This is a genomic window from Pseudomonas fluorescens, from assembly GCF_902497875.1.
In the GTDB taxonomy this organism is placed as follows: Bacteria; Pseudomonadota; Gammaproteobacteria; order Pseudomonadales; family Pseudomonadaceae; genus Aquipseudomonas; species Aquipseudomonas fluorescens_BR.
This window is the reverse complement of the sequence record NZ_CABVHY010000010.1, coordinates 1-217740: the sequence shown is the minus strand read 5'-3', so window position 1 is coordinate 217740 and position 217740 is coordinate 1. Positions and strand designations below refer to the sequence as shown.

Sequence of the window (217740 nt, the reverse complement as noted above, 5' to 3'; positions counted from 1 at the left end):
GGTTGCAGGTGTTCGCCGCACTGGATAACCCAGCGCGCCAAGGTTTGTCGTGGAATATCGACGCCGTGGCGACCGAGTACTTTTTCGAAGCGATGCAGGGGCAGGCCGTCGACGTATTTGGTCGTCAGCAGCATCGCCAGGACACTTGGGCTAGCCATGCTTTTTTCAATCAGTTGAGCGGGCTTGTCCGCTGTAACTGGTGCGGTTTCGCAATCGCGGCAACCGTAGACCTTGCGCACATGTTTGATCACGCGGATTTGCATCGGCACGATTTCGAGCTGCTCGCTGATTTCCTCGCCAATGCTGTGTTTACGGCAACCGCAGGCGCAGGTCAGCTCGTGATCGGGCAGTTCATGGATGACTTCGATACGCGGAAGATCGGCGGGCAGAGGCTTGCGTTTGCCCCGTCGCTTGGTCGGAGCTACAACCTCTTCTTCAACCGTTTCGTCGACAGACTCGGCCACGCTTTCAGCTTCATTGAACAAGGCCATTTGCGGCGTCGCGGGATCGGCCGTCTGCTCTGACTTGCGCCCGAAAAGGCGCTGACGCAACAGTGCGTTTTCTTCTTCAAGATGAACGATCTTGCCCTTATCCGACTCGCGCTCACTCAGCATTTGCTCAAGCAGTTGCTTGAGCAAAACAGGGTCGTCAGGAAGGTCTTTGGGCATGGAAATCATGCCCTGGATTATACCGAATCAGGCGACGAATCGAGGCGTCAAAACTTGATGCGGACGGTTGCGCCACAAATCAAAACCGTCCAATAACCAGTTGAGTTCTTGAACCGTCAGCACAATGGCCTCATCCGAACAATCCGGCGATGTTTTGAAACGCTCGGACTCTAGGCGCTTTAGCCAAAGGCAGAAGCCATTGCGCTCCCAGTACAAAATCTTCACTCGGTTTCGAGGCTTGTTGAGGAACACGAAAAGCACCGGGTCAAACACCGCAACCTTGATGTCCAGTTCGACCAGAGCAGCGAGGCCATCAATGGATTTTCGGAAGTCGACGGGCTTGGGGTAGAGATAGACTTTTTCGACTTTTGCATCGGGACGCATCATGAGGTGCTGGCTCCGGAAAGGAATCGGGAGCACAGCATCGGGGATCAGGCGGTGACTTTGAATGTGGGGTTTATGGAGCGCTTACGATGTTCTGCAGGCTGGCCGTATTGAAGAGCAAGCGAAAAAATTAGGGATAGGTACATTTGGTCCCGTTTTTAGCTCCTCAACTGAAGATTGGTAGACTGCCATCACGACGGGCAGGTTCCGACCCAAACCGGGCAATCGTGACAGGCAGAAATCGGCCAAAAGCAGACCTGCGGGTCAATCCGGGCCAATCTTGCTTTAGGTCAAAAACAGCAGACCACTAGATCGATACCACTATTTGACTATTTGACTATTTGACGCTTGTCCTGAATCAGGTGGTTCAGGGCAAACACTTTCGATCTGAGGGAAATCCTGGAGGGCCTCTCCGTATATTCCACGGATGGAGTGCTAAGCATAAAACAGCTCCTTCTGGAATTTGCGATTGAAGTGCTCCTCCAGTGCCTCAAAATTCCCATCCCACTCAGTTGTCCAGTACAGCCCAAGCAAACCCTGGAAGCGCTCGACCATCCGCTTCTTGCCCAACTTTCCAGCAAGTGCTAGCGCCTCATCCAGGACCTTTCTGTAGATATCCGGATCTCGTCCTGCACCCAGATTATAGGCTTCCAGGTAATGTTCCATGGCTGCCTCATGTTGACCGCTTAGCACGAGGAACCGTCCACGTAGCCATGCAATGGTATGGTAGGTTTGCCCTGCTATGGGTTGCCAGGTGCGTTCCAACCGCCCGAGCATGTCCAGCACTGCCGATGCATTGCGCGGGACCGATGGGTCGTACAGTGCTTCCAACAAAGCGCTGTACGGGCGATCAGGTCCTATGTTCAACCCCATCCCCACTTCCCATGCGAGTGCCCTTTTGCGCAAGAAAAACTCCTTTTCAGGAGGTTCATTCTTGTCGCCGCGCTCCCACCTAGTCAGGATCGCTTCGCGGTACTTGGCCGGGGTCTTTGCAAGAATCCTTGCTACCAGCAGCCATACTTTAACCCCCAGTTCTCTCTCGAGTTGCAAGCATTGAAGTATCTCGCGGCAGCGATCGAGATTTGGAACGGCTGTCCCTTTTAACCAGGTGTCCAGCGTGTCCCGGCAGTTATCGAAATCGATGCCAGCAACCTCTGCACGGTAGTTACAAATAAGCTTTAGATCCTGATTACCCCGAGTACAAAGCATTCGCATATAGATTCCCAGAGGTGCTTTGTCCCGAAGAAGCATCGCGGGATCCAGCATTGGATGAACCTGCTGGAGGAACGCCAGGAAAAAATTCGCAATTGCGGCAAACATGGTGGGCCATAAAAGCTCAAGCATTTGTGGGCGTTCAAGCAGCGTTGCATCATGCCTGGCGACAATTCCTGAATACTGATCCAGCCAACGACGTAACCCCACAGAGATCATGAGTGCACATTGTTCATCACCCAGGAAATCAGCCAGGCGGCTCTCCAAGGTTACAAGTACTTCGGCTGGAAACTCTATCGGTCTTAGTCCGGGCCGCCTGCGATCGTCCTTGAAGGCCTTCAGGCTGTCGTAGAGTTCACTACCGTCATTCGAGCGGACCAGACCGCTTCGAACTGCGCACTCATAGACGATCTCGCCTATCGATGGATAAGGAGGAATAGGATATTTCATTGGCCTTTCCTTGTTGGATGAGGTGCCAGGGAAAGCCCTGAGCACCTCGATTGCTGCTGTCATTTCCCCTTGGGGGCCTTAGCTGCGGCTGATGCAGCCCGCGCCGCAAAGCTGTCGGACGGAATCGTGCCGTCACCCGATTTCGCCGTTGCAGAATAGATACGAGATACAGCATCGGTAGTCATCGGGGTTTTGCTGGAGGATTTCTTTGACATGTGTGTCTCCTGTTGGGATGAGTTGGCGTGTTTTCACGCCGCACATCAAGAGTAGGGAGCAATACACGTCTGGTCAGGGGGGGAAAGTGGGAAAAAAATTCTGTACTCCTTTGTTTAGGAACTGGCACGGCTAGCGACCTTGGGATGCATGTGAGGACTTTTCCTTTCCGTAGGATCAACCCATCGCGCCCCTCAGCAACTACTGCAATCGGCCGTTGGCTACCTTGGTGAAAGGCAGCTCTCGAGCAAAGGCGAAAAACTTAACTATTCAAGATTTTGCCACTTTGGATATTCTTCATATAATGCATTGAATAATTTATCAAAACGCGGAGCACTAACTTCTTCAAACAAGCTAACCAATGGATAGTGATTGTAAACGACGGAAACCAAAGCATTGCATCCGTAATGGTATCGCACAAGCAGCTCTCCAACTTCATCTTCGGCTAGGTTGACGATTCCTCTTTCAAGAGTTAGCGCAAATAAATTCTTCAGCCGAAACGGTGCAGGTGGATGGGTGAGTTTAAAAACATCCAACGAGTGCCAGTCATGCCTATCCATCATATGGAAATACACATACGCCATAGTTAGCAAAAAACCAACTCTTTCCTCCTCGCCCGGCAAGAGCTTTTTGACAAGTAAGTCGGTGGCCTCCGCTCCAGCTTTGGCCGCAAGTTCTCTCTCTTGTAATTCTCTCAAGCGGATGAATGCAAAATTGTCCGCTATGATTTCTCTAGCCTGAGAGGCCACTCCCTCTTCATTGGTTAAAAGCTCAGGCTGCGCCAGATCGACATCTACAAAACCACTATGCCCCCCCTGGAATCTCGCTCCATGATTATGAGATATATGGCCTAATTCATGCAGTATGACAAATCTAGTAAGCGTTTGTAATATATAGAAAAAAATCAACTGTCTCTCTCCAGACTTCTGCCACGACTTACTCTCAACGCCCCAATCAAAAGCAATGCTAGATAAATCAGAAGTAACTGACTTGAAAGAGTTTTCTACACTTGGAGTCCAGATCGGTTCGACCCCTCCCTCGAATGCTACAAATGCCCCGCTGGTAACTATTCTTGAAGCTAAACGACACAAGACATTAAACATTCCCGCCGTCATGACAACTAGATTGCTTCGATAAAAAACACATGCCTGTATGCTGTGACTTACATTAAAAGTGAAACGAACAGGTTTAGGGAGAGCTTGCTGACAAAGAGACGAGAGGTCCCTTTCCATTATCAAAAACCAAGGATTTATGTCAGCAATATCTGACGGTACTAATCTGGGCTCTAAGCGTTCTTGACGTAACGCATCATCAATGTTCATATGAGAGTATTCCATAGTATTCAAGAGTAGAGCTCCTTTATTTTTGGACGTCACGTTTATCAAGATCTTTGTCAATAGTCCGGGAGTAACTATGGCTCTGTTCTTAGACTAAGGTCAACTCCAGCAGCTGAGCGTCGAGTTTACTAATTTGTTATTTGTCTGGCCACAACCGTTTCGACCGATTTGAGTTGGCGCCGCGACCGTCCGCTTTGGTCGTTTTCAGCCGGTCGCGATAGGCAGCGATCGGGCCCATTGCAGTCGTTCGTAGCTGTGCGGTGGATAACATGCACTCGGCCATGTCAGCCTTCGGCTCCTAGTGACGCAGCGGCTGATCTGGAGAGGAAAGGAGTTTGGTTTCGACTATAAAATTTGGGACTGTTCAGTTCGGCATCGACCTGGAGCGCTGCTCGAACTCGGGCGCTAAGATCATTGCGCCGTCGAGTTCAGCGTCTAGTGGCAGAAAGCGCGCAGCTCTTCATCAGTCCTGCAACAGCGCAGCCCTGCTGCGCGCGTTGGTCGGTGGCACTGGCTGGCTGATTGCTGCCCGTCACGAAGGTCCGCTTTCGCCCCAGAGTGTGTAACAACACCTCCGCGCCTCAGAGCTTCCATTGACACTGATCAGCTATCAACCTGGCTCAATCGTTCAAAGATTGCGGAAGCGGAGGACGCACGGTATCCATTTTTTAACTATTTGATCTGGCATACTTCAAGATCATAAGAAGGCCTCATTCAGCACCTCGCAGCGGAAAAAAATGGAACTGAGCACTATAATTCGCGCCTTGTCTTCAGCTGCGCAGACGGTTTTAAAGAAATTTAAACCATTGATAGCGGAAAGGGCGGTTGGGAAAGCACCAGAGAAAGTGCGGCCTGCTGATGATTCAATATTGGAAGGCGCGATTCAGCGCTTATCAGGTGGTCGGCTGGATGATTCGTTTGTCGTGCGCTTCGCCAAGTCGGTACCACATCTATTTATCACGCCCAAACACCTTGATACCCCAAATGTTGTGAATTGGCTCAATGATGGCAATGTAAAGCGCGGTCTGATGGATGCCGCACGCATGAAGTCGCTAGGTTCAGCAATCCCCGAAGAGATATTTGCTCAGCTTCAGGCCCGATATGTCGAAGTAGCCATGGCGGGCCCGCGGGAGGCAGGCGGGGTGGTGTTAGACACCATTGCGATTCTTGCAGAATCTATAAATGCGCGTGTAGAAGATTCTGGAACCGCCAGCTTAGTCGTCGCCTCTCATCGTGCGCTGTCTACTCAAATGCGGGGGGTCCAGGATCAATTGCATAGTCGTTCTTGCCTTACGAAACAGATGGCTGACGAAATCATCTCCGTTGCGCTTGAGAACAATGTTGCTTGGCTGTCGCAGGCATTCTGCAACAAAAAGCGTGCTCGCAGTGCATTTGGCCAAGCTCTCAGTCCTGGTGATGAGTCGGTTTCACGCACGATTGATCGCAAAGATCTGCGAATCAGGGTCGCGAATAATGTCTTTGGGAAACCAGATGGCGCCGTTATTGCGTTACTAGGTGCCGACGGCAATGGCAAATCTTGGATTTTAGCGCAAGCCTGGATCCATCAATCTGACCGGCCATTGACTGTCATTGTGGTCCCCGACGATATCAATGGGCTGCCTTCTCTCGAGTACTGCCAGGATCTCTTGATCTCGAAGCTCCTCACGCAGACCGGAGAAATACCAACACACGAATCCAAGGAACTATGGCTCAAGCATTTACAGCGTTGGCAAAGCCAACCTGACATTACTGTTCCACGACTGGTTGTATTTATGGATGGTGTAAATCAGCGCGAAAGCGTCAATTGGGTTCGATTCATTGATGCGATGAGCGAGGTGTTGGCTCAGATTGGTGGAAGATTGGTTTTTAGCTGTCGGCGGGTTTTTTATCGCGATCTCTTAGAGAACAAGCTGCTTAGCAGAGTGATCGCAGTCGAGGTCCCTGAGTGGACCGATTTAGAGTTGGACGAGCTTTTGAACGAGCGGGGAACATCGATTTCCGCGCTCGACGCCGAGGTGGTACGCAGCCTCCGTAATCCTCGAATTTTCGGAGTCGCTGCTACGCTGTTCAACTCTGAAGAAATTACAGCATTTGCCGAATTGAGCATCAGCCGTCTTCTTTTTGAGCATATTCGCAGCGGCAGCGCCGCCGAGGGTACGAAGGTATCTGTCAAGCAGTTTACGGCGGACATCTGCACCCATGCGGATAATATTGTGCAGCGTCTCAAGCAGCAAAGCGACGATATCAACGAATTCGACATGCCTGTATTAGTGAAGGCTGGTGGCACTAGTCAAGCTATTTCCGAGCAGTTTGTCATCACGTCAGCAGGGCGTTTTTTTAAGATATTAGAAGAAGATCCTAATAAGTATCTCCTGAAAGATGAGGGCTTACCACTAGCCTTAGGGCTTACGCTGGTCAGGACTGCGAGGGATGCTTTTCGAAAGAAAAAGAGTGTCGAAGACGCGCTTTCCAACATTCTTGAACCTATTGCTGCGCTTGATAGGACAAGCGATATCCTGATGGGAGCAATTCTCGCGGCGGTGCTGGAAGAATCGCCTCTAGAAATTGTGAGTCCGTTGGTACGTTGTTTCGTCATGCTTCAGAACATAGATTCCTTGCGTTATCCGGAGTTTCGTAGCCTTTTCGGTCGCTCTCCTAGAGCATTTATCGCAGCCCTAGAAGATTCATCTCTTTCCCGCGATATAGTCTCAAATCTCTCTTGGCTCACTGACGCCGTTGATGATCTACGAGGCAATGAAGCCTTCGAGCTAGAACTGTCAGCGAGTATCCACCGTTGGCTCAATACGTACTCCCTGGCCCCCGAACGTATGGTTTTGTATCCCAACACGTCGGAGCATGCAGTCGAGCGAGAAAAAAAGACGGCTGAACGCGAGCAGCAGCTTTCCGACATTATCGCGTCGTTGTCAGAGGTTGAACTCGATCTTCTGAAAGGCATGATTCGGGTGGATCGTGGCGACTATAGCCAACTCAGTTTGCTTGCCTTCCACGCTTTAGCTGGACGATCACTCGCCCCCTTCGCTACAAGCGTACATAACTGGTGTTTCTCAACCTCGCTCAATGGCGGTTACCGCAACCACCACGAGGTTTTTGACAGCCTTCTGCATTTCAACTTGGTCGACTGGGAAGCCACCAGGGATGCGCTGCGGGAGTCTGCGAAGCTGCTACGACAGACTTGCATATCAAGGACCGGTCAGTGGGCGTTGGTCTATGTCTTGCGTGCCACTGGCGATAGCGAAGACGCAAAAGAGGCAAACGCCATCGCGGAAGAGTTGACCAAGGATCGAGAACGCATGGACGGCTGGAGAAGGATTGAGGACTATTGCGCTACCGATCCGTGCGATCCCTCCTCGGAGGAGCCGGATAACATTGACCAGACAGCACTGAGCTATAGGGCAATCAACCCCGCCAAACTGAGCCATAGCAGAAGCGCCACTCTAGAGGATCACTTTTTCTCGATGGCCAAACCAGGACTCGCACGCTTCCGTCCTGACGCAGCTATCGAAGCTTTGCGGGCCTTGGCAGATGAGGCCGTGATGCGGGCAGAGTCGGAATTCCGCCTAGCGGCCTACCTGCTCGAAAGCCATACTATCGGCTTAGAAGATCGCGTTGCGAAATCTTATGTTGAAAAAGCGGCTGAGATTGCTAAGGCGGCCTTGGATGCTGGCGAGGATGGGAACAATGAGTCTTGGGTCACTGCGCAACATGCTCTTCTTGTTGCTTTTGCCCATATGAATGGAGATGAGCAATTCAATGCGTTACTGAATCATCCCGATGACAGGACCATTCTCCGGAATCTTTGCGATCTTTTCCTACCGGTAGAAGAATCCATATTGGAGTGTGCACTCGACAAGGCCGTGCAGGAAGATAACCAGGTCGTTCAATTTCGTATCCTTTGCTTTGCGGAATACTCGGGCACCTCCCTCAGCGTTCCGATCAGGGAGACGATAATCACTCTGCTGGCATCGGAACATTATCATGTCCGCCTATCAGTGTTGTCTCTAATCCAGGCGACCGCCGATCCGATGCTGCTCGTGGGACTCGTGAAATCCGGATGGAGCGCGGCTTGTCTCGATGCAGTGTCTCAAAAAATCGAAATATTCCATGGATCTCGCGCACTCGTAATGGCTGCGGAGAATGGTTCAATTACAATCGAGGAGTGTCTCGATCGGATCGAGCTTTCCGCCTATGAAACCTTGGCTGAGCGGCTCGGGCCTGATGCTGCATTGGCAATTTCTGACCGTCTAAATACAGCCATTTTAAAAGCCGCAGAATTTCAGGTTACCAGTAACCTGCCGCACATTGAGCAAAATATCGGAGGTCTCCACTGGCCTGCGATTTTAGAAGTTTCCGAAAAAGTGTCGCAAAAAGAAGGCCTGCGGGAACAGCTAGAGCGGTTCGCCGACACGAGCGACGCTTGGTACGAGCGCCAAAAGCAGAACCAAGATGCAACTGATCGTTTTGAGCAGGACCTGGCAAAGGTAGGTGCTCAGCTTATCATTCAGTCCGTTACCATCAGGCTGATTTTGTCGATCGACAAAGTCGCTCCTGCCCTCGTTGACTCCTGGCATAAGCTTTTCCTAAAGCTGGACAGCAAGAGCTTCAACAATGTGCATAATATTGCTTCGCTCATTGCAGAGACCATCTCCAAAAGAGATGTGGTTGCTGGACTGACTTTGTTCGAGCGGCTGAGAGTTGGTTCCCCCGATGTACGTGTGACGTTAGGCCGGGATAAGGTCAAACTTGATGCGGTCAGCATTTGGAGGGCCGCCGATAGCAACGAAATTAAAGAACTTTGCTTCGCTCGCCTCGATAGTATCGACAACGATCATGAACTTGCTATGGAGGTTTTGGCTGCTATAGAAGCACAGCGAGAAAATCTTGTTCGTGAATATGTCGTGGACCGGAGACAACGCCTGGAGCCGGCATATCGTGCCCGGGCTACGATGGTGGCAGGCCTTTCGCCGGATGAAAACTGGGCGATTGAAACTATCAGCATGCTGAAAGACGAACATGGATTTCTGCATCAGGCGTACATTGCGGCCAAATATGCAATGGATCGCCATCAATGGTCTCGCCATTGGGCTTCCCAGATGCGAACTGCGGCAGATTCAGTTGAGCTTTGGCGTTACACAGTTTTGCTTTCGAAAATAGCTGATGGCCGCTTCAATTCGTTGGAGGTAGACGGCGACACACCTAGCACTCTCATCAAACGCTTTGGTCCTACGCTCAATCGCCAAATCCGCAATCGGATCAGCAAGTGGAAGAACAAGCGTAAGTCAAAGCTTTTTGGTATGCGTGTGCCAAACAAGATGTTTATTACTGGAGGCAGGGTTGCAGACTGATCCAGTTAGCAGAAACCTGAATGTCGACAGCGGCAGTTTTCGCCGATTGCTGCCCTTAGTAATATCAAGCTGCAATCGGACGAAATGAAAGGAATGAAAAGTCTCGTCCAAATTGGTTTGGGTACCAAAAGTACCTACAAACCCAAAAAAATGGATCGCCATTCGGTCGTTATGGACGATAAAACCACTCCCACCAAGGCGCATGACAAACACATCGTTTACGTTCCCGGATGGAGCCTCAAGCCAGAGGAAAGGTGACCACTGGCTTCGCGAGATCTGACCTCAAGCTGCCGGCAGATATGTATACCAAAATGAATCACCTTTGGTTTCGTAGACTCTCGACCGGCCGCTGTGGGTCGGATAGCGACGGTCTGGCCTAGACCGTCGCAGTGGATGGTCAGACTTCTGTTTGCTCTGCCATTTCCAGAGCATCATCAACCTCGATGCCCAAGTACCTGACAGTGCTTTCGAGCTTCGTATGACCAAGCAAGAGTTGGACTGCTCTTAAGTTCTTAGTTCTTCGATAGATCAGCGATGCCTTGGTTCTCCGTAGCGTGTGAGTACCGTACATGGTTGGGTCAAGACCAATGGCTGTCACCCACGCTTTGACTATTCGAGCGTATTGCCTCGTAGAGAGATGAGCTGAGTCATGCAACCGGGTCGGAAACAAGAAATCCTCACTGCGGAGGTGGGCCTGGTGCATCCAGGCCTCCAGAACCGTGCGGGTTTGCTCAGTGATTTCAAATTGCACTGGGTGCTGAGTTTTCTGCTGCATCACGATGGCCCGTGACGACACATGTTCCCCATGGGCTATATCTCGTACACGCAGCTTGGTTAAGTCACAGGCGCGCAGTTTGCTGTCGATGGCCAAGTTGAAGAGGGCTAGATCCCGTGTCTTCTCTGCAAGCTGGAGTCTGACCCGGATGGCCCAGATATCTCTGACTCGAAGCGGGGCTTTCTGCCCGACAAGCTTTCCCTTGTTCCAAGGCTGATGGCTGTATGTACCAATAATCTTCATGGCTTGTCCTCCACGTTGAGGGAGGACAAGGGTGGATCAGTCACAATGAGTGGAGGTCGCTATTCGACCCATTGCAGCCCGTCGCATAAGGCAGGAGCCGACCAGAAGGAGGCCATTCAGATACGCTTTCGAACCAAGGAGACGATTAAGTGGGAAGTAATGTGACCACCTCATTGGCGAAACGTGGCCATGTTCGCTTTCAGTCAGTTATAGAAGGCGGTCGGAGGGAATTCTACAATAAAGTTTTCGTCATCCTCCTCCGTCTCGTCCTGATCTATAACCAGATGTATGCCAATAGAGTTAGGTACCAGTGACCAACGGTTGTCGCGGTACTTCACCTCAAAGCGAAAGGATGCACTGTACCAGTGCAGACTTTCCCCTTGGGGGAACTTTTCCAGCCCCTTACAATCTGCACTTACGGAGACTAGCAACACGCCAGTATCTACCTGATAGACGTAATTTACTTTCCCTAAGTTGGACATCGAGAGTGTCACGCTCGCTGGCACCGATTTTTCCTGTATGACCAGTGGAACCAGCTCGCGCTCCAATGCCTGTAGCACTTGGGTCTTAAAAACAACATCATTGAACTGTGACACCCCAAACACTGATCGGAGCAGCCGAACATCCTCTGGGTGCGTCTCGGCAACACGGTGCAGCTCGTGATAGCTTGAAAAACCAGCCAGTTTTGATAGCTGCTCACGAACAATCGACAGCTGCTGGCCTCGTTGGCGAGCAATCGATTTGGATCGTGATTTGAATGCATTGATAACGGAAAAAGCGGACATGACATTCCTCATTACACGGACGCAATGACCGATTGCCTGTTCACCGGGCGGTCCAGTAAGGATCTGCCATGGGGAATTGGGTTTGAAACGATGGGCTCTTGCTTAGCGAAACAGGCGCCAGGCGACCATCACCACCTTGGGCATTAAGATATAGCGGAAGGTGGGTACTTGGCAATATTCAAATAGGGTAGCCGCTACGGGTCAGGTCTTGAACGTGAATGACTGCTTCTGGCCGAACTCTGCCAGTGCTCACCGGCTGCTATGGGGTCTTCTCTGGCCACTCGTTACCTGGGGAAACCAAGGACCGAGGCGGTTCATCGCCGCCCTGGCGACTGATGCGCTGCATTGCTTCACTCCGGCCCAAAATGCTAGCAACAAGGGAAAGGAATCTTTCCTCGAAACACTTAAAACAGCCGTAAGGACAACAATTCTTTACTTTAAAGCTAGAGCTTCGTATCCGTTCGGCAAAGGTAACCGTCCGGCCAACACATCTTCCTGATCCCCGCATTTAAGGCTACGGGGTCTGCCTTTGTCGATGTCAGCTACGCGGATCGAGCTTCGGCGCTAGAAGCTCTGATGGCATCAATTACGTCTTGAGCGAGCGCCATAACTGTAGTTGTACTTATTTCAATCCGACTGATAATGTCTTCTCTCGGGCCCTGCTTCCAGGCAGCGCTTGCGTAAAAAACATCTTGAGATACTTGGCGATGGTTCTCGCTTTCATAGGAGCGAATCAGGTGATAGCTGTCACAATCATGTAATGAGCTGCCATAAGAAACGACATCTATGCCAGCTTCTAGGTGAAGCGGAACACTTACATTCTGCATTATTTGATGAAAGTCCAATCCCGATCCTGGCTTTAAGGTATACATCAGGATTTCAATAATTCGAGTCATTCCAAGTCTTCCATGTGGAGTTTCAACGTGAGCATCCGTACATCCCAGCTTACGTTATTAGGCGGGAGTCCAGCTATGCGGCAGCAGTTGCGTAATCTCACTCGCTCGCTGCATCGGCAGGCGCGTAAGGACGTCCTTCAAATAAGCATACGGATCATGCCCGTTGAGTCGCGCCGACTGGATCAAACTCATGATCGCCGCTGCCCGTTTGCCGCTGCGCAGTGAACCTGCAAAGAGCCAGTTCTTGCGCCCCAACGCCCACGGCCGGATCTGGTTCTCTGTCCAATTATTGACAATGGGTACGGCCCCGTCATCAAGGTAGCGCGACAGCGCTGCCCAGCGCTTCAAGCTGTAATCCAATGCTCTGCTGATGGCTGAGCCTTCAGGCACGAGATCACGCTGGGCAGTCATCCAGGCATGCAGCATATCCATCACCGGTACCGCTTTTTCTTGCCGTTTTCGGCGCCGTAAATCCGGCTCCAGGTCGTGGACTTCACGTTCAATTTCGTAAAGCAGCTGGATACAACGCAGGGCCTGTTCGGCGAGCTGGCTCTTGTTGGTGGTGTGCAGCTCGAAAAACTTGCGCCGCGCATGGGCCATGCAACCGGTGACGCCGAGTTCAAAACTGGCCTTGTAGCCGACGAAGTCATCGCAGACCAGCTTGCCCTTCCAGTCGTGCAGGAAGTTACGGGCGTGTTCTCCGGCTCGGCTGGGGCTGAAGTCGTAAACGACCGCTGCCAAGTCCGAGAACTGGCTGGTGGCGTAGGCCCAGACATAGGCCCGATGGGTTTTCTTCGCGCCCGGCGTGAGCATCTGCACCGGCGTTTCATCGGCGTGGATCACGTCATGCCCAAGCACCGCGTCGCGCAAGGCATCGACCAGCGGCTGCAACTGCACGCCACAGTTGCCGACCCATTGAGCCAGCGTCGAGCGGGCGATGGCCAAACCGGCTCGACCGAAAATCGATTCCTGGCGGTAGAGCGGTAAATGATCCGCGAACTTGGCGATCAGGACATGGGCCAACAGCCCTGCGGTCGGGATGCCCTTGTCGATGACCTGCGCCGGTACCGGTGCCTGGATCAGGGTTTCGCACTGATCGCAGACCCATTTGCCACGGATGTGCCGTTCAACGGTGAACACGCCCGGCGTGTAGTCGAGTTTCTCGCTGACATCCTCGCCGATACGCTTGAGAGCGCAGCCGCACTGGCAGTGGCTGTTATCGGGTTCGTGGTGGATCAGAGTGCACGGAAACTGCGGCGGCAAGGCGGTGCGTTTAGGTTTTTGCCGAACTTCAGTCGAAGCGGGAGCAGGTTTCAGCGCTTCAAGTTCAGCTTCGATGGCCGCAATGTCGGTGTCGATCAGGTCATCAAGCAGGTTGGCTTGATCCGGGCTCAGTTGCTCGCTGCGCTTGGCAAACTTGAAGCGCTTGAGCTGCGCAATCTCGTGGGTCAGCTTTTCGATAACTGCTTGGTCGCGATGGATTTTCTTGCCCATGGTCTCGACTTTCTGATCGAGACTCTCGACGCGCTGCATCAACTGCGCCGCCAGAGCGCGCAGTTGTTCAGGGGTTAGTTGGTCGAGATTGGGCAGCGAAGTCATGCCGCCGATTTTGCCAGAGCAGGCTAAAACCGACGATAGGCTCATTGGACAATTGCACGGCCTGGGTGGTCATGGCAGGCGTTATACGATGGAAATCGCGCTGCCGGGCCCGACTCTTTGCCATGGCAAACCCAGCACCAGGGCATGCAGTTGTTCGGCACCCAATTCCATCTGAGAGCCATGTCGAGAACCCGGCCAAAAGAACTTGCCTTGATGCAGGCGGCGCGCCGCCAGCCAGATACCCAGCCCATCATGTACCAGCACTTTCATGCGATTGGCGCGGCGGTTGGCAAACATATAAGCGCAGTGCGGCTGCGCCGCACCGAACACCGCCACCACCCGCGCCAGCGCGGTGTCCGTGCCGGCGCGCATGTCCATGGGCTCGGTGGCAAGCCAGATGGAGTCGATGCGAATCATCGCAACATATCTCGCAGAAAGGTCGCGCAGGCAGCCGCGCTTTCGGTCGGCCAGTTCACTTTGACGGTGCCGCGTGGGTGTGGGATTTCGAGGCAGATCATGGCCGGGGTGATATCTGATCGTGACGCCGACAACGGTAAAGCCACGGGAATAAAGGCAGGTTGCAGGACGGCATTTTTCTGCGATTGCAGCCGAATCCACTTGTGGACGAGGTTCGCGTTGAGGCTGTGGCTCAGTGCGACGCGGGCAATCGAAGCGCCGGGCTGGGCGCACTCTTGAATGACCTGGGCCTTGAAGGATTTGGAGTAGGAACGGCGTTGTGGCTGCATGAAATACCTGCTTAAAAGACTAGAACTGGTGCCCACTTAAATTTAAGTGCACACCATGTCTTGGCTTTTCAGGGCCGGGTAGATGACTTGGCCAGACGCATACCGGCAAAGTCATCTAGCGTCGCGAATACTAAGGCAACCTCTGGAGGGTTACCCTTGGAGTGAGCAAACTTCCCTCAGACTGCTTTGAAGCTCTGTTTGGGTCTGGGCGGAGCTGAGTCCAAGGTCGGGTTCGCAGGCAATTAGGTGTTGCGTTAAGCCCTCTGCCCATCCTTGTACATCGTCATCAAGGGCGATCCAGTGTCGAAGCTGTGAGCGGACAGCGTAGCGGCAGATCTGGTCGTATCTTGTCTTCCCATCCCATTGGTTTTCATCCACCCAGCCTTTAGCCATCGAGCTGTGCCACGTGGCACCGATTACTCGCTCTCGCAGCTCGAGAGGTAGATAGGCAAGTGCTCGCTTATAGCCAAGATGTCGAACCCAACTGGCGCTTAATACCAACGAGATCATTGGAAAATCGTCGAGTAGATTGGCAAGAATCGGCGCCCACATAAAAACGTACCTTCGGCCTTCAGTGTGGGTCCTTGGCGAGACAAGTAGACGGCGTCGGGGTGTAAGACGCCATCAAAATCAAGGAAAAGGATGTGCGAATTCCTCTGCACCGAGGTTTCTCCCGTAAATGGCCCTCACCAAATAGCTTGGGCCCGATGGGTAATGGCGTGTTTTACCACTAACTTTGCCTTCTCCGGCCTTCTTTGCGGGAGCGGAGTTATTGCCCTAAACACATGAGATAGGGTATCAACAAAAAGCTGAGGGGCCGCGCCATACACTCAATAATGCTCAGCGACAGCTCTTTAAAACGCAAAGCGGGAAGGTAGGAGAAGATTGGTACCATGACTGTCATAGAGCAAGCTGTAGACCTACTACGGAAGGCCAAGAAGGTGGTCTTTTTCACTGGCGCTGGTATCTCCGCCGATAGCGGTATCCCCACGTACCGCAAAAAACTTTCTGGAATCTGGGCAGGATACGATCCGAGGGATTTAGAGACGGCCAAGGCCTTTCGGGAAAACCCCGCACTGGTATGGGGATGGTATCTGTGGCGGCGGCTCCGAGTCGCTCAAGCAGAGCCAAATGCCGCACATCTTGCGATACCTCGCATGGCTAACTCACTGCGCCAGGTTTCTGTTATCTCCCAGAATATTGACGACCTCCATGAGCGAGCAGGCTCGTTAAATGTGGTGCATTTACATGGCAGTTTGGCAATGCCCAAGTGCTTCGCCTGCCATCGGCTTGCGGTTGTGTCACCAGATCAATCAGCAGTGCCGAATGAGGGTGCTCTAGTCGAGCCTCCTAGATGTCAGCGTTGTAATGGCAAGATGCGTCCTGCGGTGGTCTGGTACGGAGAGGATTTGCCACCCCAGGCTTGGAAGGCAGCAGTGCTCATGGTAAAGGATTGCGATCTTTTGATCTCAGTGGGCACCTCTGGGATCGTCATGCCTGCCGCAGGCCTTCCCGACCTTGCGTTGGCGTCTGGGGCAGCGGTCATTCACGTGAATAAAGCAGACGTCGCAATGGGTGAAGAGAGTGAGTTCATGCTGTTGGGAGCTGCCGCCGAAGTACTGCCGATGCTGCACGAAAGGATATAGGCGTATGTCTCAGGGGACTTGAGCTTTGAAGCTGCGTTTCGAGCGCGCGTTTGTGGTCTGTCACCGCGCAAGGTGTGCTGGCGGACGCTTACGAATACGGTTTATAGGGAATTATAGAGCGATTATAGAGCGATTATAGAGTGACTCTGGCGCTGGCGCCGCCGACGCTGGATGTAGTGGCACAGATAGGTCAATGACCTAATCTGCCCCTTCGTTAAATACCTACCCGAGGAGAGGTTCTGACAGGAAATTGGTCAATCTAGAATCAGCAGTTGATCACTTGCTGCCGTATTGAAAAATAGAAGATGCACTGAAACCTAAAGGCCATTCCTCCCGAGCGTTCCCGGTATACTATCTGAATCTTAATGATTTAATTGTCTTGTGATATTTCTGATAGTAGTTTTCTTGTTTTTAAATAATGCCCTTTCTTCTCTAATGCGCGTGAAAGTGCGGGAATCAACTTGTATAAGTCCTTTTTATTCAGCTTTAATTGATGTCCAGAGCTTTGGGTTAAAGTTTTTATAACTAGGTCTGCGAGCTCGCAATCACGCTCAAACCAATCTATGTTTGAGTAGTTTCCGCGACGTCCACGTGGTAAAGCATGTGTTTGTGCAAGTAGCCAGTTTTTGTCATTTCTATACAGCCATGCATAAGTGCTTGGAATCGCTAGGCGAATACACTTTGCTGTAGCATCTGAATACACCAAAGCAGTAGCTTGCCATTCTGCGCGATATTTAAGTAAGAGCGACTCCCGATGCAGTTCAGTTCGTGATTTCGCTACCGCTGGCTCTGAGCGGAGTACTCTATTTACAGTGCAAATAGAAATTCCAAACTTGAAACAGATTGACTCTTTAGGATTTCCGTTTCGCAAGCATTCCAAGATGGCGGTTCGAATATTTGGCTTGAGCTTTTTGGGTTTTCTGAGCTCTTTTTTCTCGGCAACTTTTTCTATCAATGTCGTATCCACCATGACAGCCTTGGCATTGCTCTTGTGTTTGGTTTGAGATATCTGTTGGTGGGGGGCGCTGTCAAAGCGATCGTAGGCTTCGATGAAAGGGTCCAGGCGACCAAACAGCCACGTAATTAGCGTCAGGTGCTTGAGCGGATGGCAATGACCACGGGGGTTACGGGTTAGCTGACTGATGAGAGCTTCAGCTCTCTGCACGGTGGTAGGCAGGGAGGTGAGTGGAGGGTAAGGCTGAAGCTGTGATGAGTACTCAGCGAAGTCAATGGAGGCACTTATCCTCTCCGGTTCAGAGATGCCTGATTGAATTAGCGCCTCTTTATAAACTGATCTCACCGTTTTTGGGTGGAAACGCCTGGAAACTCCGCAATTTGCAAGATCGAGAACCCCCTTGCCTAGCTGCTGTAGCGCCTTTTGAGCTGTGGTGGAAGGCATTGGTGACGTTGCCGCCGCAAGAGTAGCTTCGCTTGGTAACACCCATTGGAAGCTACCCGACCATTGGCGATTTACAGTGCTTTCTCTGAGCATTAAGCCATGGGTAGGACATAAAACTACACCGGGATACTGATGTGATAAATGCCAGTAAGCAGTGCCGTGACTGGTTTGATCAATTGACATACAAGCGATACAGGCTTTCAAAGGGTGCTCTGCGCCGAAGCGTCCCGTCAAAAGCCCCAAGCGATACTTGATCGATCCTATTTGGGCGCTTTTTACGGTTTGAATGACGGCCGCGATATGCTGATCCGATTGGAATGGAAAAAATACTGGGAGAATCGTGTGTTCCCGCATGATTGACAGGGAATCCCCCCAAATCGCTTGCGCTGGTCTATTCAGGGCATCGAGGTTGCAAGGAAAATCATGGGTAACGGAACAAGAGTGCTTGCCGAATAGCCAAGCTAAAGTATCTGAAGCTTTCAAATTCCCCAAAAATTGGTGCTGACGGCAGCAGAGGCTGTAGAAAGTCTCATCCTCAAAAAAGCGGAGAACGATATCGCGACGTTGAACGCAGGAATCATTCATAATTTCGGCCGTTAGCTATCAATGCTTATGATATATACGTCGACGTAATTCGCGAAATTCTCTGTTGGAATTAAAGCTGTGTGCTAATACCATTCGCTTAGTTTAAAGAGAATAGCCTAGAGGTACTTGGTTTAAGCCTTCGCGCCTGACTCGTAGATCGGGGCACGGAAATCATCGAAGCTTGTGATTGCGATACTATGAGGTGCCAGTATAGGTGCAGCATAGCAACCTTTTTGGTTGTCAGCAGGTAATTTCAAGCGGTAACATGTTTCGCTTTAACCGTAGAGAGTTGTCCACGTCGATACCGACGTGGAGATCAATCGATTAAAGCTTATTGTGGTACAAGTTCCGTGGTACAAACGCTGCAAGTGCTGTGGTACAAGTTCTATAAGTAGCTGTGGTACAAGTCCACAGATGGAGAGCCGTAAGGTGACACTTTGATAGGAGGAATTAAAATGAAGTCTAGCTAACCGTAAAGCTAGAAGTCAGATAGACAAAGGCCCAAGTTCGAGCTTGGGCCCTTGTGGATAAGTCAGATTAGGTGCCTGACGAATCCATTGTCTATTCCATACATGTGGGGCGTCAAGTCCCGCACGACTTCGTTCGTCCACAAGATGCCATGCGTTATCCACAGCGATGCGCGTGCGCACCTGCCCGCTGGGTATGGGGCTCGTCTTACGCGAGGGTTGTTATCCCCAGCCACGACCGAAGGGCGAGCCTATAAGACATTGGATTACCAGAATGAAACTGCAGGACAAATTTGCCCTGATCATGAGCCGCCAAGGTCGGTTCGAATGGGGACAGGAGTACATTCCGTCCACGTTGGCGGTCCCCCGTGAAGCCCCTAAGGGCTCACGGATCAGCAGGCTTCATAGCGCAAAACTCGGCCGTACATTGCATGTTCTCTCAACTCCTGAACGGGTGTTCGCGCAACTTGCACTTTGTCATCCAGACCTTCTCGATATCCATGAGCAAAAAATGCTATGGCCATTCAGCTCGGGGCATCCCCTTCGTGGCCACCCACTGACAAAAGGCACTTTTCCACGCCCTGTACGTGGAACGGTAGAGATAGCCAAGGAGATTGGTTTCAAGCACCACGAAATCGTGGTTGAGGGCCACGATGGCAACCGACACAGGATGCCCTTTCCCTATCAGGGTGACCTGCTTTTATACATGAAAGGTCATGACGGAATCCCCTATGCCGTTAATTGGACCGTCAAAGACCGCGAGGAAGCATTTCGCGAAAGACGAAGCTCGAAAGCAAAGACACCTTCCCAGCAGAAGAAGGATCGCGATCATGCCGAGCTGAGGACCGAACTGGAGAAAGCCTATTACGCTAGCGCTGGCATTAGAACAGTGCAGGTTTCTTTGGATAGGATTGAACGGGCAGTCATTGCAAACCTGAACATGCTCTTCGTAATGCATGACCTCCCGCTAAGCCATGAGAAAGCGTTGCTTGATGAATTCAGTGCTGATGTCAGAGCGGCGGTCCTTGCAGGAAACCCGGTGGCGCATGTCGCGATTAAATACGGGGCACGGTGGGGTTCTCGTGACCAGTTCATCGCAAGAATCTACCAAGACATTTGGGATCGAAAGCTGTCGCTTAATTTTTTCAATCCGATTCACATCGATCATCCATTTTCCACTGAAGGTGGCGATCTGTTTACCGTTTACGGCTCGCTCTTTGAGGAGTCGGTTCCATGATGACGGGATCGCGACTCATCGCACCGGAGGGGTATCTCTGTCTTTCAAAGGGCATTACCTACCACTTCCTGAACAGTAACGGCAAACGGAACCGGGTCAGGCTCGTGATGTTTAGTGATCGCGGCAAGGAGTTGAGCGCTCATCTGATCACGTTAACTAGGATTGAGTTTGAAGAAGCGCTTGAAAACGGGTGGGTGTTGGAAGATGGCCCTGGTGACAAATTTCCTCCGTGGCTTGCACCCATTGACGGTGTGTCAGTAACTCATTTGGAGGGCCGAAGACACTCAGTAAAGGAGAGCTACGACCAGAAGGTCAACCGGCGATTCATGGCTATCTGTGATCTTGTTGCGCGGAGGGACGAGATTTTGGCTGATGATAATCCAGACTCTCTTATCAATGCTCATGCCAAGGGCCAGAAACCGCAGCAGAACGCAGCCCGAGTTAGGTTGTGGTTCTACACCTATATTACTTTTGGGTATAACAAATGGGCCTTGATGCCTCCCCTGCACCGTATTGGCGGTTGGAACCGGGAAGATCCCTCCCGTACACGAAAACTTGGCAGACCGTCGCCGAAGGGAAAACTATACGGTTATCCGTCTGACGCCAGAATGAAAGAAAAGATTCTCTCTGGCTTTCTGAAGTTTAAATCAGAATATAAAACAAAAAACGATATTTATAACGCCATAGTTATTCACGAGTTTGGATGTATTGTTTTGGGGGATATAGACGATAAAAAATATGTGCATCCAGATGGCAAGCCGTTCCCATCATTCAATCAGATTAAATATTGGATTGGACAGCTCATAAGCCCCAAGGCGCTCAGGCGCGCATTAAAAGGGCAGCACAAAGCACGAGCTATGTCAGGGGCGGAAGGAAGCTTCGCTGAGTTAATTATTAATGTAAATCAAAATGTTGAGTTTGACGGATACAATATTTCTGAAAAGCTGACCGGTCTCATAGAAGAAAGCGCGGTTGATAGTTTTTGCGTGGTCCGCGCAGTGTGCGGTTTATCGGGAGCTGTACTGGGCGTCGGATTCGCGGAGGGCAAAGAGAATATGGACGCCTACAAAATGGCCCTGTTTTGCATGGCTATTGATAAGGTCAAGTTTGGCGATCTTTTTGGCATTGAGATTAAGTCTGGAGAATGGCCAAGTGAAGGATTGTCAGGCGGTACCGTGTTTGATCGAGGGCCAGGGGCAGGCTACGAAAGTGAGCCCAATATTAATTGGCTCAAAGCCTTCGAGCTGACCCCCGTATTTTCTGGGCAGTCGAAGGCGACTGTTGAGGCCTCTCATCCGAGGGATAAGAAGTCCTTGGGCCAACCGACGCATGTTCATAGCAAGTTAAATTTTGTTGAGATGGCTAAACGAGAAATTCTGCGAGCCATTTCGGACAATCGCACTTCCGATGCTGGCAGGCGAATGGAAGAAGAAATGTATATGGCCGGCATCAAACCGACTCCATTTAATATTTATAACTACTGGAGTTGTCGAGGTCGAGACTCTTCGATTGGAATGCAGTTTGACACCGCAGTCAGAACCTTTCTAAAAAATTGTCCCGCGCACATACGAAAGGACGCAGTGTATTTATATGGGCGTAAATATAGATCTCAATCTTTAGTAGCGACTGGGGTATTCGATAGGGTCGCTATGAATGGTGTCATTGAAACTTCTGTATTTGTATTGACAATGTGCGTTCGTCATATATGGATTGAAGTTAATGGCGTTTTATATGAGTTGGATTTTGTGCGAACTGCAAGCACTCCTGCCGGCACCGTGGATATTTCATTGCGTGATCTGCAGGAAATCGATCAATTGAGACGAAACGCAGCCGCAGCTCTTCGGGATGAGAGGCCAGCAGCTCAGCAGCATTTCAAGGATCGATTCAAGCGAAATACAGGAAAAGATTCGGATAGTGGCGAGCGTAAGCTTGGAAGGCCGGCTAAAGGTGGGGCAGCCCAGCGCGACGGGGCTGATTACGATCGCTTTAGAGGTAAAGCCAAATGAACCATTCAATTGAAACGCGGTTCGACGGATGCTTGGATGCCAAAAAGATTCGAGGCCTGATAACGGTTAGACCTGAACCAGTAGGCTTCTTGAGCGCCATGGATTCTGTTATCGCCGCCGAGTCCTTAGCAGACGTTTTGATGAAGATTTTCTTGCCGAACGAATTCTGTCTGGGTTTCATCAAGGAGATGGCGGGACGAGCATCTCTTCATAGCAGTAAGCTTTTTACAACCGAAACTGAATACGTTTCAAAAATATACAACCCGCCAGAGGTAGAAGTATCGCCAGTATGCTTAACGGGATTGGCTGGTGTTGGAAAGAGTCAGACGATTGCAGCTTTGAGAAAAATCTTGCCCCCGCCCATGGATTTTACCTGTGATCATTATCACGGGGCCGTCAAACTGATTTCACATTGGTATGCGAGTGCGCGGGGTAAGGCAGGCGGCAAGCAGTTACTTACCGATTTCGTGCTTGGGAGCGGAGAGCCCGGTGGACGCTGGAATTTGTCAAAGCTGCTCGTTGAAAGCCGCAGGCGAGCCAACCGTGATGGGATCTCATTGGTTGTTCTTGAAGAAACTCAGCACATCAACACCGGTTTGGGTGCATCTAAGGTAACTGACATTCTGCTGACGATGGCCGCCATTGGACCACCTATGATCTTCGTATCCAATTACAGCCTCGTGCATAAGCTCCTCCGTCGTAACAGTGAGGATAAGCAGAGGCTGCTCTCGGAGCCTCGCATCATGTTACCGGACGAGCCTGAAAGCCAAGACTGGAAAGACTACGTCGCTGAGTGTGTCAGGGTAAGTGGGGGTCACATTCGGGTCGACATCGACGACCTTGCTGCGGAGCTTTACCGCTCTACATTCGGGATCAAACGGCTCGCCGTCCAGCTTCTAAAGCTCGCTTATATTGAATGCCGTAACGCCGGCCGGGAATATGTAATTCTCTGTGATATCAGCCGGGCATATCGTTCCAGTGGGTATTCCAGCAATTCGAAGGAAGTCGAAGAGCTGCATTTTCAAGCGCTACAACCTCGGTCGACGGGTCGCCATCTGGATTTGCGGTGTCCCTTCGACCTGCCAATTGAGATGAAGTCGAACGTGGTGAAATTCGCTCGTGCGGATCGGGATAATCGTGTGATCGCAAAGGTTTTTGATTCGGCGCTCAACGAAAATGAGCGGTCGGCGATGAAACACATCGACCTGACACCTGGTGACGTTTCACGGCCGAGTAAGCCTGTCCGACGCCCGCCGGTGCCGAAGGCGACAGATGATGAGTCGGCTAGAGATTTTCAAAAATACATAGACTCTATGTCGCTGCCGTCTAAGCCCAAAAAGCCAAGATGACTAGGTCTAGCTCCGGGTCATATTGTATGTCGACGGCCATCTTGTGGGCCGCAGTACCAATTCGATGAAATGTGATTAGGTGACGAGGGTTGTGGTGGACCCAACTCCCCCCCTATGGCGTCCAGCAGCCACAAAAAAGCCCACCGGGGTGTGGGCTTGGATGACGGTGCCATTTAACGAAACAGCGTTATGCGCACCTGTGTGGTTTCTGAAAAGCTCGCAAAAATACCACTGTGGAACTTGAGGACAGCTGAAATGGAGGCCGCCCTTCAACCGGCAGAAAGAGGACTTTATAGTCGATTATAGAGCGATTATAGAATGGCGCTCTCAGCGAGCCTCGTCAGCACGAACCTCTACTTCTAAGCCTCACATCCTCGGCGACCTCCTACGTGGGCGACGCGGGTGGGTTGGTATTCTGGGCAGAGGCGAGTTGCGCTTGGGAAATGCGCCACGTATAGACTATGGTAGCGGTCATACCAACGGCGGCAAGTACAACGGCGATCACAATGCCTGCGATACTCAGCAGGAATTTGAGCACGCTGTCCATTGCTGGTGTTTGGCCCATGGTACGGTCCAGAGTCATAGAGCGAATCCTAGCCGCAACGTCTACCTTCATGGCCCCGAACGCCGCTTTTTCTACGTTTTCATCTATACCGCCTGGCATGTCCTTGAACGTAAGCTTATAAAGATCCAACGCCTTGCTGCAGTAGTAATGGCGGTTGGCGTCAGTATCTTTCGACGCCTCGATGCAGAGTTCGATGTAGTCAAGCGTACGCTTGTCTTGATTCTCGGCGACCAGAAAACCGTACTTGGCGTTATGTTCGTCTGAGCTTTTCTGGTATTCACCTTGCAAATATGTAAGGTAACCGAGGTGGCTACCCAATATAACGATGCCTACGGTGGCCATGAGCATCACCCTGGTCCGGGCGCGCTTCGAAGCCTTGACCGTAATTCTGTTAGCCAGCTTCCCCACTACGTCTGCATCTTCAATCATGTCTTTCAAGCTGCTCATATGGCTCCTTTATCAAGTTTGTACTTATCTTGAATGGCCATCATTATGCCAGCTCCGCTGGGAGAGCAGCGAGCGTCTAGGGGTTGGGGAAGCCAGCATGCCTAGCTTACTTAGCTTGGCGAGGGGGCTTAGCGGTTAAATCGCTCTACCAATGAATACTGGGTGGTAGCTGTTAGGGTTTACACCTGGCCAGAGGGCGCCTTGGTCAGTTGCTTGATGGTTTCAAAAACCTGCTCAAGCAGCTGGTCGGTGGCCAACAGGCGATCCATGTTGCGCCCTACGTTTTCCTCGTAGACGCTCGACAGCCATTTAAAGGCCCTCCAGTCCCGATAGATCAGGTGCTCAGGAATCGGATGGGCAAACTCCCTCAGTTGCTCAATGCACCCTAGCTTGCCGTTGCTGACAGGCACCAGTCCGTAGTGAAGAGCATCCGTTGCGACCTCGATCCTCAGCAATGCGCCTTCGACACCGATGTCATGGAACATTCCAACGTTCTTTGGCCTCAGGCCCTTGATCCTGAACCAAGCGCAGCAGATCTCCTCATTGAATTCCAAGCCTGGGAAACCGGCCGGCGGCTGTGCACGCGTGTGGGTCTGCGACAATGATCGGTCTACGGAGTCAAAGAAACGCTGCAGCGCGGCACCCTTTGCAAATGGGAGGGCCTCAGCAATAGCGTCTGCGGATTTGAAGTCGTTGCCGGCGGAAATCAACTGGATCAGCGCGCGCTTGGTGTTCTGGGTCATGGACGTTCCAGTGATTTTACGGACGATGTTCGAGTATTGATGTTGGCGCCGACGCCGAATTGATCCAGTTGCCGAGATATCACTGACCCAGTCTGATTCCTTGCGAACCATTACCTATGCTGGATTTGTGCCGATTGGAGGTGGTTTAGTCTTGCGTCGGCACGGGGGTCAATTCGACGTCGGCGTCAACACTGATGAGGATCATCCAGTTCTACGAGCCTTTATCAGGGCGTGCTTGGCAGCTATCTGGACAATAGCATTCAGACCGTGATCGACATCCAGTCCCAGACCGGGGCGCAGTCGTCCGACGCCTGGAGCACGTTCATGCACCAGCAGGCGCCGGTGATGCAAGACCTGATGCGACAGTATGTCGACCAGTCCAAGGCGCGCTAACCTGTTCGGCATGTTCGGCGCCAAGCCGGATGGCGATGGCAAGCCGAATAAAGACGACGAGTGAAGTCCGCGCGATTCATTGACAGTTGCGCGACGTGGACTAGGCTCTCAATCATTCCTGCCTCCCAACCTCACCAAGGCACTTGAACGCAAGGCTTTGTGAAGTCATCCATTTTCAGGCCTGCTCACCGCTGTTCGAATGCAGAATCCGGACATCGTCAGCACCAAAGGCGATCGTTCTTTCGCGCGTGTTGATTCTCAAGCACGCAAGCGAATGAACAGGAACATTCCACTGCACTTCACGTAAGGAGGCAGTCGTGCAAACAGCTTTGAAGCTAGTCAGTTATGCAGTGCTCGTGCTGATGGCCGGCGCAGTCGCCTATGCCACAATCATCGGCATCACCTATTGGACCGGCATCGGCGTATAGGGAAATCGCAATGAACAAACGTCAAACACGCTCGTTCGCGCTGATATCGACTGCCATTGCCACGGTGGTATTTCTGGGGATGACGGTCGATAGCCATCGACAATTCCCGACTCTGACCAATGCACAGCAGATCACGCCCGAGGTCACTCGCGGCAAGGATGTATGGCACGAATACAACTGCATCAATTGCCACACTTTGTTTGGCGAAGGTGCGTATTACGCCCCGGACCTGACCAAAATCACCCAGCTGCGCGGCGCCCCTTATCTCACGGCATTCCTCAAAGATCCCTCAAAGTTTTATGACGAGCAACGCCACCGCCGATTGATGCCGAACCTGAATCTCAATGACGAAGAAATCGCAGCGTTGATCGCCTTCATGGATTGGGTGAGCAAGGTCGACAATCAAGGCTGGCCGCCGCGGCCGATTCTGGTGACTGGCACGTCGATTCCCGGCATGGACCTCACCGTGGCGCAGCAGAACGTGGTCGCCGGCGGCGACCAGCCACCCGCCGCCCGTCCGGTGTCAGACAAGGAAGATCCGATCGCCTTGGGCGAGGCGCTGTTTCGAACCACCGCGACACCGGTGTGCAGCGCTTGCCATTCGATTGCACCGGGGGTCAATCTCGCCGGGCCGACAATGGCCGGGTTGGCCATCCGAGCCAAACAGGTCATCGCCTCGCCTGACTACAAGGGCAAGGCCAAGGACGTCGAAAGCTTCATCCGCGAATCGATCGTCGCGCCGAGCGCCTACCTGCATCCGGGCGACATGTATTCCGCCAGCGGCATGTCCTTCATGCCGGACACCTTCGCCAAATCGCTAACGCCCGAACAGATCAATCAACTGGTCGCCTATCTGGCGTCGTTCCAGTAATCAAAGGGGATGACCATGCGCTACAGATCTCAATCCGTCGCTTACTGGTACTTCGCCGTTGCCATGGTGCTGTTCGGTCTGCAATTGGTATTCGGCTTACTTTCGGCGGCCAAATACCTGGGGCCGGACCCGCTGCTTGACTTGCTGCCATTCGATGTCACCAAGTCGATTCATACCAATCTGTTGATCGTCTGGGTGCTGACCGGTTTCATGGGCGCCACCTACTGGATGGTGCCGGACGAATCACGTGGCGAGTTGCACAGCACCAAACTGGCCTATATCCAGCTCGGATTGTGGACGGCCATGGGCGTCACCGCCGTCCTGGGATACCTGTTCGGATATGGCACGGGGAACAAACTGCTCGAACAACCGCTGCCGCACAAGATCGTGATCGTCATCTGCATGCTGATGTTTCTCTACAACATCGGCATGACCATCAGGAAAGCCGGGCGTTTCACGGCCACTGAAGGCGTTCTGCTGCTGGGACTGGCCAGTGCCGCGGTGCTTTATCTGCCGGCGCTGCTACATTATGAAAACTACGTGGTGTCCATCTACTACCGCTGGTGGACGATTCACCTGTGGGTCGAGGGTGTCTGGGAGATGATCCAGGGCGGCTTTCTGGCCTATCTGCTGATCAGACTGTCGGGCGCTGATCGCGAGGTTATGGAGAAGTGGCTGTACGTGATCGTCGGCCTGGTGTTCATTGCCGGCATCCTCGGCACCGCCCACCATTATTACTGGATCGGCGTGCCCCATTACTGGCTTCCACTGGGCGGCTTCTTCAGTGCCCTTGAACCCATGGCGCTGGTCGGCATGGCGATTTATGCCTACAACGCGATGCGCCGCTCCGGCCTCTCTCACCCCAACAAACTGGCCTTGCACTGGACCATGGGCAGCGCGCTGTTCACCATGTTTGGCGCTGGCCTGCTGGGTCTGGCTCACACCTTTCCCGACGTCAACAAATGGACCCACGGCACCCTGATCACTGCCATGCATGGCCATGCCGCGTTTTATGGGGCCTACGTCATGATTGTCCTGGCGATGATTACCTATGCGCTGCCGGGCATGACCCGTCGTCCGGTGGAGGAAAGCAGCATCGGTTACTGGGCATTCTGGTTGCAGCTGGGAGGCATGTTCGGCATGACCCTGTCATTTGCCACCGCGGGCATCGCTCAGGTGTACCTGGAACGCATTCTCGGCATGGGCTATCTGGATGTGCAGCTGAAAATCCAGGTGCATTTCCTGATGCTGGTAGCCACGGCGTCGATGTTCAGCCTGGGTGTCGGGCTGTTTATCTTCGATTTCTTCCGCCATGCGCCGCAATTCAATGTCGATGAAGCCGATCCGGTTCTGGATACGCCTCGAGCATCAGGTGCAGCGTTGTGATGGATTGTTCTCTGATGCAGCAGGAACTGCCGGCCGCAGAATCCGCATTGCCGCAAGCCGAACCCTATTACCAACCCTGCGGCGACGAGGTGGCGATCTTCGAGCAGTGTCACGCCCGGCAACTGGCGATCATGCTCAAAGGCCCCACCGGGTGTGGCAAGACCCGCTTTGTCGAACACATGGCCTGACGGCTAAACGTCCCTTGATCACTATTACTGCCATGACGATTTGAGTGCCAGCGACCTGGTCGGGCGCTTCCTGATCGGTCATCAAGGCACCCATTGGGCGGAAGGCCCGCTGACCTGAGCGGTGCGCGAAGGAGTTCCGCTCTGGTGCAGCCCGTTCAGGTCGAAACCAAGGTGCGAAGCATCCGGCCGCACTTGCGTGCGCGTCAGATGAAACCGGACCAATCTGGTTACGAGCCGAAGCAGCAGAGGAAGGGTCAACGTCCCCGCGCCGATGCGTCGCACAGTCTAAGGAAGCGGGTTGTCTGTCAGCGACGCTTCACCGTCCGCCTCGTAAGCTCGCGCCGGATGCAAATTCGCTCTGACGTCATCAACGTCTATGCTCCACGTGAGGAGTTTTCCTGATCGACTGGATGTGGTCGCCGTGCGCTTACCGGATCCAGGTGCTGTCCACTCTCGTCGTAATCGGTGGAGGAGAAATGAGCCATGATTGAAGTACAGGTATATCGATACCACCCGGAACAAGAACGGTCGCCTTGGATGCAGTCGTTGTCGTTGCCCGAGGAGTTCCGAGGGCGAATGGTGCTGGATGCATTGGAGTTCCTGCACGAGGCAGATCAGACACTGGTCTACCGGCGCTCCTGTCGGGAGGGTGTTTGCGGTTCGGATGGCATGAATATCAACGGCAAGAACAGACTGGCTTGCATCACGCCTGTTTCGGAGGCGCTGGGCACGGCCAGCATACTGATCATCAGACCTTTGCCCGGCATGCCGGTCATCCGCGATCTGGTAGTCGACCAGAGTCTCTTCTTTAAACAGTACGAGAGCATCAAGCCATGGCTGATCAACCACGAGCCAGCACCGGCCATCGAGCGTCTCCAGTCCCCCGAGGAGCGCGCTAAGCTCGATGGGCTGTATGAATGCATTCTCTGTGGTTGCTGTTCCTCGCAATGTCCATCCTGGTGGTGGAACCCGGAAAAGTACGTAGGTCCAGCCGGGCTGTTGCAAGCTTGGCGTTTCATCACCGACAGCCGCGATCAGGCCACGGTGGAACGGCTAGAGCGGCTGGAGGACCCGTTCAGCTTGTTCCGTTGCCGTAGCATCGGCAACTGCTCTTGGGTCTGCCCCAAGGGGCTCAATCCCATGGGAGCCATCGGGAAAATTCGCCAAGAGCTGTTTCGAAAATCCACCTAGGACGTTGGATCAACGCAATGAATCGGCTCGGCTTCTCTAGACTTTTTAGAGTGCCCCCTTTTGGCCGTTGTGTTGAAATGGTCGGCTTCGGTTTCCACGGCAGAAATGTACGTGCCTCAGCGTGCAAGAACTGCGGCAATGCTCTTAAAACCAGGTGGGTTATGAATTGGTAATCATCAACAATAGATCTACATTGGTGGCAATCTTGTCATGTGGCAGCTATCAAGCTGCAAAGGATTAGCACGGATGAACGAAGATCAGCACCGACGCCGCATGGTTTTATGGTTCGGATCTTTCCCTGTATTTGCTGCCTTTGTATTTCTGATCTTGGTGTTACTATTGAGTGACCGCACGGCACCGGTAATTGCGCAAACACCTGTGGGCTCAGATTCGATCCATCAAAAGGATCAATCTTCAAAAGTGATGAGCCAGACAAGCGAACCAACGTATCTCCATAGCAAAAATCGAGCCGATCATAACGAAAAAATCTGTAATGCGTGGCTATGGAGAATTGGTCGAGGAATCCAAGGAATTGCTAGAAGAGAGCAAAAAGGTTGCCGTGATTTATGCTAGCTTGATCGGAGCGTGCGTAGAAGGGTCGTCCACCATCATCGTGTTTTCTCCATCCGAAACACCACATAGCCGAGGAAATGCCCCTCAAGCGGCGTAGTCCAGTTTTGGTAGTGGCGAGATGACCACCGTAAAGCCTCCCTTAGTGTGCCCGCTCATCCTCTCGAACGCACCCTGCGCAAATACGGAAGTCAAATCTAATAGGCCCGGAAAAGCTGGACCTACAGCGAGATGGTATATCGAACGATTCGAGTTTCGAAGATCAAACTCAAGGTTCTGTTCCATCTAAGCCAGAGCTTGGTTCAGAGGAGCCACAAGATTCTGACGATCCCGGTCTATATGATTCGTTGAAACATTGAGAGGACGATCGTTCTGAAGATCCGGCCGAGAGGAACATGCCAGAGGCATGAAGATGTGCCGTCATCTTGAATTGAGTTTACCCTGAACCGGAAGCGGGACGTTTCGAACCTGCTCCGTAGCCTGAGGAATCAACAATGAAAAGAATTCTTGCTCCACTGCTAGCCCTGGGTGCAGCGCTGACCCTGCAATCGGCCATGGCCGTTGACGGCGAGACGCTCTTCAAGAGCAAAACCTGTGTTGCCTGCCATACCATCGACGCCAAAATGGTTGGTCCAGGGTACAAGGAAGTGGCTGCCAAATACGCCGGTCAGGCCGATGCTTCCGCCACCTTGGTCAAGAGCATCAAAGAAGGCAGCACCGGCAAATGGGGTGCGATACCCATGCCGGCCAACCAAGTGACCGACGAAGAAGCCAAGATTCTGGCTGACTGGATTCTAACGCTGAAATAAGATTACCGGTAGCAACTGCGGGCATTGTGTCTTGCCCCTTCCCGACCCGGGAAATTTCAAGCCGCAATGCTGGCCTGCTACATCGCAGGAGCTTGCTGCAACAGGGCCAGGTCGATCTCTTCAAAGCGCAGTACCCTGCCGCCCTGTTCACTGGCCAGCTTGTCCGCAGCCGTCTCCTCGGAAAATGACGCAAGAACGACGCCCATGGAACCTTTAAGCCGAGTGCCGACGACATAGTAGGCTTTGGTTGCGTCAATCAGATAATGGTCGTCAGGTTTCTCCCAGGCACTTTTCCCCATGTCGTGGACATACAACTTCGCATCGGTGCGGTGATTCTCTGGCTGAAGCCACCATCCGAGCATTTCCGCGGTGGAGCAGAATTTCTTGACCGTGCCTTTTTCCACGACCTGACCTTTGGGGCCCGGAAAGTCGGCGATGACCATCCCGCAGACATGACACTCGTCACTCTGATGGAAGGCCACGGGCCCAAGGGTTTGCTTTTCCTCTGCGTGATCGTTGCACGCCGCCAATCCCAAACAGGTAATGATGACGACCAGGACACGGGCCCCGGTCAGGTACAAAGTGTTCATTTGAATCTCCCGAGCTTGGAAAATCAGGTCAGCCGACGGCGAAACATCCAGTAAGCCAACAGCAGCAGAACGCCGACCCAAAGCAGCAGGCAGCCCCACAACATTGAACCCGGCACCGGCAGATCGCTGCTCAACGCCATAAGGCCGACGGCATTGCCGCTGCCCTCGAAACCGGAAAGGTTGATCAAGCGATAGACGTCAGTAGGGTTGAGCAGCAATAACCAGGGCAACAGGTCCGGGTTGAACCGGCCTTTGCTGAGGACCAGCAACGCCAGCAGTGCCAGGTCAAACACCAACACAAACAGGAACCACACGCCCAGCGCCATTCCGGCTGCGCTGGATTTTTCGCTGGCCTTGCTGCTCAGCACGTAAGCCAGCGCCAGGAACACCCAGCCCAGCAGCGTGGAGGAGACCATGAAGCGACCGAACGCCCAGAACAGCATTCCCAACTCGACATCAGCGACCAGCAAGGCAATAGCCAACGCGGCACAGCCAAAACCGATGAGCGTGGCCAGGGCCAGGATTAACCCGTGACCGACAAACTTTCCCAGCAGGATTTGCCCGCGTCCCAGGGGATAGGTCAGGAGCAGCATCAGCGTGCCACCCTCGTCCTCGCCGACGATGGCATCGTAAGCCAACAGCAGAGCGATCAGCGGCATCAGGAAGGTCGCCAGGCTGGCGAGGCTGGCGATGGTTGCGGGAATCGAGGTGAAGCCCACTTGCCCGGACGCAGCCGCGCCAAGCCAGGCGATACCCACCGCCAGAATAGCGAACAACAGACTGATCGCCAGCAGCCAGCGATTGCGCATCCCGTCGCTGAACTCCTTGCTGGCGATGCTCCAGATCTGCTTCATGGATGAGCGCCTTCTGTGTCGATGGTGGCACGACTCATGTAGTAGCCGTAAAGGTCCTCGAGGGACGGTTGCAGTATCTCGATATCCTGCGGTTGGTCCTCGCGGAACAACTGGCTGAGCAAATCGACTTTGTGGCCGTTGGCCGCCATCACCTCGACCCCGCTGCCGCCCATGGCCTTGGCGCTATGACCTGCGGCATTCCAGCGCTGCAACCACTGCTCGCGTCCAGACAGACCGCTGGCGCGGATACGTGCTGGCAGGTCGGCTTCTTCGCGCAGCCTGGCCAGACTGCCAATCGCCCGCAAGCAACCATTGGCCAAAATCGCCGCGCGGTTGATATGCGCTTCGACCCCCGCCAACACATGGGAACAAAGAATGATGCTGGTGCCCTGCTGGCGCAGACGGTCGACCAACAGATAAAGCTCCTGGGTAGCGATGGGATCGAGGCCGACAGTAGGTTCGTCCAGCAGCAGCAAACGTGGCTCGCCGAGAACTGCCTGAGCCAGGCCCAGACGCTGACGCATACCCTTGGAGTAGGTTTTCACCCGACGGTCCGCGGCGTCGGCAAGACCGACCTGTTCCAGCAACTCGCTCACTTGCGACAACGCGGCCCCCTTGAGTCGGGCGAAATAGCGCAGGGTTTCGCGGCCGGTGAGTTGCGGGTAGAACGTCACGTTTTCCGGCAGGTAGCCTAGCTGGCGACGCACCTCGGTCTGTGCGGGTCGGCAACCGAGTACGTGCACCTGACCGGCACTGGCCTTGAGCAGGCCAAGGATCAGTTTCATCACCGTGGTCTTGCCCGCACCATTGTGGCCAAACAAGCCCAGCACCTCGCCTTCACCCAAACTCAGGGTCAGATCGTGCAACACGGTCATGCGGCCGTAACGCTGGCTTACGCCTTCGATCTTGACTGGATTCATAAGGTCGGCCGCTGTGTCTGAGGCGTGGTCGGAAGGTTCATCAACGGGAAACTGTCTTTGACCCCAGGCGATTTCGTCACCGGAAAGCTGCGCTGGACCCAACGCAGTACTTCAATGCTTGGGCTATTCATCAACAGCCGCACCTGTGGGTACAGCCACAGCAGACGGTCGACGTTGTCGTTGGGCTCGTAGATCACGTCGCCCACCGCATCGTTGTTGCGATCCCAGCCCAGGTAATCGCTCCAGTAGTTGCCGTGGCCGTCAGCCGACCATTCCTGCAAACGGGTGGCGACGTACTTGACCTGTCTTTGGTTGCCGACAAAGGCATTATCGACGATCCGGTTGTCTTCGGAGCCTGCGGTGAGGTGAATACCCACGGCGCTGCGCTCGAAGTGATTGTGTTCGATGACATTGAACAGCGAGTTGTAAATGAAGAGCGCCTTGCCCTCGGCACCGCTGATCATGCTGTCGCCGGTCGAGCCGTCGCGTACTTCGCTGACGAAGTTGTCGCGCAGTTCGGAATAGGTGATGAAGTTCATCAGGATGCCATAGTTCTGATCCTGCTCGGAGCGGTTGCCAATCACCGTCAGCTTGCGGCTCTGCATCAAGGCATAGCCGGTGCGTGTGCGGCGGGTGGTGTTGCCGAGCAACTGGTTGTCGTTGGAGTACATGTAGTGCACGCCATAGCGCAGGTCTTCCAGGGTATTGCCCTGTAGCAGGTTGCCGTTAGAGGTGTCGATGTAGATCCCGTCGCGGGTCAGCCGCACCTGATTACCGATCACCCGAGCGCCGCGCACGGCATACAGATGAATGCCGTTGCCGCGGTCTTGGGAGCGAATACTCGGGTCGCCTTCGATATCGTTGTCGATCACGCTGACGTCATGGGTGCTGTCCACCCAGATGCCGAAGCCTGGCCCTTTCATGCGGTTATGGCGTATCACTGCCCCCCGGGCTTTGGGACCGATGAAAATCGCCGAGTTCATGGCCGTCATGTCGCGCCCCCAGTCGAGCAAGGTGCACCCCTCGATCCGCACGTCGGGCGCGCTGATGAACAGCGCGTTGCCCTGTCCCTCGCTCTGAATCACCGCGCCCGGCTCACAAAAAATCTGCATCGATTGATCGACGCTAAACGAGCCGCGGTATTCCCCCGCCGGCAGGTGCCAGCGTTGCTCGGCGTCCAGCTTCAACGGCAGCGTGGTGATGGGTTGTACTGCCGCCAGCGCGCTGCCACCTGTCACCAGCGACGCCAGCACAATGACCTTCATCGGGGTTGGCTTGAATAGGGTCATTGGCCTGCGCTCCTGACGATGGACTACCGTCAGGCCTTCTCGACCAGCATGCGGCCGACCATTTCCATGTGCAACGCATGACAGAACCAGCTGCAGTAGTACCAATGCAGGCCGGCCTTGTCGGCGGTGAAGGTGATGGACGACGTCTGTTGCGGACTGATCTCCATGCTCACGCCATGGTTGGTCATGACGAAACCATGGGTCACGTCTTCAATCTTGTCGATGTTGGTGACGGTCACGGTGACCTCGTCACCCTGTTTGACGGTGAACTCCGGCAGACCATAGGCCGGGGCCATCGAGGTCATGTAGACCCGCACTTTCTTGCCGTCGCGTATGACCTTGTTGTCGGTTTCCAGCTTGATCCCGTCCTTGGCAGCGATCGCTACAGTTTCGGCGAAAAACGGGTCGTTGCGATCCCAGATTTTTTTGGTCCGGATCTGGTCGCGACGGGCCATGACGCAGTCGTGAGGTTCGGCGAAGGCCGGGCCGTCGTGCACTAGTTTCATCTCGTCGCCGGAGATATCGATCAACTGATCGTTTTCCGGGTGCAATGGGCCGGTCGGCAGGAAGCGGTCCTTGGAGAACTTGCTCAGGACCATCAACCATTTTCCGTCAGCCTCGCTGGTTTCGGTCAGCGAGGCATGGTTGTGACCCGGCTGGTACTGCACGTCGAGCTTTTGCTTGATGTAGTTGACCTTTTCGCCAGTGTAGGCGCGAACGGCTTCGTCCATGTTCCACTTGACCACCTGGCTGTCGATAAACAGCGTGGTGTAGGCATTGCCGCGGCCGTCGAAGGTGGTGTGCAGCGGACCCAGACCCAGTTCCGGCTCGCCGACCACAGCATCACGCGGATCCTTGAGTTTATCGTCGAACAGATCGTCCAGCTTGGCGGTGGCGATGATGGTGCAGGTGGGCGATAGCTTGCCGGCGGCGATGAAATACTTGCCGTCGGGCGACATATTGATGCCATGCGGGTTCTTCGGCACCGGGATATAGCGGGTGAACTCGCTGTCCTTGCCCTCGGTTTTACGACCATCGACCACCGGAGCTTTCGAATCACCCAGGGTGATGAACTTGCCGGCCTTGATCGCTGCCTCGATGCGCGGAATGTTGAAGACCACCACCCAGTCGCGCTCATTGCGCATCATGCCGCCCAAGTCGTAGGCCTTCTCCGCGTTGTAGCAGGTCGAAGCCGCATACTTGCCGGTGTAGTCGGCATCGGTGTTGTCCAGGTTGCCGTCGACTATGACCTGGAACGCCATCTCCATTTTCTCGGCATCAACGGCGTTGAACATGGTGTAGCTGTTTTTGTCCTGCAGGTCGAAGGTGCTGCCGTCATTGGGATGCGGAATGACGAATTCGGCATTGGCGAATACGTACTTGGTGTGCGGCATTTTCTGCAGACGCAGACCGTGCACGGCCTGCACATTCGGTACGGTGAGCATCTTGTCGCATTTCATGACATCCAGGCGGATGCGCGCGACCCGGCTGTTGGCTTTGTCGTTGATAAACAGGTACTTACCGTCGTACTTGCCATCAGTCATGGATAAGTGCGGGTGGTGGCAGTCGCCGTTAAGGAATTTGGCGCTGTCGCCCATGATCCGCTTGCTTTCGTTGGTCAGGCCCCAGCCGGTGGCAGAATCGATGTTGAACACCGGAATGCGCAACAGCTCGCGCATCGACGGGATGCCCATGATCCGCACTTCGCCCTGGTGGCCACCACTCCAGAAACCATAGTAATCGTCCAGATCGCCCGGCCCCACGTGGATCTTCGATTGCGCGTCCTTGGCCGCTGCCGCCCAGGTTTCGCGGGTGAATACCACGCTGCCAAGGGCCGAGGCACCGGCCAGCGCGACACTGGCTGCGGCAGTGGTGCCGAGAAAACCACGACGGCTGAGACCGGTCGATTCCGGCTCCTGCACTGGTTTCATGGCTTCATGATCGTTTTTTGACTTGTTATCGCTCATGGGTCTTGCTCCATTGGGTGCAGATATGAAAAAGCTCGGTCGTTCGATTCTTGATGTCTCGTTTATAGCGAGGGGCTCAGGGCTCGAACACTTGCACGACCGGAATCAACTCAGCGCGATCCAGCACTGGTGCAGGCTTGCTCCGCGTCTTGCGCTTGTTCTTGATGACCAGTGGCGGGCATTTGTTTTCGTTATGATAGGTCATCTGGCAATCGAGGCAGTAATGGCACTCGTTGGCGTTGATATGGCCGTCCGGATGGATTGCCTGGATTTCGCATTCCTTGGCGCAGAGCTGGCAAGGGGTACCGCACTCTTTGCGGCGTTTGAGCCAGTCGAACAGCCGCAGCTTGGTCGGAATCGCCAGCGCCGCGCCCAAGGGGCAGACGTAGCGGCAGTAGACCTTGCGGGTAAAGATATTGATCACCAGCAACGCCACCGCGTAGGCCACGAACCACCATTGGCGATCGAATTTCAGGGTGATGGCGGTCTTGAACGGTTCCACCTCGGCAAATTGCTCGGCAGTGGTCATCGACTCCAGGGAGATGCCGAACAGCAGCAGCAGGATGATGTACTTGATCGCCCACAACCGCTCATGGACCGCGAACGGCAACTCATATTGCGGAATCTTCAGCTTGCGCGCGGCTTCGTTGATCAACTCCTGCAAGGCACCGAATGGGCAAAGCCAGCCGCAGAACACGCCACGGCCCCAAAGCAGGATGCTGGCGGCGGTAAAGGTCCAGAGGATGAAAATGATCGGGTCCGTGAGAAACAGTTCCCAGCGGAAGTTCTCGAACAGGGCATGGACGAACGTCAGCACGTTCACCACAGAAATCTGCCCAAGGGCATACCAGCCGATGAACACCACGGTGAAGACCAGGTAAACGCGACGCAGCCAATGGAGGAAGCGCGGGTATTTGGTAAAGGTGTCCTGCAGGAACAAAATCACCATCAGCACGACAAGAGCCGTGACCAATACCCCGATCTGGAACGCTTTCTGGTACCAGATGTTTACCCAGGTCGGCCGGTTGGCAATCTCGATGGCGGCCAGTTCTTCGGCAGTGGGCGGTGGCCGCAGGAGGTATTGCTCGGGCATCTGGTAAGACAGCTCGAAGCTACTGAACACGCCGCTGACCGCGCCTGTCTGACGACGTACCAGCAATTCCAGGGACCAGGGCGATCCTGGATCGAACCGGGCCGGTTCACGCACAATGAAAATCGACATTTCATCGAATTCTGGCATGCCCTTGGCAAACACGTCGGAGAGCCGCTGGTGGTCCATGTCGCGGAAACTGATGACATTGCCAAACTGGCGCAATTGCACCCGATCGAAAATTCCGCCGCGCACATAACCCGAGCCCTTGTAGGAGAACAGGCCGCGGCCCAGCACCGCGATGGCCTGCTCGCCCGGTTTGAGATCCTGCATGAGGAAACGGTACTGATTGTCGCCCAACAGGTTGCGACCGATGGCTGGCGGGTTCAAATCGGCGGTGTACAGCTCGATAAAGGTATCATCGACCTGATCGGCGGCGGCGTTGTCGATGCCTTCGGCTTCGGTGCCCTTGAAGGCGGCATCAACCTGACCACGGGTCAGGTTCAACCGGCGCACTGCGCCGTTGCCGGTCAATTGCTCCCAGGTGGCGGGTTCGTAAAAGTCCTGGCGCACAGTGGCGGGCTTTTGTGCTGCGCCGGCCCTGTCCTCGATCAGCTTCACCGATACGGCGACCTTTTGCGCAGCGCGCATGATGATCTCATTGACCACCATGACGGTCACCGTCGCGCCGGAGATCCCATCGACCGTCACCGCCTCCGGATCACCGGAGTGACCGACAACCACCCTTTTGTCGGCCTTGATGCCTTTGTACTTGGCATCGAAGGCATGAAGCTTTTCCACAGGAATACCAATCAGCAGAATCGGCTCATGGTGTTCCAGCACGTAGGCATCCTGGATGACACCCTGGGTGTCGAGGATGACCTGCATGTTGATCGGTTTGCCCGAGTAGGCTGGAATGTCGACCACGTCCTGACTCTGGAACACATAACCGAGCAGCGTCGTTCCGACGCTGATGGTGCGCACCTTGAACTCACCTGTCGGCTCGGAAAGGCTGTCACTGTCAGGGAAAACAGTTTCAATACGTTGCTGCTCAAGGCCACCGTATTCCTTCGCCTGTAATCCGGAAAAGCCACCGCACAGCAAAATCAGCACAAGTAATAGCGCATGTTTGAATGGACGAAGGATGCATGACCTTGATAACATTGAAACTTTAGGGGTACTCATGAAATGTTGAACTATCGATTCCACTGAATTATCAAGGGGATAACGATTATGCTCAGATGCCTCTTAGGGATTAATGTGCGTAACAGTCCTCCTTATGAGCGTACATGGCAAACAATATTTTTTACCGCAATCTCTAAAAGCTTAAAAATTCTTCAAGGTCAAACGTTCAATATAATTAAAATGCTAGGTATACAATAACTTACGCAGAATAATTGCACCTAAACCAGGTTGATGCAATTAACCTGCTGCCTACGGCATCAAGGAATACGACAGCACCGCTATTTGAAACCTGATCTAGCAAACGCGTATGCTCGAAAAACGAGATCGACATCCTCAACGAGCTGCTTCGCGCGGCACATAAAACGTCTTCAAGCTGGGAAGATGCAGGCGTAGACCACAAGCGAGCGCCTCGACCAGGTTAAAGAGGGTGCCATTCTTGAGGATCAACACCAAACCCATCACATGTCAGGCGATTTGTTCGGGAAAGATCGGCTGGCCATGCCCTTCGACATAATAAAACGTGCCGTCCTTCTGGATCTGCCCGATGAATCGATGCCGGAGGTAAAAGCCGCCGTTGTAAAAATAGCCGTCGATGAACACATCATGACCGGCCTGTCGGGCCCGATAAAACACCTTGGGTTGCATAGTGAGCAGCATGGTGGATTCCCTTTCCAGAAAATGGCGGTTGCCTCGAGCATGGCGCGCAGCGTCTCTTCCTGAATGTCAATTCGGCCTGTCGGACCTGAGACGCACGGTCAAACACCAGGTACAACCCTTCGACGTCCGCCGGGTTAAGCGCACGTACGGTTTCCACGCCCAAGGCAAACCTTCGGCGCGGGTCGCCGTGTGCAGCGTGTCCGGCAGATTCTCTGCGCTGCTGATAGCGCGCAGCAACTTGCTGGCCTGGGCGCGAATCGCGGCAGGCAGGCCCAATGGCGCCAAAGGATCGGCCAATACGTTAGGTTCACGGTCGTTCATGACTTCACTTCCTGCAAATCGTCTAGCGTCACCGGCATCGGCGAACCTGAGCCCCCAAAAAAGGTATGGGTGTGAGGCATGTCATTTTTCCTGGCAAATCACGGGATGGGAATACCGATTTACAGGGACAAGGTAGACCACTCCCAGGGAATCTGGTGGCCAGTAGCCACGCAAGAGCCCGCCTCAAGCTTTTTTAGGCAGTCGAAGATCGTTAACACATGTAATGGACAACTAATCCCGGCCAGCGGCGCGGGGGTTCCTTTCTATTCGTTATGCAGTCGGTAGTGCTCTATAGAAAATACTTAGCCGATCCGGTGGCTGGCTGACGTGAAAAGTATGCACCCCCCAAAGGTTGGGCGTTTTTTATGGGGCATCCTGGATTCTCAATATAACCAGGTAATTCCGATGAAAACTGTGGTGAGTGCAGATGGCAAAATCTACGAGGAGCGTGAACGCATCAGAGAAATAGTGTACTGGACGCCTTGGGGCGGGAGATTCAAACCGACACAGTTGTTGAGTATTGGGTATGCCAAGAGGTTAGTGCGGCCCGCAGCCCGAATAGCGAGGACCCGGCCTCTTGATCCCTGCAGGGTGAACTCAGCACTCGGTGAGGGGGTGCTGGGGCCAAAGCCCTGGCTCTCAGTCGGTAACGGCGGTTTTGTAGCGGTCGGCATGAAGACCTTTGTGTCGCCCCTGGCCCGCATATTCGACGAGGCGCGCGTAATAACCGTCTCGTTGGGTTGAATCCCGGCGCGTATCAGAACAACCCCGCTTGGATTTTCTGCTGCAGCAGCGAGGCCAATACTCGGCTGGGGTACTGGGCTTGCAGTCCCCAGGCTTTACAGCCGAGTGCATGACTAAACGTCCCTGCGTCCGTGAGATCCTGAACGCGCCCACACAGCCGGCAGCGCACCCGCGAGCCGTCGAGTTCCCAGTGTTTGTTCCAGGCTTGCAGCGGTAGGTAGGTCACGGGCATTTAAAAACAGGCCTTTGGTGAGGAGCGATAGGGGCTGAGTGGTGCGTAACACTACTCACTCTGAGCAATGAAAGTCTCAAATTCGGTAGGAATCTCAAAACCCAACGCCAAGTACCAGGCGCGTGGCGTGCCCGGGCGCTCATGCCTTCGGCCGCCAAGCTTTGGCCTGCGCTTCGAACTGCCGCCCATACTCCAAGGTGTCAGGGTAGACGCTGTGCTGCGCCACCCAGGCGAACACCACGGCGCAGGCACTGGCCAGCTCGCGACCCAGCCCCCACACAGCTCGCTCAAGTCGAACCCGCCGTTTTCCGCCGCGTTCCACCAAGCCAGCAGGAAGTTCGCGCACCTACGCGACTGTTTGGTATCGCCCTGGGCCACGGCCAGGGACCCTTCCAGAGCCTGGCGGGTATTGGCGTTGAGGGTGTCGATCATTTCTTGGGGTCCTTAATGGGAATCACAATCTCCAGCACCTGACGCACTGCGTCGCCCTCGAGCATGACGCGCAGCGTCTCCTCTTGGGGGCTTTTACGCATCGATCAGCGCCGTCGCATGCAGCGTCAAAATGCTGAAAGCTGTCTGGCTCAACGCGCCCTCTAAGTACCAGGTTTTCAATAGGGCCAACAACGGTGGCCCCCCGGCGTGCGGATGTTGGTGTACGCGACGGCACAACCAATAGATTATTTCCTGGGCGACTTCGGGGTTATCCACCCCCTCGGCATCCAAGGCATCACTGATCGCAGCCGCGAGTTCAGCGATGTCCGGATCTACTTGGCGTAACGCCTCCAAACCTTCCTGCGCGCGATGACTGGGGGGCAATGGCATTGGCGATTTTTTTTCCAGTGAGTAATGGACGGCGTATCAAACCAACCTCGCGCACCTCGCCGCTCTCGAACATGGTTCGCAGCGCATCTTCGTGAATACCTTGACGCATTTCCCTCGACCTTATGTAGCAGCAGCTTCAGGTGAGTCTTGTGAGGGCAGCGTCTCTTCCTGAATCCCGGCGCGCATCAAAACAACTCCTCTTGGATTTTCTGTTCCACGATCATCCCCAATTCTCGGAAGGGATATTGGCCATCCACGCGGTGAGCTGGGCAGCCCAGAGCATGGTTAAATGCCCCTGGGTTGGTGAAGTGCTGAACACAGTCACAGCGCCGGCAGCCCACCCAAGGGCCATCGAGCTTCCAGCACTTATTCCAAAATTGCAGCGGCAAATAGGTCACGAACATTAAGAGCAGGCCTGTACGGTAAACGGAGAGGCTGAGTGCGCGTAACAACCACCCACTACTATAAGGGTAGGCCAGTCTCGGGGGACTGGTGTTCAGCCGGCGCAAAAAGCCCAACGGCGCGGGCTTTTCTGGGACAGGCATTTAACGAGAACGCCGTTCCTATTGACGCAAAGCACGGTATAGCGTGGTTCGATAATCTCCTAGAAGACGGGCACTTCTACTCCCGAGCAAGCCTATAGATAACGTCGCGGCGTGCGAGGATTTTCGTGTCCTTTCTTTCGAGGCGCTGAGTCATTGCTTTAAGCTGAGCAGCTGTTTGCAGTTGATGGGTGTCAGCGGGTGGCCACACAGAGGGTGCGTCAGCCAGGCGCGTAAGTGCATTGACTTGACCACCCATTCGCATTGCCACTGACCATCAATTGCATTCGTGCTGACCAACCGTTGCATTCGACTTGACCAGCCCACGTGGTAGTGACGATCGGCAGAGAACGCCCCATTGCTGACATTGACGACGAGAAAGCCAGCAAAATAGATCCCTCAAATGAGACGACAAAACCTAGGAGCATTCGATAAGCAACATCCCGCCGGGTCAACGGAACTCGAAGAGTTCGAAGTGCAGATTAGCTTTCGGAATCCGGTTGATATCCATCAGATCATGCACCTTGGTCAGTAAGCCTTTGGGACCGCAAAAACTTACGTGAATTTTGTGTGGTTCGGTTTGCGCCACCGCTTGACGCAAGGTTTCGGTCAACTGTTCGATTCCACCAACATTACGAACAAAGTGTGCCCCACGCATCTTGGTCATGGTTTGTAACTCCTCCGGCGCTGGGAACGCGCGCGAGGGCGTGAAGCAATAGACCAGAGTCGCTTTTTCGAAGTCTTTAGCGTCTGGATCTTGCAACCAGGAAATGAAGGGAGAAATACCCACACCTGCGCCGATCCAGATTTCTCGCTCGGCCTCAGAAACGCGTTTAAAACGTCCGTAAGGGGCATATATAGTGGCGCGCATTCCGATTTTTGCGCACTCGCAGAGCTTTTTGGTGTAATCCCCCAGCCCTCTGATCATGAACGCAATCGGCCCATTCGGCCCATTGGCGCTAGCTATCGTGAAGGGGTGTGGCTCCCGCAGGCCTTTTTGCTGCATTGCCAGAAACGCGAACTGCCCGGCTTTGAAGTCAAAGCCTTTATGAATGGGCTCCAGTTTTAAATGCAGTGCATAATTTTCTTTATTCACGGCTGTCACACGGTACTCGCCCGCACGGGCAATAAATGGATAGAGCACTAGTTTGTAGACAGCGGCGAGCACACCTAGTCCGCAGAACAGCGTCAACCAGATACCAGAAGGGCTGAGCAGGGTGATCGGCGATTTGAAGCTGAGCCAATGCAAGATCACGATCAGGAACAATGGGCCGGACAGCTTGTGCCACCATCGCCATAGGCTGTAAGGAATGTTGCGGTTCAGCGCCAGTAGCACTATCAGACCCAGTGCGACATAGCTCAACTGGCGTACCAGTCGCGTCCAGTATTTTGGCAGTTCCAGGATAGGTACGCTGTTCCAAACATCCAGATTCGCCTTGAATACAAAGTGATACGTAGCAAACACGAGAGCCCATATGCCTAGCCATTTGTGCGACTCATAGACGCAATCCAGGCCGCCAAACAGATCCTCAACTACACCCCAGCGACTGGCCAGCAGGCAGGCAGCAGCCATGTAAATCAGTGCGCTAGTCCCAAGTGCCAGGCTAAGGGTTGCCGACGTCAGCCAAGTATCGACAGGTATTTCAATCAGCAGCGCCAGTGTGGTAATTAGCAAGATGCCGAGTATGCAGTGCGAGGCTTTCAACCCGAGTGCTCCAATCATTAATTCGGTGCTGTAAGACTGAACCTCACCATCCTTGGAAGTTTCAGGGGCTCCCGACTATAGCAAATTGCAGAAATAGGCTTTTGACCTCGATCATAATCAGAGAGAAAATTCAAACGAATCCGCTCGTACATACAACCCCTTGCTACACTTGGTATTCCGACTGGCTTCCTGATCACTTTAACCAACCTCTTTGCTTTTTTGGTGGGCAATTGCATCGACGTAATAACCCTATGTCTCCTATTGGTCGATTCTGTTAAAAAGTCGGCCATAGTTCCACGCCAAAAAAAGCACGCGCCTGAGATTGAGAACCTATTTGAGCAGAAGACTCTCCAGGCTCGGATTTCGCGTAGCGGCGCCAAAAAGGGCGTTATCTGTTAGTGGGCAGTATGCGGGCAGTTTGGAAGGACTGATGTTTTCAACAGAATCGGTCGGCTGAGGCACTCTCCTTGAGTGGCACCCGCTGGCACTCCTCAACTGCAAATAGCTGGTCAGCGCGAATGCAAACGACCGTTCAGTGGCGATGTAATTAGGTGGTCAAGTGAATGCAATTACGCAAGCCAGGCACTAAAGGACAGCAACCGACCCATTGCAGCCAGGCGGATCGAGGCAGTTAGCTGTCTGCGAAGGCGGAACATGCGTCTCTCGACTACGAAATCGACCCCACACGCATGACTGGTTCCGCGTTAGATTTGAGTCAATAGGTGAGCTTGTTGACGGATGTTTACCAAAGGTAGTGAATAGCTCACCATCATCCGGTTTGATCGGCAAAACGAACAACAACGCCTGCTCATCGAGCAACTGCAGCTGGAGCGGGAAATCCTCGAACCACAGCAACGCGAGAAACTGGCTCTGTTGTTGATGCAGCCCGTCGGCACCGGCACCATCTAGCAGCTGCATCGCCAATGACGAAATCGATGGAACAAATCCGGACAGCCATCGTTAGACGATAGGAGCCGCCCTTCGCTGCTCCAACCAACAGGAGTTACCCAGATGATCAGCAAACCCAAAGCCTTCGCTCTCGCCTTCATCCTCGGCAGCGGCACGCTGGGCTATGCCGGCATCGGCCTCGCCGCTACAAATCACGATCACGGCCATGCCGACGGCGCGACGGCGCTGCAACTCGACGAGGGCACCCGCTGGGCCACCGATGCGCCGCTACGCAAGGCGATGGGCAAGGTAAACGAGAGCATGCGCCAGGCCCTGCCCGGGATCCACGAGAACCGCCTGCCTGCGGTGCAGTATGGCCAGCTCGCTGAAGAGGTCCGAAGCCAGGTTGCCTACATGGTCGAGAACTGCAAGCTGGGCGCCGAAGCCGACGCGCAGTTGCACCTGATCATCAGCCGGCTGTTAGCCGGCGCCGATTCCATGGCAGACACTCGGGCCACACAGCGCGACGGTGCAATCACCGTAATGGGCGCATTAGGCGATTACGCTAGCTATTTTTCCGACGACACTTTTATCCCGATCAAGCATTGACAGGCTGCCAGGTCGCCTCTTGTCCGGCTGCGCTGGCGCGCTCGCAGGGGTGACCGACTCGGTCGCCAGAGGCACGCCGACCACACCTTTTTCGCGGTCGCCACTACGGGCCAGCAGGCTGGCAGTGGCTGGCTGCAGATAGCTTCCAGCTGGCGTTGCAGCATCGTTTCGACCACCGCCCGGGCGATCCGCTCACCCCCCGGTTCGCAGCCCAGCCGATAGCGATACAGACGCGCCGGCCACCCCTTCGGCTGAACCAGCACGCGATCACCAGGAATCATCGCCACCGTCTGGTCGCACCCCGAGGGCTTCGCCACCTAGTCGGCCGAGAATGATCGGCGCCACGTCGACCTGAGTGCCGACCACGTCGCGACGGCTGCCGAAGCGCTCGCTGATGCTCGGCGCAATCAGCAGCAGCGACACGTTGAAGCGGAACAGGTCCATCTCAGTCACTTCCTTTGCCCTAGGGCAATTCGTTGCTGCTCCAGATCCTAACCTTGCGTCGAAACCCGAACGTATCCAATCTGCTGAGCTTCGTTTTCCATGAAGCACCTGTTGCATTTATTGTCGCAGGTAATTTATGACGTGCGACAGATTTATGCGACATCTCATAGGCAGCAAATTCAGCAGCGACGTTCTGTCGCATAACTTAGGAGTAAAGCGACGACTATGGCTTGGAGCGACGGGCAGCTCAGCGTTTTATCGCCTTGGGCGGATAAGGGGTTTGAAAAGTATGGAACTGAAAGTGCACTTAAGTTCGGAGGTCTTGGAGACGACCTTTCACCGTAGAGATGTCACAGATCTTCGTCTGGATTACGCAGCGGTCTCAGCTCACCTCGGGTGACCTCTTCCGGTACCGCGAAGGAGTATCGACCCAGCATATGATGTGCTGTCCTGCACCGGATACCCATACCGGAGAGCAGGAGTCGAACTTGGCCAGCTCAAGTGGTGTGGCTGCCTTGTGGCTCGGCCTTTACTGGGTCGTTACTCCGATTAATTCGGCACACGCGTCTACCAACGATAAACGGTCTCTGGCAACCTGACAATCCTGAATGATCGCTTTCAGCTTATGATTCTGGATAGTCCAACTAAATTAACAGATTGGCTGAAAGTTAAATCAGTGAGGTAATATTTGCCTGATGCTTTTAACTGTTTGCATAACAGTCAGGTTCGCCGCTTCCATTGCACTCACATGTTTAAGCGTAGCTTTCAGATCACCTTTAGCATGGGCAACAATCGCCGCCAAACCACTGCTATGTACGAGTCTGTGGGGTATTTCCAAACGTCGTAACGTTGCATCATGGGGAGTCTTTGAGTTTTTTTGCTCATAGTACCACTGACCAAATAAGCATTCGGTTTCATCAGGCAGGATCAGCGGTTCTTGGCGAGGGTTGATCAGCCGATCATAGACTGCAACTTTTATAGTAAGCTCTTCCATATTGGCAAGTTCTATTTTTGAAAGGACGTGCGACCGATCAATTTCAAGCTGCATAGTTTGAGCTTCTTCGAACATGCTCGTCATTGCCTCTGCGGTATGATCAATGACCGAGGTGAATATTTCCGATGCCTTACTTTGTCTAGAAATAGCGTCTTTGGCGATGCCGACTTCTTTTTGGATAGCCGATGTTTCGTTGACTATCTCCTGGGTAGCTTGAGCCGTCCTTTCCGCCAGATTACGGACCTCATTTGCCACTACGGCAAAACCTCGTCCCGATTCTCCCGCCCGAGCTGCTTCGATCGCCGCGTTGAGTGCTAGAAGGTTAGTTTGACGTGCAATATCTCTAATCAGATCGACGATGCGATCAATTTCGCCAGCACGACTGACTAAATGATTTATCACGCTTTCGAGCGCGTCCACCCCCATTTCCAGAACGTGAGATTGATCCTGTAACTCTTTGATCTGTCCACGATTACTAACCGCTGCACAAGCTACGTTTTCGGCACGCTGATGATTGCGTTCGAGTTGTTGGTTAAGCGTGGAGAAAGACTCACTTACGTGCGATAAAGAGTTACCACATGTCAAAAGATTTTCAGACAGTCCACGGTAGAAGTCTCGCTGCCGCAGGTCTTCCGCGCGCGTTTCGGTGAGGAAGGGATCGATCGCAACAGGCGTTAGAAAGGTTATTCTTGGACCTTCTGGGACCGAATCTGTTTTGTGTACATTTTTTCGCCAAAACGGACGCATTTTTAACACCTTTCCAAATTTTAATAGAACGCCCATTATTATGCGCAGCGCATCGGCTGCAGAATCATACATGGCTTCTTGGATTTCGACGTCGGACCGCTATTTAACTCCTTTTCGATTAAAGGTGAAAATCCGTTGATTACCTTTCCGTAGAGTTGTCGAATCAGGGCTTCGCTAGCGACAATAGTTTTCTGTTGCTCGACGCTTGTTTAAGACAGATGATCATACCGATAAAGATTGATGTTCTTTTTGACCGCGATCAACAAATTCTTTTTTTACGTGACGCAACAGGGCAGGCGGTCAAGGAGCAAGTGCAGTAGTCAGTTAATGAAAAAGCAACTATGGTTTTTTGCTTCGGGTACGGCTGCGCTCGATTCTTTATTGAAAACTGCGAATGGCGTCGCATTCGTCGAGGACAGCATAGCAACTCTTGAATTGAGAAACTCTTATTACAACAGCGATACCCGTGATACGCATAAGCCTACCGTAGATGAATGGTGGCAGGCGTTCGTACTCAACGTACAGTCTGGCTTCACGCAGGCAACCATTGGCCTAGGGATGGACAGCCCGCTTCTATGGAGAGGCATTCCCTCAGCTTCTGGGAATTGTGGTGTCCCAGCTCACCGCTGAGGTTCCCATCTCCGCTGACCGACTGGCGGTTACCCGGCGAGATCGAGAGTCTGCGAATCAATCCGTCGGGTAGCTTCGAGCTGGGCCTTGCTGCTCTCCTCTAGCCAAGGTGGCCCGCTGTACAGGAGCTACACTCAGGGATGGCTACCGGGAGACGGTCATGACTCTGCCATTTGCACGTTTCAAAATTGAAAACGAGGTCTACCCTTCGGACGATGAACAGTCTGTTGATGTTAGATCTCTCGCTAAGATTTCTATAGTGGCGAGCTCTAGAAAGACCATCGACTCTTATATTTTTGGTCTGGAAATATATAACACGCTGTTTGAGCTGTGGCTGGAGAAATATCCGGCTGAGACGATTAGCAAGATCGTCGATTTTATTTTACCGGCTGAGACCGTTCCCACCTCGATAGTTAATGAGGCCCGGATACTTGGCAAAGCAAGATGCGATATATTTTTTAGTGGTGATTGGATTACTTCCCGGGAATGGGATGAGTTAGCCGCCGAGAGAGGAACGGATCCTGAAGTCAGATCGCGACAATATCTTAAAGACCGACTGATATTCTCCATTCGTCACGCAGACGTAGACTACTTCCCCCTGTATGGCTTAGATGATCTCAATAAATACCAACCAGTCGCCGGCTTGCACGAAATCATCGAGCTATTGACTGAGCATAAGGACGGTTGGGCTTTCGCCTTTTGGTTCGCGTCCCCGAACACATTTCTTGGAGCCAAAGCCCCGAAGGATGTGATTGCCACAGATCCACGTGCTGTGATGGCTGCGGCTATGGAAGAGGTACATGGGTTGCGACACGGGTGATGCCTGGAAATACACTTCCAACTGGGGGAGATCCTCTTGAAGATTACCGGCAGGGTTGAGATGGAGGTGGTTGTCGAAGTCATGTGTGACAGATGTGGAGGCACCACCCAGGTTGAGGGGAACGGTCTCCAGTTTGGAACGATGAGGGCCCAATGGGGCTATGGTTCGCAGCATGACGGTCAGGTATACGAACTGCATCTGTGCGAGACCTGCTTTTTTGCACAGCTCACGGACATCAAGCGCGAGCGCTGGACGCGAGAGATGTTTTCGGCCGAAGGAGATGCCATTAGGGATGACGACAATTTTGGGCTGGTTGAAAAAGGAGTTTTTTTTGGCCCTTCAGGTAGCTAGAGGTGCTTACCGGTTGACGGGCATCAAAGTGACCGAGCCCCGAGCTCACTTTTTCACCGTTTTTTGTGCTAAAAATACAATAAGATCAGTTAGTTACGAGTTTGCGACAGTTTTTATTAGTTGAGGCTTCTGTCGATCACCCCAGATTTCGCTTCTGCGACAGTTTTTGGATTTATTTTTTTGTCGGTTTGGCTCCGCGTTTACTGGGCGCGATGCGACAGTTTTTATTCCTTAAGATCAATGTCGATTGAAATCAGCTCAGAAAACTGATGATTGATCGACATTTACCCAAGGCTTTCAGCGCAAACTGGATCGCCAAGATCGCAGCCTGCGGCAGCTCCTACGGGGGATCGGTGTAGCGACGGATATACGCGGTCGGCGTAGGAGCTGCCGCAGGCTGCGATCTTTTTTGGGGCACCGGGAGCTTAATTGAACGGCATTTGCGTTTGCTCTTGCCAAAGAGGTGCCTCCATCGACAGGTTCCAGGAAATGCAGGTGTTCCTCGCCGTGGCGCAGGAGCAGGGTTTTTCTGCTGCGGCGCGGCGTTTGGGCATGTCGGCAGCCAGTGTCACACGGGCGGTCGCCGCGCTGGAGAAACGCATCGGCGCGCAGTTGCTGACGCGTACTACCCGTAGCGTTCACCTGAGCGAAGCCGGTCAGCGTTATCTGGAAGACTGCCGACGTATCCTCGCCGAACTCCAGGAGGCCGAGGCCTCGGCGGCGGGCAGCCATGCCCAGCCGCGGGGACAACTGACGATCACGGCGCCGGTATTATTCGGTGAGCTATTCGTGACACCCGTCATGGTCGCTTATCTGGATCAGTTCCCCGAGATCAGCATCAATGCCTTGCTCGTCGACCGTGTGGTGAGCATGGTCGAGGAGGGGATTGATGTGGCGGTGCGCATCGGTGAGCTGCCGGACAGCAACCAGCATGCGATCCCGGTGGGTGAAGTGCGGCGGGTGATTTGCGGCTCGCCCGGTTACCTGGCGAGTCATGGCCGGCCTCTGCATCCTGATGACCTGTGTCAGGCACGCATCGTCGCTACATCGTCCGTCGGGCAGACCAGGAGTTGGCAATTTCAGCAGGCGGGTACAGCCCTGAGCGTTCGCCCCGAGCCACGGCTGGTGGTCACCGCGAATCAGGCAGCGATCACTGCGGCCTGCCTGGGTTGGGGATTGACCCGGGTCCTGTCTTATCAGGTCGCCGGCAGGGTTGCCGCCGGCGAGCTGGAAATCGTTCTGCAAGACTTTGAACTGCCGCCACTGCCCATCCATGTGGTGTATCAGGGGGGGCGCAAGGCCCCGGCCCGGGTGCGTAGCTTTGTCGATTTCGTGGTGCAGGCGTTGCGTGAACATCCTGCGCTGAAAGCCTGAAGCTTTATTGCACCTGATGAAATAATGGATTGTGTTTTCTGGTTATTCTGTTGTTTTCGTCGTCGGTGGAAGATAGCTCCCATCGACGCGGCTCTGTCCTGGACTGCGCGATTACCCTGCGGAGTCCTGCATGTCCCAACCAGCGATCAAACTCTATAATTTCCCGCGCTCCGGTCATGCCCACCGAGTCGAGTTGATGCTTTCGCTGCTCGGCCTGCCCACTGAACGGGTGTTCGTCGATCTGGCCAAGGGCGCTCATAAACAACCCGAGTTCCTCGCGCTGAATGCTTTTGGCCAGGTTCCGGTCATCGATGACCAAGGGATGGTACTGGCCGACTCCAATGCGATTCTGGTGTACCTGGCGCAGAAGTATGGCAAAGGCCGCTGGCTGCCGACGGACCCGGTTGGCGCTGCCAGAGTCCAGCGCTGGTTGTCGGTCGCGGCGGGGCAGATTGCCTCAGGACCGGCCGCGGCTCGGCTGATCACGGTGTTTGGCGCACCCTATAACGCTGAAGAAGTCATTGCCCGTTCCCACAGCCTGCTCAAGGTGATGGATCAAGAATTGACCAACACTTCCTACCTGGCGGGCGAAGAACCGACCATCGCCGATATCGCCGCCTACACCTACATTGCCCATGCGCCGGAAGGCAATGTCTCGTTGGACGACTATGCCAATGTGCGCGCCTGGCTGGCCCGCATCGAAGCCTTGCCGGGGTTTGTCGCAATGCCACGTACGGTGGCCGGCTTGCAAACCGCCTGAAATCAGCGAACCCGGCGCAGCCAGGCCGGGCCGTTCAGACTGCGCCGTCGGCGCAAGGGAAACCGCAATGAACCTTCAATCACCCTGGCATGCCGGTGAGAAGCAGTTGCAGGCGCACGTTGGTGTCGCTGAGCGCATGGAAGCATTCGGCCCCAAGGTTATCCGCAACTTTCTGCCTGAGCAGCACCGTCAGTTCTATCAGCAATTACCCTTCATGCTGTTCGGCGCGGTGGATGCCGACGGTAATCCTTGGGCCAGCATTCTCGAGGGGAAACCGGGTTTCGCCCACTCTCCCGAGCCTGCGCTGTTGCAGCTCGACAGTCTGCCGCGCCCGGACGACCCGGCTCAATTGCAGGCAGGTGCGGCGATCGGCTTGTTGGGGATCGAGCTGCATACGCGGCGGCGCAACCGGATCAATGGGCGAGTCAGCGAGATGACCGCTAACGGCTTGACCGTGGTGGTGGAACAGTCTTTCGGCAATTGCCCGAAGTACATTCAGCTGCGCCAATTCGAATCGGTGCCTGTCGCAGCTCCCTCGACGCCTGCGGTGCAGCGTCCAGGCAGGTTGGATGCTAGCGCGAGCGCAATGATTCGGCGGGCCGACACCTTCTTTGTCGCCAGTTACGTCGACATTGAAAACCAGCGTTCGGTGGATGTTTCACATCGGGGCGGGCAGAGCGGGTTTGTTCAGGTTGACGGTAACTGCCTGACCATTCCCGATTTCGCCGGCAACCTGCATTTCAACACCCTGGGCAACCTGTTGCTCAATCCGCGGGCCGGTTTGCTGTTCATCGATTTCACCACCGGGGATCTGCTGCAGGTCAGTGGGCGTACCGGGATTATTCTTGAAGGGCCGCAGGTCGATGCCTTTCAAGGCGCCGAGCGGCTCTGGACGCTGAAGGTGGAACAGGTGGTCCGCCGGCCCGCAGCACTGGGTTTGCGCTGGCGGTTCGAGGCATTCTCTCCCAACAGTCGGATGACCGGTACCTGGGAACAGGCAGCTGTGGGAGCGGGCTTGCCCGCGAAGCGAACGCCTTGATGTATCAGAAATACCGCATCATCGTTCTTCGCGAGCAAGCTCGCTCCCACAGGGTTTTCGTTGCCTGCACCGACAATCACCACTGGAGGTTTTGTGAACGTGCAAAATACGCATTCAACCTGCCATGGCCTGACGGTATGCACCTGCGGTTATCTTCGCGCAGCGACCCCAGGAAAAAAGCCTTGCCCGTAGCAATCCAGCCTCTTGGCAGTGCAGCCAATGCGTTTGATCGTCGATCAAGCGGCTCATCGCCTCGCGCAAGCCGTCCACATCGTCAGGTTCAATATAGTTGCCAGCGTCACCTGCGACCTCCGGCATTGCCGAACGTCGGGTCAGAATCACCGGAGTACCGCTGGCCATGGCTTCCAGGACTGGAAGGCCAAAGCCCTCATAGATCGACGGGAATACCAGCGCCCTTGCACCCGCCACCAGCTGTGCCACCTGCTCATCCGGCAGATAACCCAGCAGCCGGACGTGACCGCAGGCCAGGGCCTTTTGCAGCTCATCACTGAACTGCCTGCGTTCCCAGCCGTTCATCCCGACAATCAGCAACGGGTAACGCTGGCGCACCCGCTCAGGCAGTTGCCCATGAGCGCGCAAGGCCAGCACCAGGTTTTTGCGCGGTTCCAGCGTGCCGACACAGAGGAAATACGCCTGCGCTTGCACGCCATGGGGCTTGAGTACCTCCTGCAACGTATCGAGCGAACGTGGATGGAAGCGCGGGGCCACGCCCAGGGGCGCAACGACGAAGCGTTCAGCCGCAAGGCCAAAGTACTGACGGGCTTCATCGGCGACGAATTGTGAGTCGGTCAGGATCAATCGTGCCTGCTGCAGGCCCTGGGCAAGTCGTCGTTCTATCTCTTTCAACCGCGCCGGTGGCTGGGTCGAGGGATAGTGCAGGTGGGTCAGGTCGTGCAGGGTGATGATGGTCGGGCCTTTGAATGCCAGGGGCCACAAGCTCGGTTCATGATAGAGGTCGATGGCCTGGGACCGTCCCTGGTCAAAGCGCCGCTGCTCCAGCCAACGGCGAGCCTGATAAGCCCCCGGCGCGCGTCGTAGCCAGGGAGTCAGTCGGGAATAGCCAGGCATGGCGGCGGCCGGCAGCGTAGAACTCCAGCCCCAGCCATGGAACAGCGAAAGCTCCAGGTCTGGCTCCAGCGTCAGGGCCGTCACCAACTCGGCCAGGTAGTGGCCGATGCCGGTGCGCGGCGCCTGGAGAATCCGTGCGTTAAGGGCAATCCGCATGCTGCCTCTCTACCTCGGCCGGCGCACGCTTGAGGTTGCGCTGGACACGCTCGACCAGCTGCGCACTGGCTTCGCGCCAACCCAGCCAGCGCCACTCGCGGACATTGCGCACTGCCGGAAACTCGCCGGTGCGTTCCATGTGCATGACAAGATCGGCAAGGCTCTGTGGCTCCGCCAGATCGAAATAGGCCATGAACTCGCCGCCAATCTCGCGGAACACCGGAATATCGCTGCCCATCGCTGGCAGGCCACGCTGCATGGCTTCGACCAGCGGCAAGCCAAAACCTTCGACATACGAAGGGAATACCAGCGCCGTCGAGTGCGTATACGCATGTTCGAGACTTTTGTCGGTGAGCGAGTTGAACATGAACAGGCGCTTGTTCAGTTCGGGATGGTGGCGAACACGTTCGATCAAGGCGTCGCATTTCCAGCCAATGCGCCCGGCGATGCACAGTCGGGCACTTGAGCCAGCAGCCCAGGCGCGCTCGAAGGCATCGATCAGATAGCGATGGTTCTTGCGCGGCTCGATGGTGCTGACCATGAGAAACACCGGAGTTCGCTGCTTGAACAGCTGCACAAGGCCTGGTTCCACCACTGACGTCTCATGGCTCAGGTCCAGTTCGGAGCCCAGGTGGAAATAGTCGAACCAGCGCTGCTGGACCTGCTCGGGGCCCACCCGGCGGATCATTTCCTGGTGGACCTGATCGCGGATGGTGGTGGAAATGGCGACATATCCATCCGCCGTGCGGGCAATCCAGTCGAACCAGTCATTGAACACTTTGACCAGTCCGGCGTCGCAGAATTGCGGGTGAGTCAGCGGGATCAGATCGTAGATCACCGAGATAATACCCACGCCATCACGCTTGAGTTGCTCGGCCAGCGGAAAGAAATCGGCATGCCAGGACGAATCCAGCAGCACCAACTGGTCACCCGGCTGGTGTTGCAGTGGCACACATCGGGCAGGGATTTCGTTCTTGTTCACGCAACGATCGAGTATCCGCATCGGAATGCTCAAACAGGCCAGAGCCACCAGACGGCAACCTACGTACAACACTCGGCGAGCGAACAGCGATTGGCGAAACGGCCGGCGTCGCTCGAGTGTCCGGTGGCGCAGCCAGAAGGTATTGGCCATTTGCTCCAGGCGGACACGCAAACCCATCAGGTCCAGCTTTGGCGGCTTGAACGGTGCCAGGCTGAGCACCTTATAGAGTTTGCCCTGGAGCATGACCACCGGAATGCATTCCAGCGCCTCGTCGGCGTCGGGCAATTCACGAATGACATTGCGCACCACCCGCTGAATTCCCGAGTTGGCGTCCGGGTGCTCGAACACGTAGGTGCATTCAACCAACAGGCGCCTCATCGCAGCACCTGCGAAGCGGTGGGTTCGGCAGGCGACTCTGTCGATCGGCTGATGGAGGTTTGCGCTTCGAGCCACGAGCAACCGACGAAGTCTTCCTGACGGTTATTGATCACATGGAACACTAAACCATAGTCACGCCATTCGAAATTGCGGTCCAGGTGCGAGTCCAGGCGCGACAGGCTCAAGGCGACGGAGTAGTTACCCTTGCCCAGGCGCATGGGGAAGGCAAAGCGGAAGGTGACCCGTTCGCCGGCGCTCAGGCCCGTCAGTGCCTGATCCAGTCGATGGGTATTGATGCCGTACATGGGCTGGCCAAGGCGATCCTTGATCATGAAACCCAGCACCAACCGTTCGATGTCCTTGCGTACTTCGACCTGGACCTCCAGCACCATTGGCTGACCAACCTCGGCCACTTCCACCGAACGCTGGCGCTGGTCGAGCAAACGCACACTCAAGATGCCGGCTTCACCGGTTCCGGATATGGTCTGTACCTGACCGTTGGCGAGCATCTCCTGACGGACCGTCTGGCCTTCGCGTTCGGCGAGCATCGCGTTGTAGTAATCCATCACCTCTTCGGGCTTGCCGCGCATCGCCATGCGCCCTTGCTCAAGGAGAATCGCGGTATCGCAGATCGACTGGATCGCCGAACGATCATGGGAAACGATCAGCAAGGTAGAACCGGCCTTGCGGAAGCTGCGGATGCGTTCGAAGCTCTTGTGCTGGAAGTAGGCGTCACCCACCGACAGCGCTTCATCGACGATCAGAATGTCCGGTCGGCGCGCCGTGGCGACACTGAAGGCCAGACGCATCTGCATGCCACTGGAGTAGGTGCGTACCGGCTGATCAATCGCTTCGCCAATCTCTGCGAAGCTTTCGATTTCCGGCATCAGCGCCTCGATTTCTTCCACCTGCATGCCCAGCAACTGGCCGGCCATGAAGACGTTCTGGCGCCCGGTGAAATCGGGATGGAAACCCATGCCCAGTTCCAGCAGCGCGGCGACCCGCCCGTGCAACTCAATCTGCCCACAGGTGGGTTGGGTGGTGCCGGTGATCATCTTCAACAAGGTGCTCTTGCCAGCGCCGTTGACGCCGACGATCCCGACGGCTTCGCCGGGGGCGATTTCGAAATCGACACCTTGCAAGACCCAGTGCTGGTGATGCCGTACCCGGGAGAAGGGGATGAGCCATTCGAACAGCCGGCTCCAGCGGTTCGGATACTGTTTGTAGGCCTTGCCCAGGCCGCTGACGCGTATGTGTCCCATCAGAGTTCATCCACCATTTCGCCGACGCGCTGGCGGAATAGCCGCAGCCCCATAATACAAAACAGCACGCCGATGACCAGCATCGGCGTCAGCGAACTCCAGACCGGCCATTGGTTGTAAAGAAACAGGTTCTGGTAACTGTGCATCAGCGCGGTCAGCGGATTGAAACCGAGCAGATGTTGAATCGGCTCGGGAAGGATCGCCATCGGATAGACGATGGGCGTCAGCCAGAACCAGAACTGCAGGAGGATGCCGAAGAACTGCCCGACATCACGGAAGAACACGTTCAACACCCCGAGAATCATCCCCAGGCCGGCCGAGAAAACCACCTGCAATATCAGCAGCGGCACCAGCGCCAGCAACGCCATGCCGGGCAGCCGTCCGCTGATCAGCAGGAAGCCCAGAAACAAGCCGAGGATGATCGCGAAGTTGATCGCGGCATTGAGCAGCACGATCACCGGCAGGCAGATCCGCGGAAAGCTGATCTTCTTCAGCAGATTGGCATTTTCCAGAAACATGCTCTGGCTGCGCAGGGTGATTTCGGAGAACAGCCCCCAGGTCAGCAGGCCTGCGCAGAGGTACACGCTGTAGGCCAGACTGTCTTCCACGCCGGGTAACCGGGCGCGCATGACCTGGGAAAAAATCACCGTGTAGACGACGATCATCGACAATGGGTTGAGCACGGTCCAGAGGGCACCGAACAACGAGTTGCGATAGCGCGCTTGGAACTCACGCTTGACGCTGCCGAGGATGAAACCCCGGTAGCCCCACAGCGAGCGATACAGGTTAAGCAGCATTCAGACCGTCCTTGCGTATCTATCTTCGAAGCGAACGATATCGTCCTCTCCCAGGTACTCGCCGCCGCGCGAAACCGGCCACAGTCGAGTTCCGGCACCGCCGGAAAGCATCACGGGAATCAGCATGCCTTACTCCTTGGCGACGCGTTTCATATCAGCATCCATCATCATGCGGATCAAGCTTTCCAGCCCTGTCTTGGGTTTCCAGCCCAGCACTCGTTGGGCCTTGGCCGGGTTGCCGAGCAGCACATCGACTTCTGCCGGGCGGAAGAACGCCTGATCGATTTTCACGAAATCGCGGTAATCCAGGCCGACGTGATCAAACGCGATGCGGCACATCTCGCGGACAGTGGTGGTGACGCCCGTTGCCACCACATAGTCATCGGCTTTTTCCTGCTGCAGCATCAGCCACATGGCTTCGACATAGTCGCCGGCAAAACCCCAGTCGCGCTTGCTGTCGATATTGCCCAGGCGCAGCTCCTGCTGCTTGCCCTGCTTGATACGAGCAGCGGCATCGGTGACCTTGCGCGTCACGAACTCGATCCCGCGCAGCGGTGATTCATGGTTGAACAGAATTCCGCTGGAGGCGTGCAGCTTGAAACTCTCGCGGTAGTTCACCGTGATCCAGTGACCGTAGAGCTTGGCGACGCCGTAGGGGCTGCGGGGATAGAACGGCGTGTTCTCGTCCTGTTGCTCGGCCTGGATCAGGCCGAACATCTCACTGGTGGAAGCCTGATAGAACCGCGTGTGCGGACTGCACTGGCGGATCGCCTCGAGCAAGTGGGTCACGCCCAGCCCGTCGACGATTCCGGTGGTTACCGGTTGGTCCCAGGAGGCGGCGACAAAGCTTTGCGCGGCGAGGTTATAGACTTCATCGGGGGCGGCCTTGATCACCGCGCGCTGCACTGAGCAGCCGTCGGCCATGTCGCCATCCAGATAGCGAATCTCGCCTTCGATGCCCATCTCACGCAAGCGCCAGCGCGTATCGCTGCTGCGACGCGCCACCAAGCCGTGAACCTGATAACCCTTGTCGAGCAGCAACTTGGCCAGATAGGCGCCGTCTTGCCCGGTGATCCCTGTGATCAGTGCACTTTTTGTCATTCTTGTCGTACCCGTATCTCCCGGTCGGACAGGATCGCCCGCAGGGATTGTTATGTAGTTATTTCTGGCGTCCAGCAGCCTAGCATGGCTGCCACAGACGCGACGTTGTTCTGCGCGACGAAGGCGCGCAGGGTCCTGAATCAGTTGAATGTCGACTTGCGCGATGTCCGCCAGCTGTTGTCGGATCACGAAACGCGTCAGGAACGAAGGTCTGGCCAGCCAGATGAATCACCGCGTCGGGCAGTTCGGGCCACAAGCCTTCCAGGTTTTTTTGCTGGGAAAGGTCGTAGCGCGAAGCGACAGGCAGGAACTCCCAAACCGAATCGGCAGAGGTCAGACGGGATGGGATGTGACGTCCGACGAATCCAGTCAGACCCGTTACGAACAGACGCTTCTTCAAGCAGCAGCCCCTCAATCAGTAAACTTCGGCACCCTCAGGCTGGGCCGAGAATCGGAGAATCCTGAGTAATTTTTCAGGTTTTCCATGGTGCGAAATTCTTTGTTGTCATTGTTTTCAGACAATCTGTCCCAATTGACCGGCAATTTCAACAAGTCCATCCGTGACTGGTCAGTTCTCGTGTGTATAGCCCATTTTTTCTTATCGAGCTGTTCACGGATCCCCAACGGATGTGTTTAGAATGGCCCTCTTCGCCACCGCCCAGCGATCAGCAAGGCTGCTGTCTGGCCAGGCAAAGCTGACCAATAAAACAAGAACGTAGACGGGCATGAGGACGATCGACGAAGCCTCTGTGTACGCAGGACTTCGTCAATGGCTCTACCGTCATAGAGTGAATCTGCCCAACGGCGGCTTCATCGTGGGATGCCATGAATTTCATTCTTTACTCGGACGTCAACGACAGCTCGATCAGCCAAAGCCTCGGTCGTCCCGAATACAGTTATTACTTCGTACTCAAGGCCTACCGTCCGGTTCTCGAAAGCCTTGGGCGGGTTCATGTGGTGCAGTCGACAGCCGAAGTCGACCCGCTCTACCAGCAACTCCTGCATGACGGCCAGGACTGCCTGTTTCTCTCATTCTCGCCGCCTCACAAGACCCCGACCGACCTGGACTGCCCGACCCTCTGCGTAGTGGCTTGGGAATTCGACTCGATCCCGGATGAACAGTGGGATAACGATCCGCATCAGGACTGGAGCCGCACACTCGCTCGTCATGGTCGGGTTATCACACTCTCCAGCCATACCGCCCGTGCCGTGCGCAAGGCGTTGGGGGAAGACTTCCCCGTGCTGGTGCTGCCCACGCCGCTGTGGGAAAACTTCGCCGGTATACGTAGTCAGTATCCGAGTGTGGCGATCAATCCCGGAACCACCCTGCAAATCAAAGGCTGCATCATCGACAGCCACAGGCTCGGGCTGTCCGCTGACGGTTTGATTGCGCCAGTGATTGCAGAGGTGGTGGCGCCGGTGGAATTGCCAGCATGCGAAGCGGTGATCGAGGTCCCACCCCTGACCTGGCGGCGACGCCTGTTCATCAGCAGGCACTACCTGGTTCAGTGGTACCGGGAAGCGCTCAGAGACCTGGTCCCCGAGCAGGTCCGGACCGTGGTCACTGGCCTGCGACCGACGCGTGCGCTGGTTGTGGTGCCGGTCCCCGAGCCAGTCCTCGAACCTGTGCCTGTGCCTGAGCCGCAACCGGAGCCTTCGGACGAGCATCCGCAAGCCGTGCTTCCGAACACCACAGAGCGGGTGGAAACCCGGGTCGAGGGAGTGGTCTACGTCAGTGTCTTTAACCCCAATGATGGTCGCAAGAACTGGCACCAGTTGATCACGGCCTTTTGTTGGGCCATGCGTGACGTAGAAGATGCCACGCTGGTGCTGAAGATGACCCAGAGCGATTTGTCCCTGTACTACGTCGAGATGCTCACCTTGCTCTCGCAGTTATCACCCTTTGCCTGTCGGGTCGTCGTCATGCATGGTTATCTGGATGATGAGCAATATGCCCGTCTCTACGGGGCTGCCAGTTTCTATGTCAATGCCTCCCGTTGCGAGGGGCTTTGTCTGCCGCTGATGGAGTTCATGGCCTGTGGCAAACCGGTTCTCGCACCGACGCATACCGCTATGGAAGACTACATCGACGAGAGTGTGGCCTTTGTCGTCAAGTCCAGCCAGGAGCCGGCAGTCTGGCCGCAAGATGCGCGTATCCTGTTTCGCACGATGCGTCATCGCCCCGACTGGGGTTCGCTTAAAAACGCCTACCAGGCCAGTTACCGGATGGCCAAAGAACAACCTGAGACCTACCAGACGATGTCCGAGGCGGCGACTGAACGTATGCGTGACTACTGCGCCTTCGCCCCCGTGCAGCAGCGCCTGGCGGACTTTTTCGGGCGGGTCCCGACGACTGAGGTCGCGAGTGCGCCGACTGTGGCTGTGGCGGACAACGCATCATGCTGATCATCATCCATTCGGAAACCAACAAGAGCACCATCCAGCAGAACCTCGGCCGGCCGGAGTACAGCTACTACTTCGTGCTCAAGGAGTACCGCCCGGTGCTCGAACGGCTGGGGCAGGTCATCGAAGTCAGTAACCCCGACGAACTGGTCGACCGCTTGTACTTCGACTGTCTGAGTCGCGGTGAAGAATGCGTATTTCTGTCCTTCTCGCCGCCGCACCGCACCCCGCTCCACTATGCCTGCCCGACCATCCCGGTGTTCGCCTGGGAGTTCAGCACCATCCCCACCGAAAGCTGGCAAGGCGAACCCCGGCATGACTGGCGCCTGGTACTGGGCGCGTCGGGTGCGGCGATTACCCACTCCAGTTTCACGGTGAAGGCGGTGCGCGATGTCATGGGCCCGGACTATCCGGTCTGCGCCATCCCGGCACCGGTCTGGGACAGGTTCGCCACGCGTGGCCGGCAGCTTGCCAGGCAGCCGCAAGCCGAGCAGGTGACACTCAATTTGCGCGGTTTGCTGATCGATAGCCGTGAGCTGGACCTGCGCCCCTACGGACCGCCAGCCTTGCGCGAAGGCCAACCAATCGACATCGATGCGCCGACGCAGGATTGCGAGTTGCGGCTCGATGGCGTGGTCTATACCTCCGTGCTCAATCCCTATGACGGGCGCAAGAACTGGGAGGACATGCTCAGTGCCTTCTGCACGACATTCCGCGATACCGCCGATGCGACCCTGGTGTTGAAGCTGACCCACCATGACATCGAAGACGCGCTGAACGACATGCTGCACCACCTCTACAAAAACCAGTCCTATCGCTGCCGTATCGTGTTGATCCACGGTTACCTGGCCGACCCGGACTATGAGCGGCTGGTGGAAGCCACCAGCTATGTGGTCAACAGCTCGTACGGCGAAGGCCAGTGCCTGCCGCTGATGGAGTTCATGTCCTGTGGCAAACCCGCCGTTGCCCCCTGCAATACGGCTATGGCCGACTATGTGGACAGCGATAACACCTTCATCGTCGACTCGACGGATGAGCTCACCGCCTGGCCGCACGATCCTCGAGCGGCCTACCGCACGCTGCGTTACATCACAGACTGGGACTCGTTGTGCTCGGCTTACCAGGCCAGCTATGAAGTGGCCAAAGACGATCTCGAGCGCTATGCGCGAATGTCCGCGCATGCGGTGCACAGCCTGGAAAAATTCTGCAGTCAGGCCAGCGCCGAACGCCACCTGAAAGGCTTTTTCGCGCAGCTGCTCGATAGCCGCAAGGCACTCGCCGTGGGAACCCCACCCGCATGATTGGCTCCCTGATGAGGCGTCTGCGTGGCGTACCGGCCGAACCCCTGCTGGCGCCCGTGGCGGAGCCTGCGGTCACAGTGTCGCCGCGTGATATCGGTTTTCACGACGCGGTGCTCGATGGCTGGTTTCTGAACGACAGCGGTGAACTGCTCAAAGGCTTTGCCATCGGTGCCGAGGATACGTTGCTCGATGTCGGCTGCGGCGAGGGTGTCGCCACGTTGTTTGCGATGCGCCAGGGAGCTTCGGTGATCTTTACCGACAGCGAATTCGACAAGGTTCGCGAGCTTGCGCGGCAGGTCGGCGCTCAGACTCAAGTCCCTTCTCTGGGCCTGGTCAGCAACAGCTTGCCGCTGCCCTTGGCCGATGGCTGTGCGAACAAGATTGTCTGCATGGAAGTGCTGGAGCATGTCGACCAGCCCGAGCAATTCATGGCCGAGCTGGTGAGAATGGGCTGCCCCGGTGCGCAGTATCTGCTCAGTGTTCCGGACGCCGTGGGCGAGGAGTTGCAGAAAGGTATTGCGCCGCCGGGTTATTACCAGTCGCCCAATCACATTCAGATATTTTCCCGGGAGCGCTTTGCCGCGCTGGTTGAAGACGCCGGCCTGGTCATTGAGCATCGTCAGGCCAGCGGTTTCTTCTGGGTCATGGGCATGATCTTTTTCTGGGCCAGTGAACGGGCCGCCGGACGCGATCTCGGCGGTGCCGTGCGCGATCGGATTCACGCCCCTTATCCGCCATTGATGGAGGGGTGGGCGAGAACCTGGCAGGAGCTGCTGGCGCAGCCCAATGGCCTGGCGATCAAGCAACTGCTGGATCAGTTCATGCCCAAGAGCCAGGTGATCATTGCCCGCAAGCCGGGCACGCCGCACACAGCTTCAGAAGCAGGACGCCGATGAAGAACGACAAACGGATCATGGACATCGAGGTGTTGCGCGCGATTGCCGTGCTCAGCGTGCTGTTCCATCACCTGCAGGATAGTTTGTTTGCCGGGCCGGTGCCGTTGCTGCAGGCGATCACGGCACGTTTTCAGCTTTGGTGGGGAGTCGATCTGTTTTTTGCGATTTCCGGATTCGTCATTGCCCGCAGTCTGCTCCCGGCCTTGCAAGGCTGCACCTCCCGCGAGGAGTTCTGGCAGCAAACCCGCAACTTCTGGATTCGCCGGGCCTTCCGTCTGCTGCCGTCAGCCTGGTTGTGGCTGCTGCTGATTTTGCTGGCCAGTCTGTTTCTCAATCAGTCCGGGGCCTTCGGCACCCTGCAGGCCAACCTTCAGGCGACCCTGGCGGGCTTCCTGCAGTTTGCCAATTTCCGTTTTGCCGACAGCTTCTTCCGCTATGAATATGGGGCCAGCTTTGTTTACTGGAGCCTGTCGCTGGAAGAGCAGTTTTATATGCTGCTGCCGTTGTTCATCCTGGTCTTTCGAAAACGTCTGGTCTGGGCATTGCTGGTGCTGGTCGCACTGCAACTCTTCACCCTGCGCACGCCTTTGCTGATGGTGATCAGGACCGATGCCCTGGCCCTCGGTATTTTGCTGGCGATCTGGAGCGGGCGCCCCAGCCATGCTCGTTGGGAACCCAGGCTGTTGCGCCATTCGTGGCTCGGTGTGCCGTTGCTCATTGGCATCGGCTTGATCTTGAGCGTATTGGGCACCGAACCCTTCAACTTGACCCACTACCGCATTGGCGCAATGGCCGTGCTCTGCGCGGTACTGGTCTGGGTCGCTTCCTACAATCGCGATTACCTGTTCCCACGCGGTCCGTTGAAAAACCTGCTGACCTGGGTCGGCAGCCGCTCCTACGGGATTTATCTGATCCACATCCCGGCCTACTTGCTGGTCCGTGAACTCTGCTTTCGCCTGCAGTCGATGGGGCTGCCGAGTCCGGCCGGTCACCCGGTTGCGACCCTGGTTATCGCCGCGACCCTGATCGTGCTGTTGAGTGAACTCAACTATCGCTTCATCGAAAAACCCATGCGCGACCGGGGTGTAAAACTGCTCGAGCGCTTGAATGCCAGCCGAACCACCGTCCCATCCTCTGGAGCTACCTCATGCTGAGCCTGTTGAAGAAACTCACCTCGGGTACTCCCGCCCCCGTGCAGCCAGAGACGCAGACGCCAGCGTCGGTCAAGGTCGACCCTTACATGCTCGGCCTGCAAGACGCGGTACTCAGCGGCTGGTTCAACCAGCAGACCAACGAATTGTTCAAGGGCTTCGAGATTCGTGCGGACGATATCGTCCTGGATGTCGGCTGCGGTGATGGCGGCAACGTGCATTTTTGCGGCATGCGTGGGGCGAAAATCATCATCGCCGATATCGACGCGGCCAAAGTCGAGGCCACACGGCAGCGACTTAGTGATACTCCCGCGCGAGAAGTGCAGTGCGTGGTCAGCGACTGCAACCCGCTGCCCCTGGCTGACGGCACCGCGACACGGGTGGTTTCTACCGAAGTGATCGAACACGTCGACGACCCGGCGCAGTTTCTCTCGGAACTGGTACGGGTCGGCAAACCCGGCGCCTTGTACCTGTTGAGCGTCCCGCATCCGAGTTCGGAAAACCTGCAAAAAGACATCGCCGCCCCCGAATACTTTCAAAAGCCCAATCACATCCGGGTGATCAGCGAAGAGCAGTTCAAACAGATGGTCAGCGACGCCGGACTGGAAGTGCTCAGCCACGATCAATATGGTTTCTACTGGTCGCTGTGGATGATGCTGTTCTGGGAGGCCAAAGTCGATTTTGCTAACCCCGATCATCCGCTGCTCAACCACTGGGCCGACACCTGGCGGGCGGTGCTTGAGTCGCCGCGTGGCGCAGTGATCAAACAGGCGCTGGACGCGGTCGTGGCGAAAAGTCAGGTGATCATTGCCCGTAAGCCTGTGGTTGAGTAGGTTTCGAGTGGCACAATAAGGGCCTTTAACGGCCCTTGTTGCCGGACTACAGACTCTATGCCTGCTGCACGAACGTCAGCCTCAGGGCAAAGCCGATCAGCAAGCTGCCAAACAGCCATTGCTGCACCCGCTGCGCCGAGGGGCTGCGTTCAAGCCAGCGCCCGAGCCCGGCCCCGACCAGCGCGTAACAGCTGTCGAACAACAACCCGACGATCACCAGCACCACGCCCAACTCGATAAATTGCGTCGCCACCGGGCCGGCGTGCGGGTCGATGAATTGTGGCAGCAACACCGAACAGAACAGCAACGCCTTGGGGTTGAGCAGGTTGGTCAGCAATCCGCGCTGGATAGCTTCACGCCACAACAAGGTCCTGCTGGACGCTTCGGCCTGGTTCAGGCTTGGCAGCATGTTGGAGCGCAGGCACTGAATACCCAGCCACAACAGGTACGCCGCCCCGGCCAGGCGCACCGCTTCAAAGGTCCAGGGCGCGGCCTTGAACAGGGTCGCCAGGCCCAACGCCGCCAGCGCCACATGACAACCGCGAGCGATGGCCAATCCCACTGCGGTGGCCAGCGCCGCGGCTTTACCCTGACGTGCACCGGTTTGCAGCAACAGGATCATGTCCGGGCCGGGCAACAGGTACACCACCGCCAAGGCTAAAAAAAACATCCAGAGATCTGCCACGGTGCCACCCATTCGTTATCGTTTCGGTGAGCAAAGTGTATGTCCGAAGGGCAGGGCAGGTGCTTGCGTAGTCAGCCACTAAAGCAGCTAGACTTGGCACAATCTGCCACCCAATGAATAAAAACAGTCTGGAACTACCAAGAATGAAACTGGATGCCTACGACCGCCGAATCCTCGCCGCCTTGCAACGAGACGGGCGCCTGAGTAACGTGCAACTGGCCGACGAGATCGGTCTGTCGGCCTCACCCTGTTTGCGCCGGGTTCGCTTGCTGGAAGAGGCCGGAGTGATTCGCGGCTATCAGGCCAACCTCGACCGTGACGAAGTCGGCCTGGGTTTGACGGTGTTTGTCGGGGTCAAGGTCGAACGGCACAACGACGCCGAAGCCGAAGCCTTTCGCCAGGCCGTGACCGCATTGCCCGAGGTGATTTCAGCGTTTTTGGTGTCGGGCGAGTCGGATTTTTTGCTGCAAGTGGTCGTGCCGGACTTGCGGGCTTATGAACGCTTCCTCACCGGCAGCCTGCTCAAGTTGCCGGGAGTCAGCGACATCCGCAGCAACTTCGCCATCCACACCGTAAAAACCCCCGGGCCGTTGCCGCTCGGGCATTTGCCGGATTGAAGGAAGCTAAAGATCGTCGGAATGCGGCCACACCGCGAGATTACTCGCGATAGCGGTGTAACTGCCCTCACCATTCTTGATCCGATAAACCTACATCTGCGTCGCCATCCCCGCCACATCCATCGCTGCCTGGCGCAGCGCTTCGGAGCGGGTCGGGTGCGGGTGGCAGGTCAGGGCGATGTCCTCGGCCGAGGCGGAAAACTCCATGGCCACGCAATATTCGCCAATCATTTCACTGACACTCGGACCCACCAGGTGAACCCCCAGCACTGCATCCGTGCGCTCGTCCGCCAGCACTTTGGCAAAACCTTCGGTTTCGTGATTGATCTTCGCCCGGCTGTTGGCGGTGAAGGGGAATTTGCCGACTTTATAAGCCCGACCTTCGGCCTGGAGCTGCTCTTCGGTCTTGCCGACGCTGGCCAACTCGGGTTTGGTGTAAATCACGTTGGGAATCAGCTCGTAATTGACTTCACTGGCCTTGCCGATGATTTGCTCGATGCAGGCCATGGCTTCGTCTTCGGCCTTGTGGGCGAGCATCGGTCCGGAGGTGACATCGCCGATCACCCAAACCCCCTCGGCTTCGGTGCGATAGCCCTTGTTGGGCAGCATGCCGCGCGGGTCCGTCGCCAGCCCGACGTTTTCCAGGCCCAGCCCTTGGGTGTAAGGCCGGCGCCCGATGGCGACCAGCACATAGTCCGCTTCCAGCAGTTCGGCGGCGCCACCCGCCGCCGGTTCGACGCTCAGCTGCACGCCGGTGGCCGAGGTGGTGGCGCGGGTGACTTTGGAACTCAACTTGAAGGTAATGCCCTGTTTACCCAATGAGCGTTGCAAGGTTTTACCGGCTTCGCCATCGACCCCCGGGCAAATACGATCCAGGTATTCGACCACTGTCACCTGGCTGCCCAGGCGCCGCCACACAGAGCCCAACTCAAGACCAATCACCCCCGCGCCGATGACCACCAGATGCTTGGGCACTTCACTGAGCGACAGCGCGCCGGTGGAGTCGAGAATGCGCTGATTGTCGATCTCCACACCGGGCAATGGGGAAGGTTCGGAGCCGGTGGCGATGATGATGTTTTTGCCCTGCAGTTCGGTTTTGCCGCCTTGGCTGTCGGTCACCGTGACTTTGCCCGGGCCGTCGATATGGCCCCAGCCGATGATCCAGTCGACCCCGTTTTTGCGAAACAAAAACTCGATGCCCTTGGTCAGCCCGGCGACGCTCTGGTCTTTCTGTTTCATCATCTGCGCGAGGTTGAGGGTCGGTTTGACCTCGATACCCAGGTTGGCAAATTCGGCACCCATCGCCGCGTCATAGAGTTCCGAGGCGTGCAGCAGCGCTTTTGAGGGCATGCAACCGACATTCAGGCAGGTCCCGCCAAGCGTCGCCCGGCCTTCGACGCACGCCGCCTTCAAACCCAGCTGGCCCGCGCGGATGGCGGCGTTGTAACCGCCAGGGCCACCGCCCAGAATCACGACGTCGTAGGTACTCATGGCTGCTCTCCTGCAAGGGGGAAGGGAACGTCTAACGGTAGACCGGACAAAACATTATGGTCGTAATATGAAACGGCCGAGTGTTGGGAGTCAAGGGTAGCGGGCCGAGAAAAAGGCGTAGCACAGGTAATGACCCAGTAGCACTCAAGTCCACCAGTAGCGCACCAGATGGAAGAAAATCGGCGCGGCGAAGCACACTGAGTCCAGCCGATCGAGCATGCCGCCATGGCCCTCGATCATATGTCCCCAATCTTTCACCCCGCGATCGCGCTTGATCGCTGACATGACAATGCCGCCGGCAAATCCCAGCAGATTGATCAACAACGCGATGAGGAACGACTGCCAGGGATTGAACGGCGTGATCCACCACAGCGCGGCACCAATCAGCGAAGCCAGCACAATGCCGCCGACAAACCCTTCGACGGTTTTCGATGGCGAGAGATTCGGCGCGATCTTGTGTTTGCCCCACAGCTTGCCGCAGACGTACTGCAACACGTCCGACAGCTGCACCACGATCACCAGCCAGGCGATCAGCAGCAGGTTGCGGCCTTCGTAACCGGGAATGTCGAGGGTCAACAGCGCCGGCACGAACGACACGCAGAACACCGCGATCATCAGCCCCCATTGGACTTTCGAGGCGCGTTCGAGGAAGTGCGTAGTGTCACCTCCCAGCGAGGCAAGGATTGGCAGCAGCAGGAACACATAGACTGGGATGAAGATCGAGAACAGCCCGTACCAGTCGAAGTAGATCAGCAAGTACTGCACGGGCAGGGCAAGGTAGAACGCCGCCACCAACGCCGGGTAGTCGCTGCGCCGGGTGGGCGTCAGGGTCAAGAACTCCCGCAGGGCATAAAAGGACACCGCGTAGAACAGCAGGATCACTGCGCTGGTACCGAGCCAGAAGGCAATACCGATGACCACCACCATCACCCACCAGGCGTTGATCCGCGCGTTGAGGTTATCGATCACCGGGTTGGGCGTGTCGCGGGTCCGCAGCTTGAGGATGAAACCGATCAGCGAGGCCAACAGCAGAATCGCGCCAATCGCGCTGAATAACATCAGGGTATGCCTATCCATCTCAGGAGTGCTCCGGGGCCAGGGCCAGCAGTGCGTCGCGGCTGCGTTCAAGAAAGTGCACTTTGCTCTCGCTCTCTTCGAGCACCAGCGGCGCCCCGAAGCTGGTTGTGCATAACAGGGGTAGAGGCAGGACGCGCCCCTTGGGCATGACCCGGTTGAGATTGGCGATCCACACCGGGATCAACTCGGCCTGTGGATAACTTTTTGCCAGGTGATAAATCCCGCTCTTGAAGGGCAGCAGACCCTCTTCAAGATTGCGCGTGCCCTCCGGGAAAATGATCAGTGAGTCGCCGTTCTCCAGCGCTTCGAGCATTGGCTGCAAGGGGTTATCCACAGGGTCCTTGCGTTCGCGGTCGATCAGCACACCGTTGAACACCCGATTGATGATGTAGCGACGCAGCGGGCTTTTTTGCCAATAATCCGCACCGGCCACTGGCCGCGTGACCTTGCGTAATGCCGGCGGCAACGACGCCCAGAGCAGCACGAAATCGCCGTGGCTGCTGTGGTTGGCGAAGTAGATGCGCTGCACCCTCTGCGGCGCGCAACCTAGCCACAGGCTGCGAGCGCCGGTGACGGTGCGGGCGGCGGAGGTGATGAGTGTGGCGACCACGGGTTCGAACATGAGGATTCCTTATCCAGCAAAGGGCAGCCAGGGGCTGGCGAGGATGACCGCGAGTGGCGGTAGCACTTGCACGGCCAACAGCTGTACTTGCCGACGCAGCAGCTTCAGCGCGCCGCGGCTGCGCTCGGCCCAGCTCCTGGGGGGTCGATTGGGTTTTTGCAGGCTCAGGCTCTGCAACGCCCGGTCCATGGCTTGCGTGCGTTGGGTCAGTTGCTCGGTTTCGCTGGCCATACGCTGAAACAGGTCCGCGTCGAAAGCTACCCGCAGCGCCCAGTACTTTTGCAACAGCCCGAGCAGCACCATCCACGCGCTGAGGATCAGACAGACCGGGCTGATGGTGGCCAGCAACAGTTGCACCAGGCCGAGCAACAAGCCCAGCAGGGTGATGCCCGTGGATAACTGATCCACAGCCCGACCCCGGCGCAGCAGGCTGGCGACGACTTCCAGGGACAGGTCAGTGGCCATTGGCAGTCCTCATTTGCTCCAGTGCCTGGCGGTGGGCCAGGCGCAGTACGATCCCGGGCCGCTGCTGTTGAATGTGCATCTGCGCCGCCTCGACGCTGGCCGCGCGACCGCTGTACAGCAGCCAGGCGGCGACGGCCGTGGCACTGCGTGAATAACCCAGCGCGCAGCAAACCAGCAACGGCCCGTGCTGACGCAGGTGCTCAATGGCCTGCGCGGCTTCCAGGCATTGCTCGGCGGTGGGGGCGATAAGGTCGAGCAAGGGCAGCGAGTGATAGGTCAGGTCCGGTGCGTGCAACGACAATTCAGCGCAGAGATCGAGCACCGCGCGGAACGGGCTGTGTTTCAGTTCCGATGAACTCGGGATCCGCCCTAGCCAGACGTTATCCACAACCCGATCGGCCTGTGGATATTTTTTCAGTTGGGTGTTTTTCAGCCCTGTGAAAATGTTACCCACAGCCCGATTTCCCTGTGGGTATTTTTTTGTCCACAGCCTCGAGTTGATCCAGGCCGCCCCCAGATAGGGCGCCAGCAACCAACGGACGGCCGGGCTCAACCGGCCATCGGCACCCTTCTGGAAGCCGGCGGCATCGAACAGCGCGTAGTTCAATGCGACCATCAACAAGGCCACGGCCGGCCAGAGCAACCACAACCACCCGCCACCAATAGCGAAGGCTGAAATGCCCGGAATCATTGCTCCCAGGGCATAACTCAGCGCCAGTTGCCAGCGCTTGCGATCAGCTGCCAGGCGCGCGGTCTGCAGCGGACTGGGGCGGTCCAACGGCCACAACCAGACGCACAGCCAGCCGGCCAGAACGCCTGTGGGTAAGTCGATAAAGTGGTGTTGATAAGTGCTGAGTACAGAAACCCCGATCAGCCCGAACCAGCCATGCACCAACCAACGCCAGGCACCCTGTGTATAACGTTGGTAGCAGACCCAGAGCACCACCAGCAGGGCAATGTGCAGGGACGGCGCTTGATTGAAGGGTTTGTCGAAGCCCGCCAGTACGTCGAACAGCCAACCGAATACGCCATCCATTTCCGGGCGCTGGAAAGTGAAGCGCAACGGCCAAAGCAGGAAGCAGCTGATGGCGATCGCCTGGGCCGTGAGCAGGCGCAAGGCATGGCGCCTGAGTTCGTCGCGGCTGCTCGGCAACAGCAGCGACAGTCCGTACAGCAAGTCGATTGACCAGTAGGGCACGATGGTCCAGGCGAGGAACGGAATGTTCGACTCCCAGCCAAATACCAGGCTACCCACGTCATCTCGCTGAGCGGAAACCCAGGTGGCGAAGCCGTAGGTGCTGAAAAACAACGGCGCCAGCAGCAGCAACCAGAGCAGCGCCGACTTCAGCAGGCCGGCCTCTCGCAGGGGCGTTACGACGGTGGTCATCATTGCACCCGCTGCGCCAGCGACACGCTGAAGATGCCCCATTCATCGATACGCTGGGTGATCTTGCGAAACCCTGCCGCTTCGACCAACTGATCCATTTCCGCCTGGCTGCGGCGGCGCATGATCCAGGCCTGACCCTGGCGGTGGCTGGTCAGGGCGCGAGCGATAAGCTCCAGTTGCGGGTGCCACGGCTGGCCGGTGTAAAGCAGATAACCGCCGGGCTCGACGGCGGCGGCCAACCCGGCCAGCGAGCCGCCGACCAGCTGGTTGTCGGCGAACAATTCGTAAAGACCAGAGACCACCGCCAGGCTCGGTTTCGGCTGCAGCGCCGCGAGATCGGCCTGGTCGAAGGCATCGCCTTTGACGAAGCGAGCTATCTCGCTCAAGCCTTTCTCGGCAATCAGCGCGCTACCTTCGCGCACATTGAGGTCGCTGTAGTCACGCAGGAGGATCGATTCGGGCAGCGGGTTGACGCCCTGCAAGGCTTCGAGAATGTAACGTCCGTGGCCTGCGGCGATGTCGACGATGCGTACTTCGCGCTGTTGCTCGCGCAGCTGTGCCATCGCCAGGCGCAACAGTTCCTCCAGGTGCAGTTTGCGTTGGCGAATGCCGCGCCAGCCGATGGAGTTCAGGTAGTTCTGATCGATCATCCGGCCCACGGCGGTGTGCCCGGTCGGCTGGTTGCGGTAGACGTAATCGAGGGTGCTGCCGGAGTCGAAACCACTGTCGAAGCCGAGTTTGACCCCGGCCGACAACCGACTGCCCAGGCGCATGCTGGCGCGGGTCAGGCGCCAGTACAGGTCACGCAGCGAGTTGCGCGGCAAGGGTGCGGCCAGCGCTTCGGATTCGGCACAGGTCAGGCCGAGGCGGTCGGCGTCGAGCAGGGAAGGGCGGTGTACCGGGCGCTGGAAGTTCTGCAGGATAAAACGCTTGGCGCTGCTCAGCGCTATGCCGCGGTCCCGTTCGCCGAGGGTGTCGTGGAAGAACCCTGGAAGAATGTGTTTTTCCTTCTGCAAACTGCCGAGGCGCTCGAAGAATTGTTCCTGGGGTTTGCGATGCACCACGAAGTCCGAGCCGGAGATCAGCAGTTGGGTGGGCACCTGGATCGCCTGGGCATCGGCGACCACGCGGTCCGCCGCTTCATACAGCCCGAGCAACACATTCACCGAAATCGCTTTGGTAATCAGCGGGTCGCTGTCGTAGGAGTCCACGCGTTGTCGGTCGTGGCTGAGCAGGCGCGCCTTGACGTAACTGTTGACGAAGAAGTTGCCGCGAGACTTGCGCATCAGGGCCAGGCCCGTCCTGGCGAAGGGCACGTAGAGTTTCACCTTGAACGCCGGAGAGGCCAATACCAATGCACGGATTCGCGGCGCGTAGTCGTGGACCCAGGTGGCCACGATCACCGCGCCGACGCTCTGGGCGATCACCGCCATGTTCTCCTGGTTAACCTGATGGGCCGCACTCAGGTGATCGCAGAAGGTCTGCACGTCGCGCACGCTGGTGGAAAAACTCGGGCTGTCGCCCCGGGCACCGGGGGATTGGCCATGACCGCGAGCGTCCCAGGCGAAGAAATCGAATGCTGGCAGGTCCAGCTCATCCACCAAATGGGCGATACGCCCGGAGTGTTCATGGCCGCGGTGAAACAGCACCACGGCCTTGCGCGGCTCCCCGGCAGGCAAGGCGCTGGCAGGCCAGTGGCGGTAGAACAGCGGTACGCCGTCGTGGGTGCTGAAAGTCTGATCCCGGGCTTCACGCATGCTGATCTCCTTATGCCGATGGGGCGTTATTGCGGGCTTCTTTCAAGCCCTGACGGACCCGATTGACCAGGGTGAACAGCAGCAGAGCAGCGACCACTAGCAGCAGGCCGTTGATCCAGGCTGCCGCGAGCCAGCCCAGGGCAATCCCGGTCGCCAGCACGCCGAGCACCAACGCCCGATCGCTTTTGCCCATCGGGCCGTCGTAGCGTCGCGAAGCGCCGACCATTGGCCCGAGCACCCCCGCGTATTCACTGAATAGCGCCAGTAATGTCACCAGCAACACGATCAACGGGTCCGCTCCAGGGATCATTGCAAACGGCAGGATCAGCGCGCTGTCGGCGATGATGTCGCAGAGTTCATTGAGGTAGGCGCCCAGGGGCGATTGCTGGCCGAATTCACGGGCCAGCATGCCGTCGATGGCATTCAGCGCCATGCGCAGAATCATCCACACGGGTATCAGTGCGAACACCCACGGATGTTCGGCGAAACTGGCCACCGCGACACCCACCAGCACCGAGATCAAGCCCGCCAACAGGGTGATTTGATTGGCGGTATTGCCGTTATCGAACAGGCGCTGAACCAAAGGCCGCAGCAGGTTTTGAAAGGCTGGTTTGAGCTGGTAGATGGAAGGCATGGAGGGGACAGTTCCTTGTCGAGATGTTGATGATCAGTGCCGTAATGTCTGGCCCTGAGCGTAGCTGGTAGCGAAGAAGCCTGCCTGATGCCGGCCAGTCGAGTGCAGAACACTATTAGTCAGGAGTGTGCGGCACACAAAAAATTCACTATTATCGTTATATCGTAACAAAATAAAGAATTCGCAACGGCCGGGGACTTATCCCCAGGCCAGGTTTTGGCAACGGCAAGCGCTGGGGTGGTATGCAGATCGATCTGGAAGCGGGTGGGGCGGATGTAGAAGGACTGCCGCGGTTTCAACAGGCGGCATTTCACGCGCGACGCTTGAAGCGAATGGCTAGTGGCCTGGCAGGGTTGGCGGCGATTGCGCTGGCGCTGGGCTTTTTTGTCGGCGTGTTTGCACCGCAGTCGGTCTGGCCTGCGTTGCTGGTCAACCAGGCCGCGGCGTTACTGGTGGTGGTCGCAGGCCTGCAATCGGCCTGGTGGGTGAGCCGTTGGCGACAGCAAGCGTTGGGGACTTACCAGCCGGCGACGGTTGAAACCGCCGTCAGCACCCCCGCCGAAAACCTTGGTTGGTACGAGCGGTTGCTGGAGCGTATCAGTCATCGATGGTTCAGTCTGCTGGCGCAGATTGGCGCGCCGATCCTTTGGTTGGCCGGTTGGGCGCTGCTGACACTGTTGAGTATCGAGCAGGTCTGGAACCTGTCGTTGCCCGGGGCGGCAGTGGGTCTATCGGCCAGTGTCGGGGCAGCACTTTCGTTGTTGCTGGCTTTTGGCTTGCTGGTGTTCGAACGGCAATTGGCCCAGGAAAACCCTGCCGAGTGGCCCGAAGCCGGGCAGCTTGGGCAGTTGATCCGGGTAGCGATCATTTGTCTGGTGTTGAGCGCGCTTTGCCTGTTGTTCAGCAGTGAGGCGTCAGTCTGGCCAGTACGACTGGCGGTGTTGATTGGCCTGTTGCCAGGTTTGGTGGCGGCCGAATTTCTGCTGCGCGCGGTGTTGTCGCTATTCAGCCCGCGCCGTGAACAACTTGAGCCACGGCTGCTGGCGCAGAGTTTTGTCGCCGATACGCTGCGCTGGCCACCGCAGCCCTTGCTGGCGTTGCAGCACGAGCTGCACAACCGCTTTGGCATCGACCTCAGGCAGATCTGGGCCTTCAGCTACATGCGCCGGGCTTTTTTGCCGGTGTTGTTGGTGGTACTGGCAGTCGGTTGGTTACTGAGCGGGATTCACGAAATTCCGCTGCAAGGGCGGGGCATTTACGAGCGATTCGGCAAACCGGTGGAAGTCTTCGGGCCAGGACTGCACGCCGGATTGCCGTGGCCGTTGGGCCGAGTGTTGAGCGTCGAGAATGGCGTAGTGCATGAGTTGGCCACAAGCGGTGAAGCGCCTGTCGCAACATTGCCCGAGCCAGCGGAAGGTCCGGCGCCGTTGATCGCCAATCGGCTGTGGGACGCCAGCCATGTGAATGACAAATCCCAAGTGATCGCCAGCAGCCGCGCCGACAAACAGAGCTTTCAGATCATCAACATGGACGTGCGTTTTGTCTACCGCATCGGCCTGACCGATCAGGCGGCACTGGCGGCGACTTACAACAGCGCCGATGTGCCGAGCCTGATTCGCAGCACCGCCAGCCGGATTCTGGTTCACGATTTCGCCTCGCGGACCCTCGATGGTTTGCTGGGCGAGGACCGTCAGGGGCTTGCCGAGGAGATCGGCCGCGCCGTGCAGGCTGACTTGCAGAAGCTCGACAGTGGCGTGGAAATTCTGGCCACCGTAGTCGAAGCGATCCATCCACCGGCAGGCGCCGCCAACGCTTACCACGGGGTGCAGGCGGCGCAGATTGGCGCTCAGGCATTGATCGCCCGAGAGCGCGGCGCGGCCAGCGAACAGACCAACCAGGCGCAGTTGCTGGCCAGCATTGCCCGCGATCAAGCGGTGGCCATCGCCCATGAAATCAGCGCCACCGCCCAAGCCGCCGACCGGCGTTTTGCCGCCGAGCAAAAGGCTTATGCCGTGGCCGGCCAGGCTTTTGTGCTGGAGCAATATTTCAGTCAACTGACCTTTGGCCTGGCTAATGCCAGGCTGCTGGTTCTCGATCATCGACTCGGTGCCAACGGTGCGCCGACCATCGATCTACGCACGTTCACGCTACCGGCTGACCCTGCGGCGCCGCGTAATACCGTTCAGCCAGGAGCCGCCCAATGAGCCAGCCGCATTCCCACGATGAGCATCAAGACCATTCCGGCCACGAGCACGGGCACCCTCACGGCCACCACCATCATCACCATGGTGAGCCGCAGGAGGCCGGGCCTTTTCCCTGGCGGCGCATGGCGTGGGCGGCGTTGTTGGTGTTGTTTGCCATTGCCGCCGCGAGCCTGGTGCAAGTGCGTTCTGGCGAAGCGACGGTGATTACCCGCTTCGGTAACCCGTCGCGGGTGCTGCTGGCTCCTGGTCTTGGCTGGCGCTGGCCAGCACCGTTCGAAGCGGCGATCCCGGTGGATCTGCGATTGCGCACCACCTCCAGCGGATTGCAGGACGTTGGTACTCGCGATGGATTGCGGATCATTGTGCAGGCTTACGTGGCGTGGCAGGTGCAGGGCGACCCGGACAATGTGCAGCGCTTTATGCGCGCAGTGCAAAACCAGCCAGATGAAGCGGCGCGGCAGATTCGTACCTTTGTTGGCTCGGCACTCGAAACCACGGCCAGCAGTTTCGACCTGGCGAATCTGGTGAACACTGATGCCAATCAGGTCCGTATTGCCGACTTCGAAGCGCAGTTGCGCAAGCAGATAGATCAGCAACTGCTCACCACCTATGGCGTACGTGTGCTGCAAGTCGGCATCGAACGGCTGACCCTGCCATCGGTGACGCTGACTGCCACCGTCGACCGCATGCGTGCCGGGCGTGAAACCATCGCCACCGAGCGCACGGCAATCGGCAAACGCGAAGCGGCGCAAATTCGTTCTGCCGCTGAACGTGATGCGCGAATCCTGCAAGCCGATGCAACGGTAAAAGCTGCTGATATCGAAGCTCAATCCCGAGTCGAAGCCGCGCAGATTTACGGCCGCGCTTACGCGGGTTCGCCGCAGCTGTATAACTTGCTGCGTTCGTTGGACACCTTGGGCACAGTGGTCACTCCGGGTACCAAACTGATTTTGCGCACTGATGCGGCGCCATTCCGAGTGTTGGTTGATGGGCCACCGAGTCTCGGCACCAAGGCCAGGTCGCAACCATGAATAAGGTTCCACGTGGAACAAATGCTATCGACAGCCCTTGGATTCAGGCCGGCCGTTTGGCTTTTCTGGCGTTGTACGCGGTCACGGTATTGGCGGCGCTGGCGTGGTTGTTCTCCAACGTGCGGCAAATCGATCCGCAGAATCGGGCGGTGGTGTTGCAGTTCGGCGCCCTGGATCGGATTCAGAATGCCGGTTTGCTGTTGGCCTGGCCGAGTCCGTTCGAGCAGGTGGTGTTATTGCCGGCGGCAGATCGGGTAATCGAACGCCGGGTGGAAAACTTGCTGCGCTCCGACGCCGCGCTGCAGGGTGATCGAGTGGCGAGTTTCGCCACACCGTTAAGTGACACTCTGGCCGGCTCCGGTTACTTGCTGACGGGTGATGCCGGTGTGGTGCAACTCGATGTGCGGGTCTTCTACAAAGTCATCGAACCCTATGCTTTCGTCCTGCAAGGCGAACATGTGCTGCCGGCGCTGGATCGACTGGTCACCCGCAGTGCAGTGGCGCTGAGTGCCGCACGAGATCTGGACACTATTCTGGTGGCGCGCCCCGAGTTGATCGGTGCGGGCAACCAGGCCGCCGAGCGTCGCGAGCGACTGCGTGGCGATCTGGTGCGCGGAATTAACCAACGCCTGGCCGAGCTGAGCGCAACCGGACTGGGCTTGGGGATCGAGGTGGCGCGGGTCGATGTGCAATCGAGTTTGCCCGGCCCGGCGGTGAACGCCTTCAACGCCGTGCTGACCGCCAGCCAACAGGCTGACAAAGCCGTGGCAAATGCGCGAACCGACGCCGAAAAATTCACCCAGACTGCCACCCAGCAAGCCGATCGTGCCCTGCAAGTTGCCCACGCCCAAGCCAGTGAACGCCTGGCCAAAGCCTCGGCCGACACCGCGACGGTACTGAGCCTGACCCAAGCGCAGCAGAAGGGTGCCGACCCGGAAATGCTCCTGCGTATCTACCGCGAGCGTCTACCGAAAATCCTTGGCCAGGCCGGGTCGGTAACCACGGTCGATCCTAAAGACGATTCGCGCTTGATCATCCAGGGAGCCGAACAATGACTGCCAAATCCTCCGCCACACAGCCTGCGGTGAGCATGCTGACTTCTGTCGAACAACGCAGCGCCGCTCGCCAATTGACCTTGGCCATGCTCGCCCTCGGCTTGCTCGCCCTGGGTCTGGTCTGGCGCTGGTGGGCGCCGGAGCAAAGCGGCGTCAGTCAGTTGCTGCTGGGGTTTGCCTCATTGCTGGTGGCTGTACCGGTGATGCGTTCGGCCTGGTATAGCCTGCGTTATCCGAGTCTGCACGGCATCACCGATCAGTTGATCGCCTTGGCGATGATGGGTGCCTGGGCCACTGGCGATTTGCTGACCGCGGCCTTGCTGCCGATCATCATGATCTTCGGTCACGTGCTCGAAGAGCGTAGCGTCATCGGCTCCCAGGAAGCCATTCATGCCCTGGGCAAGTTGACTCGCAGCCATGCACGGCGAGTGCAGGCCGACGGCACGATTATCGAAGTGGACAACGCCACGCTCAAGACCGGCGACCAGGTGGAAGTGCGCGCCGGTGATCGGGTGCCCGCTGATGGCCTGGTACTTTCCGGGCAAGCCAGCCTCGACACCGCGCCTATCACCGGAGAGTCGGTACCACTGGAGGCGAGTGTTGGCATGCAGGTGTTCGGCGGGGCGATCAACCTCGATGGCTTGCTGCGGATTGAAGTCACCCGCACCGGAACTGAATCGACGTTGGGCAAAGTTATCGCCCTGATGCAAAGCGCCGAGCGTTCGAAGCCGCCGATCACCCGTTTGCTTGAACGTTATGCCGGCAGCTACATGGTGCTGGTCTTGCTGCTGGCAGCCGTGACCTGGTTTATCAGCAACGATGCCCAGGCGATGTTGGCGGTCCTGGTAGCGGCCTGTCCTTGCGCCCTGGTGTTGTCGGCACCGGCCACGGCAATTGCCGGGATCGCCGTGGCGGCTCGTCACGGGATTCTGATTCGCAGCTCGGCGTTTCTCGAAGAGTTGGCGGACCTGACTTCGCTGGTGGTCGACAAGACGGGAACCCTGACCTTCGGCACCCTGCGTCTGCAGTCGATCGACAGCCCGGTCGAGGATCGCAGCCCATTGTTGAGGCTGGCAGCCAGCCTTGGCTCCGCCAGCAGCCATCCGGTCAGCCGAGCATTGGCCGGGTTGGTGACGCAGGAGCATTTTCTGCTGTTGTCGGATATTCGTGAGCGCCAGGGTTTGGGTGTGGTTGCGCAGACCGAGCAGGGTGAGGCGGCGCTCGGTCGCCCAGAGTTGTTTGCGCAGTTGCAGATCGCCACGTCTGCCGTGCCCGAGCATGACGGTCCGATCGCCGGCCTCGCACTGGACGGACAATTTCTCGGCTGGCTGTTGCTCGCTGACAGCATCAAACCCGAGGCCCGCCACGCCCTGAGTGAGTTGCGTGAACTCGGCCTGGGGCGGCAATTGCTGCTCACCGGTGATCGGCAAAGCGTTGCCCATAGCCTGGCCCATGAAGTCGGGATCAGCGATGTCGAAGCCCAGGCTCTGCCCGAAGACAAGCTCAACCGCGTGCTGCAAGAAATTCGTAGTGGCTTCCGGCCGATGGTGGTGGGGGACGGGATCAACGATTCGCTGGCCCTCAAGGCCGGGGTCGTCGGTGTCGCCATGGGTGCGGGCGGGGCGGACATCGCATTGGCTTCGGCCGATATCGTGTTGATCGGCAGCGACCTGCGGCGCTTGGGCACCTGTGTGCGCTTGAGTCGCCAGTGTCGGCAGACGCTGCAGGTCAACGTGATCATCGGTCTGGGCTGGACCCTGGCGATTATCGCGTTTGCCGCCTTCGGCTGGTTGGGCGCCGCCGGGGCGATGATTGCGGCCGTGCTGCATAACCTCAGTACCTTGTTGGTATTGGGCAACGCGGGACGGTTGCTGCGTTTTCAGGAGCCGTTGCTCAAGCTCCAGGAGGAGGTTTGACCCTGCGCGTGCAGCCCATTTCACCGGCTGCAAATCGTTGAAGGGCAGGGTGGTGGTCAGGGCTTATAGCTTTTTCGAACTGTTCAGCGAGTTGGCAGTCTCTTGTGAAGAGGGTGTGCCAAGACAGACTGTAAACTGGCTGAAACAGTTGAGTTAGGGCAGTTTGATCAGCCTCGCTGGCCATAGAGAAAGGCTATGAGTTGGATAGCCTGCTAATTGTCCTGGATGGTCTACCCTCACATCAGATGCCTGAAACAAGGGGACTCTCCATGCTCGCGCATATTCCACCGGCCTTACAGAATCTGCAGTTACCGTTACGCCTCAGACTCTGGGATGGTCATGAATTCAATCTGGGCCCAACACCCAGCGTCACCATTGTGGTCAAGGATCCACAGATGGTTGCCCAATTCACTCATCCCAACCTGAATCTGCTGGGCAGTGCTTTTGTTGAGGGCAAACTGGAACTGGAAGGCTCGATCCATGACGTCATTCGGGTGTGCGATGCTCTGAGCCAGGCCCTTTTGGATGAGAGCGACGATCTTCAGCCGGTGCGCTCCGAGCACGACAAAGCCACCGATGCGGCGGCCATCTCCTATCACTACGACCTGTCCAATGCCTTCTATCAGCTCTGGCTGGATAGCGACATGGTCTATTCCTGTGCCTATTTCGAGACCGGCAGCGAGACGCTCGAACAAGCCCAGCAAGCCAAGTTCCGTCATCTGTGCCGCAAACTGCGCCTGCAACCCGGCGAGTACCTGCTGGATGTCGGTTGCGGTTGGGGCGGGCTGGCGCGCTTCGCGGCCCGGGAGTTCGGCGCGAAGGTATTCGGTATCACCCTGAGCAAGGAACAATTGGACCTGGCGCGTGAGCGGGTGGCGGCCGAAGGCCTGGAAGATCAGGTCGAACTGCAACTGCTCGATTACCGTGACCTGCCCCAGGACGGTCGCTTCGACAAGGTGGTGAGTGTCGGCATGTTCGAGCATGTGGGCCACGCGAACCTCGCGCAGTACTGCAAGACCCTGTGCGGTGCGGTGCGCGAGGGCGGGTTGGTGATGAACCACGGGATCACCGCCAAGCACACCGACGGCCGGCCAGTCGGGCGGGGCTTCGGTGAATTCATCGGACGTTATGTATTCCCCAACGGCGAGCTGCCGCATCTATCGATGATCTCGGCCAAGATCAGCGAGGCCGGGCTGGAAATCGTCGACGTCGAAAGCCTGCGTCTGCATTACGCGCGCACCCTGGACCATTGGAGCGAGCGCCTGGAGGACAATCTGGAAGCCGCCGCGAAACTGGTGCCAGAGCAAGCGTTACGCATCTGGCGGCTCTATCTGGCTGGGTGCGCTTACGCGTTCGCCAAGGGCTGGATCAATCTGCACCAGATTCTTGCGGTCAAGATCCACCCCGACGGTAGCCACGAACTGCCGTGGACTCGCGACGATATCTACATCCCTTAAAGGATCGGCGATATGAGCCGGGCGACTCGCATGCCTAGCTGTTGCAGGCGGCGGGTGTCCCGGCTTTCGCCTTTGGCGATCTCGTGAGCCAGGGCAAAGTCAGCGTTGAGCATATGCTCGACCTCGGTGGAGAATTGGCTGTCGACGGTCAGCAGCATCACTTCGAAGTTCAGCCGGAATGAACGGTTGTCCAGATTCGCGCTACCGATAGCGCTGATTTCGCGGTCGACCAGCACCACCTTCTGATGCAGGAAGCCTGGCTCATAACGGAACACTCGCACCCCGGCCCGCACTGCTTCGAAAGCAAAGAGGCTGGAGGCGGCATAGACGATGCGGTGATCGGGTCGCGAGGGCAGCAGAATTCGCACATCGACACCGCGCAATACCGCCAGGCGTAGCGCGGCGAACACGGCTTCATCGGGAATGAAATACGGGCTGGTGATCCAGACCCGCTCGCTGGCGGCATGAATGGCTTCGACAAAGAACAGCGAGCAGGTTTCATAGGAGTCGGCAGGGCCGCTGGCCAGCAGTTGGCAGAGCACGCCGGCGTCCGGATAGGTGTCCGGCAGGATCAATGGCGGCAGTTGGCGTGCAGCCCAGAACCAGTCTTCGGCGAACGACTCCTGCATGCAGGCCACTACCGGTCCAGTAACGGCTATATGGGTGTCGCGCCAAGGTGCCAGGGGCGGTTTCTCTCCCATGTATTCGTCGCCGACGTTGTGCCCGCCAACAAATCCATGCAAGCCATCGACCACGACAATTTTACGGTGATTGCGAAAGTTGACCTGAAAGCGATTGAGCCAGCCACTACGGGTGGCAAAGGCTTTGACCTGCACGCCGGCATCGCGCAGCGGCTGAACATAGTTGTGAGGCAGGGAGTGGCTGCCGACGCGGTCGTAGAGCACGTAGATCGCCACGCCTTCGGCGGCTTTTTCCATCAACAAGGTCTGCAGGCGACGACCGAGCTGGTCGTCGTGGATGATAAAGAACTGGATCAATACCGCTTGCCGAGCGTTACGAATGGCATCGAAAATCGCCGTGAACGTGGCTTCGCCATTGATCAGCAGACGCACCTGATTATTCGCCAGGCACGGCATGCGGCCCAGTTTGGGCATGGCTCGTAACGAGGCATAGGCCTTTGAGGCGCGGGCGGCCAGCGCTTCTTCGACCCAAGGGCGCCAGTTGAGGTCGGCAATGGCTTTGCGCATCTCTTCGTTGGCCTGGCGTCTGGCCTTGATATAGGCATCGAATGTACTGCGGCCGAAGACCAGATAGGGGATAAGTGTCAGATAAGGAATGAACAGCAGTGACATGGCCCAGGCAATCGCGCCTTGAGCGGTGCGGACGGTGAACACCGCATGGATAGCGGCGATCGTGCCCAGCGAGTGAATAATGGCGATCAGATAACCGAAAACATGCGGGCCAAAATAATCCATGGGGCAGCCTGACTCCTGATGATTCAATGCTTAACAGACCATGTTCTGCGGCGATTGTCGCTATTTAATTCGCCATGCAACCCAAGTAGATTCTTGACGTCTAACGGCCACTATCCTCTAGGAGTTACTCGATGAACGTTCGTCTGCTGGGTTTGGCCATGGCTGTTGGTGTGTTGCTTCCTGTGGCCGCTCAGGCACAGATGCTGCAGCCCGGCTTGTGGGAATTGACTTCAAGCAATATGAAAGTCGACGATCAGAATCTGCCGGATCTGCAACTGATCCTTGGTCAGTTGCAGAACCAGATGACCCCGCAGCAACGGGCTGCACTGGAGAAGCAGGGCATCACCATGGGTGGCAAAGGCATTCGGGTCTGCCTGACGCCGGAACAGGTGAAGTCCGACACCATTCCGTTGCAAGACCCGCAATCGGGCTGCAAACAGGAAGTCACCGAGCGTATGGGTAACCAGTGGAAATTCCGCTTCAGCTGCCCGAAAGCGCAAGGTACCGGCGTCGCCAACTTCCTGAGCGACCGAGAATTCACGACCAAGGTCAATGGCACTTTCAATGCCACGGGCATCCAACAGAAGGGCAGCCTGGATACCCGCGCGGTGTGGATGGGGCAGGATTGCGGAACGGTCAAACCAAGAGCTTAAAAGCTTCGCCGGCCAGCCCGCTCCCACAGGTTCAGCGCGAACCCTGTGGGAAGGGCCGGGCAACGTCCGCTTGCCCGCGAATACGTCAGAACAGGCATCGTAAAAAGCACTGAACAGCCTTGGCTTCCCGGCTCAACCGCTCACACACCTATTCAACACCCATCTGCCCCCAATCCTCCCTAACGCATAAACCTCAGTGGCAACCCCCGGCACCTGTCATAGAGACGATTGGCGTGCCAGGCAATTTGCCCCGAAACCAGTGTGGTGCTGACGCTGTGGCGAAAGCGCCGTTGGGCAAAGGGCGTCCAGCCGCATTGGGCGAGGATCGGTTGCCGATCGACAGCTTTCCCGTCGGGCTGGGCTTTGATCAGCACCAGGTCGGCCCAATAGCCTTCACGCAGGTAACCGCGATCGGGAATGGCGAACAGGTCAGCGACTCGATGGCTGGTTTTTTCCACCAGGGTGGTGAGCGGCAAAAGTTGATCGGCCACCAGCTCCAGCAGCGCGGGGAGGGCGTGTTGCACCAGGGGCAAGCATGACGGTAGGGCAGCTGTTTCTCGGCCCAGGTGTGCGGCGCGTGATCGCTGCCGATCACGTCCAGGCGGTTGCCCACCAAGGCCTGGCGCAAGGCATCGCGATCGGCTTGGGTCTTGATTGCCGGGTTGCACTTGATCAGGTTGCCGAGGCTTGTGTAGTCGCGATCATCGAACAGCAAGTGGTGCAGGCAAACCTCAGCGGTGATGCGTTTTTCGGCCAGCGGTTTGTCTTCGAACAAGGCCAGTTCGCGAGCGGTGGACAGGTGCAATACGTGCAGCCGCGTGCCGTGGCGTCTGGCCAGATCCACGGCCATCGAGGAAGAGTGAAAGCAGGCTTCGGCATTGCGAATCAGTGGATGGGCTGCCGCCGGAATGGCCTCGCCGAACAGTTCCTGCAGATTGCGTTCGTTGGCCTGGATGCTCGGTGTGTGCTCGCAATGGGCGAGCAGGATAGTCGGGACTTCGGCGAACAGCCGCTCGAGAATCCGCGGGTCGTCCACCAGCATGTTGCCGGTAGAGGCGCCCATGAAGACTTTCACCCCAGCCACTGAACAGGGATCGAGGGCGGCTACAGTGTCGAGGTTGTCGTTGCTGACGCCGAAGTGAAAGCCATAATTGGCCACCGAGCTGATCGCCGCGCGGCGCTTCTTGTCGGCCAGTGCAGCGAGGGTCAGAGTCGCCGGGCGGGTGTTGGGCATGTCCATGAAACTGGTGATGCCACCGGCCACCGCGGCCCGCGATTCGGTGTAAAAACTGCCCTTGTCCGGCGCGCCCGGATCGCGGAAATGCACTTGGTCATCGATCATGCCTGGCAGCAGCAACTGGCCTTTGGCATCGATTTCCGTTACCGCGTTTTCACCTTCGATGCTGGCGGCAATCTTCACGATACGCCCGTGGTCCACTAGCAGATCACCCTCGAATTCACGGCCTTCATTGACCAGCCGGGCGTTGCGAATCAGCACACTGCTCATGGTCAAAACTCGTTCTGCAGGGCTTTGTAACCGCGCACCAGATCGACGTTGGTGCGCGCCACGTCCTCGGAAAATTCCGCAGCACTGACGCTGACGGGAGGGAACTGCGAGAGGTCGGTGTTGGGTCCGATGCGGGTGGTCGAGGGCACGTAGAAGCCTTCGGGCAAATCCCGCCCGTCGACCACCGAGTTGTGTCGCACCACGCAACCGTAGCCCACCGCACAGTTGAACAGCACGCTGTTGAAACCGATGAAAACCCGGTTGCCGACCTGACAGGGACCATGAACGATGGAGCGGTGGGCGATCGAGCTGAACTCGCCGATGGTCACTGCTGCCCCGGATTTGGAGTGGATCACCACCCCGTCCTGGATGTTTGAATTGGCACCGATGGTGATCGGCTCCATCGCGCCGTACGCGTCGACTTCATCGGCGCGAATCACTGCGTAAGGGCCGACGAAGACGTTCTCGCCGATCACTACTTTGCCGCAGATGATCGCGGTTTTATCCACATAGGCGGACTCGGCGATTACCGGCAAATCGCCCGACGGATTTTTCCGAATCATGAGTTGGGTTCCTCTTCGGCAGCGCTGATGACCTGCACCGCGCCGTCACGAATGGCGTTGTAGAAACAGTTCGGCCGATCGGTGTGACAGGCCGGACCTTGTTGGTCGACCAGCAGCAACACGGCGTCGCCGTCGCAGTCGAGGCGCGCTTCGATCAGCCGTTGGCGGTGACCGGAGGTCTCGCCTTTGCGCCATAGTTGCTGGCGCGAGCGTGACCAGTAACAAACCTGGTGGCTGGCCAGGCTTTCAGCCAGCGCCTTGCGGTTCATCCAGGCGAGCATCAGCACCTCACCGCTGTCGTGTTGCGGGCGATGGCGGCGATCAATCCATCGCTGTTCCACGGCAACGCATCGAGCACATCAGTGAGTGGCCAGCGACTGCCAAGAGCGGCGCTTTCCAGGTCCTGCATCGACAGCTGCGGGCGCTCGATCATGGTTTGCTCAAGGCCTCGTACAGGGTGTTGAGGTTGTATTCGAACAACCCGACAAAGGTGCTGGCCGGACCTTCGGCGGCGAGGGCGTCGGAGTACAAGGTGCCACCGATATGCGCGCCGCTCTCTTCGGCAATTTGCTTGAGCAGGCGCGTGTCCTTAATGTTTTCCATGAACAGCGCTTTGACCTTGGTCTGTCGGATCTGGGTGATCAACGCAGCGACTTCGGCGGCCGAGGGTTCACGCTCGGTGGACAGACCTTGGGGCGCCATGAAGTCGATGCCGTAGGCTTGGCCGAGATAACCGAAAGCGTCGTGGGAGGTGACGATCTCGCGATTGCCTGGGGGCAGGGAACCGAGCTTGGCCTTGGCTTCGGCCAGCAGACGGTAGATCTGTTTCAGGTAGGCCTGGCTGTTACGTTCGTAGTCGGCCTTGTGCGCTGGATCAGCCGCGATCAGCGCCTTGCTGATGTTGCTCACATAGAGCTCGCTGTTCGCCAGGTTGTGCCAGGCGTGCGGGTCGGGAATGCTGTCGCCGTCCTCATTCAGGGTTCGCGGGATTACTCCACGGCTGGCGCTGATCACTGGGGTTTTGGTCTCGGTGCTGGTGACCAGACGATCCAGCCAAGGCTCGAAACCCAAGCCATTTTTAATGATCAGCCTGGCCTTGAGCAGCGCCTTGGCGTCGTTCGGGGTGGGCTCATAGGTGTGGGCGTCGGCGTCCGGCCCGACCAGGTTGATGATCTGGATATGCTCGCCGCCGACCTGCCGGGTCATGTCGGCGAGGATGCTGAAACTGGTGACCACCTGCAGCTTCTCTGCGGCCGCCAGCGACAACGGCAGCAGCAGACTGAACAGCACGAGTAGAGCGCGCATCGGGGAACACCTCATTGGGATGTGTGCAAAGGCGGGCGGCGCAGCAAGCCGTGCACCGGTCCGAACACCACGGACAGCAAATACAACGCGCCAGCCACCAGCACGATGGCCGGACCGCTAGGCAGCGAGTAGTAGAACGACAGCAACAGGACGAGCCATACCGAGAGGCAGCCGAGCATCGCGGCGATGGCCATCAACATCGGCAGGTGTCTGCTCCAGAAGCGCGAAGCCGCTGCCGGCAACATCATCAAACCGACCACCATCAGCGCGCCGATAGCCTGGAAACCGATCACCAGATTCAGCACTACCAGGGTCAGAAACAGCCCATGTGCCAGTGGCCCGAGACGGCTGACAATTTTCAGGAATAGCGGGTCGAGGGTGTCCAGCAGCAGTGGTTTGTAGATTGCCGCCATGGAGATCAGGCTGAAGGCCGAGACCCAGAGCATGCCGGTCAATGTCGGTCCATCGACCGCGAGTGCCGAACCGAACAGCAGGTGCAGCAAGTCCAGGCGCTTGCCGGCAATGCCGAGAATCAGCACTCCGATAGCCAGGGAAATCGGGTAGATCGCCGCGAGGCTGGCGTCTTCCCGCAGGCCGGTGCGACGAGTGATCCACGCTGCGAGCCCAGCCATGCTCAGGCCGGCACCGAGGCCGCCAATGGTCAGCGCCGGCAGACTCAAACCGGCAAACCAGAAGCCGAGGGCAGCGCCGGGCAAGATCCCGTGAGCCACCGCATCGCCGATCAGGCTCATACGCCGCAGAATCAAAAACACGCCAAGCGGGGCGGTGCTACAGGCCAACACCAGCCCACCGACCAAGGCTCGGCGCATGAACATGAACTCGTGGAACGGTTGCCAAAGTTGGGCGGCGGCGATCATCACGCCACCTGCATCAAAGGCTGTTGTGAGATCAGTTCGACACTGGGCGCGAGCACGCAGCCGCTGCTTTTGATCAGCAGTGTTTGAGGGATGTGTCGGCGGACAGCAGCCAGGTCATGGCAAACGACGACCAGTGTCCGGCCTTCGGCATGCCAGGCGTGGATGTGTTTCCAGAGCAGTACCTGACCGAGTTCGTCGAGCGCAGCGTGAGGTTCGTCGAGCAATAGCAGCGGCGCTTCGGCCAGACTCAAACGAGCGAGCAGGGCGCGTTGCAATTCACCGCCGGACAAGGCCATCAATGACCGATGTTCCAGACCGCTCAAACACCAGTCTTCCAGTACGGTGTGCAGGCGTTGGCTGCGGATCGGTGGTGCTTGTTTGTTACCCCAGGATCCCGCCGCCACCAACTCTTGAAGACTAATGGGGAACTGTCGATCCAGATGCTGCTGTTGCGGCAGAAAGGACAGACTGCCGCGTCGTGGAACTTCCAGTTCGACTTTACCGGTCAAGGGCCTCTGCAACCCGGCGATGACTTTCAGCAGACTGCTTTTACCTGAGCCATTAGTGCCAACTACAGCAGTCAGGCTGCCGCTGACCAGTTCGAAAGTAACCGGGGGAGTGAGCGGTTGGCCGGGCGCACCCCAACGCAAGCCTTCGCAACGGATCATAGTGCCCCCCAGTTCCAGCGGCTTTCGGCCACGGCGTCGTGGGCGTGCAGACTTTCGGCGTGGACAACTCGCAGGTGGAAGGCGCTGATGCCTGGCGATCTTTTCAAAGCCAGATTCAGTCGTCGGGCGGCGTCTTCGCAGAACATCAGATTCTGACCATTTGCCAAGGCAAAGGCTTGTTCGTCGGCGCGTTTCACTGCGGTTTGAACGGCGGTGCCGAGGGCTTCTTCAGCGTCGTTGATCACCGCGATCAATGGCAGGCCTTCGAGATAGTCGTCCAAACGCAGCTGTAACTGCGCACTGCTTCGCTGGCTGTGGGGCGTCGCAATGATGCCTTTTGAAGAGCCGAGCCAAGCCAGAACGTCGGCGTGCTGCAACGCTTTGTTGGCAAAGTCATCGACAAACTGCTGCTGAATCAGCTGTCTCGAAAGTGCGGCTGAACAAGGGCAAGTTGAGGAATAGGTAATCTCGATTTTTAGTTCCACGTGGAACATTGCGTTTTTCAGTCGCGCTTCAATGCTCACCGGATAGGTTTTCCAACCGGCCAAGGGGCTGACCAAGGCTGGTCGTTTGAGAAGCAGATCGGTGTGGATTCGTAGATAGGCGTTGCTGGCCAGGCCGTCATGACTGTCGAGAAAACGTTGCAGAACCTGACGTAAAAGCAGTGGCGTGAGGTTTTGCTGCTCGAGTTTTTTCAACGCTAGATACAGCCGAGACATATGAATGCCGCGCGCCTCGCCATCATCTAGGCTGACGCCGGCGTCCGCTTTGGCGCTGATTCGCTGGCCATTGAACAACACCGGTAAAGCAATGCCGCACATGCCCACCCATTCGAGGGGCAAGTTTTGGCGTGAGGCCTGCGCGGCGATATCCGGCAGAGTCAACGCATTCATGGGCAGGTCCATCGTTCTTAGGTGATCGATAATGTTATATTATAACTTTACAGTCGGCGATGCCTTTTTCATGGCAGAGATCAGAAGCGTGTGGACCAGGCGGTGAAGGGGACAAAAGGGGATTGGCTTTAACACAATGTTATAACGTAGCATTAGTAAAAGCCTGACCCGTGATTCCCATGACTGAACAAGAGCTCCTCGTCCAACCCGCCGCCGATTACATGAACGAGGCCCAACAAGGGTTCTTTCGTGGCCTGTTGCTGGCTCAACGCTGCGAACTGCAGGAGCGTATCGCCGCTGAGTTCGAGGTGTTGCGCGAGCAGGAACCCAGCAGCGATCCGTCGGATATCGGTACTGCCGAAGAGCAACGCCAATGGCAACTGCGCCTGCTGGAGCGGGAAAAGAGGCTGCTGGACAAGATCGACGAAGCCCTCGAGCTCCTGGCTCGCGGCGAATACGGCTGGTGCCGCGAAACCGCTGAGCCGATCGGTCTCAAGCGCTTGCTGTTACGGCCCACCGCGACCTTGTGTATCGAAGCCAAAGAACGTGAAGAGCTGCGCGAACGCCATCAACGGGTGCTTTGACCAGCCACATCTGATGAGGAACACCTGATGCCCAATCGCCTCCCCGTTACCGTGCTGTCCGGCTTTCTCGGCGCAGGTAAAAGTACGCTGCTCAACTATGTCCTACGCAATCGCGACAACCTTCGGGTGGCGGTGATCGTCAACGATATGAGTGAAATCAACATCGATGGCAGCGAGGTTCAGCGCAATGTCACGCTCAATCGAGCCGAAGAAAAGCTCGTCGAGATGAGCAATGGCTGCATTTGCTGCACCCTGCGTGAAGACTTGCTCGAGGAAGTCAGCAAGCTCGCCAGGGACGGTCGTTTCGATTACCTGTTGATCGAGTCCACCGGTATTTCCGAGCCGTTGCCGGTGGCGGAAACCTTCACCTTTCGTGGTGAAGATGGTCAGAGTCTGGCCGACATTGCCAGGCTCGACACCATGGTCACGGTGGTGGACGGCATGAACTTCCTGCTCGACTATCAGGCCGCCGAGAGCCTCGCCTCTCGCGGTGAAACCCTGGGCGAAGAGGATGAGCGTTCGATCACCGACCTGCTGATCGAGCAGATCGAATTCGCCGACGTGATCCTGATCAGCAAGATCGACCTGATCGGCAGCAGCGAACGTCTGGAACTGATCGCTATCCTCGAACGGCTAAATTCCCAGGCTGAAATCATTCCCATGGTCATGGGTGAAGTGCCGTTGAAGAAGATCCTCAATACGGGGCGCTTTGACTTTGAGCGTGCCGCTCAGGCTCCGGGCTGGTTGCAGGAACTGCGCGGTGAACATGTACCGGAAACCGAGGAATACGGCATTGCCTCGACAGCCTATCGAGCGAGGCGCCCCTTTCACCCTCAGCGCTTTTACAGCTTCATCGACCGCCCTTGGGTGAACGGCAAACTGCTGCGCTCCAAGGGCTTTTTCTGGCTGGCCAGCAAGCATCAGGAAGCAGGCAGCTGGTCCCAGGCCGGGGGGCTGATGCGCCATGGTTTTGCCGGACGCTGGTGGCGATTCGTGCCAAAACCCCAGTGGCCGCAGGATCAGGAAAGCACCTCGGCGATCATGGCGAACTGGACCGCAGCCACCGGTGATTGCCGTCAGGAACTGGTGTTCATCGGCCAGAACATCGACTTCGCCCGGCTGACCGAAGAGCTCGATAGCTGCCTGCTGACCGATGACGAAATGGCCTTGGGCGTAGACGGCTGGCGACTGTTGGTCGACCCATTCGGGCCTTGGCATGAAGAGGAGGCGGCTTGATGTTCCGCCTGCTACAGAACCCTGTGGGAGCGGCGGTGCGGCGATCCGACTTGCCCGCGAAGACAATCCTGCTCCCGGTACAACGCCAACGGCAGAAACCCGGTCAAGTTCACGGTGAAACCCCCGAAGTTTTTATTCAAATACTCGAAGACAACGTCAATCTCGCCCTCTGGCAGCGCCAGCTACCTGTTCATATCGCCGACTTTGGTGCCTTGTTACTGTCCCTGGGCGTGCCCTTGGCAGAATCACTGTCACTGGAACTGGACAGTGAGGATGCGCAACCAAACCTGCGCGGCCTGGTCTCGAGCTTCAGTGATCTGGAAGGTTACGAAGGCTTCATCGCCGACGTCTCCTGGCTGGTCAGCGCCTTCGCCTGCCTGCTGGGCGCCAGGTGCATAGGTTTGCGGCTGCGGGTGCTGGACAAGGCCATGTGCCCGCGTTTCCACGTCGATCATGTGCCGGTGCGCCTGATCACCACCTACGCCGGCATCGGCAGCCAATGGCTGCAGGAGGGGGCAATGGATCGCCGGCAATTGGGCCAGGCCGCTGCCGAGCCCCAGGACGACTCACAGATCCAGCAAGTCACTTGCGGTGAAGTGGCCTTGCTCAAGGGTGAGAAATGGCACGGCAATGAAGGCTTCGGCCTGATCCACCGCTCGCCGCAACCGGGCCCGGGTGAGCGTCGGCTGATCCTGACCCTCGACTGGTTGAGCTAGGCACACTCAAGGTTTCAGCCATTTGCCCTGGCTCTGGCTTTCGCAGAATGGCTGCAAGTAGGCCGCATCGGTCGCCACGCCGTAATAGTGAATATCCTGCCGGTAAGGCATATTGGCCACTTGGGCGTTGCTGCAAACGCCGAAGGCGCCGGCGGGACATTGCTCGGTGAACGTAACGTCGACTTTTTGGCCGGCGAGTTTGGGTTGGCAGAAGCCGTCGTTGAACAGTTTTTCCGGGATGTTGCGGTTTTGCTGGCAGACTTGGACATCGAGTCGGTCTGCCTGGCTGTGGACCACACAGGCCTGGGCCAGCACCTCGCCGGAGCTGAGCGCCAATAGCAGTGGCAAGCAATTCACCCGCATCCTTCACCTCCTTAGAAACTGTTGAACATGCTGCAGAATATTCCTACCCATGTCATTGCCGGGCCGCTTGGCGCCGGCAAGACCAGTCTGATCAAGCATCTGTTGGCGCAGCGGCCGGCCCATGAGCGCTGGGCGGTGCTGATCAATGAGTTTGGTCAGATCGGCCTGGATGCTGCGCTGCTGACTCAGGATGCCGATGGTATCGCGCTGGGGGAAGTCGCCGGCGGTTGTTTGTGTTGTGTGAATGGCGCGCCGTTCCAGGTCGGACTGGGTCGCTTGTTGCGTAAGGCGAGACCCGACCGGCTGTTTATCGAACCCTCCGGGTTGGGTCATCCGGGACAGTTGCTCAAGCAACTGCGAGAAGCGCCGTGGCAAGGCGTGCTGGCGGTCCAGCCGTGTGTGTTGGTGCTTGATGCCCAGGCACTGGCCGCCGGAAAACCACTGCCTGCGGCGCAGCAGGAGGCGTTGGCCAGCGCGGGTCTGGTGTTGCTGAACAAGGACGAGCAGCTCAGCGACGCGGATCGCCAGCGGATCATAAAACAGTTACCAAATTGTCCGGTGTACTGGACACAGCAGGCTACTTTGCCGCTGGCCGAATTGCCCGGCGTACAGTCTCAAGCACATGCAGCTGTGGATAACTTCACCGCGCCCAAAGGCCTGGCGCAGATGCCAGCTGTCTGGGCTGATCCGACACTACCGATTTGCCTGAACCAGCAACAGGAGGGTGGCTGGAGCATCGGCTGGCGCTGGCATCCCAGTCAGCAATTCCAGGCAAGGCAGCTACAGCAATGGCTTGAACGCCTCGATTGGCAAAGGGCCAAGCTGGTTATCCACAGCACCGATGGCTGGATTTCTGCCAATGCAGTGGATAACGCGGACCTGCACTGGCAACCCAGCGAATGGCGGCGTGATTCTCGAATCGAGTTGATTTTCAGCGAGCCGCAGGACGCGCAGGGGCTACAAAAGGCCTTGGCAGCGTGCAAGGCATAAAAAACACTATCTACGCCGACCGCTTCAACTGCGCCACTTGTTATGTTCCTGGCGCCACTGGCTCAATTCGATCACTTCGGCACTCGGCGTCGGATTCTTGACCTCGAACGGGTAGGGCGCCAGCTCGATTTGTGCGCTGTGGGCGCCGAACTGGGTAATGGTGCCGCTGTGGCGAGTTTCGCCGGTCACGGTGAATTCGAAATTATAGATGCGGGCCAGGCGCCGACGACCGTTGGCATCCTTGACGAAACCGATCCGTTTCAACGCGACGTTGCCGTCCAGCAACTCGATATCGAGCTTGGCGCAATGTTGCTTGACCCGCTCCAGCGCCCGCTCTCGCAAGCCGTGGTTGTGCCACAGCCAGGCGCCGCCGGTGGCCAGCAGCATCAGCACGAAGATATTTCCCAGGGTCAGCATGAACGAGCGCTCCAACAAAGTAGTGTCAGCTTAACTGCGTCTTTGGTCTGTCGTACAGGATGTGTTTAGTCGCATACTGCGCGGCTCGAATTTCAATCGGTTTACGGAAATCTCGCATGAAACGTACACCCCATCTGCTTGCCATTCAGTCCCATGTGGTATTCGGCCATGCCGGCAACAGCGCCGCTGTGTTTCCGATGCAGCGGGTCGGGGTGAATGTCTGGCCGCTCAACACCGTGCAGTTCTCTAACCATACTCAATACGGTCAATGGACGGGAGAGGTATTGGCACCGCAGCAGATTCCGGCACTGGTGGAAGGGATCGCGGCGATTGGCGAATTGGGTAACTGCGATGCGGTGTTGTCTGGTTACCTGGGCAGCGCGGCTCAGGGCCGGGCGATCCTCACAGGGGTAGCGCGGATCAAGTCGATCAATCCCAAGGCCCTGTACCTGTGTGACCCGGTGATGGGGCATCCGGAAAAAGGCTGCAGCGTGCCGGCTGAGGTCAGTGACTTCCTGCTGGAAGAAGCTGCGGCGATGGCTGACTTCATATGCCCGAATCAACTGGAACTGGACAGCTTCTCCAGGCGCAAGCCGAAGTCGTTGTTCGATTGCCTGGCCATGGCGCGAGCGCTATTGGCCCGTGGCCCGAAGGCGGTGCTGGTCAAGCATCTGGATTATCCCGGCAAGCTGCCCGACTGCTTCGAGATGTTGCTGGTGACCGCCGAGGGTAGCTGGCACTTGCGGCGGCCGTTGCTGGCTTTCCCGCGCCAACCGGTGGGCGTCGGCGACCTTACGTCCGGCCTGTTCCTCGCTCGGGTGCTGTTGGGCGACAGCCTGCTGGCGGCCTTCGAGTTCGCCGCGGCGGCGGTGCACGAAGTGCTGCTGGAAACCCAGGCTTGCGCCAGCTACGAACTCGAACTGGTACGCGCCCAGGACCGGATTGCCCACCCGCGAGTGCGGTTCGAGGCGACAGCAATCAGCCTCTGAGCCGAGATAAATAGATCCCCAGTCTGGCGATCACCTTGTGGCGAGGGGGCTTGCCCCCGCTGGGCTGCGAAGCGGCCCTAAACCCTGCAACTGCGTTTCGTCAGTAAAACCCGTCAGCCGGATTACGACTGCTTCGCCCGAGCGCGGACCGGCCGACGGGGGCAAGCCCCCTCGCCACAGGTAGGTGTTCGTCCTTACTGACTGCCCTCAGGCTCCGCCTTGATGTCCTGATAACGCTTTTCCAACTCCTGGCGGATCTGCCGACGCTGCTTGGCCTGGATGAACCGGCGATGGTCTTCGCTGGTTACCGGCTGCAGTTGTGGCACGACCGCGGGTTTACGCTGGTCGTCGACCGCGACCATGGTGAAAAAGCAGCTATTGGTGTGGCGCACCGAGCGTTCGCGAATATTCTCCGTCACCACTTTGATCCCCACCTCCATCGAGGTGTTGCCGGTGTAGTTGACCGACGCGAGGAAGGTCACCAGCTCACCGACATGGATCGGCTCACGGAAGATCACCTGATCCACTGACAGGGTCACCACATAGCGCCCGGCAAAGCGGCTGGCGCAGGCATAAGCGACTTCGTCGAGGTACTTGAGCAGGGTACCGCCGTGGACATTGCCAGAGAAGTTGGCCATGTCGGGGGTCATCAGTACTGTCATCGACAGCTGGGCGTTTCCGGGTTCCATAGCACACTCACGGTTCTAGGCAGGGATTGCAGGAGGCACCTCTGCGGGCGCTTGATGACTTTTTAAAAACCACTCCTTACCGGACGCTGCGCTTGTGGCCGCCGTCACGCCCGGATCGATCTGTTTCCATATATTGCACCGCCTTTCTCCCGGAAGTCGCGGTGTTACCCTTCAAAAGCCTGGGTAAAAGGCATTTTCCTACCGACACAAGAGAATTCTATCTGGCTCAATCAGACCTTTGCTGACGCCTGGGTGATTGAGCAACAGCTTCAGCACGCACCCAAGGAGTCCCACCCCATGCATGCCATCAGTTTTATTCAGGATCTGGCAGTGATCATGTTGGTCGCGGGTGTGGTGACCATTCTTTTTCACCGGTTCAAGCAACCGGTGGTGCTCGGTTATATCGTCGCCGGGTTCATCATCGGCCCGTACACCCCTCCATTCAGCCTTATCCACGACGAAGACACGATCAAGACGCTTGCCGAACTCGGGGTGATCTTACTGATGTTCTGCCTGGGTCTGGAATTCAGCTTGCGCAAGTTGTTCAAGGTCGGAGCCACGGCGTTTATCGCGGCCTTTCTCGAAATCGTGCTGATGATCTGGATCGGCTATGAAATCGGTCGTTGGTTCGATTGGAACACCATGGACTCGCTGTTCCTCGGCGCAATTCTGGCGATCTCCTCGACCACCATCATCGTCAAGGCGCTTAACGATCTGAAGATGAAGAACCAGCGCTTTGCGCAGTTGATCTTCGGCGTGTTGATCGTCGAAGACATTCTCGGGATCGGCATCATCGCGTTGCTGTCGAGCATTGCGGTCAGCGGGACGGTCAGTTCCGGCGAAGTGTTTTCCACAGTCGGCAAGCTTACCTTGTTCATGATTGTTGCCCTGGTCATCGGCATTCTGCTGGTACCCCGGCTGCTGGCCTATGTGGCCAAGTTCGAAAGCGACGAGATGCTACTGATCACTGTGCTGGGCCTGTGTTTCGGCTTCTGCCTGCTGGTGGTCAAACTGGAATACAGCATGGTGCTGGGGGCATTCCTGATCGGCGCGATCATGGCAGAATCCCGGCAGTTGGTGAAAATAGAGCGACTGATCGAACCAGTTCGCGACATGTTCAGCGCAATATTTTTCGTCGCCATCGGTTTGATGCTCGATCCACAGATCCTGCTGCAATACGCTTGGCCGATCGCGGTGATCACGGTCGCCGTGGTGCTGGGCAAAATGCTGTCCTGCGGGCTGGGCGCGTTTATCGCCGGCAATGACGGACGCACCTCACTGCGGGTCGGCATGGGTCTTTCGCAAATTGGCGAGTTCTCTTTCATCATCGCCGCCCTGGGCATGACCTTGCAGGTCACCAGCGACTTTCTTTATCCGGTGGCGGTGGCCGTGTCGGTGTTAACGACGTTGATGACCCCCTACCTGATTCGCGCGGCCGACCCGTTGTCGCTGAAGCTTGCGGCGGTGATGCCACAAAGTCTGGCTCGTGTACTGGGGATGTATGGCGAATGGCTGCGCAGCATCCAGCCCCATGGGGAGGGTGCGCTGCTGGCGAAAATGATTCGACGGATCCTGCTACAAGTGGGGGTCAATCTGGCGCTGGTGATGGCGATCTTTTTATCCGGCGGTTTTTTCGCCGAGCGCCTTGGCGGTTATCTTCAAGGCTGGATCAGCAATCCCGGTTGGCAGAAGGGATTGATCTGGGGCGGCGCGCTGCTGCTGTCATTGCCGTTCCTGATCGCCGCGTATCGCAAGCTCAAGGCCTTGTCGATGCTGTTGGCGGAGATGGGGGTGAAACCGGAGATGGCAGGGCGTCATACCCAGCGCGTGCGGCGAGTGATTGCCGAGTTGATACCGATTCTATCGTTGCTGGTGATCTTTGTGCTGCTGGCGGCCTTGTCGTCGAGCATCCTGCCGACCAACGAACTGTTGATAGTGATTGCCGTCGTTGCGGCGGCGGTCGCGGCGCTGCTGTGGCGCTGGTTTATCCGAGTGCATACGCGGATGCAGGTCGCCCTGTTGGAAACCCTGGATAACCACAAGGACTCGGGCGAGCATTGAGGACCGCTCCAGCTTGAGGCTGGAGCGGGCTCGCGGTATCAGCTTTCCAGCCAGACGTCTCGCGCCCAGTGCCAAACCGATTCCCAGGTTTCTTCGGTGACCAGCTCTTCTTCGGCCGACCACAACACTACGGTGCCGTCTTCCTCGACGCAGTAGTAATCGTCACCGTCCTGGCAGATCGGGATCAATTCCCGGGGAACACCAGCGTCCCAGGCGTTGGCGGCCACCTCGGGCAGGTAGGTATGGGACTGGGGGTCCGTAACGGTTACCGGCTCCAGGCTGCCATAGACGACATCGCTGACGGTCAGCAGGAATTCCTTGAAGACAAAGGGAATGTCGATGAACAGCTGTTCTTCGATCTCCACCAGTAGATCTTCATCTGGCAGTTCCAACGGGACCGGCACAGGTTCATTTTTTTCACGCAGTTCTTCAATGACTTCTTCCACGACCTCAATCCTCTTGCTCTATGGCGCGGTTTGTATGGGGCGGTTTATACAGTAGCTCGGTATAAGTGCAACCGTGAAATAGAAAACCCCAGCCTAGGCTGGGGTTTTTGTTTCAACATACTCAACGCAGAGCTTGGGATCAGCCGTTCTGGCGGATACCTGCAACCAGCCATGGCTGGTTTTCGCCTTGAGGGCGTTCCATGTTCCAGCTTTCGTTGAACACTTCGCCCTGGTCGAAGCGCGAAGTTTTCGACACGCCGCTGAAGGTCAGGGTGGCGACGGTCTTGTCGGAGCGATCATCCACGCCGTCCAGTTGTACATTGAGGTTATCAATGTAAGTGGACTGGAAGCCTTCGCCCAGATCGGCACGTTCCTTTTTCAGGAACTCCAGCAGCTGTGGCGTGACGAATTCGGCGATCTTGTCCATTTCGTTGGCGTCCCAGTGCTGTTGCAGGGACTGGAAGTGGCTGCGCGCCGCTTCAATGAAGCGCTCTTCGTTGAACCAGGCCGGTGCGTTGATCACCGGACGAACGGCTGCTGGTGCGGCCGAACCACCGAAGATCGAGCCTTGAGCCGGTTTTTGTTCGAACACTTCACGCTGCATCGGTGCGTGGCCAGCTGGAGCCATGTGCGCTTGCTGCTTGCGGCGACGAGCGGCAATGAAACGGAAGATCAGGAAGGCGATGACCGCCATGATCAGGATGTCGAAGATCTGCATGCCCTGGAAGCCGTCGCCCATGAACATGGAGGCCAGCAGGCCACCGGCGGCGATGCCGGCCAGAGGGCCGAGCCAGCGCGAAGCACCGCCAGCTTTTGCGGCAGCGCCTGCGGCACCGGCAGCCCCGGCGGTAGCGGCTGCAGAGCCGGCACCGGTGGAGGACGGAGCCATTTGGCTAGTCTGGTGCGTCGGCGCGGCGCCGGCGCTTTTACCGCCACCAAAGCGCTTGGCGGCGTTGGCCTCGAGGCTCATCGTCAGGCCGATGCACAACGCCATGGCGATGCTAAGAAAACGTTTCATAAAGGGAATTCCCATTTGTGGATGGCACTCGTGCCATGTTGCACAGGTGAGGTGTTGCTGGCTAGCGGCAGAGTGTTTCGGGCTTTTGCTTGGCCATCTGTGAAAAAAAGCAGTTGGCGGCGTAAGGCCGGTAATGTTTGGGCCGTAGGCCAGTTGGATAAGTTCTGTAGGAATGTGACTGATATTGGTCCGCGGCGTACAAAATCAAGGCCAGGCAGACCAATGTCACTGCGGGAGTCCCTGTGCCGCGCCTTCAATCAGATCAACCTGTGGGAGCGGGCTTGCTCGCGATGGCAGCAGCGCGGTTTATCAGATGCACCGCGTTATCGTTCATCGTCGGATCGCCGTACGGAGCAAGCCCGCACCCACATAAGTCTTCAGGCAGTCTTTAGACGGCTTCCAGCTTGGCATAACCCATCATCAGCCACTTGCTGCCTTCGCTGAAGTTCACCTGGACCCGTGCCTGAGCGCCGGCGCCTTCGAAGTTAAGGATCACCCCCTCGCCGAAGACCGAGTGTCGTACCTGCTGGCCAAGGCTGAAAGCGGTTTCCGGGATCTCGGTGCCGCTGAACATGCTGCTCGAACTTTGCTTCTGGCCGCCGCCGAACGGTCGGCTGACGCTATTGGACAGCCGCACTTCCTGAATCAACCCTTTTGGTACTTCGCGTACGAAGCGGGAAACCTTGTTGTAGGTTTCGCTGCCGTACAGGCGTCGGGTCTCGGCATAGGTCATCACCAGGTTTTGCATGGCCCGGGTGATGCCCACATAGGCCAGACGGCGTTCTTCTTCCAGGCGACCCGGTTCTTCCAGGCTCATCTTGTGCGGGAACAAGCCTTCTTCCATGCCCACCAGGAACACATAAGGGAATTCCAGGCCTTTGGCGCTGTGCAGCGTCATCAGCTGAATGCTGTCTTCGTGTTCGTCGGCCTGGGTATCGCCGGCTTCCAGCGACGCGTGGCCAAGGAAAGCCGCCAGTGGCGACAGATCGGCGTCTTCTTCGGCGTTTTCGAAGTTGCGTGCGGCGCTGACCAGTTCCTCAAGGTTTTCTACCCGAGCCTGGCCTTTCTCGCCTTTTTCCGCCTCGTGGTAGGCAATCAGCCCCGACTGCTCGATGACCGTCTGGGTCATCAGGTGCAGTGGCATGTCCACGGTTTTCGCCGCGAGGTTCTCGATCAGTTCGACGAACGCCCCCAGAGCGCCGGCTGCGCGACCGGTCAGGCCTTTATTGGCCACCAGCAGGCGCATCGCTTCCCACATCGACACATCGCTGTGGCGCGCGTGTTCGCGGATCGCTTCGACGGTTTTCTCGCCGATGCCACGGGCCGGGACGTTGATCACCCGCTCCAGCGCTGCATCGTTGCCGCGACCTTCGAGCAAACGCAGGTAGGCCATGGCGTTCTTGATTTCTGCACGTTCGAAGAAGCGCTGGCCGCCGTAGATCCGGTAAGGAATGCGTTCGCGCAACAACGCTTCTTCCAGGACCCGGGATTGGGCGTTGGAGCGATACAAAATGGCGATATCGCTGCGAGCCAGGCCGGTTTTCAGGGCGCTTTCGATGGTTTCCACCACATAGCGCGCTTCATCGTGTTCGTTGAAGGCTGCGTACAGGTTGATCGCTTCGCCTTCGCCGCCCTCGGTCCACAACTCTTTGCCCAGACGCCCGGTGTTGTTGGCGATCAAGGCGTTGGCGGCCTTGAGGATCCCGGCGGTGGAACGGTAATTCTGTTCCAGGCGAATGGTTTCGGCGTCCGGGAAGTCTTCGGAATATTGGTGGATGTTTTCGATTTTCGCGCCACGCCAGCCGTAGATCGACTGGTCGTCATCGCCAACCACCATCAGGCTGTCGCCGCCCTTGGCCAGCAGACGCAACCAGGCGTACTGCACGGCGTTGGTGTCCTGGAACTCGTCCACCAGCACATGGCGGAAACGCTTTTGATAGTGCGCCAGCAAGCCCGGGTGGTCGCGCCACAGATCGAGGGCGCGCAGCAGCAACTCGGAGAAGTCGATCACCCCGGCACGTTGGCAGGCGGCCTCATAGGCTTCATAGATGCTGCGCATGGTGGCCAGGAACAGATCGCCGCTGGCTTGAATGTGTTGTGGGCGCAGACCTTCGTCTTTCTGCCCGTTGATGAACCACTGAGCCTGACGGGCCGGCCAGCGTTGCTCGTCCAGCCCCAGCTCGCGGATCACTCGCTTGACCAGCCGTTGCTGGTCGTCGCTGTCGAGGATCTGGAAGGTCTGGCTGAGCCCTGCTTCCTGCCAGTGCGCGCGCAACAGGCGGTGCGCCAGGCCGTGGAAGGTGCCAACCCACATGCCGGCCGGGCTGATGCCCAGCAACTGCTCGATGCGATGACGCATCTCGGCAGCGGCCTTGTTGGTGAAGGTCACCGACAGGATCGAGTGTGACGAGGCCTGCTCGACCTGGATCATCCAGGCGATGCGGTGCACCAGCACACGGGTTTTACCGGAACCAGCACCGGCCAGGACCAACTGACGACCCACGGAGGCAGCTACGGCCTGGCGTTGGGCATCGTTGAGGGAGTTCAGCAGAAGGGAGAGATCATCGCGCATTGGAGCATTCTAGGGTGCCGGACCACCCCGGGCAAACCGAGCGTTGGTTTAGCCGATAAAAAGAACCGCAGGGACGACCGGTCAGTCATTGGCTGCAGGCATTGGCGGGGCTCGCTCGAGCGGTCTGGTGCGGGGCTTGGGGGCTATTTGTTTTGTGGTTTTAATGATCTGGAACAGTTTGGTCCGAGCAGTTGCTTGTGTATGCTCGCTCGACGTTTCGGGCTCACCATTATAAGAATACTGCCTATGACACTCAGCACTAGCCTGGCCGGCCCCCCTGTGGAGCCACGGGTTATACGCAAGCACTACGCCGTGGAGATGGCGGTCGAACGCACGCGTCTGCTTTACCAGGGCTCGCTGCTGCCGACGTTATTCATGTTGCTCAATGGTCTGGTCTGCGCCTGGTTACTCTGGAGCCCGCAGCGCTCGTTGCTGGTCAGCATTTGGCTGGTCTGGCTACTGACGCTGGTCGCTATGCGAATCATCCAGGTCGCGGCGTTCGATTCGGCGATACCGGGTCGCCAGGCAAAGCCGATCTGGCAGCGAATGTTCTGGCTCGGCTCGGCCATGAGCGGCTTGACCCTGGCCGGCGCCGGCATCGCCCTGGTGCCCACCGACAGTTTCCTGGAACAAGCCTGGGTCTTCGGCCTGATCGGTGCGGCGACGTTGTCGGCCAGCATCGCTTATGCCGTCAGTCTGCCGGCATTCCTGTCCTTTACGCTGCCGTGCCTGTTGCCGGCGATCGGCTTTTTGTTCTGGGGGGGCGACGAACAACAGCAAGGCTGGGGCTGGCTGGGGCTGATCCTGCTGGGCTCCTTGAGCGTTGTTGCCTGGCAGGTCAATCGGTTGATCCAGCGGGGTTTGCTCCGACGCTTCCAGAACCAGGCGTTGATCGAGCATCTGCAGCAGGCCCAAAGCCGCAGCGAGCAGCTCAATCAGGAACTGGCCCGGGAAATCGTGCAGCGGCGCTGTGCCGAAGAGCAATTGCGTGAGGCTCAAGTGGGTCTGGAAAGTCGCGTGGCGCAGCGCAGCCTGGAGCTGGATGCGGCGAACCAGGCCTTGAGCAAAAGCGAAGCGCGTCTGGACCTGGCGTTAAAGGCCAGTGAGCTAGGCCTGTGGGACTGGAATCTGCAAACCGACGAGGTCCATCACACGCGGATCAAGGAGCTGTTTGGCCTGGGTCCTGAGGACGTGACGGCAATGCTCAGCCATCTCAAGCCGCGTTTGCATCCGCAGGACCTGCCGCCACTCAAGCACGCCCTGGTCGAGCACTTGAAAGGTCGCACCGAGGATTACCAGATCGAATACCGTGTGCGCCATGGCGATGGGCACTGGGTGTGGATCGAGGACCGTGGGCGAGCCGTGGAGCGCAGCAAGAGCGGTCGGGTGATCCGTATGGTTGGCACTCGGCGTGACATCAGCACCAGCAAGGAGCTGGAAGAACAGCGCCAACTGGCGGCCACGGTATTCGAGGCAGCCAGCGAAGGCATCGTGATTTTCGACCCTGATTACGCCTTGATCGCAGTGAATCAAGCCTTCAGCCGGGTCACCGGCTATCAGATCGAGGACTTGCTGGGGCGCAATGTCGTCGAGTTACCCTGTAGTCGTGATGCGCGCCGGCACTACAAGGCGATACATCAGGCGCTGGAGCAACGCGGCAGTTGGCAGGGCGAGCTGGTCGAGGCTCGCAAGAGCGGCGAGTTGTATCCGCAATGGCTGCAGCTGAATGTCGTGCGCGATGTGCGCGGAAATGTCAGCCATATTGTGGGCTTCTTCGCCGATCTCTCAGCCAGACGTGAATCAGAAGAACGGATGCGCTACCTGACCCATTACGATGAGCTCACCGGCCTGGCCAATCGCTCACTGTTCCGCGAGCGGCTGAATGAAGCCCATCAGCGGGTACGCCAGGGTGGCCGCAGCCTGGCGTTGCTGCACATCAATCTGGACCGTTTCAAGTTGCTCAATGACAGCCTGGGGCATGAGGTCGCCGACCAGTTGCTGCAGAAGATGGCGCGGCGGCTGGTCAACGCACTGCCGGAGGCCGACACCATTGCGCGTCTATCCGGCGATGAGTTTGCGGTGCTGTTCGACGCCTATGCCAACCTGTCCAGCCTGGCGCGGGTGGCGACCCGGCTGGCAACCAAGCTGCGCTTGCCATTGACGGTGGATGGGTATGAGTTGGTGGTCAGTGCATCGATGGGCATCAGCATGTTGCCGGACAACGCGCGAGAGATTTCGGCACTGCTCAGCCAGTCGAACATCGCCATGCAACATGCCAAGCACCTGGGTGGTAACAACTTCCAGTTCTACACCGAGAGCCTGCAAGCCTGCACCCTGGAGCGCCTGCAGCTGGAAAACCAACTGCGCAAGGCCATCGAAGACCGGCAGTTGAAGGTGTTCTACCAACCAAAACTATGCCTGGCAACCGGCCGGTTGAATGCCGCCGAGGCCCTGGTGCGCTGGGACCACCCGACCATGGGCCGGGTGCCGCCAGGCGACTTTATCGGCCTGGCCGAAGAAACCGGTCTGATCGGTCCGATCGGCGAGTTCGTGCTGCGTCAGGCCTGCTGGCAAGCCTGCGAATGGCAACGCCAAGGGCTGGAGCCGATTCGGGTTTCGGTCAATCTGTCAGTGCATCAATTGCGTCAGGGCAAACTGGTCAGTCTGGTTCGCCAGGTGCTGGAGGAAACCGGGCTTGCGCCGCACTACCTTGAATTGGAACTGACCGAAAGCCAGCTGCTGGACAGCGTCGAGCACATCATCGCGACCTTCCAGCAACTGCGTGATCTGGGGGTGAAACTGGCAATTGACGACTTTGGTACCGGGTATTCGTCGTTGAGCTACCTCAAGCGCATTCCGGTGGACTACGTGAAAATCGACCAGGCGTTCATACGTGGCCTGGCCGAAGGTAGCGAAGACGCGGCGATCACCAGGGCGATCATTGCCATGGCCCATGGATTGTCGCTCAAGGTGGTGGCTGAAGGCGTCGAGCGCGTGGAGCAGCTGGAATTTCTCAAGGCCGAACGGTGCGATGAGGTGCAGGGCTATCTCATCAGTCGCCCCGTAGAAGCGGATGACCTGGCTGAACTGTTGCGAACAGGTACGGGTTCCTTCGCAGTGGCTACATAGAGTGCGCCCGGCCAAAACCGGGGGCACTAAGGTGATTCAGTTACGCATTGGACGGGCAAAATGCCCATTCATGTAGTATAACTACAAGCGTGCTACATCCCTGGCATCTGCCCATAACAATGAGTCCAGCCCTTTGAATCTGTTGCAACACATCGCCCAGTCACGCCACCTGTTACGCAAGTCGGAACTCAAGGTTGCCGATCACGTGCTGCTTGACCCTGCGGCTGTGATGCACAGTTCCATGGCCGATCTTGCCCACAATGTGGGTATCAGCGAGCCGACCATCGTGCGCTTCTGCCGCGCCATTGGTTGTTCGGGTTTTCAGGACTTGAAGCTGAAACTGGCGCAAAGCCTGGCAGCCGGTGCGAGCTTTGGACAGTTTGCGATCCATGAAGATGATTCGGTTGCCGATTACAGCCTGAAAATCTTCGACACCACCCTGCACACGCTGATGGAAGTGCGCGAGAATCTCGATCCGGTGGCCTTGCAGCGCGCGGTGACTGCCATGTCCCAGGCCCAGCGAGTCGAGTTCTACGGCTTTGGCGCGTCTGGCGCGGTGGCAGCGGATGCCCAGCACAAATTCTTCCGCTTGTTGCTGACCGCGGCGGCTTATTCCGACCCGCATATGCAGGCAATGTCGGCGGTGACGCTCAAGCCCACCGACGTAGCGATCTGTATTTCCCAGTCCGGGCGCTCCAAAGACTTGCTGATCACCGCCAATCTGGTCCGGGAAAGCGGCGCGACACTGATCACCCTGTGCCCGAGCCAGACGCCGCTGGCCGAGCTGTCGACCATCAACCTGGCGATCGATGTGCATGAAGACACCGAGATCTACACGCCGCTGACTTCGCGTATCGCTCACCTGGTGGTGATCGACGTGCTGGCCATGGGCGTGGCCATGGCCCGCGGTCCGAGCCTGGTCAATCACCTCAAGAGCGTCAAACGCAGCCTGCGCAGCTTGCGTTTGTCGCCCAAGTCGGTCAAAGCGCTGGACGATTGATTCGGCCTCGAAGTGGCGAGGCTTTTTGTGGCGAGGGGGCTTGCCCCCGCTGGGCTGCGAAGCGGCCCTAAAACCTGCAACCGTAATCCTTCAGAAAGATCCCATTCACCGAATTACGACCGCTTTGCGGCCGAACGGGGCGATGCGGCGTTCCGAAAAGCCCCCTCGCCACAGGATGTGGCGTCTCAACGTAAACTTTCATCTCCCTGTAACCCCCGCGCCGCCAAACCGTCATCCCCGACGCCCATCGTGTAACTCCCGTAATCGTCTTGGGAGACTCGAAATGGCCCAGTCCTACGATCCACGCTATAGCGTCGTCAAAACCCGCCGCCAACAAGAAGATCAGCGCCGCATGGAATTTCGTCGCGCGATCGAGCAGCGTTGTGAGCAGCGTCAGTTGCTCGCCGAGATTGGCGATTTTGCTGATTCGGCGGCACTCAATTACTGGCAGGCGGCACCGGCAACTTCCCGTCAAAACGCTCAGCCAGGCCGCTGATCAGTGCCCGTTCGCTGCGGATAAACCCCAGGAACGCATGCGCCACCGGTGACAGGCGCTTGGCTTTAGCCTGAACCACGCACCAACTGCGGTACAGCGGCAGCTCTTCCACTGGCAACTCCTTGAGCCTGCCGGTGGCCAACTCAAGGTTCAGGGCGTGGCGCGTCAGCAGCGCTACGCCCAGACCCGCCACCACACATTCGCGCTGAGCTTCCGCCGAAGCCACTTCCAGGGTTTGCGTGAAATGCACGCGCTTTTCCTTGAAATACTCCTCGCAGGCCAGTCGCGTGCCCGAGCCTTGCTCGCGCAATAGCAGCGTATAAGGCTCGAGATCCTGCAAGCGTAGCGGCCCCATCTGGCACAGAGGATGGGCGGGCGGCGCCACGGCGACGATCGGGTTGTTAAGGAACGGCAAAAACTCCAGTCCCATGTCCTGGGGCACCATGGACATGATCACCAGGTCGTCACGGTTGTCCGACAGCCGTCGAATGGCCTGGGCCCGGTTGATCACCATCAGGTGCAGATTGACTTCCGGATGCAGGAGCTTGAAGGCGGCGAACAGGTGCGGTACGAAGTATTTGGCGCTGGATTCCACTGCCAACTTGAGTTGCCCCTGCAATGAACCTTGCATGTCCGACAGTTGCATATCGAGGTTTGCCAGGCGCCCGAAAATATCCCGGCTGGCCCGTTGCAAGGCTTCGGCGGCCTCGGTCATGTAGAGTTTTTTGCCGACATAATCGAACAAAGGCTGACCGATCAGCTCTTCCAGCTGGCGAATTTGCAGGCTGACGGCCGGCTGTGTGAGAGACATTTCCTCGGCCGCGCGGCTGTAGGACCGTAAATCGCAGACCTCGTTGAAAATCTGAAGCTGGCGCAATGTCATACGCATCAGGGACTTACGCATTTTTTAAGACTCTCGCCGCGGGCTGATCAATCAACTATAAGTCTTTACTTATGGCCAACCCAATTATTATTGATTTTTGTTAATCCCTTGAGAGGACTAGGGTGGTGTTGCGACTGACCTGAAACATTTGGTCACTCGTCGACCCGGTCTAGCGGGTCGTTGGTGCAATCGGCTCAAGGGAACCTCCAAGTGATAAAAAAAATCCTGATCGCCAACCGTGGGGAAATTGCCGTACGAATCGTGCGTGCCTGCGCCGAGATGGGCATTCGCTCGGTCGCGATCTATTCCGACGCCGATCGCCATGCCCTGCATGTGAAGCGCGCGGATGAAGCCCACAGTATCGGTGCCGAACCTCTGGCCGGCTACCTGAACCCGCGCAAGCTGGTGAACCTGGCAGTGGAAACCGGTTGTGATGCACTGCATCCCGGTTACGGTTTCCTCTCGGAGAACGCCGAGCTGGCAGATATCTGCGTCGAACGCGGAATCAAATTCATTGGTCCATCGGCCGAAGTGATTCGCCGCATGGGCGACAAGACCGAAGCCCGTCGCAGCATGATCAAGGCTGGCGTGCCAGTGACCCCTGGTACCGAAGGCAACGTCGCGGACATCGCCGAAGCCCTGGTGGAAGGCGACCGCATCGGTTACCCGGTGATGCTCAAGGCCACTTCCGGTGGTGGCGGGCGCGGTATTCGCCGCTGCAACAGCCGTGAAGAACTGGAGCAAGCCTTCCCACGAGTGATTTCCGAAGCGACCAAGGCCTTTGGTTCGGCGGAAGTGTTCCTGGAAAAATGCATCGTCAACCCCAAGCACATCGAAGCCCAGATCCTCGGCGACAGCTTTGGCAACGTGGTGCACCTGTTCGAGCGTGATTGCTCGATCCAGCGCCGCAACCAGAAGCTGATCGAGATCGCTCCAAGCCCGCAACTGACCCCGGAACAGCGCGCCTATATCGGTGACCTGTCGGTGCGCGCAGCCAAGGCCGTGGGTTACGAGAACGCCGGTACCGTGGAGTTCCTGCTCGCCGAGGGCGAGGTGTACTTCATGGAGATGAACACCCGGGTGCAGGTGGAACACACCATCACCGAAGAAATCACCGGCATTGACATCGTTCGCGAGCAGATCCGTATCGCCTCCGGCCTGCCGCTTTCGGTCAAGCAGGAAGACATTCAGCACCGCGGTTTCGCGCTGCAGTTCCGGATCAACGCCGAAGACCCGAAAAACAATTTCCTGCCGAGCTTCGGCAAAATCACCCGTTACTACGCGCCCGGCGGCCCCGGCGTTCGTACCGACACGGCGATCTACACCGGTTACACCATCCCGCCGTACTACGATTCGATGTGCCTGAAACTGGTGGTGTGGGCGTTGACCTGGGAAGAAGCGATGGACCGTGGCTTGCGCGCCCTGGACGACATGCGTCTGCAAGGGGTCAAGACCACTGCCGCTTATTACCAGGAAATCCTGCGTAACCCGGAATTCCGTAGTGGTCAGTTCAACACCAGTTTCGTTGAAAGCCATCCGGAACTGACCAATTACTCGATCAAGCGCAAACCCGAAGAGCTGGCCCTGGCCATCGCCGCCGCCATTGCCGCCCACGCAGGCCTGTGAGGAATACAACAATGTCCAAGATCCATGTAACTGACACCATCCTGCGTGACGCCCACCAATCGCTGCTGGCGACCCGCATGCGCACCGACGACATGCTTCCGATCTGCGACAAGCTCGACAAAGTCGGCTACTGGTCGCTGGAAGTCTGGGGCGGCGCGACCTTCGACGCCTGCGTACGCTTCCTTAAGGAAGATCCGTGGGAGCGCCTGCGCAAACTGCGCGCCGCGTTGCCTAACACCCGTCTGCAAATGCTTCTGCGCGGGCAGAACCTGCTGGGCTACCGCCATTACAGCGACGACGTGGTCCGGGCGTTCGTTGCCAAGGCGGCGGTCAACGGCATCGACGTGTTCCGCATCTTCGATGCGATGAACGACGTGCGTAACCTGCGAGTGGCCATCGAAGCGGTGAAAGCCGCCGGCAAACACGCCCAGGGCACCATCGCCTACACCACCAGCCCGGTGCATACCATCGAAGCCTTCGTGGCCCAGGCCAAGCAAATGGAAGCCATGGGTTGCGACTCCGTTGCGATCAAGGACATGGCCGGCCTGCTGACCCCGTACGCCACTGGCGAACTGGTCAAGGCACTGAAAAGCGAACAATCGCTGCCTGTGTTCATCCACTCCCACGACACCGCCGGCCTGGCGTCGATGTGCCAACTCAAGGCGATCGAGAACGGTGCCGACCATATCGACACCACGATCTCCAGCTTCGCCTGGGGCACCAGCCACCCGGGTACCGAGTCGATGGTCGCCGCGCTTAAAGGCAGCGAATTCGACACCGGCCTGAGCCTGGAACTGCTGCAGGAAATCGGCCTGTACTTCTACGCGGTGCGTAAGAAATATCACCAGTTCGAGAGCGAATTCACTGCGGTCGACACCCGTGTGCAAGTCAACCAGGTACCGGGCGGGATGATTTCCAACCTGGCCAACCAGTTGAAAGAGCAGGGCGCACTCAATCGCATGGCCGAAGTGCTGGCGGAGATCCCGCGGGTCCGTAAAGACCTCGGCTACCCGCCGCTGGTTACCCCGACCTCGCAGATCGTCGGCACCCAGGCGTTCTTCAACGTGCTGGCCGGCGAGCGCTACAAGACCATCACTAACGAAGTGAAGCTCTACCTGCAAGGCGGCTACGGCAAGGCGCCGGGCCAGGTCGACGAGAAACTGCGTCGCCAGGCCATTGGTAACGAAGACGTGATCGACGTGCGTCCGGCCGATTTGCTCAAGCCGGAAATGACCAAGCTGCGTAACGACATCGGCGCGCTGGCCAAGTCTGAAGAGGACGTGCTGACCTACGCCATGTTCCCGGACATCGGGCGTAAATTCCTCGAAGAGCGTGAAGCCGGCACCCTGACGCCGGAAGTGCTGTTGCCGATTCCGGAAGCTGGCGGCGTGACCGCGGCCGGTGGCGAAGGTGTACCGACCGAGTTCGTTATCGACGTCCACGGCGAAACCTACCGCGTCGACATCACCGGTGTCGGCGTCAAGGCCGAAGGCAAGCGTCACTTCTACTTGTCCATCGACGGTATGCCGGAAGAGGTGGTGTTCGAACCGCTCAACGAATTCGTCAGCGGCGGTAGCAGCAAGCGCAAGCAAGCCACTGCACCGGGCCACGTCAGCACCAACATGCCGGGCAACATCGTTGATGTGCTGGTCAAGGAAGGCGACATCGTGAAAGCCGGCCAGGCCGTGCTGATCACTGAAGCGATGAAGATGGAAACCGAAGTTCAATCGGCCATCGCCGGCAAAGTCACTGCCATCCACGTGGCCAAGGGCGACCGGGTCAACCCGGGTGAAGTTCTGATCGAGATCGAAGGCTGATTACAGCCTTTGACTGAAACGCTTTAAACCTCGGGGGGGCATGTGCTCCCCTTTTTTTTCGCCTGTCTGAAACACCGCCTGACGGGCTGCCCGGATACTCCGTGGGAGCGGCGGTGCGGCGATCCGACTTGCCCGTGAAGAACGATGATGCAGTCTGTCAGAAGCTCGCATGTCATTATCTGCAATTTATTGCGTTTTTTTCCGATGATGAGGGTTAAAACTGCATTTTATTGCGTTTATAAGTGGAGCAGATGGAATGAATCTGCACTATATTGCAAACACAGAGTCACTTAGTGATCAATGGATGCATTAAATTGCAGATTTACTCATGTACACACTGACACTACAGATCTACGCCGCCGGAAACTGGTTAGACGCCATGACCCTGGTATTTGCCGAACCGCAAAAAGGTTTCGAAGGCCCCTGCAGATTTGCCTACAAGCAAGGTTACATCTCCGACAATTTCGACTCTATTCAATCGCCCTTCGCCAGATCGGTCAGCGCCAGGTTGCCGCTGGATTGGGACAGTGTATCGCTGAAAAAAGCGCCCGCCTTCCTGCATGACATCGCTCCAGCCGGGGCGGCCAAGCGCTTCCTGATGGCGCGCATTGGACAGGAAAAGCCTGAGGAGGTGAGTGCTGACCTGTTTTTGCTGGGCCGAAGCACCCCGGCACCTATCGGTAACTTGCGTATCAAGGAGTCGGTTGAGGCGTTGGATAACCGACCACCGATGGGCTTTCGTCGGGAAGAAGTCATTGCCCGCGATAACACCTTCCTGGAATACGCCTACGAGCAAGGTGCGGCGATTGGCGGTGCGACGGGAGCGGGTGGTGAAGCGCCAAAACTGTTGATGACCGAAGACCGCGCTGGGTTGCTGTACCCGGACGCCGTGCTGAACGACACTGAAGTGACTCGACACTGGTTCGTGAAATTTGCCCGCAATAAGGCAGGACAGATCGATCAAGACATCCTCAGAAGCGAATTCCACTACTACAAGGCCTTGCAGACCCTTGGAATCGAGACAATTGCCGCAGAAGGTCTAACGCTGGAGGAGGCGAACAAACCCAGTCTGTGGATGCAGCGCTTTGACCGCCAAGTGACCGAGCAGGGCATTGAGCGGCTGGCGGTTGAATCGATCTATTCGCTGGCCGGTGTCACCACGCCTGGCAGCTACATGAATCATCTGGAAGTGATTCAACTGCTCGCTGATCTATGGAAGCAGGCCGGCCAAGTGGAGCAAGTGCCGGATCTGGTGGCGGATTACCTGCGCCGTGATTTGCTCAACAAAATTCTCGGCAACTCGGACAACCACGGGCGTAACACGGCGATCATTCGCGATGTGGATTTCTTTCGCCTCGCACCAATCTACGATCTGGCACCGATGGTGATGGACGAGGAGGGCGTCACGCGTACCACCAAATGGCCGAAAGACCTGGAGGTGGCGGGGGAGATTGATTGGCGTGGTGTGTGTGATGCGCTGGTGTGGATTATCAATCCAGCGGACGCATTCGAGCGTCTTCGACAAGACGCCGACTCGTTACTGGCGTTGCCGGACATTCTGGTCGCCAGCGGCTTGCCCGATGTCACCCTGAACCATCCGAGTATCGCCTTGAAAAACCTTGAGCAGCGCTTGAAAAACTGGGGGCTGAAATGACGCTTTCCATTGATGTTCGCGCTCAACTGATTGAAAGCATCCAAGAGGGGCTTGCCCAAGGATCTCTGGGAATCGGCGAAGCCGTCCGCCGGTTGCGGGTGGAGGTCACCGGCCTGCATCAAAGCCAGTTCGCCAGGATGTGCAAAATCTCGGTGCGCACGCTGGTGCATATCGAGCATGGGGAAGGTAACCAGACGCTGAAATCACTGAATGCCGTGTTCCGGCCGTTCGGGTTGCAGATGGGGGTGGTGAGGATTCGCAGGAATATCAGTTGAGCGTGGAATCACATCGTCGGGTGAGATCCCCCGTAGCAGCTGCCGAAGGCTGCGTTCGGCTGCGCAGCAGGCGTAAAACCTGCACGTGCGGTCCGTCAGGTGAATCGTGGTGTCCGAATTGCGACGGCTTCGCCGCCGAACGCAGGCTTCGCCAGCTGCTACGGAGGAGGGGGCGAGGCCAGTGCCGTAGGAACGATCCGAGATTCAGGAGCCAGGTTTTACATCCCGTAGGCGCTCGCCTATAGTTCGCCCGTCATCGCAAAATCGGTGACCGATCTTAGCCGGTCGAAAAGTAAGCGGGGACGCTAAAGCGCCACTCTCAGAATGTCGGCGCTTTTTGCTGCCGGGCATTTCTGTGCCATGGCGGTTGTGCGCGGGACACCTTCGGGTGTGCCGGGTTTTGTCTCCATTTACCCCGGTCGGCTAACCCGCGTACAGCTGCCACCCAATTTGCTTAGCCGCGAAAGGTGGTAACTCTTTTTTAATAAATGGAGCTACACCAATGCCCAACTACACCCCCCTCCAAAGCAACCCCAGCACCGACCCTACCCTGTTCCTCAACATTGACGCCGACACCTGTGATCTCTTCGAGACCGCCATCCACCGCATCAAGTCCGCGCGTAATTTGCTCAACAGCGTCACCTGCCTGAGCGTCAAGGATGCTGAAGGTTATGACCTGGAACACTTCGCCAATGCCGCGCATCTACTGATTCAGGACGGCTGCGATGCCCTGGATGCATTGGGCTGGAAGCTCAATAGAGTGTCGCCTGAGCCTGTCAGCCAATAGAAGCCTTCGCGGGCAAGTCGGATCGCCGCACCGCCGCTCCCACAGGATTTTCGTTGCCACACATTTGTGGTTCGACGCGGACCTTGTGGGAGCGGTGGTGCGACCTGTCAGGCGCCGATGAACCGAGGGTTTATCCCCGACACTCCACCAACGTCCTGACCTGCCCAGACCCCGTCTGATTCGCCTCGCTCAACCACTTTTCAAACCCCGCGCCAATCGCCGGCCACTCCGAATCCAGAATCGAGTACCACGCCGTGTCACGGTTCTGGCCCTTGACCACCATGTGCTGGCGGAACACCCCTTCAAAACTGAAGCCCAGGCGCTCAGCCGCGTATTTGGAGCGGGCATTGTCGTTGTTGCACTTCCACTCCAGGCGACGGTAGCCCAGGGCAAAAGACTCTTTGGCCAGCAGGTAAACCGCCTCGGTACTTTTCGGCGAGCGCTGCATCGGCGCGCCGAAGGTGACGTGGCCGATTTCGATCCGGCCTTGGGCCGGCACGATCGACATCAGACTGAGAATGCCCTGGACCTCGCCGCTGGCACGGTCGATGACGCTGAAGAAGTACGGGTCGCTGTTGGCGGCGTGGTTGTTCAGCCAGTCATCGAACGCACTGCGCTCGGTGAATGGCCCATAAGGCAGATAGTTCCAGAGTTTCGGGTCGGCATTGGGTCCTTCAAGGGCTTGCCACAGGCCATCGCCGTGGCGTGCCGGGTCGAGTTTTTCCAGGCGTATGAAACGCCCTTCGATGAGTTTGACCGACGGCGCCGGGACACCTTTCCAGTTGGCGAGTGAAGTCGACATGTTGCTCTCCTTGAGCCTTAAAGAAGGCCTTTGCGAAACTGAATGAAGCCAGGGCGTTCGGCGATGCGCTCGTAGAGCTGGATGGCCGTGGCGTTGGTCTCGTGGGTCAGCCAATGGACCTTGGCGCAGCCGTCTTTGCGGGCGGTGTCGTAGACGAATTCGATCAGCTGCCGACCGACGCCGGTGCCGCGCATTTGCGGGACTACCAGCAGATCTTGCAGGTAGCAGGAATTCTCGATGCTCCAGTTGGAGCGGTGATAGATGAAATGCACTATGCCCACGGCTTTTTCACCGTCCCAGGCCAGGGCCGCATGAGTCGGCTCACCCGGGTCGAGAAAACGCTGCCAGGTGCTTTGAGTGACAGCGTCGGCCAGTTCGGTGTTGTAAAACCGCAGGTAGGCTTGCCATAAGGGCAGCCAGGCGGCGTGGTCGTCGGCGGTGACTCGGCGGATCTCAATCTGACTCATGGTCATTCCTTAACGCATCAAGTGGGCGAGGGCCTGGTCGTGCAGGTCGGGGCTGGCAGCCAACCCTTCTCGCACACCGGCGATGTCTGCGGTACTGCGGTTCTGGCTGAGCTTGCGTTTGCCTTCCAGGCGTTGGATTGGCAAGGCGAAGCCGACAATAGCCTTGAGCATACCGTCGATGTAGTGGGCGGGTGCGTCGGCAACTTTCCACGGCTGGGCGCGACCGGCTTCGTGGCGATCGGTCAGGGCGCTGACCAGATCGCGCAAACGTTGTGCGTCGCTGAACACTTCGGCGCTGCCATAGGCATGCACGGCGAGGTAGTTCCAGGTCGGTACGACTTTGCCATGCTCGGCTTTGCTCGGATAGAACGACGGGCTGACGTAGGCGTCGGCACCGGCAAAGATCACCAGCGCCTGGGCCCCGGTCTCCAGTTCCCGCCACTGCGGATTGGCCTTGGCCAGATGCCCGTAGAGGGTGCCATTGGGTCCTTGGTCCGGGCTCAGCAGCAATGGCAGGTGGCTGGCCTGCAAGCCTTGCTCGCCGTAGGTGACCAGCGTCGCCAGCCGGCTGCTGAGGATCTGCTGGTGCAGGTGTGGCAGATCTTGGTCGACAAAAGCGCTGGGTGTGTACATGGGAAATTTTCCTTGGCGAATGCCTGCATCCTAGGCAGGCTATTGGTCTGTTGTAAGAGCCATTAATAGCCAATTTCATAGGACCATTGTGATGAGCCACTCGCCGCTGTCCTTGTCATTCAACCCTGCCGGGATTGAGCTGGATCGTCGCCAGGGCTTGAGCCGTCAGCTGTATCAAGCGCTACGGCTGCGGGTACTCGATGGGCGGCTGGCCGGTGGTACGCGTTTGCCGGCCAGCCGGGATTTGGCTGCGGCGTTGTCGATCTCTCGTAACAGCGTCGTTCGAGCCTACGATCAGCTGTATGCCGAAGGGTTTATCGAGGGGCGGGTAGGAGACGGCACTTATGTGGCGCAATTGCCGGAAAATACTCTGCCGCCGAAAAAACTATCCACAAAAGTATCCACAGGGTTTTCAACAGGCTTACCCACAGGGTTATCCACAAATCGACTCGATTTACCTGTAATTACATCCAGTAAAGTTATCCACAATGGTGCGCTCGAGCGGGTCGAGAAGCATCATTTGCCTAAGCCACCGAGTGGTCCACCCAAGGCTTTTCGGGTGGGCGTACCGGCTTTTGATCTGTTCCCGTTCGAGGTCTGGGCCAAGCTGAATGCGGCTTTCTGGCGCAAACCGGATTTACAGCAGTTGTGTTACGGCGCACCTGAGGGCGACGAGCGGTTACGTGGCTTGATCGCAGCCTATTTGCGCAGTTCGCGAGGCATGCAGTGCAGCGCTGACCAAATAGTGATCACCAGTGGCGCGCAACAGGGAATTAGCCTTTGTGCACAGCTGCTGGTGGAGCCCGGCGATGGGGTGGCTGTGGAAAACCCCGGCTATCGTGCCGCCGGACATGCCTTTGCCGTGGCGGGAGCAACGTTGCGCGGTGTGACGGTGGACAGCGAGGGCATGGACTGCGCTGAACTGGCGACCTTCAGTGATTGCCGACTGGCTTACGTCACTCCGTCTCATCAGTACCCGACCGGGGTGATCATGAGCCTGGCGCGGCGCCTGGAATTGCTGGCGTGGGCCGAGCGCACCCAAGGCTGGATCGTCGAGGATGACTACGACGGCGAATACCGTTACAGCGGTGCACCGCTGGCACCCTTGGCGGCGCTGGATCGGCAGGGGCGAGTCCTGTATGTCGGGACTTTCGGCAAAGTTGCATTCCCGGCGCTGAGACTCGGTTACCTGGTATTGCCGATAGGGTTGGTCGAGGCCTTCTCTCGGCGCCGTGCGGTGGATGTGCGGCACTCGGAGGTCAGCACTCAGGCGGTGATGGCCGAGTTTATCGCGGCCGGGCATTTTCAACGGCATATCCGCCGCATGCGTCGCGCGGCATTGAGCCGGCGCAATACCTTGATGGCCGGTTGGCCTGTGGATATCCCTGGAGTCGGCAGTTTGCCGAGTGTGGCAGCCGGGTTACACCTGACGGTGCGGGTGGACAGCCTGACCCGTGAACGCGAACTGGTCGAACAAGCCGCGAGTGTTGACGTGGAGGTCAACGGGTTGAGCAGTTACTGGTTGCCGGACTCCAGTACCCCGGAAAACCAGCGAGCGGGATTGGTGCTCGGGTTTGCAGCGGTACCGGAGGTGGCGATTGAAGCGGCGTTGGTGAGGTTACGGGGTGTGTGGAAGTGAAGACCCGCACGGTGGCGGGCCTTTGTGGCGAGGGGGCTTGCCCCCGTTGGGGCGCGCAGCGGCCCTAAAACCAGGCACCGCGAGTCTTCCGGTAGAAAGCAGGTGCCTGCTTCACGACTGCTACGCAGCCGAACGGGGCGATGCGGCGTTCCGACAAGCCCCCTCGCCACAGATTTTGCGCTCGGCGCTGCTATTTCTTAACGGCCTGATCCATGCTCTTTTATGTCCCCGACTTGATCTTGGTCCACGCCCGGGTCCGTGCCCGCTCCGCATCCCGTGGCAAGGGTTGCAAGGTGTAGAGCGTGCTCATCGCCGCTTCGGTCGGGTACAGGTTGGGGTTATTGCGGATCCCCGGGTCGACCATTTCGGTGGCGTCTTTGTTCGGGTTCGGGTAGCCGACGAAGTCACTGATCGGTGCGATCACTTTCGGTTGCAACAGGTAGTTGATGAAGGTGTAGGCGTCTTCGGGGTCCTTGGCACCTTTGGGAATCGCCAGCATGTCGAACCAGATCGGCGCGCCTTCCTTGGGCAGGCGCATATCGACGATCACTCCGTTCTTGGCCTCCTTGGCGCGGTTGGCGGCCTGGGAGAAGCTGCCGGAATAACCGACCGCGACGCAGATGTCACCGTTGGCGATATCGGCCATGTACTTGGAGGAGTGGAAGTAGGTGATGTATGGACGGATCTTCAGCAGCAGCGCTTCAGCCTTGGCGTAGTCCGCAGGTTTGCTGCTGTTAGGGTCCAGGCCGAGGTGTTGCAGAGCCAGCGGCAGAATCTCCGACGGCGAGTCGAGCAGGGCGACGCCACACTGCTTGAGCTTACTGATGTTCTCTTCCTTGAAAATCAGCTCCCAGCTGTCCACCGGTGCGTTTTCGCCCAGCGCGGCCTTGACCTTGTCCGGGTTGAAGCCGATCAGGATGGTGCCGTACATATAGGGCACGGCGTGTTTGTTGCCAGGGTCGTTGGCTTCGATCAGCTTCATCAGTTTGGGATCGAGGTGGTTCCAGTTCGGTAGTTTGCTGCGATCCAGCGGCTGGAACACGCCGGCTTCGATCTGCTTGGCGAGGAACACGTTGGACGGCACAACGACGTCATAGCCCGAATTGCCAGTGAGTAACTTGGCTTCCAGCGCTTCGTTGGTGTCGAAGATGTCGTAGACCAGTTTGACCTGAGTGTTCTGAGCCTTGAAGTCTTCCAGCGCCTTGGGGGTGATGTAGTCGAACCAGTTGTAGACCCGCAACGTGCGCTCTTGAGCCTGTGCAGCGCCGCCGAGCAGCGTGGCGCACAAGGCTGAAGCGATAAAACCCTTGAGACTGTTCATTGTGCAGATTCCTCATTGGCGCTCTGGAAACCTTCGAGAACATTCACCGCGTTGATGCCGATTTCTTCAACCGCGTAACCGCCTTCCATCACGAACAGTGTTGGCTTGCCCAGGTGTGCAATGCGTTCGCCCATGCTCAGGTAATCCGGGCTGTCGAGTTTGAACTGGGAGATCGGATCGTCCTTGAAGGTATCGACACCCAGGGAAACCACCACGACATCGGCGCCGTAGTGTTCGATCTCTTTACAGGCCAATTCCAGTGCCGCGCTCCAAGTGTCCCAGCCTGAGCCTGCGGCCAGAGGGTAGTTGAAGTTGAAACCTTCACCAGCGCCTTCGCCGTGCTCGTCTTCGTAACCGAGAAAGAATGGAAACTCGGCTTCCGGATGGCCGTGGATCGAGGCGAACAGCACGTCGCTACGCCCGTAGAAAATCGATTGAGTGCCGTTGCCGTGGTGATAGTCGACGTCGAGAATCGCGACCTTTTTATGGCCTTGATCGAGGAATGCCTGGGCGGCGATGGCGGCGTTGTTCAAGTAGCAATAGCCACCCATCAAATCACTGGCGGCATGATGTCCCGGTGGTCGGCACAGGGCGAAGGCGCTGCGGGCGCCCTGTTGGATAACGGCCTGAGCAGTGAGTGCGACTTGCGCTGCGCTGTAGGCCGCTTGCCAGGTGCCGGCGGTGATTGGCGCGCCGCCGTCGAAGCTGTAATAGCCGAGCTGGCCATGGAGACTTTTTGGCATGACCGAGCGCAGGGTGCGGGCCGGCCAGGTGTAGGGCAGCAAGTCGCCCTCGCGACCGAACTCGGTCCAGCGCTGCCAGGCGCCTTTGAAGAACTCCAGATAATTGCGACTGTGGACGCGCGTAATCGGTTCGAGCCCAAAGTCCTGTGGTGCTTGCACCGGACCCAGACTGCGGTCCTGAACCCGCTGCAGAACGTGATCGGCCCGTGAAGGCATTTCGAAGCAGGGCATCAATTGCCCATCCATCAACTCGCAGCGTCCGTGGTGCAGGTGGTGGTCGTCAGAGTAAATCGTCAGCATTTCTTATTCTCCGCAGGCTGAATCGGTTACTCACAGTCTTGCGGCGCTGGGTGGTTGGGAGAACGGCAGGAAGGGCCAAAAGGGGATCGATATGGCCAAAAAATTTGACCGGAATTCGCCCCCGAAAGGTGTAAAGCTGCCTCCGTAGCAGCTGCCGAAGGCTGCGTCCGGCCGCGTAGCGGACGTAAACACTTCAAACGCGATATTTCAGAGAGTACGCATCCGCCGTATTGCGCCTGCTGCGCAGGCGGACGCAGCCTTCGGCAGCTGCTACGGCCGGAACTGGCTCGGCGCCACACCACTCCAGCGCACGAAAGCATGGCGGAAACTCGCGGTTTCGCTGAAGCCCAGGGCTTCGGCGATCTGGTAAATCGGTAGCTGATCCTCGCCAAGCATCTGCTTGGCTCGCTCAAAGCGCAGCTCATCGAGCAATTCCTGATAGCTGCACCCCAAATCCTTGAGGTGCCGACGCAATGTACGCGCCGAACAATTCATCTGCTCGGCCAACCCTTCGAGCCCCGGCGCTGCATTCAATTGCGCGCTGAGCAACTGCCGAATCCGCCCCAGCCACACCTGACGTCCGGTGAACTCGGTGTTCTGCTTGCGGCAGCGCTCGGCCATGGCCTGATGGGTAATCGTATCGGCCAGCGGCAAGGGTTGGTCGAGCCAGTGTTTGTCGAAAGCGAAGGCATTGGCCGGGGCATTGAACTGCAAGGGACAGTCGAAGCGCTCGCTGTAGCGGGTCTGGTAGTCCGGCGCGAAATATTCGAAGCGGGCACCGAGCAGTGGCAATGGGTGACCGAGCAGGTCGTCGCAGATGACTTTCATCGAGACCAGGCAGAATTCGATGTTGAACACCGTCAGCGCCGGGTTTTCCCGATAGTCGCTGGCCGTGAGCCAGATGCGCTCGCCATCCTCCTCGAGGCTCAGCTCGAAAAGTGTTCCCAACAGCGCCGGATAGCGCAGTGCCAGACGCAAAGCGTCACCTAAGGTGGCACTGGTGAGCAGGGCATAACCGAGCATGCCGTAGGAGGAAACATGCATGCGCCTGCCCAGTTCCAGGCCGATTTCGCGCTTTAAGGCGACGGCGTTGACGCAGACCTGCATCTCCTGAAGGGTGGTGATGCGCGTGTCGGCACGGCTCAGGTCCGCCGCGCTGATGCCGCTGCCGGCCAACAGCGCTTCGCTGGACAGGCCTTCATCCTTAAAGGTGCTGATTACCAGGGAGACCGCGTTGAGGGTGGTGAGGTGAGAGTGGAGCATGCTCGGTTCCAGCATTGGGGTTGCTGGAAATGAGCAAGTTGTGTGCCGCAGAAGCTGTTGGGTGGACCGCAATCTCTGTGGGAGCGGGCTTGCCCGCGAAGCAGACACCGCGGTTTTTCAGATTCACTGCGTTATCGTTCTTCGCGGGCAAGCCACGCTCCCACAGGTATTGCGCCGCCCTTATAGCAGCGTTGAGTCAGCTCAGCTCGCCGCACAGATCCAATTCGACCAACCGCCGAACCTCAGCTGTCTCAAGCCCCGCCCCCAGCAGCGCATGCAACTTGCCGAACGCCGCTTCGCGAGTCATGCCGCCACCCGACAACACGCCAACCCCACGCAAACGGCTGCCGGCTTCGTAGACGTCCAGCGCCACCCCGCCTTCATGGCATTGAGTGATTGCTACAACCACGATGCCCTTGTCCTGCGCTCGTTGCAGGCTGGCGAGGAACTCGGGGTTGTCGCTCGGCCCGGTGCCGCTGCCGAAGCATTCAAGCACCAGCCCCTGAATGCCGCTGTTCAGCAATCCATCCAGTTGTTCTGCACCAATACCTGGGAACAGGGGCAGTACGCCGACGTTCGCCAGCTGTTTGTTCTGATGGTAATTCAACTCGGCCGGAAGCGAAGACGCCTTGGTTCCGCCACCCTGGCGTTGCAGGCGGGCAAACGGATGACGGCCAAAGCTGCGGATTTTCGCGCAACGGGTCGGTTCCAGCAGTTCGCCGTGGAAGTACAAATGCACGCCTGGCGCCAGGCCCTGGCCCAAGGCAACCAGCGCACCGCCGAGGTTTTCCCAGGCATCGCTGTCGGTGACGCCGGCTGGCAGCATCGAGCCGGTAAACACCACGCGCGCATGCAAACCGAGCAGCTGGAAACTCATGGCCGCGGCGCTGTAGGCGAGGGTGTCGGTGCCGTGGAGGATCAGCACACTGTCGCAGCCCTGAACGTCGACGGCGTCGATGACCGCTTCACGCAGGCGCTGCCAGTAAGCGGGGGTCATGTTGGCGCTGTCGATCAACGGGGCCATTTCGCGAAAGCGCCAGTCCGGTACCACCAGCTCTGGTTGGCTGTGCAGGTAGTCGCGCATCCGCGCTTCAAAACCGGACGCCGGGGCCAGGCCATGGGCACTGGCTTGCATGCCGATGGTGCCGCCGGTGTAGAGCACCATGACGTGTTGCGCGGCGGGATAATTTTCGGGGTTCATGTGGAAATCTCCTGGACGAGTACACCGTACGGCCGAGCATGACGCTGACCGCGCGGTGTGTCACGTCGGGTGCAACGGATGCGCCCGCTTTCCCTGTGCTGCACACCGGACAAAAAAAAAGGGCCTGGGGAATAATCCCCAAGCCCTCAAAAGGTGAGAGGTGTCTAGTCCCTCGACCTGGTGAGCGTGGCTCTTGGTGCTCTTCGTTAAAAGAGAAAGAGCCGGCGTTTGGTTAAGCCTTCAGAGGCACCAGACGCGGAGCAATCATGTTTTCCGGGCGCAGGATGTCGGCGAGCATGGCGTCGTCGAGCAAGCCTTCTTCGCGCACCAGTTCCAGCACGCCGCGGCCGCTTTCAAGGGCGATGCGGGCGATGCGGGTGGCGTTCTCATAGCCGATGTACGGGTTCAGCGCGGTGACCAGGCCGATCGAGTGCTCGACCAGTTCGCGGCAGCGCTCTTCGTTGGCGGTGATGCCGACGATGCAGTGCTCGCGCAGCATATCCATGGCGCGTTGCAGCAGGCGGATCGAGTCGAAGATCTTGAAGGCGATCAACGGCTCCATCACGTTCAGTTGCAACTGGCCGCCTTCGGCCGCGATGGTTAGCGCCAGGTCGTTACCGATGATCTGGAACGCTACCTGGTTGACCGCTTCCGGGATAACCGGGTTGACCTTGCCAGGCATGATCGAGCTGCCTGGCTGACGCGCTGGCAGGTTGATTTCGTTGATGCCGGTGCGTGGACCGCTGGACAGCAGGCGCAGGTCGTTGCAGATCTTCGACAGCTTGACCGCAGTACGCTTGAGCATGCCGGAGAACAGCACGAAGGCGCCCATGTCAGACGTGGCTTCGATCAGGTCGGCGGCCGGTACCAGCGGTTGACCGCTGATGATTGCCAGACGCGATACGGCCAGGTGCTGGTAGCGCGGATCGGCGTTGATACCGGTGCCGATCGCGGTGCCGCCCAGGTTCACTTCGGTCAGCAACTCGGGAGCGAGCGTTTTCAGGCGCGCCAGGTCTTCGCTCAAGGTCGTGGCGAAAGCACGGAATTCTTGGCCCAGGGTCATCGGCACGGCGTCTTGCAGCTGGGTACGGCCCATCTTCAGGACATGGTTGAACTCGATACCCTTGGCGGCGAACGCCTGGATCAGGCTGTCGAGACTGGCAAGCAGGGCGTCGTGACCCAGCAGCAGACCCAGACGGATCGCTGTCGGGTAGGCGTCGTTGGTCGACTGCGCCATGTTCACGTCGTTGTTCGGGTGCAGGTACTGGTACTCGCCCTTGCTGTGGCCCATGGCCTCCAGCGCGATGTTGGCGATGACTTCGTTGGCATTCATGTTGGTTGAAGTGCCAGCGCCGCCTTGAATCATGTCCACCACGAACTCTTCGTGGAAATCGCCGCGGATCAGACGGGCACAGGCTTCGCTGATGGCAGCGTGCTTGGCTTCGCTGAGGTGACCCAACTCACGGTTGGCGTCAGCAGCAGCCTGTTTGACCATTGCCAGACCCACAACCAGCTTCGGGTAATGCGAAATCGGAACGCCGGAGAGACGGAAGTTATTCACCGCTCGCAGGGTCTGGATGCCGTAATACGCTTGAGCCGGTACTTCGAGTACGCCAAGCAGGTCTTTTTCTGTGCGGAAAGATGCAGCGGAGGACATGATAGAAATCATCTCGATATGGACCCGGGCTATGCCGGAACACTGTCAATGCTAGGCTTGTGGGCAATTTAGGGCCAATGCTGTTAAACACTGGCCTATGCATAAACGGCATAATGTCGATGTGACGCCGCTTGTGCGTCGAGCGTATGACCTAAAATGGTGCGTGTCCGGGAGGACGTGATGAATCTGGAAAGCAAATGGCTCGAGGACTTTAGTGCTCTGGCCGCCACTCGCAGTTTCTCCCAGGCTGCCGAGCGACGTTTCGTCACCCAGCCGGCGTTCAGTCGGCGTATCCGCAGCCTCGAGTCCGCGCTGGGCCTGACTCTGGTCAACCGTTCGCGCACGCCGATCGAGCTGACGGCGGCGGGGCAACTGTTTCTGGTGACCGCACGCACCGTGGTCGAACAGCTCGGCGAAGTGCTGCGGCATTTGCATCACCTGGAAGGCGGGCAGGGCGAAGTGATGCAGGTCGCCGCCGCTCACTCCCTGGCCTTGGGTTTCTTCCCGCGCTGGATCGCGCAATTGCGCAACGAAGGTCTGAATATAGCCACGCGGCTGGTGGCAACTAACGTCGGCGACGCTGTACATGCGTTGCGTGAAGGTGGCTGCGATCTGATGCTGGCCTTCTACGACCCGGATGCGGCGCTGCAGATGGATCCGGAAATCTTTCCTTCGCTGCATCTGGGAGACACCGAGATGCTTCCGGTCTGTGCGGCCGATGCCGACGGCAAGCCGTTGTTCGATCTGGAAGGTGAAGCCAGCGTACCGTTGCTGGCGTACAGCGCCGGTGCGTTTCTAGGGCGTTCGGTAAACCTGCTGCTGCGCCAGCGGGCGCTGCGATTCACCACCATCTATGAAACCGCCATGGCCGATAGCTTGAAAAGCATGGCTCTCGAAGGACTGGGCATCGCCTGGGTGCCGCAACTGAGCGTGCGCGCCGAACTGGCCCGCGGCGAGCTGGTGGTCTGCGGCGGCCCGCAATGGCATGTGCCGCTGGAGATTCGCCTGTACCGCTGCGCGCTGGTACGCAAGGCCAACGTGCGGTTGCTCTGGCGCAAACTGGAAGGTGGCGCCGCCCAAGGCACGACTGGTTCTTGAGGCAGATGCAGAACCCTGTGGGAGCGAGCTTGCTCGCGATGAGGCCCTAACATCCAACTTCAATGTTGACGGTTACACCTCCATCGCGAGCAAGGGGTTTTGTGTTGATCTTTGGCTGACCTTCGAGTCAACAAAACCAGGACTTTGCCCCGCATGACAGATGGTCGTAGAAGGGGCTGTTTATCTGCCTCTTTGCGGTATACTGCGCGGCCTTTGGCCGGTTCGACCGGCCTGAATTCGTACAACAAGCCACGCCGGTCCTCCCGCGTGGCTTGTTGTTTTTTGACGCGCCCGCGGGCGCCCAGAGAGAAGAGGCACGACGATGAGTGCACTGGTTGGCGTGATCATGGGCTCGAAGTCCGATTGGTCCACCCTTAGCCACACCGCCGATATGCTGGAAAAGCTCGGCATCCCTTACGAGGTGAAAGTGGTCTCTGCCCACCGCACCCCGGACCTGCTGTTCCAGTACGCCGAAGAGGCCGAAGAACGCGGCATCGAGGTGATCATCGCTGGCGCCGGCGGCGCAGCGCATTTGCCAGGCATGTGTGCGGCCAAGACCCACCTGCCGGTACTGGGCGTACCGGTGCAGTCGGCGATGCTTTCGGGCGTCGATTCGCTGCTGTCTATCGTGCAGATGCCTGCGGGCATTCCGGTGGCGACTCTGGCGATCGGCAAAGCCGGCGCAATCAATGCCGCGCTGTTGTCCGCGAGCATCCTCGGCGCCAAACACCCGCAATTTCATACGGTGCTGAAAAAATTCCGCGCTGAGCAGACAGACAGCGTCCTGGAAAATCCAGACCCACGCATCGCCTGAGGTTGTTGACGATGAAGATCGGTGTAATCGGTGGCGGCCAGCTGGGTCGCATGTTGGCTCTGGCGGGTACACCGCTGGGGATGAAGTTCGCTTTCCTTGACCCTGCGCCGGATGCCTGCGCAGCGGCGTTGGGCGAACACCTGCGGGCCGATTACGACGATCGGCTTCACTTGCGCCAATTGGCCGATGAAGTCGATCTGGTGACCTTCGAGTTCGAAAGCGTCCCGGCTGAAACCGTGGCCTTCCTGTCGCAGTTCGTGCCGGTCTACCCGAGTGCCGAAGCCCTGCGCATCGCCCGCGATCGCTGGTTCGAAAAGAGTCTGTTCAAGGACCTCGGCATTCCCACTCCGGCCTTTGCCGACATCCAGTCGCAAGCCGATCTGGACGCGGCTGTGCTCAGCATCGGCCTGCCGGCCGTGCTGAAAACCCGCACCCTGGGTTACGACGGCAAGGGTCAGAAAGTCCTGCGCACTCCGGCCGATGTGGTTGGCACCTTCGCCGAACTGGGCAGCGTTGCCTGTCTGCTGGAAGGCTTCGTGCCATTCACTGGCGAAGTTTCGCTGATCGCTGTGCGGGCTCGCGATGGCGAAACCAGGTTCTATCCGCTGGTTCACAACACCCACGACAGCGGCATCCTCAAGCTGTCCGTGGCCAGTACCGATCACCCGTTGCAAGCCCTGGCCGAAGACTATTCGAGCCGTGTGCTCAAGCAGCTGGAATACGTCGGCGTGATGGCGTTCGAGTTCTTTGAAGTCGACGGTGGCCTCAAGGCCAACGAAATCGCCCCGCGGGTCCACAATTCCGGTCACTGGACCACCGAAGGCGCCGAGTGCAGCCAGTTCGAAAACCACCTGCGGGCGGTAGCCGGTCTGCCGCTGGGCCCGACCGCCAAGGTGGGTGAAAGCGCGATGATCAACTTCATCGGCAAGGTGCCGGAGACCGAGAAGGTCCTGGCCATCGCCGATTGCCATCTGCACCACTATGGCAAGGAATTCAAGGTCGGCCGCAAGGTCGGTCACGCCAACCTGCGCTGCGCCGACAAGGCCACCCTTGAGCAGCAGATTCTCAAGGTCGAAGCGCTGATCGCCGAGTAAATCTCCATGCCTGGCGGGAACCTTAGTGCCTCGCCGTTCTCTGATGGCAGGATGCCAAAGTCTGTCTAGGCTTTGGCAACGCCACTTCATACAGAGGGAAATGTCATGGGTATTATCGGAACCATCTTTATCGGCTTGATCGTAGGGCTGCTGGCACGCTTCCTGAAACCTGGCGATGACAGCATGGGATGGATCATGACCATTCTGCTCGGTATCGGCGGTTCGCTGGCAGCGACCTATGGCGGCCAGGCATTGGGCATCTATCAGGCGGGCCAGGGCGCGGGCTTCATCGGCGCATTGGTAGGCGCTGTGGTGTTGCTGGTGGTCTACGGCCTGGTCAGAAAGAACTGATTTAGCGACCAAGCCCTCTCTACGCCGCACGTAGAGAAGGGTGCCCTGTCTCGAAAATGGTTATTCATTTTTTGACGGCGCCTAGCATCGCTATGCTGCGTTGCCGCTCCTCTCCATAGCGCTATGACTCGTCGCGGCATCTTGCCTGACAACGCTATCCACTGGTCAAAAGTTGAACGCATTGGCGAGACAGGGCACTAGAATGCTCGGCGTTCCACCGTCCCCTCATTGCCGAGTACATCATGCGTCGTCTTCTGTTGACTCTCCTCTTGCTGGGCAGTGGCCTGGCCCATGCCGCAGAACTGCCGGAAACCGACTGGCTCGAACTGATGCCCAAGTCGGACCAGAAAGCCCTCGAGCAAATGCCGGAAATCGACCATGACTCGCCTGAGGCCAACGGGACTTTTACCGACAAGGGTGGCCTGAAGCAGAGCAAAGGTCTGCCCGCGGTGATGTACTCGAGCAAAACCGTGGCGGCGATGAACGACAAGCACATCCGTATCGGTGGTTACCCGGTGCCGCTGGAAACCGATGCCAAGGGTCGCAGCACGTTGTTTTTCCTGGTGCCTTACCCGGGCGCCTGCATCCACGTACCGCCGCCACCGCCCAATCAACTGGTGCTGGTGCGTTATCCAAAGGGGTTGAAGCTGGATGATATCTACACGCCGCTGTGGGTAACCGGCACCCTGAAGGTGGAGCAGGTCAGCAACGATCTGGCTGATGCGGCTTATGCGCTGGATGCGGCGAAGGTGAGGGTGGTGCAAGAGGCGGATTTGTAAGGTCTGGACACCAGACCTGTGGCGAGGGAGCTTGCTCCCGCTGGGCTGCGAAGCAGTCCCAAAACCTGCAATCGAATTCTGTCAGAAGGAACCCATTGGCTGGTTTTACGACCGCTTCGCGGCCGAGCGGGGGCAAGCCCCCTCGCCACAGTTGTCCGCGGTGTTTCTACAATGGCTTGCTGGCAACACTCACACCCAGGGTATGACTCGCCCCTGGCGCCAGCGTCACCACGTCATCCATCACATTCGCCGTCTCGATGCACAGCATGTGCTGCCAGCCGTCGTCGGCCATGTCGCCGAAGCGTGCGGCGCGATCGATCCAGGGGTTCCAGATGACCGCCGAGCGTGAACCGCGGCTGGTCAGCTGAATACGCCGTTCCCAGGCCGGGTCCACAATGCTCAGCTGTTCAGGCGTATCCAGATAGATGCGATCGGTTTCCCCGACAAAGCGCAGATCACCGGCTTGAGTGCAGGTTTTCCAGTCGTCCAGGGTCTCGATATAGTTCAGCCCGTCCAACCCATCGACGTGCACGTTGCGCACATCGCTGACGGCGAAGTAACTGTGCAGCGCCTGGCTGATGCTCACGCTTTCAGTACCCAGGTTGAGGCTGGTGAGGCTGATGTGCAGTTGCTCATCCAGACGAATTTTCAGCTTCAACTCGACCTTGTGCGGCCAGCCTGGCAAGCCCTCTTCAGGCCGTGGCAGGACGAATTCGACGTTCAGGCTTTCACCCTCGGCTTCGATCCCGGCCAGCTCCCAATCTATCGTCCGGACCAAACCGTGGGCGGTGGCGGGTTCAGTGCTCTGGCGCATGTCCTGAACGCTTTGCGGATTGCGCGCCAGATTGCCAAACCACGGCCAGCACACCGGAACCCCGGCACGAACGCTCTTGCCGGTATTGAACACCGCCTCATCGTTGAGCCAGATCAGCGGCGGCTGCCCGTTCAATTGATAGCTGAGTACGTGCGCGCCTTGCTGGGCCACCAGCAATTCGGCCTGACCGTGGCGGATGCGCCAGCAGTTCAGCTCATCCATTTTCACGGCTTCAACGTTGGGCGTCGGCATGCTGCAATCTCACTCGGGAACATTGACTGCAATGGACCCGTAAAGGGCCCGAGAGTTTAACGTCGTGGCGGCACCGAACGGGTGCGTCCGCTGCCATCGATGGCGACGAAGACAAATACGGCTTCAGTCACTTTACGCCATTCGCTGGACAGTGGATCGTCGCTCCAGACCTCGACCATCATTTGAATCGAGCTGCGGCCGATTTCCAGGGCCTGAGTATAGAACGACAGTTGCGCGCCGACCGCGACCGGCACGAGGAAAGCCATGCGATCGATGGCAACGGTGGCTACGCGCCCACCGGCCACTTTACTGGCCATTGCCGTGCCGGCGAGGTCCATCTGCGCCACCAGCCAGCCGCCGAAAATATCGCCGAAACCATTGGTCTCGCGAGGAAGCGCGGTGATTTGCAGGGCCAGATCGCCTTGCGGAATAGGATCTTCTTGTTCGAGCTCTATCATGCCGGGGGTGCCTCTGACCCGTGACTCTCTTTGGTATTTCAGGTGAATAGCCGTCTTGCGGCTCTGCACGCAAAGTGCCTGCGCTCGGTCATGCTGCGTTAAAAACAGGCTCGGACTGCTCATTTACAACCCGTAAAGTCGGGTGCGACCTCAGCCGGTCCTCGCCTGTTTTTGCCTTGCCTGACCTTCGCTCGGCGACTTTGCGCACTAGAGCCTAGAAAAACGATTCAGCCAGAACATACTACGTTCGTCGCGTTTTTCGTAAGGCGTACTAAGGGAAACTCTGCGAAACCGGCTGGCTCAGGTACGCACCTGATGGCACCCAACGGCGTTTTCGCACAGCAACCCTTTCAAGTTGTTGCAGGTTGCGAGTATATCGATCGGTAGACCCCGCGACGACCGTCCGGTTCTCATTTTGACCACCAATTACGCTCATCTGTGTGCTTTTTCGAACAATTTGCTATGGTGCCGAACCTGCCAGGCCTCAACCAGCGCTGTTGCGGCTTCCAGATCCGACTATAAGAGAAGCCCTTGCCATGACCAGTGTGCCTTCGAGCATTGCGCAGCCAGCGCAACCCGCACGTCCGTTGACCCGTAGCGACTACAAGACTTTATCGCTGTCCGCCCTGGGTGGGGCGCTGGAGTTTTACGACTTCATTATCTTCGTGTTCTTCGCCACGGTCGTCGGCAAGTTGTTCTTCCCGGCGGACATGCCGGAATGGCTGCGCCTGATGCAGACCTTCGGGATTTTCGCGGCCGGTTATCTGGCGCGGCCCCTGGGCGGCATTGTCATGGCGCACTTTGGCGACCTGCTGGGGCGCAAGAAGATGTTCACCCTGAGCATCTTCATGATGGCCGTGCCCACGTTGATCATGGGGTTGCTGCCGACCTACGCGCAGATCGGCATGTGGGCGCCGATCCTCCTGCTGCTGATGCGAGTGATCCAGGGCGCGGCCATTGGCGGTGAGGTGCCGGGCGCCTGGGTGTTCGTGTCCGAGCATGTGCCACAACGTCATATCGGTTATGCCTGCGGCACGCTGACCTGCGGCCTGACTGTCGGGATCCTGCTTGGCTCGCTGGTCGCCACCGCGATCAACAGCATTTACACCCCCGAGCAGGTCGTCGATTACGCCTGGCGTATCCCGTTCCTGCTGGGTGGAGTATTTGGCCTGTTTTCGGTGTACCTGCGTCGCTGGCTGCACGAAACTCCGGTATTTGCCGAGCTGCAACTGCGTAAGGCCCTGGCCGATGAAGTGCCGCTGCGTGCGGTGCTGCGCGACCATCGTGGGGCGATCTTGATCTCGATGCTGCTGACCTGGTTGCTCTCGGCGGGGATCATTGTGGTCATTCTGATGACTCCGACGGTACTGCAGACCATTTATCACTTCTCGCCAACCATTGCGTTGCAGGCTAACAGCCTGGCGATTGTCTTCCTGAGCGTCGGCTGCGTGGCTTCGGGCGCGCTGGCTGACCGTTTCGGTGCTGGCCGGGTGTTTGTATTCGGCAGCGGGGCGCTGTTGCTGACCTCCTGGATCTTCTACCACAGCCTGTTCAACCACCCCGACTGGCTGTTCCCGCTGTACGCGCTGACCGGTCTGTTCGTCGGCACCATCGGCGCGGTGCCGTACGTGATGGTAAAGGCCTTCCCGGCCGTGGTGCGTTTCAGCGGCTTGTCGTTTTCCTACAACCTGGCCTACGCAATCTTCGGCGGCCTGACCCCGATGGTCGTCACCTGGATGCTCAAGGAAAGCCCGTTGGCTCCGGCCTACTATGTGGCGATTATTTGCAGCATGGGGATTCTGGTAGGGCTGTATCTGTGGAAGAAGGGGCGTTGATTTAAATATCGGCTGGCGCCTGGCGATACCAGCATTAGCTCCTCACCTGAAAAGGCCAGCCTTCTAACCGAATGCTGGCCTTTCATCTAATTGTCACATTCCAGTCATAGAGTGTTCACACGGCCCAAAGATACTTGGCCCGACTTAACACACCTATCTGCTAGGAGTAAGGCATGAAACTGAAGCGTTTGATGGCGGCAATGACGTTTGTCGCTGCTGGCGTTGCGACTGCCAATGCGGTTGCCGCTGTTGACCCTGCTATCCCGAGCTACACCAAGACCACAGGTGTGTCGGGCAACTTGTCCAGCGTCGGTTCCGATACCCTGGCGAACCTGATGACCCTGTGGGCCGAGAACTACAAAAAAGAATACCCGAACGTCAACATCCAGATTCAGGCTGCCGGCTCCTCCACTGCGCCCCCCGCGCTGACTGAAGGCACCGCTAACCTGGGCCCGATGAGCCGTAAAATGAAGGATAACGAGCTGCAAGCCTTCGAAACCAAATACGGCTACAAGCCAACCGCGATCCCGGTCGCTGTGGATGCCCTGGCCGTGTTTGTGCACAAGGACAACCCGATCAAGCACCTGACCATGGAACAAGTCGACGCGATCTTCTCCTCGACTCGTTTGTGCGGCGCCAAAGCCGACGTGAAAACCTGGGGTGACCTGGGCGTGACCGGCGACCTGGCCAACAAGCCAGTGCAACTGTTCGGTCGTAACTCGGTGTCCGGCACCTATGGCTACTTCAAGGAAGAAGCCCTGTGCAAAGGTGACTACAAGCCAAACGTCAACGAACAACCAGGTTCGGCGTCGGTTGTGCAATCGATCAGCAGCTCGCTGAACGGCGTCGGCTACTCGGGCATCGGCTACAAGACCGCCAGTGTGAAGACTGTGGCCCTGGCCAAGAAAGGCAGCACTGAGTTCGTTGAAGACACCGAAGAAAACACCCTCAACGGCAAATACCCGCTGTCGCGTTTCCTCTACGTTTACGTCAACAAAGCCCCGAACAAGCCTCTGGCCCCGCTGGAAGCCGAGTTCGTGAAACTGATTCTGTCCAAACAGGGTCAGGAAGTGGTGGTGAAAGACGGCTACATCCCGCTGCCAGCCAAGGTTGCTGCAAAAGCACTGGCTGACCTCGGTCTGCAGGAAGGCGCTGCAGTCGTAAAAAAGTAATACCTGAGCCTGGGTCGTGACCCAGGCTGCACCACCTCGGCGGGGTCTGATCGACCAGGACCCCAGCCACTCTTTTTTGGTCCGCTGCCAGCTTTGCTCGGCGGCGGATTAGTTGCGTCACTGCATTGTCATCTTTCTGTCATACAGGATCGCTAGGGTGTGCGAATGAATGATCTGGCCACTTCTACCATGACTACAAATCCCCCCAAGCGAATTGACTTCAATACGCCTGAGCTGCAACGCAAGCGCCGCATCCGCGCGCTCAAAGACCGCCTGACCCGCTGGTACGTGCTGATCGGCGGTCTCGCCGTCCTCGGCGCAATCACGTTGATCTTCTTCTTCCTCGGTTACGTGGTGATGCCGCTGTTCCAGGGCGCCGACCTGACCGCCAAAGACGCCATCACGCCGGCCTGGATGCAGGATGCCGGCAAGCCGCTGATGATTTCCCTTGAAGAACAGAACCAGGTCGCCATGCGGGTTTCCGACAAGGGCCAGGCGCTGTTCTTCGACCTCGACAGTGGCGCCGAACTGCGCCGCGTCGACCTGCCGATCCCGGCCGGTGTCAGTGTTTCCTCCATCGGTGAAGATCAACCTGGCAGCCCGCTGGTGATCGTCGGCCTGTCCAATGGCCAGGCGCTGATGTTCCGTCACACCTATAAGGTCAGTTATCCGGACGGCAAGAAAACCATCTCTCCGGCCATCGAATACCCTTACGGTGAAACACCGATCGCGCTCGATGAACAAAGCCGGCCCTTGGAGCACGTCAGCCTCAATGCCACCGATTCAACCCTGGTGGTCGCCGGCTCTACCGGTCCACAACTGCATGTGCTGTCGCTGACTCAAGAAGAAAACATGATGACCGGTGAAATCACCAGTGATCAGGCGCGTATCGATCTGCCGCAAATGACCGAGCCGGTCAAAGCCATCTTCATCGACCCGCGCCAGCAATGGCTTTACGTGCTTAATGGGCGTGCCCAGGCCGACGTGTTCAGTCTGCGCGACAAGAGCCTCAATGGTCGCTACAAGCTGCTCGACAACGGCGAAGCCGAAGTGACCGCCAGTACCCAACTGGTGGGCGGTATCTCGCTGATCATCGGTGATTCCAAGGGCGGCCTGGCCCAGTGGTTCATGGCCCGCGACCCGGATGGCGAGCAACGTCTGAAACAGATCCGCACCTTCCAGATGGGCATCACGCCGATCGTCGAGATCACCGCCGAAGAGCGCCGCAAAGGCTTCGTCGCACTGGACGCCTCGGGCAAGCTCGGGGTATTCCACAGCACCGCACACCGCACCTTGCTGGTCGATCAAGTGGTCGATGGCGCCGGGATCTTCGGTCTGTCGCCACGGGCCAACCGGGTGATCGTCGAAGAGGGCGGCAAACTGCAACCGCTGCTGCTGGAAAACCCGCACCCGGAAGTTTCCTGGAGCGCCTTGTGGAACAAGGTCTGGTACGAGAACTACGACGAGCCTAAATACGTCTGGCAATCGACCGCCGCCAATACCGACTTCGAACCCAAGCTGAGCCTCTCGCCGTTGACGTTCGGTACGCTCAAGGCCGCGTTCTACGCGATGTTGCTGGCCGCCCCACTGGCCGTTGCCGCCGCGATCTACACCGCTTACTTCATGGCCCCGGGCATGCGCCGCAAGGTCAAGCCGGTGATCGAGTTGATGGAAGCGATGCCGACGGTGATCCTCGGCTTCTTCGCCGGTCTGTTCCTGGCACCGTACGTGGAAGGGCATTTGCCGGGGATTTTCAGTCTGCTGCTGTTGATGCCAATCGGCATCCTGGTCGCCGGCTTCACCTTCAGTCGCCTGCCTGAGTCGCTGCGCCTGCGGGTGCCGGACGGCTGGGAGAGCGCGATCCTGATTCCGGTGATCCTGTTCGTCGGCTGGCTCTCGCTGTACATGAGCCCGTACATGGAAAACTGGTTCTTCGGCGGCGACATGCGCATGTGGATCTCCCACGACCTGGGCATCACCTACGACCAGCGCAACGCTCTGGTGGTCGGTCTGGCCATGGGCTTTGCGGTGATCCCGAACATCTACTCGATCGCCGAAGACGCCGTGTTCAGCGTGCCGCGTGGCCTGACCCTGGGGTCGCTGGCACTCGGCGCCACGCCATGGCAGACCATGACTCGCGTGGTGATCCTGACCGCCAGCCCGGGCATTTTCTCGGCCTTGATGATCGGCATGGGTCGCGCGGTGGGTGAAACCATGATCGTGCTGATGGCCACGGGTAACACCCCGGTTATGGAAATGAATCTGTTCGAAGGCCTGCGCACCCTGGCCGCCAACGTTGCAGTGGAAATGCCCGAATCGGAAGTCGGCGGCAGCCACTACCGCGTGCTGTTCCTCTCGGCGCTGGTGCTGCTGTTGTTCACCTTCGTCATGAACACCCTCGCCGAGCTGATCCGTCAGCGTCTGCGCAAGAAATACTCGTCGCTTTAAGAAAGGTAGAAGTCTGTGAAACAGAACTCCCTGAAAGGATGGTTCAAGAGCGGCGCCCCAGGCGTCTGGATCAGCGGTGGCGCGGTGTCCATCGCGGTCATCATGACCATCGGCCTGCTGGCCGTGATTGCCGTGCGCGGCTTGGGCCACTTCTGGCCGGCGGACCTGGTGCACGCCCATTACAACGTTCCTGGCCAAGCCAATCAGCTGGTCGTCGGCGAAGTGGTGCAGAAAGAACAAGTACCCCGTGAGCGCTTGAAAAGTGCTGGTCTGCCAGTACCCGATCAAGGCCCGGAGTTCATGACCCGCGAGCTGATCAAGGTCGGAAACCGTGACCTGAACGGCACCGACTTCACCTGGATCGTCGGCGAGTGGTTGACCAACCAGACCACGCCGCCAGAACTGATGGCCATCGAACGTCGTGAGTGGGGTAACTTTTACGGCTACCTGGTCAACGTCAAACAGGACGGCAAGGTCATCGCTGAAGGCGAGGCGGCGTGGCCGGAGCTGCAAGCCCGGGTCGAGCGCGTCAACCAGCTCGCCACGCAACTGAAAACCCTCGAAAAATCCGATATCGGTGCCATCAACGCCGGCCTCGAACGTCTGCGTCTGCAGGCCCGCAAACTGGAACTGGCCGGCACCCTCGACGCCGCTGCTCAGGCGGATATGGACGGCGAACGCGCCGAACTGAACAATCGCTACAAGGCGATCGAAGCACAGCTCGATGACCTCCACGCCCAGTTCAACCGCGACAGCCTCACGGCCCGCGATGCCAACGGCAAAGAAGTGGAAATCAGCATCGGCAAAGTGGTGCACGCCTATCAGCCGAACGCCATGGGCACCCTGACCAAGGTCGGCTTCTACTTCAGCAAGGTCTGGGAATTCCTCAGCGACGACCCACGTGAAGCCAACACCGAAGGCGGGATCTTCCCGGCCATTTTCGGCACCGTGATGATGACCCTGATCATGGCGATGATCGTCACCCCGTTCGGCGTGCTGGCGGCGGTCTACTTGCGTGAATATGCCCGCCAGGGTCCGATGACCCGGTTGATCCGTATTGCCGTGAACAACCTCGCGGGTGTTCCGGCGATCGTTTACGGGGTATTCGGCCTGGGATTCTTCGTCTACGTACTGGGCGGCTCGGTCGACCGGTTGTTCTTCCCTGAGGCCTTGCCGGCACCGACTTTCGGTACTCCGGGCCTGCTTTGGGCATCGCTGACGTTGGCATTGCTGGCGGTGCCGGTGGTGATCGTCGCCACAGAAGAAGGCCTGGCGCGGATTCCTCGTACCGTGCGTGAAGGTTCGTTGGCGCTCGGCGCGACCAAGGCGGAAACGCTGTGGAAGATCGTCCTGCCGATGGCCAGCCCGGCGATGATGACCGGCATGATCCTCGCCGTGGCTCGCGCCGCCGGTGAAGTGGCGCCGCTGATGCTGGTGGGTGTGGTGAAACTGGCGCCGTCGCTGCCGCTGGATGGCAACTACCCGTACCTGCACCTGGACCAGAAAATCATGCACCTGGGCTTTCACATCTACGACGTCGGTTTCCAGAGCCCGAACGTCGAAGCCGCGCGACCGCTGGTATACGCCACGGCATTGCTGCTGGTCATGGTGATCGCCACGCTCAACCTGTCGGCAGTGTGGATTCGTAACCACCTGCGCGAGAAGTACAAAGCGTTGGATAGTTGATTTCATGCAGTACTGATTTCTCTGTGGGAGCGAGCCTGCTCGCGATGGCATCAACGTGGTTTCAGATTAAAACCGCGTCGCCTGAATCGCGAGCAGGCTCGCTCCCACAAAAACCGAAACGAATTTGTTAGCACAGGGAGCCTCCCATGCAGCACGAAGCACATAGCCACGGCATCAACATGTCCGCCCTGGGGCGCGACAAGCAAAGCCTGAGCCTGGCGCAAGAAACCGTTGCCATCGAAGTCCCGGGCCTGAGCCTGTACTACGGTGACAAACAAGCGTTGTTCGATGTCAGCTTGAATATTCCCAAGCAGCGTGTGACCGCCTTTATCGGCCCGTCCGGTTGTGGCAAGTCGACCCTGCTGCGCACGTTCAACCGGATGAACGATCTGGTCGACGGTTGCCGCGTGGAAGGCGAAATCAATCTGTACGGCCACAACATCTATCGCAAGGGTGAAGACGTCGCGGAGCTGCGTCGCCGGGTCGGGATGGTGTTCCAGAAGCCCAACCCGTTCCCGAAAACCATCTATGAAAACGTGGTCTATGGCCTGCGCATACAAGGCATCAACAAAAAGCGTGTGCTCGACGAAGCCGTCGAATGGGCGTTGAAGGGCGCAGCCCTGTGGGATGAGGTCAAGGACCGGCTGCACGAGTCGGCACTCGGTCTGTCCGGTGGTCAGCAACAACGTCTGGTGATTGCTCGCACCATCGCCGTGGAGCCGGAAGTCCTGCTGCTCGATGAACCTTGCTCGGCGCTGGACCCGATCTCGACGCTGAAGGTCGAAGAGCTGATCTACGAATTGAAATCCAAGTTCACCATCGTCATCGTGACCCACAACATGCAACAGGCCGCCCGGGTTTCCGACTACACGGCGTTCATGTACATGGGCAAACTGGTGGAATTCGGCGACACCGATACCCTGTTCACCAATCCGGCGAAGAAGCAGACCGAAGACTACATCACCGGTCGGTATGGCTAGGAAGCAGCGCCAAGCCGCAAGCTTCAAGCGGCAAGTAAAAGCGGTTCAGCGTAACGACACAGACAGCTTGCAGCTTGTAGCTTGCAGCTCACAGCTTTTGCGGAGCAAATCATGATTTCGAAGGAAGGCCTCACCCATCACATCTCCCAGCAGTTCAATGCCGAACTCGAGGAGGTGCGCAGTCACCTTCTGGCCATGGGTGGTCTGGTAGAGAAACAGGTCAACGACTCGGTGACCGCGCTGATCGAAGCCGACTCGGGTCTGGCCCAGCAAGTGCGGGACATCGACGACCAGATCAACCAGATGGAACGCAATATCGACGAAGAGTGCCTGCGCATTCTGGCCCGTCGTCAGCCTGCCGCGTCCGATTTGCGCTTGATCATCAGCATCTCCAAGTCGGTGATCGACCTGGAGCGCATCGGCGACGAAGCGACCAAGATCGCCCGTCGTGCCATCCAGTTGTGCGAAGAAGGCGAGGCCCCGCGCGGTTACGTCGAGGTTCGGCACATCGGTGATCAGGTACGCAACATGGTCCGCGACGCGCTGGACGCATTCGCCCGCTTCGACGCCGATCTGGCGCTGTCGGTGGCGCAGTATGACAAGATCATCGACCGCGAGTACAAGACCGCGCTGCGTGAGCTGGCCACCTACATGATGGAAGACCCGCGCTCTATCTCACGGGTCTTGAGCATCATCTGGGTGCTGCGTTCGCTGGAACGGATCGGCGATCACGCTCGCAACATCTCGGAACTGGTGATTTACCTGGTGCGCGGCACCGACGTGCGGCACCTTGGCCTCAAGCGCATGAAAGAAGAAGTTGAAGGCACAAGCGCCGAAAGCGCTAATGTTCCGGGTAAAGCTGACGATAAGTAAGATTGCCCCGAGAAAAAACGCCTGACCTTGTGGTCGGGCGTTTTTGTTTGTGGTTTTCGAACTCATAGCACCCGCGAACGAAAAAAGTCCCGGAGTGACTGAAGAGCTTTGGCAAATTGCCATCAGCCGAGCATTATGCTTGCCGGGATTCTTGAAGGGGTGGTGAATGAGTAAGGTTAGTGTGTTGGTGGTAGATGACGCTTCGTTCATTCGCGACCTGGTGAAGAAGTGCCTGCGCAACTACTTTCCGGGTATCAAGATTGAAGAGGCGGTCAACGGCAAGAAGGCTCAGACCTTGCTCGCGCGCGAAGCCTTCGACCTGGTCCTGTGTGACTGGGAAATGCCGGAATTGTCCGGCCTCGAACTGCTGACCTGGTGCCGTGAACAAGACCACCTCAAGAGCATGCCGTTTGTCATGGTCACCAGCCGTGGCGACAAAGAGAACGTGGTCCAGGCGATTCAGGCCGGGGTGTCCGGCTACGTCAGCAAGCCTTTCACCAACGAGCAGTTGCTGACCAAGGTCAAGCAGGCCCTGCACAAGGTCGGCAAACTCGAGACCTTGCTCGCCAGCGCGCCGACCAAAATGAATTCGGCGTTCGGCAACGATTCCCTCAGCGCCCTGACCGGCGGCAAGGCCGAAGTGGTCAAGCCCGTTGCCGCGCCTGCCGCGCCTGCCGCACCTTCCCAAGGCCTGCTCAACAGCCCGCCGATCAAGACTGCTGCCTCGTCTCCGGGCGGCCGTGGTCAAGGTCAACTGCGTCTGCCCAATGGCATTCAACAATGCGCGATCAAAGCCCTGAGCCTCAAGGAGGCGCTGTTGGTGGTCCGGCGTACTGAAAGCCTGCCGCAGGTACTCGACAGCGCCGTGCTCGACCTGGAGCAGGGCGACAACGCCGAAATCGCACGCCTCAACGGTTACCTGCACGCGGTCGTGGCCTACGAACAGAAGCCGGACAGCGACTGGCTGCAACTGACCTTCCGCTTCGTCGACCAGGACGCGCAGAAACTCGACTACATCTCCCGGTTGATTGCTCGTGGGACGGCGCAGAAGCATTTTGTGCCGGGTGCTTGAAGCAATTTAGTAAGCATCAAGTTGAATATGGGTCGCAGCGGTTACGTCCCTTCCTGATGCTTATTGAAGACGATTCCTACATCTAATCAGGAAGCCTCGCTGTTCCTGAACAGTAGAATGGTTGGCATGATCGCGTCCTGGTTAATCCACAGGAATCGACACATGCTGTGTGAGTGTTGCGAGGGTTTAAGTCAGGGTATTGCCAATAAGGGCACGCTGGTCTGGATGGGTCACTCCATTCAGATCACCCATATACCGGTGGGTTTAAGTGCTGACGAGCAACGCGGCTATCGCATTCTGCTGGACTCGGGTCTTGCCTGGAAAGTCGATCATGTCGATGCTCATGGGCATCCATGGCTCGCGTTGCAATACAGCGCTGAGCGCTACGAAACGATGAGCCCGATATCGGGTAGCTACCGCCTGATACCCTGCGATCCCGTTTATCCGGTTTTGAAACATCTGCCGACTTCGTGAGTCCATTGCAGCTGCTAGTCTGCTTTCCACGCCCTACTCGACAGATTCTTGCCCATGCTCGCGCGATTGCTGCTTTTTTGTGGTCTTTTCATGGTCGCCACTGCGGCCGGGGCCACGACGATCTACAAAACCATCGATATCAATGGTTCGGTCTCCTACAGTGACCGTCCCAACGGCGCCTCGAAGGTGTTCGTGTTTCGCGATCGAATGGTCGAGCAACTGGATCGTCAGGTACGTCTCGATATCAAGAAGCACAAGGGTGAGGATAGCGTCTTTGTGCGCAACGATTTGTATGCCCCGGTGGAGATCGAGCTGAGTTTCGTCGGGCTGAAGAATGTCAGCGGCGCGCCGAGTCGGCCGATCCGCCGGGTTTTGCCGGCGCGCAGCAACGTGCGTCTGGCGCTGCTCACGGCGACGCGAGCCGGCAAACCGCTGACCTATACCCCAAGCTTCCGTTATTCGCTGGGAGACCCCTCAGGGGCGGCCCAGGCCTATCGTTATCCGGTGCCCTGGCAAGGTGGGCCGTTTCGCCTGACGCAAGGGGCCAATGGCAAGTACAGCCACTTCGGAGTCAAGAATCGTTACGCCATGGACATCGCCATGCCGGAAGGCACACCGATCATCGCGGCCCGTGGCGGGGTAGTGGTGAGGACCGAGAATGCCCAGACCGGGCGCGGTACCGACCCGTCCGGCAACTTTGTCCGGGTGCTGCACGACGACGGCACCATGGGCGTCTATCTGCACCTCAAGCGAGGTTCGGTGAATGTCCGGGAAGGGCAGCGGGTGGCGGTGGGCAGCCCGCTGGCGCTGTCGGGCAACACCGGCAACAGCAGCGGCCCGCATTTGCACTTCGTGGTGCAGCGCAATACCGGGTTGGGCTTGGTGTCGATTCCGTACCAGTTCAATCAGTCGGTGGGCAACCTGCCGAATTTTGCGTTGGGTAAGCAATGATGCTGGAAAGCAAAAGATCGCAGCCTGCGGCAGCTCCTACAGAGGCCTCGCTACACCCGTGATTAAGGTGCATGCGATCCCCCCCCCGTAGGAGCTGTCGAGCAGAGCGAGGCTGCGATCTTTTTCAATGCACATGCGGTCGCCCGCGTTGCGATCAATCCAGCATCAACACCTTGGCCAGCACGATTTTCGGGCCTTTCATCTTTTTGATGATGATCCGCAGGCCTTCGACTTCCAGCACTTCTTCCTCTTCCGGCACCCGTTTCAGGGTTTCGTAGACCAGCCCGGCGAGGGTTTCGGCTTCGATGTGGTCCAGGTCGATGCCCAGTAGGCGTTCGACTTTGAACAGCGGCGTGTCGCCACGCACCAGCAGCTTGCCTGGTTGGTAGGCGAGGATGCCGCGTTCGGCCTTGCGGTGTTCGTCCTGAATATCGCCGACCAGCACTTCCAGCACGTCTTCCATGGTCAGGTAGCCGATGATGTTGCCGTCGGCTTCTTCAACCAGGGCGAAGTGCGAACCGCCCTTGCGGAACTGCTCGAGCAATTGCGACAGCGGCATATGCCGGGATACCCGCTCCAGCGGCCGGGTCAGTTCGGCGAGGTTGAACGATTCGGGGATATGGTCCAGCGCCGCCAGTTCCAGCAGCAGGTCCTTGATATGCAGCAGGCCGACGAACTCATTGCGCTCGGTGTCGTAGACCGGGTAGCGGCTGAATTTGTGGCGGCGGAACTGCGCAAGGATTTCCTTGAGCGGGGCATTGAACTCGATGGTCACCAGGTCTTCGCGGGAGTTGGCCCAGTCGACCACTTCCAGCTCACCCATTTCCACGGCCGAGGCCAGTACGCGCATGCCTTGGTCGCTCGGATCCTGGCCGCGGCTGGAGTGCAGAATCAGTTTCAGTTCTTCACGGCTGTAGTGATGATCGTGATGGGGGCCGGGTTCGCCCTGGCCGGCGATCCGCAGGATGGTATTGGCGCTGGCGTTGAGCAGGTAAATGGCCGGGTACATCGCCCAATAGAACAGGTACAGCGGCACCGCGGTCCACAGCGACAGTAGCTCGGGTTTGCGAATTGCCCAGGATTTCGGCGCCAGTTCGCCGACCACGATGTGCAGGTAGGAAATGATGAAAAAGGCGGTAAAGAACGACACGCCTTTGACGACTTCGTCGGAGTCCACGCCGACCGCACTGAGCAGCGGCGCCAGCAGGTGTGCGAAGGCGGGCTCACCGACCCAGCCCAGCCCCAGGGAGGCGAGGGTAATACCCAGCTGGCAGGCGGACAGGTAGGCGTCGAGCTTGCTGTGTACGGTGCGCAGGATCTGCCCGCGCCAGCCATTGGTATCGGCGATGGACTCGACCCGGGTCGAGCGCAGTTTGACCATGGCGAATTCGGCGGCAACGAAGAAGCCGTTGAGCAAAACCAGGACCAGTGCAAAAAGGATCATGCCGAAATCGGCGAAGAGTGTCGCAAGGGTGAAACTAGGGGATGGGTCCATGGTGGAGTTTTGCGGGTTCCGTAAATTCGAAAGAAGGAGGATTGCTGTGCCTGAAAGGCAGGCCCAAGTCAGCCAATGTAGCGGCTGACAGGGCGATTGCCTAGTGGGTAGTGGCTTGTGTGGCTAGTCGGTCAGGGAACTGGCCCTGGATTTCGTCACTTGGACGGGCACGAAATGGCAGGTGAAGGTACTGCCATGGCCCAGTACGCTGCTGATCTCCATCCGTGCGCGGTGGCGCAACAGCACGTGTTTGACGATGGCCAGGCCCAGGCCAGTCCCGCCGGTGTTGGAGTTGCGGCTGGAGTCGACGCGGTAGAAACGCTCGGTCAGACGCGGCAGGTGTTTGCTGTCGATGCCGATGCCGGAGTCCTGCACGCTGAGGTGTGCGCCTTGTTCGTCGCCCCACCAGCGAATATGGATGTTGCCTTCGGCCGGGGTGTACTTCACGGCGTTGAACACCAGATTGGAGAACGCACTGCGCAATTCGGCCTCGCTGCCCTTGAGCAGAATCGACGGATCGGCTTCCAGCGTGATGCGTTGATTGCGTTGCCCGGACAAGGCCTGAGCATCGTTCTTGATTGATTGCAGCAGGCTGTCGATCGCCACTGGCTGGTTGTCCGATGGGTAGTCGGTGGCTTCCAGTTTGGCCAGCAGCAACAAGTCATTGAGCAGGGTCTGCATCCGTCCGCCTTGCTGCTGCATTTGCTGCAAGGCGCGGGTCCAGCGCGGGTTCACCTCGTCAACATTATCGAGCAAGGTTTCCAGGTAACCGCAAATTACTGTCAGCGGCGTGCGTAGCTCATGGGAAACGTTGGCGATGAAGTCTTTGCGCATCTGTTCGAGCTGATGAATACGCGTGACATCGCGCACGAGCATCAAGTGTTCATTGTTGCCGTAGCGGGTGATGTACAGCTGGATGCGCAGCCGATCGTTGATCGGCGAAGGAATTTCCAGCGGCTCGGCGTAGCTGTCCTGTTCGAAATACTCTTTGAAGCGCGGGTGGCGTACCAGGTTGGTCACCGGTTGGCCGCTGTCTTGCGGGGTTTTCAGGCCGAGCAGGGTTTCTGCGGCGCGGTTCCACCATTCCAGGTTGCCGTCGCTGTCGAGCATGATCACGGCGTCTTTCAACGCGGCGGTGGACTCCTGGACCCGGTCGATGACCGCTTGCAGCCGCCCGCGTACCCGCTGGTCGCGGCGTTGCAGGTGGTAGATGCTGTCGAACACTTCACCCCACAGGCCATAGCCATCGGGTGGTGCTTCGTCGGGTTTTTGCAGGCGTAGCCATTGATGCAAGCGCAGTAGCTGCTTGAGGGTCCAGGCCAGATAAATCGCCAGGCCAATGGCCAGGCTCAGGCCGTAGTAGCCGCTGATCAAGCCGACCAGCAAACAGCCGGTGATCAGGAGCAGCATGTGGCGAATCAGGGTGCCATGCCAGTTTTGGTTCACTTAAACACGCGTCCTTGTCAGCTTGTCTGGCGGGGTGAAAAGCAGCTCAGCCTTTGGTGGAAAAGCGATAGCCGGTGCCGCGCACGGTTTGTACCAGGTTCTCATAAGCCTCGCCGAGGGCTTTGCGCAGCCGACGAATATGCACGTCAACGGTGCGCTCCTCGACGTACACGTTGCCGCCCCAGACCTGGTCGAGCAGTTGCCCGCGAGTGTAGGCCCGTTCCTGGTGAGTCATGAAAAACTGCAGCAGGCGGTATTCGGTGGGGCCCATCTCGGCCGGTTTGCCGTCGATGGTCACGCGGTGGCTGATCGGGTCGAGCAGCAGGCCGCCGACTTCGATCGGCGATTCGCCTTCGGTCGGGCCGGCGCGGCGCAGTACGGCCTTGAGGCGGGCGACCAGTTCGCGCGGGGAAAAGGGTTTGGTGATGTAGTCATCGGCGCCAACTTCCAGGCCCTGGATCTTGTTGTCCTCTTCGCCCTTGGCGGTGAGCATGATGATCGGGATATCCCCGGTCAGCTCATCGCGCTTGAGACGTCTGGCCAATTCGATGCCCGAGGTGCCGGGGAGCATCCAGTCGAGCAGAATCAGGTCGGGCTTGCGGTCGACGATGATGGCATGGGCCTGCTGGGAGTTTTCTGCCTCCATGCAGTCGTAGCCGGCCATTTCCAACGCAACGGCGATCATCTCGCGGATGGGCGCTTCGTCGTCGACTATCAGAATGCTCCTGCCAACCATGCTCAGTCCTCTTGTCATTTAACTGTCTTGCGCCGCATTAGATAACGGAATTATTGCAGTCGTGTGACAGTATTTTAGCGCCCCGGCGATCCGCGTGTTCCTGAACTAAGCTTTAAGTCCGAATCCTGACAACCACAAAAGGAAGGTTTCCATGTCTCACTGCACTATTTCCTGGAAAGCGCTATTGGTGACTGCCGCACTGGCCCTGCCGGGGCTGGCGTTTGCCGCAGAGCCCGTAATGATGAAAGACGGCATAGGGGTCGACCATAAAGGCATGGCGGTGTACACGTTCGACAAAGACAGTGCTGGCAAGTCGATGTGTAACGATGACTGCGCCAAGAACTGGCCACCGTTGATGGCTCCGGCGGGCGCCAAAGCCGAAGGCAAGTGGACGACCATCAAGCGTGATGACGGCAAGATGCAATGGGCTTACGACGGCAAGCCGTTGTACACCTTTGTGAAGGACGAAAAACCGGGAGAGATGAAGGGCGACGGCATGAAGAACGTTTGGCACGTGATGCGCGAGTCGCAGAAGTAGCCGACTCAAGGCATCTGTGGGAGCGCCGCACCGCCGCTCCCACAGGATCTACCCGTCAGTGCATGGCGTAATCCAGCACAATCCCGACAAAAATCGCCAAACCTGCCCAATGGTTGTGCAAAAACGCCTTGAAGCAGCGCTGCGGATCTTTTCCGCGGGTGTACCAGAATTCCCAGACAAAACACGCCGCGGCCGCCACCAGCCCGAGGTGGAACCAGCCGCCCAGTTCGAAGCGCGCCCCCGCCAGCAACAGGCAACCCAGGGCCAGTCCCTGCAAGGTGAGAATGATCGCCCGATCCGCATCGCCAAACAGGATCGCCGTGGATTTCACGCCGATCTTCAGGTCGTCGTCGCGATCGGTCATGGCATAATAGGTGTCGTAGCCCACGGTCCACAGCAGGTTGGCGATGTACAGCAGCCACGCGGCGGCCGGCAGGTCACCGGTCTCGGCAGTGAACGCCATCGGCATGCCCCAGGAGAACGCCGCGCCCAGCACCACTTGCGGGTAGTAGGTGTAACGCTTCATGAAGGGGTAGCAGGACGCCAACGCCAGCCCGCCGAACGACAGCCAGATGGTCGTCGAGTTAGTGCACAGCACCAACAAAAAGCTCAGGCTCATCAGCACGGCAAAGAACACCAGCGCCTCTTTGGAACCGATCCTGCCGCTGACCAGCGGACGCTGCGCAGTGCGTTTGACGTGACCGTCGACCTTGCGATCGGCCCAATCGTTGATCACGCAACCACCGGCACGGGTCAGCACGACGCCAAGGACGAAGATCACCACGTTGCTCAGCGACGGCGAACCCTTGCCGGCAATCCACAGCGCCCAGAGGGTCGGCCACAGCAGCAGGTAAATGCCGATCGGCTTGTCCATGCGGGTCAGTTGAATGAAGTCCCAGGCCCGTGGGTTCAGGCGATTCAGCGATTTGAGCAGGCTCAGGTACATCAACAGTTCTCCGGATGGGCGCTTGCGGCGAGCCAAAGGGTCGGAAGGAATATCTCGGCCACCAGCACGCTCAAGGCCCCCCGGTCAAAACGCGAGCGCCGTCCCCAAAGCCCGGGGGCCTGGGATTCGGCGGGTAACCATTGCCGCGGGTAATGGCAGACCTCGATGGCGCGGCGCTGAAACGCCTGATCGCAGAACAACAGCTCGCCCAGCGAGCGGCTGCCGAGTTCATCCATATTCAACCCGCCATCCTGCAAGGCGCTGCGCGCCGCGACGCTGCGGGCAAACACCCAGGCCTGGCCATGACCGCGCAAATACACTTCGCGGACCCAGCCCTCGCTCTTGGCGGGCAGGACCAGTGCGGTGCATTCGTCATCACGCAAGGTTTGCCAGCCTTCGAACAGCGGAGTGACACTGAAGCCGTCATTCGACAGCCGGGTCAGGCGGCGGGTCAGTGAGCCTTCATCGAACAGCCAGTCGAGGGTTTGCGCGTCGGGGAGGGGCATCAGCCGGCTTTGCGGCAACCAGACGGGAGCAGGGGGGCAGGGTATTGAGTGCGGCACAGAGAGTCATTATTGGCAGCAAATGAGGCGGCGAGCTTACCATGTCGACAGGCGATTTAGCCTGATCGGCTGCGGCCCATGCGTCGAACGAGCTTGCATCTGGCGATCCCGATCAGTACAAAACGCCCCTGAGCCGGACGGCAACCCAAGTGTCATTGGTAATGCCCCATCGACCGTCCGCGCCAGCGAAGCCCGAGAACCTGAGGAAACATGTAATGAAGAAGTGGCAATGTGTGGTCTGTGGCCTCATTTACAACGAGGCTGACGGTTGGCCAGACGACGGCATCGCGCCGGGTACCCTGTGGCAAGATGTTCCCGAAGACTGGCTGTGCCCGGACTGCGGCGTGGGCAAAATGGATTTCGAAATGATCGAAATCGGTTAATTGAAGCTTTTCGAATCACTATAAAAAGGACAAAGGCATGAACGCACCTGTCGTGATCGTCGGCACCGGGCTGGCTGGCTACAACCTGGCCCGGGAGTTTCGCAAACTCGATGGCGAAACTCCGCTGCTGCTGATTACCGCAGATGATGGTCGCTCCTACTCCAAGCCGATGCTGTCCACCGGCTTTGGCAAAAACAAGGACGCCGACGGCCTGAGTATGGCCGAACCCGGGGCCATGGCCGAGCAACTCAAGGCCGAGATCCGCACCCATACCCGCATCAGCGGCATTGATCCGGGCCACAAACGCCTGTGGATCGGCGAAGAGGCCGTGGCCTATCGTGACCTGATCCTGGCCTGGGGCGCGGAAACCGTGCGGGTGCCGGTGCAAGGCGATGCGCCTGAGGCGATCTTCCCGATCAACGACCTCGAAGACTACGCGCGCTTTCGCGCAGCGACTGTCGGCAAGCACCGGGTGCTGTTGCTCGGCGCCGGGCTGATTGGCTGTGAATTCGCCAATGACCTGATCCTCGGCGGCTATGACGTGCAACTGGTGGCGCCGTGCGAGCAGGTGATGCCGACCTTGCTGCATCCGGCTGCCGCCGCAGCTGTCCAGGCCGGGCTGGAAAGCCTCGGAGCACGTTTCCACCTCGGGCCGGTGCTCAATAGTTTGCAGCGCACCGTGGACGGGCTTGAGGCGCACCTCTCCGACGGTCAGGTCATCCCTTGCGATGTGGTGGTTTCAGCCATTGGCCTGCGCCCGCGCATCGACCTGGCGGCAGCGGCCGGTTTGGTGGTCAATCGCGGGGTGGTGGTTGATCGTCATCTGCAGACCTCCCACGCCAATATCTACGCCCTGGGCGACTGCGCCGAAGTCGACGGGCTGAACCTGCTGTACGTCATGCCGTTGATGAGCTGCGCCCGTGCGCTGGCCCAGACCCTGGCTGGCCACCCGACGATCGTCAACTATGGCCCCATGCCGATCACCGTGAAAACACCCGTCTGCCCGCTGGTCGTTTCACCACCGCCACGGGGGTCGGAAGGCATCTGGACAGTCGAAGGCGAGGGCGGCGATATCAAGGCGCTGTGCCACGACGCCAGCGGCAAACTGCTGGGTTATGCCCTCACCGGCAGCGCCGTTATGGAAAAACTCGCTCTAAACAGGGAGCTTCCAGCACTGCTGGCATAAATGCTGGTCGTTCTGTCGGATACACCACTCTTTTGGCCCTACAAAGGTCGCGGGGAGACTGGCGCCACTGCTGTCGGCGTGCCATCCTCACTCCCGTCTGCCGCAGAGTAGAGCCTGCGGCGCCTTGGGCGCTGTTCCGGAAGAACAGCACGGACATAACAACAAAAAACCGTCAAAGAGGCTTCACTATGCGTAAACCAGATCTCGCAGCCGCCATTGCTGAAAAAGCTGATCTCACCAAAGAACAAGCCAATCGCGTTCTCAACGCCGTTCTCGAAGAAATCACCGGCGCTCTGCACCGTAAAGACAGTGTCACCCTGGTGGGCTTCGGCACCTTCCTGCAACGCCACCGTGGTGCCCGCACCGGCAAAAACCCGCAAACCGGTGAGCCTGTGAAAATCAAGGCAAGCAACACCGTTGCCTTCAAACCGGGCAAATCGCTTAAAGATAGCGTCAATCCGTAGCGGATGCGGACTCCCCGGATAGTGGGGAGAGCGGTATTTAAGTGGGCATGCCAACCGGGTTGGGTGCCCATTTTTTGTGGGCGTGGGTTTTGCTGACGGAGTTTCTGGTTCCGCACATGCCCCCGTAGGGGCTGCAATACATGTGGGAATGATGCTTTTGTGGCGAGGGGGCTTGCCCCCGTTCGGCTGCGAAGCAGTCGTAAAATCTGTAGATGCGGTCCTCCCAGATACAGCGCAATGACCGAATTAGGGCCGCTGCGCGCCCCAGCGGGGGCAAGCCCCCTCGCCACAGGGGGACAGCGCACCCGTCTAGTGCCTGGTTGCACACACCAAAGCCCGCCGCTTATAGTTCGCCCGTCTGCTGACTCCGGTCAGCGACAGGGTTTCGCAGCCCTTACAGAAATGTTTTACCAGCACCGTCAAAAGACAACATGGGCAGATTTCGCCTGCGTTTCGTTTTATGGCGGCTGTGCGTGGGAGACCTTCGGGTCTGCCGGGTTTATTCATTTCCTCGGTCTGCGAACCCGCGCACAGCTGCCACCCATTTTTGTTTCGCAGCGAAAGGTGGCATTTCATTAATTCGAAATGAGATTTCACCTATGACCATCCAAAATTCGCTCGACCGCTTCATCCCCTTCACCAACATCGTCACCGACGAACCCGTCCTGATGATCGACAGCCAGGCCCCGCTAAGCGACCTGCACGCCTGCGTCAGCGAACGCCTGCACACCGTCCTCAACTACCTGACCCTGATGGCCTGCACCAATCTGCCCGACTAAGCGGAGCGCGACATCAGCACCGTCGTCAATGTCGCCCGCCTGATGATTCAGGACGTCACTGATGTGTTCGGGGTGATTGAGCGGCGAGGGATGGGGGCAGCCTGAGACGGGTGTTAGCGAGCTGGAATAAGACGCCCGCAGCAATGCGGGTTTTTAGAAAGAGGGCATATTTTTTATGGGTCGCAATCAAGCGAACGTCGGAACGCGGAAGAGTAATAAGTACAAGAGTGGCTGCAATATAGAAAGTTAAAATACGAAGGTCGGAGGCAAATTTCGTGCAATGCGTAAATGAACTCCCCGCATTTCTTTTGTTCGGTTTTTAGTTTCCCACCACTTTACTGAACGTGTCAGACGCGACCTTCGTTACAGCCAGAAACAACCTACAAGGGTATCAGATGCACGATTAAAGCCCATCGATTACTATCAAATTAGTTCAAGGGTTTACAACGGAATGACAATTTAAGCCAAGGAGCGACACCCATGAAAGTATCAAAGGCACTTCTCGTAGCGCTGACAATTGCCGCAGGCACCCCTTGCAGGTTCGGCACTAAGTCGTGAAAAAGTTACAAGCTTTATCACCCATCGTGGAGCGCAAGCTAGCGTTGTGCGCCAGAAAACTACAGTTTTAAGCTGCCGATAACCATAGTGCTGCAATGACATTCCCAAGAAGATTTAATAACAAGGAGAACACTCATAATGGTCATTTCAGTCGGCTCGATGCTGATCAATAATAAACAGGCTGCCAGTATCCCTACCCCCTCGACTCAATCTGTCGCAAGAACCATTTCCAGTGCAACAACTCGTGTCACGGAAAAAATCGAAGGTGTCAGTTCGCTTTCATTGCTTGCTCAGCAGTTAAGTGAAAGTGCGAGACGTGCTGAAGCGCGCGATTCAGGGCTGAGCAGGCAGGAGCTCGGCGCAAGAGCCGTCCAATTATTCGGTCGCATCACGGGGGACGGCTACCACGCTAACAAGGCCAAAAATGACGCGGAGGTTCCGAGTACCAGGAATCCTGAACATCTGGCTCGCGCCTGGAAAGCGACACTGTTCGAAAACGGGAGCGGAACAAATCCTTTCGCTGGGCTGTCACGAGATCAGCTTGCGGTGATTACGTTTAATGACAGCGGGACCTTCACGGTCAATGAAAAAAGAGCAGCCTCGAGTGAGGCGTCTCGCCAAGAGGAAGTATGGCGTCAAACGGTCATCGCCAAGGCGGGGGCTGAATATGATGCCACAGGAAAGCTTACCCAGTTCTTTACTGACGTACTTGATCATTATAAAACTTTACCGGGTATCGAGCAGGCGCAATACCCAGCCAGTTACGAAACCAAACTACAAGAATGGATAGACCCTGATTTCAATTATTGGACGCACACGGCTGAAGGCCACGGTAGCCTACAGAGCGTGCTCAATAACATTTTTGATCGAAGCGCTTTTAGCGAGGGGCCACACGGCGCAGATTCAACGCAATCAGACTGAACCTGCTCCGGCCCTGAAACAGGGCTTCACCTCATTCAATACCCTAGCGACAACCCGGACCCCCGCCGCGGATCGTTCGCGCCGTAGTAGCGGTTTTTGCCGACCGGTTTGCCGCCGAGCGACGGCGCTCCGACCAGTATCGCCGCGAGGTGGTTGGCGTCTTGTGGGCCGGTGAATTTCTGGCCCCAGCTTTCAAGTATTTTCTGGGTGTCGGGGCTGACGGCGAAGGTTTCGAGATTGGTCTCTTCCGGCATCCACTGTTGATGGAATCGCGGTGCATCGACCGCTTCCTGGATGTTCATGCCGTAGTCGATGACGTTGAGCATGGTCAGCAAGGTGGCGGTGATAATCCGGCTGCCGCCTGGCGTGCCCAGGACCATCACGGTTTTGCCGTCCTTGGTAACGATGGTCGGGCTCATTGACGACAGCGGGGCTTTGCCTGGGGCGATGGCGTTCGCTTCGCCTTGCACCAGCCCGTACATGTTGGGCACGCCGACCTTGGCGGTGAAGTCGTCCATTTCGTCGTTGAGGATGACGCCGGTCTTGCTGGCCATGACCCCGGCACCAAACCAGTCGTTGAGGGTGTAGGTCACCGACACCGCATTTCCCCATTTGTCGACGATCGAGTAGTGGGTGGTGTTGCTGCCCTCGTGAGGCGCGACCCCGGGTTTGATTTCTTGGGAAACGCCGGCCTTTTGCGGGTCGATGGCGGCGCGCAGCTTGGCCGCGTAATCCTTATCCAACAGATGCGCCACCGGGTTTTTCACGAAGTCCGGGTCGCCCAGATAGCTGTTGCGGTCAACATAGGCGTGGCGCATGGCTTCGATCTGATAGTGCAGCCCCTGAGCCGAGTGATAACCCAGGCTTGGCATCGGATAGCCTTCGAGGATGTTCATGATTTCGCAGATAATCACCCCGCCCGAGCTCGGCGGCGGAGCAGAAATGATGTGATAGCCGCGGTAGTCGCATTCGATCGGCGCGAGTTCGCGGGTCTTGTAGTTGTCGAGGTCGGCCTGAGCGATGATGCCCTTGCCGGCCTGGCTTGACGCGACGATAGCCTCGGCGACCCAGCCCTTGTAGAAACCGTCAGCACCTTTGCTGGCAATTTCCCGCAGGGTCTTGGCCAGGTCTTTTTGCACCAGCTTCTGGCCGACCTGGAGCGGCTCGCCGTTGCTCAGGAAGATCGAGCCCGAATCGTTCATGTCTTTCTTGAATACGTCAGTCGCCGTTGCGAGCAGGTCGACATCGCCCTGATCAAGCACGAAGCCGTCCTCGGCGTACTTGATGGCCGGCATGATGACGTGGCCACGTTTCATCGTGCCGTACTTCTCCAGCGCCAGTTCCATGCCGGACACGGTCCCCGGAACGCCAACCGCCAGGTGTCCCTTGGTGCTCAGGTCCGGGATGACATTGCCATCCTTGTCGAGGTACATGTTCGCGGTGGCGGCCAGGGGCGCCTTTTCGCGGAAGTCGAGGAAGGTCTTGCGACCATCGGCCAACTGGATCGTCATGAATCCGCCGCCGCCAAGGTTGCCTGCCGCCGGGTAGACCACCGCCAGCGCATAGCCGACCGCCACTGCGGCATCGACTGCGTTGCCGCCATCCTTGAGGATATCGACGCCGATGCGGGTAGCAATATGCTGTGCGGTGACCACCATGCCGTTTTCGGCAGCGACCGGGGCTTGCGAAGCAGCCTGTGCACAGGTGAAACCAAGGACGAATGCCGTCGCAATCAGCGATTTGGCAAAGGGTTCGAAGGTCATGGGTCGAGTCTCTTGTTTTAAGGTCGGGGGAGCGTCGTGTCAGATAGCCGACTGCCACTAGACTGTAGGACAGTTTTCGCTTGCCCGATCCGTTAAAACACAGCCCCCAGGCTTCTAACCCGTTATTCACCTGCGGCGTGATCCACGCTGTCAGCGCTCAAGTCGGGTTGTTCACCCGTGCTTCCATCGTCGACAGGAACTTGCTCGTCAGTTCTTTGCTCCTGCACAGCCTCCTGGCCCGGCAGGGGGATTTCTCGCGGTACCGGTCCGAATCTGACCGGCATTTCAATGGCTTTGGTGAGACTTCCTTCGATTTGCCCGGCCAGGTAAAGGACCGATGCCATGACCCCGGTGGTAGGGCTCTTGACCAGCTTGAGCCACGCCTGGTCAAAGGCTGTGCCGAGGTTTTGCCGAACCTGCGCTTCCATTTCCGGCCGATCACTCTCGTGGGCCATGGCGCGAATACCTGCCGCGCCCATGGAGATCATCATGCCTGCTACCCGGCCGGCCGCCGCGGCCGCGGCGCTGGCGATACCTCGGCTGGCGAATTGCGCCTCGAATTTTTCGCTGGTGCGTTTCGCCACTGTCGATATGGCCGTATCCGATGTATTGGCGCCGGTTTTGGCCGCGACAGCATGGATCTGATCGGTCAGGGCCATATAGGCTGGCAGCGTGGCGATGGGCTCGGTGTGGAGTACCTGGTAGAGCGAAGCGTTGTTGGCGGGTGGGGGCGCCAGGGTGATCGCTGGAATGTCGTTGAGCCGACGATTGAGTTGTTGCACGGGGACACCGTAGCGCCGGGCTATAGCCTGTAGTTGTGTGCTAAGGAGTTGAACGTAGAATTCCGTCGCCTGCCCCATGATCGCATCGGGATCGATCTCCACGGCGACGGGGGCGAGTACTCGATCGTGGTATTGCTCCTGCAGATAGGCCGCCAATCGTTTTGTCGAACGGTCTTTCTCGTCTTTTCCAGCGCTTATGGTGTACCAGGTCACCTTCATGGACAGCCATTCCTGGGTCCAGTAGTTGCTGAACCACGGAATGAAGTCTTCCTCGGTGCGCTGGTAGACGCGCAGGCGCCAGTGATCCATAGAGCCGCGAGTGTAGATCTTGGCTTGGTCTGTAGCGTCTTTGGAGGCAGCAACTATGTCCTGATCGACCCGTCGCCAGGTGTTTTCCGAGATCAGCACCTGCGGCTTCAGCTCGGGGGGGCGTTCTTTCGTGGCGCATCCGGCCCCCGCCACTGTCAAGGCGACGAGCAGGGTCACGATCAGGGAGCGCAGATTCAAAATCGCAGCCCCCCCTAGAAAAGATACTGAATGGAACGTCCAGTACGTTCGACCACGCTGTCTTGAGTATAGGTGGCGAAAACGTGATCAGTGGTCATACGCGAGGGGCGGGAGGCTGCTATTCCTTCCCATGGGTGAAGTCGTTTGCGGCCGGCCAGTAGGCGGACCGGAAACAGACGCGTGGCCGTGGCCGCGGCGCCAGCCAGGTGCGCGAAAAGAACAGCAGGTGCCCATCCTTGTCTGGAGGTGGCAGATGTTATTCATTGTCAGTTGGTCAATCAGTCCCGAACGGCGTAACAGCGCGATAGAGCGTTTTCTCAAAACCGGTGGCGCTCCACCAGCAGGTGTGAAGATGCTGGGACGCTGGCATGCAGTAGGACGCATGAGCGGCTTTGGTGTCGCCGAGGCCAGTGATGTGGCTCTGATCCAGAAATGGGTGCTCGATTGGAGTGACCTCATGAGCATGGAGATTCACCCGGCGATGACCGATGAGCAGATAGGACCGCTACTGGCAGCTGCGGTCGGCAAGTAATAGCCGGCACCCCAATAGCGCTGAGGAAAAAGGGGCAGGCTTATTTTCGCTGAATAATTCTGCCTCTTTTTCAAGGCGCCAGACCCGGAAAACCTCAGCTGCCTCTGCAGCGTCAGGCAACTTCGGCAAAGGAGAGATTGGAATGCAACTGTTCACTGTGAAAATCGATAAGCCGCAAGAGACGAACTTCATTTTTGGTCAGACACACTTCATCAAGTCCGTCGAGGACATCCACGAAGCGTTGGTGGGTGCCGTGCCAGGTATCAAGTTTGGAGTGGCCTTCTGCGAAGCTTCTGGCAAGTGCCTGGTGCGCTGGTCCGGCACCGATACGGCCATGATCGAACTGGCCCAGAAGAATGCAAAAGCCATTGCCGCCGGGCATAGCTTCATTATTTTTCTTGGGGAAGGTTTTTATCCGTTGAACCTGCTGAATACCATCAAGATGGTCCCAGAGGTCTGCCGGGTTTTTTGCGCAACCGCCAATCCAACCGAAGTGATTCTGGCTGAAACCGCGCAAGGGCGGGCGGTCCTGGGCGTGGTGGATGGCTTGTGTGCCACTGACATTGAAGGCGACGAAGACATTGTGTGGCGCAAGAATCTGTTGCGACAGATCGGCTACAAGCTATGAATGAAGAGCAGGCGCTTGGGTGATGTTTGGCGTGAGTCTTACAGCTGGATCAAAACGCCAACCTGGAACCAATGAAAATCAGCATGACGGCCAGGCAAGGACGCAATATTTCGTCAGAAACGCGGCCAGATAAATGACTGCCAATGTAAATCCCTGGCAGGGATCCTATCAGTAAGTAGCCTAATAAATGCCAATCCATATTGCCCATGCTCGCATGGCCCAAACCGGCGACTAATGTCAGGGGCACTGCGTGGGCGATTTCTGTCCCCACTAAACGCTTGGTGGAAAGAAAAGGGTACAAGATAAACAGCGCCACAGTACCCAATGCGCCAGCACCGATGGAGGTGAGTGCTACCATTGTGCCGAGTATCAGGCCAGTGACTACCGTCAATATGTTCAGGTTCGAGTCACTGAGCTTATAGTGGTCGCCTGCATGCTTCTGGGCAAATGCCAGCAATCGTTTCTTGAAGAAAATGGCCAGTGCAGTCAGCAACAAAACGAAGCCCAAGGCCTGTTTGATAACCGAATTCATCGCTTGGGTGTCAGTATGCAAACTTTTCAGAAACCACAGCGTTAGCAGTACCGCCGGCACACTGCCAAGGGTCAGCCAGCCGGTAATTTTCCAGTCTATGTTGTCGTTCTTTTTATGAACTAATACACCGCCGGATTTGGTGATGGCCGCATAAAGCAAGTCTGTCCCGACGGCAGTGGCTGGATTAATGCCAAACCATAAAAGAATGGGCGTCATTAAAGAACCACCCCCTATGCCAGTCATGCCGACAATAAACCCGACCACCAAGCCTGCAACGACAAAACCCAAATTACCGAAATCCATTAGCAAGACCTGCAAATCAAGCGTGACCACACAAATATCAGGCCGGCAGCATAGCGATTTTTTTTATAACCACTTATATCGATGTGGTCTGACTTTATAACCTTTTGTGCGCGATGCTCTGACCGCATGACACCGACGCGGTGACCCAGTCGCGGTTTCAACGAATCAAGGAAGAACTGAATCGCTAGTCAGTATGGGTGACACGGGTGCCACCGTCTTGATCGAATGTCTACGCGCGGTTTGTAGTAATTTGTTGCTATAAGTGCTAAAAATCAGTCGATCTCCTTCTAACGAAGGAGATCGGTGGCGTTCTACTGTTAAACCGTTAAACTCCCACGGCCATCCAATAACTCCACGAGGCCGTGTGCATGAAATTTCGTTTTCTTCTCTGGATGCTGGGCCTGCTGATGGGTAAAGCCAGCCGTAATAACCCGGCGTTTCAGCAGCAGTTGGCTGATAAAGAACTGGTGTTCCAGTTGCAGACCCTTGACGGCAAGGTGGCTCGTCACTTCTTCGTCAAAGACCAGCGAATTACCAGCAGTTCGGGTGTTTACCCAACGCCGGCGTTTGCCATTGCCTTTAAAGACGCTGCATACGGCTTTGCGACGATGCAGGCGAAGAACAAGCAATTGGCATTCATGACCGGGATCCAGGATAAGTCGATCCAGATCAAGGGCAACCCGGCGCTGGTGATCTGGTTCCAGGGGTTGACCAAGTATTTGAAGCCGAGGAAAAAGGCGACGGCTTGAGGCTAGTCAGTTTAGCGCTGTGCGGCCTAAAAGATCGCAGCCTTCGGCAGCTCGAGGTTTGCGCACCCCCTGTTATTTCAAAGGTGAACCGGCTTGGCGCAGGAGCTGCCGCAGGCTGCGGTCTTGGCGATTTGGCAGGCGCCGGATCAATGCTGGCTGAACTGCGAAGCCAGTTCGCGCAGCATCACCTCGGCCTCGAGCACTTTGCCGACCACGTCTTCGGCTTTGTCGCGGCTCATGCCCAGACGTTCAAGTAGAGCGTCGGGGATTTCTTCCTCGGGGCCGGAGCCGATGCCGCGGCTGCGCAGCAAGCGTACCGCCAGGCACACCAGGTTCGGATAGGCGGCATAGTCGCCGTCGTAGCCTGGGTCGTGCTGGAAGCGCAGGGCAGTGGACAGTTCTTCCGGCATATCCCAGTAGCGCATCAGCCAGGCACCGATCTGTTCACGGCTGATGCCCAGCAAGTGTTGCTCGACGTAGCTGTGGCACAAATGCGGATTGACCTCCAAGTGGCGGCAGATCAGCGAGAAGTGCGGCGGGAAGACGTGGGCCAGCAGCAGATAGCCGAAGTTGTGCAGCAAGCCTGCCAGGTAGGTCAGGCCGGCTTCCGGGCGCTGGGCGCGGGGCATGGCGCGGGTCAGGCCCTCGATGACCGCGGCGGTGTAGATCGATTGCTGCCAGTAGGGCGTCGTATGTTGTGGATGGTCCTTGGGCAGGCTCAGGGTTTTGCCCAGGGCCAGGCCCAGCGCCAGGTTGATCACCAGATCGAAACCGAGCACGCGAACGATCGCGTCTTCCACTGAACGAATCTTGCCTGGCGAGGCGTAGTACGGCGATGCCGCCCAGCTCACCACTTGCGCGGCCAGGGCCGGATCGGTTTCCACCACACCGGTGATGTCGTCGATGGTGGCGTTGGGGTCGACTCGCAATTTGATGATTTTTTGCGCAGTTTCGGCCAGCGGTGGGATCTCGATGGTCTCTTCGAGGCGTTGCTGAATTCTTCTGGCGGTAAAGGCCTGCACCGCCTGGGTGATTTCCTCGCGGTCATCGTGGGGGCGGTCGAGGTTCGGGCGGATGGCGTTCAAGGCCTCGCCGAAGTGTGCGGCGCTGGCCTTGTTCAGCAGGTTTTTGAAGTCTTCCCGGGAAACTTCCAGCAGCAACTCCGGCTCGCCGGAATTGATCAGCAGACTAGGTTCGCGCAGCAGGCTTTCTTCATAGAGGCAGGGTGAACTGGTGAGGCTCGGCAAACCCGGCAGCAGGCTCAGGTTGTGTTTGCCGAGCATGCGCTCCAGGCGATCCTGCGGCACCGCCGTCAGGCGTCGGCCCGTCAGTTCGCAGAGACGGTTGAGATCGAGCAATTGGCTTTGTGGAAACAGCACCATCAACACGCCGACGGCGTCGTCCAGCAGAACTGCCTGGACCTTGCGCGCGGCGGGAAGGCCGGGATGGTCAAGCACTTCGGTGTAGCTGATGGCCAGCTTGCCCAGCAGCAGCCGGATAACAGACGGAGTGTGTGGGGTTGCTGGAGCAAGGGCAACTTCAGTCATGGCCTGTATCCGTTTTCGAACAATTTCAAGAGTATAACCAGCTTGGTTATGCCATTGGTTCAAAAACTGAGACGCTGCTCACACTTGGCCGTATTGCTGCCCATGTCGTAGCCAGCGTTCCAGCAGCGGGCTCACGTGTTGCGGCCAGCGCTCGAGCAAGGCTTGCGCTGCGTCGCGCACTGCCGGAAGCAGATCGGCGTCGCGCATCAGGTCGGCGACCTTGAACTGCAACAGGCCGGTTTGCCGGGTGCCGAGCATCTCGCCGGGACCGCGCAGTTCGAGGTCTTTCTCGGCGATGATGAAGCCGTCGTTGGTCTCGCGCATGATGCCCAAGCGTTGGCGCCCGATCTGCGACAGTGGCGGATGGTAGAGCAGCACGCAGTGACTGGCGGCGCTGCCACGACCGACTCGCCCACGCAACTGGTGCAGCTGGGCGAGACCCAGGCGCTCGGGGTTTTCGATGATCATCAGGCTGGCGTTGGGCACATCGACGCCGACTTCGATCACCGTGGTCGCCACCAGCAATTGCAGGGCGCCGGCCTTGAACTCGGCCATGACCGCCGCCTTCTCGGCGGGCTTCATGCGCCCGTGAATCAGTCCAACCCGCAATTCACCAAGCGCACTGGTGAGGTCTTCATAGGTGGTTTCGGCGGCCTGGCAGGTCAGTTCTTCGGATTCTTCAATCAGCGTGCACACCCAATACGCCTGGCGCCCCTCGGCGCAGGCCGCGCGCACCCGTTCGATGACTTCGATGCGCCGGGTATCGGTGATCAGCACGGTGTTCACCGGAGTCCGGCCGGGCGGCAGCTCGTCGAGGATCGAGGTGTCGAGGTCGGCGTAGGCGCTCATGGCGAGGGTGCGCGGAATCGGCGTAGCGGTCATGATCAGCTGATGCGGACACATCCGCCCACCCACGCCTTTCTGACGCAACGCCAGGCGTTGCTGCACGCCGAAGCGGTGCTGCTCGTCGATGATTGCCAGGGCCAGGTTCTTGAACTGCACTTCGTCCTGGAACAGCGCATGGGTGCCGACCACCATGGGTGTGCCGTTGGCAATCTGCTCCAATGCCGCTACGCGGTTTTTTCCTTTGAGCTTGCCGGCCAGCCAGGCAGTTTCGATACCCAGCGGTTCGAGCCAGCGGGAGAAGTTGATGAAGTGCTGTTCGGCGAGAATCTCGGTCGGCGCCATCAGTGCGACTTGATAGCCAGCCTCCAGTGCCTGCAGGGCGGCGAGGGCGGCGACCACGGTTTTACCGGCACCGACATCGCCCTGGATCAGTCGCAGCATCGGCTCGGGCTGGCTGAGGTCGTAGGCGATTTCGTTGCCAACCCGTTGCTGCGCGCCGGTTGGCGGGAAGCCCAGGTTGGCCAGGTATTTTGCGGGCAGTACTTTGGCTTTCGGCAAGGCCGGCGCACGCTGGGAGCGCAGGCTCTCGCGCAGGCGCTGTTGGGACAGCTGATGAGTCAACAGCTCTTCAAACGCCAGGCGGTGCTGCGCCCAGTGATGACCCAGGGCGAGCTCGTCGACGTCGGCGTCCGCCGGAGGGTGGTGCAGGTAACGAATGGCGTCGTCCAGCGGCGCTAGCTGATAGTCCCGCGCCAGTTCTTCCGGCAGCCAGTCGGGCAGGCTTTGCGGGCCCAGCAGGGCCAGGGTTTGCTGACACAGCTGGCGCAGCCGCTGCTGGGTCAGGCCTTCGGTGAGCGGGTAGATCGGCGTCAGGGTCTGATCCACCGGTGGTGGCTCGTCGCCGTTGATGGCGCGGTATTCCGGGTGATAGATTTCCAGGCCCGAGGCGCCGGGCCGGGCCTCGCCATAACAGCGCACTCGGGTACCGCGTTTGAGGCCTTCTTTTTGCGCGTTGCTGAAATGATAGAAGCGCAGACTGAGCCCACCGGTACCGTCCTGCAGGCGCACCAGTAAGCTGCGCCGCTTGCCCATGACCACGTCGGCGCCGCTGACGGTACCTTCGATCACCGCATCCTGGCCCGGCCGCAATTGGCCGATCGGCACCACGCGGGTGCGGTCCTGATAGCGCAATGGCAGGTGAAACAGGACGTCCTGGAGATTCTCCAGGCCGACCTTGGCCAGTTTCTCGGCCATGGCTTCACCGACGCCCTTGAGCGCCGTGACCGGCACTTTCGACAGCTCAGTCATTGCGCCTGCTCAGGCCGCTGCTGGCGGCTTGGCCACCGAGCACAGGCGGATCGAGTCAGCGAGAATTTCAATCGCTTTTGGCCGCGGGAAGCTGGCGCGCCAGGCGATCGCCACGGTGCGGAACGGCACGGGTGGCGCCAGCGGGCGCACTTCGAGCACGCCGGGGGCGTAATGATGGCTGTCCACCGCCGAGAGTGGCAGGATCGAGATGCCCAGGCCGGAAGCGACCATGTGCCGAATGGTTTCCAGGGAGCTGGATTCGACCGTGGTGTGCTTGGCGCCTTCGCTGCCCTTCAGGGTCGGGCAGGCCTCGAGTACCTGATCGCGGAAGCAGTGACCTTCGCCGAGCAGCAACAGGCTCTTGTCGTTGAGCAAGCTGGCGTCGATGGTCTTCTTCTGGGTCCAGGCGTGCCCGCTTGGCATCAGCACGTAGAACGGCTCGTCGTACAGTTGCAGGGTCAGCACGTCGGCTTCGTTGAACGGCAGGGCGATGATGATCGCGTCCAACTCGCCGTTGCGCAGTTTGTCGCGCAGGACGTGGGTAAAGTTTTCTTCGATGTACAACGGCATCTGCGGGGCGACCCGGTGCAGTTGCGGAATCAGATGGGGAAACAGGTACGGACCCACCGTGTAGATCGCGCCGACTTTCAGCGGGGCGGTCAGCTGGTTTTTGCCGGCCTGGGCCAGTTCGCGGATGCCTTGGGCCTGTTCGAGAACCTTCTGGGCCTGGGCGACGATACCTTCGCCAACGGGCGTCAGGCGCACCGCGCTTTTGCTGCGCTCGAAAATCAGCACACCGAGTTCGTCTTCAAGCTTCTTCACGCCGACCGACAGGGTCGGCTGGCTGACATGGCAACGCTCGGCCGCGTGGCCGAAGTGCTGCTCTTGAGCGAGGGTAACGATGTAGCGTAATTCTGTGAGAGTCATAGTGGCGTCCATGAGGTTGCGAGCCAAGCATACCGGCTGCAATCGATAGACGCACGTTATCAGAGAGAGGGCAGAGTGCGACACTCTGCAATGCATGTTTGGCGGTGGCTGACATATAAAAGGCACCTTTCAGTGCCTTTTAGTGTGAAAGCTGTCCCTGTGGCGAGGGAGCTTGCTCCCGCTGGGTCGCGAAGCGACCCCAAAACCAGCAACCGCGGCCCTTCAGGAATACTGCGGTCGCTGGTTTTACGACTGCTACGCCCGAGCGCGGACCGGCCGGCGGGAGCAAGCTCCCTCGCCAGGGGGGTTGTGTCCGGCTTTAGCGCCGGCGTTTTTCCAGGGAATAAACGAACGGGGCGACGATTTCGATCGAGCCATTGCTCAGCATGTCGGCCGGCGGCTTGGGCAGGGGCTGGGCGCGGCGAATCATTTCCAGGGTGGCCCGGTCCAGATCGGCATTGCCCGAACGTCCTACCAGCTCAAACGACAGCACGTTGCCTTCAGCGTCGACCACGAAGCGCAGACGGTTCAAGCCTTCCTTGCCGCGTGCTTGAGCTCCAGCCGGATACTTCTTGTACTTTTGCAGGTGTGCCAACAACGTGCCTTGCCAGCTTTCCTTGGCGGCCTTTTGCGCCGAGGTAGGGCCGGGTGCAGGCGCCGCGGCTTTCTCTGTCGGTGCAGGCGTCGGTGGAGCGTCGCTAGGTTTTTCCTCGGAAGGTTTTTCCTTTGGCAGCTCCGGCTTTTTCTCCACAGGCTTGGGCGGTTGTGGCTTTGGCTTGGGTTTGACCGGCTTGGGCACGGAGATGGTCGGCTTCGGCGCTTCCGCGAGTTTTGGCAGCGGCAGTTCTTCCACCGGTGCCGGTGGTTGCGGTGGCGTCACGACCTTTGGCGGTGCCGGTGGTGGCGGTGCCGGTAGCGGCGCCAGTTCGACCATCATCGCCAGCGGTGGCAGTTCGACCGGCTGTGGCGAGGACCAGTTGAGCGCGAGGAGAATCGCGACCGCGTGGACGCCCAGCACCACGGCCAGGCTACCGCTGTAACGCGTCAGCTTTTGGCGCGTCGTGATCATTTTTTGGCTGCCGTCTCAAGTCCGACCAGGCCGACTTTGAGGTAGCCGGCTGCCCGCAGGGCATCCATCACGCTCATCAAGTCGCCGTAGTCCACGCCTTTATCGGCCTGGAAGAAGATCGTGGTGTCCTTCTTGCCCTGGGTCTTGGCATCGAGCGTCGCGCCAAGGGTTTCGGCTTTGACTTCGTCTTCACCGAGGAACAGGCGCTGGTCCGCCTTGACGCTGAGGAACACCGGTTTCTCTGGCCGCGGCGCCGGTTTGGCGGTCGAAGCTGGCAGGTCGACTTTGATGTCCACAGTCGCCAGCGGTGCGGCGACCATGAAGATGATCAGCAGCACCAGCATCACGTCGATAAACGGCGTGACGTTGATTTCGTGGTTCTCGGCGAGATCGTCGTCAGCGCCTTCTCTTAAATGCAGGCCCATGGCCGATTACCCCATTTTCACCATGTGCGGTTGCGAGCTGCGCTCGGTAGGCTGGTGGTCGAGGTCGCGGCTGACCAGCAGCAGGACTTCGGCCGAAGCATCGGAAACCTGTGCCTTGTAACCGGCAATGGAGCGGGCGAAGACGTTGTAGATCACTACCGCCGGGATCGCCGCAACCAGGCCCAGTGCCGTTGCCAACAGGGCTTCGGCAATGCCGGGAGCAACCACGGCGAGGTTGGTGGTCTGGGTCTTGGCGATACCGATGAAGCTGTTCATGATGCCCCACACGGTACCGAACAGGCCGACGAAGGGCGCGGTGGAACCGATGGTTGCCAGCACGCCGGTGCCGCTGCTCATATTGCGGCCACAGGCTGCAACCAGGCGCTCGAGGCGGAAGGCGACGCGTTCCTTGATGCCTTCTTTTTCACGGCTGTTGACCGACAGGCGCATTTCTTCCAGTGCGTCGTGGACCAGCAGGTTGGCGAGGGTGCCTGCCTTGGTGGCAGTGGCGCTGGCTTCTTTGAGGGTGGTGGCTTTTTTCAGATGGGCGATTTCACTGCGCAGACGACGCTTGGCGCCCAGCAGCTCAAAGCCCTTGGCGATCCAGATGGTCCAAGTGATGATCGAAGCGATGGCCAGGCCGATCATCACGACTTTCACGATGATGTCAGCATTCTGGTACATGCCCCAAGGCGACAGGTCGTGGGCCATGCCCAGGGTGTTGTCCGCTTCGAGTACTTCAGGCAGGTCTTCGAGTGGTGCGCCTTCAGCGGCCAGCGCCGGGTCGGCAGCGACCGGAGTCGCAGCCGGGGCAGCAGGCTCAGCGTTGCCATGAGCAGCAGCGGCAGCGGCAGGCGGGGTGGCTGGCACAGGTTCATCGGCGAAAGCGGCGGTCGGTGCCAGCAGCAGGCTGAACAGCAGCGCTGTTACCATGCGCCATGCGCCCGACGGGCTCGGAAGTTTGGTTGGCGAAGCGGGGAGTTGATTGCTTGTCATGCTGGCCGGACCTGAGAGAAAAAGAGGGTGGATGTCCTTCCAGGCCTCGCAGGGCCGAGAACAAAATAGGCGGGCATTATTGCAAGTAATTCTTGTTAACAAAAGTAATAGAGTATCTTTTTTTCTTCGATTGCCAGCCGCCGGTCCGTTCTCGACGCCAGGCCATGTGCTTCTGAAAGGAGTTTTGTGATGTCCACCCCTTCTGTTTTGATCGCCGGCTGCGGTGATGTCGGCAGCCGTCTGGCCACGCAATTGCTGGCCGAGGATTGGCTGGTTTACGGGCTGCGGCGCAATATTTCACGCCTGCCGAACGGCGTCGAAGGGGTCGCGGGCGATCTGTTCAACGAGCAGTGCCCGGCTGACTGGCCGACTGCATCGGTGGATTACCTGGTCTATTGCGCGGCGGCCACGGTGCATGACGAAGCGGGCTATCGCGCGGCCTATGTCGAAGGCCTGCGGCATGTGCTGGACTGGTTGAAGCAGCACGGCCAGCAGCCGAAGCGGCTGTTGTTCGTCTCCAGCAGTAGCGTGTATGGCCAGCAGACGGGCGAATGGATCGATGAACGTTCGCCAACCGAGGCCGGCGGTTACTCCGGACGTTTGATGCTCGAGGCTGAGCAAGTGGCTTTGCAGAGCGGCATACCGGCCAGTCTGGTGCGTTTGACCGGTATTTACGGGCCGGGCCGCGAGTGGTTGTTGACTCAGGTGCGCCAGGGTTATCGCGTGGCGATCGACCCGCCGCTGTATGGCAACCGGATTCACGTCGACGACGCAGCGGGACTGCTGGCCTTCTTGTTACAGGCGGATCATCGGGGGGAAGTGCTGCACGACTGCTACATCGGTGTCGACGATGCGCCCGTGCCACTGGCGGAAGTGGTCGGATGGTTGCGCGAGTACCTGGGGGTCACTGAGTGGGCGGCCGATGCCAGTGTCCGGCGCAACGGCAGCAAGCGTTGCAGCAACGCCCGGGCACGGGCGTTGGGTTGGGTGCCGCGTTATCCGAGTTTTCGTGAAGGCTATGCGGCGATTCTTGAAGGGCGGTGCTGACGGTCAATCACCGCGATATAAATGTGGGATCGCCGCGCCGTCGCTCCCACATTGGATTTTTGTTGCAGCTAGATTTGGATCACTGCTTTTCCAGCAGCCACTGACGATTACCGGGCGTGAACGAAGGCATCTCGTCCGCCTGAGCGGTATTGATCGTTTGGAATATCTCCAGTTGCTTGTCCTTGCGCGCGAAAATCCAGGTATTGCCCTGGCCGTTCTGTTGCAGCCAGATGTTGTCGTTGCCACCGCTCATTGACGCGCAATCGCCAGCCAGGCACAGGGCGTAGCGATCGGCGCCTGGCAAGCCTTCAATCCGGCCATCGGCCTGGAACCGAGCGGTGTTGCCTTCGCCAGGGCCGCTGACGATCTTCCAGCCGCCACCCATGTAAGCGGAGTACAAGGCTCGCTCGAAGCTGGCGCCGATCGGTGCGCCTGCGGGAACTGTGTCTTGTGCGCGATCGAAAACCTGTTCCGGTTCGGAGTCGGTTGCCATTTGCTGCAGCTGTTTGCCGTCGCGACTGAGTTCGCTGGCGGAGCTGCCATAGAAGTCGACTTTCCAGGCGCCGGACTCTTCACCCAGCAGCTTGCCTTCGACGTTCTCAAAACCGTTGGTGTAGCGCGCCTGACCGGCTCTGGTGTTGATGTCCCATTCCAGGTTTGGACCATAGGCCTGGAGGGCTTCACGCAAGGGGCCGCCTTTGGCAGCAGCATCGATTGCCGACTGATTGATCCAGGTGCCGCTGATGTCGCGGTCGGCGGGGTCGCTGGCACAGCCGCCGAGGAAAACGGCGAGCAACGAGAGAGCAAGCGCTTGGCGCATGACGGAATCCTTTCAAAACGAAAATGGCGCAGCACGATGGCTGCGCCAGAACCTGTGACCAGAGTTACTCGATGACGAGAATGGCGTCCATTTCGACCTGCGAGCCTTTTGGCAGTGCCGCGACGCCGATGGCGGCGCGGGCAGGGTAAGGCTGGTCGAAGTATTTACCCATGATCTCGTTGACCTTGGCGAAGTGGCTCAGGTCGGTGAGGAAGATGTTCAGTTTGACGATGTCCTTGAACGAACCACCGGCGGCTTCAGCCACGGCCTTGAGGTTCTCGAAAACCTGAACGGTCTGGGCTTCGAAGCCCTCGACCAATTCCATGGTTTTCGGGTCCAGCGGGATCTGGCCGGACATGTAGACAGTGTTGCCAGCCTTGATTGCCTGGGAATAAGTGCCGATGGCAGCAGGTGCCTTGTCGCTGGTGATAACAGTCTTGGTCATGGATGACTCCTTGTAATAGGCCGGGCTATTTGGGCGAGCTATGCACGCATGCGAGTGATGCGGGTGACCCCGGTCAGGGCTCGCAGTTTCTTGATCACGCGGGCCAGGTGCACGCGGTCGTGCACGCTGACCACCAGTTGGACCACGCTGATGCGACCATCGCGTTCGTCCATGCTGATTTTTTCGATATTGCCGTCGGCGGCATTGACGCTGCTGGCCAGCAGGGCGATCAGGCCGCGCTGGTGTTCCAGCTCGACGCGCAGTTCGACGTTGAATTCGCCGGTGACATCCTTGGCCCAGGAAAGCTGGATGCATTTTTCCGGGTTATGGCGGATTTCGCTGATGTTGCGGCAGTTGTCCAGGTGCACCACCATCCCTTTGCCTGCGGACAGGTGGCCGACAATCGGGTCGCCAGGGATCGGTGTGCAACATTTCGCGTAGCTGAGGACCAGGCCTTCGGTGCCGCGGATCGCCAGCGGACCCTCAGCGCTCGGTAGCTGTTCGCCTTCGCCGAGCAGGCGGCGGGCGACGACATAGGCCATGCGATTGCCCAGCCCGATGTCTTCAAGCAGGTCTTCGATCAGTTCCAGGCGGTATTCTTGGAGCATCGCCTGGATGCGCTCGGCCGGAACTTTTTCCAGCGAACTGTCGAAACCGTTGAGCACTTTGTTCAGCAGGCGTTCGCCGAGGCTGATGGATTCTGAGCGGCGTTGCAGTTTCAGGGCGTGACGAATATGCGTACGGGCCTTGCCGGTGACCACGAAGTTGAGCCAGGCCGGGTTGGGTCGCGCACCCGGAGCGCTGACGATTTCCACGGTCGAGCCGCTTTGCAGCGGTTCGGAGAGCGGCGCCAGGCGACGGTTGATCCGGCAGGCGATGCAGCTGTTGCCGACGTCAGTGTGGACCGCATAGGCGAAGTCGACCGCCGTGGAGCCTTTGGGCAGCTCCATGATCCGGCCTTTGGGCGTGAAGACGTAGACCTCGTCCGGGAACAGGTCGATCTTCACGCTTTCGATGAATTCGAGGGAGTTGCCAGCGCGCTGCTGCATCTCCAGCACGCCCTTGACCCATTGGCGAGCACGGGCATGAGTGCCCTTGGGTTGCTCGTCGCCGGTGGATTTGTACAGCCAATGGGCGGCGATGCCGTTGTTGGCCATCTCTTCCATTTCACGGGTGCGGATCTGGATCTCGATCGGTACGCCGTGCATGCCGAACAGGGTGGTATGCAGAGACTGATAGCCGTTGGCCTTGGGGATCGCGATGTAATCCTTGAAGCGTCCCGGCAGCGGCTTGTACAAGTTATGTACAGCCCCAAGCACTCGGTAGCAGGTATCGACCTTGTCGACGATGATGCGAAACGCGTAGACGTCCATGATCTCGTTGAAGGCCCGACGCTTGCCGCGCATCTTCTTGTAGATGCCGTAGATGTGTTTCTGCCGACCGCTGACCTCGCCCTGAATACCGTCGATGGCCAGGCAGTGGCTGAGGGATTCTTCGATCTTGTTGACGATTTCCTTGCGGTTGCCCCGGGCGCGTTTGACCGCCTGGTAGATTCGCGCGGAACGCATCGGGTGCATGGCCTTGAAGCCGAGGTCTTCGAACTCTATGCGGATGCTGTGCATGCCCAGGCGGTTGGCGATGGGTGCATAGATCTCCAGGGTTTCCTTGGCGATCCGCCGGCGCTTCTCGCCGGACAGCACTTCCAGGGTCCGCATGTTGTGCAGGCGGTCGGCCAGCTTGACCAGGATCACGCGAATATCGCGGGCCATGGCCATGGCCATTTTCTGGAAGTTTTCCGCTTGGGCTTCGGCCTTGGTCTCGAAGTTCATCTGGGTCAGTTTGCTGACCCCATCGACCAGTTCGGCCACGGTTTCACCGAACTGCGCCGAGAGCGCTTCCTTGGCAATACCGGTGTCTTCGATCACGTCATGCAGCATGGCCGCCATCAGGCTCTGATGGTCCATATGCATGTCGGCAAGAATATTCGCCACCGCCAGCGGGTGCGTGACGTAGGCTTCACCGCTACGCCGGCGTTGCCCGTCATGGGCTTGTTCGGCGTAGAAGTACGCTCGGCGAACCAGGTTGACCTGGTCCGTGCCGAGATAGGTCGATAAGCGATCGGCGAGGGCGTCTATGCTCGGCATGATGACTCCTGCCGATGGCTTTGACCCTGCGCCGTGCTACGTCGACCAGGCATAGGCTTAGACGGCCTCGTTGGACTCGTCCTCGAACGCCGCGAACAGCGGTTCGTCTTCAACGATTTCAGCTTCAGCGATAACTTCATAGCTCATCAGGCCAGCCGCGATTTCGCGCAACGCCATGACTGTAGGCTTATCGTTTTCCCAAGCCAGCTTTGGCTCTTTGCCGCCGGTCGCCAATTGACGAGCACGTTTGGTAGAGAGCATGACCAGCTCAAAGCGGTTAGCCACGTGATCTAGGCAGTCTTCAACGGTTACGCGGGCCATGGTATTCCTCGTAGCAAATGCAATATGCGCGCTGCCCGGATGGGCGAGCGGACTCAACAGTTTAAAAAATCACCAGCGTTTAGGGAAGCGCTGATTTTCCGCCGAGCACTCCACTGCGCTACAAGGGCCAATGTAAAGCCCTTGCAGCGGTTTTGGGAAGTGCTTTTTAGCCCAACAGTTCGGCCAGTAATTTACCAAAACGTTGCTGCTGGCGCTTTTGATGGAGCTGGTTGGTGCGGAAAATCGCTTTCAGATCCTCCAGCGCAGTCGCGAAGTCATCGTTGATGATCAGGTAGTCGTAGTCGACGTAATGGCTCATCTCGCTGACCGCTTCATGCATCCGGCCTTCGATGATTTCGTCGCTGTCCTGGCCGCGATTGGTCAGGCGCTGGCGCAAGGCCTGCTGGGACGGCGGCAGAATGAAGATCGAGCGGGCCTGGGGCATCAACTTGCGTACTTGCTCGGCGCCTTGCCAGTCGATTTCCAGAATCAGGTCGTGGCCTTCATCCAGGGTCTGCTGCAAATGACTTTGCGAGGTGCCATAGAGGTTGCCGAAAACTTCGGCGCGCTCGAGGAAGTCACCGTGCTCGATCATCCGCACGAACTCGGCGCGGTCGACGAAGTTGTAATTCACGCCGTCGATTTCACCCGGGCGCATGGCGCGGGTGGTGTGGGAGACCGATACGCGGATGTGCGGCTGCGCGTCGATCAGGGCCTTGACCAGACTGGTCTTGCCCGCGCCCGAAGGCGCGGAAATGATGTAGAGGGTGCCGGTGCTGTGGGTCATGTCGGGGTAGCCTTACTCAATATTCTGCACTTGTTCGCGCATCTGCTCGATCAACACTTTGAGGTTGACCGCAGCCTGGGTGCTGCGCGGGTCGAAGGCTTTGGAGCCCAGTGTGTTGGCTTCGCGGTTGAGCTCCTGCATCAGGAAGTCCAGGCGCCGACCGGCGGCGCCGCCGGACTTGAGCACGCGGCGAACTTCGATGATGTGGGTGCTCAACCGATCCAGTTCTTCGGCCACGTCGCTTTTTTGCGCGAGCATGACCATTTCCTGTTCCAGGCGCTGCGGGTCCAGATCGGCCTTCATGTCGGCGAAGCGGTCGAGGACTTTCTGGCGCTGGGTCGCGAGCATTTGCGGAACCAGCTCACGCAGGGTCACCACGTCTTCTTCTATGGAGTTCAGACGCTCGTTGATCAGCCGGGCCAGCTCCGCGCCTTCGCGCTCGCGGCCACTCTTGAGTTCTTTCAAGCCCTGGTTGAACAGGTTCAGGGCTTCAGCGTTCAGCGCTTGCGGGTCGGTCGCGTCGGCCACCAGCACGCCTGGCCAGGCCAGGACTTCCAGCGGGTTCAAGGCTGCCGGGTGTTTGATCAGGCTGGCCACGGTCTCTGCTGCAGCAACGAGTTGCGCGGCGCGCTCGCGATCAACCTGCAACGGCTTGCCGGTGGTTTCTTCGGTGAAGCGCAGGGTGCATTCGAGTTTTCCGCGGGACAAGCCCTGGCGCAACGCTTCACGCACGGCGCCCTCAAGGTCGCGAAAAGACTCTGGCAGACGCAGGTGCGGTTCCAGGTAGCGGCTGTTGACCGAGCGCAACTCCCAGCTCAGGGTGCCTTGGGTGCCGGCTTTTTCGACGCGGGCGAAGGCGGTCATGCTATGCACCATGGAGGTACCTCGCGATTCGGGCCCGCTCCCAACCTCATTGGGTTTGAGTGGGCCTGATGGATAAATTAAAGTCGACAGGCTGCAAAGGCGCAGGATTGTAACGCAGTGCGGCGAATGCCCCCAAACCAAGCGTGTGACAAAGCGCTGCAGGCGCCCGACGGTCAGCTTCAAGCCCATGTTCAGAGCCTTCGGTCGCGCCGCAGATTTTTTAGAAGTGCCCAGTCGGTGCTGCGGGCTCTATAATGCTCGGCAGATTTCCGTCCCCGTACAGGTATTCCCTATGAAACGTCCAAGTGGTCGCGCTGCCGATCAGCTCCGCTCGATCCGCATCACCCGCAACTACACCAAACACGCCGAGGGATCTGTACTGGTCGAGTTCGGTGATACCAAGGTGATTTGCACGGTCAGCGTCGAAAACGGCGTGCCGCGCTTCCTCAAGGGGCAGGGCCAGGGTTGGTTGACTGCTGAATACGGCATGCTGCCGCGCGCCACTGGCGAGCGTAACCAGCGTGAAGCGAGCCGTGGCAAACAAGGTGGTCGCACGCTGGAGATCCAGCGTTTGATCGGCCGTTCCCTGCGCGCCGCACTGGATATGTCCAAGCTGGGCGATGTCACCCTGTTCGTCGATTGCGATGTGATCCAGGCTGATGGCGGCACTCGCACTGCGTCGATCACCGGCGCCATGGTTGCCCTGATCGATGCCTTGAAAGTGATCAAGAAGCGTGGCGGCCTGAAAGGCGGTGACCCGCTCAAGCAAATGATCGCGGCTGTTTCGGTGGGGATGTATCAGGGCGAGCCTGTGCTTGATCTGGATTACCTGGAAGACTCGGCTGCCGAGACCGATCTCAATGTCGTGATGACCAGCACCGGTGGCTTCATTGAGGTTCAGGGCACTGCCGAAGGCGCACCGTTCCAGCCTGAAGAGCTGAACGCGATGCTGGCATTGGCGAAGAAAGGCATGAACGAGATTTTCGAGCTGCAGAAAGCTGCTCTGGCTGACTGATAGCCCCGACTTCCAGCAAGGAGAGCGTCACCATGAGTGAGGATCAACTGCCACTGCCTGCGCCGAGCCGCGAGGTTCGCCAGTGGGCGATGTTTTGTCATCTCTCCGCATTGCTGGGAATCTGGATTCCATTCGGGACCTTGATCGGGCCGCTGATTCTCTGGCAGTGGAAGCGCGAGACGGACCCGTTCATCGATGCGCAGGGCAAGGAGGCGCTGAACTTCCAGATCACCGTCGCCATTGCCTCGGCGATCTGCTTCTTGCTGATGGTGGTGGTGATCGGGTTCTTCCTGCTCGGGCTGGTGGCGATCGGCGCTCTGGTGCTGACGATCATCGCCGGGGTCAAGGCCAATGAAGGGCAGCCGTATCGCTATCCGTTCACCTGGCGGTTGATCAAGTAGTCGCGGGCATAGATCCCTTGTGGGCGCGAGCCTGCTCGCGATAGCGGTCTGACTGTCACCGCGTTGGTGTCTGGTCTACCGTCATCGCGAGCAGGCTCGCTCTCACATTGAAATATCAGCGTCCACAAAAAAGCCGACATCGCTGTCGGCTTTTTTGTGGCTGCGAAAAAACGCTTAGATGGTCAGCGTCCAGTCGTAATCCACAATCAGCGGTGCATGCTGCGAGAAGCGCGGCTGACGTGGCAGGCGTGCGCTACGGACGAAACGACGCAAGCCCGGAGTCAGCAGCTGGTAGTCGAAACGCCAGCCCAGGTTGAGCATCTCGGCCTGTTCGTTGTCCGGCCACCAGCTGTACTGGTCACCTTCACGGCTGACTTCACGCAGGGCATCGACATAGCCCATGTTGCCGACAATCTCGTCCATCCAGGCCCGTTCCGGCGCCAGGAAACCCGGGGATTGCTGGCTGTCGCGCCAGTTCTTGATATCCAGCTTCTGTTGCGCCACGTAGAGCGAGCCACAATAAATGTACTCGCGCCGTTTGCGCCGCTGTTTATCCAGATAGCGGGCGAAGTCGTCCATAAGCTTGAACTTCTGGTTCAAGTCTTCATCGCCATTCTGCCCTGATGGAAGCAGCAAGGTCGCGATGCTGACCTTGTCGAAATCGGCTTGCAGGTAGCGCCCGTAGCGGTCTGCCGTCTCGAAACCGAGACCGCTGATGACAGCCTTCGGTTGCAGCCGCGAATATAAAGCCACGCCACCTTGGGCGGGGACTTCGGCTTCGCAGGCATAAAGGAAGTAGCCATCCAGTTGGAAGGCTGGGTCGTCCAGTTCAAAGGCGGAGGCGCGGGTGTCCTGCAAGCAGATGACGTCGGCATTCTGTGCTTGCAGCCAACTGAGCAAACCACGCTCGACTGCAGCCTGAATACCATTGACGTTCACACTGATGATCCGCATATGTGGCCCCAAAAATCGCGTGCGGGTATGATACCCGAGGTCTACCTAATTAGCTAAATCCGTGATATTGGGGCTTTTTTCATGCAGGCGTATCAGCGCGATTTCATTCGTTTTGCCATCGATCGCGGCGTTTTGCGCTTCGGTGAGTTCACCCTGAAGTCCGGACGTACCAGTCCTTACTTCTTCAATGCCGGTCTGTTCAACAGCGGTTCGGCCCTGGCGCAACTCGGTCGTTTTTACGCGGCGGCCATTGTTGAAAGCGGAATTTCTTTCGACGTGCTGTTCGGCCCGGCCTACAAAGGCATACCTTTGGCGGCGACGACGGCTGTGGCACTGGCTGAACACCATCAGCTCGATCTGCCATGGTGTTTCAACCGCAAGGAAGCCAAGGCCCACGGCGAAGGCGGCAGCCTGGTTGGCGCGCCATTGGCTGGCGATGTACTGATCATCGATGACGTGATCACCGCCGGCACGGCGATCCGCGAGGTGATGCAAATCATCCAGGCCCAGGGCGCCAAGGCGGCCGGTGTGTTGATCGCCCTGAACCGCCAGGAGCGCGGCAACGGCGAGTTGTCGGCGATCCAGGAAGTCGAGCGAGACTTCGGTATCCCGGTGGTCAGCATCGTATCCCTGGCTCAGGTTCTGCAGTTCCTGGCCGATGATCCGCAGCTCAAGCAGCACCTGCCGGCAGTCGAAGCCTATCGGGCGCAGTACGGCATCTGAGTAAAACAGGCCCTGTCTTCACAGGGCCTTTCTCAAAGCTCCTGCGACGCTGTTATCGTAATTTTCGCCATTTGGTCACGAGCCGGATTGTCAGCCGGACGTTGAAGAGCGCGAACACCAACAGTGCCTGGACGACCATTACGTACAGCGTCCGATCGACATCGAAATCCCACAGATCCAGGGTGCTGGTGCGCATGATGCGAACGGCGGCCGGCAGATTGACGTAAAAGAGCGCCGAGAAAGCGCTCAGCAAGGGGAGGGCACAGCCGAGCAAAACGGCTGTTATCTTTTTCCGGCTGCGCTTTCTAGCCAGCGGGCCTGACTGGTTTTCATCCAGTTCCAGCGCCTCATGCAACCTGGGCCAGGCCAGGTTGAACATGAAGGTGGTTAGGGTCAGCAGTAATCCGCTGACCGCGACAATGTCACTGAACGGCATTGAGCCCTAGGGTTGCGCACAGCAAATCGTGGGAATCTTCGCTGATCTCGAACTGCCCGGCGCTGCCTTTGCGCTTGGTGATGGGTTTGAATGTCGGCTGGTTCTGGGTGATCAGCATGTTCAACTCGTCACGGATGACGTCAGAATTGATCACCACCAGATAGACGGTTTGCGCATGTTCCGCTGATTCGATCACCGCTCTCATGCTGTTGCGAAGAATCACATCAAGCTGGTTGCGAAAGCGTGACACGGTGTTTTTGAGCAGGGTCTTGCTCTGGCTCTGGGTGAGCTGAAAAATCGTCGATATCTGCGATTCAGTCGGCAACGTTTGCCCGAAGTAACTTTGAATCAGATAGAGAAGTCGATCTTGCTTCGCCTCGTCAGCCCTGCTGGGCATGCCGCCTTCGACCAGCATTTTCAAGTATTCGGTCAGACTGGCCTTGGCAATTCGCTCTAAGGCGTGGGCGATTTCGTTGTCGGAAATCCGCAGGGTCTTTTTGACCGGTTCCTTTTGCTCCAGATCGAAGGCTTGGGCGTCGATCTTGAAAGAGATCTGCATGGCTCACTCCCCCGAGATTATTTTTTGCTGGCGGTACTGGCGTCGCCGGACTGTGTGGCGTCTTTGCTCTCGGTGGGTTTATCGGCCTTGTTCGGATACGGATCCTTAACGGCATCACCTTGGCCCGTCAGAATCTTCCAGCCGTTGAGTGTGTGAGTGGCCGGTTTGTACTGAGGGCAGGGCGGCATCGATTTTTTTGCCTGATTCGAATACAGATGGCCGCAGTCCACGCATTCGTAGGTGCCCGCAGAAACATCACTGCCGTATGGAACGTGGTTTTTTTGCATGAGTCGATCTCCCGTGGATTCATGGAAGATGCTAGATGGATTAATTTTTGAGTGATGTCAGACGTTTCGCTAAGTCTGGTAAGACGTTTCCCTAGCTGACAAAAAAGATCGCAGCTTCCGACAGCTCCTACACAATTTTCGTACATCCGAAAATGTGTGCAGGAGCGGCCGGAGGCTGCGATCCATTAAGGCTTCTGATGCCAATACTGCCGGTATTCGGTCAGCAGCAATGACTCAGTGACGCTTGCGATTGCTGATCAATGTACCCACACCGGTGTCGGTGAAGATTTCCAGCAGCACCGCGTTCGGTACGCGGCCGTCGATGATGTGCGAGGTGGTCACGCCGCCTTGCACTGCTTCCAGTGCGCAGCGGATCTTCGGCAGCATGCCGCCGTAGATGGTCCCGTCAGCGATCAGCTCGTTGACCTGCTCGGTGGTCAGGCCGGTCAGGACTTTGCCTTGCTTGTCCATCAAGCCGGCAATGTTGGTCAGCAGCATCAGCTTCTCGGCCTTGAGGGCTTCAGCGACTTTGCCGGCAACCAAGTCGGCGTTGATGTTGTACGACTCGCCGTTGGCGCCGACACCGATAGGTGCGATGACCGGGATGAAATCACCTTTGACCAGCAGGTTCAGCAAGTCGGTGTTGATCCCGACTACTTCGCCAACGTGGCCGATGTCGATGATTTCCGGGGTGGTCATTTCCGGTGTTTGCCGGGTAACGGTGAGCTTTTTCGCGCGAATCAGCTCGGCGTCCTTGCCGGTCAGGCCGATGGCGCTGCCGCCGTGCCGGTTGATCAGGTTGACGATGTCTTTGTTCACCTGGCCGCCGAGAACCATTTCCACGACGTCCATGGTCTGCGAATCAGTAACACGCATGCCATCGACGAAATGGCTCTCGATCGACAGCCGCTTGAGCAGATCACCGATCTGCGGGCCGCCACCGTGAACAACCACCGGGTTGATGCCCACGGCCTTCATCAGCACGATATCGCGAGCAAAGCCGGTTTTCAGCTCATCGCTTTCCATAGCGTTGCCGCCATATTTGATCACCAGCGTCTTGCCGACGTAGCGGCGAATGTAAGGCAGCGCTTCGGATAGAACCTTGGCGGTGTTGGCGGCGGCATCGCGTTCGAGGGTCATTCAGGGCTCCGGTGAAACTATCTAGTCAATCAGAACGGTAGTTGTAGATCAGGGGCAACACGTTTCAGCTGGGCGTGGAACACGTCCTTGATGCGCTGCAACTCGGCCTCGGTATCAGCCTCGAAACGCAGTACCAGCACCGGTGTGGTGTTGGAGGCGCGAACCAGACCCCAGCCTTCGGCGTAGTCGACCCGCACACCATCAATGGTGGTCAGTTTGGCACCTTCGCCCCACTGCGCGTCGTGCAGTGCATCAATGATGCTGAATTTGCTCTCTTCGGTCACATGGATATTGATTTCCGGCGTAGAAATATCGTTCGGGAAGGTTGCAAACAATTCTTCCGCAGTGGATTTTTCCTTGCTGAGGATCTCCAGTAGCCGCGCGGCGCTGTAGATGCCGTCGTCGAAACCGAACCAGCGTTCCTTGAAGAAGATATGCCCGCTCATTTCACCGGCCAACAGAGCGCCAGTTTGCTTCATTTTCTTTTTGATCAACGAATGACCGGTCTTCCACATTAGCGGACGACCACCGTATTCCTTGATCAATGGGGTCAGGCGGCGGGTGCATTTGACGTCGAAGATGATTTCCGCATCCGGGTTGCGCGCCACGACGTCGCGGGCGAACAGCATCAGCAGGCGGTCCGGGAAGACGATGCTGCCGGTGTTGGTGACGACGCCTACACGGTCGCCATCGCCGTCGAAGGCCAGGCCCAGGTCGGCATTGGTTTCCTTGACCTTGGCGATCAGGTCAACGAGGTTTTCAGGCTTGCCCGGATCCGGGTGATGGTTCGGGAAGTTGCCGTCGACTTCGCAGAACAGCGGGATGACTTCGCAGTTCAGGGCTTCGATCAGTTGAGGGGCGATCACGCCGGCGGCGCCGTTGCCGCAATCGACTACCACTTTCAGCCGGCGAGCCAGTTTGATGTCCTGGACGATTTCGGTGTTGTAGCGATCGAGGATCTCGACCTTGGTGATGCTGCCCTTGCCGCTGCTCAGGTTGTTGGTCTTGAGGCGTTCGTGCAAGGCCTGGATCTGTTCGTTCGCCAAGGTGTCACCAGCAATGACAATCTTGAAGCCGTTGTAGTTCGACGGGTTGTGGCTACCGGTAAGCATCACCCCGGATTTGCCGGCCAGTACGTTGGCGGCGTAATACAGCGCAGGCGTTGGTACCAGGCCGACATCGCTGACGTGGCAACCGCTGTCGGCCAGGCCCTGGATCAGTCGTTCCACCAGCTCTGGGCCGGACAGGCGGCCATCGCGGCCAACGGAAACGTTTGGTTCGTCCTGGGCCAGGCTCTGGGAGCCGATGGCGCGGCCGAGCCAGTAAGCGGTTTCAGCGTTCAAGAATTCCGGGACGGTGCCGCGGATGTCATAGGCGCGGAAAATGCTGTCGGGGAACTTCGGTGCGACTTGGCCTGGGGTGCTCATTTCTGGAAATGCTCCATCTCGAAAGTGGCTGGACCTGCCTGTGAAAAACTCGTCGGCAGTCTCAAAGTGAAGGATATGACGGCGTATTCGGCAGAGAGTTCGTGGTGTGCAAAGGCCATGCCACCAGAATCTGCGACCGAATGGCCCGTCAATGCCTTGATTTTCGGCGCTAAAGCTTCCGAATGAAGCCTGCGCAATTATTTCGTCCCTGAAATACAAAGTGCAGGTTTCAGGCCGGGCAGGACGCCCGGCCTTTGTGTGATCAATGGCTGCCGGAGTGGCCAAAACCGCCAGTGCCGCGCTGGGTTTCATCGAACTCTTCGACCAACTCGAAGTGCGCTTGAACCACGGGCACCAGCACCAATTGGGCCAGGCGCTCGCCAATCACGATGTTGAAATCGGTCTGGCCACGGTTCCAGCACGACACCATCAGCGGGCCCTGATAATCGGAGTCGATCAGGCCGACCAGATTGCCCAGCACGATGCCGTGTTTATGGCCTAAGCCTGAGCGCGGCAGAATCAGCGCCGCCAAACCCGGATCGCCGATGTACACCGACAGGCCGGTAGGGATCAGCAGGGTTTCGCCTGGCTTGATGACGGTGTCTTTTTCCAGCATGGCCCGCAGATCGAGGCCGGCGGAACCCGGTGTGGCGTACTGCGGCAGCGGGAATTCGTTGCCAATGCGTGGGTCGAGGATCTTGGCTTGTAAAGCGTGCATGCGAGTTAAACCTGGTTCAGACGTTCGGCGATAAATGTGATCAGCTGGCGAGCAATCTTGCTCTTGCTGGTCTGGGCAAAGAGAGTTGCGTGCAACTCCCGGTCAATTACGCTGCAGGCGTTTTCCTCGCTGTTGAAGCCAATGCTCGGGTTGGCGACATCGTTGGCAACGATCAGATCAAGGTTTTTGTCTTTCAATTTGCGTGCAGCGTAGTCGAGCAGATGTTCGGTTTCAGCAGCGAAGCCGACACTGAACGGACGGTCGGGACGGGTGGCGATGGTGGCCAGAATGTCTGGGTTGCGCACCATCTGCAGCAACAAGCCGTCGCCGTTCGTAGGGTCTTTCTTGAGTTTCTGTGGGGCAACGACTTCGGGACGGTAGTCGGCGACCGCCGCGGAGGCGATGAACAGGTCGCAGGGGATCGCGGCTTCGCAGGCGGCGAGCATGTCCCGGGCGCTGACCACATCGATTCGGGTTACCCGGTCCGGGGTCGGCAAATGTACCGGGCCGGTGATCAGGGTCACGCGGGCGCCGGCCTCGACAGCGGCTTCCGCCAAGGCGAAGCCCATTTTTCCGGAGCTGTGGTTGGTGATGTAGCGTACCGGGTCGATGTTTTCCTGGGTCGGGCCGGCAGTGATCAGCACGTGTTTGCCGGTCAGCGACCGGCGCTTGAAACACTCGGCGGCACAGAGCGCGAGGTCGTCGGCTTCGAGCATGCGGCCCATGCCGACGTCGCCACAGGCCTGGCTTCCGGAGGCCGGACCGAACACCCGCAGGCCGCGGCTTTCGAGCAGTTGAGTGTTGGCCTGGGTGGCAGGATCGCGCCACATGGCCTGGTTCATGGCCGGGGCAATAGCGACGGTGGCGTCGGTGGCCAGTACCAGGGTGGTCAACAGGTCATCGGCGATGCCCTGGGCCAGACGGGCGATCAGGTCCGCGGTGGCGGGGGCGATCAGCACCAGATCGGCCCACTTCGCCAGCTCGATATGGCCCATCGCGGCTTCGGCTGCCGGGTCGAGCAGGTCCATATGGACCGGGTGCCCGGACAGGGCCTGCATGGTCAGCGGGGTGATGAATTCACTGCCGCCTCGGGTCATGACCACGCGCACTTCTGCGCCTTGGTCGAGGAGTCGGCGAACCAGTTCGGCGCTCTTATAGGCGGCAATGCCGCCGCCGACGCCGAGAACAATGCGTTTCCGATACAGACGCTGCATAGGCTTGCCTTTAGTTCAGTGATGACTGCGCGCAATACCCCTCCCCAGGTGAAATCGCACGCTAAAAAGATGGGCTAAGATAGCACAGCGACCGCCACGGAACAGCGGCGCCCACACACATGGAGGTGCTATGAGCATTCGCGATTGGCCTGCGGCGGAGCGTCCGCGGGAGAAACTTCTGGAGCAGGGTTCGGCCAGTCTTTCCGATGCCGAGTTACTGGCGATCTTTCTACGAACCGGGGTCAGTGGCAAAAGCGCAGTCGATCTTGCGCGACACTTGTTGCTTCAATTTGGCAGCCTGCGGGCGTTGCTGGAAGCGGATCAGCTGACATTCAGCCACCAGTTGGGCCTGGGCCCGGCGAAGTTCGCTCAATTGCAGGCAGTGCTGGAGATGGCCCGGCGGCATTTGGCTGAAAGGCTGCGGCGGGGCTCGGTGCTGGACAGTCCGTTAGTCGTGCGCGACTACCTCAAAGCGTTGCTTCGGCATGAGCCGCATGAAGTGTTTGGCTGTCTGTTTTTGGATACCAAGCATCGCGTGCTGGGGTTCGAGGCGTTGTTCAGAGGCTCGATCGACACCACCAGCGTCTATCCCCGGGAGGTGGTCAAGCGCGCGTTGGCGTACAACGCGGCGGCCTTGATCCTGTGCCACAACCACCCTTCGGGCATCGCCGAGCCGAGTCAGGCCGACCGCGTATTGACCAAGCGCCTGCAGAAGGCGCTGGATCTGATCGATGTGCGGGTACTCGACCATTTCATCATCGGTGAAGGCGACCCGCTGTCGATGTCCGAGTACGGCTGGATGTAGCCGTAGAGCGCCTCAGGGCTTGATGCTAACCTTTGAATAGTCCTGGCGACCGAACGGGCTGACCTGGTAGCCCTGCACCTCCTTGCGCGTCAGGGCGAAGGCGGTCGGGTGCGCCAGTGGCACCCAGAGCGCCTGTTGCTGGATCTGCGCCTGAGCCTGGTGGTAGAGCATGCTGCGCACACCTTGCTCGCTGGTGGTCTTGCCGGCACTGATCACTTTGTCCAGGCCCTGGTCGCAGTAGCGGGCGAAGTTGGTCCCGGATTTCACCGCGGCGCAGGAAAACTGCGGCGTGAGGAAGTTATCCGGGTCGCCGTTATCGCCAGCCCAGCCCATGAACAGCAAGTCGTGCTCACCGGCCTTGGCCCGGCGAATCAACTCGCCCCACTCGATGACCCGAATCTCGGCCTGAATACCGACCTCGGCCAGATCCGCCTGCAACAACTGGGCGCCCAGACTTGGGTTGGGGTTGAGCAGGCTGCCCGATGGGCGGGTCCAGATAGTGGTTTTGAAGCCGTCCTTGAATCCAGCCCTGGCCAGCAGATCCCGCGCCTTGGCGACGTCGTGGGGGTAGCCCGGCAGCTCCTTGGCGTAACTCCAGGTGTTGGGTGGGTAAGGACCGTTGGCGGGTTCGGCGGTGTCTTCGAAGACGGCCTTGAGGTAGCTGGACTTGTCGAAAGCGAGGTTGATTGCCTGGCGTACTTCAGGCTTGTCCAGCGGCGGGTGCTGGCTGTTGATGGCGACAAACCCCGTCATGAAGGCCGCGGTACTCTCGACTTTAAGCGTCGATTCCTTGCCGGCGACTTGCACGTCCAGAGGTTTGGGCGACAGGGCGATCTGGCACTCGTTGCGCCGCAGTTTCTGCAGGCGCACGTTGGCGTCCGGAGTAATGGCGAACACCAGGGTGTCTACCGCAGGCTTGCCGCCGAAGTAATCGCGGTTGGCCTTGTAGCGAACCGCTGCGTCCTTCTGGAAACGCCCAAAGATGAACGGGCCGCTGCCGATCGGCTGGCTGTTGAGTTTCTCCGGGGTGCCGGCCTTGAGTAGCTGGTCGGCATATTCTGCCGAATAGATCGAGGCGAAGCCCATGCTCAGGGTCGCGAGGAAGGTCGAATCCGGGTGGTCGAGGGTGAACCGCACTGTCAGCGGGTCGAGGGCGTCGATCTTTTTGATCAGCGCCGGCAACTGCATCGATTGCGCATGGGGGAAACCGCTTTGGGCGACCTTATGCCATGGGTTGGCGGGGTCAAGCATCCGCTCGAAGCTGAATTTCACATCTTCTGCGGTCAGCTCGCGGCTGGGGCTGAAGTACTCGGTGCGATGGAATTTCACCTGTGGATGCAGCTTGAAGACATACGTCAGGCCGTCCGTGGAAACTTCCCAGCTGTCAGCGAGGCTGGGCACCACTTTACCGCTGGCGGTGTCGAAGTCCACCAGCCGATTCATCAGCACGTCGGCGGATGCATTGGTGGTGGTCAGCGAGTTGTATTGCACCACGTCGAACCCTTCCGGGCTGGCCTCGGTGCAGACGCTCAGGGCGGCGGCATGGGCCAGCGGGCTCAGAAGGGGAGCGAGCAGTAGCGGTAGGGCAGCGAGGCGCATATTCGGTTTCCTTTGCAGATCGAAGGCCCATCTGCGAGTGCAGTCTGGAAAAGGCTTACCCTAGTGGCCTCTTTTGAAAATGACTATCCAATTTTTCGGTTTGGCGTTTCAGGCGTGTGGTCTTTCAAGCGGTAAATTGGCAGGTGAGAGGTTTTTTCTGACACGACCAGGGGCGTTTTTTCTGAAAAACACCTCAATTGCCTCGTTTGATCAGGGGCATTTACGGGTAATCTGTATAGCTGAACCGCGTGAAACGGCAACACGTCACACGTTCAGCGACGAGCGGTAATTTCCATCGGCAGCCTTTGAATGAGGCCCCCGGAGCAAGAAAACCGGGACTTCAAGAAAGGCAGATCACATCGCCTGTTGTTGCAATGGGGTCTTTCTGGTATAAAGCAGCGCTCTTTTCTAGGGGCCCGGTTCCTTCGCTTGTAGGTGTAGCCGGTAAGACCCTTAAAGAAACGCGGCGCCTGGCGCCAAATTGACTGAGAGATTAAGCGGCCAACCCATGCCGGGTTGGGCATGTGGTTTTAGAGGGCTGAGGCATGTCGAGAGTCTGTCAAGTTACCGGTAAGGGTCCGGTGACTGGGAATAACATTTCCCACGCAAACAACAAAACCCGTCGTCGTTTCCTGCCGAACCTGCAGCATCACCGCTTCTGGGTCGAGTCCGAGAAGCGTTTTGTGCGTCTGCGCGTATCTGCCAAAGGCATGCGTATCATCGACAAGCGTGGCATTGATGTCGTGCTGGTCGAAATTCGCCGCAATGGCGCTAAGGTCTAAGGGAGAGAATCATGCGTGAATTGATCCGTTTGGTGTCGAGTGCCGGTACTGGCCACTTCTACACCACTGATAAGAACAAGCGCACCACTCCGGATAAAATCGAAATCAAAAAATTCGATCCGCGGGTTCGCAAGCACGTGATCTACAAAGAAGCCAAAATCAAGTAATTGGTTTTGCTTCTGACAAAAAAACCCGCCTTCTGGCGGGTTTTTTTGTGCCTGGGATTCAGGCCTTTTGTTCAAACACCACATAAATCTTGCGGCAGGTCTCCAGTACTTCCCAGGTCCCTCTGAAGCCGGCGGGGATGACAAAACGGTCGCCCACGCGCAGGGTCTTGGCATTACCGTCGTAATCGCGCAATACCGAGACCCCCTGCACGATCTCGCAGTATTCATGCTCGGTATAGTTAACTGTCCACTGGCCCACGGCGCCTTCCCACACGCCCGCGTTCATCTGGCCACAAGGGCTGTTGTAGTGGTTGTGGATAACTTGCTCGGGGTCGCCCTTGAGGACTTTTTCCTGGGCCGGGCGAAAGCGCTCCGCCTGGGTATTGGCCTGGTTGAAGTCGACGATGTCCTGGATGCTCATTGTTTTTATCCCCCGTGAGTGCGACGCGAGTGCTTGGAAGCCCAAAGTCTATGTTTATTAAAATGAACATCGCAAGGCTGTTTGAAGGCCTTGTGTCAAATATATTGAAACTAGAGGTCCCGCTGGTTTAGGGTGATGGTTGCCTTGGGCCGAAGTGAAGGCTGGCCGGGCAGAATTCCTGAGGGTGCCTGCGTAGAACGCGTAGCGCCTGTATTCAATAAGAGGAGGACACTCGTATGACCACCCTGACTCGTGCCGACTGGGAACAACGCGCCCGCGATCTGAAGATCGAAGGCCGTGCTTACATCAATGGCGAATACACTCACTCCGTCTCCGGCGAGACGTTCGAGTGTATCAGCCCGGTCGATGGCCGCCTGCTGGGCAAGATCGCCAGCTGTGACGTCGCCGACGCCCAGCGTGCCGTTGAAAACGCCCGCACTACCTTCAATTCCGGTGTCTGGTCGCGGCTGGCGCCGAGCAAACGCAAATCCACCATGATTCGTTTTGCCGGCCTGCTGAAAAAGCACGCTGAAGAACTTGCGCTGCTTGAAACCCTCGACATGGGCAAGCCGATCAGCGATTCCCTGGGCGTCGACGTTCCGGGCGCTGCGCAAGCGCTGAGCTGGAGCGGCGAAGCTATCGACAAGATCTACGATGAAGTCGCTGCCACGCCGCACGATCTGCTGGGTCTGGTGACCCGCGAGCCCGTCGGTGTAGTGGCTGCCATCGTGCCGTGGAACTTCCCGTTGATGATGGCTTGCTGGAAACTCGGCCCGGCACTGTCCACCGGTAACTCGGTGATCCTCAAGCCGTCGGAAAAATCGCCGCTGACCGCCATCCGCATTGCTGCTCTGGCCGTTGAGGCCGGCATTCCGGCGGGCGTGCTGAACGTGTTGCCTGGCTACGGCCATACCGTCGGCAAGGCGTTGGCCTTGCACATTGACGTCGACACGCTGGTGTTCACCGGCTCGACCAAGATCGCCAAGCAACTGCTGATCTACTCCGGCGAATCGAACATGAAGCGCGTCTGGCTCGAAGCCGGTGGCAAGAGCCCGAACATCGTGTTCGCCGATGCGCCGGACCTGCAAGCCGCCGCCGAAGCTGCAGCCGGTGCCATCGCATTCAACCAGGGCGAAGTCTGCACCGCCGGTTCGCGCCTGCTGGTCGAGCGTTCGATCAAGGACCGCTTCCTGCCGCTGGTGATCGAAGCCCTCAAAGGCTGGAAACCTGGCAATCCGCTGGACCCTGCGACCAACGTCGGTGCACTGGTGGATACCCAGCAGATGAACACCGTGCTGTCGTACATCGAATCCGGTCATAGCGATGGTGCCAAACTGGTGGCTGGCGGCAAGCGCATTCTCGAGGAAACCGGTGGTACCTACGTTGAGCCGACGATTTTCGATGGTGTGAGCAATGCGATGAAAATCGCCCGGGAAGAAATCTTTGGTCCGGTGCTTTCAGTCATTGTTTTCGACACCGTGGAAGATGCCATTCAGATTGCCAACGACACGCCCTATGGCTTGGCCGCGGCGGTATGGACTTCCAACATTTCCAAGGCTCATCTGACCGCCAAGGCATTGCGTGCCGGTAGCGTCTGGATCAACCAGTACGATGGCGGCGATATGACCGCGCCGTTCGGTGGCTTCAAGCAATCGGGCAATGGTCGTGACAAATCGCTGCACGCGTTCGACAAGTACACAGAGCTGAAGGCGACCTGGATCAAGTTGTAACCCCTGTAGGAGCGAGCTGCTCCGGGCGGCGTTCCGACGATAGCGGTCCGACAGTCATATCAATGGCGAGTGTGACGCCCATCGCGAGCAATCGAGCGTCGACCGGCTGCTCCCACATAGATCCATCTCGCAGCCGGACTTTCCTTCAGGAAGGTCCGGCTGTGTTGTTTCAGCCATCGAATAAAAGCCATCCACAGGAGCGTGGAAATGCGTTGGGCGACTTATTTCGCCGTATTGGCGTCTGTCCTGAGTGTCGGTCTGGCGCTGGGCGTCAGCATGCCGTTGGTGTCGTTGCGCCTGGAAAGCTGGGGTTATGGTTCGTTCGCCATTGGCGTGATGGCGGCGATGCCGGCCCTGGGCGTTCTCCTCGGCGCCAAGATCTCGAACCGTCTGGCGGCGCATTTCGGTACCGCGGGCTTGATGCGCTTGTGCCTGTGGGGCGGAGCGGTATCGATCGGCCTGCTGGCGCTGTTGCCGAGCTATCCGGTCTGGCTGGTGTTGCGCCTGATGATCGGGGTCATCCTGACGATCGTCTTCATTCTCGGCGAAAGCTGGATCAACCAGTTGGTGGTGGAACAATGGCGTGGCCGGTTGGTGGCGCTGTACGGCAGCAGCTATGCCTTGAGCCAGCTGTCCGGACCGCTGCTGCTGGGGGCTCTGGGAACCGAGGGTGATTACGGTTTCTGGGTCGGGGTCGGGCTGCTGGTCATCTCGCCGTTCCTGCTGCTGGGGCGTAGCGGGGCGCCGACCAGCGAGGCGTTCGGCGTGACCTTGGGCGATTTGCTGGGATTTTGCCGCTCGTTGCCGGCGATTGCCTGGGCGGTGGCGCTGTTCGCCGCGTTCGAGGCGATGATCCTCACCTTGCTGCCGGTCTATTGCCTGCGCCAGGGCTTCACCACCGAAATTGCCCTGGCGATGGTCAGCACCGTGGTGGTCGGCGATGCCTTGTTGCAACTGCCGATTGGTGCGCTGGCCGATCGGCTCTCACGGCGCACACTGTTTACCGGTTGTGCCGTGATCCTGATGCTGTCGAGTCTGGCAATTCCACTGCTGATCGACACCTTGCTGATCTGGCCACTGTGGGTGCTGTTCGGGGCCAGTGCCGGCGGCTTGTTTACCCTGTCTTTGATTCTGATCGGCGAACGTTATCGCGACGACGCACTGGTCCGCGCCAACGCCCACGTCGCGCAGCTGTGGGGTATCGGCTGCCTGATCGGGCCGTTGGTAGCGGGGGCAGGCAGCCAGTGGATCAGTGGGCATGCCTTGCCGTTGTTGATGGCGGCCGGGGCTTTCGGCCTGGTGATTCTGGTGTCGCGCCAGGGGGCTTTCGGGGCTGTTGCCGAAGCGGCCTAAAGTATCCGTTCCAGGCCCACGGTGGTGCTGAACCAGGCATTGAAGCGTCGCCACCAGCTCCCGGGCTCACGGCGCAGGGTATGCAGTTGCTGGTTGTCTTCGGTGACCCAGACTACCTGACCATTTTCCAGTTTGGCCTGATAACTCAGGGCCGGTGCCATGCCTTGCAGGGCCAGGTCACGGACGTGCTCGGCCAATTCAGGGCTGTCCACGATTACGCCGACTTCGGTGTTCCATAGCACCGACCGAGGGTCGAAATTGAACGAGCCGATAAAGGATTTCTTTCGGTCGAAGATGATCGCTTTGCTGTGCAGGCTGGAGTCGGAGCCCTGGAACGACGCACCAGTGAAAAAATGTGGCCCGCTGCCGTTATCCTCCCCAGGTTGGCGCCGGAGTTCGAACAGCTTTACGCCATGTTCCAGCAAGGCTTTGCGATAGGGCGCGTAACCGCCGTGCACCGCCGGCACGTCGGTGGCCTCCAGAGAGTTGGTCAAGAAGCTCACCGCGACCCCGGCGTCAGCGCGTCCAGTCAAATACAGCAGGCCCGGCTCGCCGGGAACGAAGTAGGCGGAGATCATGATCAGCTCTTTGCTGACTGCTTCGAGTTCCGGCGCCAGTTGGGTAGTGAGCAGCAGCTGAGGATCGGGTTCGCCATCGGCCAGCACCTTGCTCGGGGCATCCCACAGCGCCTGGCTCCAGGCCCAGATCAGCTCTTTGCGCCAGGCGTCCATGCGCGGTTCGGTTCGATAGGTCATCAGTTGCTGATACAGCGCGTGGTTCTGTTGCCGGGTTTCTTCCAGGGATTGCTCCAGCTGCGCCCGGGCGGTGGCCAGATCCTTGGCCGTCGACTTGCTGGACATAAACTCGTCGATCGGTTTGCTCAAGGCGCTGTTCCAGTATTGATCGAAGCTGTGCCCCAGCTGCTCGGCCACCGGGCCGAAGCCGAGCAGGTCGATGTCAGTGAAATTCAGGTCCGGCTCGGCATCGAAATACTCGTCGCCCAGATTGCGCCCGCCGACGATGGCCGCGCTGTTGTCCGCCAGCCACAGCTTGTTGTGCATGCGCCGATGTTGCTGCGACAGATTGAACAACCGGCCCACGGTCCGGGTCACCCCGGTACTGCGGCCCAGGTGCAGCGGGTTGAACAGGCGAATCTGGATCTGCGGGTGGGCGGCGAGCGTGGCAATCACCTGATCCTTGCCGTCACTGGTCAAATCATCGAGCAGGATGCGTACACGCACGCCGCGATCGGCAGCTTTGAGCAGTTCTTCCACCAGCATCCGCGTGCTGATGCCGTCATGGACGATGTAGTACTGCAAGTCGAGACTGCTTTGCGCGTTACGTATCAGTTCGGCGCGGGCCGTGAAGGCTTCGCCACTGTCGGACAACAGGCGAAAACCGGACTGCCCCTCGTAATGTGCCGCCTGGGCCTTGATCGAGCGGCCAAACGCCGAATCCGTTGCAGGCAAGGCCTGACTGGGCTCGCGTGGAGCATTAAACGTGGCGCAACTGCCCAGGATCAGGGTGACCAGCATAAGCAGGGGCAGAGCCCGTCTGAATCTCATGTTGGATCGTCCCGATTGGCGGCTGTCTGCATTTGGACGCTGGTTTGCGGATAAAGGTCAGTCGATGGCAGCCTCGGTTTCGGCCAGCAGTTTGATCGCCGCGGCGCCCACTTTGCACACCGCTTCTTCAATCTGTGCCGTTGGTTTGGCAGCGTAGTTCATCCGCAAACAATTGCGGTATTTGCCGGAAGCCGAAAAAATGCTGCCGACGGCGATCTGTACGCCTTGATCGAGCAGGGCACGATTCAGTTTCAAGGTATCGAAGCCGTCCGGCAGTTCCACCCACAACATGAAGCTGCCTTGCGGACGGCTGGCGCGGGTGCCTGCGGGGAAATAACGGCTGACCCAGTCGATCATCAAGTCGCGGTTACGCTGGTACTGGCCGCGCATGCGTCGTAAGTGCGGTTCAAAATGCCCGGCCTTGAGGAACTCGGCGATGGCGATCTGTGGCTGCGGCGCAGTGGAGCCGGTGCTGATGTATTTCATGTGCAGCACCCGCTCCAGATAACGCCCCGGGGCTACCCAACCGATGCGCAGGCCGGGTGCGAGGGTTTTCGAGAACGAACTGCAGAGCAGGACCCGACCGTCTTCGTCGAAGGATTTGATGGTCCGAGGTCTTGGGTAGGTGTAGGCCAGTTCGCCATACACATCGTCCTCGATAATCGCCACGTCGAAGCGCTGCGCCAGGGTCAGCAAGGCCCGTTTGCGCGATTCCGGCATGATGTAGCCCAGCGGGTTGTTGCAGTTGGGGGTCAACTGTATGGCCTTGATCGGCCACTGTTCCAAGGCCAGTTCCAGGGCATCGAGGCTGATCCCGGTCAGCGGATCGGTGGGGATTTCCAAGGCTTTCATGCCCAGGCCCTTGAGGGTTTGCATGGCGCCGTGAAAGCTCGGCGAGTCGACGGCGACGATATCGCCTGGTTCGCAGGTGGCCCGGATGCTGGTGGACAGCGCTTCATGGCAGCCGGTGGTGACCACCAGGTCGTTGGCGCTCAACTGACAGCCGGAATCGAGCAGCAGGCGGGCAATCTGTTCGCGCAGTTCGAGGGTGCCGTAGATGTTGTCGTAATACAGGCCAGGCATGTCTTGCCGACGGCTGATCCGGGCCAGGCCGCGCAGCAGGGGTTTGAGGGTGGGCGTGGTGATGTCCGGCATGCCGCGACCCAGTTGAACCACGTCTTTGCGCGGGACCGCCCGGATTAATTCGAGCACCTGATCCCACTGGGATATTTCCACCGGTCGTTGAGCGGGGCGCCCGACTGCGGGCAGCGCCGGCAGCTCGCGCCCGACCGGGACGAAGTAGCCGGATTTCGGCTTTGGCGTCGCCAGGCCGCTGTCCTCCAGCATCCGATAAGCCTGCTGCACGGTGCTCAGACTGACCCCGTGTTCGACGCTCAAGGCCCGCACCGAAGGCAACCGGTCGCCGGGGCGATAGAAGCCCTGTTCGATACGCGTGCCGAGCAGTTCGGCGAGATTGACGTAAAGGGTCATGGCGGGGCCTCGGTGGGGATGGATTCAAATAACCAGTACAGATGAAGTAAAAATACAGGATTCAGTGCCGCAATCGGAAATTCTGTATGGAGATAATACATCCGTTTTGAATCTGTAATGGTTTTGGGTGCCCGCGCATGATGTGTGCTCATGGCAACCCAAGTAAACAGGAGCTACAGAAAATGAACGGCTTGAGCGATGTGCGGCTCGCGTTACACAGTCAGGAACTGGCGGCAGGGCAGGAAAACCGGTCACATGCGGCGACGGCCCGTAATGCGCCGTCCGGCCTGAGCCGCTGGGGCCTGCTGTGGCATCGCCTGCACACGCGCAAGGCCTTGCTCGATCTGACGGCCGAGCAACTGCGCGATATCGGCTTGAGCCGTGAGCAGGCGCGGGAGGAGGGGCTCAAACCCTTTTGGCGGCTTTGATTGCTGCGGTGCCTTTCGATTGAATCGCGAGCAAGCCCGCTCCCACAGGTTATACGCTAACCCTGTGGGAGCGAGCTTGCTCGCGATGACGTCCTTACGGACATAGGCAATTTCAGACCAGCTCTTTAAGCCGATGCCACAACATCCCCAGCGCCAGCAACGGTGAGCGCAAATGCTTACCGCCAGGAAAAGTAATATGCGGCACCTTGGCGAACAGATCGAAACCGCCGCTCTGCTGGCCGCTGATGGCTTCGGCCAGCAGCTTGCCGGCCAGGTGTGTGGCGTTCAGGCCATGACCCGAGTAGGCCTGGGCGTAATACACGTTGGGATGGTCCTTGAGGCGACCGATCTGCGGTAAGCGATTGGCGCCGATGCCGATCATGCCGCCCCATTGATAGTCGATCTTCACTTCGGCCAGTTGCGGGAATACCTCGAGCATTTTCGGCCGCATGTAAGCGCCAATGTCCTGCGGATCGCGCCCGGAATAGTGGCAGGCTCCGCCAAACAGCAAGCGCCGGTCCGCCGAGAGGCGGTAGTAATCCAGTGCTACCCGTTGATCACAGACCGCCATGTTCTGTGGCAACAAGGAATGCGCCAGGGCTTCGCTCAAGGGTTCGGTGGCGATGATGTAGCTGCCGGCGGGCAACACCTTGCCGCTGAGTTCCGGGTTGAGTTCGTTGAGATAGGCGTTGCAGCCCAGCACCAGGTTCTTGGCTCGGACCGAACCCTGAGCGGTGTGAACACGAATTTCAGGGCCGTAATCGATGCGGGTCACCGCCGATTGCTCGAACAGCTTCACACCGAGTTGTTGCGCGGCGGCGGCTTCGCCCAGCGCAAGGTTCAACGGATGCAGGTGCCCCGAACCCATATCGATAAAACCGCCGACGTAGCGGTCGGAACCGACCACGCTGTGCATCTCATCGGCTTGCAGCAGACGGGTTGCATGGCGATAACCGAGGCTGCGCAGCACTTGGGCCTCTTCGGCGAATCCTTCAAGATCGCGGGGCTTGTTAGCCAGGTCGCAGTAACCCCAGGTCAGGTCGCAGGGGATCTGAAAACGTTCGACCCGCTGGCGGACGATCTCCACCGCCTCCAGGCCCATCAGTTTCATCTGGCGTACGCCCTCGGTGCCAAGCACGTTGGCAAACTGATCGAGGCCATGGCCGACTCCGCGGATCAACTGCCCGCCGTTGCGCCCGCTGGCGCCCCAGCCAATTCTGCGCGCTTCCAGCAGCACCACGCTGAGGCCGCGTTCGGCCAGTTCGATTGCCGTGTTCAGCCCGGAGAAACCGCCGCCGACCACGCAAACGTCAGCCACCAACGCGCCAGTGAGCACCGGATGATCGGGCTGTGGCAGGCTGCTGGCGGCATAGTAAGAGGCGGTGTGCTGGTTGCTCGGGACAGGTTGCTGAGCACGGGCGTTCATGTGCGTAATCCTGATTTATTGTGTTTGAAAAACTTTACGGAGCATAAGCCCCAACTTTCAGTCTCGGCAACACTGGTCGGCCAGCGCTGTCTGGAATGTGGCTTTTAAGGCAAAATCCTGGTCCATCCACTTTCCGGAAATCGCTTCGATGAGCTGCAACAGCCAGAAAATCCGTATGCTGCGGCAGCAGATTCCCTCATTCGAGTGCGTACCAGGTTGCCATGACTGCTGTGGTCCGGTGACTACTTCGCCGGAAGAAATGTCCCGCTTGCCACGCAAGACGGCTGCCGAGCAAGAGGCGGCAATGGATGAGTTGGACTGCGTCCACCTGGGGCCGAACGGCTGTACGGTGTACGACGAGCGGCCGCTGATCTGCCGGCTGTTCGGCACCACGCCGACCTTGCCATGCCCCAATGGCCGTCGCCCGGTGGAGATGATTCATCCGCGGGTCGAAAAGCAGATTCATGAGTACATGGCCAGTACGCGGCAGGTGTTGGTCTAGAGGCTGTGTGGAATCTGGTCTACCGAGTCGTCCCCATCGCGAGCAGGCTCGCACCCACCTTGGATCTTCAGTGGGCACGGATTTGTGTACGACATTGATCCAGATGTGGGAGCGAGCTTGCTCGCGATAGCGCCCGCACAAGCGACCACTATCTCCAGGCAATCCTTCAATCCGGAATCGGCAGATTCAGGCTCTCCTTCACCTCTTCCATCACGATATAGCTCTTGGACTCCCGCACATGGGGCAGTTTGAGCAGGATGTCGCCCAAGAGCTTGCGGTATGAGGCCATCTCGGAAATCCGCGCTTTGACCAGATAATCGAAGTCCCCGGACACCAAGTGGCACTCCAGCACATGGGGCAGTTTCAGCACGGCGCGGCGGAATTCCTCGAAGGTATCGCCGGACTTGTAGTCGAGGCTGATCTCGACGAACACCAGCAGGTTGGCCTTCAGGTGCTGGGGGTTGAGCCGGGCGTTGTAGCCCATGATGATCCCTTCGCGCTCCAGGCGCCGTACCCGCTCGGTACAGGGCGTAGTCGACAGGCCGACCTTTTCCCCCAGTTCGGTGAAGGAAATACGCCCGTCCGCCTGCAGGATGCGCAGGATATTCCGGTCGATCTTGTCCAGCTCACGTTTGGTCTGGGTGTTAGTACGCATAGGGGATGCGCCTCCGTGAAAAGCGTTTTTACCGAGAATTCTCGCCAAATATAGGCACTTATATAGTGAAAAGCACTGGCTAATGTTTTTTACACTGCCCGCATCAATGCTGAATACAACAAACGTCAGCGGTAAGCCGCGATGAGGGATATGAAAATGCGCGTTCTGGTCTTGGGTAGCGGCGTCATCGGTACCGCCAGTGCCTACTATCTGGCTCGGGCCGGGTTCGAAGTGGTTGTGGTTGATCGCCAACCGGCCGCTGCCATGGAAACCAGTTTTGCCAACGCCGGGCAGGTCTCCCCAGGCTATGCCTCGCCGTGGGCCGCGCCGGGTGTGCCGCTCAAGGCCATCAAGTGGCTGTTGCAGCGCCACGCGCCGCTGGCAATCAAGGCTACCGCCGATATCGACCAATACCTGTGGATGGCGCAGATGCTGCGCAACTGCACCGCCAGCCGTTACGCAGTGAACAAGGAGCGCATGGTCCGCCTGTCCGAATACAGCCGCGACTGCCTCGACGAACTGCGTGCCGAAACCGGCATTGCCTATGAAGGCCGCAGCCTGGGTACTACCCAGTTGTTCCGCACTCAAGCGCAACTCGACGGTGCGGCGAAAGACATCGCCGTGCTCAAAGAGTCCGGCGTACCGTTCGAGCTGCTCGACCGCGCCGGCATTGCCCGCGTCGAACCAGCGCTGGCGAGTGTCACCGATATTCTAGCCGGTGCCTTGCGCCTGCCGAACGATCAGACCGGCGACTGCCAGATGTTCACTTCGAAGCTTGCAGAAATGGCCGTGAAGCTGGGTGTGGAATTCCGTTTCGGTCAGGATATTCAGCGTCTCGACTACGCCGGTGAGCGCGTCAATGGTGTGTGGATCGACGGCAAGCTGGAAACCGCTGACCGCTACGTGATGGCCCTCGGAAGCTATTCGCCGCAGTTGCTCAAGCCGCTGGGTATCAAGGCACCGGTGTACCCGCTCAAGGGTTACTCGCTGACTGTGCCGATCACCAACCCGGCAATGGCCCCGACTTCGACGATCCTTGACGAGACCTTCAAGGTTGCGATCACCCGTTTCGACAACCGCATTCGTGTCGGTGGCATGGCTGAAATCGCCGGTTTTGACCTGTCGCTCAATCCACGTCGGCGCGAAACCCTGGAGATGATCGTCAACGACCTTTATCCTCAGGGCGGTGATCTGTCCCAGGCCAGTTTCTGGACCGGCCTGCGCCCGACCACCCCGGATGGCACTCCGATAGTGGGTGCCACACCGTTCCGCAATCTGTTCTTGAACACCGGCCACGGCACGCTCGGCTGGACCATGGCCTGCGGCTCTGGTCGCCTGCTGGCTGACCTGATGGCGAAGAAATCGCCACAGATCAGCGCCGAAGGCCTCGATATTTCTCGTTACGGTAATAGTCCCAAGGAGTCAGCTAAACATGTCAGTCCAGCGCCAGCTCACCAATGAGCGCATGAGCCAGATCGTTGTTCATAACGGTACCGTTTATCTGGCAGGGCAAGTCGGCGACGATATGAACGCCGGGATTGAACAGCAGACCCGTGAAACCCTGGCCAACATTGAGCGTTTGCTGGATCTGGCGGGTACCGACAAGAGCCGTTTGTTGTCGGTGACGATCTACATGAAAGACATTGATGCTGATTTCGTCGGCATGAACAGCGTGTGGGACGCGTGGCTGCCCAAGGGTGTGGCACCTGCACGCGCAACCGTCGAGTCGAAACTCTGCGAGCCGGAAATTCTGGTCGAGCTGTCGGTTGTGGCTGCTCTGCCTTAAGCCTTAAGCAAGAAAGGTCCCTCTCCCGGCGCTGTTGGCGGTTTACGCCGTCAGCCAGCGCCGGTTTTTTTCCTCATGACCGCCTAGAAGTCCGCCGCCATGCGTCCAGCCCGTGCCCTGATCGATCTTCAAGCCCTGCGTCACAACTATCAATTGGCCCGCGAAGTGTCGGGGGGAGCCAAGGCTCTCGCCGTGATCAAGGCCGATGCCTACGGCCATGGCGCGGTGCGTTGCGCCCAGGCCCTGGAAGCCGAGGCGGACGGTTTTGCTGTCGCCTGCATCGAAGAAGCGCTGGAGCTGCGCGCCGCCGGCATTCGTGCGCCGGTGCTGCTGCTCGAAGGCTTTTTCGAAGCCGATGAGCTGGCATTGATCATCGAGCATGATTTCTGGTGTGTGGTGCACTCGTTATGGCAGCTCGAGGCGATCGAGAAAGCCGCACTGGCCAAACCACTGACCGTCTGGCTCAAGCTTGATTCGGGCATGCACCGCGTCGGTTTGCATCCGGCGGATTACCAGGCGGCCTATCAACGCCTGCTGGCCAGCGGCAAAGTGGCGAAGATCGTCTTGATGAGTCACTTCGCCCGCGCCGATGAGCTCCATTGCACCCGCAGTGCCGAGCAAGTCGCGGTATTCGAGGCGGCTCGTCAGGGCTTGTCGGCTCAGGTCAGCCTGCGCAACTCGCCAGCCGTTCTCGGTTGGCCGAACATTCCCAGTGACTGGGTGCGGCCCGGCATCATGCTTTACGGTGCGACCCCGTTCGAAGAAGCCAACCCGCTGGCTGCGCGTCTGCAGCCAGTGATGACCCTGGAATCGAAAGTGATCTGCGTACGTGAACTGCCGGCCGGCGAGCCAGTGGGCTACGGCGCGAAATTCATCACCCAGAAACCGATGCGCATCGGTGTGGTTGCCATGGGCTATGCCGATGGCTATCCGCGCCAGGCCCCTACTGGCACACCCGTGTTGGTCGCGGGTCAACGCAGTCAGCTGCTCGGCCGGGTATCGATGGACATGCTGTGCGTTGATCTGACCGATGTACCCCAGGCGGGCCTCGGTTCTACGGTCGAGTTATGGGGTAAAAACATCCTCGCCAGTGACGTAGCGATGGCCGCCGAGACCATTCCTTATCAGATTTTCTGCAACCTGCGCCGAGTGCCACTGCTCTATTCCGGGAGCTGATGGCTAGCGGAGCGTACCGAAAGTCGCCTCGCCGAACAGGATTCAACCCGAAGTGTTGTAAATACTGAACGCTGTCGCCATGATAACGTTCAATATCCGTACAACCTGAATCCTGGGAGGCTAATGCATTGGACGTCGGTGAACGACTGCAATCCATCCGTAAACTGAAAGGTCTTTCCCAGCGTGAACTCGCCAAGCGTGCGGGCGTCACCAACAGCACCATTTCGATGATCGAGAAAAACAGCGTCAGCCCCTCGATCAGTTCGCTGAGGAAGGTTCTTGGCGGTATCCCCATGTCCATGGTGGAATTCTTTTCCGAAGAAATCCTCCAGGAAAAACCGACTCAGATCGTCTACAAAGCCCACGAACTGATCGATATTTCCGATGGTGCAGTGACCATGAAGCTGGTCGGCAGGGCACATCCGAGCCGGGCGATTGCGTTTCTCAACGAAATTTATCCTCCAGGCGCCGATACCGGTGGCGAAATGCTCACCCATGAGGGCGAGGAAACCGGGATTCTCCTGGAAGGGCGACTGGAATTGGTGGTCGGGCTCGAGACCTTTGTGCTCGAAGCCGGTGATAGTTACTACTTTGAAAGCACCAAACCGCACCGTTTCCGTAATCCGTTCGATGCGCCGGCGCGACTAATCAGCGCAGCTACACCAGCGAATTTCTGACAGAAGAGGCGTCCAGCAAGGTTTGCGGAGGCGCCCTGGTTACTTTCCTGCCACTACTAATACCCCTTCGACTTTAGGGTTGTTTCAGTGTGGCCGGCTAACCGTTATACTTGCGCCCGCCTGCGAACCGTGGCCGTGGGCGTGACTAGCCACCATTGAGGGTGTACGCGTGAACCTAATTATGAAAATGCTGGCTGTACCAGCAACCGTATTGGCCCTTTGGGCAGTCAGCGCTCAAGCTGCGACTACTGACGATATTTCCAAGCGACTTGAACCCGTCGGCCAGGTCTGTGTACAAGGTAAGGAGTGCAAGGGGATGGAAGTCGCGGCTTCGGCTGGCGGCGCTGGTGGTGCGAAAACGCCGAAAGACGTGATTGCCAAGCATTGCAATGCTTGCCATGGCACCGGCCTGTTGGGCGCGCCGAAAATCGGTGACAAAGCCGCCTGGAAAGAACGTGCCGACCACCAGGGCGGCCTCGACGGGATCCTCGCCAAAGCCATTACCGGCGTGAACGCGATGCCGCCAAAAGGCACCTGCGCAGATTGCTCGGATGACGACTTGAAGGCCGCAATCAAGGAGATGTCTGGCTTGTAATAAGCTGGATCTTCTGGAAAAAGCCGCTCACGAGCGGCTTTTTTGTGTCCGGGATTGGGTCCAGAGACTGTTCTTTGCAGGCAAGACCCGGCAAGCTCGGGCTAACCTCAATTCCAGGAAGGCCAGGGAGAGTCAGATGGTGCAGTCCTGTTCAATCGAGCATGCCGTCGATGACGTGCTCGCGCGTTTGCCGGCGCATATCCATATGGGCTTGCCACTCGGGCTGGGTAAACCCAATGCTTTTGTTAACGCGCTATACCGACGCATTGCGCAGTTGCCCGAGCGGCACCTGACGATCTACACCGCCTTGAGTCTCGGCCGTCCAGCGCTGGGCGATGGCTTGCAACGGCGCTTTCTCGAACCTTTTATCGAGCGGGTATTCGGCGATTATCCCGAGTTGGACTTCCTCGCCGATCTACACCGCAATAGCCTGCCAGCCAATATCCGGGTCGAACAGTTTTTCCTGCAGCCGGGCAGTCTGCTCAACAGTGCAGTCGCTCAGCAGGACTATGTCAGCAGTAACTACAGCCATGCCGCCCGGGACATCAACGCCGCTGGCTTGAACCTGGTTGCGCAACTGGTCGCGCGTGATCCATTGCAGGCCGATCGTCTGAGTTTGAGCTGCAACCCGGACATCACACTCGATTTGCTGCCGATGATCGCCAAGCGCCGCGCAGCGGGAGAGACCATTCTGCTGCTCGGCCAGGTTCACCATGACCTGCCCTATATGCCAGGCCATGCAGAAATCGGCAGTGACGCTTTCGATCTGCTGATTGATGAGGAGGACCATACCACGCTGTTTTCCACGCCGAATATGCCGGTGGGCCTGCAGGACCATTTCATCGGTCTGCATGCCAGTACGCTGGTGCGCGATGGCGGCACCTTGCAGATCGGCATCGGCTCAATGGGCGATGCACTGACCGCCGCACTGTTGGCGCGGCAGGCGGATAACGAGGGCTATCGTGCGCTGCTGGCGGATATCGATCTCACTCAATGGCAGCGCCTGATCGAACGTGAAGGCGGCGTAGAGCCCTTCGCTGAAGGGCTCTACGGTTGCAGCGAAATGTTCGTCAACGGGTTGCTGGTTCTGGCCGATGCTGGAATCGTCCGGCGCAAGGTCTACCCTGATGTCGCGCTGCAAGAGCAGGCGAACGCCGGAGCGCTGGATGAGGCGATGCAGTCTGGCGGCATATCGGTGCATGGCGGGTTCTTCCTCGGCCCGCGCAGTTTCTATCAGCGCTTGCGCGAACTGCCGTCGAGCAAACTGGCCGAATTCAACATGACCGCCATCAGCTACATCAATGAACTGTACGGCAACGAGCAGCTCAAGCGTTTGCAGCGGCGCGATGCGCGCTTCATCAACAGCGCCTTCACCATGACTCTGCTGGGGGCCGGGGTGGCGGACCAACTGGAAGACGGACGGGTAATCAGCGGTGTCGGCGGGCAATACAACTTTGTCGTCCAGGGCCATGCGCTGGAGGGCGCGCGTTCGATTCTGATCCTTCGCAGTTGGCGTGAATCGGGTGGGGAGGTGAGTTCGAACATTGTCTGGGAGTACGGCCATTGCACGATCCCGCGGCACCTGCGCGATATCGTGGTGACGGAATATGGCATCGCCGACCTGCGTGGCAAAACCGATGCGGTGGTGATCGAAGCGCTGCTCAATATCAGCGACTCACGTTTCCAGCAGGGGTTGATCGAGCAGGCGCAGAAAGTCGGCAAATTGCCCAAGGATTTCCGCCTCGATCCGCGCTTCGCCGACAACAACCCACAGCGCTTGCAGGCGATTCAAGCACGGCATCCGCAGCTGTTTCCGGAGTATCCGCTGGGGAGTGATTTCAGCCCTGAAGAGCGAGATTTACTTCGGGCACTCAACTGGCTGAAGAGCAAGTTCAAGCTCACCGAGATTCTTGAACTGGGCAAGGCGGCGCTGGATGCGCCGGAGCCTTCGGAGTTTCCCGTGCATCTGGAGCGGATGCAGCTGACGAAACCCGAAGGGCTGCGCGAGGACCTGTATCAGCGGTTGTTGTTGGCGGGTTTGAAGGCCACCGTGTCATAACGACCGACGACGATCCAATGTGGGAGCGAGCTTGCTCGCGATGAGGCCATAACATTCAACATCTATGTTGACTGTTACACCGCTATCGCGAGCAAGCTCGCTCCCACATTTAATTTTTGGTGCTTCCAATTACTCGATAAAGGTCACGACGCCACCGGCCAGGGATTTCACCCGGGCCAGGGATTCGACGCGATAGCCCTGGGAGTCCAGTTCCGCGCGGCCGCCCTGGAACGACTTCTCGATCACGATACCCAGGCCCGCCACGGTGGCGCCGGCTTGCTTGATGATCGAGATCAGCGCCTGCGAAGCCTTACCGTTGGCCAGGAAGTCATCGATGATCAGCACCCGGTCGCTGCTGGTCAGGTGCCGTGGGGAAATCGCCACGGTGCTTTCGGTCTGCTTGGTGAACGAGTACACCGTTGCCGACAGCAGGTTTTCAGTCAGGGTCAGGGACTGATGCTTGCGGGCGAAAATCACCGGTACGCCGAGGTTCAGGCCGGTCATGATCGCTGGCGCAATGCCCGAGGCTTCGATGGTGACGATCTTGGTGATGCCCGAGTCGGCGAACAGCGCGGCGAATTCGTCACCGATCAGCTTCATCAGCTGCGGGTCGATCTGGTGGTTCAAAAAGGCGTCGACTTTCAGGACCTGATCGGAAAGCACGATGCCTTCTTCGCGAATTTTCTTGTGCAGTGCTTCCACGGAACGTCCTCTTTTAGCGCTTTGTGCGCCTAAGCGCTGATAAAAACTGTTCGGTTAAAAAGTAGTCAATTCTAGCGCTTTAACATCGCGCGTATATCCGCCAGTGCAGTGTTACCGCGAACGGCTTTGACTTCGGTCGGGATATCGTCGGTGCCTTCCCAGGCCAGGTCATCCGGCGGCAGCTCATCGAGGAAGCGGCTGGGCGCGCAGTCAATGATCTCGCCGTATTGCTTACGCTTGGCAGCGAAAGTGAAGGCCAGGGTCTGACGGGCGCGGGTAATGCCGACGTAGGCCAGACGGCGTTCTTCTTCGATGGTGTCGGCTTCGATGCTGGAGCGATGGGGGAGAATTTCCTCCTCCATGCCCATGATGAACACGTAGGGGAATTCCAGGCCCTTGGAGGCGTGCAAGGTCATCATCTGCACACCTTCGGCGCCGTCTTCCTCTTCCTGCTGGCGTTCGAGCATGTCGCGCAAGACCAGCTTGCCGATGGCATCTTCGATGGTCATCTCGCCATCTTCGTCTTTTTCCAGGGTGTTCTTCAGCGCCTCGATCAGGAACCAGACGTTGCCCATGCGGTAATCCGCGGCTTTGTCGCTGGAGCTGTTGGTGCGCAGCCAGTTCTCGTAGTCGATGTCCATGACCATGCTGCGCAGGGCGGAGATCGGGTCTTCGCCCGCACACTGTTCACGGACGCGGTCCATGAAGCGTTTGAAACGCGCCAAACGATCGGTGAAGCGGCTGTCCAGATGCTCGCCGAGGCCAATTTCTTCGGTGGCGGCATACATCGAGACTTTGCGCCCGGTGGCGTAGTTGCCGAGCTTTTCCAGGGTGGTCGAACCGATCTCCCGGCGTGGGACGTTGATCACCCGCAAGAAGGCGTTGTCGTCGTCCGGATTGACCAGGAGGCGGAAGTAAGCCATCAGGTCTTTGACTTCCTGACGTCCGAAAAAGCTGTTGCCGCCGGACAGGCGATAGGGAATCTGGTGGTGCTGCAGCTTCAGCTCGATCAGCTTGGCCTGGTAGTTACCGCGATAAAGGATCGCAAAATCGCTGTAGGGCCGATCGGTGCGCAGATGCAGGGTGAGCAGTTCGACGGCCACGCGCTCGGCCTCGGCGTCTTCGTTGCGGCAGCGGATCACGCGAATCTCGTCGCCGTGCCCCATCTCGCTCCACAGCTGTTTTTCAAACTCGTGGGGATTGTTCGAAATCAGTACGTTGGCGCAGCGTAGGATGCGGCTGGTGGAGCGGTAGTTCTGCTCCAGCATCACCACTTTCAGAGACGGATAGTCGTCCTTGAGCAGCATCAGGTTTTCCGGACGGGCGCCGCGCCAGGCGTAGATCGATTGGTCATCGTCGCCGACCACGGTGAACTGGTTGCGTTTGCCGATCAGCAGCTTCACCAGCAGATACTGGCTGGCGTTGGTGTCCTGGTATTCGTCCACCAGCAAATAGCGGACCTTGTTCTGCCACTTGTCGAGGATGTCGTCGTGTTCCTGGAACAGCTTTACCGGGAGCAGGATCAGGTCGTCGAAGTCCACCGCATTGAACGCCTTGAGCGTGCGCTGGTAGTGGGTGTAGACAATGGCGGCGGTCTGTTCCTTCGGGTTGCGCGCGGTTTCCAGGGCTTCGGGCGGCAGGATCAGTTCGTTTTTCCACGAGCCGATCATGTTCTTGATCTCGTCGACGCCGTCGTCGCCCGCGTATTCCTTCTGCATGATGTCGGTCATCAGGGATTTGACGTCGGTCTCGTCGAAAATCGAGAAACCTGGCTTGTAGCCCAGCCGCGCATGCTCCTTGCGGATGATGTTCAGCCCCAGATTGTGGAACGTACACACGGTCAAGCCACGGCCTTCGCCACCCTTGAGCAACGTGCCGACCCGCTCCTTCATCTCCCGCGCGGCCTTGTTGGTAAAGGTCATGGCGACGATGTACTGCGCACGGATGCCGCAGCTCTGGATCAGATGGGCGATTTTGCGGGTGATCACGCTGGTCTTGCCGGAGCCAGCGCCGGCGAGCACCAAAAGAGGGCCGCCGACGTAGTTCACGGCTTCTTGCTGCCGGGGATTGAGTCGGGACATGACGGAATGGGGTGTCGCTTGCGAAATGGGCGGGCATTTTAACAGGCTGGAAAGATTCTGCTGCCTCTGTGCGACTTGTGACGTAGCACTCGATCTAAATTTGCCGGTTTTGCTACTTTCCCGCAGGATGCGCGCTGAATTTGCGTCTAATGTTCCGGGTTTTAGCGGTACATCAACGTGTTTGCTAATCAATATCATTTGTCATTGTTTATCCGCGCGGCATAATGCCCGCCGCCAACATCTATTGCAGAGTCTAGGGAGCTAGCTTGTCTACGCCTGTCGAACCCTTGCGTTTGCTGCTGCTGGCCGAAGAGCCGGCGTGGGCAGCGTTGTTGCGCGAGTGTCTGGCTCCAATGGGGAGCTCGGCTGTGCTGATCAGTGCGCCGACCTGGGAGTCGGTGAGTCATTTGTTCGATGACGACCGCAGCGCGGTGTTATTGACGATTCCAGCCCTGCAACCCGCACCGGGTCGCTGCAGTTTGCCCATGGTATTGCTGCTCGAGCACGAACCGCTGGTTGCGCCGGACGGCGTCAGCGACTGGTTGGTCCGCGATGTCCTGGATATCGCGACCTTGCGCCGATGCCTGCGCCACGTTCGCGAGCGGGGGGTGTTGGAAAGCACCTTGCAGCGCCTGGCCGAACAGGATCCGCTGACCGGCATCGCCAATCGCCAGGGTTTTCAGACCTTGCTGGCGGCCCGTCTGGCCGACAATGACGGCCGTGGTTTGGCCTTGGGCCACCTGGACCTCGACAACTTCCGTCATGCCAACGATGCCCTCGGGCACCAGGCCGGCGACCGGCTGATCCTGCAAGTGGTCGCGCGGCTCAGAAGCCAACTGGAGGCCGGCGATCAACTGGCGCGCCTGGGCAGCGATGAGTTTGCCTTGCTGATCGACACCCGTCGGGCACCGCAGCGTGCCGAGTGGATGGCTGAGCGGATTATCGAAGCCATGTCCGAACCTTACTGGGTCGATGGCGAGAGCTTGCTGATCGGCTGCAGTCTGGGTGTCGCCCACGCACGCGCCCAGGCCGGTGCCGATCCGTTGATGTGGCATGCGCATATCGCCATGCAACAGGCCAAGAGCACTCAGGGCTGCACCTTCCACATCTTCAATGAGCGCATCAATCGCAATGCCCGCAGCCTTGCGGACCTGGAAAGCGAGCTGCGCCGAGCCTTGCGTCGCGACGAGCTGGAGCTTCACTACCAGCCGCGGCTGAACCTGGAAGACGGGCAGATTGTCGGCCTCGAGGCGTTGGTGCGCTGGCGCCATGGCGAGCGCGGGCTGTTGCCGCCGAGCGAGTTCGTGCCGATGGCCGAGCAGAGTGGCTTGATCGTGCCGCTCGGTTACTGGGTGATTTCCCGTGCCCTGCGCGATATGCAGGCTTTGCGTGAGCGCGGTCTGCCGCCGTTGCACATGGCGGTCAACCTCTCGTTTCGCCAGTTTCAGGACAGTCAGTTGCTCTCGACCTTGAGTCGACTGATTGCCGAGCGAGGCGTCGAGGCGCAATGGCTGGAGTTTGAACTGACGGAAACCGCGGTGATGCGCCGCAGTGATCTGGTCAAGCAGACCATGGACGCGCTGGGTCGTTTGGGCGTGCGTTTCTCGCTGGATGATTTCGGCACCGGCTTCTCCTCGTTCGTCCACCTCAATAGCCTGCCGATCGCGTTGCTTAAGATCGACAAAAGCTTTGTCGGCGGTATGGAACTGCGCGAAGAGAACCGCAAGCTGGTGCACGCGATGATCAACCTGGCCCACAACCTCAACCTTGAAGTGGTGGCTGAAGGCGTCGAAACGCCGGAACAGCTGGCGCTATTGCGCGGGTTTGGCTGCGATCAGGTGCAGGGTTACCTGATCAGCAAGCCGTTGCCGTTGGCGGAGCTGGTGGAATACCTCACCTTTGGCACCAGCCAACACGCGGTGACCCAAGCATAAAGATCGCAGCCTGTGGCAGGAGTGGGTTCCCACGCGGTCGGCGTAGGAGCTGGCGCAGGCTGCGATCTTTTATAGCTTCACCACCGATCTAATCTGGCTGAGCCGTCCGAAATTGCAGCTGCTGCCCTGGTGGCTCGCTTTTGATCATCCGCTTCATCCGCCATTCAAACGCCAGCGTCAGGCTCACCGCCGCGCAGGCTAGGCCCAGCGCCAGCCCCCACCAGACCCCCGTCGGGCCCCAGTCGAGGGTAAAGGCCATCAGCCATGCGGCAGGTGCGCCGATCAACCAATAGCAGCCCAGCCCCACCAGAAAGGTGGTCTTGGCATCCTTGAGCCCACGGATCGCACCCATGGCGATGGTTTGCGTGCCGTCGAACAACTCAAACCACGCTGCCACCGCCAGCAGGCTCACCGCCAGATTGATCACCTCGCGAAAGGCCGGGTCGTTGTGATCGAGGAACAGCCCGATCAGCTGGTTCGGCAGCAGCCAGAACACCATGGCAAAACCGAGCATCGCGGCGCCACCAAAGGCAATTCCGACCCGACCGGCCAGGCGCGCATCGAGCAGCTGTCCGGCACCGTAGTGCTGACCGATACGCATGGTGATCGCGTAGGAAATACCCGCCGGAACCATGAACGCCACCGAGACGATCTGCAGGGCGATCTGGTGTGCCCCCAGTTGCGTGCTGCCCATGGTGCCCATGCACAGCGCGGCGAAGGCAAACAGGCCGACCTCCACCGCATAGGTGCCACCGATCGGCAGACCGAGGCGCCACAGCTCGCGCAGGTACTGGCGGTTAGGCCGCGACAGGCCCTGACGCAGCGGATAAGCGTCGTAGGCCGGATGCCGGCGGATATGCCAGGCCAGCGCCAGGGCCATGCAGTTGGCAACGATCGCGGTAACCAGGCCGATCCCGATCAGCCCCAGCTTCGGCAGGCCGAACATGCCGGTGATCAACGCATAGTTGAGCAGGAAGTTGGCCACGGTGCCGCCGATGCTGATGACCATGACTGGAGTCGCGCGGCCAATGGCGCTGGTGAACCCGCGCAAGGCCATGAAACTCAGGTAGCCGGGCAGGGCGAACGGCAGGATAAGCAGAAACTGGCCGGCTGCGTTGACGTTGCTTTCGGTCTGGCCGAACAGCAGCAGCACCGGCTTGAGGTTCCACAGCAGCAACCCGGCCACCAGCGCCATCAGCCAGGCCAGCCAGAGTCCGGCCTGGGTCAGGCGGGCGGCACCTTCGATGTCGCCGGCGCCCTGGCGAATGGCAACCAGGGTGCCGACCGCGGCAATCACGCCAATGCAGAAGATCGACACGAACGAATAGCTGGCCGCGCCCAAACCGCCGCCGGCGAGGGCTTGCGGGCTGAGTTTGGCCATCATCAAGGTATCGGTGAGCACCATCAGCATGTGTGCCAACTGCGAGGCGATCAGCGGCCCGGCCAGCCGCAGGATGGCCCAGAGTTCGATACGTGCTGGATGCTGCATGATCATCAGACTCAATTATTCAAAGTGAACTGGAAGGGTTGATTCTCGGCGCTTGCAGCGGTTCGCACAAAGGGATAAAAACGATCGCTTGCATGATTAAAACTCATGCCATGGAATTTCTGGTAGGGTTTTGCCATTGCGCTATAGGACCGTTCCCAATGTCTCGTCGTCTTCCTCCTCTTTACGCCTTGCGCGCTTTTGAAGCAGCGTCGCGACACAGTTCGTTCACCCGCGCGGCGGAAGAACTGTCGATCACCCAGAGCGCAGTCAGCCGACACATTCGTACGCTGGAGGATCATTTCGCTTGCCGTTTGTTCCTGCGCAGCGGTCGAAACCTGCAACTGACCGAAGCCGCGCGCCTGCTACTGCCCGGCATCCGTGAAGGCTTCTCGGCACTGGAACGGGCCTGCAATACCTTGCGCGCCGAAGATGACATCCTGCGCATGAAGGCCCCTTCGACCTTGACCATGCGCTGGCTGCTGGCGCGCCTCAGCCGTTTCCGGCATTTGCAGCCTGGAAACGAAGTACAACTGACCAGCGCCTGGATGGATATCGATTCGGTCGACTTCAACCAGGAACCGTTCGACTGCGCGGTGCTGCTCAGCAACGGGCATTTTCCGCCGGATTGGGAGGCCAGCTACCTGTTTCCCGAACTGTTGATCCCGGTCGGCGCGCCGAACCTGCTGAGCGATCAGCCATGGGACGCCGCACGGCTGGCCAGCGCCGAATTGCTGCACCCGACACCGGACCGTCGTGACTGGCGCAACTGGCTGGAGCGCATGGGCCTGTCCGCACAGGTGTCGCTCAAGGGCGGGCAGGTCTTCGATACCCTGGAGCTGGGCATGATCGCCGCCGCCCGTGGTTACGGGGTGTCCATGGGCGATCTGCTGATGGTCGCCGAAGACGTTGCCCAAGGACGCTTGAGCCTGCCGTGGCCGACAGCGGTGGCCAGTGGCGAGAACTATTACCTGGTCTGGCCAAAAACCCGCCCCGGCGGCGAACGTTTGCGCCGGCTCAGCGATTTTCTCCAGAGCGAAGTCCAGGCGATGGTATTGCCTGACGTAGAACGTCTGTAGGAGCGAGCTTGCAGCAAACGGAACGCCGCCCGGCTGCTCCTACAGGTGCTTACATTACTTAAAAATGATGATCCGCCGATCTTGGCGCTGATTAGCGCATTTTTATGCTTGCTGAATCGTTTCATCAGCGCTATAAAAATTGCACAACTCCAAGAAAGGCCTTCCCATGACCCCGCTCAAACTGATGCTTGCCCTCAGCGCACTGACGGCTACCTCTCACGCCATGGCGTGGGACTACGTACTGCTCGACACCGACAAAGCCGCACAACACTTCCAGATCACCAGCGAACAGCTAGGGGTAAAAACCGCCCAGCCATTCTCCGTGACCCTGCGTACGCTGCACGGCGGTCGCCAGGAGGGCGTCAGCATCGTCGATATCGACAACGGCGTAATGAAGCTGTCGGTGGTGCCGACTCGCGGAATGAACGTGCTCCAGGCGTCGGTGGGCGATGTGCGCATGGGCTGGGATTCGCCGGTCAAGGAAGTGGTCAATCCAGCGTTCATCGAACTCAACGGCCGTGGCGGACTGGGCTGGCTGGAAGGCTTCAACGAGCTGGTCGCCCGCTGCGGCTACGAATGGGTCGGCCACCCCGGCATGGACAACGGCGAACTGCTGACCCTGCATGGCCGCGCCGCAAACATCCCGGCGAACAAGGTCACCCTGCATATCGACGAAAAACCGCCCCACGCCATCAGCCTGCGCGGTGAACTCAAAGAACAAGCCTTCAAGAAAGTCGACTTTTCAGTCGTCACCGAGTTGCTGACCGAACCCGGCAGCGTGCGCTTCGCACTCAACGACACCCTGACCAACAACGGCGACTATCCGAAGGAATACCAGGCGCTCTACCACAGCAACTTCAGCACGCCCTTCCTCGAGCAGGGCGCACGATTCGCCGCGCCGGTAAAACAAGTCTCACCATTCAACGACAAGGCCAAAGCAGACCTGCCCGACTGGCAAGCCTACCGAGGCCCGACCAAGGATTACGACGAAACCGTCTACAACGTAGTGCCCTACGCCGATGCCAAGGGCGACACGCTCACTGTTCTGCACAACAAGGCGGGCAGCCTGGGCGTAGCGGTCGGTTTCAACACCGAGCAACTACCAGTGTTCTCCCTGTGGAAAAACACCGACACCCAAGGCCAGGGCTACGTCACCGGTCTGGAGCCAGGCACCAGCTTCTCCTACAACCGACGGTATCAGCGGCCGCTGAATCTGGTGCCAAGCATTGCTGCAAAACAGCAGAAGCAGTTCCAGATCAGCTATAGCCTGTTGGCCGATAAGCCGGCGGTGGATAAAGCGCTGAAACGGGTCAGTGAGATTCAGGATGGGCGGGAGACTGAAGTAAGGCAGACGCCGTTGGTGGATCTGAGCAAGGAGTGAGAATGGGGAAAACCTGGAAAATCGATTATTCGTTGAGAAAAACGATTAGAAATGAGGGTTTTCTTAAAAAATGATTACACACGCGACTTACTGACTCGTGGGTCGATACTGCAGCGCCTCAGCCAGATGTTCCCGACTGATCCCGTCGACCTGCTCAAGGTCCGCTAATGTGCGCGCCACCTTGAGCAGCCGATGGGCGGCTCGCAACGACAGGGTCAATCGCTCGCAAGCTGACTCAAGCCAGCTCTCGTCGGCTGTGGATAACTTGCAGTGCTGGCGCAGGCCCGGCAGGTCGAGGAAGGCATTGGCGCACCCCTGACGCTGTTGCTGCCGCTCGCGAGCATTGGCGACCAGTAAGGCGGCGCTGGCGGTGTCATCCCCGGGTAGGGGCGTGGGGTTGAGCGCAGTGGTTTCGCGGGCGACGGTCAGATGCAGGTCGATGCGGTCGAGCAGCGGGCCGGAGAGTTTGTTGCGGTAGCGCTGGATCTGCTCTGGCGTGCAACGACAACGGCCGTTGGGGTCGCCGAGGTAGCCGCAAGGGCAGGGGTTCATCGCCGCAACCAATTGGAAGCGCGCCGGGAAACGTACTCGATCGCGGGCCCGGGAAATTACGATATGGCCGGACTCCAGTGGCTCTCTTAAAACCTCCAGCACCTTGCGTTCAAACTCCGGCAATTCATCGAGAAACAGCACGCCATGGTGGGCGAGGGTGATTTCCCCTGGCTGTGGTTTCGAGCCGCCGCCTACCAGCGCCGGGCCGGATGCCGAATGATGGGGTTGGCGAAACGGTCTATGTGGCCAGTGACTCAGGGGCACATGACTGGCGACCGATTGAATTGCCGCGACCTCCAACGCTTCATTTTCGTCCAACGGTGGAAGCAAACCGGGCAAGCGACTGGCCAGAAGCGTTTTACCCGTACCCGGCGGACCGCTGAACAGCAGGTTGTGAGCGCCCGCCGCCGCAATCAGCAAGGCTCGTTTGGCGGCCAGTTGACCCTGGACTTCATTCAAGTCGGGATAAGGCTTGTTCGCCAGCAGCAAGCCGTTGGAAACAAAAGGTTCGATAGGCGTGTGGCCATTGAAGTGCGCGACCGCCTGCAGCAGATGATCGACCGCGATCACCTTTAACCCTGAAGCCAGGCAAGCTTCTTCGGCATTGGCGCGGGGTACCACGAGTGTTCGTCCGGCTTTGCGTGCAGCCAGTGCCGCCGGCAGGACTCCACGCACCGCGCGCACGGCGCCAGACAACGCCAGCTCGCCAAGGCACTCCACATCGTCCAGGGTCAATGTCGGAACCTGCACGCTGGCCGCGAGAATCCCCAGGGCAATCGCCAGATCAAAACGCCCGCCGTCCTTTGGCAGATCGGCCGGAGCGAGATTCAAGGTGATGCGACGAGCCGGATATTGGAGACCTGAATTGAGAATCGCGCTGCGCACCCGGTCTTTGCTTTCCTTGACGGCCGTTTCTGGCAAGCCGACCAGCGTCAGGGATGGCAAACCGTTGGCCATATGAACCTCGACGGTAACGGCAGGCGCTTCCACGCCAATTTGGGCGCGGCTGTGGACAATGGCCAGAGACATAGTTCATTCCTTGAGGGTGCGAGAACCGCGTCCTGCGGTTTTGGAAGGGTAGTTGAGGCGCAATGAGATAGCGGCTTAAAGGCCGGGACAGACCATTGCAAGACGTATCAGTGAGGGGCTTGTAGAGGCGGTGGCAGGGCAATCGAGCCACCGCCAAAACCTGGCCTGGCGTCTAATCGTTTTCGCGGGCAAGCTCGCTCCCACAGGTGCGCGGCACTTTCAGATAGCTTGATGCTCGATCGGTCTTTCCAGTCCACGCAATGCCAGCAATTGCCATGCGGAAAGGATCCCTGTGGCAATCAGCAGTGCGACGGACAGCGGTTGGGCAAACGACTCGCTTCCTTGCAGGAAGAAGAAGGCGTGGATGCCTAGGGTCAGGAAGCCCAAGGCGGCCAGCAGTTTGTAGAAGGCCAGGCCGGTGTAAAGATTGGCAACCACACGGCTGTGGGAATACAGAACCAAGGCAATGATGGGGATATTGAGCAGCAGGTTGACCTGATTGCCGCCCGGAATGGAAAAAAGTTCCCACTCATGCCAATACGCCGCGTCGATTTGATGAGTCAGCAGAACAGTGGCGTTAGCCAGGAAGAGCCGCTGCACAACGGAGGTTGACGCCATGAATGAGCCTGCCCGGAGGTTGCAATGAGACCGCGGATGCCCCGCTCCAGGCTCGAGGTTTTCACACCGAGTCTGGTAGAGGGTGATGGCAAGGGTAGCCGATCACCTGGCACTGGGCTGAAAAGCGGATTACTCAGCAGGCGGACTCAGCTTCGCCTCAAGCTCGGCGACCTTGGCTTCCAGGCTTTCCAGCCGGGCCCGGGTGCGCGCCAGTACGACCATTTGACTGTCGAATTCTTCTCTGCTCACCAGATCAAGTTTGCTGAAGCCGCTTTGCAGCAGGGCTTTGAACTGGCTTTCGATTTCTTTGCGCGGCAGCGCGGTGTCGCCGCTGAACAGGCGCGAAGCATGGCCGCTCAGGGCGTCGAGGAGGTCTTTGGGCGCGAGCATGGGAGTCAGGTGTCCTGAGTAACAGATGCGGGCAGTGTATCACGCAGTGCCTATAGTCATTGGTGCAGGCGGGGTTGCACGCTTTTCGCGCATGCAGCCGGGCAGTCGCGCACCGTTGTTGTGCGTATCTGTAGTGCGATTACCGTGAAGACGCATGCGCAAGCGACCAAGGTATTGATATCAGAGGGTTTTCAGGAGATGGCAAGCTTTCTGCTTAGTCCTTGATGACCCATGCACTGATGCAGTCGCTGTGACGAATGCAGTGCGGCAGGCGGAGCGGGGAAGTGTTTCGTCAGCAGTGGTTAGCAGGCGTCGGACTGGTCGAGCAAGGCCGACGATGCGTTACAAAGCCAGGCACTGCGCTTAGACTTGAGTCGGGTTTGTTTTCCTGGGGCAAGTCCACCAATTCGGGAGAGAGTTTTCATGAAGCTAGTCACTGCCATCATCAAGCCGTTCAAACTGGACGACGTACGCGAGTCGCTGTCCGAGATCGGCGTGCAGGGCATTACCGTTACTGAGGTCAAAGGCTTCGGGCGGCAGAAGGGTCATACCGAGCTGTATCGCGGCGCGGAGTACGTGGTCGATTTCCTGCCCAAGGTGAAGATTGATGTCGCCATCGACGACAAGGATCTTGATCGGGTTATCGAGGCGATAACCAAGGCGGCCAACACCGGCAAGATTGGTGACGGCAAGATCTTCGTGGTCAATCTGGAACAGGCTATTCGCATCCGTACCGGCGAAACCGATACCGACGCAATCTAAGCCGCCAAACCCAACGCCCCAGGAGAAAAACAATATGACTCTGCGTAAATTCGCAGGGCTAGGAGCCCTGTTGTCCCTCGTAATGCCCGGCCTGGTCATGGCGGCAGACGAAGTGGCAGCCCCAGTCCTCAACTCCGGCGATACCGCCTGGATGCTAACCTCGACAGCGCTTGTGCTGTTCATGACGATTCCCGGCCTTGCGCTGTTCTACGGCGGCATGGTTCGTTCGAAAAACATTCTTTCCGTGATGATGCAGTGCTTCGCCATTACCGGTCTGATCAGCATCCTGTGGGTCATTTATGGCTACAGCATCGCGTTCGACACCACCGGCATGGAGCAGGGCGTCGTCAACTTCAACTCCTTCTTCGGCGGCATGGGCAAGGCGTTCCTCGCCGGTGTCACCCCTTCGAGCCTGACCGGGCCTGCGGCGTTGTTCCCTGAGGCGGTGTTCATCACCTTCCAGATGACGTTCGCGATCATTACGCCTGCGCTGATCGTCGGAGCCTTCGCCGAGCGGATGAAGTTCTCCGCCATGCTGATCTTCATGGGCATCTGGTTCACCCTGGTCTACGCACCGATCGCGCACATGGTCTGGGCCGGTAATGGCGGCCTGATGTGGGACTGGGGCGTGCTGGACTTCGCTGGCGGCACCGTGGTGCATATCAACGCCGGTGTGGCCGGGCTGATTTGCTGCCTGGTACTGGGCAAGCGCAAAGGCTTCCCGACCACCCCAATGGCTCCGCACAACCTGGGCTACACCCTGATGGGCGCCGCCATGCTGTGGGTTGGCTGGTTCGGCTTTAACGCCGGTTCCGCCGCCGCGGCCAACGGCACTGCCGGTATGGCCATGCTGGTTACCCAGATCGCTACCGCCGCCGCTGCACTGGGCTGGATGTTCGCCGAGTGGGTCACCCATGGCAAACCAAGTGCACTGGGTATCGCTTCGGGTGTTGTAGCCGGTCTGGTGGCAATCACTCCAGCAGCAGGTACCGTCGGCCCGATGGGCGCTCTGGTAATCGGTCTGTCCGCGGGTGTGGTCTGCTTCTTCTGCGCAACCACTCTCAAGCGCAAGCTGGGCTACGACGACTCCCTGGATGCCTTCGGCGTGCACGGTATCGGCGGTATCCTCGGCGCGATCCTCACCGGTGTGTTTGCCGCTCCATCGCTGGGCGGTTTCGGTACCGTGACTGATATCGCGGCGCAAGTCTGGATTCAGTGCAAAGGCGTCGGTTTTACGGTGATCTACACCGCGATCGTGACCTTCATCATTCTCAAGGTGCTGGATGCCGTCATGGGCCTGCGGATCACCGAAGAGGAAGAGGCAGTGGGCATCGATCTGGCGCTACACAACGAACGTGGCTACAACTTGTAAGTTCTCGAGATACACGAGAAAAAAATTGCCCGGCTTGCCGGGCATTTTTTTGTCTGGTTTTTGTCAGTAAGGGAGCAGCTGAAAGGTTTTTTCTTGTGCTTGCGAGGGTGTTCGCGGCAGCTATTTTTGTCGGGCCAATGGCTTACAGCGTTGGAGGAATATTAGGCCCTTTGTTTTTTCCCAGAGCGCGCTAGAATGCGCGCCGAAGGTGCGGAGAACTGTATGTGGCAACAGACTTTGATTACCCTGCGGGCGAGGCCCCGGGGCTTTCACCTGGTAACGGACGAGTTACTCGCCGGCCTGCCTGAACTGAAGGCATGTCGGGTCGGTCTGTTGCATTTATGGCTGCAGCACACCTCGGCGTCGTTGACCATCAACGAGAACGCCGATCCGGCGGTACGTCGCGACTTCGAACGCTTTTTCAATCGGCTGGTCCCACAAGGTCTGGCCGGATATGAACACGAGGACGAAGGCGCGGACGATCTCCCGGCGCACTTCAAGGCCAGTTTGCTGGGCTGTCAGTTGAGTTTGCCGGTTACGGCAGGTCGACTGGCGCTGGGTAGCTGGCAAGGTGTTTATCTAGGCGAGCATCGTGATCATGGCGGTGCCCGTAAAGTCCTCGTCACCTTGCACGGTGATGGGGCATAAGCCGCTGGTTACCAGCGGACGTTGATTTTTCTCCGGCAGCCTTCGACAGTCGGCGAAGCTGGGCTATAACTAATCTGCTTTTCGCAAGTCATGAGGTAGAACATGAGCGACGATGATCTGGAAAACGACGACCTCGAAGTAGGTGACGAAGACGACACCGAAGAAGGTCTTGAAGCAGCGGCCGAAGACGTCGCTGATGACGATGGCGGCGATGCGCCTGTTCCGACCGCCAAAGGCAAGGCCAAGGCTGCTGTCTCGGTCGATGAGCTTCCGAGTGTCGAGGCCAAGAACAAGGAGCGTGATGCTTTGGCTCGCGCGATGGAAGAGTTCCTTGCCAAAGGCGGCAAGGTGCAGGAAGTCGAGGCCAACGTGGTGGCCGATCCACCAAAGAAGCCTGACAACAAGTACGGCAGCCGGCCTATCTGAACGCCTGCTACTTGCTTGCTGGAAAAGCCCGCCGTCGCTGCGGGCTTTTTCATGGGTGAAAGGAAATAGGGGGGCGAATGCAAGACCTGTGGCGAGGGGGCTTGCCCCTGCTGGAGCGCGCAGCGGTCCCAAAATCAGCCACCGCGATTCTTCAGATAGAACACATCAACCGATTTACGACTGCTTCGCAGCCGAGCGGGGGCAAGCCCCCTCGCCACAGGTTATGCGGCGACTAAGGCGCTGTGTTCCACCGCGCCAACAGCTCCGGCAACTCGCTCAAACTGCGAATCTCGGCATCCGGTTGTTTTTCGGCTTCCCAGGCTTTGCTGCCAGGGTTGAACCAGATGGCTCGCAACCCCGCCTGCTGAGCCCCGGCGATGTCGTCGCCCGGGTGATCGCCGATATGCACGGCGGCTTCAGCGCTGACGCCTCCTCGCTGCAGGGCCTCCTGGAACAGCCGTGAATCCGGCTTGCCTACCCCGATATCTTCCGCGCACAGGGCAAACTTGAAGTAGTCCGCCAACCCCAGCCGGCGCACATCGGCATTGCCATTGGTGACCACTCCCAGGGTGTAGTGCCGTGCCAGCACTTCCAGGGTCGGTTGCACTTCCGGAAAGATTTCGAGCTGATGCCGCGCCTGCAGAAACACTTCAAAGGCCTGCTCGGCCAGCTCCGATGCGTGCGGTTGGGCGTAGCCGGCTTCTTCCAGGGCGTGGAACAGCACTTTGCGGCGCAGGGCGCTGATCCGGTGCTTGAGGCCGGGCTCGTTGCTCAGAACGCGCTCACGGATCGCCCAGAGGTGTTCGACAGGCACGCCACCGAGGTCCGATGCGTGTTCCGCCAGCCACTGACGCAGCACAGCTTCGGCGCTGACGATAACCGGGGCGGTGTCCCACAGGGTGTCGTCGAGGTCGAAAGTGATCAGTTTGATCGTCATTACTCACCGCCTTTGTTGCGTTTGGCCCGTGGATGGGCGCTGTCGTAGACCGACGCCAGATGCTGGAAATCCAGATGAGTGTAAATCTGCGTGGTCTTGATGTCCGAGTGGCCGAGCAACTCCTGGACGGCGCGCAAGTCCTGGGAAGATTCCAGCAAGTGGCTGGCGAAGGAGTGCCGCAGCATGTGTGGATGCAGGTTCTGCCCGAGCTCGCGCTCGCCGGCGGCCTTGACCCGCAACTGGATCGCCCGCGGGCCAAGGCGTCGACCTTGCTGGCTGACAAACACCGCGTCGTCTGCCGGGTTGGTCAGGGCGCGCAGGGGCAACCACAGTTGCAGTGCTTCGCGGGCCTTCTGACCGACCGGCAGAACCCGGGTCTTGCTGCCTTTACCAAGTACTTGAACCAGGCCATCGGCCAGATCCAACTGGTCGAGATTGAGCCCGGTCAGCTCCGAAAGGCGCAGGCCGGAGGAGTAGAACAGCTCCAGAATCGCCTGATCACGATGGGCCAGGAAGTCATCCTCGACCGCGCCGTCGAGCAGTTGCAGTGCTCGGTCGGTATCGAGGGTCTTGGGTAGTCGGCGTTCGCCCTTGGGCGGTGCCAGGCCGTTGGCCGGGTCGTGGTCGCAGAGGTCTTCGCGGTTCAAGTAGTGGTAGAGCCCACGAACCGCCGAGAGCAGGCGCGCCAGGCTGCGCGAGGACTGGCCCTGTGAATGCAGGCGGGCGATCAGGCTGCGCAAGCGTTGGATGTCGAGGGCGGACCAGCTGGAAACCTGCTGTTTCTCGCAGTACGCCAGCACCTTGTTCAGGTCGCGGCGGTAGGCTTCCAGGGTATGGGGTGACACTTGGCGCTCACTGCGCAGGTGAGCGCAGTAGGCATCCAGTTGTCGTTCCATGGTCAGCGCACCGAGCGTAGGGAGTTGTTGATGCGCGGCAGCACGCGGCCCATGACTTCGGCGATGTAGCTGAGGAACAACGTGCCCACCGAGCTTTTGTAGTGCTGCGGATCGCGGCTGGCGATGGCCAGGACACCATGCAGGCCTTGATGGCTGAGGGCGACGACCGCCGTCGAGCCGATTTCCTTGCGCTGTTCTTCACCGAACAGGAAGTCCAGTTCGTGTTCGCGCAAACTGCCGCTGACGGTTTTGCCTTCCGACAGCAAGCCGCCGATGGCTTGCTGAGCTTGCGCAGCAGTGACCCAGCGGCCTACTGGCAAGGCGCTGTCGCTGAACAGAATCAGGCTGACAAAAGGCACCTGAAAGTCTTGGCGCAGGCTGTCTTCGACGCTGATCACCAGGTCTTCCAGGCTGCTGGCGTCCATCAGCGCGAGCACCAGCCGGCGGGTCTTGTCGAACAGCCGGTCATTGTCGCGAGCGACATCCATCAGTTGCGAAAGGCGATGGCGCATCTCGATATTGCGTTCACGCAGCAGTTTCAGCTGACGCTCGACCAGGGAGATGGTGTCGCCGCGCTGATGGGGGATGCGCAGGGCCGGGAGCAGTTCTTCGTGCTCGACGAAGAAGTCCGGATGAGCCTCCAGGTACGCGGCAATGGCCGCCGCCTCAAGGCTTTCGGACGGTGATTCGTCGGGCTGCAGGGCTGGAACCTGGGGCTGATCGGTCATGGATTTAGCTCACTCATAGACGCACCTGTCCTTCGTATACGCGCGCTGCCGGGCCGGTCATCATCACCGGTTCGCCAGGGCCGGCCCATTCAATGGACAGGCGCCCGCCGGGCAGGTCGATCAATAGTGGCGAGTCCATCCACCCCTGGCTGATCGCGGCCACTGCGGCGGCGCAGGCACCGGTCCCGCAGGCCTGGGTTTCCCCGGCCCCGCGTTCCCAGACGCGCAACTGCGCGCGCTGCCGGTCGATGACCTGGAGAAAACCGACGTTGACCCGGGCCGGGAAACGCGGGTGGTTTTCGATTTTCGGCCCCAGTTCATGCACCGGCGCGTTGTTGATGTCGTCCACGCGCAGCACCGCGTGCGGGTTACCCATGGACACCGCGGCCAGCTCGACGGCCTGGCCGTCTACCACGAGTGAATAGCTCTTGGCCTGAGCCTCGGCCTGGAAGGGAATATCGGCCGGCACCAGGCGCGGCGGTCCCATATTGACACTGATCTGGCCGTCACTGCGGATATCCAGCTCAATGATGCCGCTTTTGGTCTCGACGCGGATCTGCCGTTTTGCGGTCAGGCGTTTATCGAGCACGAAGCGCGCAAAGCAACGCGCGCCGTTGCCGCACTGTTCCACTTCGGAGCCGTCGGCATTGAAGATCCGATAACGGAAGTCCACGTCCGGGTTGCTCGGCGCTTCGACGATCAGCAGTTGATCGAAGCCGACGCCGGTGTGCCGATCGCCCCATTGCTTGGCGTGCTTGGGCAGGATGTGCGCGTGCTGGCTGACCAGGTCGAGGACCATGAAGTCGTTGCCCAGGCCGTGCATCTTGGTAAAACGCAGCAGCATGGTTTTACTCCGGCAGCAGGCTTTCGCCAGCAAACAACTCGGCTACCGTCTCGCGGCGACGCACTTCAAATGCTTGATCACCGTCCACCAACACTTCGGCGGCACGGCCGCGGGTGTTGTAGTTGGAGCTCATGACAAACCCATAGGCACCGGCCGAATGCACGGCGAGCAGGTCGCCTTCTTCCAGCGCCAGCTGACGATCCTTGGCAAGGAAATCGCCTGTCTCGCAGATCGGCCCGACGATGTCGTAGGCACGGGCAGCGGTATCGCGAGGGCGCACAGCACTAACGTCCATCCAGGCCTGGTACAGCGCCGGGCGGATCAAGTCGTTCATGGCCGCATCGACGATGGCGAAGTCTTTATGTTCGGTGTGCTTGAGGTATTCGACCTGGGTCAGCAGCAACCCGGCGTTGGCCACAATAAAGCGGCCCGGCTCGAACACCAGCGCCAGATCGCGGCCATCCAGGCGTTCGCGCACGGCTTGGATGTAGTCCGCAGCCAGCGGTGGCTCTTCATCGCGATAACGCACGCCGAGACCACCACCAAGATCGATATGACGCAGGTAGATACCGCAATCGCCGAGGCGATCGACCAGGGCCAGCAGGCGGTCGAGGGCATCGATGAAAGGCGCCAGGGTGGTCAGCTGCGAACCGATGTGGCAGTCGACGCCGACCACTTCCAGGTTCGGCAATTGCGCGGCGCGGATGTACACGTCTTCGGCGTCGGCGATGGCGATGCCGAACTTGTTCTCTTTCAAGCCGGTGGAAATGTACGGGTGCGTGCCAGCATCGACGTCCGGGTTGACCCGCAGCGAGATCGGCGCACGAACGCCGAGCTCCGCGGCCACCACTTGCAGGCGCTCCAGCTCGTCGGTCGACTCGACGTTGAAGCAGTGCACGCCGACTTCCAGCGCGCGGCGCATGTCGTCACGGGTCTTGCCGACGCCGGAGAAGACAATCTTGTCAGCCTGGCCGCCCGCCGCCAGAACACGTTCCAGCTCGCCACGGGAAACGATGTCGAAACCAGCGCCCAAACGCGCCAGGACATTCAGTACACCCAGGTTGGAGTTGGCCTTGACTGCGAAGCAGACCAGGTGCGGCATGCCGGCCAGCGCATCGGCGTAAGCCAGGTACTGGGCTTCGATATGCGCGCGGGAGTAGACGTAGGTCGGTGTGCCAAAGCGTTCGGCGATGGCGGACAGAGCAACACCTTCCGCGAACAGCTCACCGTCACGGTAGTTAAAAGCGTCCATGGAGTTCCCTTAGTAAACGTCGTGCTTGTGCGATTTGGATGTCGACGGTTTTTGCGACGATTTGGCCTGCTCTGCAGGATCTTGTTTATCATCCGGCAGGTACAGCGGGCCTTTTTGGCCACAGGCCGACACAAGGCAGGCAACCGCGACGAGCGCAGCAAGAGAAGAGATCAGGCGCTTCATGGCGAAATCCTTGAAAATGCGTTAATTGCGCCGGAGTATACCGGCCACCCGACAGCTTGCCTATGTAGGCGGCTGGCCGTCCGGCGGGGGTTTGGCGTGCCTCGGCGGATAATTTATGCCCGTGCCGGGCGCTTGATCAGTATCCTTTGCATTCGGTCGGATGCGCCCGTATCTTGCGGCGCTTGAGCGTAAGTAGACACTTTTTGAGGTTCCCGCAATGAGTTTGACTGAAGCCCGCTTCCACGATCTGGTCGATGCCACCCAACAGACGCTGGAGGATATTTTCGATGAGAGTGAACTGGATGTGGATCTTGAGAGCTCGGCCGGTGTGCTCACCGTCAAGTTCGAAAACGGCAGCCAGGTGATCTTCAGCCGTCAGGAGCCCTTGCGTCAGCTGTGGCTGGCCGCCCGTTCCGGTGGTTTCCACTTTGACTATGACGAAGAGAGCGAACGCTGGATGTGCGACAAGAGCGAAGAGCAGCTGGGTGAAATGCTGGAGCGCATCGTGCTTGAGCAGGCCGATGTGGAACTTGATTTCGAAGGTCTCTGAGGTCGTGACGCAGCCTGCTCCGGTGCGTGCGGCCAAGCCGCTATACAGCAACGTCAGTCCGGTCGTGCCTTCGCCGTGCACCAGCGTCTGCCGTCTGGATGAGCAGAAAGTCTGCCTGGGGTGCTTTCGCCATGTCGAAGACATCCGCGAGTGGCGCTCGGCCGACGACGAACGGCGCCGTGTGATTTGCGCTGAAGCCGCACACCGCAAGGCCACGAGCCACCCGTAGGAGCTGCCGCAGGTTCGGGCCGCGTTCGGACGATCTTTTTGGGCTCCTCACGATTTCAGTGCAAAGCCCCAAAGGCAGGATCAAAAGATCGCAGGCTTCGCCAGCTCCTACAC

General features: G+C 58.4%; 200 protein-coding genes and 11 pseudogenes. 96 read left to right on the top strand and 115 right to left on the bottom strand.

The annotated features are described in order from the left end of the window. From F8N85_RS12570 to F8N85_RS12555, 5 genes are all read right to left on the bottom strand, one after another. Window positions 1-677, bottom strand: a 677-nt coding sequence (locus F8N85_RS12570) for an IS66 family transposase (RefSeq protein WP_150803925.1), incomplete at its 3' end; no start/stop codon positions are given. 18 nt (window positions 678-695) lie between these two features. After that, the gene (tnpB, locus tag F8N85_RS12565) at window positions 696-1055 is read right to left on the bottom strand and encodes an IS66 family insertion sequence element accessory protein TnpB (protein WP_019412232.1); all 360 of its coding nucleotides are present in this window, start codon (window positions 1053-1055) and stop codon (window positions 696-698) included. Between the two features lie 432 nt (window positions 1056-1487). After that, window positions 1488-2714, bottom strand: coding sequence for a hypothetical protein (locus tag F8N85_RS12560; protein WP_150803924.1), 1227 nt, complete (start codon window positions 2712-2714; stop codon window positions 1488-1490). Window positions 2715-2773: 59 nt separating this feature from the next. Then, entirely contained in the window at window positions 2774-2929 is a 156-nt protein-coding gene (locus F8N85_RS34545) for a hypothetical protein (RefSeq protein WP_191636168.1), read from the bottom strand. Window positions 2930-3193: 264 nt separating this feature from the next. Next, window positions 3194-4249, bottom strand: a complete 1056-nt coding sequence (locus F8N85_RS12555; protein ID WP_150803923.1) for a hypothetical protein — start codon at window positions 4247-4249, stop codon at window positions 3194-3196. Window positions 4250-5001: 752 nt separating this feature from the next. Here F8N85_RS12555 and F8N85_RS12550 point away from each other — a divergent pair. After that, window positions 5002-9627: a hypothetical protein gene (locus tag F8N85_RS12550; protein WP_150803922.1), complete on the top strand. Its 4626-nt coding sequence runs from the start codon at window positions 5002-5004 to the stop codon at window positions 9625-9627. Window positions 9628-10024: 397 nt separating this feature from the next. Here the strand turns inward: F8N85_RS12550 and F8N85_RS12545 are convergent, their stop codons facing one another. The 7 genes from F8N85_RS12545 to F8N85_RS12510 form a co-directional block, all read right to left on the bottom strand. Then, window positions 10025-10645 carry a tyrosine-type recombinase/integrase gene (locus F8N85_RS12545; RefSeq protein WP_150803921.1) on the bottom strand — a complete coding sequence of 207 codons (621 nt, stop codon included), beginning with the start codon at window positions 10643-10645 and terminating at the stop codon, window positions 10025-10027. Window positions 10646-10848: 203 nt separating this feature from the next. Beyond that, a complete protein-coding gene (locus F8N85_RS12540; protein ID WP_150803920.1) occupies window positions 10849-11430 on the bottom strand; it encodes a hypothetical protein in 582 nt (193 codons plus the stop codon). A 542-nt stretch (window positions 11431-11972) separates the two neighbouring features. Next, window positions 11973-12326 (bottom strand): NIPSNAP family protein, encoded by a 354-nt coding sequence (locus F8N85_RS12535; protein ID WP_150803919.1) that lies wholly within the window; start codon window positions 12324-12326, stop codon window positions 11973-11975. A 57-nt stretch (window positions 12327-12383) separates the two neighbouring features. After that, window positions 12384-13925 (bottom strand): IS66 family transposase, encoded by a 1542-nt coding sequence (tnpC, locus tag F8N85_RS12530; protein ID WP_150803918.1) that lies wholly within the window; start codon window positions 13923-13925, stop codon window positions 12384-12386. A gap of 81 nt (window positions 13926-14006) precedes the next feature. Then, window positions 14007-14342, bottom strand: coding sequence for an IS66 family insertion sequence element accessory protein TnpB (gene tnpB, locus F8N85_RS12525; RefSeq protein WP_150803917.1), 336 nt, complete (start codon window positions 14340-14342; stop codon window positions 14007-14009). After that, on the bottom strand, window positions 14339-14671 hold the full coding sequence (tnpA, locus tag F8N85_RS12520) for an IS66-like element accessory protein TnpA (protein WP_191636167.1): 333 nt from the start codon (window positions 14669-14671) through the stop codon (window positions 14339-14341). The genes tnpB (F8N85_RS12525) and tnpA overlap by 4 nt, the downstream gene beginning before the upstream one ends. A 150-nt stretch (window positions 14672-14821) precedes the next feature. Then, window positions 14822-15223 (bottom strand): HAD domain-containing protein, encoded by a 402-nt coding sequence (locus F8N85_RS12510; protein WP_224795677.1) that lies wholly within the window; start codon window positions 15221-15223, stop codon window positions 14822-14824. A gap of 341 nt (window positions 15224-15564) precedes the next feature. Here F8N85_RS12510 and F8N85_RS12505 point away from each other — a divergent pair, with 341 nt between their 5' ends. After that, entirely contained in the window at window positions 15565-16317 is a 753-nt protein-coding gene (locus F8N85_RS12505; protein WP_150803915.1) for an SIR2 family NAD-dependent protein deacylase, read from the top strand. A gap of 370 nt (window positions 16318-16687) precedes the next feature. Here F8N85_RS12505 and F8N85_RS12500 read toward each other — a convergent pair whose 3' ends face one another. Beyond that, window positions 16688-18301, bottom strand: coding sequence for a TnsD family Tn7-like transposition protein (locus tag F8N85_RS12500; protein ID WP_150803914.1), 1614 nt, complete (start codon window positions 18299-18301; stop codon window positions 16688-16690). 741 nt (window positions 18302-19042) lie between these two features. Between F8N85_RS12500 and F8N85_RS12495 the strand changes: the two genes are divergently transcribed. The 3 genes from F8N85_RS12495 to F8N85_RS12485 are packed head-to-tail and all read left to right on the top strand — an operon-like array spanning window position 19043 to window position 23360. After that, window positions 19043-20005: a transposase gene (locus tag F8N85_RS12495; protein WP_150803913.1), complete on the top strand. Its 963-nt coding sequence runs from the start codon at window positions 19043-19045 to the stop codon at window positions 20003-20005. Beyond that, a complete protein-coding gene (locus tag F8N85_RS34960; RefSeq protein ID WP_150803912.1) occupies window positions 20002-22011 on the top strand; it encodes a transposase in 2010 nt (669 codons plus the stop codon). Before F8N85_RS12495 ends, F8N85_RS34960 begins: the two co-directional genes overlap by 4 nt. Beyond that, the gene (locus F8N85_RS12485) at window positions 22008-23360 is read left to right on the top strand and encodes a transposase (RefSeq protein WP_150803911.1); all 1353 of its coding nucleotides are present in this window, start codon (window positions 22008-22010) and stop codon (window positions 23358-23360) included. Before F8N85_RS34960 ends, F8N85_RS12485 begins: the two co-directional genes overlap by 4 nt. Window positions 23361-23745: 385 nt before the next feature. On the opposite strand, the gene F8N85_RS12480 is transcribed toward F8N85_RS12485, so the two are convergent. Both F8N85_RS12480 and F8N85_RS12475 read right to left on the bottom strand, forming a co-directional pair. Then, window positions 23746-24372: a hypothetical protein gene (locus F8N85_RS12480; protein ID WP_150803910.1), complete on the bottom strand. Its 627-nt coding sequence runs from the start codon at window positions 24370-24372 to the stop codon at window positions 23746-23748. Between the two features lie 179 nt (window positions 24373-24551). Beyond that, window positions 24552-25115 (bottom strand): hypothetical protein, encoded by a 564-nt coding sequence (locus F8N85_RS12475; RefSeq protein WP_150803909.1) that lies wholly within the window; start codon window positions 25113-25115, stop codon window positions 24552-24554. A gap of 179 nt (window positions 25116-25294) precedes the next feature. On the opposite strand from F8N85_RS12475, the pseudogene F8N85_RS35580 reads away from it, so the two are divergent. The 7 genes and pseudogenes from F8N85_RS35580 to F8N85_RS12440 form a co-directional block, all read left to right on the top strand. Next, window positions 25295-25572, top strand: a pseudogene (locus F8N85_RS35580) (polyhydroxyalkanoate synthesis repressor PhaR); the annotation flags it as partial. A 374-nt stretch (window positions 25573-25946) separates the two neighbouring features. Continuing rightward, a complete protein-coding gene (locus F8N85_RS12465; RefSeq protein ID WP_150803908.1) occupies window positions 25947-26807 on the top strand; it encodes a c-type cytochrome in 861 nt (286 codons plus the stop codon). Between the two features lie 15 nt (window positions 26808-26822). Next, a complete protein-coding gene (locus F8N85_RS12460; protein WP_150803907.1) occupies window positions 26823-28193 on the top strand; it encodes a cbb3-type cytochrome c oxidase subunit I in 1371 nt (456 codons plus the stop codon). Between the two features lie 14 nt (window positions 28194-28207). Further along, window positions 28208-28496 (top strand): annotated as a pseudogene (locus F8N85_RS12455) (AAA family ATPase); the annotation flags it as partial. Between the two features lie 368 nt (window positions 28497-28864). Further along, the gene (locus tag F8N85_RS12450) at window positions 28865-29572 is read left to right on the top strand and encodes a succinate dehydrogenase iron-sulfur subunit (RefSeq protein WP_150803906.1); all 708 of its coding nucleotides are present in this window, start codon (window positions 28865-28867) and stop codon (window positions 29570-29572) included. A gap of 246 nt (window positions 29573-29818) precedes the next feature. Then, complete coding sequence (locus tag F8N85_RS12445) at window positions 29819-30145, top strand: hypothetical protein (protein WP_150803905.1); 327 nt, start codon at window positions 29819-29821, stop codon at window positions 30143-30145. A gap of 491 nt (window positions 30146-30636) precedes the next feature. After that, complete coding sequence (locus F8N85_RS12440) at window positions 30637-30951, top strand: c-type cytochrome (protein WP_150803904.1); 315 nt, start codon at window positions 30637-30639, stop codon at window positions 30949-30951. A gap of 77 nt (window positions 30952-31028) precedes the next feature. Here F8N85_RS12440 and F8N85_RS12435 read toward each other — a convergent pair whose 3' ends face one another. The 11 genes from F8N85_RS12435 to F8N85_RS12380 form a co-directional block, all read right to left on the bottom strand. Then, complete coding sequence (locus F8N85_RS12435; protein WP_150803903.1) at window positions 31029-31541, bottom strand: nitrous oxide reductase accessory protein NosL; 513 nt, start codon at window positions 31539-31541, stop codon at window positions 31029-31031. Window positions 31542-31564: 23 nt separating this feature from the next. After that, window positions 31565-32395: an ABC transporter permease gene (locus tag F8N85_RS12430; RefSeq protein ID WP_150803902.1), complete on the bottom strand. Its 831-nt coding sequence runs from the start codon at window positions 32393-32395 to the stop codon at window positions 31565-31567. Beyond that, window positions 32392-33315, bottom strand: a complete 924-nt coding sequence (locus F8N85_RS12425; protein ID WP_150803901.1) for an ABC transporter ATP-binding protein — start codon at window positions 33313-33315, stop codon at window positions 32392-32394. The genes F8N85_RS12430 and F8N85_RS12425 overlap by 4 nt, the downstream gene beginning before the upstream one ends. Then, a complete protein-coding gene (locus F8N85_RS12420) occupies window positions 33312-34604 on the bottom strand; it encodes a nitrous oxide reductase family maturation protein NosD (protein ID WP_150803900.1) in 1293 nt (430 codons plus the stop codon). The genes F8N85_RS12425 and F8N85_RS12420 overlap by 4 nt, the downstream gene beginning before the upstream one ends. Before the next feature lie 29 nt (window positions 34605-34633). Beyond that, on the bottom strand, window positions 34634-36571 hold the full coding sequence (gene nosZ, locus F8N85_RS12415; protein ID WP_150803899.1) for a TAT-dependent nitrous-oxide reductase: 1938 nt from the start codon (window positions 36569-36571) through the stop codon (window positions 34634-34636). A 76-nt stretch (window positions 36572-36647) separates the two neighbouring features. Then, on the bottom strand, window positions 36648-38825 hold the full coding sequence (nosR, locus tag F8N85_RS12410; protein ID WP_150803898.1) for a transcriptional regulator NosR: 2178 nt from the start codon (window positions 38823-38825) through the stop codon (window positions 36648-36650). Window positions 38826-39311: 486 nt separating this feature from the next. Continuing rightward, entirely contained in the window at window positions 39312-39503 is a 192-nt protein-coding gene (locus F8N85_RS34535) for a hypothetical protein (protein WP_191636166.1), read from the bottom strand. Between the two features lie 66 nt (window positions 39504-39569). Beyond that, a complete protein-coding gene (locus F8N85_RS12405; RefSeq protein ID WP_191636165.1) occupies window positions 39570-39824 on the bottom strand; it encodes a hypothetical protein in 255 nt (84 codons plus the stop codon). A gap of 757 nt (window positions 39825-40581) precedes the next feature. Beyond that, window positions 40582-40800: a hypothetical protein gene (locus F8N85_RS12400; protein WP_150803897.1), complete on the bottom strand. Its 219-nt coding sequence runs from the start codon at window positions 40798-40800 to the stop codon at window positions 40582-40584. A 525-nt stretch (window positions 40801-41325) separates the two neighbouring features. Continuing rightward, window positions 41326-41622, bottom strand: coding sequence for a hypothetical protein (locus F8N85_RS12390; protein ID WP_150803896.1), 297 nt, complete (start codon window positions 41620-41622; stop codon window positions 41326-41328). Window positions 41623-42615: 993 nt separating this feature from the next. Then, window positions 42616-43869: a ferric reductase-like transmembrane domain-containing protein gene (locus tag F8N85_RS12380; RefSeq protein WP_150803894.1), complete on the bottom strand. Its 1254-nt coding sequence runs from the start codon at window positions 43867-43869 to the stop codon at window positions 42616-42618. A gap of 1011 nt (window positions 43870-44880) precedes the next feature. Here F8N85_RS12380 and F8N85_RS12375 point away from each other — a divergent pair. Next, window positions 44881-45366 carry a hypothetical protein gene (locus F8N85_RS12375; protein WP_150803893.1) on the top strand — a complete coding sequence of 162 codons (486 nt, stop codon included), beginning with the start codon at window positions 44881-44883 and terminating at the stop codon, window positions 45364-45366. Between the two features lie 267 nt (window positions 45367-45633). Here the strand turns inward: F8N85_RS12375 and F8N85_RS35750 are convergent, their stop codons facing one another. After that, window positions 45634-45810 carry a hypothetical protein gene (locus F8N85_RS35750; protein ID WP_412072489.1) on the bottom strand — a complete coding sequence of 59 codons (177 nt, stop codon included), beginning with the start codon at window positions 45808-45810 and terminating at the stop codon, window positions 45634-45636. A gap of 461 nt (window positions 45811-46271) precedes the next feature. Between F8N85_RS35750 and F8N85_RS34950 the strand changes: the two are divergent. Then, window positions 46272-46360 (top strand): annotated as a pseudogene (locus F8N85_RS34950) (LysR family transcriptional regulator); the annotation flags it as partial. A 123-nt stretch (window positions 46361-46483) separates the two neighbouring features. Here the strand turns inward: F8N85_RS34950 and F8N85_RS35745 are convergent. Beyond that, window positions 46484-46804 (bottom strand): CZB domain-containing protein, encoded by a 321-nt coding sequence (locus F8N85_RS35745; RefSeq protein WP_224795678.1) that lies wholly within the window; start codon window positions 46802-46804, stop codon window positions 46484-46486. A 96-nt stretch (window positions 46805-46900) separates the two neighbouring features. After that, a pseudogene (locus F8N85_RS35740) lies at window positions 46901-47230 on the bottom strand (methyl-accepting chemotaxis protein); the annotation flags it as partial. 648 nt (window positions 47231-47878) lie between these two features. Between F8N85_RS35740 and F8N85_RS12355 the strand changes: the two are divergent. The 6 genes and pseudogenes from F8N85_RS12355 to F8N85_RS12330 all read left to right on the top strand — a co-directional run. Then, window positions 47879-48181, top strand: coding sequence for an OprD family outer membrane porin (locus tag F8N85_RS12355; protein WP_150803891.1), 303 nt, complete (start codon window positions 47879-47881; stop codon window positions 48179-48181). Window positions 48182-48341: 160 nt separating this feature from the next. Beyond that, the gene (locus tag F8N85_RS12350) at window positions 48342-49001 is read left to right on the top strand and encodes a DUF2384 domain-containing protein (protein WP_150803890.1); all 660 of its coding nucleotides are present in this window, start codon (window positions 48342-48344) and stop codon (window positions 48999-49001) included. A gap of 36 nt (window positions 49002-49037) precedes the next feature. Beyond that, window positions 49038-49352 (top strand): hypothetical protein, encoded by a 315-nt coding sequence (locus F8N85_RS12345; RefSeq protein WP_224795675.1) that lies wholly within the window; start codon window positions 49038-49040, stop codon window positions 49350-49352. Window positions 49353-49823: 471 nt separating this feature from the next. After that, window positions 49824-50726, top strand: coding sequence for a LysR family transcriptional regulator (locus F8N85_RS12340; RefSeq protein ID WP_150803928.1), 903 nt, complete (start codon window positions 49824-49826; stop codon window positions 50724-50726). Window positions 50727-50856: 130 nt separating this feature from the next. Continuing rightward, window positions 50857-51486, top strand: a complete 630-nt coding sequence (locus F8N85_RS12335) for a glutathione S-transferase family protein (RefSeq protein ID WP_150803889.1) — start codon at window positions 50857-50859, stop codon at window positions 51484-51486. Between the two features lie 67 nt (window positions 51487-51553). After that, window positions 51554-52486 (top strand): annotated as a pseudogene (locus F8N85_RS12330) (pyridoxamine 5'-phosphate oxidase family protein); the annotation flags it as partial. A gap of 153 nt (window positions 52487-52639) precedes the next feature. Here the strand turns inward: F8N85_RS12330 and F8N85_RS12325 are convergent. The 7 genes and pseudogenes from F8N85_RS12325 to F8N85_RS34925 form a co-directional block, all read right to left on the bottom strand. Continuing rightward, window positions 52640-53770: a glycosyltransferase family 4 protein gene (locus tag F8N85_RS12325; protein WP_150803887.1), complete on the bottom strand. Its 1131-nt coding sequence runs from the start codon at window positions 53768-53770 to the stop codon at window positions 52640-52642. Further along, window positions 53754-55130 (bottom strand): glycosyltransferase family 4 protein, encoded by a 1377-nt coding sequence (locus F8N85_RS12320; RefSeq protein WP_150803886.1) that lies wholly within the window; start codon window positions 55128-55130, stop codon window positions 53754-53756. Before F8N85_RS12320 ends, F8N85_RS12325 begins: the two co-directional genes overlap by 17 nt. Then, on the bottom strand, window positions 55127-56392 hold the full coding sequence (locus F8N85_RS12315) for an ABC transporter ATP-binding protein (protein WP_150803885.1): 1266 nt from the start codon (window positions 56390-56392) through the stop codon (window positions 55127-55129). The genes F8N85_RS12320 and F8N85_RS12315 overlap by 4 nt, the downstream gene beginning before the upstream one ends. Further along, window positions 56392-57189: an ABC transporter permease gene (locus F8N85_RS12310; RefSeq protein ID WP_150803884.1), complete on the bottom strand. Its 798-nt coding sequence runs from the start codon at window positions 57187-57189 to the stop codon at window positions 56392-56394. The genes F8N85_RS12315 and F8N85_RS12310 overlap by 1 nt, the downstream gene beginning before the upstream one ends. 57 nt (window positions 57190-57246) lie before the next feature. Next, window positions 57247-57315, bottom strand: a pseudogene (locus F8N85_RS35735) (sugar phosphate nucleotidyltransferase); the annotation flags it as partial. 3 nt (window positions 57316-57318) lie between these two features. Next, window positions 57319-58290, bottom strand: a complete 972-nt coding sequence (gmd, locus tag F8N85_RS12300; protein WP_150803883.1) for a GDP-mannose 4,6-dehydratase — start codon at window positions 58288-58290, stop codon at window positions 57319-57321. Between the two features lie 181 nt (window positions 58291-58471). Further along, window positions 58472-58690: pseudogene (locus F8N85_RS34925) on the bottom strand (NAD-dependent epimerase/dehydratase family protein); the annotation flags it as partial. Window positions 58691-59115: 425 nt separating this feature from the next. Between F8N85_RS34925 and F8N85_RS12290 the strand changes: the two are divergent. From F8N85_RS12290 to F8N85_RS12270, 5 genes are read left to right on the top strand one after another with little or no spacing between them, the layout of a single operon-like run. Continuing rightward, complete coding sequence (locus tag F8N85_RS12290) at window positions 59116-60696, top strand: glycosyltransferase (protein ID WP_150803882.1); 1581 nt, start codon at window positions 59116-59118, stop codon at window positions 60694-60696. Further along, window positions 60690-61994: a glycosyltransferase gene (locus F8N85_RS12285; protein WP_150803881.1), complete on the top strand. Its 1305-nt coding sequence runs from the start codon at window positions 60690-60692 to the stop codon at window positions 61992-61994. Before F8N85_RS12290 ends, F8N85_RS12285 begins: the two co-directional genes overlap by 7 nt. Continuing rightward, entirely contained in the window at window positions 61991-62890 is a 900-nt protein-coding gene (locus F8N85_RS12280) for a class I SAM-dependent methyltransferase (protein WP_150803880.1), read from the top strand. Before F8N85_RS12285 ends, F8N85_RS12280 begins: the two co-directional genes overlap by 4 nt. Continuing rightward, window positions 62887-64044 (top strand): acyltransferase family protein, encoded by a 1158-nt coding sequence (locus tag F8N85_RS12275; RefSeq protein ID WP_150803879.1) that lies wholly within the window; start codon window positions 62887-62889, stop codon window positions 64042-64044. The genes F8N85_RS12280 and F8N85_RS12275 overlap by 4 nt, the downstream gene beginning before the upstream one ends. After that, entirely contained in the window at window positions 64038-64874 is an 837-nt protein-coding gene (locus F8N85_RS12270) for a class I SAM-dependent methyltransferase (RefSeq protein ID WP_150803878.1), read from the top strand. The genes F8N85_RS12275 and F8N85_RS12270 overlap by 7 nt, the downstream gene beginning before the upstream one ends. Before the next feature lie 55 nt (window positions 64875-64929). Here F8N85_RS12270 and F8N85_RS12265 read toward each other — a convergent pair whose 3' ends face one another. Then, the gene (locus F8N85_RS12265; protein ID WP_150803877.1) at window positions 64930-65559 is read right to left on the bottom strand and encodes a LysE family translocator; all 630 of its coding nucleotides are present in this window, start codon (window positions 65557-65559) and stop codon (window positions 64930-64932) included. A 143-nt stretch (window positions 65560-65702) separates the two neighbouring features. Between F8N85_RS12265 and F8N85_RS12260 the strand changes: the two genes are divergently transcribed. Beyond that, window positions 65703-66176 (top strand): Lrp/AsnC family transcriptional regulator, encoded by a 474-nt coding sequence (locus tag F8N85_RS12260; protein WP_150803876.1) that lies wholly within the window; start codon window positions 65703-65705, stop codon window positions 66174-66176. Between the two features lie 90 nt (window positions 66177-66266). Here the strand turns inward: F8N85_RS12260 and lpdA are convergent, their stop codons facing one another. The 7 genes from lpdA to F8N85_RS12225 all read right to left on the bottom strand — a co-directional run bounded on the left by lpdA (window position 66267) and on the right by F8N85_RS12225 (window position 73609). Further along, on the bottom strand, window positions 66267-67667 hold the full coding sequence (gene lpdA / locus F8N85_RS12255; RefSeq protein WP_150803875.1) for a dihydrolipoyl dehydrogenase: 1401 nt from the start codon (window positions 67665-67667) through the stop codon (window positions 66267-66269). Window positions 67668-67811: 144 nt separating this feature from the next. Further along, window positions 67812-68744, bottom strand: a complete 933-nt coding sequence (locus tag F8N85_RS12250) for a phosphatidate cytidylyltransferase (protein WP_150803874.1) — start codon at window positions 68742-68744, stop codon at window positions 67812-67814. Window position 68745: 1 nt separating this feature from the next. After that, window positions 68746-69366, bottom strand: a complete 621-nt coding sequence (locus tag F8N85_RS12245; RefSeq protein ID WP_150803873.1) for a lysophospholipid acyltransferase family protein — start codon at window positions 69364-69366, stop codon at window positions 68746-68748. A 9-nt stretch (window positions 69367-69375) separates the two neighbouring features. Continuing rightward, entirely contained in the window at window positions 69376-69831 is a 456-nt protein-coding gene (locus tag F8N85_RS12240) for a hypothetical protein (RefSeq protein WP_150803872.1), read from the bottom strand. Beyond that, entirely contained in the window at window positions 69821-71218 is a 1398-nt protein-coding gene (locus F8N85_RS12235) for a phosphatase PAP2/dual specificity phosphatase family protein (protein ID WP_150803871.1), read from the bottom strand. The genes F8N85_RS12240 and F8N85_RS12235 overlap by 11 nt, the downstream gene beginning before the upstream one ends. Next, window positions 71218-72975, bottom strand: coding sequence for a bifunctional alpha/beta hydrolase/class I SAM-dependent methyltransferase (locus F8N85_RS12230; RefSeq protein ID WP_150803870.1), 1758 nt, complete (start codon window positions 72973-72975; stop codon window positions 71218-71220). Before F8N85_RS12230 ends, F8N85_RS12235 begins: the two co-directional genes overlap by 1 nt. A gap of 10 nt (window positions 72976-72985) precedes the next feature. Further along, on the bottom strand, window positions 72986-73609 hold the full coding sequence (locus F8N85_RS12225) for a CDP-alcohol phosphatidyltransferase family protein (protein WP_150803869.1): 624 nt from the start codon (window positions 73607-73609) through the stop codon (window positions 72986-72988). A gap of 242 nt (window positions 73610-73851) precedes the next feature. Between F8N85_RS12225 and hflK (F8N85_RS12220) the strand changes: the two genes are divergently transcribed. From hflK (F8N85_RS12220) to cfaB, 5 genes are all read left to right on the top strand, one after another. Further along, window positions 73852-75813 carry a protease modulator HflK gene (hflK, locus tag F8N85_RS12220; protein ID WP_150803868.1) on the top strand — a complete coding sequence of 654 codons (1962 nt, stop codon included), beginning with the start codon at window positions 73852-73854 and terminating at the stop codon, window positions 75811-75813. After that, entirely contained in the window at window positions 75810-76844 is a 1035-nt protein-coding gene (hflC, locus tag F8N85_RS12215) for a protease modulator HflC (protein WP_150803867.1), read from the top strand. Before hflK (F8N85_RS12220) ends, hflC begins: the two co-directional genes overlap by 4 nt. Then, window positions 76841-77899, top strand: a complete 1059-nt coding sequence (gene hflK / locus F8N85_RS12210; RefSeq protein WP_150803866.1) for a protease modulator HflK — start codon at window positions 76841-76843, stop codon at window positions 77897-77899. Before hflC ends, hflK (F8N85_RS12210) begins: the two co-directional genes overlap by 4 nt. Then, window positions 77896-79815 (top strand): cation-translocating P-type ATPase, encoded by a 1920-nt coding sequence (locus F8N85_RS12205; RefSeq protein WP_150803865.1) that lies wholly within the window; start codon window positions 77896-77898, stop codon window positions 79813-79815. Before hflK (F8N85_RS12210) ends, F8N85_RS12205 begins: the two co-directional genes overlap by 4 nt. A gap of 269 nt (window positions 79816-80084) precedes the next feature. Beyond that, complete coding sequence (cfaB, locus tag F8N85_RS12200) at window positions 80085-81272, top strand: C17 cyclopropane fatty acid synthase CfaB (RefSeq protein WP_150803864.1); 1188 nt, start codon at window positions 80085-80087, stop codon at window positions 81270-81272. On the opposite strand, the gene cls is transcribed toward cfaB, so the two are convergent. Continuing rightward, window positions 81269-82708 (bottom strand): cardiolipin synthase, encoded by a 1440-nt coding sequence (gene cls / locus F8N85_RS12195; protein ID WP_150803863.1) that lies wholly within the window; start codon window positions 82706-82708, stop codon window positions 81269-81271. The genes cfaB and cls overlap by 4 nt on opposite strands. A gap of 131 nt (window positions 82709-82839) precedes the next feature. Here cls and F8N85_RS12190 point away from each other — a divergent pair, with 131 nt between their 5' ends. Continuing rightward, on the top strand, window positions 82840-83361 hold the full coding sequence (locus F8N85_RS12190; RefSeq protein ID WP_150803862.1) for a DUF3617 domain-containing protein: 522 nt from the start codon (window positions 82840-82842) through the stop codon (window positions 83359-83361). A gap of 179 nt (window positions 83362-83540) precedes the next feature. On the opposite strand, the pseudogene F8N85_RS12185 reads toward F8N85_RS12190, so the two are convergent. The 7 genes and pseudogenes from F8N85_RS12185 to folE2 form a co-directional block, all read right to left on the bottom strand. Continuing rightward, window positions 83541-84868 (bottom strand): annotated as a pseudogene (locus F8N85_RS12185) (dihydroorotase). Between the two features lie 2 nt (window positions 84869-84870). After that, on the bottom strand, window positions 84871-85431 hold the full coding sequence (locus tag F8N85_RS12180; RefSeq protein ID WP_150803861.1) for a carbonate dehydratase: 561 nt from the start codon (window positions 85429-85431) through the stop codon (window positions 84871-84873). Next, window positions 85428-85864: pseudogene (hisI, locus tag F8N85_RS12175) on the bottom strand (phosphoribosyl-AMP cyclohydrolase). Before hisI ends, F8N85_RS12180 begins: the two are co-directional and overlap by 4 nt. Continuing rightward, complete coding sequence (locus tag F8N85_RS12170) at window positions 85861-86736, bottom strand: metal ABC transporter substrate-binding protein (protein ID WP_150803860.1); 876 nt, start codon at window positions 86734-86736, stop codon at window positions 85861-85863. Before F8N85_RS12170 ends, hisI begins: the two are co-directional and overlap by 4 nt. Before the next feature lie 11 nt (window positions 86737-86747). Then, window positions 86748-87614, bottom strand: a complete 867-nt coding sequence (locus tag F8N85_RS12165) for a metal ABC transporter permease (protein WP_150803859.1) — start codon at window positions 87612-87614, stop codon at window positions 86748-86750. Then, window positions 87614-88282 carry a metal ABC transporter ATP-binding protein gene (locus F8N85_RS12160; RefSeq protein ID WP_150803858.1) on the bottom strand — a complete coding sequence of 223 codons (669 nt, stop codon included), beginning with the start codon at window positions 88280-88282 and terminating at the stop codon, window positions 87614-87616. Before F8N85_RS12160 ends, F8N85_RS12165 begins: the two co-directional genes overlap by 1 nt. Further along, window positions 88279-89175, bottom strand: a complete 897-nt coding sequence (gene folE2, locus F8N85_RS12155; protein WP_150803857.1) for a GTP cyclohydrolase FolE2 — start codon at window positions 89173-89175, stop codon at window positions 88279-88281. The genes F8N85_RS12160 and folE2 overlap by 4 nt, the downstream gene beginning before the upstream one ends. A 179-nt stretch (window positions 89176-89354) precedes the next feature. Between folE2 and dksA the strand changes: the two genes are divergently transcribed. Genes dksA through F8N85_RS12140 form a run of 3 tightly spaced genes read left to right on the top strand, consistent with a single transcriptional unit; the run spans window position 89355 to window position 91711 of the window. Further along, window positions 89355-89759 carry an RNA polymerase-binding protein DksA gene (dksA, locus tag F8N85_RS12150; RefSeq protein WP_150803856.1) on the top strand — a complete coding sequence of 135 codons (405 nt, stop codon included), beginning with the start codon at window positions 89355-89357 and terminating at the stop codon, window positions 89757-89759. 27 nt (window positions 89760-89786) lie between these two features. After that, window positions 89787-90995, top strand: a complete 1209-nt coding sequence (gene zigA / locus F8N85_RS12145) for a zinc metallochaperone GTPase ZigA (protein WP_150803855.1) — start codon at window positions 89787-89789, stop codon at window positions 90993-90995. Continuing rightward, entirely contained in the window at window positions 90995-91711 is a 717-nt protein-coding gene (locus F8N85_RS12140) for a DUF1826 domain-containing protein (RefSeq protein ID WP_150803854.1), read from the top strand. Before zigA ends, F8N85_RS12140 begins: the two co-directional genes overlap by 1 nt. A gap of 6 nt (window positions 91712-91717) precedes the next feature. Here the strand turns inward: F8N85_RS12140 and F8N85_RS12135 are convergent, their stop codons facing one another. Further along, entirely contained in the window at window positions 91718-92074 is a 357-nt protein-coding gene (locus F8N85_RS12135) for an NADH:ubiquinone oxidoreductase (protein WP_150803853.1), read from the bottom strand. Window positions 92075-92101: 27 nt separating this feature from the next. Between F8N85_RS12135 and F8N85_RS12130 the strand changes: the two genes are divergently transcribed. Continuing rightward, a complete protein-coding gene (locus F8N85_RS12130; protein WP_150803852.1) occupies window positions 92102-93064 on the top strand; it encodes a CobW-like GTP-binding protein in 963 nt (320 codons plus the stop codon). A gap of 24 nt (window positions 93065-93088) precedes the next feature. On the opposite strand, the gene F8N85_RS12125 is transcribed toward F8N85_RS12130, so the two are convergent. Next, on the bottom strand, window positions 93089-93481 hold the full coding sequence (locus F8N85_RS12125) for a DUF3301 domain-containing protein (protein WP_150803851.1): 393 nt from the start codon (window positions 93479-93481) through the stop codon (window positions 93089-93091). 116 nt (window positions 93482-93597) lie between these two features. On the opposite strand from F8N85_RS12125, the gene pdxY reads away from it, so the two are divergent. Further along, entirely contained in the window at window positions 93598-94470 is an 873-nt protein-coding gene (pdxY, locus tag F8N85_RS12120) for a pyridoxal kinase PdxY (RefSeq protein ID WP_150803850.1), read from the top strand. A gap of 194 nt (window positions 94471-94664) precedes the next feature. Here the strand turns inward: pdxY and F8N85_RS12115 are convergent, their stop codons facing one another. Further along, window positions 94665-95159, bottom strand: a complete 495-nt coding sequence (locus F8N85_RS12115; protein WP_150803849.1) for an acyl-CoA thioesterase — start codon at window positions 95157-95159, stop codon at window positions 94665-94667. A gap of 297 nt (window positions 95160-95456) precedes the next feature. Here F8N85_RS12115 and F8N85_RS12110 point away from each other — a divergent pair, with 297 nt between their 5' ends. Then, on the top strand, window positions 95457-97220 hold the full coding sequence (locus tag F8N85_RS12110; RefSeq protein ID WP_150803848.1) for a cation:proton antiporter: 1764 nt from the start codon (window positions 95457-95459) through the stop codon (window positions 97218-97220). Window positions 97221-97258: 38 nt separating this feature from the next. Here F8N85_RS12110 and F8N85_RS12105 read toward each other — a convergent pair whose 3' ends face one another. The 3 genes from F8N85_RS12105 to uvrD form a co-directional block, all read right to left on the bottom strand. Continuing rightward, the gene (locus tag F8N85_RS12105) at window positions 97259-97666 is read right to left on the bottom strand and encodes an SMI1/KNR4 family protein (protein ID WP_150803847.1); all 408 of its coding nucleotides are present in this window, start codon (window positions 97664-97666) and stop codon (window positions 97259-97261) included. 139 nt (window positions 97667-97805) lie between these two features. Beyond that, entirely contained in the window at window positions 97806-98684 is an 879-nt protein-coding gene (locus F8N85_RS12100) for a Tim44 domain-containing protein (protein WP_150803846.1), read from the bottom strand. A gap of 388 nt (window positions 98685-99072) precedes the next feature. Next, on the bottom strand, window positions 99073-101256 hold the full coding sequence (gene uvrD / locus F8N85_RS12095) for a DNA helicase II (RefSeq protein ID WP_150803845.1): 2184 nt from the start codon (window positions 101254-101256) through the stop codon (window positions 99073-99075). Between the two features lie 246 nt (window positions 101257-101502). Here uvrD and F8N85_RS12090 point away from each other — a divergent pair, with 246 nt between their 5' ends. The 3 genes from F8N85_RS12090 (at window position 101503) to F8N85_RS12080 (ending at window position 105881) form a co-directional block, all read left to right on the top strand. Then, the gene (locus tag F8N85_RS12090) at window positions 101503-104385 is read left to right on the top strand and encodes a putative bifunctional diguanylate cyclase/phosphodiesterase (protein WP_150803844.1); all 2883 of its coding nucleotides are present in this window, start codon (window positions 101503-101505) and stop codon (window positions 104383-104385) included. A gap of 133 nt (window positions 104386-104518) precedes the next feature. Beyond that, entirely contained in the window at window positions 104519-105385 is an 867-nt protein-coding gene (gene hexR / locus F8N85_RS12085; RefSeq protein WP_150803843.1) for a transcriptional regulator HexR, read from the top strand. 283 nt (window positions 105386-105668) lie between these two features. After that, a complete protein-coding gene (locus tag F8N85_RS12080; RefSeq protein ID WP_150803842.1) occupies window positions 105669-105881 on the top strand; it encodes a PA3496 family putative envelope integrity protein in 213 nt (70 codons plus the stop codon). On the opposite strand, the gene F8N85_RS12075 is transcribed toward F8N85_RS12080, so the two are convergent. Next, the gene (locus F8N85_RS12075) at window positions 105823-106785 is read right to left on the bottom strand and encodes a LysR family transcriptional regulator (RefSeq protein WP_150803841.1); all 963 of its coding nucleotides are present in this window, start codon (window positions 106783-106785) and stop codon (window positions 105823-105825) included. The two genes, F8N85_RS12080 and F8N85_RS12075, sit on opposite strands and share 59 nt — an antisense overlap. Window positions 106786-106974: 189 nt before the next feature. Between F8N85_RS12075 and F8N85_RS12070 the strand changes: the two genes are divergently transcribed. The 5 genes from F8N85_RS12070 to F8N85_RS12050 all read left to right on the top strand — a co-directional run bounded on the left by F8N85_RS12070 (window position 106975) and on the right by F8N85_RS12050 (window position 112923). Continuing rightward, window positions 106975-108390 (top strand): acetyl-CoA carboxylase biotin carboxylase subunit, encoded by a 1416-nt coding sequence (locus F8N85_RS12070; protein ID WP_150803840.1) that lies wholly within the window; start codon window positions 106975-106977, stop codon window positions 108388-108390. An 11-nt stretch (window positions 108391-108401) separates the two neighbouring features. Continuing rightward, window positions 108402-110207 (top strand): sodium-extruding oxaloacetate decarboxylase subunit alpha, encoded by a 1806-nt coding sequence (oadA, locus tag F8N85_RS12065; RefSeq protein WP_150803839.1) that lies wholly within the window; start codon window positions 108402-108404, stop codon window positions 110205-110207. Window positions 110208-110535: 328 nt separating this feature from the next. Beyond that, window positions 110536-111861 (top strand): type II toxin-antitoxin system HipA family toxin, encoded by a 1326-nt coding sequence (locus tag F8N85_RS12060; protein WP_150803838.1) that lies wholly within the window; start codon window positions 110536-110538, stop codon window positions 111859-111861. After that, a complete protein-coding gene (locus F8N85_RS12055; protein WP_150803837.1) occupies window positions 111858-112136 on the top strand; it encodes a helix-turn-helix domain-containing protein in 279 nt (92 codons plus the stop codon). Before F8N85_RS12060 ends, F8N85_RS12055 begins: the two co-directional genes overlap by 4 nt. Window positions 112137-112638: 502 nt before the next feature. Further along, on the top strand, window positions 112639-112923 hold the full coding sequence (locus F8N85_RS12050; RefSeq protein ID WP_150803836.1) for a hypothetical protein: 285 nt from the start codon (window positions 112639-112641) through the stop codon (window positions 112921-112923). Between the two features lie 130 nt (window positions 112924-113053). On the opposite strand, the gene F8N85_RS12045 is transcribed toward F8N85_RS12050, so the two are convergent. From F8N85_RS12045 to F8N85_RS12035, 3 genes are read right to left on the bottom strand one after another with little or no spacing between them, the layout of a single operon-like run. Continuing rightward, complete coding sequence (locus F8N85_RS12045; RefSeq protein WP_150803835.1) at window positions 113054-113725, bottom strand: GNAT family N-acetyltransferase; 672 nt, start codon at window positions 113723-113725, stop codon at window positions 113054-113056. A gap of 17 nt (window positions 113726-113742) precedes the next feature. Beyond that, a complete protein-coding gene (locus tag F8N85_RS12040) occupies window positions 113743-114192 on the bottom strand; it encodes a GNAT family N-acetyltransferase (RefSeq protein WP_150803834.1) in 450 nt (149 codons plus the stop codon). 9 nt (window positions 114193-114201) lie between these two features. Further along, complete coding sequence (locus F8N85_RS12035) at window positions 114202-114825, bottom strand: FMN-binding negative transcriptional regulator (RefSeq protein WP_150803833.1); 624 nt, start codon at window positions 114823-114825, stop codon at window positions 114202-114204. Window positions 114826-114916: 91 nt separating this feature from the next. Between F8N85_RS12035 and F8N85_RS12030 the strand changes: the two genes are divergently transcribed. Further along, window positions 114917-116464 (top strand): PLP-dependent aminotransferase family protein, encoded by a 1548-nt coding sequence (locus tag F8N85_RS12030; protein WP_150803832.1) that lies wholly within the window; start codon window positions 114917-114919, stop codon window positions 116462-116464. Between the two features lie 220 nt (window positions 116465-116684). Here F8N85_RS12030 and F8N85_RS12025 read toward each other — a convergent pair whose 3' ends face one another. The 5 genes from F8N85_RS12025 to F8N85_RS12005 form a co-directional block, all read right to left on the bottom strand. Then, complete coding sequence (locus tag F8N85_RS12025) at window positions 116685-117785, bottom strand: polyamine ABC transporter substrate-binding protein (protein ID WP_150803831.1); 1101 nt, start codon at window positions 117783-117785, stop codon at window positions 116685-116687. Further along, entirely contained in the window at window positions 117782-118828 is a 1047-nt protein-coding gene (locus F8N85_RS12020; RefSeq protein WP_150803830.1) for a histone deacetylase family protein, read from the bottom strand. The genes F8N85_RS12025 and F8N85_RS12020 overlap by 4 nt, the downstream gene beginning before the upstream one ends. A 270-nt stretch (window positions 118829-119098) precedes the next feature. Continuing rightward, window positions 119099-120091 carry an AraC family transcriptional regulator gene (locus F8N85_RS12015; protein WP_150803829.1) on the bottom strand — a complete coding sequence of 331 codons (993 nt, stop codon included), beginning with the start codon at window positions 120089-120091 and terminating at the stop codon, window positions 119099-119101. Between the two features lie 196 nt (window positions 120092-120287). Then, on the bottom strand, window positions 120288-121292 hold the full coding sequence (locus F8N85_RS12010) for an asparaginase (RefSeq protein ID WP_150803828.1): 1005 nt from the start codon (window positions 121290-121292) through the stop codon (window positions 120288-120290). A 232-nt stretch (window positions 121293-121524) separates the two neighbouring features. Then, complete coding sequence (locus tag F8N85_RS12005; protein WP_150803827.1) at window positions 121525-122949, bottom strand: aspartate ammonia-lyase; 1425 nt, start codon at window positions 122947-122949, stop codon at window positions 121525-121527. A gap of 180 nt (window positions 122950-123129) precedes the next feature. Between F8N85_RS12005 and F8N85_RS12000 the strand changes: the two genes are divergently transcribed. The 5 genes from F8N85_RS12000 (at window position 123130) to F8N85_RS11980 (ending at window position 127085) form a co-directional block, all read left to right on the top strand. Next, a complete protein-coding gene (locus F8N85_RS12000; RefSeq protein WP_150803826.1) occupies window positions 123130-124047 on the top strand; it encodes a LysR substrate-binding domain-containing protein in 918 nt (305 codons plus the stop codon). 322 nt (window positions 124048-124369) lie between these two features. Next, window positions 124370-124861, top strand: a complete 492-nt coding sequence (purE, locus tag F8N85_RS11995) for a 5-(carboxyamino)imidazole ribonucleotide mutase (protein WP_150803825.1) — start codon at window positions 124370-124372, stop codon at window positions 124859-124861. A gap of 11 nt (window positions 124862-124872) precedes the next feature. Next, complete coding sequence (locus F8N85_RS11990) at window positions 124873-125955, top strand: 5-(carboxyamino)imidazole ribonucleotide synthase (protein ID WP_150803824.1); 1083 nt, start codon at window positions 124873-124875, stop codon at window positions 125953-125955. Between the two features lie 105 nt (window positions 125956-126060). Then, window positions 126061-126306 (top strand): GlsB/YeaQ/YmgE family stress response membrane protein, encoded by a 246-nt coding sequence (locus F8N85_RS11985; protein ID WP_150803823.1) that lies wholly within the window; start codon window positions 126061-126063, stop codon window positions 126304-126306. A gap of 242 nt (window positions 126307-126548) precedes the next feature. Further along, complete coding sequence (locus F8N85_RS11980; protein WP_150803822.1) at window positions 126549-127085, top strand: DUF3299 domain-containing protein; 537 nt, start codon at window positions 126549-126551, stop codon at window positions 127083-127085. A 166-nt stretch (window positions 127086-127251) separates the two neighbouring features. On the opposite strand, the gene F8N85_RS11970 is transcribed toward F8N85_RS11980, so the two are convergent. Together F8N85_RS11970 and F8N85_RS11965 are read right to left on the bottom strand one after the other, a co-directional pair. Continuing rightward, a complete protein-coding gene (locus tag F8N85_RS11970) occupies window positions 127252-128151 on the bottom strand; it encodes a D-hexose-6-phosphate mutarotase (protein WP_150803821.1) in 900 nt (299 codons plus the stop codon). A 56-nt stretch (window positions 128152-128207) separates the two neighbouring features. Next, entirely contained in the window at window positions 128208-128609 is a 402-nt protein-coding gene (locus tag F8N85_RS11965; protein ID WP_150640794.1) for an acyl-CoA thioesterase, read from the bottom strand. 536 nt (window positions 128610-129145) lie between these two features. On the opposite strand from F8N85_RS11965, the gene F8N85_RS11960 reads away from it, so the two are divergent. The 9 genes from F8N85_RS11960 (at window position 129146) to F8N85_RS11920 (ending at window position 140100) form a co-directional block, all read left to right on the top strand. Beyond that, window positions 129146-130444 carry an MFS transporter gene (locus F8N85_RS11960; RefSeq protein ID WP_150803820.1) on the top strand — a complete coding sequence of 433 codons (1299 nt, stop codon included), beginning with the start codon at window positions 129146-129148 and terminating at the stop codon, window positions 130442-130444. Between the two features lie 173 nt (window positions 130445-130617). Beyond that, a complete protein-coding gene (locus F8N85_RS11955) occupies window positions 130618-131616 on the top strand; it encodes a phosphate ABC transporter substrate-binding protein PstS (protein WP_150803819.1) in 999 nt (332 codons plus the stop codon). A gap of 414 nt (window positions 131617-132030) precedes the next feature. Continuing rightward, the gene (locus F8N85_RS11950; RefSeq protein WP_191636169.1) at window positions 132031-134064 is read left to right on the top strand and encodes an ABC transporter permease subunit; all 2034 of its coding nucleotides are present in this window, start codon (window positions 132031-132033) and stop codon (window positions 134062-134064) included. A 15-nt stretch (window positions 134065-134079) separates the two neighbouring features. Beyond that, the gene (gene pstA, locus F8N85_RS11945) at window positions 134080-135750 is read left to right on the top strand and encodes a phosphate ABC transporter permease PstA (RefSeq protein ID WP_150803817.1); all 1671 of its coding nucleotides are present in this window, start codon (window positions 134080-134082) and stop codon (window positions 135748-135750) included. A gap of 146 nt (window positions 135751-135896) precedes the next feature. After that, entirely contained in the window at window positions 135897-136730 is an 834-nt protein-coding gene (gene pstB, locus F8N85_RS11940; RefSeq protein WP_150803816.1) for a phosphate ABC transporter ATP-binding protein PstB, read from the top strand. A 111-nt stretch (window positions 136731-136841) separates the two neighbouring features. Then, window positions 136842-137603, top strand: coding sequence for a phosphate signaling complex protein PhoU (phoU, locus tag F8N85_RS11935; protein ID WP_150803815.1), 762 nt, complete (start codon window positions 136842-136844; stop codon window positions 137601-137603). Between the two features lie 166 nt (window positions 137604-137769). Then, the gene (locus F8N85_RS11930) at window positions 137770-138675 is read left to right on the top strand and encodes a response regulator (protein WP_150803814.1); all 906 of its coding nucleotides are present in this window, start codon (window positions 137770-137772) and stop codon (window positions 138673-138675) included. Between the two features lie 126 nt (window positions 138676-138801). After that, window positions 138802-139149, top strand: coding sequence for a hypothetical protein (locus F8N85_RS11925; protein ID WP_150803813.1), 348 nt, complete (start codon window positions 138802-138804; stop codon window positions 139147-139149). 54 nt (window positions 139150-139203) lie between these two features. Then, entirely contained in the window at window positions 139204-140100 is an 897-nt protein-coding gene (locus tag F8N85_RS11920) for a peptidoglycan DD-metalloendopeptidase family protein (RefSeq protein WP_150803812.1), read from the top strand. A gap of 154 nt (window positions 140101-140254) precedes the next feature. Here the strand turns inward: F8N85_RS11920 and F8N85_RS11915 are convergent, their stop codons facing one another. The 3 genes from F8N85_RS11915 to phoB form a co-directional block, all read right to left on the bottom strand. Further along, a complete protein-coding gene (locus F8N85_RS11915) occupies window positions 140255-141595 on the bottom strand; it encodes a hemolysin family protein (RefSeq protein ID WP_150803811.1) in 1341 nt (446 codons plus the stop codon). Window positions 141596-141718: 123 nt separating this feature from the next. Then, window positions 141719-143005, bottom strand: coding sequence for a phosphate regulon sensor histidine kinase PhoR (phoR, locus tag F8N85_RS11910; protein ID WP_263596374.1), 1287 nt, complete (start codon window positions 143003-143005; stop codon window positions 141719-141721). A gap of 82 nt (window positions 143006-143087) precedes the next feature. Further along, entirely contained in the window at window positions 143088-143777 is a 690-nt protein-coding gene (gene phoB, locus F8N85_RS11905) for a phosphate regulon transcriptional regulator PhoB (protein WP_150640783.1), read from the bottom strand. Window positions 143778-143928: 151 nt separating this feature from the next. On the opposite strand from phoB, the gene F8N85_RS11900 reads away from it, so the two are divergent. Then, window positions 143929-144315 carry a hypothetical protein gene (locus F8N85_RS11900; protein WP_150803809.1) on the top strand — a complete coding sequence of 129 codons (387 nt, stop codon included), beginning with the start codon at window positions 143929-143931 and terminating at the stop codon, window positions 144313-144315. Window positions 144316-144370: 55 nt separating this feature from the next. On the opposite strand, the gene ubiA is transcribed toward F8N85_RS11900, so the two are convergent. Further along, the gene (ubiA, locus tag F8N85_RS11895; protein ID WP_150803808.1) at window positions 144371-145261 is read right to left on the bottom strand and encodes a 4-hydroxybenzoate octaprenyltransferase; all 891 of its coding nucleotides are present in this window, start codon (window positions 145259-145261) and stop codon (window positions 144371-144373) included. After that, entirely contained in the window at window positions 145261-145824 is a 564-nt protein-coding gene (locus tag F8N85_RS11890; RefSeq protein WP_150803807.1) for a chorismate--pyruvate lyase family protein, read from the bottom strand. Before F8N85_RS11890 ends, ubiA begins: the two co-directional genes overlap by 1 nt. A gap of 215 nt (window positions 145825-146039) precedes the next feature. Between F8N85_RS11890 and F8N85_RS11885 the strand changes: the two genes are divergently transcribed. The 5 genes and pseudogenes from F8N85_RS11885 (at window position 146040) to F8N85_RS11860 (ending at window position 150115) form a co-directional block, all read left to right on the top strand. Further along, window positions 146040-146207 carry a rubredoxin gene (locus F8N85_RS11885; protein WP_032856748.1) on the top strand — a complete coding sequence of 56 codons (168 nt, stop codon included), beginning with the start codon at window positions 146040-146042 and terminating at the stop codon, window positions 146205-146207. 37 nt (window positions 146208-146244) lie between these two features. Continuing rightward, window positions 146245-147393: an NAD(P)/FAD-dependent oxidoreductase gene (locus F8N85_RS11880; protein ID WP_150803806.1), complete on the top strand. Its 1149-nt coding sequence runs from the start codon at window positions 146245-146247 to the stop codon at window positions 147391-147393. Between the two features lie 188 nt (window positions 147394-147581). Next, a complete protein-coding gene (locus F8N85_RS11875; RefSeq protein WP_003195589.1) occupies window positions 147582-147857 on the top strand; it encodes an HU family DNA-binding protein in 276 nt (91 codons plus the stop codon). A 599-nt stretch (window positions 147858-148456) separates the two neighbouring features. Further along, window positions 148457-148741, top strand: a pseudogene (locus F8N85_RS11865) (fructose-bisphosphate aldolase). A 591-nt stretch (window positions 148742-149332) separates the two neighbouring features. Further along, the gene (locus F8N85_RS11860; protein ID WP_224795672.1) at window positions 149333-150115 is read left to right on the top strand and encodes a hypothetical protein; all 783 of its coding nucleotides are present in this window, start codon (window positions 149333-149335) and stop codon (window positions 150113-150115) included. 35 nt (window positions 150116-150150) lie between these two features. Here F8N85_RS11860 and ggt read toward each other — a convergent pair whose 3' ends face one another. Further along, complete coding sequence (ggt, locus tag F8N85_RS11855) at window positions 150151-151878, bottom strand: gamma-glutamyltransferase (RefSeq protein ID WP_150803805.1); 1728 nt, start codon at window positions 151876-151878, stop codon at window positions 150151-150153. Window positions 151879-152000: 122 nt separating this feature from the next. Next, a complete protein-coding gene (locus F8N85_RS11850) occupies window positions 152001-153167 on the bottom strand; it encodes a hypothetical protein (RefSeq protein ID WP_191636164.1) in 1167 nt (388 codons plus the stop codon). A 253-nt stretch (window positions 153168-153420) separates the two neighbouring features. On the opposite strand from F8N85_RS11850, the gene F8N85_RS11845 reads away from it, so the two are divergent. Next, window positions 153421-153699 carry a DUF3303 domain-containing protein gene (locus F8N85_RS11845; RefSeq protein WP_150803804.1) on the top strand — a complete coding sequence of 93 codons (279 nt, stop codon included), beginning with the start codon at window positions 153421-153423 and terminating at the stop codon, window positions 153697-153699. A 142-nt stretch (window positions 153700-153841) separates the two neighbouring features. Continuing rightward, on the top strand, window positions 153842-154327 hold the full coding sequence (locus tag F8N85_RS11840; protein ID WP_150803803.1) for an adenosine-specific kinase: 486 nt from the start codon (window positions 153842-153844) through the stop codon (window positions 154325-154327). 49 nt (window positions 154328-154376) lie between these two features. Here F8N85_RS11840 and F8N85_RS11835 read toward each other — a convergent pair whose 3' ends face one another. Further along, on the bottom strand, window positions 154377-155162 hold the full coding sequence (locus tag F8N85_RS11835) for a sulfite exporter TauE/SafE family protein (protein WP_150803802.1): 786 nt from the start codon (window positions 155160-155162) through the stop codon (window positions 154377-154379). A 368-nt stretch (window positions 155163-155530) separates the two neighbouring features. On the opposite strand from F8N85_RS11835, the gene F8N85_RS11830 reads away from it, so the two are divergent. Beyond that, the gene (locus F8N85_RS11830) at window positions 155531-155911 is read left to right on the top strand and encodes a helicase (protein ID WP_150803801.1); all 381 of its coding nucleotides are present in this window, start codon (window positions 155531-155533) and stop codon (window positions 155909-155911) included. Window positions 155912-156057: 146 nt separating this feature from the next. On the opposite strand, the gene F8N85_RS11825 is transcribed toward F8N85_RS11830, so the two are convergent. The 6 genes from F8N85_RS11825 to exbB form a co-directional block, all read right to left on the bottom strand. Beyond that, entirely contained in the window at window positions 156058-157458 is a 1401-nt protein-coding gene (locus tag F8N85_RS11825; RefSeq protein WP_150803800.1) for an aminoacyl-tRNA deacylase and HDOD domain-containing protein, read from the bottom strand. A gap of 78 nt (window positions 157459-157536) precedes the next feature. Continuing rightward, window positions 157537-159612: an ATP-dependent DNA helicase RecG gene (gene recG / locus F8N85_RS11820; RefSeq protein WP_150803799.1), complete on the bottom strand. Its 2076-nt coding sequence runs from the start codon at window positions 159610-159612 to the stop codon at window positions 157537-157539. A gap of 9 nt (window positions 159613-159621) precedes the next feature. Continuing rightward, window positions 159622-160539 carry a hydrogen peroxide-inducible genes activator gene (locus F8N85_RS11815; RefSeq protein WP_150803798.1) on the bottom strand — a complete coding sequence of 306 codons (918 nt, stop codon included), beginning with the start codon at window positions 160537-160539 and terminating at the stop codon, window positions 159622-159624. A 319-nt stretch (window positions 160540-160858) separates the two neighbouring features. Further along, window positions 160859-161608: a TonB family protein gene (locus tag F8N85_RS11810; protein ID WP_150803797.1), complete on the bottom strand. Its 750-nt coding sequence runs from the start codon at window positions 161606-161608 to the stop codon at window positions 160859-160861. Further along, window positions 161605-162033 (bottom strand): TonB system transport protein ExbD, encoded by a 429-nt coding sequence (gene exbD / locus F8N85_RS11805; RefSeq protein WP_150803796.1) that lies wholly within the window; start codon window positions 162031-162033, stop codon window positions 161605-161607. Before exbD ends, F8N85_RS11810 begins: the two co-directional genes overlap by 4 nt. 6 nt (window positions 162034-162039) lie before the next feature. After that, on the bottom strand, window positions 162040-163029 hold the full coding sequence (gene exbB, locus F8N85_RS11800; RefSeq protein ID WP_150803795.1) for a tonB-system energizer ExbB: 990 nt from the start codon (window positions 163027-163029) through the stop codon (window positions 162040-162042). Between the two features lie 189 nt (window positions 163030-163218). Between exbB and F8N85_RS11795 the strand changes: the two genes are divergently transcribed. Continuing rightward, complete coding sequence (locus F8N85_RS11795; protein ID WP_150803794.1) at window positions 163219-164076, top strand: SDR family oxidoreductase; 858 nt, start codon at window positions 163219-163221, stop codon at window positions 164074-164076. Between the two features lie 79 nt (window positions 164077-164155). On the opposite strand, the gene F8N85_RS11790 is transcribed toward F8N85_RS11795, so the two are convergent. The 6 genes from F8N85_RS11790 to F8N85_RS11765 form a co-directional block, all read right to left on the bottom strand. After that, a complete protein-coding gene (locus tag F8N85_RS11790; protein ID WP_150803793.1) occupies window positions 164156-164896 on the bottom strand; it encodes a hypothetical protein in 741 nt (246 codons plus the stop codon). Between the two features lie 64 nt (window positions 164897-164960). Beyond that, window positions 164961-165341 (bottom strand): RidA family protein, encoded by a 381-nt coding sequence (locus F8N85_RS11785; protein WP_003229509.1) that lies wholly within the window; start codon window positions 165339-165341, stop codon window positions 164961-164963. Between the two features lie 38 nt (window positions 165342-165379). Beyond that, the gene (spoT, locus tag F8N85_RS11780; RefSeq protein ID WP_150803792.1) at window positions 165380-167485 is read right to left on the bottom strand and encodes a bifunctional GTP diphosphokinase/guanosine-3',5'-bis pyrophosphate 3'-pyrophosphohydrolase; all 2106 of its coding nucleotides are present in this window, start codon (window positions 167483-167485) and stop codon (window positions 165380-165382) included. A 57-nt stretch (window positions 167486-167542) separates the two neighbouring features. Next, window positions 167543-167806, bottom strand: a complete 264-nt coding sequence (rpoZ, locus tag F8N85_RS11775) for a DNA-directed RNA polymerase subunit omega (RefSeq protein ID WP_150640823.1) — start codon at window positions 167804-167806, stop codon at window positions 167543-167545. Window positions 167807-167972: 166 nt separating this feature from the next. Further along, the gene (gmk, locus tag F8N85_RS11770; RefSeq protein ID WP_150803791.1) at window positions 167973-168593 is read right to left on the bottom strand and encodes a guanylate kinase; all 621 of its coding nucleotides are present in this window, start codon (window positions 168591-168593) and stop codon (window positions 167973-167975) included. Between the two features lie 12 nt (window positions 168594-168605). Continuing rightward, window positions 168606-169469, bottom strand: coding sequence for a YicC/YloC family endoribonuclease (locus F8N85_RS11765; protein ID WP_150803790.1), 864 nt, complete (start codon window positions 169467-169469; stop codon window positions 168606-168608). Window positions 169470-169749: 280 nt separating this feature from the next. Here F8N85_RS11765 and rph point away from each other — a divergent pair, with 280 nt between their 5' ends. Continuing rightward, on the top strand, window positions 169750-170472 hold the full coding sequence (gene rph, locus F8N85_RS11760; protein WP_150803789.1) for a ribonuclease PH: 723 nt from the start codon (window positions 169750-169752) through the stop codon (window positions 170470-170472). A gap of 32 nt (window positions 170473-170504) precedes the next feature. Then, on the top strand, window positions 170505-170873 hold the full coding sequence (locus F8N85_RS11755) for a DUF4870 domain-containing protein (RefSeq protein ID WP_150803788.1): 369 nt from the start codon (window positions 170505-170507) through the stop codon (window positions 170871-170873). A gap of 174 nt (window positions 170874-171047) precedes the next feature. On the opposite strand, the gene F8N85_RS11750 is transcribed toward F8N85_RS11755, so the two are convergent. Continuing rightward, window positions 171048-171827 carry an exodeoxyribonuclease III gene (locus tag F8N85_RS11750; RefSeq protein ID WP_007934608.1) on the bottom strand — a complete coding sequence of 260 codons (780 nt, stop codon included), beginning with the start codon at window positions 171825-171827 and terminating at the stop codon, window positions 171048-171050. An 81-nt stretch (window positions 171828-171908) separates the two neighbouring features. Here F8N85_RS11750 and pyrE point away from each other — a divergent pair, with 81 nt between their 5' ends. Then, the gene (pyrE, locus tag F8N85_RS11745; RefSeq protein ID WP_150803787.1) at window positions 171909-172550 is read left to right on the top strand and encodes an orotate phosphoribosyltransferase; all 642 of its coding nucleotides are present in this window, start codon (window positions 171909-171911) and stop codon (window positions 172548-172550) included. Between the two features lie 52 nt (window positions 172551-172602). Here pyrE and F8N85_RS11740 read toward each other — a convergent pair whose 3' ends face one another. The 7 genes and pseudogenes from F8N85_RS11740 to coaBC form a co-directional block, all read right to left on the bottom strand. Next, window positions 172603-172986, bottom strand: a complete 384-nt coding sequence (locus F8N85_RS11740; protein WP_150803786.1) for a hypothetical protein — start codon at window positions 172984-172986, stop codon at window positions 172603-172605. After that, window positions 172973-173545 carry a hypothetical protein gene (locus F8N85_RS11735; protein ID WP_150803785.1) on the bottom strand — a complete coding sequence of 191 codons (573 nt, stop codon included), beginning with the start codon at window positions 173543-173545 and terminating at the stop codon, window positions 172973-172975. Before F8N85_RS11735 ends, F8N85_RS11740 begins: the two co-directional genes overlap by 14 nt. Before the next feature lie 17 nt (window positions 173546-173562). Beyond that, entirely contained in the window at window positions 173563-173832 is a 270-nt protein-coding gene (locus F8N85_RS11730; RefSeq protein ID WP_150803784.1) for a hypothetical protein, read from the bottom strand. Window positions 173833-174066: 234 nt separating this feature from the next. Beyond that, entirely contained in the window at window positions 174067-174972 is a 906-nt protein-coding gene (gene argB, locus F8N85_RS11725) for an acetylglutamate kinase (protein WP_150803783.1), read from the bottom strand. Window positions 174973-175001: 29 nt separating this feature from the next. Then, window positions 175002-176405: pseudogene (locus tag F8N85_RS11720) on the bottom strand (phosphomannomutase/phosphoglucomutase); the annotation flags it as partial. A 256-nt stretch (window positions 176406-176661) separates the two neighbouring features. Next, a complete protein-coding gene (gene dut / locus F8N85_RS11710) occupies window positions 176662-177117 on the bottom strand; it encodes a dUTP diphosphatase (protein ID WP_150803780.1) in 456 nt (151 codons plus the stop codon). A gap of 5 nt (window positions 177118-177122) precedes the next feature. Further along, entirely contained in the window at window positions 177123-178331 is a 1209-nt protein-coding gene (gene coaBC / locus F8N85_RS11705) for a bifunctional phosphopantothenoylcysteine decarboxylase/phosphopantothenate--cysteine ligase CoaBC (protein WP_150803779.1), read from the bottom strand. Between the two features lie 130 nt (window positions 178332-178461). On the opposite strand from coaBC, the gene radC reads away from it, so the two are divergent. Next, window positions 178462-179136: a RadC family protein gene (radC, locus tag F8N85_RS11700; RefSeq protein ID WP_150803778.1), complete on the top strand. Its 675-nt coding sequence runs from the start codon at window positions 178462-178464 to the stop codon at window positions 179134-179136. A 12-nt stretch (window positions 179137-179148) separates the two neighbouring features. Here the strand turns inward: radC and F8N85_RS11695 are convergent, their stop codons facing one another. Next, the gene (locus tag F8N85_RS11695; RefSeq protein WP_150803777.1) at window positions 179149-180735 is read right to left on the bottom strand and encodes an ABC transporter substrate-binding protein; all 1587 of its coding nucleotides are present in this window, start codon (window positions 180733-180735) and stop codon (window positions 179149-179151) included. Between the two features lie 545 nt (window positions 180736-181280). Between F8N85_RS11695 and rpmB the strand changes: the two genes are divergently transcribed. Then, window positions 181281-181517 (top strand): 50S ribosomal protein L28, encoded by a 237-nt coding sequence (gene rpmB / locus F8N85_RS11690; RefSeq protein ID WP_150803776.1) that lies wholly within the window; start codon window positions 181281-181283, stop codon window positions 181515-181517. An 11-nt stretch (window positions 181518-181528) separates the two neighbouring features. Beyond that, the gene (rpmG, locus tag F8N85_RS11685; protein WP_003437824.1) at window positions 181529-181684 is read left to right on the top strand and encodes a 50S ribosomal protein L33; all 156 of its coding nucleotides are present in this window, start codon (window positions 181529-181531) and stop codon (window positions 181682-181684) included. A gap of 58 nt (window positions 181685-181742) precedes the next feature. On the opposite strand, the gene F8N85_RS11680 is transcribed toward rpmG, so the two are convergent. Beyond that, window positions 181743-182105, bottom strand: coding sequence for a cupin domain-containing protein (locus tag F8N85_RS11680; RefSeq protein ID WP_150803775.1), 363 nt, complete (start codon window positions 182103-182105; stop codon window positions 181743-181745). A gap of 236 nt (window positions 182106-182341) precedes the next feature. Between F8N85_RS11680 and F8N85_RS11675 the strand changes: the two genes are divergently transcribed. Both F8N85_RS11675 and F8N85_RS11670 read left to right on the top strand, forming a co-directional pair. Then, window positions 182342-183835: an aldehyde dehydrogenase gene (locus tag F8N85_RS11675; protein WP_150803774.1), complete on the top strand. Its 1494-nt coding sequence runs from the start codon at window positions 182342-182344 to the stop codon at window positions 183833-183835. Window positions 183836-184042: 207 nt separating this feature from the next. After that, window positions 184043-185188: an MFS transporter gene (locus F8N85_RS11670; protein ID WP_150803773.1), complete on the top strand. Its 1146-nt coding sequence runs from the start codon at window positions 184043-184045 to the stop codon at window positions 185186-185188. On the opposite strand, the gene F8N85_RS11665 is transcribed toward F8N85_RS11670, so the two are convergent. Then, window positions 185185-186753 (bottom strand): phospholipase D family protein, encoded by a 1569-nt coding sequence (locus F8N85_RS11665; protein WP_150803772.1) that lies wholly within the window; start codon window positions 186751-186753, stop codon window positions 185185-185187. The genes F8N85_RS11670 and F8N85_RS11665 overlap by 4 nt on opposite strands. Window positions 186754-186810: 57 nt before the next feature. Further along, on the bottom strand, window positions 186811-188244 hold the full coding sequence (locus F8N85_RS11660; protein WP_150803771.1) for a PLP-dependent aminotransferase family protein: 1434 nt from the start codon (window positions 188242-188244) through the stop codon (window positions 186811-186813). Window positions 188245-188426: 182 nt separating this feature from the next. On the opposite strand from F8N85_RS11660, the gene F8N85_RS11655 reads away from it, so the two are divergent. Further along, window positions 188427-188672, top strand: a complete 246-nt coding sequence (locus F8N85_RS11655) for a DUF1127 domain-containing protein (protein WP_150803770.1) — start codon at window positions 188427-188429, stop codon at window positions 188670-188672. Between the two features lie 112 nt (window positions 188673-188784). On the opposite strand, the gene F8N85_RS11650 is transcribed toward F8N85_RS11655, so the two are convergent. Then, window positions 188785-190098, bottom strand: coding sequence for an NAD(P)/FAD-dependent oxidoreductase (locus tag F8N85_RS11650; RefSeq protein WP_150803769.1), 1314 nt, complete (start codon window positions 190096-190098; stop codon window positions 188785-188787). Window positions 190099-190246: 148 nt separating this feature from the next. Between F8N85_RS11650 and F8N85_RS11645 the strand changes: the two genes are divergently transcribed. Then, entirely contained in the window at window positions 190247-190600 is a 354-nt protein-coding gene (locus tag F8N85_RS11645; RefSeq protein ID WP_150803768.1) for a YkgJ family cysteine cluster protein, read from the top strand. Window positions 190601-190766: 166 nt separating this feature from the next. Here the strand turns inward: F8N85_RS11645 and F8N85_RS11640 are convergent, their stop codons facing one another. After that, window positions 190767-191255, bottom strand: coding sequence for an Lrp/AsnC ligand binding domain-containing protein (locus tag F8N85_RS11640; RefSeq protein ID WP_150640743.1), 489 nt, complete (start codon window positions 191253-191255; stop codon window positions 190767-190769). Window positions 191256-191411: 156 nt separating this feature from the next. Here F8N85_RS11640 and dadA point away from each other — a divergent pair, with 156 nt between their 5' ends. The 6 genes from dadA (at window position 191412) to F8N85_RS11610 (ending at window position 197548) form a co-directional block, all read left to right on the top strand. After that, window positions 191412-192716 (top strand): D-amino acid dehydrogenase, encoded by a 1305-nt coding sequence (gene dadA, locus F8N85_RS11635; protein WP_150803767.1) that lies wholly within the window; start codon window positions 191412-191414, stop codon window positions 192714-192716. After that, window positions 192688-193041, top strand: coding sequence for a RidA family protein (locus F8N85_RS11630; protein ID WP_150803766.1), 354 nt, complete (start codon window positions 192688-192690; stop codon window positions 193039-193041). The genes dadA and F8N85_RS11630 overlap by 29 nt, the downstream gene beginning before the upstream one ends. Before the next feature lie 99 nt (window positions 193042-193140). Continuing rightward, window positions 193141-194217, top strand: a complete 1077-nt coding sequence (gene alr / locus F8N85_RS11625) for an alanine racemase (RefSeq protein ID WP_150803765.1) — start codon at window positions 193141-193143, stop codon at window positions 194215-194217. Between the two features lie 128 nt (window positions 194218-194345). Beyond that, a complete protein-coding gene (locus tag F8N85_RS11620; protein ID WP_150640739.1) occupies window positions 194346-194894 on the top strand; it encodes a cupin domain-containing protein in 549 nt (182 codons plus the stop codon). A 181-nt stretch (window positions 194895-195075) separates the two neighbouring features. Continuing rightward, window positions 195076-195489: a c-type cytochrome gene (locus F8N85_RS11615; RefSeq protein WP_150803926.1), complete on the top strand. Its 414-nt coding sequence runs from the start codon at window positions 195076-195078 to the stop codon at window positions 195487-195489. 136 nt (window positions 195490-195625) lie between these two features. Then, complete coding sequence (locus F8N85_RS11610; protein WP_150803764.1) at window positions 195626-197548, top strand: acetyl-CoA hydrolase/transferase C-terminal domain-containing protein; 1923 nt, start codon at window positions 195626-195628, stop codon at window positions 197546-197548. A gap of 129 nt (window positions 197549-197677) precedes the next feature. Here F8N85_RS11610 and F8N85_RS11605 read toward each other — a convergent pair whose 3' ends face one another. Continuing rightward, a complete protein-coding gene (locus F8N85_RS11605; protein ID WP_150803763.1) occupies window positions 197678-198250 on the bottom strand; it encodes a xanthine phosphoribosyltransferase in 573 nt (190 codons plus the stop codon). 71 nt (window positions 198251-198321) lie between these two features. Next, the gene (rep, locus tag F8N85_RS11600) at window positions 198322-200331 is read right to left on the bottom strand and encodes a DNA helicase Rep (RefSeq protein WP_150803762.1); all 2010 of its coding nucleotides are present in this window, start codon (window positions 200329-200331) and stop codon (window positions 198322-198324) included. 266 nt (window positions 200332-200597) lie between these two features. On the opposite strand from rep, the gene F8N85_RS11595 reads away from it, so the two are divergent. After that, on the top strand, window positions 200598-202265 hold the full coding sequence (locus F8N85_RS11595; RefSeq protein WP_150803761.1) for a putative bifunctional diguanylate cyclase/phosphodiesterase: 1668 nt from the start codon (window positions 200598-200600) through the stop codon (window positions 202263-202265). A gap of 88 nt (window positions 202266-202353) precedes the next feature. Here the strand turns inward: F8N85_RS11595 and F8N85_RS11590 are convergent, their stop codons facing one another. Further along, window positions 202354-203754, bottom strand: coding sequence for a NorM family multidrug efflux MATE transporter (locus F8N85_RS11590; RefSeq protein WP_191636163.1), 1401 nt, complete (start codon window positions 203752-203754; stop codon window positions 202354-202356). 158 nt (window positions 203755-203912) lie between these two features. Here F8N85_RS11590 and F8N85_RS11585 point away from each other — a divergent pair, with 158 nt between their 5' ends. Together F8N85_RS11585 and F8N85_RS11580 are read left to right on the top strand one after the other, a co-directional pair. Then, window positions 203913-204830 (top strand): LysR substrate-binding domain-containing protein, encoded by a 918-nt coding sequence (locus F8N85_RS11585; protein WP_150803759.1) that lies wholly within the window; start codon window positions 203913-203915, stop codon window positions 204828-204830. Between the two features lie 166 nt (window positions 204831-204996). Continuing rightward, window positions 204997-206211, top strand: a complete 1215-nt coding sequence (locus tag F8N85_RS11580) for an aldose 1-epimerase family protein (protein WP_150803758.1) — start codon at window positions 204997-204999, stop codon at window positions 206209-206211. A gap of 87 nt (window positions 206212-206298) precedes the next feature. Here F8N85_RS11580 and F8N85_RS11575 read toward each other — a convergent pair whose 3' ends face one another. The 3 genes from F8N85_RS11575 to F8N85_RS11565 all read right to left on the bottom strand — a co-directional run bounded on the left by F8N85_RS11575 (window position 206299) and on the right by F8N85_RS11565 (window position 208800). Continuing rightward, window positions 206299-207792, bottom strand: a complete 1494-nt coding sequence (locus F8N85_RS11575; protein WP_150803757.1) for a YifB family Mg chelatase-like AAA ATPase — start codon at window positions 207790-207792, stop codon at window positions 206299-206301. A gap of 219 nt (window positions 207793-208011) precedes the next feature. After that, window positions 208012-208410, bottom strand: a complete 399-nt coding sequence (locus tag F8N85_RS11570; RefSeq protein WP_150803756.1) for a DUF6713 family protein — start codon at window positions 208408-208410, stop codon at window positions 208012-208014. 129 nt (window positions 208411-208539) lie between these two features. Beyond that, window positions 208540-208800: an accessory factor UbiK family protein gene (locus F8N85_RS11565; RefSeq protein WP_150803755.1), complete on the bottom strand. Its 261-nt coding sequence runs from the start codon at window positions 208798-208800 to the stop codon at window positions 208540-208542. Window positions 208801-209223: 423 nt separating this feature from the next. Between F8N85_RS11565 and glnK the strand changes: the two genes are divergently transcribed. The 4 genes from glnK (at window position 209224) to sutA (ending at window position 212008) form a co-directional block, all read left to right on the top strand. Beyond that, a complete protein-coding gene (gene glnK / locus F8N85_RS11560; RefSeq protein ID WP_002555808.1) occupies window positions 209224-209562 on the top strand; it encodes a P-II family nitrogen regulator in 339 nt (112 codons plus the stop codon). A 34-nt stretch (window positions 209563-209596) separates the two neighbouring features. Beyond that, window positions 209597-210934, top strand: coding sequence for an ammonium transporter (locus F8N85_RS11555; RefSeq protein WP_150803754.1), 1338 nt, complete (start codon window positions 209597-209599; stop codon window positions 210932-210934). 222 nt (window positions 210935-211156) lie between these two features. Further along, window positions 211157-211582, top strand: a complete 426-nt coding sequence (locus F8N85_RS11550; RefSeq protein WP_150803753.1) for a secondary thiamine-phosphate synthase enzyme YjbQ — start codon at window positions 211157-211159, stop codon at window positions 211580-211582. A gap of 102 nt (window positions 211583-211684) precedes the next feature. After that, on the top strand, window positions 211685-212008 hold the full coding sequence (gene sutA, locus F8N85_RS11545) for a transcriptional regulator SutA (RefSeq protein ID WP_150803752.1): 324 nt from the start codon (window positions 211685-211687) through the stop codon (window positions 212006-212008). Between the two features lie 232 nt (window positions 212009-212240). On the opposite strand, the gene F8N85_RS11540 is transcribed toward sutA, so the two are convergent. From F8N85_RS11540 to lptM, 6 genes are read right to left on the bottom strand one after another with little or no spacing between them, the layout of a single operon-like run. Further along, window positions 212241-212945, bottom strand: a complete 705-nt coding sequence (locus tag F8N85_RS11540) for an HAD family hydrolase (protein WP_150803751.1) — start codon at window positions 212943-212945, stop codon at window positions 212241-212243. Continuing rightward, on the bottom strand, window positions 212945-213841 hold the full coding sequence (gene xerC / locus F8N85_RS11535) for a tyrosine recombinase XerC (RefSeq protein ID WP_150803750.1): 897 nt from the start codon (window positions 213839-213841) through the stop codon (window positions 212945-212947). Before xerC ends, F8N85_RS11540 begins: the two co-directional genes overlap by 1 nt. Window positions 213842-213843: 2 nt before the next feature. Then, complete coding sequence (locus F8N85_RS11530) at window positions 213844-214569, bottom strand: DUF484 family protein (protein ID WP_150803749.1); 726 nt, start codon at window positions 214567-214569, stop codon at window positions 213844-213846. 13 nt (window positions 214570-214582) lie between these two features. Further along, window positions 214583-215413, bottom strand: a complete 831-nt coding sequence (gene dapF / locus F8N85_RS11525) for a diaminopimelate epimerase (protein ID WP_150803748.1) — start codon at window positions 215411-215413, stop codon at window positions 214583-214585. 4 nt (window positions 215414-215417) lie between these two features. Further along, window positions 215418-216665, bottom strand: coding sequence for a diaminopimelate decarboxylase (lysA, locus tag F8N85_RS11520; protein ID WP_150803747.1), 1248 nt, complete (start codon window positions 216663-216665; stop codon window positions 215418-215420). A 9-nt stretch (window positions 216666-216674) separates the two neighbouring features. Next, entirely contained in the window at window positions 216675-216848 is a 174-nt protein-coding gene (gene lptM, locus F8N85_RS11515) for an LPS translocon maturation chaperone LptM (RefSeq protein ID WP_150803746.1), read from the bottom strand. A 217-nt stretch (window positions 216849-217065) separates the two neighbouring features. Here lptM and cyaY point away from each other — a divergent pair, with 217 nt between their 5' ends. After that, on the top strand, window positions 217066-217398 hold the full coding sequence (cyaY, locus tag F8N85_RS11510; RefSeq protein WP_150803745.1) for an iron donor protein CyaY: 333 nt from the start codon (window positions 217066-217068) through the stop codon (window positions 217396-217398). Window positions 217399-217402: 4 nt separating this feature from the next. Next, window positions 217403-217627, top strand: a complete 225-nt coding sequence (locus F8N85_RS11505; RefSeq protein WP_150803744.1) for a DUF1289 domain-containing protein — start codon at window positions 217403-217405, stop codon at window positions 217625-217627. Window positions 217628-217740: the final 113 nt, after the last annotated feature.

What these genes read in the sequence shown, in the direction of transcription:
- exbD (WP_150803796.1), bottom strand. Translation starts at nt 162,033, where the DNA reads ATGGGCCTGCATTTAAGAGAAGGCGCTGACGACGATCTCGCCGAGAAC.
- F8N85_RS34960 (WP_150803912.1), top strand. Translation starts at nt 20,002, where the DNA reads ATGATGACGGGATCGCGACTCATCGCACCGGAGGGGTATCTCTGTCTT.
- dksA (WP_150803856.1), top strand. Translation starts at nt 89,355, where the DNA reads ATGACTGAACAAGAGCTCCTCGTCCAACCCGCCGCCGATTACATGAAC.
- spoT (WP_150803792.1), bottom strand. Translation starts at nt 167,485, where the DNA reads ATGCCGAGCATAGACGCCCTCGCCGATCGCTTATCGACCTATCTCGGC.
- F8N85_RS12440 (WP_150803904.1), top strand. Translation starts at nt 30,637, where the DNA reads ATGAAAAGAATTCTTGCTCCACTGCTAGCCCTGGGTGCAGCGCTGACC.
- F8N85_RS12555 (WP_150803923.1), bottom strand. Translation starts at nt 4,249, where the DNA reads ATGAACATTGATGATGCGTTACGTCAAGAACGCTTAGAGCCCAGATTA.
- F8N85_RS11790 (WP_150803793.1), bottom strand. Translation starts at nt 164,896, where the DNA reads ATGCGCCAAGCGCTTGCTCTCTCGTTGCTCGCCGTTTTCCTCGGCGGC.
- F8N85_RS12025 (WP_150803831.1), bottom strand. Translation starts at nt 117,785, where the DNA reads ATGAACAGTCTCAAGGGTTTTATCGCTTCAGCCTTGTGCGCCACGCTG.
- F8N85_RS12430 (WP_150803902.1), bottom strand. Translation starts at nt 32,395, where the DNA reads ATGAAGCAGATCTGGAGCATCGCCAGCAAGGAGTTCAGCGACGGGATG.
- F8N85_RS12545 (WP_150803921.1), bottom strand. Translation starts at nt 10,645, where the DNA reads ATGAAGATTATTGGTACATACAGCCATCAGCCTTGGAACAAGGGAAAG.
- F8N85_RS12075 (WP_150803841.1), bottom strand. Translation starts at nt 106,785, where the DNA reads ATGCGTAAGTCCCTGATGCGTATGACATTGCGCCAGCTTCAGATTTTC.
- nosZ (WP_150803899.1), bottom strand. Translation starts at nt 36,571, where the DNA reads ATGAGCGATAACAAGTCAAAAAACGATCATGAAGCCATGAAACCAGTG.
- ggt (WP_150803805.1), bottom strand. Translation starts at nt 151,878, where the DNA reads ATGACCTTCGAACCCTTTGCCAAATCGCTGATTGCGACGGCATTCGTC.
- F8N85_RS12350 (WP_150803890.1), top strand. Translation starts at nt 48,342, where the DNA reads ATGACTCTGCCATTTGCACGTTTCAAAATTGAAAACGAGGTCTACCCT.
- F8N85_RS12335 (WP_150803889.1), top strand. Translation starts at nt 50,857, where the DNA reads ATGTCCCAACCAGCGATCAAACTCTATAATTTCCCGCGCTCCGGTCAT.
- F8N85_RS11730 (WP_150803784.1), bottom strand. Translation starts at nt 173,832, where the DNA reads ATGCAAAAAAACCACGTTCCATACGGCAGTGATGTTTCTGCGGGCACC.
- radC (WP_150803778.1), top strand. Translation starts at nt 178,462, where the DNA reads ATGAGCATTCGCGATTGGCCTGCGGCGGAGCGTCCGCGGGAGAAACTT.
- lpdA (WP_150803875.1), bottom strand. Translation starts at nt 67,667, where the DNA reads ATGAGTACCTACGACGTCGTGATTCTGGGCGGTGGCCCTGGCGGTTAC.
- F8N85_RS12260 (WP_150803876.1), top strand. Translation starts at nt 65,703, where the DNA reads ATGAAACTGGATGCCTACGACCGCCGAATCCTCGCCGCCTTGCAACGA.
- rpmB (WP_150803776.1), top strand. Translation starts at nt 181,281, where the DNA reads ATGTCGAGAGTCTGTCAAGTTACCGGTAAGGGTCCGGTGACTGGGAAT.
- F8N85_RS11660 (WP_150803771.1), bottom strand. Translation starts at nt 188,244, where the DNA reads ATGACCCTTTACGTCAATCTCGCCGAACTGCTCGGCACGCGTATCGAA.
- F8N85_RS11960 (WP_150803820.1), top strand. Translation starts at nt 129,146, where the DNA reads ATGACCAGTGTGCCTTCGAGCATTGCGCAGCCAGCGCAACCCGCACGT.
- F8N85_RS11785 (WP_003229509.1), bottom strand. Translation starts at nt 165,341, where the DNA reads ATGACCAAGACTGTTATCACCAGCGACAAGGCACCTGCTGCCATCGGC.
- F8N85_RS11765 (WP_150803790.1), bottom strand. Translation starts at nt 169,469, where the DNA reads ATGGTGCATAGCATGACCGCCTTCGCCCGCGTCGAAAAAGCCGGCACC.
- F8N85_RS11565 (WP_150803755.1), bottom strand. Translation starts at nt 208,800, where the DNA reads ATGCTCGCGCCCAAAGACCTCCTCGACGCCCTGAGCGGCCATGCTTCG.
- rph (WP_150803789.1), top strand. Translation starts at nt 169,750, where the DNA reads ATGAAACGTCCAAGTGGTCGCGCTGCCGATCAGCTCCGCTCGATCCGC.
- F8N85_RS11570 (WP_150803756.1), bottom strand. Translation starts at nt 208,410, where the DNA reads ATGGCGTCAACCTCCGTTGTGCAGCGGCTCTTCCTGGCTAACGCCACT.
- F8N85_RS12060 (WP_150803838.1), top strand. Translation starts at nt 110,536, where the DNA reads ATGTACACACTGACACTACAGATCTACGCCGCCGGAAACTGGTTAGAC.
- hflK (WP_150803868.1), top strand. Translation starts at nt 73,852, where the DNA reads ATGCAGATCGATCTGGAAGCGGGTGGGGCGGATGTAGAAGGACTGCCG.
- F8N85_RS11825 (WP_150803800.1), bottom strand. Translation starts at nt 157,458, where the DNA reads ATGACTGAAGTTGCCCTTGCTCCAGCAACCCCACACACTCCGTCTGTT.
- F8N85_RS12035 (WP_150803833.1), bottom strand. Translation starts at nt 114,825, where the DNA reads ATGTACACACCCAGCGCTTTTGTCGACCAAGATCTGCCACACCTGCAC.
- hflC (WP_150803867.1), top strand. Translation starts at nt 75,810, where the DNA reads ATGAGCCAGCCGCATTCCCACGATGAGCATCAAGACCATTCCGGCCAC.
- F8N85_RS11985 (WP_150803823.1), top strand. Translation starts at nt 126,061, where the DNA reads ATGGGTATTATCGGAACCATCTTTATCGGCTTGATCGTAGGGCTGCTG.
- F8N85_RS12450 (WP_150803906.1), top strand. Translation starts at nt 28,865, where the DNA reads ATGATTGAAGTACAGGTATATCGATACCACCCGGAACAAGAACGGTCG.
- F8N85_RS11585 (WP_150803759.1), top strand. Translation starts at nt 203,913, where the DNA reads ATGTCTCGTCGTCTTCCTCCTCTTTACGCCTTGCGCGCTTTTGAAGCA.
- F8N85_RS11815 (WP_150803798.1), bottom strand. Translation starts at nt 160,539, where the DNA reads ATGACTCTCACAGAATTACGCTACATCGTTACCCTCGCTCAAGAGCAG.
- F8N85_RS12355 (WP_150803891.1), top strand. Translation starts at nt 47,879, where the DNA reads ATGAAAAAGCAACTATGGTTTTTTGCTTCGGGTACGGCTGCGCTCGAT.
- phoB (WP_150640783.1), bottom strand. Translation starts at nt 143,777, where the DNA reads ATGGTTGGCAGGAGCATTCTGATAGTCGACGACGAAGCGCCCATCCGC.
- F8N85_RS11900 (WP_150803809.1), top strand. Translation starts at nt 143,929, where the DNA reads ATGTCTCACTGCACTATTTCCTGGAAAGCGCTATTGGTGACTGCCGCA.
- F8N85_RS11550 (WP_150803753.1), top strand. Translation starts at nt 211,157, where the DNA reads ATGTGGCAACAGACTTTGATTACCCTGCGGGCGAGGCCCCGGGGCTTT.
- F8N85_RS11580 (WP_150803758.1), top strand. Translation starts at nt 204,997, where the DNA reads ATGACCCCGCTCAAACTGATGCTTGCCCTCAGCGCACTGACGGCTACC.
- F8N85_RS12015 (WP_150803829.1), bottom strand. Translation starts at nt 120,091, where the DNA reads ATGCTCCACTCTCACCTCACCACCCTCAACGCGGTCTCCCTGGTAATC.
- F8N85_RS12135 (WP_150803853.1), bottom strand. Translation starts at nt 92,074, where the DNA reads ATGCGGGTGAATTGCTTGCCACTGCTATTGGCGCTCAGCTCCGGCGAG.
- F8N85_RS11980 (WP_150803822.1), top strand. Translation starts at nt 126,549, where the DNA reads ATGCGTCGTCTTCTGTTGACTCTCCTCTTGCTGGGCAGTGGCCTGGCC.
- rpoZ (WP_150640823.1), bottom strand. Translation starts at nt 167,806, where the DNA reads ATGGCCCGCGTAACCGTTGAAGACTGCCTAGATCACGTGGCTAACCGC.
- F8N85_RS11735 (WP_150803785.1), bottom strand. Translation starts at nt 173,545, where the DNA reads ATGCAGATCTCTTTCAAGATCGACGCCCAAGCCTTCGATCTGGAGCAA.
- F8N85_RS12375 (WP_150803893.1), top strand. Translation starts at nt 44,881, where the DNA reads ATGATCAGCAAACCCAAAGCCTTCGCTCTCGCCTTCATCCTCGGCAGC.
- F8N85_RS12160 (WP_150803858.1), bottom strand. Translation starts at nt 88,282, where the DNA reads ATGATCCGTTGCGAAGGCTTGCGTTGGGGTGCGCCCGGCCAACCGCTC.
- F8N85_RS11640 (WP_150640743.1), bottom strand. Translation starts at nt 191,255, where the DNA reads ATGCGTACTAACACCCAGACCAAACGTGAGCTGGACAAGATCGACCGG.
- F8N85_RS12235 (WP_150803871.1), bottom strand. Translation starts at nt 71,218, where the DNA reads ATGACCACCGTCGTAACGCCCCTGCGAGAGGCCGGCCTGCTGAAGTCG.
- F8N85_RS11840 (WP_150803803.1), top strand. Translation starts at nt 153,842, where the DNA reads ATGCAACTGTTCACTGTGAAAATCGATAAGCCGCAAGAGACGAACTTC.
- F8N85_RS12190 (WP_150803862.1), top strand. Translation starts at nt 82,840, where the DNA reads ATGAACGTTCGTCTGCTGGGTTTGGCCATGGCTGTTGGTGTGTTGCTT.
- F8N85_RS12420 (WP_150803900.1), bottom strand. Translation starts at nt 34,604, where the DNA reads ATGACCCTATTCAAGCCAACCCCGATGAAGGTCATTGTGCTGGCGTCG.
- F8N85_RS11630 (WP_150803766.1), top strand. Translation starts at nt 192,688, where the DNA reads ATGTCAGTCCAGCGCCAGCTCACCAATGAGCGCATGAGCCAGATCGTT.
- F8N85_RS11655 (WP_150803770.1), top strand. Translation starts at nt 188,427, where the DNA reads ATGAACGGCTTGAGCGATGTGCGGCTCGCGTTACACAGTCAGGAACTG.
- F8N85_RS12000 (WP_150803826.1), top strand. Translation starts at nt 123,130, where the DNA reads ATGAATCTGGAAAGCAAATGGCTCGAGGACTTTAGTGCTCTGGCCGCC.
- F8N85_RS35750 (WP_412072489.1), bottom strand. Translation starts at nt 45,810, where the DNA reads ATGGACCTGTTCCGCTTCAACGTGTCGCTGCTGCTGATTGCGCCGAGC.
- F8N85_RS12465 (WP_150803908.1), top strand. Translation starts at nt 25,947, where the DNA reads ATGAACAAACGTCAAACACGCTCGTTCGCGCTGATATCGACTGCCATT.
- F8N85_RS12140 (WP_150803854.1), top strand. Translation starts at nt 90,995, where the DNA reads ATGTTCCGCCTGCTACAGAACCCTGTGGGAGCGGCGGTGCGGCGATCC.
- F8N85_RS12510 (WP_224795677.1), bottom strand. Translation starts at nt 15,223, where the DNA reads ATGTGGGCGCCGATTCTTGCCAATCTACTCGACGATTTTCCAATGATC.
- F8N85_RS12460 (WP_150803907.1), top strand. Translation starts at nt 26,823, where the DNA reads ATGCGCTACAGATCTCAATCCGTCGCTTACTGGTACTTCGCCGTTGCC.
- alr (WP_150803765.1), top strand. Translation starts at nt 193,141, where the DNA reads ATGCGTCCAGCCCGTGCCCTGATCGATCTTCAAGCCCTGCGTCACAAC.
- F8N85_RS12125 (WP_150803851.1), bottom strand. Translation starts at nt 93,481, where the DNA reads ATGCTGACCCTGGGAAATATCTTCGTGCTGATGCTGCTGGCCACCGGC.
- F8N85_RS11990 (WP_150803824.1), top strand. Translation starts at nt 124,873, where the DNA reads ATGAAGATCGGTGTAATCGGTGGCGGCCAGCTGGGTCGCATGTTGGCT.
- F8N85_RS11650 (WP_150803769.1), bottom strand. Translation starts at nt 190,098, where the DNA reads ATGAACGCCCGTGCTCAGCAACCTGTCCCGAGCAACCAGCACACCGCC.
- F8N85_RS11645 (WP_150803768.1), top strand. Translation starts at nt 190,247, where the DNA reads ATGAGCTGCAACAGCCAGAAAATCCGTATGCTGCGGCAGCAGATTCCC.
- ubiA (WP_150803808.1), bottom strand. Translation starts at nt 145,261, where the DNA reads ATGTACCTGAGCCTGCTCAAATCGCTGAATCGCCTGAACCCACGGGCC.
- F8N85_RS11755 (WP_150803788.1), top strand. Translation starts at nt 170,505, where the DNA reads ATGAGTGAGGATCAACTGCCACTGCCTGCGCCGAGCCGCGAGGTTCGC.
- F8N85_RS12445 (WP_150803905.1), top strand. Translation starts at nt 29,819, where the DNA reads ATGAACGAAGATCAGCACCGACGCCGCATGGTTTTATGGTTCGGATCT.
- F8N85_RS12090 (WP_150803844.1), top strand. Translation starts at nt 101,503, where the DNA reads ATGACACTCAGCACTAGCCTGGCCGGCCCCCCTGTGGAGCCACGGGTT.
- F8N85_RS12205 (WP_150803865.1), top strand. Translation starts at nt 77,896, where the DNA reads ATGACTGCCAAATCCTCCGCCACACAGCCTGCGGTGAGCATGCTGACT.
- F8N85_RS12005 (WP_150803827.1), bottom strand. Translation starts at nt 122,949, where the DNA reads ATGTCCTCCGCTGCATCTTTCCGCACAGAAAAAGACCTGCTTGGCGTA.
- F8N85_RS11555 (WP_150803754.1), top strand. Translation starts at nt 209,597, where the DNA reads ATGACTCTGCGTAAATTCGCAGGGCTAGGAGCCCTGTTGTCCCTCGTA.
- F8N85_RS11920 (WP_150803812.1), top strand. Translation starts at nt 139,204, where the DNA reads ATGCTCGCGCGATTGCTGCTTTTTTGTGGTCTTTTCATGGTCGCCACT.
- tnpC (WP_150803918.1), bottom strand. Translation starts at nt 13,925, where the DNA reads ATGACTTCGCTGCCCAATCTCGACCAACTAACCCCTGAACAACTGCGC.
- F8N85_RS11965 (WP_150640794.1), bottom strand. Translation starts at nt 128,609, where the DNA reads ATGATAGAGCTCGAACAAGAAGATCCTATTCCGCAAGGCGATCTGGCC.
- F8N85_RS11810 (WP_150803797.1), bottom strand. Translation starts at nt 161,608, where the DNA reads ATGATCACGACGCGCCAAAAGCTGACGCGTTACAGCGGTAGCCTGGCC.
- rpmG (WP_003437824.1), top strand. Translation starts at nt 181,529, where the DNA reads ATGCGTGAATTGATCCGTTTGGTGTCGAGTGCCGGTACTGGCCACTTC.
- F8N85_RS12170 (WP_150803860.1), bottom strand. Translation starts at nt 86,736, where the DNA reads ATGCGCGCTCTACTCGTGCTGTTCAGTCTGCTGCTGCCGTTGTCGCTG.
- recG (WP_150803799.1), bottom strand. Translation starts at nt 159,612, where the DNA reads ATGACTGAGCTGTCGAAAGTGCCGGTCACGGCGCTCAAGGGCGTCGGT.
- F8N85_RS12250 (WP_150803874.1), bottom strand. Translation starts at nt 68,744, where the DNA reads ATGGATAGGCATACCCTGATGTTATTCAGCGCGATTGGCGCGATTCTG.
- gmk (WP_150803791.1), bottom strand. Translation starts at nt 168,593, where the DNA reads ATGACCCACAGCACCGGCACCCTCTACATCATTTCCGCGCCTTCGGGC.
- F8N85_RS12115 (WP_150803849.1), bottom strand. Translation starts at nt 95,159, where the DNA reads ATGGAACCCGGAAACGCCCAGCTGTCGATGACAGTACTGATGACCCCC.
- glnK (WP_002555808.1), top strand. Translation starts at nt 209,224, where the DNA reads ATGAAGCTAGTCACTGCCATCATCAAGCCGTTCAAACTGGACGACGTA.
- F8N85_RS11925 (WP_150803813.1), top strand. Translation starts at nt 138,802, where the DNA reads ATGATCGCGTCCTGGTTAATCCACAGGAATCGACACATGCTGTGTGAG.
- phoU (WP_150803815.1), top strand. Translation starts at nt 136,842, where the DNA reads ATGATTTCGAAGGAAGGCCTCACCCATCACATCTCCCAGCAGTTCAAT.
- F8N85_RS12225 (WP_150803869.1), bottom strand. Translation starts at nt 73,609, where the DNA reads ATGCCTTCCATCTACCAGCTCAAACCAGCCTTTCAAAACCTGCTGCGG.
- lptM (WP_150803746.1), bottom strand. Translation starts at nt 216,848, where the DNA reads ATGAAGCGCCTGATCTCTTCTCTTGCTGCGCTCGTCGCGGTTGCCTGC.
- F8N85_RS12050 (WP_150803836.1), top strand. Translation starts at nt 112,639, where the DNA reads ATGCCCAACTACACCCCCCTCCAAAGCAACCCCAGCACCGACCCTACC.
- F8N85_RS12390 (WP_150803896.1), bottom strand. Translation starts at nt 41,622, where the DNA reads ATGCCATTGCCCCCCAGTCATCGCGCGCAGGAAGGTTTGGAGGCGTTA.
- gmd (WP_150803883.1), bottom strand. Translation starts at nt 58,290, where the DNA reads ATGACAAAAAGTGCACTGATCACAGGGATCACCGGGCAAGACGGCGCC.
- F8N85_RS12535 (WP_150803919.1), bottom strand. Translation starts at nt 12,326, where the DNA reads ATGACTCGAATTATTGAAATCCTGATGTATACCTTAAAGCCAGGATCG.
- F8N85_RS11830 (WP_150803801.1), top strand. Translation starts at nt 155,531, where the DNA reads ATGAAATTTCGTTTTCTTCTCTGGATGCTGGGCCTGCTGATGGGTAAA.
- F8N85_RS12435 (WP_150803903.1), bottom strand. Translation starts at nt 31,541, where the DNA reads ATGAACACTTTGTACCTGACCGGGGCCCGTGTCCTGGTCGTCATCATT.
- tnpB (WP_019412232.1), bottom strand. Translation starts at nt 1,055, where the DNA reads ATGATGCGTCCCGATGCAAAAGTCGAAAAAGTCTATCTCTACCCCAAG.
- F8N85_RS11880 (WP_150803806.1), top strand. Translation starts at nt 146,245, where the DNA reads ATGAACGCACCTGTCGTGATCGTCGGCACCGGGCTGGCTGGCTACAAC.
- coaBC (WP_150803779.1), bottom strand. Translation starts at nt 178,331, where the DNA reads ATGCAGCGTCTGTATCGGAAACGCATTGTTCTCGGCGTCGGCGGCGGC.
- folE2 (WP_150803857.1), bottom strand. Translation starts at nt 89,175, where the DNA reads ATGAATGCGTTGACTCTGCCGGATATCGCCGCGCAGGCCTCACGCCAA.
- F8N85_RS11680 (WP_150803775.1), bottom strand. Translation starts at nt 182,105, where the DNA reads ATGAGCATCCAGGACATCGTCGACTTCAACCAGGCCAATACCCAGGCG.
- F8N85_RS11955 (WP_150803819.1), top strand. Translation starts at nt 130,618, where the DNA reads ATGAAACTGAAGCGTTTGATGGCGGCAATGACGTTTGTCGCTGCTGGC.
- tnpA (WP_191636167.1), bottom strand. Translation starts at nt 14,671, where the DNA reads ATGCAGCCACAACGCCGTTCCTACTCCAAATCCTTCAAGGCCCAGGTC.
- F8N85_RS12030 (WP_150803832.1), top strand. Translation starts at nt 114,917, where the DNA reads ATGAGCCACTCGCCGCTGTCCTTGTCATTCAACCCTGCCGGGATTGAG.
- F8N85_RS12320 (WP_150803886.1), bottom strand. Translation starts at nt 55,130, where the DNA reads ATGAGGCGCCTGTTGGTTGAATGCACCTACGTGTTCGAGCACCCGGAC.
- F8N85_RS12505 (WP_150803915.1), top strand. Translation starts at nt 15,565, where the DNA reads ATGACTGTCATAGAGCAAGCTGTAGACCTACTACGGAAGGCCAAGAAG.
- F8N85_RS11610 (WP_150803764.1), top strand. Translation starts at nt 195,626, where the DNA reads ATGGTGCAGTCCTGTTCAATCGAGCATGCCGTCGATGACGTGCTCGCG.
- F8N85_RS11915 (WP_150803811.1), bottom strand. Translation starts at nt 141,595, where the DNA reads ATGGACCCATCCCCTAGTTTCACCCTTGCGACACTCTTCGCCGATTTC.
- phoR (WP_263596374.1), bottom strand. Translation starts at nt 143,005, where the DNA reads ATGCTGCTCCTGATCACCGGCTGTTTGCTGGTCGGCTTGATCAGCGGC.
- dut (WP_150803780.1), bottom strand. Translation starts at nt 177,117, where the DNA reads ATGCACGCTTTACAAGCCAAGATCCTCGACCCACGCATTGGCAACGAA.
- F8N85_RS12245 (WP_150803873.1), bottom strand. Translation starts at nt 69,366, where the DNA reads ATGTTCGAACCCGTGGTCGCCACACTCATCACCTCCGCCGCCCGCACC.
- F8N85_RS12100 (WP_150803846.1), bottom strand. Translation starts at nt 98,684, where the DNA reads ATGAAACGTTTTCTTAGCATCGCCATGGCGTTGTGCATCGGCCTGACG.
- F8N85_RS11540 (WP_150803751.1), bottom strand. Translation starts at nt 212,945, where the DNA reads ATGACGATCAAACTGATCACTTTCGACCTCGACGACACCCTGTGGGAC.
- F8N85_RS11670 (WP_150803773.1), top strand. Translation starts at nt 184,043, where the DNA reads ATGCGTTGGGCGACTTATTTCGCCGTATTGGCGTCTGTCCTGAGTGTC.
- F8N85_RS11860 (WP_224795672.1), top strand. Translation starts at nt 149,333, where the DNA reads ATGGTCATTTCAGTCGGCTCGATGCTGATCAATAATAAACAGGCTGCC.
- F8N85_RS12540 (WP_150803920.1), bottom strand. Translation starts at nt 11,430, where the DNA reads ATGTCCGCTTTTTCCGTTATCAATGCATTCAAATCACGATCCAAATCG.
- F8N85_RS12480 (WP_150803910.1), bottom strand. Translation starts at nt 24,372, where the DNA reads ATGAGCAGCTTGAAAGACATGATTGAAGATGCAGACGTAGTGGGGAAG.
- F8N85_RS12080 (WP_150803842.1), top strand. Translation starts at nt 105,669, where the DNA reads ATGGCCCAGTCCTACGATCCACGCTATAGCGTCGTCAAAACCCGCCGC.
- F8N85_RS12500 (WP_150803914.1), bottom strand. Translation starts at nt 18,301, where the DNA reads ATGAATGATTCCTGCGTTCAACGTCGCGATATCGTTCTCCGCTTTTTT.
- F8N85_RS11750 (WP_007934608.1), bottom strand. Translation starts at nt 171,827, where the DNA reads ATGCGGATCATCAGTGTGAACGTCAATGGTATTCAGGCTGCAGTCGAG.
- F8N85_RS12045 (WP_150803835.1), bottom strand. Translation starts at nt 113,725, where the DNA reads ATGTCGACTTCACTCGCCAACTGGAAAGGTGTCCCGGCGCCGTCGGTC.
- F8N85_RS12425 (WP_150803901.1), bottom strand. Translation starts at nt 33,315, where the DNA reads ATGAATCCAGTCAAGATCGAAGGCGTAAGCCAGCGTTACGGCCGCATG.
- F8N85_RS12130 (WP_150803852.1), top strand. Translation starts at nt 92,102, where the DNA reads ATGCTGCAGAATATTCCTACCCATGTCATTGCCGGGCCGCTTGGCGCC.
- F8N85_RS11575 (WP_150803757.1), bottom strand. Translation starts at nt 207,792, where the DNA reads ATGTCTCTGGCCATTGTCCACAGCCGCGCCCAAATTGGCGTGGAAGCG.
- dadA (WP_150803767.1), top strand. Translation starts at nt 191,412, where the DNA reads ATGCGCGTTCTGGTCTTGGGTAGCGGCGTCATCGGTACCGCCAGTGCC.
- xerC (WP_150803750.1), bottom strand. Translation starts at nt 213,841, where the DNA reads ATGGAACGACAACTGGATGCCTACTGCGCTCACCTGCGCAGTGAGCGC.
- F8N85_RS12405 (WP_191636165.1), bottom strand. Translation starts at nt 39,824, where the DNA reads ATGAACGACCGTGAACCTAACGTATTGGCCGATCCTTTGGCGCCATTG.
- cls (WP_150803863.1), bottom strand. Translation starts at nt 82,708, where the DNA reads ATGGATTATTTTGGCCCGCATGTTTTCGGTTATCTGATCGCCATTATT.
- argB (WP_150803783.1), bottom strand. Translation starts at nt 174,972, where the DNA reads ATGACCCTCGAACGCGATGCCGCCGCCAACACCGCCAAGGTTCTATCC.
- F8N85_RS12325 (WP_150803887.1), bottom strand. Translation starts at nt 53,770, where the DNA reads ATGCGGATTGCCCTTAACGCACGGATTCTCCAGGCGCCGCGCACCGGC.
- F8N85_RS12275 (WP_150803879.1), top strand. Translation starts at nt 62,887, where the DNA reads ATGAAGAACGACAAACGGATCATGGACATCGAGGTGTTGCGCGCGATT.
- F8N85_RS11675 (WP_150803774.1), top strand. Translation starts at nt 182,342, where the DNA reads ATGACCACCCTGACTCGTGCCGACTGGGAACAACGCGCCCGCGATCTG.
- F8N85_RS34535 (WP_191636166.1), bottom strand. Translation starts at nt 39,503, where the DNA reads ATGCTGCTCACTATGCAACCCAAGGTGTTTTATCGGGCCCGACAGGCC.
- zigA (WP_150803855.1), top strand. Translation starts at nt 89,787, where the DNA reads ATGCCCAATCGCCTCCCCGTTACCGTGCTGTCCGGCTTTCTCGGCGCA.
- F8N85_RS11885 (WP_032856748.1), top strand. Translation starts at nt 146,040, where the DNA reads ATGAAGAAGTGGCAATGTGTGGTCTGTGGCCTCATTTACAACGAGGCT.
- F8N85_RS12240 (WP_150803872.1), bottom strand. Translation starts at nt 69,831, where the DNA reads ATGGCCACTGACCTGTCCCTGGAAGTCGTCGCCAGCCTGCTGCGCCGG.
- dapF (WP_150803748.1), bottom strand. Translation starts at nt 215,413, where the DNA reads ATGCTGCTGCGTTTTACCAAGATGCACGGCCTGGGCAACGACTTCATG.
- F8N85_RS34545 (WP_191636168.1), bottom strand. Translation starts at nt 2,929, where the DNA reads ATGTCAAAGAAATCCTCCAGCAAAACCCCGATGACTACCGATGCTGTA.
- lysA (WP_150803747.1), bottom strand. Translation starts at nt 216,665, where the DNA reads ATGGACGCTTTTAACTACCGTGACGGTGAGCTGTTCGCGGAAGGTGTT.
- F8N85_RS12290 (WP_150803882.1), top strand. Translation starts at nt 59,116, where the DNA reads ATGAATTTCATTCTTTACTCGGACGTCAACGACAGCTCGATCAGCCAA.
- F8N85_RS12110 (WP_150803848.1), top strand. Translation starts at nt 95,457, where the DNA reads ATGCATGCCATCAGTTTTATTCAGGATCTGGCAGTGATCATGTTGGTC.
- rep (WP_150803762.1), bottom strand. Translation starts at nt 200,331, where the DNA reads ATGTCCCGACTCAATCCCCGGCAGCAAGAAGCCGTGAACTACGTCGGC.
- F8N85_RS11740 (WP_150803786.1), bottom strand. Translation starts at nt 172,986, where the DNA reads ATGCCGTTCAGTGACATTGTCGCGGTCAGCGGATTACTGCTGACCCTA.
- F8N85_RS11665 (WP_150803772.1), bottom strand. Translation starts at nt 186,753, where the DNA reads ATGAGATTCAGACGGGCTCTGCCCCTGCTTATGCTGGTCACCCTGATC.
- F8N85_RS11875 (WP_003195589.1), top strand. Translation starts at nt 147,582, where the DNA reads ATGCGTAAACCAGATCTCGCAGCCGCCATTGCTGAAAAAGCTGATCTC.
- exbB (WP_150803795.1), bottom strand. Translation starts at nt 163,029, where the DNA reads ATGACAAGCAATCAACTCCCCGCTTCGCCAACCAAACTTCCGAGCCCG.
- F8N85_RS35745 (WP_224795678.1), bottom strand. Translation starts at nt 46,804, where the DNA reads ATGGAAGAGCTTACTATAAAAGTTGCAGTCTATGATCGGCTGATCAAC.
- cfaB (WP_150803864.1), top strand. Translation starts at nt 80,085, where the DNA reads ATGCTCGCGCATATTCCACCGGCCTTACAGAATCTGCAGTTACCGTTA.
- F8N85_RS11835 (WP_150803802.1), bottom strand. Translation starts at nt 155,162, where the DNA reads ATGGATTTCGGTAATTTGGGTTTTGTCGTTGCAGGCTTGGTGGTCGGG.
- F8N85_RS12270 (WP_150803878.1), top strand. Translation starts at nt 64,038, where the DNA reads ATGCTGAGCCTGTTGAAGAAACTCACCTCGGGTACTCCCGCCCCCGTG.
- F8N85_RS11970 (WP_150803821.1), bottom strand. Translation starts at nt 128,151, where the DNA reads ATGCCGACGCCCAACGTTGAAGCCGTGAAAATGGATGAGCTGAACTGC.
- F8N85_RS12020 (WP_150803830.1), bottom strand. Translation starts at nt 118,828, where the DNA reads ATGCTGACGATTTACTCTGACGACCACCACCTGCACCACGGACGCTGC.
- F8N85_RS11795 (WP_150803794.1), top strand. Translation starts at nt 163,219, where the DNA reads ATGTCCACCCCTTCTGTTTTGATCGCCGGCTGCGGTGATGTCGGCAGC.
- sutA (WP_150803752.1), top strand. Translation starts at nt 211,685, where the DNA reads ATGAGCGACGATGATCTGGAAAACGACGACCTCGAAGTAGGTGACGAA.
- nosR (WP_150803898.1), bottom strand. Translation starts at nt 38,825, where the DNA reads ATGTTATCAAGGTCATGCATCCTTCGTCCATTCAAACATGCGCTATTA.
- F8N85_RS11950 (WP_191636169.1), top strand. Translation starts at nt 132,031, where the DNA reads ATGCAGGATGCCGGCAAGCCGCTGATGATTTCCCTTGAAGAACAGAAC.
- F8N85_RS11615 (WP_150803926.1), top strand. Translation starts at nt 195,076, where the DNA reads ATGAAAATGCTGGCTGTACCAGCAACCGTATTGGCCCTTTGGGCAGTC.
- F8N85_RS12055 (WP_150803837.1), top strand. Translation starts at nt 111,858, where the DNA reads ATGACGCTTTCCATTGATGTTCGCGCTCAACTGATTGAAAGCATCCAA.
- F8N85_RS12230 (WP_150803870.1), bottom strand. Translation starts at nt 72,975, where the DNA reads ATGCGTGAAGCCCGGGATCAGACTTTCAGCACCCACGACGGCGTACCG.
- F8N85_RS11845 (WP_150803804.1), top strand. Translation starts at nt 153,421, where the DNA reads ATGTTATTCATTGTCAGTTGGTCAATCAGTCCCGAACGGCGTAACAGC.
- F8N85_RS11530 (WP_150803749.1), bottom strand. Translation starts at nt 214,569, where the DNA reads ATGACCGATCAGCCCCAGGTTCCAGCCCTGCAGCCCGACGAATCACCG.
- F8N85_RS12310 (WP_150803884.1), bottom strand. Translation starts at nt 57,189, where the DNA reads ATGCTGCTTAACCTGTATCGCTCGCTGTGGGGCTACCGGGGTTTCATC.
- F8N85_RS12495 (WP_150803913.1), top strand. Translation starts at nt 19,043, where the DNA reads ATGAAACTGCAGGACAAATTTGCCCTGATCATGAGCCGCCAAGGTCGG.
- F8N85_RS12485 (WP_150803911.1), top strand. Translation starts at nt 22,008, where the DNA reads ATGAACCATTCAATTGAAACGCGGTTCGACGGATGCTTGGATGCCAAA.
- tnpB (WP_150803917.1), bottom strand. Translation starts at nt 14,342, where the DNA reads ATGATTCGCATCGACTCCATCTGGCTTGCCACCGAGCCCATGGACATG.
- F8N85_RS12560 (WP_150803924.1), bottom strand. Translation starts at nt 2,714, where the DNA reads ATGAAATATCCTATTCCTCCTTATCCATCGATAGGCGAGATCGTCTAT.
- F8N85_RS12400 (WP_150803897.1), bottom strand. Translation starts at nt 40,800, where the DNA reads ATGCCCGTGACCTACCTACCGCTGCAAGCCTGGAACAAACACTGGGAA.
- F8N85_RS12180 (WP_150803861.1), bottom strand. Translation starts at nt 85,431, where the DNA reads ATGATTCGGAAAAATCCGTCGGGCGATTTGCCGGTAATCGCCGAGTCC.
- F8N85_RS12280 (WP_150803880.1), top strand. Translation starts at nt 61,991, where the DNA reads ATGATTGGCTCCCTGATGAGGCGTCTGCGTGGCGTACCGGCCGAACCC.
- hflK (WP_150803866.1), top strand. Translation starts at nt 76,841, where the DNA reads ATGAATAAGGTTCCACGTGGAACAAATGCTATCGACAGCCCTTGGATT.
- pyrE (WP_150803787.1), top strand. Translation starts at nt 171,909, where the DNA reads ATGCAGGCGTATCAGCGCGATTTCATTCGTTTTGCCATCGATCGCGGC.
- pstB (WP_150803816.1), top strand. Translation starts at nt 135,897, where the DNA reads ATGCAGCACGAAGCACATAGCCACGGCATCAACATGTCCGCCCTGGGG.
- cyaY (WP_150803745.1), top strand. Translation starts at nt 217,066, where the DNA reads ATGAGTTTGACTGAAGCCCGCTTCCACGATCTGGTCGATGCCACCCAA.
- F8N85_RS12285 (WP_150803881.1), top strand. Translation starts at nt 60,690, where the DNA reads ATGCTGATCATCATCCATTCGGAAACCAACAAGAGCACCATCCAGCAG.
- F8N85_RS11930 (WP_150803814.1), top strand. Translation starts at nt 137,770, where the DNA reads ATGAGTAAGGTTAGTGTGTTGGTGGTAGATGACGCTTCGTTCATTCGC.
- oadA (WP_150803839.1), top strand. Translation starts at nt 108,402, where the DNA reads ATGTCCAAGATCCATGTAACTGACACCATCCTGCGTGACGCCCACCAA.
- F8N85_RS12315 (WP_150803885.1), bottom strand. Translation starts at nt 56,392, where the DNA reads ATGGGACACATACGCGTCAGCGGCCTGGGCAAGGCCTACAAACAGTAT.
- F8N85_RS12010 (WP_150803828.1), bottom strand. Translation starts at nt 121,292, where the DNA reads ATGAACCCCGAAAATTATCCCGCCGCGCAACACGTCATGGTGCTCTAC.
- pdxY (WP_150803850.1), top strand. Translation starts at nt 93,598, where the DNA reads ATGAAACGTACACCCCATCTGCTTGCCATTCAGTCCCATGTGGTATTC.
- F8N85_RS12475 (WP_150803909.1), bottom strand. Translation starts at nt 25,115, where the DNA reads ATGACCCAGAACACCAAGCGCGCGCTGATCCAGTTGATTTCCGCCGGC.
- F8N85_RS12550 (WP_150803922.1), top strand. Translation starts at nt 5,002, where the DNA reads ATGGAACTGAGCACTATAATTCGCGCCTTGTCTTCAGCTGCGCAGACG.
- F8N85_RS11695 (WP_150803777.1), bottom strand. Translation starts at nt 180,735, where the DNA reads ATGCGCCTCGCTGCCCTACCGCTACTGCTCGCTCCCCTTCTGAGCCCG.
- F8N85_RS12040 (WP_150803834.1), bottom strand. Translation starts at nt 114,192, where the DNA reads ATGAGTCAGATTGAGATCCGCCGAGTCACCGCCGACGACCACGCCGCC.
- F8N85_RS12165 (WP_150803859.1), bottom strand. Translation starts at nt 87,614, where the DNA reads ATGATCGCCGCCGCCCAACTTTGGCAACCGTTCCACGAGTTCATGTTC.
- purE (WP_150803825.1), top strand. Translation starts at nt 124,370, where the DNA reads ATGAGTGCACTGGTTGGCGTGATCATGGGCTCGAAGTCCGATTGGTCC.
- uvrD (WP_150803845.1), bottom strand. Translation starts at nt 101,256, where the DNA reads ATGCGCGATGATCTCTCCCTTCTGCTGAACTCCCTCAACGATGCCCAA.
- F8N85_RS11590 (WP_191636163.1), bottom strand. Translation starts at nt 203,754, where the DNA reads ATGCAGCATCCAGCACGTATCGAACTCTGGGCCATCCTGCGGCTGGCC.